The following is a 221,652-nucleotide window of genomic DNA, read 5'->3' on the forward strand; positions in this document are numbered from 1 at the left end:
GACGCGGAGGTGAAGTAGTTGACCGGGTTGTCGAGCGCCGAGTTGACCTTCTTGCCGGTGGCGAGACGGTTCTCGGTCTGGGTCTGTTGCTTGTTGATGGACTGCAGCGAGCCGAGATTCTGACGGACGCCGGTCGACAAGATGGTAGCCATGGCTTTCAACCCCATTCTAGGATTTGGTTTCGCACATGGGGCGATCCTATCGACGGCTTGCTCTTCAATTCGTGAAGCGGATTGGTAAAGAATCTCACTGGCTCGGACTCCGCCGAATTAAGCTTACCCATTGGTAAGTCCGGTCGACGAGGCCGCTGCGCGGGCGTTCCCGCGACCGTGGCGCGATCGGGGAAGATTCTTCCCGTGACCGCACCTGCGATGCTGCGTTGCGGGAAGAATGATCCCGAAATCGGCGGAATTCGGAAGATTTTTAGGTCAGCACTGTTGACCTTTTTCGGGACCGGGCGTAGCGTGCCGGCCGTTCGAAAAGGAAGGGTCGATCCATGACCGCGCTCGATTGGTCCCATGTCTTCGCCACGCGATCGGAGCGCATGCGCGCATCCGAGATCCGCGAGCTCCTGAAACTCCTCGACCAGCCCGACATCATCTCCTTCGCGGGCGGCATCCCGGACCCGGCACTGTTCCCGGTAGAGGCCATTCGCGACGCCCAGCACGCCATCCTGTCCGATCCGAAGCAGGCGGCGCAGGCGCTGCAGTATTCGATCTCGGAAGGCTACCTGCCGCTGCGCGGTTGGATCGCCGATCTGATGGGCAAGAACGGCGTTCCCTGCACGCCCGACAACATTCTGATCACCTGCGGTTCGCAGCAGGGGCTCGACTTCCTCGCCAAGATGCTGCTGTCGCCCGGCGACACCGCGCTGGTCGAGGCGCCGACCTATCTCGGTGCGCTGCAGGCCTTCAACTGCTACGAGCCGCGCTACGACCGGCTGATCCCGGACGGCGGCAACGTCACGCCGGCGGCCTATGCCGCCGCGGCGGCGAAGAACGGCGGGCGGGTCAAGTTCGCCTATGTCGTGCCCGACTTCGCCAATCCGACCGGCATCACCCTGTCGGTCGAGAACCGCGAGAAGCTGCTCGATCTCGCGACCGAGCTGGCCATCCCGGTGATCGAGGATTCGGCCTATCAGGCGCTGCGTTTCGAAGGGGAGGCGGTGCCGTCGATCCTGTCGCTCGACGTGGCGCGCAACGGCGGCGACATCGAGAAGACCCGCACGGTCTACTGCGGCACCTTCTCCAAGACGCTGGTGCCGGCGCTGCGCATCGGCTGGATCGTCGCGGCCTCGCCGCTGATCCAGAAGCTGGTGCTGACCAAACAGGCGGGCGATCTGCATTCTTCGACGCTGAACCAGATGGTCATGGCGCGCTTGGCCCAGACCACCTACGACGCCAACGTCGCCCGGGCGATCGCGCTCTATCGCACCCGGCGCGACGCGCTGATGGCGGCGCTCGCCGCCTCGATGCCGAAGGGCGTGGAGTGGACGAAGCCGGAAGGCGGTCTCTTCACCTGGGTGACGCTGCCGGAAGGCATCGACGGAGCGGAGCTTCTGGCGCGTTCCGTCGCCGAGGAGCGCGTCGCCTTCGTGCCGGGCAAGGCGTTCTTCGCCACCGACGCGATGGCCAACACCATCCGCCTCAACTTCTCCTCGCCGACGGTCGAGGACATCGGCGAAGGCGTCGCGCGGCTCGGCCGCCTGATCGCCCGCATGACACCGTGAGAGAAAGGGGGGCGTCGTGAGCTTCCGTGACGTCCTCCTCGCCCTCGTCGTCGTGGCGATCTGGGGCTTCAACTTCGTCGTCATCAAGGTCGGCGTGGCGGACGTGCCGCCGCTGCTGCTGACCGGCCTGCGCTTCCTCTTCGCAGCGCTGCCGGCGGTGTTCTTCGTGCGGCGGCCGGCGTGTGCCTGGCATTGGGTGGTCGCCTTCGGCCTCATTCTCGGCGTCGTCAAGTTCGGCCTGCTGTTCGTCGGCATGAAGGCCGGCATGCCGGCCGGCCTCTCCTCGATCGTGCTGCAGATGCAGGCCTTCTTCACCATGGGCCTCGCCTTCGTCTTCCTCGGCGAGAAGCCGGCGGCAATCCAGATCCTCGGCGCGGTGATCGCCGCCCTCGGCATCGCCGTCATCGCCTCGGCGCGGGCCGGCGGTGGGGCGGCGCTCGGGCCGTTCCTGATGGTGCTGGCGGCGGCGGCCTGTTGGGGGCTCGCCAACATCGTCACCAAGAAGGCCGGTCGGATCGACATGCTCGGCTTCGTCGTCTGGGCGAGCCTGGTGGCGCCGCTGCCGCTCTTCGCGCTGTCTCTCGCCTTCGAGGGCTGGCCGGCGATCGTGGCGGCGCTCGCCCATCCGACCCCGATCGCCGTCGGGGCGGTCGCCTATCTCGCCTGGCCGACGACGGTCCTCGGCTTCGGCATCTGGTCGAACCTGATGTCGCGCCATGCCGCCGCCACCGTGGCGCCGTTCTCGCTGCTGGTGCCGGTCTTCGGGATGTCGAGCGCGTGGTTGGTGCTCGGCGAGCCGATCGGCGGGCGCGAGGCGATCGGCGCGGCGCTGGTGGTGGCCGGGCTGGTGGTCAACGTCTTCGGACCGCGCCTCACGCGACCGGCCGCCTGATCAGAACTTGGTGCGCGCCCGCATCGCCTGGGCGATGGTGCCGTCGTCGAGATAGTCGAGTTCGCCGCCGACCGGAACGCCGTGGGCGAGCCGCGTCACCGTGATGTCGCGGCCTTCTTCCGCCAGACGGGCGATCTGGTCGGTGACGTAATGGGCGGTGGTCTGGCCCTCGACGGTGGCGTTGACCGCCAGGATCACCTCGCGGATCGGCTCGGTGCGGCAGCGCTCTACCAGCGCGTCGATGGTGAGGTCGGACGGGCCGATCCCGTCGAGCGGCGACAGCACGCCGCCGAGCACGTGATACTTCGCCGAGATCGCCCCGGCGCGCTCCAGCGCCCAGAGGTCCGACACGCCCTCGACCACCACCAGGACCGAACCGTCGCGGCGTTCGTCGCGGCAGACGGTGCAGGGGTCGGAGGTGTCGATGTTGCCGCAGACCGAGCAGACGCCGACCTTCTCCAGCGCCACGTCCATGGCACGGACGAGGGGGGAGAGGAGGCTCTCCTTCTTCTCGATCAGATGCAGCGCCGCGCGCCGCGCCGAGCGCGGGCCGAGACCCGGCAGCTTGGCGAGCAACTGGATGAGCCGTTCGATCTCGGGTCCGGCGACGGAACGTGCCACGAAGCCACTCTTCGTCTGATGATTCGATTGACCCAATCTAGCGTGTTCGCCGTGCACGGGTCGTCGCGATCCGCGGTCGGGCGGCGGGACACTTCCGGCGGCGGGCGGGCCCGGCGCGACCGGAGCCCTCAGAACGGCAGCTTGAAGCCGCCGGGGGCGCCGGGCAGGCCGAGGCCGCCGGTGACGTCGGCCATCTTCTCGGCGATCGCCGCTTCCGCCTTGACGTGGGCATCGCGATGGGCGGCGACGATCAGGTCCTCGAGGATCTCGGTCTCGGCCGGGTTCATCAGCGACGGGTCGATCTTCACGCCCTTCAGTTCGCCCTTGCCCGAGATGGTCACCGCGACGAGGCCGGCGCCGGAAGTTCCGGTCACGGCGATCTCGGCGAGCTCGTCCTGGAGCGTCGCCATGCGGGCCTGCATCTCCTTGGCCTTGCTCATCATCTTCATGAAGTCCATGGGGCGTTCTCCGCGCTCGTGTTTCTTCAGTCGTCCGGCGACCAGCCCGGATCGTTCTCCTCGCCGGCCGGCGGGGCGTCCCAGGCGAGACCGTCGCCGCCGTCGTCCTCGCCCGTCTCGGCGGCGCGCACCCGCACGTCGACGATCGACGCGCCGGGGAAGCGCTTCAGCACGGCCGCGACCAGCGGTTCGGCGCGGGCGTCGGTGACGAGCTTGTCGCGCGCCTCCTCGCGTTCCTCGGCGACCGTCGCACCGCCCTGCTCGCGCGAGACGGCGACGATCCAGCGTTCGCCGGTCCACTCGGAGAGCTTGGCGGCGAGGAGCTGCGGCAGGTCGAAGGAGGCGCCGGGCTCGAGCGACACGTCGATGCGGCCGGGGGCGAAGGCGACGAGGCGCATCTGGCGCTCGACGGCGATCTTGAGGCGAATGTCGCGATGTTCGGCGGCGAGCGCCGCGACGTCGGCGAGATCGGTCAGGCGCGGCCCGCGACGCGGCGGCGCGGCGGGCTTCGCGGGAGCTTGCTGCGGTGCCTCGTTGGAGGCGACGAGGCGCGGACCGGGCGCGGGGGCGGCGGGTGCCGTATCCGCGAGGCGGGCCTGCGGCATGCCCGGCGCCTGACCGGGGGCGGCGAGCGCGGCACCGGCGACGGCCTGGGTGCGGGCCATCGCCGAGGCACCGCCGTTGCCGCCGCCCGAGGGGCCGCGCGGGGCGGAGGGCGCGCCGTCCGACGGGGAGAGCGTGCCCTCGCGCAGCATCTTCAGCGCTTCGTCGGGGGTCGGCAGGTCGCTGGCGTAGGCCAGGCGGACGAGCAGCATCTCGGCGGCGGCGAGCGCCTTGGGGGCGTTCTTGACCTCGTCGTGGCCCTTGAGGAGCATCTGCCAGGCGCGCGACAGCACGCGCACCGAGAGATCGCGGGCGAAGGCTCCACCGCGCACCCGCTCGTCCTCGGAGACCGAGGCCTCGTTCGCGGCTTCCGGCACCAGCTTCATGCGGGTGACGAAATGGGTGAACTCGGCGAGATCGGCGATCACCACGGTCGGGTCGGCGCCGACGTTCCACTGGGCGCGCAGCTCGGCGAGCGCGGACGCCGCATCGCCCTTCATCAGGTGTTCGAACAGGTCGATGACGCGGGCGCGGTCGGCGAGGCCGAGCATCTGGCGGACTTCCGCCACCTCGATACGGCCCTCGCCGTGGGCGATCGCCTGATCGAGCAGCGAGAGACTGTCGCGCACCGAGCCTTCGGCGGCGCGGGCGACGAGACGCAGCGCCTCGTCGTCGATCTCGACCTTCTCCGCGTCGGCGATCTTCTTCAGATGGGCGACCAGCACGTCGGTCTCGATGCGACGCAGGTCGAAGCGCTGGCAGCGCGACAGGATGGTGATCGGAACCTTGCGGATCTCGGTGGTGGCGAAGATGAACTTCACGTGCTCGGGCGGCTCTTCCAGCGTCTTCAGCAGGCCGTTGAAGGCCTGGTTGGAGAGCATGTGCACCTCGTCGATGATGTAGACCTTCATCCGCGCCGAGACGGGCTTGTAGCGCACCGCCTCGATGATCTCGCGGATGTCGTTGATCGAGGTGTGGGAGGCCGCGTCCATCTCGATGACGTCGACGTGGCGGCCTTCCATGATCGCCTTGCAGTGGGTGCCGAGCCGATCCATCTCGATGGTCGGCCGGTCGATCTCGCCGGGGATCTCGTAGTTGAGCGCGCGGGCGAGGATGCGGGCGGTGGTGGTCTTGCCGACACCGCGCACGCCGGTCAGCATCCACCCTTGCGCGATGCGGCCGATCGAGAAGGCGTTCGACAGGGTGCGCACCATCGGCTCCTGGCCGATGAGGTCGTCGAAGCTCTGCGGGCGATACTTGCGGGCGAGGACCCGATAGGCGCCGGAGGCGGCCGGGGGCGTCGCATCGGGCGGAAGAAGACCGTCCATGCGCTTCTGCCTTTCCTCGAACCGGTCGGAGAAGGGATCGGCTGGGCCGATCGGCGTCGCCCGAAGGCGAGAAGGAGGCCGACGCGCGACCCGCGTCCGACTCGTCTGGGCTGCTTCCTTCCGGACCTGACCCGGTCGGCGAGTGACAACGTCCACCGCCGACCTCCCGAGCGTTCATATCGAGGATCGGACGAGGAAATGCAAGAGGGGGTGGCGTCGCGGCGGCGGATGTCCACGGGGCCGCGCCGATCGACGCTACGTCAGGCGCGGGCGAGGCCGCGCAGGCGGCCGAGGACGGCGGGGCCGGCGAAGATCACGACGTTGCCGGCGATCGTCAGACCGAGACCGAGGACGGTGCGGCCGTCCCAGACGTAGCCTTCCCACAGCCCCGAGAGGACGAGGGCGACGACCGGGAACATCACCGTCGCATAGGCCGCACGGCCCGAGCCGATGCGGGCGACCAGCATCAGGTAGGTGGTGAAGCCGATCACCGAGCCGAAGATCGCCAGCCAGCCGAGCGCCAGGAGATAGGTCGCGTCCGGCGGGGCGACGATCGGCGTGCCGGTGACGAGGATCAGCACCATGAGGAAGGCGGCGCCCCAGCTCATGCCCCAGGCGTTGGCGGTCGCCGGCGGGATGCCGGCGGCGGAGTTGCGCCGCGACACCATGTTGCCGAGCGAGAAGCAAAGCGTGCCCAGCGCTGCGAGCGCGAGGCCGATGGGGGCGTTCGCGCCGAAGGCGCCGTCGCGGATCGCCGGGGCGAAGAGGACGGCGAGGCCGCCGAGGCCGAGGGCGGCGGCGAAGAGGGTGCGCCGGGCGATCGGCTCGCCGAAGAGGAGGCGGGCGAGCACGGCGTTGTAGAGCGTCGCCAGCGAGAAGACGACCGAGACCAGCCCGCTCGGGATGAAGCGCGTGGCGTTGTAGAAGCAGACGAAGTTCATCGAGAACAGGCAGACGCCCAGCAGTGCCGCGAAGCCGTGGTCGCGCGGCCGCATCGGCGCGAGCCTTCCCGTGAGCGCCAGTCCCGGTCCGAGGATCACCGCGGCGAGGGCGAAGCGGTAGAAGATCGAGGTCAAGACCGGCACCGGGCCGAGCTGCAGCGCGATGGCGAACCAGGTGGTGCCCCAGACGAAGACGGTGACGGCGAAGAGGGCGAGATTCATCGATGGGGCTCCGGCGGTGGTCGGCCGGCAGGATGGACCCGTCGGCGGTTGCTCGGATTGCACGATCTTGCGGTGAAGGCGGCGCAGGCGGGAAGCCGGGATTGCCGTCGCCACGGGCGAGGGGCAGAGTGACGGGGAACGCTCCCCTTCTTTCTCACGCCGCCGATGATCGCCGCCCAGTCCGTCTTCGACCAGCTCTCGCGCTCGCGTGCCCGTCTGTGGCACCGGCTCGACGTCGGCCGCGGTCGCGGCGCGGCGGTGTGGTCGAACGATGCCGACCGGGTGCGCTACGACGACACGGCGCTGCACACGCTGAGCCTCTATCTCGTCGGCGGCGAGGAGAGCCGACGGCTCGATCGCGGCGCGGTGCGCGGCTGGGCGGGGGCGCTGACGCTGATGCCGGCGGGATCGTCGTCGGACTGGGACATCGGCGGTCGCTTCCGCTTCGTCCATCTCTATCTCGACGACGCCCGCCTCCGGCACTTCGCCGAGGCGACGCTCGAGCGCGATCCGGCGCGGGTGTCGCTCGCCGACCGGACCTATTGGGAGGATCCGGAACTCGCCGCCGGCATGGTGGCGCTGGCGCGGGTCTGCGAGGCGGGCGACGCCTTCGCCGCCGAAGGGGTGATCGCCGAGGTCTGCCACCGGCTGCTGACAGCGCCGGGGGCGGGCACCATGGCGCGGCCGGTGCGCGGCGGGCTCTCGGCCGCGGTGTCGCGGCGGGTGACGGCACGGCTGCGCGACAACCTCGACAGCCCGGCGAGCCTCGAGGATCTGGCGGCGGAGGCGGGTCTCAGCCCGTTCCATTTTCAGCGGATGTTCCGGGCGAGCCACGGTCTCAGCCCGCGCGCCTTCCTCGAGCATCTGCGGGTGGAGGAGGCCAAGCGGTTGATGCGGGCGGGCGTCGGCCTCGCCGAGGTGGCGAGCGCCTGCGGCTTCGCCCACCAGAGCCACCTCACCCGCGCCTTCCGCGCCGTGACCGGCACGACGCCGGGGGCGTGGCGGGCGGCGATGGTGGACGTCAGCCGAACAGTTCCGGCCGCCTGACGCGCAGCGTCTGGACGGCGAAGGCGGTCTTGAGGTCGAGGTTGTCGCCGCGATCGACGTAGGCCGCCAGTTCGGCGAGATCCATCGTCACCACCTCGATGTCCTCGCCCTCGTGGGCGAGGCCGCCGCCTTCGGCGACGCGGGCGGCGGCGAGATCGACCTCGGCCAGATAGACCCAGACCTTCTCGCCGACGAGACCGGGCGAGGGGCGGACGGCGCCGGCGAGATCGAGGCGGCCGAGTGCGAGGCCGGCCTCTTCCATCGCCTCGCGGCGGGCGGTCTCCTGCGGGTCTTCGTTCGCCTTGTCGAGGAGGCCGGCGACCACTTCGAGCATCAACGGATCGTCGCCCTGGAGGGCCTGCGGCAGGCGCAGCTGGCGGACGAGGACGGCGCGGCGGGCGACCGGATCGAAGGGCAGGACGGCGGCGGCGCGGCCGTGGTCCTCGATCTCGAAGCTCTGGACGTGGGGCGTGCCGTCGGAGCGGGTGCGCTCGAAGGTGACGCGTTCCAGCGTGCAGAAGCCCTTCCACAGGGTCTCGCGGGAGAGGATGCGGAAGGGCAGGGCGCCCGTCTTCGTCTCGGGCGCGTTCATCTCAATCGACCTCGGAGCCGGGGGCCAGGGTGATGCGGAGACCGTCGAGGTGCTCGGCGGTGAGGATCTGGCAGGCGAGACGGGAGTTGTCCTGTACCTCGAAGATCTGGTCGAGCTGGTCCATCTCCTCGTCGGTGGCGGGCGGGATCTCGCCCATCCACTCCGGATCGACATAGACGTGACAGGTGCCGCAGGCGCAGGCACCGCCGCATTCCGCCTTGATCGGCAGGCCCCAGTCGCGGATCACCTCCATGACGCGGAACCCGTCGAGGGCGGCGAGCGTGTGCTCGACCCCGTCACGGTCGACGACGTGGATCTTGATCGCGCCTTCGTCGAAGGGATCGAAGGGATCTTCGTCGAAGATCGGGGCGGCAACATGCGGGCTGGTCACGGCGTCTTCCTCGTGCGTTCCGGGGGGATACTCCAGCCGGGCCGCCCGATCAATCGCCGCGCCCTCCGCCGTTCGGGGGAGAAGCGCGGTCTCTTTCGGGATGGATGGTCTCAGCGGACGACGTGGGCCCAGGGACGGCCGGGCAGCGAGGCGGCGGGACGGTCGCCGGCACGCTGGTAGTGGATCGGCACGACGGGGCGTTCGCCCGCCTCGAGGCGACGACGCGTCGGGCCGTCGACGATCACCAGCGTGTCGAAGCCGCAGCGGCCGTAGGCCTCGAGCTGGTCCCACAGCACGTCGCCGATCGCCCGGAGTTCACCGGCAAAGCCCCAGCGCTCGCGGGCGAGGCGGGCGGTCGAATAGCCGCGACCGTCGCCGAACTTGGGGAAGCGCACGGCGAGCGCGCCGACACGGGGCAGGTCGGCACCGATCTCCTCGATCCGGTCGGCGGGCTCGAGCAGGATGCCGAGGTCGGCGCCGCGCGCCAGCAGCGTCTCGCGCTCGGCGAGGAAGCGGGCGAGCGAGACGAAGAAGGCTCCGGCGGGGAGCTCCGCATCGTCGGCGACCAGGACCCGGGCGTCGGGTTCGAAACGGGAATTGCGGAAGACGTCGCTCATCGGTCAGATCCCACTGCCGTCGTTTTCGGATCCGGCCGAAAGGCCGAGATGGATGCCGCATTCGGTCTTGGCGCGGCCGCGCCAGCGTCCGGCGCGCGGGTCCTCGCCCGGCGCGACGCGGCTGGTGCAGGGCAGGCAGCCGATCGAGGGGTAGCCTTTCTCGACCAGCGGATGGGCCGGCAGACCACGGAGACGCGCGCGCTCGACGAGCGCGTTCGGCTCCCAGGCGGCGAGCGGGTTCACCTTGATGCGCGCGCCGTCGGCCTCGAAGGTCGGGATCGTCGTGCGGGTCGCGGCCTGGAAGCGCTTGCGTCCGGAGATCCAGGCGGAGAACCCCTCCATGCCGCGGGCGAGCGGCTCGACCTTGCGCAGGGCGCAGCAGGCGTCGGGGTCGTCGTTCCACAGCCAGTCGTCGGGGTCGCGGTTCACGAGTTCCTCGCGGCTCGGGCCGAGGGCGCGGACGTCGGTGAAGCCGAGGCGCTCGACGAGGCGGTCGCGGTGGCGCAGCGTCTCGTCGAAATGCCTGCCGGTGTCGACGAAGAGGATCGGGATCGCCTTCGAGACGGAGGCGACCAGATCGAGCAGCACCGCCGATTCCGCCCCGAAGGAGGAGACGACGGCGATCCGGCCGGGAAACAGCCGATGGACCGCGCGGTCGATCAGCTCCTCGGTCGGCAGGCCGGCGTGTGCGGCGTCGAGTTCGCGCGCGCGGGTCTCCGCGGCGGTCGCCGCCGTCGTCTTGGGCCGGAGGTCGGGCGCGACGATCGAGACGGAGGTCATGCCGCCTCGCTCTCGCTGGTCAGTGCCGCCTTGAAGGGGGCGAGGCCGACGCGGGCATAGGTCTCGAGGAAGGTCTCGGCGCGCGAGCTGCGCAGCGCCAGATAGGTCTCGACGATGGTCTCGACCGCGCCGGGCACCTCGTCGGGCCAGAAGCCGGGGCCGGCGCTGTCGCCGATGCGGGCACCGACGCCGGGATCGCCGCCGAGCGTGATCTGGTAGAACTCGCGACCCTTGCGGTCGACGCCGAGGATGCCGATGGCACCGACGTGGTGATGGCCGCAGGCGTTGATGCAGCCCGAGATCTTGATGTCGAGCGGGCCGATCTCGGCGATCCGCGCCGGGTCGGCGAAGCGCTCGGTGATGGCCTGCGCGATCGGGATCGAACGGGCGTTGGCGAGCGCGCAGAAGTCGAGGCCGGGGCAGGCGATGGTGTCGGTGACGAGGCCGGCGTTGGCGGTGGCGAGGCCGTTCGCGACGAGACCGGCGTGGAGAGCTGCGAGGTCGTCGCGGCGGACGTGCGGGAAGACCACGTTCTGGCGATGGGAGATGCGGATCTCGGACCCGGCGAAGGCGTCGGCGAGACCGGCGATCGCCTCCATCTGCTCGGCGGTGGCGTCGCCCGGCACGCCGCCGACCGGCTTCAGCGAGACGGTGACGGACGCGTATCCGGCCGCCTTGTGGGGCGTGACGTTGGCGGCGACCCAGCGGTCGAAGTCGGGATCGATCCGGCGGGCCTCGGCCTCGATCGTGCTCGTCTCGGGCAGCGCGGCGAAGGTCGGCGGGGCGAAATGGGCGGCGATGCGGGCGACGTCGGCCGGGTCGAGCTTCAGCCCGGTCTTCTCGATCGCGGCGAACTCGGCCTCGACCTCGTCGCGGATGGTCTCGCGACCGGCCTCGTGCAGCAGGATCTTGATGCGCGCCTTGTACTTGTTGTCGCGCCGTCCGTAGAGATTGTAGACGCGCAGGATCGCTTCCGCGTAGGCGAGCAGGTCTGCTTCGGGCAGGAACTCCCGCAGTTCGAAGGCGACGAAGGGCGAGCGGCCGAGGCCGCCGCCGACGTGGACGCCGAAGCCGATCTCGCCGGCGGCGTTCTTCTTCAGCGTCAGGCCGATGTCGTGGAAACGCACGGCGGCGCGGTCTTCCGACGCGCCGGTGACGGCGATCTTGAACTTGCGCGGCAGGTAGGTGAACTCCGGGTGGAGCGACGACCACTGGCGCAGGATCTCGGCATAGGGACGCGGATCGGCGACCTCGTCGGGCGCGGCGCCGGCGAACTGGTCGGCGGTGACGTTGCGGATGCAGTTGCCGGAGGTCTGGATGGCGTGCATCTCGACCTCGGCGAGGGCGTCGAGAATGTCGGGAATGTCCTTCAGCGCCGGCCAGTTGAACTGGATGTTCTGGCGGGTGGTGAAGTGGCCGTAGCCCTTGTCCCACTTGCGCGCGATCGTCGCCAGCGTCCGCATCTGCTTCGACGACAGCGTGCCGTAGGGGATGGCGATACGCAGCATGTAGGCGTGGAGCTGGAGATAGACGCCGTTCATCAGCCGGAGCGGGCGGAACTGCTCCTCGGTCAGGTCGCCCGACAGGCGACGCTCGACCTGGTCGCGGAACTGGGCGACGCGGGCGCGGACGAAGGCGTGGTCGAAATCGTCGTAGACGTACATGGCGCTCTTCCTCGGGCGATGGCTTCAGGCGACGCGGGCGGCGCGGGCTTCGGAACCCGAGGTCGGGCCGGTGACGCGGATCTTCTCGCGCTGGGCCTTCGGCTCGAGCCGGCCGTCGACGGTCACGACGTCGACCGCATAGACGCCGACGACGAGGCCGTTCGCCTCGTCCTTCGCCGCATCGGCGAGCGCGGCGGCGGCGTCCGCGAGCACGGCGGCGGCGGCGAAGGCCTCGACCCAGCCGCCGTCGGCGTCGCGGAAGACGACGCGGCCGTCGATCAGGCGGTTGGCGGTGACGATCTGCATGGCGGTCGACCCTTCGGAAACGCTGCGTCGAGCACCGGCCCTCCTCGGACGGGCCGGAACTCCTCGGATCGTTTCTAGGGTAAGGGGGCGGACGACGCGCCGATGCCGATTGCGAAATCGGGGGCGGGCGCGAAACAGATTTTCGCGCATCCGCCCTTCGACAGAACGCGAGGCCCGCCGTGCCCGGCCGATGCCGCGCCGGGGCTCAGCGCGGGCGGGCGTCGCGGGCGAGGAGATAGACGACGAGCGACACGGCGAGCGCGGCGGCGAAGGTGCCGTAGAGCGTGCCGTGGGCGACCGCCTGCGAGAGGCCGGCGGTCGTCATCGACTTCATGAAGAAGCCGGAGAGCGGCTGGAGGACCGCGGCGCCGCCGATCAGGCACATGTTCATCAGGGTCAGGCCGCGACCGAGTACCGGCGTCGGCAGGAAGGCGCGGGCATGGGCCATCAGCACGCCGTAGGTCATGCCGAGGCCGCCGACGATCGCGAACATGACGGACGCCCGGCCGACCGACATGTCGGGGGCGAGCGCGAGGGCGGCGAGGGCGCCGACGGTCGCCAGCGTGCCGGCGACGACGACCCATTTGCGGGTGCCGAGCCAACGGTCGAGGGGACCGTAGAAGAAGGCGCCGGCGATCATGGCGAAGACCATGACGGAGACGGCATTGCCGCGATCGACCGGGCCGAGGCCGTGGACGTCGGAGAAATAGGGTCCGACCCAGAGGCCGCGCACCGCCACCACGATCGGATAGGAGGTGAGCGCGATCGGGTAGAGCGGCCACAGTTCGCGGATGGCGAGGACGGCGCGGATGCCGGGGCGCGGGCCGTCGACGTGTCTGTCGAGCGGCGGCGGATCCTTCACCACCAGGAAGACGAGGACGGCGGAGACGAAGGTCGCGGCGGCGATGGCGATCATCGTGGCGCGCCAGCCCCAGGTCGCGGCGGCGGCGGCGAGCGGCGTGGCGGCGGCGAGATTGCCGAGCGAGCCGATGCCGACGATCGCCGAGGAGAAGAGCGCGAAGCGATGCGGCGTCGTCGTGCGGCCGATGACGAAGAGGGCGCCCATGTAGATCGGCGCGCAGCCGAGCCCGATCAGCGCCATGCCGGCGACCGACACCCAGGGCGCGGTCGCGCCCGCGAAGACGACCGCACCGCTCACCGCGGCGAGCATCGGCCCGGCGACGGTGCGCCGCGCGCCGAAGCGGTCGAGCGAGGCGCCGATCGGGATCTGGGCGAAGGCGAAGGCGGCGAAGAAGGCGGCCGAGACGATGCCGAGCCAGGCCGCGTCGAGGCCGACGTCGCGGGCGAGTTCCGGCGCGATGACGGCGAGGAAGGAGCGGTAGAACTGGCTGAGCAGGTAGCCGAAGACGAGGACGACGAGGGTGGGCAAGGCGTTTCCTCGGTGTTTTCTTGTTGCCGCACCATAACGTTCCCGGCGGCGGGCGCCAGTCGGGCGACGCGAACTTCCGACCAAAAGCGTCATGAATGTCGGGCCTTCGGTGTCGGGTCGCGGCGCGCCGGTGGACAACCCGGCCGGCTCGGTGTCGAATGCGGCGGCGACGGTACGTCATCACGCCGTGATCCGAAGGATTCATTTCGGAAGGGTCTGGTGGAACGGATGTTTCGTCACCATGTTCGCGCGGCGGAGAACCCGCCATCGTCTTCCCAGGGAGAAGCCCCGTGTCCGACGTCATCGTGAAAACGCCGCTGCAGTATCTCGACAAGGCCATGGGCGCGCTGCGCGACCTCGGCCTCGCCCCGCCGGCCACCCAGGACGCGCCGATCGTCGGCCTGCTGGAGAAGATCTCGGATCTCTCGCCCGACAAGGTCGCGGTGATCACCCGCACCCTCGGCCAGACCGAGGTCTTCAACGAGGTGGTGCGCAACCAGGTCTCGCAGATGGAGATCGGCGAGCGCTACAAGGCGGTCACCGCCGGCTTCGATTCGATCCGCGACGACGCCAAGAAGATGGTCGACCAGATCGCCGACGGGAAGATCGACATCTTCGAGCGCGCCACCAACGCCTGGATGAAGCTCAGCCGCGGCGACATCGCCGACCGCTTCGACAAGGTGCGCGAGATCTACCTCGACGTCTCCAAGGAGACCCGCAACCAGATCGAGCGCGAGGGCATCATCCTCGAGAGCTATCGCGACTTCCGCGGCGCGCTGAAGCAGGCCGAGGTGCTCGCCCTCGAAGTGCTGAAGACCGCCGAGGACAAGTGGAACGCCTCCAAGGCCGACCTCGACGCCGCCGCCCAGAAGGTCGCCGCCTTCACCGGCGAGCCGGCCGCCAGGGCGCAGCTCGAGCTGGAGCGCGACGAATACGTCCGCCGCACCCAGGACGAGGAGAAGCGCTATCAGATCGCCAAGGACCTCTCCGACAACCTGACCATCGGCTACAACACGTCCGAGGTCATCATGGCGCGTCTGATGCAGACGACCAATGCCAAGGAGCGGGTCTATCAGCAGGCGGTCAGCTTCTTCTCGACCAACGATTCGGTGCTGACGGCGCTGAAGGCCTCGTTCACCGGCATGTTCGGCCTCAACGAGGCGACCCAGACGCTGAACGCGATGAAGGAAGGCGTGTCGAAGAGCCTCGAGACGCTGGCCGAGATCGGCGACAAGGTGCAGGAGGCGGCGGTGCGCGCCGGCTACGGCCCGACGATCCGCGCCGACGCGGTCAAGAAGCTGGTCGACAGCGTCGTCAACTTCCAGATCAAGTCGACCGAGATCATCGCCGAGATGCGCGACGCCTCGACCAAGAACTCGGCGGAGATCCGCGACGCGGTCGAGGACGGCAAGCGCCGCATCGCCCGTCTCGTCGCCGCCGGCGCCGACCTCGACAAGGCCTCCTGAACAGGGTCCGATCCATGACCGACGTCGCCACGACGTCGCCGACCGCGGCCGGGCTCGCCCCGGCCGCGCCCGCGGCGCCCCAGAAGCTCGACGATCTGATGCTCGCCATGGACGTCGTCGACACGCTGCGTCACCAGGAGAGCCTGGCGACCCGCGAACTCGACGACGACGCGCGCAAGGCCGAACTCGTCGCCCGCCTGAAGAAGCTCTATGCCGATCAGGGCATCGAGGTGCCGCCCTCGATCATCGAGGAGGGCGTGCGGGGTCTCGAGCAGAGCCGCTTCTCCTACACGCCGACGCCGCCGAGCTTCGCCCGGACCATGGCGCTCGCCTGGATCAACCGCGGCCGGGTCGCGGCGGTGGTCGGCGGCGTGGTCGTCGCGCTGTCGCTGGCGATCGGGTCCTATTCGTATTTCGTGGTCGGCGGCGAGCGGCGGGCGGCGGAAGCCGCGCGCGTCGAGATCGTCCAGACCCTGCCGGCGGCGCTCGCCAAGGCGGTACGCACCGCCCACGACGAGGCGCGCGTACCGGCGGCCACCGCCCGCATCGACGACATCGCCAAACGCGGCGAGGCGGCGATCGCGCGCAAGGATGCGCCGGCCGCCCGCGCCGCGATCGCGGAAGCCGACGCGCTGGTGGGCGTGCTGCGTCAGACCTGGGACGTGCGGATCGTGTCGCGGCCCGGCGTGCGCTCGGGCATCTTCCGGCTGCCGCCGGGCAAGCAGGCGCGCAACTACTATCTCATCGTCGAGGCGATCGGACCGGACGGCAAGGCCATCCCGCGCGAAATCGTCAACGAGGAGAACCAGGTCAAGAAGACGGTGTCGATCTGGGGCCAGCGCGTGCCGCAGGCGACCTACGACCGGGTGGCCGCCGACAAGCAGAACGACGGCATCATCCAGAACGACCGCCTCGGCCAGAAGGCCCGCGGCGACGTCGACGTGCGTTGGTCCATGCCGGTCGAGACCGGCACCATCACCGAGTGGTGAACCCCATGATTTCCGGACGTGACGCCCTTCGACAGTTGGAACAGGCGATTGCCGCGGCGCGCGACGACGAGAACCGTCTCGACGACGCGCTCGCGACCGCCACGGGCAAGGCCGAAGACGCCCGCGCCAGCCAGACGGCGGCCTTCCGCCGCCTCGCCAAGGTGCGGCTCGACAGCCTCGCCGGGAGCGAGGTCGACGCCCGGCTCGACCAGGCCGAGCGCGAGGCGCTGGCGATCCTCGCCGAGAAGCGCAAGGCGGTCGCCGAGCTCGCCGAGAAGCGCAAGGCGGCGAACAAGGAACTCGCCGCGGCGCAGGGCCGTCGCCACGAGGTGGCGGGCCGGCTCGAGGCGATCTCCGACAAGATCCATGCGCTCGACGCGGCGACGCGGGCGAAGCTGCCGGGCGTCGCCGAATGGGTCGCCGCCGACGGCGTCGTCAAGGACGCCGAGAAGATCGCCGCGCGCGCCGAGGCCAAGGCGACGCAGGCGGAGGCCGACCGGGTCGAGAAGGGCAAGCCCTTCGAGAGCGACCGGCTCTTCATGTACCTGTGGGAGAACGGCTTCGGCACCTCGGCCTATTCGGCCTCGTTCTTCGCCCGCTATTTCGACCGCAAGGTCGCCCGCCTCTGCAACTTCATCGAGGCGCGGCCGAACTACGCCATGCTCACCGAGATCCCGGTCAGACTGAAGGCCCATGCCGAGCGTCTGCGCGCCGAGGTCGCCGACAAGACGGCGGCGCGTACGGCGATCGAGCGCAAGGCGCTGGAGGCCGACGGCATCGAGGCGCTGGAGGCGGAATTCGGTCGGGTCAAGGCCGAGATCGACGCCGGCAACAAGGGGATCTCGGCGACGCAGTCGGATCTCGCCACGCTCGACGCCAGCCACGACCGGCTGGTGACCGGCGAGGATCCCGATCTCGCCCGCGCCCTCGACGGGGTGGCCACGTCGCTGGCGGCGACCGATCTCAAGACGCTCTACGCCCAGGCCTTCGCCACGCCGACGCCGGAGGACGAGAGGATCGTCCGCGACATCGAGGGGCTGACCAAGACTGTCGCGGCGGCCGAACACGACATCGCCACGACGCGCGCCGCGATGGCGGAAGTGGCGCGGCGGCGCTCCGATCTCGAGGAGACGCGCGATCGCTTCCTGCGGTCGGGCTACGACCGGCCGGGCGTCACCTTCAACAACGAGAACATGCTCGGCAGCGTGATCGGCGGCATCATCGGCGGCATCGTGTCGAGCCCCGAGCTGTGGCGCGTCATCCTCGGCGGCTATCAGGCACCGCACCGGCGCGACGACGGCTGGATCGGCGGCGGCCCGCGCGTGCCCGGCGGCGGCGACTGGTTCGGTGGCGGCGGCGGTGGCGGAGGCGGCGGCTTCGGCGGCGACGGCGGTGGCTTCACCACCGGCGGCGGCTTCGGCGGCGGCGACAATTCGTCGGGCGGCGGGTTCTGAGGGCTCAGGCCCTCAGCACCAAGACGACGCCGAGGACGAGGAGGGCGATGCCGACGAGCTCGCGCAGGCTCGCCTTCTCCTTCATCAGCCCGCGCGACAGGCCTTGCGCGAACAGCAGCTCGATCAGACCGAGGGTGCGCACCGCGGCGACCGGCGCGATGGCGAAGCCGACGAACCACAGCTGCGAGGCGAGGGCGCCGAGGAAGCCGGCGCCGATCGACGGGCGCCATTCGCGAAGGGTCGCGACCAGCACGTCGCGGCGGGCGATCGCCAGCCAGCCGGTCAGCACGATGGTCTGCGCCGCCACCGAGGTGACGAGCGCGGTCGCCGCGTCGACGAGGAAGCCGCCGGAATCGGCAGCCCTGATCGCCGCCTTGAACAGCACCGCGGCGAGGGCGAAGAAGCCGCCCGAGGCGATGCCGAGCAGCGCCGGGCGCAGGCCGGCGAAGCGCGAGCCGGTCGCCGCGGCGAGACCGCCCTTCGGCCAGGACATGATCATCACCCCGAGCGTCGCCAGAGCGATCGCCACGATCAGCGTCGGCGTCGGCACCTCGCCGAGGAAGACCAGCGAGAACAGCGCGGCCTGAACCGCCTCGGTCTTGGTCAGCGCGATCGTCACGACGAAGGAGCGATCCTGCATGGCGGTGAGCATCAGGGCGGTCGCGGCGATCTGGGCGAGGCCGCCGAGCGTCGCCCACAGCCAGAACAGCGCCTGCGGATGCGGGCGGTCACCGGTCGCCGCCATCAGGGTGCCGAGGAAGACGAAGGTGAAGGGCAGGCCGAAGAGGAAGCGCACGTTGGTCGCGCCGAGCGTGCCGAGCGACGCCGTCAGGCCGCGCTGCAGCGCGTTGCGCAGCGTCTGGGCGCCGGCGGCGGTGACGGTGGTGACGATCCACAGCGATGCGAACATGGCGGCCTTCCGAAGGGGCGGCGAAACGAGAGCGGCCGCGCGGGGTGTCCCGCGCGGCCGCCGTGCATTCGTGACGTCGCGAGGATCACTCGGCGGCGGAGACCTTGCCGGCGGCTTCCTCGCGGCTCTCCTGAGCCTTGAGCTCCTCGAGGCGGGGCATCGAGACGATCGAATAGCCCGAATCGACGAAGTGGATCTCGCCGGTGACGCCCGAGGACAGGTCGGAGAGGAGGTAGAGCGCGGTGCCGCCGACCTCGTCGATGGTCACGGTGCGACCGAGCGGCGAGTTGCGCTTCTGATAGTTGTACATCACGCGGGCATCGGAGACGCCGGAGCCGGCGAGGGTGCGGACCGGGCCGGCGGAGATGGCGTTGACGCGGATGTCGTCGAGGCCGAAGTCCATGGCGAGATAGCGCACCGAGCTCTCGAGCGCCGCCTTGGCCACGCCCATGACGTTGTAGTTCGGCATGACGCGGGTCGAGCCGCCGTAGGTCAGCGTGATCATCGAACCGCCGCGGTTCATCATCGCGGCCGCACGCTTGGCGATCTCGGTGAAGGAGAAGCACGAGATCACCATGGTGCGCGAGAAGTTCTCGCGGGTGGTGTCGGCGTAGCGGCCCTTGAGCTCGTTCTTGTCGGAGAAGCCGATCGAGTGGACGAGGAAGTCGATCTTGCCCCATTCGGCGGCGAGCTTTTCGAAGACGGCATCGACCGACGCGATGTCCTCCACGTCGCAGGGCAGCAGCATCGTCGAGCCGATCGATTCGGCGAGCGGCTTCAGGCGGCGACCGAAGGCCTCGCCCTGATAGGTGAAGGCGAGCTCGGCGCCCTGGCCGGCGAGCTTCTTGGCGATGCCCCAGGCGATGGAATGATCGTTGGCGACGCCCATCACGAGGCCGCGCTTACCCGCCATGATCCCGCTCATCGGGTCCCTTTCTCTTCTTGCCCCGCCGCATCGGATCCCGCGGGACGACGCGTCGGTCTTCTTTCGAATTCGTGACGGAAAGACGACGGCCTTCCCGCGGCGTGGTCACGCCATCGGGAAAGCCGTGATCTTGCCTCGGACCGGGCGTGCCCGATCAGATGTCGTGGCGCGAGAACGCCAGCGTCGCGTTGGTGCCGCCGAAACCGAAGGAGTTCGACAGGACCGTGCCGAGCTTCACGCCGTCGATGCGCTCGCGCACGATCTGCATGTCGGCGAAGGCCGGGTCGATCTCTTCGATGTTGGCGCTCTTGCAGATGAAGTCGTTCTCCATCATCAGCAGCGAATAGATCGCCTCCTGCACGCCGGTGGCGCCGAGCGAGTGGCCGGTCAGCGACTTGGTCGCCGAGATCGGCGGGCAGTTCGCACCGAACACCGCGCGGATCGCCTCGATCTCCTTCTGATCGCCGACCGGCGTCGACGTGGCGTGCGGGTTGATGTAGTCGATCGGCGTCTTCACGGTCGAAAGCGCCTGCTGCATGCAGCGGATCGCGCCCTCGCCCGACGGGGCGACCATGTCGTAGCCGTCGGAGGTCGCGCCGTAGCCGACGATCTCGGCGTAGATCTTGGCGCCGCGGGCCTTGGCGCGCTCGTACTCCTCGAGCACCAGCACACCGGCGCCGCCGGCGATGACGAAGCCGTCACGGTTCTTGTCGTAGGCGCGCGAGGCGGTGGCGGGCGTGTCGTTGTACTTCGACGACATGGCGCCCATGGCGTCGAACAGGTTCGACAGCGACCAGTCGAGATCCTCGCAGCCGCCGGCGAACATCACGTCCTGCTTGCCCCACTGGATCATCTCGTAGGCGTTGCCGATGCAGTGGTTCGACGTCGCGCAGGCCGAGGAGATCGAATAGTTCACGCCCTTGATGCCGAAGAAGGTGGCGAGCGTGGCGGAGGCGGTCGAGGACATGGCCTTCGGCACGGCGAAGGGGCCGATGCGCTTGGGGCCCTTGTCCTGGGTGATGGCGGCGGCCTCGACGATGGTGCGGGTGGAGGGACCACCCGAGCCCATGACGATGCCGGTGCGCGGGTTCTTGATGTCGCCCTCTTCGAGGCCGGAGTCGGCGATCGCCTGATCCATCGCGATGTGGTTCCAGGCGGTACCGCCGCCGTGGAAGCGCATGTTGCGGCGGTCGATCAGCGGCTCGACGTCGATGTGCGGCATTCCGTGAACCTGGCAGCGGAAGCCGAGCTGGGCGTACTGCTCGGCGCGCTCGATGCCGGAGCGTGCGTTCAGCAGGCTGTCCAGAACTGCCGCCTTGTCGTTTCCGATGGAGGAAACGATGCCCATACCCGTCACGACGACCCGCCTCATGGGATCACCTCTTTCGCTGGCGTCCGCCCACCGGCGGCGCTCGTGTCGAACTTCGAACCGCCCATCGGCGTTCGACCCCGCGCCGCTCGGGCGGCGCGGAGAACTCTATCACGGAACACGGCGACGTGCGCCGGACCCTTCGCGGAATCAGGCCTGGAACAGGCCGACGCGCATGTCCTTGACCTCGTAGATCGGCTTGCCGTCGGCGAGAAGCGTGCCGTCGGCGATGCCCATCTTGAGCTTGGTCTTGAAGACGCGCTTCAGGTCGACGCGATACTCGACCAGCTTGGTCGTCGGCAGGACCTGATCGGAGAACTTCACCTCGCCGACGCCGAGCGCGCGGCCCTTGCCGGGCAGGCCGAGCCAGCCGAGGAAGAAGCCGGTCAGCTGCCAAAGCGCGTCGAGGCCGAGGCAGCCCGGCATGACGGGGTCGCCCTGGAAGTGGCAGGGGAAGAACCAGAGGTCGGGACGGATGTCGAACTCGGCGCGCACCAGACCGACGCCGTTGGCGCCGCCCGTCTCGGAGATCTCCACGATGCGATCGAACATCAGCATCGGCGGCAGCGGCAGCTGGGCATTGCCCGGGCCGAACATCTCGCCGCGGCCGCAGGCGAGCAGGTCTTCGTAGGAGAGGCTGGAGGGGCGCTCGGACATCGTCTCTTCTTCTTCCCCCTGATCGGGATGGTGGCTCGTCCCGCGGGCGTCGTCCTCGGGGCGAGCGGAGGTTCGGCGCCTTCCTAACACAGGGGAGAAGCCGCCGAAAGATCCGTGGACCTGCGGGGGAACGCGTCCATGGTCGCAGTCGCGATCGGGCGGCTCTTGCAGAATTTGCGAATGCGTCGCATTATATGATCAATCGTCGACCCACCGGAGAGCCCGCATGTTCGAAGCCGCCAGAGCCTACGCCGCCGATCCGTCCGAGGACGCCTTCGAGGGCGCGGACGAGGGTGTCGTCGTGTCGATCGGTCGTGACGGCCCCGCCGTCGAACGGCTGCGCGCCCACGGGCTCAGGCCGACGCGTCAACGGATCGATCTCGTCGGCGTGCTGTTCAGCCAGGGCGACCGCCACCTGTCGGCCGAGCAGGTCTATTCGGAGGCGCTGGCGGCGGGGGCGAGAGTGTCGCTCGCCACCGTCTACAACACGCTGAAGCAGTTCACCGAGGCCGGCCTCCTGGTCGAGCTCGCGGCGGCGGGGGCGAAGTCCTTCTTCGACACGCGGGTCGATCGCCATCACCACTTCTACGTCGAGGACGAGGGCGTGATGATGGACGTCTCGGCCGACGACGTCGGCATCGACCGCCTGCCGACCCCGCCCGAGGGCATGGAGATCGTCGGCTGCGAGGTGACGATCCGCCTGCGTCGCAAGCGGTGAACGGGAACGATCCGGGCGCGAACGTCCGGATCGTCGGAAGCTGCCGCCGTGCGGGACGCTCACTTGCGCGTCCACACCTCCGAATCGCACATCGACTGGCCGACGGCGCAGCCCTGGATCTTCAGGCCGCCCGGCGTCGTGGTGACGGTGCCGTTGAAGGTCATGAAGCCCGGCATGTCGGGATGCTTCATGTCGCCCTTCCACTTGCCGTCGCCGGCGGGCGCGATGCCGGTCATGAACATGTCGAAGCCGGATTCCTGCACCTTGGCGCAGAGGTTGCCGCCGCAGGTGGTGACCTTGGCGGTGGTGCCGTTGGGGCGGGAATAGACCCCGTCGGGGCCGGCGGCGACGGCCGGCGCGGCGACGAGGGTGACGGCGGCGGCGAGGGCGATGGATCTGAGATTCATGGGAACGGTCTCCGGGGTGCCCGAGCGCAACGTCCCCGTCCGAGGTCGCTCGCGGTCGGCCGCTCGCCCGTCGTGACGGCCCTCCTCCGACGGCGCGAGTTCAGAACATTCTTATGTAATGAAGTTCTGATGGAACAGGCGCGACGCGGTCGCGTGCGGCAACGCATGCGCGTGGTGCGACATCGTGGGGGCTCGACGGCCGCGAAGGGCCGAAAAGTCGCGCCGCGGGCCTTTCTTTCGGCTGTCGGCGCTGGTATCCACGGCGCCATGACGACCGATCTGAAGCACATCCGCAACTTCTCCATCATCGCCCACATCGACCATGGCAAGTCGACGCTGGCCGATCGTCTCATCCAGACGACCGGCGGCCTCGAGACGCGCGAAATGGTCGAGCAGGTGCTCGACAACATGGAGATCGAGCGCGAACGCGGCATCACCATCAAGGCGCAGACCGTGCGCCTCGACTACAAGGCCAAGGACGGCGAGACCTATGTCCTGAACCTGATGGACACGCCCGGTCACGTCGACTTCGCCTACGAGGTCTCCCGTTCGCTCGCCGCCTGCGAGGGCTCGCTGCTCGTCGTCGACGCCTCCCAGGGCGTCGAGGCGCAGACGCTCGCCAACGTCTATCAGGCGATCGACAACAATCACGAGATCGTGCCGATCCTCAACAAGGTCGATCTGCCGGCGGCCGACTGCGACCGCGTCAAGGAACAGATCGAAGAGGTGATCGGCATCGACGCCTCCGACGCCGTGCCGATCTCGGCCAAGACCGGCATCGGCATCGGCGACGTGCTCGAGGCCATCGTCACCCGCCTGCCGCCGCCCAAGGGCGACCGCGACGCGCCGCTCAAGGCGATGCTGGTCGACAGCTGGTACGACACCTATCTCGGTGTCGTCGTGCTGGTGCGCATCGTCGACGGCGTCATGCGCAAGGGTCAGAAGATCCGCATGATGGAGGCCGGCGCCACCTACGACGTCGAGCGCATGGGCGTCTTCACGCCGAAGATGGTGGAGCTGAAAGAGCTCGGCCCCGGCGAGATCGGCTTCATCAACGCCTCGATCAAGGAAGTCGCCGACACCCGCGTCGGCGACACCATCACCGACGAGCGCAAGCCCTGCGCCGAGCGGCTGCCGGGCTTCCGCCCGACCCAGCCGGTGGTGTTCTGCGGCCTGTTCCCGGTCGACGCCGCCGACTTCGAGGACCTGCGCACCGCGGTCGGCAAGCTGCGCCTCAACGACGCCTCCTTCACCTTCGAGATGGAGACCTCCGCGGCGCTCGGCTTCGGCTTCCGCTGCGGCTTCCTCGGCCTGCTGCATCTCGAGATCATTCAGGAGCGGCTCGAGCGCGAGTTCAATCTCGACCTGATCGCGACCTCGCCCTCGGTCGTCTACAAGATGAAGCTGGTCGACGGCTCGGAGATCGAGCTGCACAACCCGGTCGACATGCCCGACGTCACCCGCATCCGCGAGATCGAGGAGCCCTGGATCAAGGCGACGATCATGACGCCGGACGAGTATCTCGGCTCGGTGCTGAAGCTCTGCCAGGACAAGCGCGGCGTCCAGCTCGACCTGTCCTATGCCGGCTCCCGCGCCATGGTGGTCTACGAACTGCCGCTGAACGAAGTGGTGTTCGACTTCTACGACCGGCTGAAGTCGGTCTCGAAGGGCTACGCCTCGTTCGACTATCACCTCGCCGACTATCGCGAATCCGACCTCGTCCGGCTGCAGATCCTGGTCAACGGCGAAGCGGTCGACGCGCTTTCCATGCTGGTCCACAAGACCCGTGCCGAGAGCCGCGGCCGCGCCATCTGCGAGAAGCTCAAGGACGTCATCCCGCCGCACATGTTCCAGATCCCCGTCCAGGCGGCGATCGGCGGCAAGATCGTGGCGCGCGAGACGATCCGGGCGCTGCGCAAGGACGTGACGGCGAAGTGCTACGGCGGCGACGCCACCCGCAAGCGCAAGCTCCTCGACAAGCAGAAAGAGGGCAAGAAGCGCATGCGGCAGTTCGGCAAGGTCGACATCCCGCAGGAAGCCTTCATCCAGGTGCTGAAGGTCGAGGCCTGACGGCACGCCGTCCGCGCGGTCGGACGGCATTCGGTCCTCGTCTCGCGGTGACATCCGTCGCGGCACTCCTCGCCGCGACGGCAGGACACGAGGGGGCGCGATGGGGACCTCGCAGGACGCCATCACCGACGACGGGCTCGGTCGCGGTTCGGCCGTTCGCCGTCTGCTCGCCCGCCGCCGGGCGGTGCCGGACGGCGGGTTGCGTCCGGCCTCCGGCGTCGTCGCGGCGATCGGGCTCGTCCTCTTCGCACTGGCGATCTGGCCGGTCGGCGCCTTCGTCCATCTCGGCCTGCAGGACTATCCCAACCATCTGGCGCGCGGCTGGATCCTGACCCGGCTCGACGATCCTTCGGTCGCGGCGCATTTCCGCTCGGCCTGGGGGCTCGTTCCCAATCTCGCCTTCGATCTGTGGATGGTCGCCGTCGGGCGCGTGCTCGACGTGTGGGACGCCGGACGGCTCTACGTCGTCGTCACGGCTCTTCTGACCGTCGGCGGCGTCGCGGCGCTGTCCTGGGCGCTGCGGCGGCGGATCGGCCTGCCGCAGCTCCTCGCGGTGCCGCTCGTCTTCAACTCCGGCTTCGACCGCGGCTTCCTCTCGTTCAACCTCGCGATGGCGCTGATGCTCTTCGCCGCGGCGTGGTGGGAGGCGATCGACGACCGTCGGCCGTGGCTCCGGGGCATCGGCGGGGCGATCTTCTGCCTGCTGCTCTACACCGCCCATCTCGCCGGCTTCGGCGCCTACGGCCTGTGGGTGATCGGGACGCGGCTGCGCGATCTCGGCCGGGGAGGGGGGATGGGCGAGCGCCTGCGCGGCTGGGCGCGCGACGCGGTGCAGATCGTGCCGGTGGTGGGGCTCCTCGTCTTCGAACGGGCGACGCGGACCGAATGGGCGGTGATCGACACGTCGGTGCGCGGCTTCGAGGACCCGCTCGTCCGCCTCGGACAGATCGAGCGGCTGCTCGACATCGGCCCGTGGTGGCACAACGCAGCGCTGCTGACGCTGGTGATCGGCCTGCTGCTGCCGGCCTGGGCCCTCGGCGCGCTCCGGATCGATCGGCGGGCGCTGCCGGCGATCTGGATGGCGCTGGTGCTCTTCGCGATCACGCCCAACAGTTTCGGTGGCGTCCACATGGCGGGCTGGCGGCCGCTGCTGGTCGCGGCGCTGTTCCTGGCGGCGAGCCTCGAGACCTCGGTTCTCTTCGGCAGGCGTCCGGCGGTCGCCTGGGTGGCGATGCTCGTCGTCGTGGTCGGCCTCGCCTCGGCGGCGACGGCGGTGCGCTGGGCGGCGACGGACCGCGAGCGGCTGGATCTCGACATGGTGCTCGCCGCGGTGAAGCCGGGCGAACGGGTCTTCGTCGTTCAGACCGACGCCAACCGCGATCTGACGCATGCCGAACGGCGGCGGCGCACCGGGATCTATCACCTCGCCGCCTATGCGGTGATCGAACGCGGCATCGTCGTCCAGTCGCTCTTCGTCTATCCCGGCCAGCAACCGCTGCGTTTCCGCGACGACCGGCTGCAGCAGGCACCGGAGAACTCGAAGACGACGATCGTCGATCTGCGGCAGATCTATGCACAGTTCGGCCGCGACCTCGCCGACCACGTCGCGCACTTCGACCACGTGCTGGCGATCGGTGAGCGGGATGCCGCGTCGCTGCCCGAACTCGGGCGGCTCGCGCCGCGCGGCCATGTCGGGCTCTATCGGCTCTTCGATCCGGCGCGATAGGCCGGCGCGCTCACCAGTGCGGCGGCGGCGGATCGGCGGGACGCGACAGGCCGGAGCGGCTCTCCATTTCCAGCAGCTGGTCGGACAGCATGGCGGTGCGGCGATCGAGGATCTCGATGCGCTTCCATTGCTGGACCACCATGGCGTTGAGCTCCTCGATGGTGCGGTCCTGATCGGCGATGGTCGCCTCCAGGCGGTCGATACGGGCGAGGGCTTCTTCGAGTTCGGTCACGGTTGGCTCCGTCGGGCTGGGCGCAGACCATCGTCCGGGCGGGCGCACTTGTCCAGCGCCGGGGGCGGAAACGATTCCGAGACACGATGACGTGCCGCGCCGCGATCCGGCCGAAGAGCTGCCCTCGTGTCGCCGAGATCGCGGCCGATCCTGTGCTGGAACGGTCCCGGGATGCCGGGACGCGTCGTTTCGGAGCGCTTCTCCCATGTCGTCCAATCTGCCGGTTCTCTGGGTCCCGCCCGTCACCCCGCCCGATCCCGACGAGCGGCCGCCCAAGCGCCGCGGCAATCTCGGCGTGATCCTCGCCGCCGTCGTCATCGTCGGCCTGCCGCTCGGCGCCTGGGCGATGTGGACACGCTCGGCCAGTGTGCCGTCCGACGCCGCACCGGCGGCCAAGGTCGCCGAGACCGAGACGGTCGCCCCGGCGAAGCCGGAGACGCCGGCCGCCAGGGCCGAGCCGGCCCCGTCGACCTCCGGCGGCAACCTGCCCTACATCGCCCGCCCGACCCAGACGACCGCGCCCGCGCCGACACCGACGCCGAGCGCCGCCGCGACGCCGGCTCCGAGCTCGGCACCGGCCTCGACCGCCGAAGCGCCGACGCCGCTCGGCCCCGACGGCCGTCCGGTGCGGGTGATCGGCATCGACAAGCGCACCGGCGACATGACCGATCCGGCGGCCGCCGCGCCGCCGACCCGCGTCGCCGAGCCGGAAAAGCCGGCACCCGCCGCGGCACCGTCGCCTGCCGCCGCCGCACAGCCGGCGACGGTCGAGCCGGCCACGCCGCGCGGATCGATCGTCGAGACCGCGCCGTCGCAACAGCCGGTGCCGCAGCCGCCGGTCGCCGTCGCCCCGCAGCCGTCCCAACCGGAGAAGCCGGCCGTCGCCACCACCGAACCCGCGGCGCCCGTCGATGCCCCGCAGGCCGCGGCGCCCACGGTCATCACGCCGCCGGTCGAGGCGAGCCGTCCGGCCGCGCCGGCGCCGAAGGCCGCCGAGACCAAGCCGGTCGAGCCCAAGGCTAAGCCCGTGCCGCCGAAGCGCGAGGCGATGCGCGCGCCGCCGCGCGACGAGGACATCCCGCGTGCCGACGGTGGTGGCGATTTCGCCGATCGCCTGGCCGCCATCCGTCGCGACGAAGCGCGTCGCGCCATCGAACGGCCGCGCTACGTGCCGCCGCCGGAGGACGACGAGGAAATCGTGGTTGTGCCTCGGCCGCGCTGGGGCTGGCAGCCGCCGGTCTTCTTCGACGACCGGCCGCACGGGCCCGTGCTCAGGTCCTTCGAGCGTCCGTCGCGCGAGGCGTCGAGCCGCAGTCCCATGGGCGAGAACTGCCACTATCACGCCTGGCCGACCGAGGACATGGCGTTCCATCGCCAGGTCCAGTGCCACTGGCACCGCGATCCGCGCGATTCGTCGCTGCGCTACGTGCGTTGACGAAGGCGAGCGGCGACCGCCTCAGCCGAGGCGGTCGCGCAGCGCGTACCAGCTCATGGCGAGCACCAGCGTCGGGTGGCGCAGGCGCCGCCCGCCGGGGAAGGCCCGGGCCGGGATCGAGGCCATGACGTCGAAGCGCGAGGTGTCGCCCTCGATCGCTTCGGCGAGCAGCTTGCCGGCGAGCGTGGCGATGGCGACACCGTGGCCGGAATAGCCGGCGGCGGTATAGACGCCGGGGCGCAGCCGCCGGAAATAGGGCATGCGGTTCATGGTGACCGCCAGTGTGCCGCCCCAGGCATAGTCGATCTTCACGTCGGCGAGGTCGGGATAGATCTTCAGCATGTGAGCGCGGACGAAGGCCTTCATGTCCTTCGGATCGCTGTAGCCGTAGGTCTCGCCGCCGCCGAAGACGAGGCGGCCGTCGGCCGAGATGCGCCAGTAGTGGACGACGAAGCGGCTGTCGGCGACCGCCTCGCGCAGCGGGATCAGCCGCGAGGCGCGCGGCCCGAGCGGCTCGGTCGCCAGCACGTAGTTGCGGATCGGCATGACATGGGCGTCGATCTCGGCGCAGAGCCCGTCGAGATAGCCGTTGGCGGCGACCACCACGTCGGAGGCCGAGATGGTGCCGGTGGCGGTCTTGACCCGCCGGGCGCCGCCCGCCTCGCCGTCGAGGCCGAGGGCGCGGGTGCCCTCGTGGATGCGCACGCCCGCCTCCTCGGCGGCGCGGGCGAGGCCGAGGGCGTAGTTCAGCGGATGGAGATGGCCGGCGGTGCCGTCGCGCCAGCCGCCGAAATAGACGTCGGTACCGATGGCGCGGGCGAGCGCCTCGCGGTCGAGGAAGGTGGCGCCGTCCCAGCCGTAGCGGGCGATCAGATGCTCGACCTCGCGGTCGGCCTCGCGCAGCCACGACTTCTTGTGGACGGCGTGGATCAGGCCCTCGCGCCAGTCGCAGTCGATGCCGTGGGCCGAGATCAGGCCCTTGACCGTGCGCTTGGCCTCTTCGGCGAGGTCGAAGAGCGCGCGGGCGCGCTCGATGCCGAACCAGTCCTCGAGCGTCTCCTGGTCGCGGCGCTGGCCGGAATGGAGCTGGCCGCCGTTGCGGCCCGAGGCGCCCCAGCCGACCCGGTTGGCCTCGATCACGATCACCCGGCGCCCCTTCTTCGCCAGATGCAGCGCGGTCGACAGACCGGTGTAGCCGGCGCCGATCACGCAGACGTCGCAGGCGGCGTCGCCGTCGAGCGGCGGGCGTTCCGGCGCCTCGTGGGCGGTCGCGGCATAGAGGGAGGGGGCGTGCGGGGCGGGTTCGGTCATCCGAGCGGGTCCGGTGTCGGCCGGCGGGGGCTCCCGCCGAGTTGCCCTTTCTCGCCCGTCTCGCGTCGTTCGTCGAGGTGGTGGCGTTGCGGAGGGCGAAATATCGCAGCGCAGCGAAGGGCTTCGCCGGATCGATCGGCGAGAGGCGCCGCCGGACCGGGGCGAGATGCCCGGTCCGGCGGCATCGACCTTTCCACTGGTCAGGCCTTGACCAGGCCTTCCTTCTTCAGCGCCGCGTGGGCGTCGTCGAGCGTCTTGGCGGCGAGGCGGACGAGTTCGTCGGCCTCGGCGTGCGACAGCGTCAGCGGCGGCGACAGGATCAGGCTGTCGCGCACGGCGCGCATGATCAGGCCGTTCTTGAACGACAGATCGCGGGCGATGGTGCCGGCCCGGCCCTCGTCGGTGACATGGGCGAACTTCTTCGACCGCGACGGCTTCTCCGGTACCAGTTCGAGCGCGCCGACGAGGCCCTTCATGCGCGCCTCGCCGACCAGCGGATGGTCACCGAGCGTCAGCCAGCGCTCACGCAGGTAGGGGCCGATGTCGTCGCGGACGCGGGCGACGAGGCCCTCGCGCTCGATGATGTCGAGATTGGCCAAGGCGGCCGCGGCACAGGTCGGGTGGCCGGTGTAGGTGTAGCCGTGGTTGAACTCGGCGCCCTCGGCGGTGATCACCGCGGCGACCTTGTCGGAGACCATGACGCCGCCCATCGGCAGATAGCCGGAGGTGAGACCCTTGGCGATCGGCTGGAGGTCGGCCGTGACGCCATAAGTGTCGGCGCCGAACCACGCGCCGGTACGGCCGAAGCCGCAGATGACCTCGTCGACCACCAGCAGGATCTCGCGTTCGGCGCAGATCCGCTTGATCTCGGGCCAATAGGTCTCGGGCGGGATGATGACGCCGCCGGCACCTTGAATCGGCTCGGCGATGAAGGCGGCGACGTTCTCCTCGCCGAGGCGGTCGATCTCGCGCTCGAGCTCGCGGGCGGCCCAGACGCCGAACTCGTGCGGGTTCATGTCGCCGCCCTCGCCGAACCAGTAGGGCTGGGCGATGTGGCTGATGCCGGCGATCGGCAGGTCGCCCTGGCCGTGCATCGGCTTCATGCCGCCGAGCGAGGCGGCCGCGACCGTCGAGCCGTGGTAGGCGTTGCGGCGCGAGATGAAGGCCTTCTTCTTCGGCTTGCCGAGCAGGTCCCAGTACCAGCGCACCATACGGAAGACGGTGTCGTTGGCCTCGGAGCCCGAGCCGCAGAAGAAGACGCGGTTCATGTGGGCGGGGGCGACGCTCGCGAGCTTCTCGGCGAGGCGGATCGCCGGCGCGTTCGTCGTCTTGAAGAACGAGTTGTAGTAGGCGAGCTCCAGCATCTGCTCGTGGACGGCGTCGGCGATCTCGCGACGGCCGTGGCCGATGTTGGTGCACCACAGGCCAGCCATGCCGTCGAGATAGCGCCGGCCGTCCGAATCCGTCAGCCACACGCCGTCGCCGCGCACCATGACGCGGGCGCCTTCGCGCGCGAGGCTCGCGTATTCGGTGAAGGGGTGGAGATAGTGGGCGCTGTCGAGGGCCTGGAGTTCGGCGGTCGGGTAGAGGTTGGAGGCGGTCATGTCGAGGCGATCTCCGACGCGATGGGCATGGCTTCGCCGTTCGCCGGATCGGCGATCCGGCGTCGGCTGGGTTTCGTTGCGGCCGTCATCCCCGGCCGGAGCACCCGGAGGGGTGCGGAGGGGAAGGGGATCCATGCGGCACATGGGCTCGCGCCGCATGGATCCCCTTCCCTCGGTCTCGTCGCGCCTCGCCGGGGAAGACGGCGAGCGGGCCGCGGTTCGCGCGGCGTCGAAGGCTCAGACGTTGAGCAGCAGGAACTCGCGTTCCCAGGGGCTGATCACCCGCATGAAGGTCTCGAATTCGGCCTGTTTGATCGCCCGATAGGTCGAGGAGAAGGACTTGCCGAAGATGTCGGTCATCTCGTCGCTCTCCTCGAAGAGGGCGACCGCCTCGAGCAGGCCGCGCGGCAGGCCGAAGTCGAGGTCGTAGGCCGAGCCTTCCACCGGATCGCCGGGGTTCAGCCCCTGAACCATGCCGATCCAGCCGCAGGCGAGCGAGGCGGCGATGGCGAGATAGGGGTTGGCGTCCGACGAGGGCACGCGGTTCTCGACACGGCGGGCGGCGGGCGAGGAGTTGGGGACGCGCAGGCCGACCGTGCGGTTGTCGTAGCCCCAGTGGACGTTCACCGGCGCCGCCGACTTGCGCATCAGGCGGCGGTAGGAGTTCACGTAGGGCGCGAGCATGCACATCACCACCGGCAGGAACTTCTGCTGGCCGCCGATGAAGTGGAAGAACTCCCGCGTCGGGCCGCCGTCGGGGCCTGAGAAGATGTTCTGCCCGGTCTCGACGTCGATGATCGACTGGTGGATGTGCATGGCCGAGCCGGGTTCGCCGGCGATCGGCTTGGCCATGAAGGTGGCGTACATGTTGTGGCGCACCGCCGCCTCGCGGATGGTGCGCTTGAACAGGAAGACCTGATCGGCCAGCGCCAGCGGATCGCCGTGGCGCAGGTTGATCTCCATCTGGGCGACGCCCTCCTCGTGGATCAGGGTGTCGATCTCGAGCCCCTGCGTCTCCGAGAAGTCGTAGATGTCGTCGAAGAGGTCGTCGAACTCGTTGACCGCGGCGATCGAATAGGACTGGCGACCGCTCTCCGGCCGGCCGGAGCGGCCGATCGGCGGCTTCAACGGATAGTCCGGGTCCTGGTTGCGCTCGACCAGATAGAACTCGAGCTCGGGCGCCACGATCGGTTTCCAGCCCTTCTTTTCGTAGAGGTCGATGATCCGGCGCAGGAGCTGGCGCGGCGCGATCTCCACCGGACGGCCGTCCTGGTGATAGGCGTCGTGGATGATCTGCGCCGTCGGGTCGGAGGCCCAGGGCACGACCGCGAGCGTCGAATAGTCGGGGATCAGGCGAATGTCGCCGTCGGCGTCGTCGACCTGGAAGTCGTCGTCTTCGTCCGGGTATTCGCCGGTGATCGTCTGGGTGAAGATCGATCCGGGGATCGACATGACGGGCGCGTCGACGAACTTCGCCACCGGCATCATCTTGCCGCGCGCCACGCCGGCGATGTCGGGCACGATGCACTCGATGTCCTCGAGGCCGCGGTCCTCGAGCCATGCGGCGGCGGCACTCTTGTCGGCGACGCCGCGCAGGTCGGCGGTCGAACCCTGGGATTTCTTCTTCTTGGCCATGGGCCACCCGTTCAAAAAATGTGATCACATTTTGAGCGAGGCCGGTTCGTCCGTCAACCGGCCGCGCGTTCTGTCACGTCACGGTACCGGCTGCGGCGTCACGCGGCCGAGGACGGTGCCGTCGATCAGGTCCATGCCGTCCATGATGTCGGCGCGGATCGCCTCGGCGAGGCGGGCGGCATCGCCGTCGGCGATGGCCGCGAGGGCATGGACGTGGTGGTCGACCAGCGCGGCGGTGCCGAGCCGGCCGTAGACCGAGCGCATGAAGGGGCCGAACTGCAGCCACAGGCTCTCGATCAGCGGCACCAGCACCCGCGACGGGCCGGCGCCGTAGATCTCGAAATGGAAGCGGTGATTGCCGGTCATGTAGCCTTCGACGTCGCCGCTCTCGAGGGCGGCGTCGATCGCCGCGTCGATGGCGCGCAGCCGTTCCAGCCGGGCGGCATCGATGTGGGGCAGGGCGCGCACGGCGGCCTCGGGCTCGAGCAGCGAGCGGGCGCGCACCAGTTCGTCGAAGCGCTCGACGTCCATGTCGGGCACCCAGACGCGGCGGTTGGCGCCGACCACCAGGCCGCCCTCGGCGGCGATCCGGCGGATCGCCTCGCGCACCGGCATCGGCGAGACGCCGAGCGACTGGGCGAGGCCGCGCAGCGTCACGGCGCGTCCGGGAACGATGCGGCCGGTGACCAGCGCGTCGCGCAACGCACGATAGACCCTGTCGTGCAGCGGGCCGTCGCCGATGTCGTCGTCGTCGCCGACCTCGGGGGCGAGCGTCGCGGCCGTGGTGCGTCGCGTCATGCGGTCTTCCCCGATCCCGCCGGCAGTCGGCGTACGTGATTGACAGTACCAGATCAATGTGATCACATTTTCGTCGACTTGCAACAAGGCTCGTCGCGTGCCCTTCGGCACGAGCGACCGGCTCCGAGGCGACGAATGACGATTTCGAGCGAGCCGACGACGGCGCGAGGCGCGGAAGGCGGGGTGGAGGAGCTGGAACGCTTCCTCGCCGCCCATCCGAACGTCGAGGCGGTCGAGTATCTGATCACCGATTCCAACGGCGTGCTGCGCGGCAAGTGGGGTCCGGTCGAGAGCCTGAAGAAGGCCTTCACCACCGGCGTCAACTTCCCCGTCTCGATGTTCGGCCTCGACGTCTGGGGACGCGAGGTGATGGAGACCGGCCTCCACGTCGAGACCGGCGACAGCGACGGCATCTGCACCGTGGTGCCCGGTTCGCTGCGCATCGTGCCCTGGGCGGAACGCCCGACGGCGCAGGTGCTGCTGACGATGAACTCCGAGGACGGGCGGCCGTTCGAGGGCGATCCGCGCGTCTGCCTCTCCAACATCGTCGACCGCATGACGGCGATGGGGCTGACGCCCTGCTGCGCCATCGAGCTCGAGTTCTACCTGCTCGACCCCAAGGCGCCGCCGATGCCCAACGGCATGCCGTCGCCGGTCTATCGCGCGACCTCGGGCCCCAGCCCGCAGAACATGTACGCGCTGGAAGACCTCGCCGAACATCGCGCCGTCTTCTCCGACATCTGGGACATGGGCCGGCTCCAGGGCCTGCCGATCGACACGATCGTGTCGGAGGCCGCGCCCGGCCAGTTCGAGGTCAATCTCAAGCACCGCGCCGACCCGATGGCGGCGGCCGACGACGGGGTGATGCTGCGTCGCCTGATCGTCGAGGTGGCGCGCCGCCACGGGCTCAAGGCCAGCTTCATGGCCAAGCCCTTCATGGACGTCGCCGGCAACGGTTTCCACGTCCACGTCAGCCTGCTCGACAAGGCCGGCGTCAACATCTTCTCCGATCCGGCGACCGGCGAGGGCAAGCTCAAGCACTGCATCGGCGGCCTGATCGAGACGATGAACGCGGCGACGCTGCTCTTCGTGCCGACCTGGAACGGCTATCGCCGGCTGCAGCCGGGGTCCTATGCGCCGACGACGGCGTCGTGGGGACTGAACAACCGCTCGGTCGGCGTGCGCATCCCGGCGAGCCCGCCCGACGCGCGGCGGCTCGAGCACCGCATCGCCGGCGCCGACGCCAATCCCTATCTGGTGCTCGCCGCCGTCTTCGCCGGCATGATCGAGGGGCTGGAGCGCGAGATCGCGCCGCCGCCGGTGATCGTGCGCAACGCCTACGAGGAGCCGGCGCAGCGCCTGCCCGACGCCATGGACGACGCGATCCGCCTGTTCGAGCGCTCGGACTTCATCCGACGCGCCCTCGGGGTCGAGTATCGCTCGCTCTACGCACATCTGAAGAAGGCGGAAGTCGCCGCCTTCGAGGCCGAGATCACGCCGCTGGAGCGGGCCACCTACCTCTGACCAAAACGCAGGCATGCGCGACGAACGAGCACGGGGCATCCGACGGGGGCTGACAGGACGGGACGGACGAGGCTAGGCTCGGGTTGCTCGCGGAGCGAGTGGCCCGCGACGACGAAAAGGATCGACACCCATGAAGACGCATCACTTCGCATCGATGTTCGCCTCCGTGGTCGCGGCGGCCCTGTGGACGACCGGGGCGCAGGCACAGGAGAAGGTGGTCAACGTCTACAACTGGTCGGACTACATCGACCCGTCGATCCTCGAGGACTTCACCAAGGAAACCGGCATCAAGGTGAAGTACGACGTCTTCGACAGCAACGAGCTGCTCGAGACGAAGCTGCTCGCCGGCAAGACCGGCTACGACGTCGTGGTGCCGTCGGGCAACTTCCTCGGCCGTCAGATCCAGACCGGCGTGTTCACGCCGCTCGACAAGGCGAAGCTGCCGAACCTCAAGTACATGTGGCCGACCGTCACCGACATCCTGGCCAAGTACGACCCCGGCAACAAGTATGCCGTCAACTACATGTGGGGCACCACCGGCATCGGCTACAACGTCGCCAAGATCAAGGAACTGGTCCCCGACGCGCCGCTCGATTCGTGGAAGCTGGCGCTCGATCCGGCCTTCGTGCTCAAGCTCAAGGGCTGCGGCGTGATGATGCTCGACGCGCCGGACGAGATCGTGCCGGCGGTGATGAACTATCTCGGCATCGATCCCGACAGCAAGAAGCCGGAAGACCTGCAGAAGGCAGCCGACTACTTCAAGCAGATCCGCCCGGCGATCCGCAAGTTCCACTCCTCGGAGTACATCAACGCGCTCGCCAACGGCGACGCCTGTCTGGTGGTCGGCTGGTCCGGCGACATCAAGCAGGCCGCCAGCCGCGCCGAGGAGAAGAACAAGACCATCAAGGACCCGAAGAAGCAGGTCGAGATCGGCTACATCATCCCCAAGGAAGGCGCCTACATGTTCTTCGACAACTTCGTCATCCCGAAGGATGCGAAGAACGTCGAGGAGGCCTACACCTTCATCAACTACATGATGAAGCCCGAGGTGATCGCCAAGGCGTCGAACTTCGTGAAGTACCCGAACGGCAACCTCGAGTCGCAGAAGTTCGTCGACAAGGCCGTTCTGGAGGACAAGAGCATCTATCCGTCGGTCGAGACGATGAAGAAGCTCTACGTCATCACCCCCTTCGACCAGAAGTCCCAGCGCGTGCTGACCTCGGTCTGGCGCGAGATGAAGCGCAAGTGATCGCGAACGGATGAACGGGGGGGCGGGCGACCGCCCCTCTGCTCTTCGGTGGCTCCTTCGGGGACCGCCGGCTCCCCAGTCGTCTCCCGAGATCGCCGGAGGTACTCGATGGCCAAGACACTCGGCCCGGTTCGCCGCAAATTCGCCCCCTGGGACGATCCGCAGGCCCGCCCGCTGATCGAGTTCAAGAACGTGATCAAGCGGTTCGGCGACTTCACGGCGGTCGCCGACGTCTCGCTCGGCATCTACGAGCGCGAGTTCTTCGCCCTGCTCGGGCCGTCGGGATGCGGCAAGACCACCCTGATGCGGATGCTCGCCGGCTTCGAGCACCCCAGCGAGGGCGACATCACGCTGGCCGGCCAGTCGCTGAAGGGCATGCAGCCCTACGAGCGGCCGGTCAACATGATGTTCCAGTCCTACGCGCTCTTCCCGCACATGACCGTCGAGAAGAACATCGCCTTCGGCCTCGTCATGGACAAGATGCCCAAGGGCGAGATCGAGACGCGCGTCCAGGAGATGCTGAAGCTGGTCAAGCTGGAGAAGTTCGCCAAACGCAAGCCGCACCAGCTCTCCGGCGGTCAGCGCCAGCGCGTGGCGCTCGCCCGCTCGCTCGCCAAGCGGCCGAAGGTGCTGCTCCTCGACGAGCCGCTCGGCGCGCTCGACAAGAAGCTGCGCGAGGAGACCCAGTTCGAGCTGATGGACCTGCAGCAGAACCTCGGCATGACCTTCCTGATCGTCACCCACGACCAGGAGGAGGCGATGACGGTCGCCGACCGCATCGCCGTGATGGATCACGGCAAGCTGGTGCAGGTGGCCCCGCCTTCCGACATCTACGAGCAGCCGAATTCCCGCTACGTCGCCGACTTCATCGGCGACATCAACATCGTCGAGGGCCGCGTCGCCTCGGTCGAGGGCAACGCGGTCAGGATGGAGGCGTCCTCGCCGCGCGTCGCCATCGTGCTCGAGGACGAGGCGAAGCCGGAGGTCGGCGCGACCGTCTGGGCGGCGGTCCGGCCGGAGAAGGTGCGGGTCTCGCTCGACGAGCCGGTCGATCCGTCGGTCAACGCGCTCGCGGGCGAGGTCTGGGACATCGGCTACATCGGCGACACCTCGGTCTATCACGTCCGCCTCGACGGCGGCGGGACCTTCCGGGCGACGGTCGCCAACGTCAGCCGCACGGTGGAGCGGCCGATCTCCTGGGACGACCGGGTGTGGCTCACCTGGTCGAAGACGGCGGGTGTGGTCCTGAAGGCCTGAGGAGGGTGCGATGAGCTCGTCGAAACCGCGCGTCGGTCGCTTCCTTCTGGTCGGCTTTCCCTACGTCTGGATGCTGGTCTTCTTCCTGGTGCCGTTCCTGATCGTCGCCAAGATCTCCTTCTCGTCGAGCGTCATCGCGCAGCCGCCCTACGAGCCGGTGATCGCGACGATCGGCGACTTCTTCGCCAAGATCGGCGAGTTCTCGCCGGCCAATTACCTGCGGCTCTTCAGCGAGAGCATCTACGTCGAGAGCTATCTCTCCAGCGTGTGGATCGCCGCGACCTCGACGCTGATCATGCTGGCGATCGGCTATCCGCTCGCCTACGCCATGGCGCGGGCGCCCAAGGCGTGGCGGCCGACGCTGCTGATGCTGGTGATCCTGCCGTTCTGGACGAGCTTCCTGATCCGCGTCTACGCCTGGATCGGCATCCTCTCCGACGAGGGCCTGCTCAACTCGCTGCTGGTGGGCCTGGGCGTGATCTCCGAGCCGATCACCTTCCTCGCCACCCAGCGGGCGGTCTACATCGGCATCGTCTATTCCTACCTGCCCTTCATGGTGCTGCCGCTCTACTCGAGCCTCGAGAAGATGGACGACACCCTGATCGAGGCGGCGCAGGATCTCGGCTGCACACCGTTCCAGGCGTTCTGGCGGGTGACCTTCCCGCTGTCGCTGCCGGGCGTCATCGCCGGCTCGTTCCTGGTCTTCATCCCGGCGGTCGGCGAGTTCGTCATCCCGGATCTGCTCGGCGGATCCGACACGGTGATGATCGGCAAGACGCTGTGGGAGGAGTTCTTCAACAATCGCGACTGGCCGGCGGCCTCGGCCGTGGCGATCGTGCTGCTGATGTTGCTGGTGGTGCCGATCGTCATCTTCCAGAACGCGCAGGCCAAGGCGGAAGGGGCGGATCGATGAGGCGTTTCTCGCTCTTCAACATCGTGTCGCTGACCTTCGGCTTCGCCTTCCTCTACGTGCCGATCGTCATCCTGATCATCTATTCCTTCAACGCCGGCCGCAACGTCGCGGTGTGGCAGGGCTGGTCGACCCACTGGTACGCCGAGGTCTTCCAGGACCAGCAGCTGCTCGACGCCGCCTGGGTGACGCTGAAGGTCGGTCTCGCCTCGGCGTCGGTGGCGACCGTGCTCGGCACCATGGCGGCGATCGCGCTGGCGCGGATGGGGCGGTTTCCGGGGCGGATGCTGTTCTCGGGCATGGTCTATGCGCCCTTGGTGATGCCGGAGGTGATCACCGGCCTGTCGCTGCTGCTGCTCTTCGTGGCGATCGACTTCGACCGCGGTTTCTGGACGATCACGCTCGCCCACATCACCTTCACCATGTGTTTCGTGGCGGTGGTGGTGCAGTCGCGTCTCGTCGGCTTCGACCGCAGTCTGGAAGAGGCGGCGATGGATCTCGGCTGCCGGCCCTTCGGCACCTTCTTCCGCATCACCCTGCCGATCATCTGGCCGGCGGTGGTGTCGGGTTGGATGCTGGCCTTCACCCTGTCGCTCGACGATCTGGTCATCGCCTCCTTCGCCACCGGCCCGGGGGCGACGACGCTGCCGATGAAGATCTATTCGGACGTGCGCCTCGGCGTGAAGCCGGAGATCAACGCGGTCTGCACGCTGGTGATCGCGGTCATTTCGATCGCCGTCGTCACCGCCTCGATCCTGACCAAGCGGCAGGAGCTCGAGCGCGAACGGGCGGAACGGGCGGCGGCGGCCGGCTGAGGGCCGCCCCCTTCATCGGAGGAAGACATGGTCGCCACATTGCCCGTCGACACCTCGCTGCGGCCGCAGACCGACGAGGCGATCGCGCCCGAGAAGGTCGTCGCCGGCGCGCCCGCGACCGGTTTCGTCGCCGTCCACGACGACGAGACGACGGGGTTCTATTCGGGCGTCTGGGCGTCGAGCGTCGGGGCGTGGCGCATCGCCTACGAGGAGAGCGAGCTCTGCGTCATCCTCGAGGGGCGGGTGCGGCTCGCGAGCGACGACGGGTCTTCGGCCGAATACGGGCCGGGTCAGGCCTTCGTCATCCCGCGCGGCTTCACCGGCGTCTGGGAGACGATCGAGCCCTGCCGCAAGATCTACGCGATCGCGACGTGAAGCGGGTTTGTCCCGTACGCGCGATGTTTCCATCCACCGGATCTGTTGCAGAGGCCCTTCATGCTGAGGTGCCCGGCCACTGGCCGGGCCTCGAAGCGCGAAGGGCCTCGTGGCACCTTCCGTCGTGGCTTCGCCCTTCGAGGCCCGGCTCTGCCGGGCACCTCAGGGTGAAGCCGAACAATGGGGGCGAGCGATTGCTTCGGGCGTCCGAACTCACTGACCCGAGCCGCCGACCGGCGGGACGATCGGGATCGGCGCCAGGGTCGGGCCGGGGGCTTCGACCGGCACCGGCTCCGGCATCGCCGGGGTGATCTCCAGCCGCCGCACCGTGCCGTGGACCCTGAGCGGAATGCGGATCTCGTCGCTGGTCGGGCGCGACGGGGTCGGGCGCTGGTTGCGGAAATAGGCGTGGCCGGTCAGCTCGACGCCGCCGCGGGCGAGGTCGCCCTTGCCCTTGAGGGAGAAGCGGGCATCCGGGCCGATCAGTTCCACCGTCTCGATGCGGGCATCGTTGCCGGCGAGATCGATCAGGGCGCGGGCGCTCGACCAGGTCGTCTTCTTCGGCGCGCTCTTCGGCCCGAGGACGATCGGGTGGAAGCGGGTGACGTCGCCGAAGGGCGAGAGGCCGGTCACCGTCAGGCCGGTCGCGGTGACGGTGGCGCGGCCCGCAATCGCCTCGACGCAGGCCCCCAGCGTGGCACAGGTCGTCGTCCCCTCGAAGGATGTCTCGACCGAACCGGCCTCGATGCCGTCGACGGCGAAGAGCGTGCCGAGCTCTGCCGCCGGCAGGTCCTTGGCGACGGCGCGGATCCGGGCGGAGAGGCCGCCGGCGCCGAGATTGCCGACGACGCCGAGCGAGGCCGGTTTCCCCCACAGGCCGACGTCGCCGATCTGGGCATCGAGCCGGCCGCCGGCGAGATCGAGGGCGACCGCCGGGCGCGTCAGGGTGAAGCGCGGGGTGGCGAGTTCGGCCGCCGACAGGCGCAGCGCCAGGGCGATGCCGAAACGGTCGCGGGCGAGCGCCAGATCGCGCCAGCCGTCGCCGAACAGTGGTTCGTCGGCACGGAAGGCGATGGTGCCGAAGGCGAGGGTGCCACCGATGGTCGGTTCGTCGCCGCCGATCGCCAGCGCCAGGCTGCCCTTGGCGGCGGTGCGGCCGATGCGCAGTGCGGCATCGGTCAGCGTCGCGGTGCCGTCGGCGACGGTCAGCGCGCCCTCGAGGCGCAGCGGCGCGCGCAGCACGTCGGCGCCGACGCCGAGGAGGCGGGCGAGACGGGCGGGATCGGTCACGTCGAGAGCGGTCGAGGCGGTCCAGCGCGCGGCGGGATCGGCGGTCTTCGCGCCGTCGGCCGAGAGCGTCGCCCCGGCGCCGCTCAGCGACAGGCGCCAACGCGGCGCGGTGGCGTCGCCGGGCATGCGGGCGACGAGGCTCACGGCTTCGCCGCGCCAGCGGCCCTTGCCGTCGAACTCGAGGCCGGCGCCGACCGCCTTGTGGGCGATCGTCAGATCGAGCCCCTCGATCGTCTCGCTGCCCGCCGGGCGGTCGACGTCGATGCGGGCGTTCTCCAGCCGCAGGTCGATCGGCGGCAGGGCGAAGAGGCGGGCGCTCAGGGCGAGCGAACGGACGGTGTCGGCGCCGAGCCTCAGGCGTGCGCCGCGCAGGACCAGGCCGTCGGTCTCGATCCGACCGGCGAGGAGGGCGGTGAGCGAAATCGGCGTCTCGATCTCGGCGGCGGTGGCGATGGTCGCGCCGGAAGCGTCGGTGATCGCGGCGTCGGTCCAGCGCAGGCGCGGGGTCGGCAGCAGCGTCGCATGCGCCTCGCCGGCGACGCGGACCGGCGCGCCGAGCCAGCCGGCCAGCGTCGTCTCGACCTCGCGTCGGATCTCGTCGGGGGCGATGGCGCCGCGCAGCGTCGTCGCGCCGACGATCAGCCCCACGAGGGCGATCAGGGCGGCGATGAGGCGCTTCATGGCGCGCGTCCGGGAACGTGGCGGTGGGCCGTCATTCACTTCGGTTAACGTCCCGCGCGTCGGCTTGCAACGCGTCGATGCCGCGACGGTCGCGAAATCCGCGATCGTCCACGGAATTGAGGGAGAATCGCATACCGGAGGTGTCGCGATTCCACTCTTGCGTTCACGCGCCGACCACCGGCGTGTTTCCCGCGAGCACCGCGGCATACCAGTCGCGGTCGATGTTGCCGCCCGACAGCACGACGCCGGCCCTGCGTCCGCGCCAGTGCTCGCGCTCGGCGGCGAGCGCGGCGAGCGCCGCGGCGCCGGCACCCTCGGCGGCGTTGTGGGTGGCGGTGAAGAGCAGGCGGGTGGCGTCGGCGATCGCCGCGTCGTCGACCGCGACGACGCGCGACAGGCCGCGCCGCATGATCGCCAGCGCCTCGGGCGAGGGGCAACGCACCGCCATGCCGTCGGCGAAGGTCGTGGCCGGGTGGCTGGTCTCGACCAGATCCGGGCCTTCGAAGGAGCGCTTGTAGGCGTCTGCCTTGTCCGAGACGACACCGACGATCTCGGCCCCGTGGCCTAGCGCCGCCTTGGCCTCGATCAGGCCGCAGACGCCGGAACCGAGGCCGATCGGCGCGAAGACCACGGCGAGATCGGGCACGGCGCGGAAGAGTTCGATCGCATAGGTGCCGACGCCGAGAACCAGATCGGCGTGGAACGACGGCACGATCGCGAAACCGCGGTCGGCGGCGATGCCGGGGACGGCGAGGCGGGCGGCGTCGAAGTCGTCGCCGATCTCGATCAGCTCGGCGCCGAAGGCCCGCATCGCGGCGTTCTTCTCGCGCGAATTGCCCTTCGGCACGACGATGGCGCAACCGATGCCGCGGGCGCGCGCGGCGAAGGCGAGGGACTGGCCGTGGTTGCCGCGGGTCGCCGAGACGATGCCGCGGGTCTCGGGGGCCTCGCGCAGCAGCCGATCGACGAAGACCAGGCCGCCGCGCACCTTGAAGGCGCCGGTCGGCGTGTGGTTCTCGTGCTTCACCCAGGTCTCGACGCCGAGGGTCTCGGCGATCACCGGCCAGGCATATTGCGGCGTCGGCGGCACGTGGGGAGCGATCAGGCGGGCGGCCGCTTCGAAGTCTGCGAGGCTGGGCATGGGCGGGTCCGGTTCTCGGGGGCGGGCGGCGAAGGCGCCGCCGACGGCCACTCTAGACCGAGGCCGTGGAAAATTTCGCTCTTCCGGACGAGCGATCATGGGGAAATGCGGAAAATCGTTCCGCTCGTCCCCGCGAAAGACGTCGTCGGGCTCAGCTCGCCAGAACCCGGGTGACGGGGAAGGTGATCGACACCAGCGTGCCCTGACCGACCGTCGAGTCGATGCGGAACACGGCGCGGTTCGCCTCCGCCAGCGCCTTGGTCAGCGGCAGGCCGAGCCCGGTGCCGCCGGAGCGCGAGCGGGTGGTGTGGAGCTGACGGAACGGCTCGAGCGCCGTCTCCAGTTCCTTCTCGCTCATGCCGTAGCCGGTGTCGCGGACGCGCAGGATGACCTCGCCGTTGTCCTCGAGCGCGGTCGAGACGATCACCTGGCCGCCGGCGGGGGTGAACTTCACGGCGTTGGAGAGCAGGTTCAGCACCACCTGACGGATCGAGCGCGGATCGGCGACGACGGCGGGGACGCCGGCCGGCAGCGACGAGCGGATGATGATGCGCTCGCGGTTGGCCTGCGGCTGCATCATGGCGACGCTCTCGCCCACCACGTCGGCGAGCGACACCGCCTCGAAGCGCAGGTCCATCTTGCCGGCCTCGACCTTGGAGAGGTCGAGCAGGTCGTTGACCAGGCTCATGACGTGGCTGCCGGAGACGTGGATGTCGCGCAGATAGTCCTTGTAGCGCTCGTTGCCGATCGGGCCGAAGCGCTCGTCCATCATCAGCTCGGAGAAGCCGATGATCGCGTTGAGCGGCGTGCGGATCTCGTGGCTGATCTTGGCGAGGAAGTCGGACTTGTGGATCGACGCCTCCTCCGCACGGCGGCGGGCGGCGGTCAGTTCCTCTTCCGACTTCTTCCACTGGGTGATGTCGCGCAGCACGGCGCAGTATTTGGCGATCGGACCGGTGGAGACGCGGCCGATCGTCATGAAGAGCGGGATCAGCCCTTCGGGGGCGACCCGGCCGATCACCTCGCGACCGTCGTTCAGGACCGAGGCGACGCCGTTGGAGGCCAGCCCGTCGAGATAGTCCATCGCCGAGCGATGGCTCTCCTGGGCGAGGCGTTCGGTCAGCGGACGGCCGATCATGGCGCGGCGTTCGGCGCCGAACAGCGCCTCGGCGGCGGTGTTGGCGGAGAGCACGAGGCCGGAGGCGTCGAGCATCAGCACGCCGTCGGTGGCGGTGTCGACGATCGCCTGCAGCTCGGCGATGCGTTCGCGGTCGGCGGCGGAGATCGCCTCCGGCACCGAGCCGGCGGGGGCCGCGGCGACGGCGGCGACCGGGGCGGGTGCGGACAGGTCGCGTTCGAGGAGCGTCAGCATCAGCGCACTGCCGCCTTCGACCGGCACGGTGCCGATCTCGACGTCGCAGGGCACGATGGTGCCGTCGTGGGCGATCAGCGGCACGACGCGGCCGGCCTCGCTCTCGAAGCGGCGGGCGACGTGGGGACCGGCGAAGAGCGCGTCGACGCCGCCGGCCGCCTCGAAGGTCGAAAGGTCGGGGAAGCGCAGCAGCGACAGGAAGCGCTCGTTGGCGTGCAGGACCCGGTCGTCGCGCAACAGGGCGACGGCGATGGGAAGCCGGTCGAGCAGACGGGCGTCGATCGCGGTGCCGGTCGCCTCGTTGAGCCGGCGGCGCGGCGGCACGACGGTGGCGGGCGTCAGCGGCGGCGGCGGGATCGGCGGGGCACCGTCGGCGACGGCGGGGCCGGCGGCCTCGCCCTCGATGCGGGCGCCGAGCGCCTCGGCGATCTGGCGGAAGGCATTGCGCTCGGGCACCGACAGGCGCGGATGATCGCCGGTCGCGTGCGGCGTGCCGTCGAGCGAGACGACGCGGGCGGCGACGGCCGCGGCCTCGGCGGCGAGCGGCGCCACGGTCTCGGCCGGGGTCGCCTCGGGTGCGGGGTGGGCGGCCTCGACGGTCTCGGGGTCGGTGTCGGTCGACGTCGCGACGGGCACCTCGGGCGCAGGCGTCTCGACGAACGCCGCGGGAGCGACGTCGTGCGCCTCCGGGGCGTCGGTGACGACGGGGGCTTCGGGCGCCTCGATCGGAGCGTCGTGCAGATGGAAGACCGAATCGTCGCCGATGTCGCCGGCGAAGGCGGCGTCGATCGGGTGATCGGGCGAAAGATCGGCACTCTCGCAGTCGTCCGGGAAGGTCGGCGGCTCGAGCGCCGCGGTTTCGTCCGGCGCATGCGCGGTGCCGGTCTCGACCACCGGTTCGGCCTCGATCGCCGCGACCTCGGCGGCGAGCGGGGCGGGCAGGGCGGCCGAAGGGGCCTCCTCCGCGAGGCGCAGGCCGACGGCGTGCGGATCGGGGACGGGGGCCTCGGCGCGGACGGTGCCGAAACCGCGGAAGCCGGCGAAGGTGCGGCCGCGGCCGAAGGCGGGCAGGGCGGCGAGATCGACCGGCAGGCGCAGCGCCTCGCCCTCGATCGGCCACAGCAGCGTCCGGCCGCTCCAGGTGTCGCGACGGGCGAGCGCGCCGGCGATGGTGCCGTCGCGGTCGAGGTCGAGACGGGCGGCGACCTCGTCCCAGCGCCGGCCGACCAGATCGGCGGCGGCGGGGCCGACGGCGCCGCCGAGCTCGTCGGAGACCATGGTGAAGCGGTGGTCGGCGTCCATCTGCCAGACGAACTTCACCGAGCGCTCGAGCGGCGCGAAGGCGAAGCCGGTCGCGGGCTCGTCGTCGGCGTCGATAGCCTCGACCGCCTCCTCGGCGGCTGGCGCGAGGGCGATGTCGATCGCGGCTTCCGGCGCGGTCGGCACGGCGGTCTCGGGTGCGGCCGATTCCTCGATCACCCCGTCGGCCGGCGTCGGCGCGACGAGGGCGCTCTTCGGCTCGGGCAGCGTCTCTTCGAGCGCGGCGTCGGAGACCGGGCGACCGCCGACCAGCGGCGCGGCGGGTTCCTCGGCGGCGAGCGCCGGGGTTTCGGGCAGAGATTCGGTTTCCTCGGCGCCGATCGTCGGCGCGGTGGGAAGGGTCGGACGTTCGATGGCCTCGGGGGCTCCGGCGGCGGGCGCTTCCGGCGCCGTCACGGCGATCGGCCGGACGGCCCAGGCGGCGTCGAGATCGGCGTCGGGGGCGTCGAAATCCGAGAAGAGATCGACGGCGAGCGGCGGCGCGGCGACGAAACGGTCCTCGTCGGCGACGGTCTCCGTGGCCGGAGTCGTCGCGGCGGACGCGACCTCGGCGGTGGTGACCGGCGGCGGTGGCAGGAGACGAGCGACCTCCTCGAACGACGTCTCGAAGAGGTCTTCCGGCTCGAGCGAAACCGGGGCGTCGGCGCCGGCGACCGCTTCGGGCTCGGCGGGCGCGGTCGGGAGAACCGAGGCGACCTCGCCGGCATCGGACGCGGCGACGGCCTCGGTCGGTGCATGGTCCGTCGGCGCCTGCTCGGCAGTGTCGGCGCCCGGAGCGATCGGCGTCTCGACCGGCGTGGGCGCATCGGCCGGGGTGGCGTCCATCGCCGGGCCGAGATGCAGCAGGCGGCGGGCGTCGGCGTGGTCGCCGAGGCGGACGAGGGCGAGCGGGTGGCGGCCGGCGCCCCGCGTGACGACGCGCTCGACGACCGCGATCTCGTCGGCTTCGTCGAGGATGGCGGCGATCTCGTCCTCGAGGCCCTCGGCGAGGTCGACGTCACCGGCGACGGCGACGATCTCGCCCTCGCCGTCGAAGATGGCGACGAGGCCGCCGCGGGCGACGAAGGGCGCGAGGCTCGCTTGGGGCCTCGCCGTCTCGGGGGCGGCACGGAAGCCTTCGACGCGGACGATCACGGCGTCGTCGGAATCGATCGGGCGGCGGAGGACGACGTTGCGCAGGGTCGGGCGGCCGTCTTCGGCGAAGCGCAGCAGCTCGCGCGTCTCCTCGCCCGGCGCGGCGCGGCCGGCGAAACGGGCGATGCGGCCGGCGAGCCGCGGCTCGAGCGCGAGCGGTGCGCCCCAGGGGGTCTCGGCGACGAGCGGGCCGGCGGCGGCATTGGCGAAGGCGAGGCGATGCCCGCCTTCGACGGCGACGAAGCCGGGGCGCGCGTCGCCGATCAGGTCGCCCACCCCGTCGAGGGCGACGATCGGCCAGATCGCAGCGTAGTCATCGACCATCGTCTTCATCGTCCGTATTCTCTCGCCCGAGGTCTCGACGTCTTCGCATCGTCCTTTCCGGACCGCCTGCGCGTTTTCGGCGCGGGCGTCGACCGGGAGCGGCACGCGAAGACTGTCGAAGACGATCGCGGGATCGTCATCACGCTGTTAACCTCTCGTTAATATAGACGAAACCAGCGGTGGGTCCACTCGTCCGGCCGCTTCGGCCCCGCTCTTCGCGAGGCAGGGTTAATCGAAGAGTGACGCCAGGGAATAATGCACTGCGAGATTTATGTTGCAGTGCAGCAGAAATGGGCGTAGACCAGAACCGTCGCCGAACGAAGTATCGGTGACCCGCGCGGGAGGCCCGCGTGGACCCCGTTCGGCTCGCGATGCGAGCACAGTCGATGCCGGTGACGCTTGCCGGCTCCAAGGAGAGACCCATGGCCGCCGAAAAGACCTTCGAGATCCCCGAGCAGATCCGTACCTTCGCCGAGAAGTCGGTCGAGCAGGCCAAGAAGGCCGTCGACGACTTCATCGCCGCCACCCACAAGGCCGTCGACAAGGTCGAGACCTCGTCGGCGGAAGTGCAGTCGGGCGCCCTGGACCTCAACAAGAAGGTCCTCGCGCTGGCGGAGGAGAACCTCGCCAACGCCTTCGCTCACGCCCAGAAGCTGGTCAAGGCCAAGGACGCCCAGGAAGTCCTCGCTCTGCAGGGCGACTACCTGAAGGCCCAGGCCGCCTCGTTCGGCGAGCAGGTCCGCCAGATCGGCGACGCCGCCGCCAAGACCGTCTCGGCGATCACCGAGAAGGTCACCAAGGCCTGATCCGACGACCGCCTCGCGGTCGGATCGTTCAACGGGCGAGGCACGGACGTGTCTCGCCCGTTTTCGTTTCGACGCTGCGCGCCGTCCGGATTATTGCGATGCAATATAATGTTGCATCGCAGCACAATCAGAGCTACATGTGACACGTGTTCGTCGCCGCCGTCGAAACCGGCGCGGCAGGTCCGCCGCCCGCCCGCGAAGGGCGCCCGACAACGGCGGGGCGAACCGATTTCGAGGAGATCATCGACATGACCACCGAGCCGAAGACCCCGGCGAAGCGCGTGACCAAGACCCCGGCCCCGAAGGCTGCCGCCGCTGCTGCCGCACCGGCCGTCGTCGCCGCGCCCGCCCCCGCCGCGCCGAAGGCGGCGCCGGCCGTCGAAGCCGCTCCGGCGGTCGCGGCCGCGCCTGCTCCGGAAGTGAAGGCCGCTCCGGCGCCGAAGGCTGCCGCTGCGCCGACGGCCGCTCCGGCGGCGCCGGTCTTCCCGACCTTCGAGATGCCGAAGTTCGACTTCCCGACCTTCGAGCTGCCCAAGTTCGACCTGCCGAAGTTCGACACCGCCGCCTTCGGCCAGATCGAGGTCCCGGCGGCGCTGCGCGAGGCCGCCGACAAGGCGATCGCCCAGGCGCGCACCAACTACGAGACGCTGAAGACCCTGACCGAGGAGGCGACCGACGCCTTCGAGGACGCCTGGGAGGCGACCCGCGCCGGCATCGTCGAGCTCAACGGCAAGGGCATCGACCACGCCAAGACCAACACCGACGCGACGCTGGGCCATGCCAAGGACCTGATCGGCGTGAAGACGGTGGCCGAGGTGGTCGAGCTGCAGACGGCCTTCCTGCGTCGCCAGTACGAGACGCTGAGCGCCCAGGCCAAGGAGATCCAGGCGCTGGCGCTGGAAGTCGCCGGCGAGGCCTCCAAGGCCGCCCGCGACGTGGTCGGCAAGGCGCTGGACGCCGTCGAGAAGAAGTGAATTCGGCGCCTTTCCGCCGATCGATGCGATGCGCCGCCGTCTCGGCGGCGCTTTCGTATCCGGCCTCCCGCACGTCGGGGTGTGGACGATCGCGAACGGGACTTGCCAAGCGCGGCGTCAGCCCCTATTAGGAGCCCGTCGCGAGACATGCAGCTGTAGCTCAGTTGGTTAGAGCGTCGGATTGTGGCTCCGAAGGTCGGTGGTTCGAGTCCACCCAGCTGTACCATCTCGCAAGACACCGCACGAAAGGCCGCCCCTCGGGGCGGCCTTCGTCGTTTCGGCGCGGCCTCTTCGTGGACGCCGCCGCCGAGACGATCCGTCGCCGGCGTGCATTCGTGCGGCGACTCGCGTTTTTGGACGCATCATGCCACTCTGGCGTGTCTCTTCGGGCTCGCGGGGTGTGCCATGCGTCTTCTGGTCGTTCCTCTTGTGATCCTCGCTCTCGGCGGCTGCGCGTCGCGTTATCAGGAGCTGGGCGCCGGCGGCGGCGTCACCGCGGCCAAGATGACCGAGGACGTCTATCGCGTCTCGGCACGCGGCAACGCGCTGACCGAGCCGACCCGCATCCAGGACTTCGTGCTGCTCAAGGCGGCCGAGACGACGCTGGCGGCGGGGCGGACGCATTTCGTCATCATCGGCCTGTCGGAGGTCGGCACGGCGCGCAACGGCCGCCAGACCGGGCTCTATGCCTTCGGCGGCGCGGCGGGCCCCGACGGCGGGCGGCTGATGTCCGACATGACCGGCGCCAATCGCCATTCGATCGACGGGTTGTCGGGCGAGGACGTGATGATCCGCCTCCTGAAGCCCGATGCCAGCGCCGAGGACAAGGCCAAGGCGCTCGACGCGCGGCAACTGGCGGAGAACATCGGACCGCGGCTGAAGCGGCCGCAAGGCGCGCCGCCGCCGGAGGGTGGTGCGCCGGCGGGGACGTAGAGGCTTCGAACGCACGAGTTCTCGACCGTCCAGGCGCGGGGTGGAGGCCCCTCATGCTGAGGTGCGAGCGCCAGCGAGCCTCGAAGCGCGAAGGGGCGAGTGGCACTCGCCCGTCGACGGCTTCGCCCTTCGAGGCCCGGCTTTGCCGGGCACCTCAGGGTGAAGCCGAACAGAGAAAGGCGAGGCGAAGCCCCTCTTTCCGGTCGGCCACCCCGCGCCTTCAGCCGCGCCGGCCGGCCTTCACCAGCCGGACATGGTAGGCGAGCCCGGGCGAATGCATGTCGGGGAAGGCGTGGCGGAAGTCGACGGTGATGCGCATCGCCTCGAAACCGGCCTCGGTCGAGGTCCAGTAGAGGCTGCCTTCGCCCGACGGGTCGATCGGCACGTCGGGGAAGATGCGGGCGTTGATCGCCGGGCTGCCGCAGCCGGGATCGAGCAGGCTCATCATCTCGTCGGCGGTCGGAAGTCGCCAGCCGTCGCCGGCCCGCGTCGCGGCCTCCGTCGCTTCCGGAAGAGTGAGGCGGTCGATCTCGCCGGTGCAGGCGGCGCCCTGCGGCGCAAGGCCGAGGCTGCAGCGCTGCCAGACGAGGCCGGTCTCGCGATCGACGACGCTCGCCCCGTCGGCCGTGAATCGGTCGGGCGGGGTCGAGCAGGCGGCGAAGGCGCCGCCCGGCCCGCCGACGAGGGCCGCGGCGACCGAGATCGAAGCGAGACGGGCGGCGAGCCTCATGGGCTCATTCTTCCAGCAGGCAGGCGACGGCGTGGTCGCCGCCCTTCAGCATCGGCTTGTCGACGCGGCAGCGGTCGGTGACGACCGGGCAGCGCGGGTTGAAGACGCAGCCGGGCGGCGGGGCGAAGGGCGAGGGCAGCTCGCCCTGCAGCACGATGCGGTCGCGCCGGCGCCCGGGGTCGGCGACCGGCGTCGCCGACAGCAGCGCCTTGGTGTAGGGGTGGCGCGGATCGGCGAAGATCTCGTCCTTCGAGGCCTGTTCCACCACGCCGCCGAGATACATCACCATGACGTCGTCGGCGATGTGGCGCACCACCGACAGATCGTGGCTGACGAAGACATAGGCGAGGTCGAACTCCTGCTGGAGATCGGCCAAGAGGTTCAGCACCTGCGCCCGGACCGAGACGTCGAGGGCGGAGACCGGCTCGTCGAGCACGATGACGCTCGGCTTCAGCATCAGCGCGCGGGCGATGGCGATGCGCTGGCGCTGGCCGCCGGAGAACATGTGCGGATAGCGCTCGGCGTGTTCGGGGCGGAGACCGACCCGCGACAGCATGTCGAGGGCCTGGGCGTGACGCTCGTCGGCCGGCATGTCGGTGTTGACGAGCAGCGGCTCCTCGAGTGTGGCGCGGATGGTGCGGCGCGGGTTGAGCGAGCCGTAGGGGTTCTGGAACACCATCTGCACCGCGCGGCGCAGACCCTTGAGGCGCGAGCCGGAGACGCCGGTGACGTCGTGGCCGTCGATCGCCAGATGGCCGTCGGTCGGCGGCTCGATCAGGGCCAGCATGCGGCCGAGCGTCGACTTGCCGGAGCCGGATTCGCCGACGACCGCGAGGGTGCGGCGACGGTCGAGCGACAGCGAGATGCCGTTGACGGCGTGGACGACGCCGGGGGCGGCGAAGAAGCCGCGGCCGACCTCGTAGGTCTTGACCAGGTCCTGGGCTTCGAGGATCGGCGCGTGCTGCGCCTCGGTGCGGGCGGCGGACGCGGTCATGCCGGCACTCCTTCGACGGTCGCGGGGGTGGGCCGGCCGTCGACCAGCGGCGTGTGGCAGAGCGCGCGGCCGAGCGCGTCGGCGGCGGGCACCGGACGGCGCGTCGAGCAGAGCGGCGTCGCCACGCCGCAGCGCGGGGCGAAGCGGCAGCCGGCGAGACGGTCCCACTGGCCGGTCACCATGCCGGGGATCGCCGGCAGGCGCTTCTCCGTCGCGCGCTCGGGCAGAGCGGCGAGGAGGGCGGCGGTATAGGGATGGTGGGGATCGCGGAAGAGCTCTTCCGTGAGGGCCGCCTCGACCTGGTTGCCGGCATATTGCACGACGACGCGTTCGGCGGTCTCGGCGACGACGCCCATGTCGTGGGTGATCAGGACCAGCGCCATGTCCTTCTCGTCGCGCAGGCGGACGAGGAGGTCGAGGATCTGCGCCTGGATCGTCACGTCGAGGGCGGTCGAGGGCTCGTCGGCGATGAGGAGCTTGGGCGAGCAGGAGATCGCCATGGCGATCATCACGCGCTGGCTCATGCCGCCGGAGAGCTGGTGCGGGAAGGCCGTGAGACGGCTCTCCGGCGAGGGGATGCCGACCTGTTCCAGGAGCTCGATCGTGCGGGCGCGGCGCGCCGCCCGGCCGAGACCGAGGTGGGCGGCGAGCGCCTCGCCGATCTGGAAGCCGACGGTGAAACAGGGGTTCAGCGACGACATCGGCTCCTGGAAGATCATCGCGATGTCCTTGCCGACGATCCGGCGCCGGACGGCGCGGGAGGCGGCGAGGAGGTCGATGCCCTCGAAGGCGAGGCGGTCGGCGGTGACGCGGGCGGTCTTGGGCAGGAGGCCCATGACGGCGAGCATGGCGACGGACTTGCCGGAGCCACTCTCGCCGACGATCGACACGATCTCGCGCGGGTCGACCTTCAGGGACACGCCGTCGACGGCGCGGAAGAGGCCGCCGGCGCGGGTTTCGAAGTCGACCGACAGGTTTTCGATCTCGAGCAGGGCCATGCGCTCAGCTCCGCTTCAGCTTGGGATCGAGCGCGTCGCGCAGACCGTCGCCCATCAGGTTGATGGAGACGACGGTGATCAGGATGGCGAGGCCCGGCAGGGTGACGACATGGGGCGCGCGCTGGATGAACTCGCGCGCCGAGGAGAGCATGGCACCCCATTCCGGCGTCGGCGGCTGGGCGCCGAGGCCGAGGAAGCCTAGGGCGGCCGCCTCGAGGATGGCGTCGGAGATGCCGAGGGCGGCCTGGACGATCAGCGGCGCGAGACAGTTCGGCAGCACCGTCACGAAGGCGAGACGGAACGGGCCGGAGCCGGCGGCGCGGCTCGCCGTGACGTAGTCGCGGGCGAGTTCGGCCATGGCGGTCGAGCGCACGATGCGGACGTAGCGCGGCATGTAGACGACGGTCACAGCGACGATCGTGTTGGCGAGCGACGGGCCGATCACCGCGATGACGACGATGGCGAGCACCAGGCTCGGCACCGACATGATCAGGTCCATGACGCGGGAGATGGCGGTGTCGACGATGCCGCCCATGAAGGCGGCGGCGAGGCCGAGGCAGACGCCGACCGCGAGCGAGACCGCCACCACCGAGAAGCCGATGAACAGCGAGTAGCGCGAGCCGTGGACGATGCGGGCCATCAGGTCGCGGCCGACGTCGTCGGTGCCGAGGGGGAATTCCCACGAGCCGCCGTCGGCCCAGACCGGAGGCTGGAGCACGTGCTGGCGGAACTGTTCCATCGGATCGTGAAGGGCGATCAGGTTGGCGAACAGGGCGATCAGCAGGATCACCACCAGTACCGCGAGGCCGATGACGGCGCCGCGGTTGACGGCGAAGTCGTTCCACAGCGCGCGGGCGGGCGACGGCGGGGCGATCCCGGCGCGCGGGTCGAGGGCGAGAGCGTCATCGGCCATGGCGGATCCGCGGGTTGATCACGGCGTTGAGGATGTCGACGGACATGTTCACGAGCACGAGAAGGGTGGAAATCAGGAGGACGCCGCCCTGCAGCGCCGGATAGTCGCGGCGGAAGATCGACTCGATCAGCCATTTGCCGACGCCCGGCCAGGCGAAGATCGTCTCGGTCAGCACGGCGCCGGCGAGCATGGTGCCGCCCTGCAGGCCGATCGTCGTGACGACCGGGATCAGCGCGTTCCTGAGCGCGTGCAGGCCGACGACGCGGAAGGGCGACAGACCCTTGGCGCGGGCGGTACGGACATAGTCCTCCTCCAGCACCTCGAGCATCGAGGAGCGCGTCATGCGGGCGATCGCCGCGAGCGGGATGGTGCCGAGCACGATCGCCGGCAGGATCAGATGCGACAGCGACGAGGAGAAGGCGCCCTCCTGGCCGGAGAGCAGACTGTCGATCGTCATGAAGCCGGTGACCGGCTCGAAATAGTAGATCAGGTCGATGCGGCCGGAGACCGGCGTCAGGTCGAGCGTCACCGAGAAGAACAGGACGAGCAGCAGACCCCACCAGAAGACCGGCATCGAATAGCCGAAGAGGGCGACGCCCATCAGTCCGTGGTCGACGGCCGAACCGCGCTTCAGCGCCGCCAGCACGCCGAAGGGCACGCCGAGCAGGACGGCGAAGGCCATGGCGAAGATCGACAGTTCGATGGTCGCCGGGAACAGCGTCAGGAACTCCTTGAGCACCGACTCCTGGCTGATGATCGAGGTGCCGAAGTCACCGTGCAGCAGGTTCCAGACGTAGTCGAGGAACTGCTTCCACACCGGCTGGTCGAGGCCCAGCTCGTGGCGGAAGAACTCGAGACGTTCGGGCGAGATGCCGCGCTCGCCGCGCCGGACCTCGATCGGATCACCCGGCACCAGCCGGATGGCGATGAAGGTCAGGAAACTCAGGGCGAACAGGGTCGGAACCGTCAGCGCCATGCGACGCAGGACGAACGAAAACATGTCGGAGATGCTCCTCCCGGGAACGACGGGCGGCCCCCGGCGAAGCTCGGTTCGCCGGGGGCCGCGCGCAGTGTCGATCGATCACTCGAGGCCGACGCCGTAGAACTCGTGACGGCCGAACGGCGAGATCTTGTAGTCGACCACGTTCTTGGTCGTCGCCTCGAACACCACCGAATGGGCGATGTTGTAAGACGGCATGTCGTCGCGGGCGATCTGCTGCATCTCTTCGTAGAGCTTGGTGCGAGCGGCCTTGTCGGTCAGCTTCTTGGCCGCGTTCAGGCGGTCGTCGAAGTCCTTGTTGCACCACTTGGACAGGTTCTGACCACCGGGACGCGCCGCGGCGCAGCCGAGCAGGAAGAAGAAGTTGTCCGGGTCGCCGTTGTCACCGGTCCAGCCGAGCTGGCCGGTCATGTGCTCGCCCTGCTGCAGACGCTTGCGATACTCGCCCCACTCGTAGGTGACGAGCTTGGCGTTGACGCCGACCTTGGCCAGATCGGCCTGCATCATCTCGCCGATGCGCTTGCCGTTCGGGTTGTAGGGACGCTGCTTGGGCATGTACCAGAGGTCGATCTCGAGCGGCAGCTTCACGCCGGCGTCCTCGAGCATCTTCTTGGCCTTGGCCGGGTCGTAGGGATAGTCGACGACCTTGTCGTTGTAGGACCAGATGGTCGGCGGGATCAGGTTCTTCGCGGCCTGGCCGGCGCCCTGGTAGACGTCCTTGATGATCGCGTTCTTGTCGATCGCCATGGCGAAGGCCTGACGGACCTCCTTCTTGTCGAACGGCGGCTTCTCGAGGTTGAAGGCCCAGTAGGCGATGTTGAGGCCGGGCTGGCTCATCAGCTTCAGGGTCGGATCCTTGCCGATCGCCTCGAGGTCGGCCGGGTTCGGGCCGAACATCACCTGGCATTCGCCCTTCTTCAGCTTGGCGTAGCGCGAGGTGGCGTCGCCGGTGATGGCGTAGACCAGATCGTCGAACTTCGACTTGCCGCCCCAGTAGGTCTGGAAGGCCTTGTAGCGGATCACCGCGTCCTTCTGGTAGGCGACGAAGGAGAAGGGACCAGTGCCGACCGGAATCTGGTCGAACTGCTCGGGCGTGCCCTTCTTGAGCAGGTAGTCGGCGTATTCGGCCGACTGGATGGTCATGAAGTCCATCGCCAGATTGGCGATGATCGTCACGTTCGGCTCGGTCATCACCATCTTGACGGTGTAGTCGTCGACCTTCTCGACGGACTTCAGCAGCTTCGGCATGTCCATGTCGGAGAAGTAGTCGTAGGCGCCGCCGGAGATCTTGTGGTAGGGATGGTCATCCTTCCACTGGCGGTTGAACGAGAACAGCACGTCGTCGGCGTTGAAGTCGCGGGTCGGCTTGAAGCCGTTGATGCCGGAATGGAACTTCACGCCCTTGCGCAGATGGAAGGTGACGGTCAGGCCGTCTTCGGAGATGTCCCACTTCTCGGCGAGGCCGGGAACCACGTTGGTCGACCCGCGCTCGAACTCGACGAGCTGGTTGAAGACCGGACGGGCGGCGTCGAACGAGGTGCCGGTGGTGTTCAGCGCCGGGGTGAAGTTCTCGGGGCTGCCTTCCGAGCAGTAGACCAGCGTCTTGGCGGACGCGGCGGTCGCGCCGAGAGCGATCATGACGGCGAGCGTGGCGACGCCGGTGAAGAGAGTCCGTTTCATCGAGGAGGCTCCTTCGCGTGGCCCCGGTCTCTTGCCGGGGTCGAACGGTTGCGAGGAGACCGGCCGGTGGACATCCCGACCGGGAAAAACCTTCCTCGCCCGAAGCGGATGCCGATTCCGGCATTCCGGTCGAGGCCTGGAAGGGGAGCATTTGCTCGAAAATCCACCCGATCGCGAACGACCCGGTCTCCCGTGACGGCGATCAAATCCCAATGCGCGGCGTTGCGCAATGGGGAAAGGCGGAGATCGGTGCCGGGCCGGCCGGCACGCACCGGGTACGTGCCTCAGGGCAGGTCGGTGAGAATGGCCGGCCAGCGTCGTTCGGCCTCGGCGAGGAGCCGGTCGGGATCGAGCAGGAAGGCGGCGCGCGAGGCCGGATCGGCGAAGAGCAGCAGCCGGCCGCCGTGGACGACGAAGTGACGCGGCGATCCTTCCGCCGGCCGCCCTTGCGAGACGGCGAAGGCGCAGCGGCCGCCGAACATCGGTGCATAGGTCTTGGGCGCGTCGCGGAAGGCGGCGCGGGTGCCCTCGTCGGCGAAGAGCCAGGTGACGCCGGCCCAGTCGACCTGCAGCGCCTCGTCGCCCATGCGCGGCTCGTTCCACATGAAGTAGCCGACCGGATCGATACCGCCGAGAGCGCGGCCGGTCGTGCGGTCGGCGAGGAAGCGGACGACCGGGGTCGGCGCCGCCTTGGCGATCGGGCCGTCGAGTTTCGGCGGCGGAGGCGGCGGCGGGCGCGGCGGGGAAGGGCGCGCGGGCTGTTCGGCGGCGGCCGGTGCGGGCTTCGGCGCTTCCTCGTGGCTGCTGCTGTTGGCGCTCGCGGGCGCGGCCGCGAGGAGGAGCGCGAGGGCGAGAAGGGCGGTCGATACGGGCGCCCGCGCGCCCGCGTCGTCGCGTCGCCGCGCGAAATACCGGCATCGCCCCGTCCTTGCCCGAATTCCGCTAAACTCGTGCATGTACGATTCGACCTCGCGAGTTCGTGACGCGTCTCGTCCGAGACGTGTCGCTCTTCGAGCGACGGGGCGAATCGTCGGTTCGCCTCGGCAAGTCCAGAAAGCTGGGATGGGGACGCATGCGCAAGCGCGACGTGACGAAATTCCTCGGGGCCTCGATATCGGGTCTCCTTCTCGCCGCGGTCTTCGCGGTGCTCGTCGGCGGGACGTCGCCGGTCCTCGCCCAGGATCGCGGCGGAACCTATTCCACCGACGAACTGGTCAAGACCGGCCACAAGTTCTTCGGCACCGTCTCCGGCGGCCTCGCCACGGTGATCGAAGAGGCGGTGTCGCGCTACGGTCAGCCCAACGGCTACATCCTCGGCGAGGAGGGCGGCGGTGCCATCGTCGGCGGCCTGCGCTACGGCGAGGGCATGCTCAACACCCGCGACCGCGGCAAGACCAAGGTCTACTGGCAGGGTCCGTCGATCGGCTGGGACTTCGGGGGCGACGGCGCCCGCACGATGATGCTGGTCTACAATCTGCCGGCGACCCAGGCGCTGTGGCAGCGTTTCGCCGGCGTCGACGGCTCGGCCTATTTCATCGGCGGCTTCGGCATGACGGCGCTGGTCGCCGACCGGATCTACGTCGTGCCGGTTCGTTCCGGCGTGGGGCTTCGCCTCGGCGTCAACATCGGGTATCTGAAGTTCACGCCCAAGCCGACCTGGAACCCCTTCTGACCGGCCTCGGGCACGCGGACGCCCCGCGAGGGGCGTCTCGCCGGCCTCATTGACGCGCCCGCGGGCGAGCGACCGATCCGAAAGGAAGCGCATGACGATCGAATGGGCGATGTGGTTCGCTCTCGGCTTCCTGTCGGCCGGCATCGTCGCGCTCCTGTTGATGGGGGCGGTGTGGCGCCGCGCCGTGCGTCTGACGACACGGCGTGTCTCCGCTTCGGTGCCCTCCGGCGTCGCCGACGTCCTCGCCGAGACCGACATGATGCGCGCCCGCCATGCCCGCGATCGGCGGACGATGGAACTCGCCGTCGCCGACATGCGCCGCCAGAACGCCGATGCCCGGCTCTCGGTCGGACGCGCGCGGCAGGAACTCGACGAGGTCCGCGTGCAGTATCTCGCCGAGCGTGACGCCCGGATCGCCGGCGAGGCGCGCGAGGCCGAGCAGGTGGCGACGATCGCGGCGCGCGACGCCAGGGTCGCCGAACTGTCGAGCGCCCTCGAGGGCGCGCTGGAACGCGGACGGGTGCTCGATCAGGCCGCCGCGGCGCGCGAGGCCGACATCGCCAAGACGGCGGTGGCCCAGGCCGAGGCGGCCGCCAAGGCGGCCGAGGAGCTCGCCTTCCGCCGCGCCGACATCGTCGGTCTCGAGGAGACGCTGCGCAAGACGCGACTCGAACTGGCCGAGGCCAGGGCCAGGCTCGAGGCCGAGGAGACGGCGCACCGTCTGTCGCTGGCGGCGGTCGGCCAGGAGCGCGACCGCGCCGACCGGCTCGACAAGCGGATCAACCGGCTGGTCGAAGACGTCGCCGATCGCGAGGAGCGGATCGACCGCGTCGGCCGCGAGCTCGAACGCGCCCGTCAGGCCCTCGTCCTCGCCAATGCCCGCGCCGCGGCGATGGGCGGGGCCGGCGACGGCACGGCGGCGGCGGGCGACAATCTGCTGCGGTCGCTGACCCAGCTCGAGAACCGCAACCACGAACTGGAAGAGAAGCTCGCCGGCCTCGGCGCCGATGCCTCCAAGGAGGCGCGGGCCGATCTGCGCGCCAGCCTCTCCGACCTCGCCGCCCGTATCGTCCATCTGACGCGGCTCGCCGAGGGCGCCTCCTCGTCGATCGACCGGATCTCGGCCGGCGGCGGCGAGCCGGCCGGCGAGAGCGGTCAGCCGAGCCTCGCCCAGCGCATCCGCGAGCTGCAGCGCATCGCCGACGAGCGCGAGGCGGCGAAGTCGCGCGGCTGAGGCACACCCGCCACGTATTCGTGATCACGCGGCAGCGGTGTCGCGATCTTCGCCGCGCGCGAGACGTCTTTTCGGCTGTGAAAAAATGTGATCACATTCACCGACCGATCGAGGGGATCGGTCGAGGCGAGGGTTGATCATGGCGCGTGAGATCGTCTGCATTTCTCCGGTGGACGGGCGGGAATACATCCGCCGACCGACGGCGACGGGGGCCGAGATCGCCACGGCGATCGCCGAGGCCCGCGCGGCGCAGCGGGAATGGCGGCGGGTGCCGGTCGCCGAGCGGGCGGCGATCGTGGTGCGTTTCCTCGACGCGCTCGACGCCATGGGCCCGGCGCTCGGCGAGGATCTGACGCGGCAGATGGGCCGGCCGGTGCGCTACGGCGGCGGCGAGCCGAAGACGGCGCGCGAGCGGGTCGAGCACATGGCGGCGATCGCAGAAGCGGCGCTGGCGCCGGTGGTGCCGTCGGCTCGGCCGGGCTTCGAGCGTTGGGTCAGTCGCGAGCCGCTCGGCATCGTCTTCACGGTGGCGCCGTGGAACTATCCCTATCTGACCACCGTCAACTCGATCGCCCCGGCGCTGATCGCCGGCAACGCGGTGATCCTCAAGCACGCGGCGCAGACGCTCGGCGTCGGCGAGCGCTTCCAGGCGGCCTTCGACGCCACCGATCTGCCGAAGGGCCTCTTCCGCAATCTGGTGCTCGACCACGACCAGACCACGGCGCTGATCGCCGGCGGCCACGTCAACCACGTCGCCTTCACCGGCTCGGTCGAGGCGGGGCGCGCCATCGAACGGGCCTGTGCCGGCACCTTCACCACCTGCGGGCTGGAACTCGGTGGCAAGGATCCGGCCTATGTGCGGCCCGACGCCGATCTCGAGGCGACGGTCGAGAGCCTGGTCGACGGCGCCTTCTTCAACTCCGGCCAGTGCTGCTGCGGCATCGAGCGCATCTATGTCCACGAGGCGGTCCACGACCGCTTCCTCGACGCCTTCACGGCGCTGACCTCGTCCTATGTACTGGCCGATCCGCTCGATCCGACGACGACGATCGGGCCGATGGCGCGCACCGCCTTCGCCGAGACGGTCCGGGCGCAGACGGAGGAAGCGCTCGCCAAGGGCGCCCGGGCGTTGATCGACCCGGCGCGGTTCCCGGCCTCCAAGGCCGGCACGCCGTACCTCATGCCGCAGGTGCTCACCGGCGTCGACCACACCATGACGGTGATGCGGGAGGAGAGCTTCGGCCCCGTCGTCGGCCTGATGAAGGTGAAGGACGACGCCGAGGCGGTGCGGTTGATGAACGACAGCCGCTATGGTCTCACCGCCTCGATCTGGACGCGCGACGTCGAGGCCGTGCGGGCGATCGACGCCGAGCTCGACACCGGCACCGTCTTCATGAACCGCTGCGACTACGTCGATCCGGGTCTGGTGTGGACCGGCGTCAAGGACACCGGGCGCGGTGCGGCGCTGTCGGCAGTCGGCTACGAGACGCTGACGCGGCCGAAGTCGCATCACTATCGCCTGCCGTGACGCGCGCGGGTCGCGCGCGCGAGATCAATCAGATCAGACGCAGCAACAGCGCGACCCCGCCCACCGCCAGCGACGACCATGTCGCCACCATGCCGACGGCCTTGAGCGGCCTGGAGGGTCCGCGCATGCCGACGGCGTGGAAGGCGCGGCCGACGATCAGCAGGCCGGCGATCGTCAGCGCCCAGGCGCGGTGCGCGCCGCCGCCCTCGACCAGCGCCAGCACGATCAGGGCGATCGGCACGTATTCGATGAAGTTCGCCTGGGTGCGGATGCGGCGGGCGAGGATGACGTCGCCGCCGTCGCCGGAGGGCCGGCGCACCGCGAAGCGGCGCATCGACACCGGCACCGAGAGCGCCACCAGCGCGAGAGCCGCGAGCGCGGCGGTGAACGTCGTGATCGGGAGACTGCCCATGAACCCTCCTCGCGCGCCGAGGGGCGCGGCCGGGCGCGATCTTGGCAGATGGGGCGGGCGGCGTCACGACGGAGGCCGCGGCGCTGCTGCCGTTTGAAATGACGGCGCCGCCCCTGTATCGCTCGTGGTGACGTGGTGGCGCCGATTCGTTCGGGGCGTTTCGCGCGTCGTGCCGTATCTCTGCCACGGAGCCGATCACCCATGGACGCCACGTCGGACATCTCCGCTCTCGATCTCGCCGCGCTGATCGCCAGCCGTGTCTGTCACGACATCATCTCGCCGGTGGGGGCCATCAACAACGGCCTCGAGGTTCTCGCCGAAGAGAACCAGACCGACGACATGCGCGAATTCGCCATGGAGCTGATCCGCAAGAGCGCGCGGCAGGCCTCGGCCAAGCTGCAGTTCGCTCGGCTCGCCTTCGGTGCCGCCGGTTCGGCCGGCGCCTCGATCGACCTCGGCGACGCCGAGACGGTCGCCAAGGGCTTCATGGCAGGCGAGAAGGCGGAGCTGACCTGGTCGGCGACCCGCGTGCTGATGCCGAAGAACCTGGTCAAGCTGCTGCTCAACCTGATCCTGATCTCCGGCCACGCCATTCCGCGCGGCGGGGTGATCGAGGTGGTGGTGACCGGCGAGGCCGAACGGCCGACCTTCGCGCTGACCTGCAAGGGCACGAACGCCCGCATCCCCGCCAACGTCGAGGATGCGCTCGCCGGCCGGCTCACCGCCGATCACGGCCCGGATGCCCATTCGATTCAGCCGATCTACGCCGGGCTCCTGGCCCAGGCCGCGGGCATGACTGTTTCCGTGGAGAAAACCGAAGAGGCGGTGATCTTCACCGCTCGTCCCAAGGTTTCCGTCGAGGCCGTCTGATCTCTCGACGACTATTCGGCGATCGACATCGCACAACTCTTCGAAATCGCGCGCCATGTCTTCGACGCGGGGCTTCGACGCGGACTTATGCCTGTTTTGTCGTGTCGGCGCTCGCGCCTCGGGACGAGTTGTTTACCATCGGCAATCGGTGCGAGTGATATTTTTCCGCGGAGGTCTTTCTGCGGGTTAATGCGAAGTACTCCGGAAATCCTCTCTTAACGCTTTGTCTCGATACTGCCCTGAGTGCCGGGGGGAGCCCCCTCACGACGTCCCCGTCGACGATTGCACAAGGTAGGGGCCATGGACGATCTGCTTCGCGAATTTCTCACCGAGACGAACGAGAGCCTGGACGTCGTGGACGTCGAGCTCGTCAAGTTCGAGCAAGATCCCAACAACGAGAAGATCCTCGGCAACATCTTCCGGCTCGTGCACACCATCAAGGGCACCTGCGGGTTCCTGGGGCTGCCGCGGCTCGAAGCGATCGCTCACGCGGCCGAGACGCTCATGGGCAAGTTCCGTGACGGCGTGCCGGTGACCGGTGATGCCGTGACGCTGGTGCTGCGCTCGATCGACCGGATCAAGCAGCTCGTCGCCGATCTCGAGACCACCGAGCAGGAGCCGGTCGGCGACGATCGCGATCTGATCTCGCAGCTCGAGCAGATGTCGGAAGCCGGCAAGCCGGCGGCCGCCGCCGAGCCGCCCAAGCACACCGAGGGCGCGCTGGTCTATCAGGTCCTGGAGCGCCAGCTGCGTCCGGGCGAAGTGTCGCTCGACGATCTCGAGAAGGCCTTCCGCGAAGCGACCTACGACGAGCCGGTCGCCGCCGTCGAAGAACCCGCGCCGGCGCCGGCGCCCGAGCCGGTCAGGGCGGAGGCCGCTCCGGCCCGCAACCGCGGCCCGGCACGCGAGGCGAAGGAGCCGAAGGAGCACAAGGAAGACGGCGAGGCCAAGGCCGGCGGCGTCTCCTCGCAGTCGATCCGCGTCGCGGTCGACACGCTCGAACACCTCATGACCATGGTCTCCGAGCTGGTGCTGACCCGCAACCAGCTGCTCGAGATCGTCCGTCGTCACGAGGACAGCGAATTCAAGGTGCCGCTGCAGCGCCTCTCCAACGTCACCGCCGAGCTGCAGGAAGGCGTCATGAAGACGCGCATGCAGCCGATCGGCAACGCCTGGCAGAAGCTGCCGCGCATCGTGCGCGACCTGTCGAACGAACTCTCCAAGCAGATCGAGCTGGAGATGATCGGTCAGGAGACCGAACTCGACCGTCAGGTGCTGGAGCTGATCAAGGATCCGCTCACCCACATGGTGCGCAACTCGGCCGACCACGGCCTCGAGACGCCCGACATCCGTCGCGCGAACGGCAAGCCGGAGAAGGGCACGATCCGCCTCTCGGCCTACCACGAGGGCGGCCACATCATCATCGAGATCTCCGACGACGGTCGCGGTCTCGACATGGACAAGATCAAGCAGAAGATCATCGACAACGGCCTCGCCTCCGAGTTCGAACTCGAGAAGATGTCGGAAGCGCAGATCTACAAGTACGTCTTCGCCCCCGGCTTCTCGACGGCGGCCAAGGTCACCAACGTCTCGGGCCGCGGCGTCGGCATGGACGTGGTCAAGACCAACATCGACGCGATCGGCGGCACCGTCGATCTGAAGTCGGCGGCCGGCAAGGGCACGACCTTCACCATCAAGATCCCGCTGACGCTCGCCATCGTCTCGACGCTGATCGTCGAGAGCGCCGGCGACCGTTTCGCCATCCCGCAGCTGTCGGTGGTCGAGCTGGTGCGTGCGCAGCAGAACTCCGAGCACCGCATCGAGCGCATCCGCGACACGCCGGTGCTGCGCCTGCGCAACAAGCTGCTGCCGCTGGTGCACCTCTCGCGCCTGCTCGACATCACCTCGCTCTCGGGCGAGTCGACCGAGCCGGTCAGCGAGGAGGACGGCTTCATCGTGGTGATGCAGGTCGGTCCGCAGACCTTCGGCGTGGTGGTCGACGCGGTGTTCCACACCGAGGAAATCGTCGTCAAGCCGATGTCGACCATGCTGCGTCACATCACGATGTTCTCCGGCAACACCATCCTCGGCGACGGCTCGGTCATCATGATCGTCGACCCGAACGGCATCGCCCAGGCGATCGGCCCGTCTCAGGCGACCGATCTCGACGGCATGGCCGAACACGAGGAAGAACGCGCCCGCGACGAGGCCGCCATGGTTTCGCTCCTGCTCTTCCGCGCCGGCTCGGCCGAGCCCAAGGCGGTTCCGCTGTCGCTCGTCACCCGCCTCGAGGAATTCTCGGTCGACAAGGTCGAGCGCTCCAACGGTCGCGATCTGGTGCAGTACCGCGGTTCGCTGATGCCGCTCGTCTATTTCGACGAATATGCCCAGCGCAAGAGCGAAGGCTCGCTGCCGATGCTGGTCTTCTCCGACGCCGGCCGCTCCATGGGCCTGGTGGTCGACGAGATCATCGACATCGTCGAGGACCGTCTCGACATCGAGGTCGGTTCGGAGCGTCCGGGCGTTCTCGGCTCGGCGGTCATCAAGGGCAAGGCGACCGAGGTGGTCGACATCGGCCACTTCCTGCCGCAGGCCTTCGAAGACTGGTTCCGCCGCAAGGAGATCTCCGTCGAGGCGCTCACCCGCTCGCTGCTCTTCGTCGACGACGCGCCGTTCTTCCGCAACCTGCTCGGTCCGGTGCTCAAGGCCGCCGGCTACCGCGTCACGGTCTGCGCCTCGGCGGTCGAGGCTCTCGCGATGCTCGAGGACGGCCGTCGCTTCGACGTCGTCGTCTCCGACATCGAGATGCCGGAGATGAACGGCTTCGAGTTTGCCGAAGCGGTCAAGCGTCATCCGCGCCTGCGCGAGATGCCGATCCTGGCGCTGTCGAGCGTCTGCACGCCCGCCTCGATCGAGCGGGGTCGTCAGGCCGGCTTCGACGACTATATCGCCAAGTTCGACCGTCCGGGTCTGATCGCGGCGCTGAAGGAAGTCACGAACCACCACGACATGGGAATGGCGGCATGACCGACGACGTCAACACGCACGGCGAAAGCATCCAGTACGTCACGGTGGTGATCGGCGGGCAGCTCTTCGGGTTGCCGATCGAGCGCGTCCACGACGTCTTCATGCCGGAATCGATCACCCGCGTGCCGCTGTCGCGGCCGGAGATCGCCGGCGTCCTCAACCTGCGCGGTCGCATCGTGACCGCGATCGACATGCGCCGGCGACTGCATCTGCCGCCGCGCACCGACGGCGGCCAGGCCATGGCCGTCGGCATCGAGCACAAGGGCGAGAGCTACGGCCTGCTGATCGACAACGTCGGCGAGGTCCTCGATCTGCCGACCGACGGTCGCGAGCCCAATCCGGTCAACCTCGACAGCCGCTGGGCGGCGATCTCGGGCGGCGTCCATCGCCTGTCCGGTCAGTTGATGGTGATCCTGGACGTCGACCGCGTGCTCGGCGGCATGAGCGAGGCGCTGGCGGCCTGAGGTGCCGCCGCGCGACCGCGGCGGGACCCGGTCTGAAGGGAAACGGGCGCGGCCCCCGGGCCGAACGCCGCAAGCGGGCGACGGACACGGGGTCGCCGGGGAGAATACGGCAATGAAGAACTGTCTGGTCGTCGACGATTCCAGTGTCATCCGCAAGGTGGCGCGCCGCATCCTCGAGGATCTCTCGTTCGAGATCACCGAGGCGGAGGACGGTGCGCAGGCGCTGGACGTCTGTCGCAAGGAAATGCCCAGCGCCATTCTGCTCGACTGGAACATGCCGGTGATGGACGGGCTCGAGTTCCTCGCCCAACTCCGTCGCGAACCCGGCGGCGAGAAGCCGAAGGTGGTATTCTGCACCACCGAGAACGACGTCGCCCACATCGCCAAGGCCATGCGCGCCGGGGCCGACGAATACATCATGAAGCCCTTCGATCGCGAGATCGTCGAAGCGAAATTCGCCGAGGTCGGCCTGATCTGAGCGGGAGGCCGAAATGTTGGCGACGGGAGGGGCGGCTGCCACGCAGCCGCGGATGATGGTGACTGATCCGGTACGCGTCATGATTGTCGACGACTCTGTCGTCGTACGTGGACTCATCGGTCGATGGATCGACGAGGACCCGGCGCTGGCCGTGGTGGCGAGCCATCGCAACGGAAAACTGGCGGTCGACGACGTCGCCCGCTCCAACCCCGACGTCGTCGTGCTCGACGTAGAGATGCCGGAAATGGACGGCATCACGGCCCTGCCCCTGCTCCTGAAGGCCAAGCCCGGCCTCGTGGTGGTGATGGCCTCGACGCTGACGCGTCGCAATGCCGAGATCTCGCTCAAGTGTCTGTCGCTGGGTGCGGCCGACTACGTGCCCAAGCCGGAGTCGAACTCCGGCGTCACCACCTCGTCCGACTTCCGCGTCGAGGTGATCCAGAAGGTCAAGGCGCTCGGCCAGCGTGCTCTGGCGCGTGCCGGTCGGCTGCAGCATGCGCCGGCCTCCGCGCCGTCGCCCGCCACCGGCTACGCCCGTCCGGCGACCGCGTCGCCGACGCCGGCCGCCCGGCCGCTCGCGTCGGCTCTCGGCCGCCCGGCTGCGGCGCCGACCACGCGTCCCTATTCGTCGGTGACGCCCAAGGTGCTGCTGGTCGGCTCGTCGACCGGTGGTCCGCAGGCGTTGACCAAGCTCTTCGCCGAGATCGGTCCGGCGATCGCCAACGTGCCGGTGCTGATCACCCAGCACATGCCGGCGACCTTCACGGCGATCCTCGCCGAGCACCTGACCAAGGCCTCGGGCCGTCGTGCCGCCGAGGGCGTGCACGGCGAGCCGCTGATGCCCGGACGCATCTACGTGGCGCCCGGCGGGCGTCACATGGTGGTGGGCAAGCAGGGCGCCGACACCTGCGTGCTGCTCAACGACCTGCCGCCGGTCAACTTCTGCAAGCCCGCCGTCGATCCGCTGTTCGACAGTGCGGTGGGGATCTACGGACCGTCGATCCTCGCCTGCGTGCTGACCGGCATGGGCCACGACGGCGCGGCGGGCTCGACCCGCATCGCCAACGCCGGTGGCTCGGTGATCGCCCAGGACGAGGAATCCAGCGTCGTCTGGGGCATGCCCGGCGCGGTCGCGCAAGCCGGCGCAGCGGCGGAGATCCTGCCGCTCGACCAGATCGGCCAGAAAATCGTTCGACTGCTGGGAGGACGCAGATGAGCCCGCAGGAGTTCGATTGGCTGAGGGCCTTCCTCAAGCAGCAGTCCGGCCTCGTCCTGACCACCGAGAAGCAGTATCTGATCGAGAGCCGGCTCCTGCCGGTCGCCCGCAAGGCGGGGCTCGGGACGCTCTCGGCGTTGATCGGCAAGATGCGCGAGCCCGGTCAGACGGCGCTCGCGGCCACGGTGGTGGAGGCGATGACGACCAACGAGTCGTTCTTCTTCCGCGACAAGACGCCGTTCGATCATTTCAACGACACGATGCTGCCGCGCATGCTCGAGGCTCGGGCGCGCGACCGCAAGCTCCGGATCTGGTGTGCCGCGGCCTCGACCGGCCAGGAGCCCTATTCGCTCGCCATGTGCCTCAAGGAGGCGGAGGCGAAGCTCGCGGGCTGGCGGATCGAGATCATCGGCACCGACCTCTCCAACGACGTGCTGGAGAAGGCCAAGGCCGGCATCTACACCCAGTTCGAGGTCCAGCGCGGCCTGCCGATCAATCAGCTGCTGAAGTATTTCACGCAGACCGGCGACACCTGGCAGATCTCGTCGAACCTGCGGTCGATGGTGCAGTACCGCAAGCTGAACCTGCTCGAGAATTTCTCGTCGCTCGGCCAGTTCGACATCATCTTCTGTCGCAACGTGCTGATCTACTTCGACAACCCGACGAAGATCGACATTCTCGAACGGATGGCGAAGATGCTCGCGCCCGACGGCTTCCTGGTGCTCGGCGCGGCCGAGACGGTGGTCGGTCTGACGGACGCCTACCGGCCGATGCAGGATCGTCGCGGCCTCTATCAACCGATGCCGGCCAAAGGCGCGGCGACCGCTCCGGCTCCGGCGGCGGCTCAGCCGCGGCTCGCGGTCGGTGGCACGGGCGGTGGCTTCGGAGCGACGAGCACGCCGGCTCCCGGTTCCTCGACGCTCAAGCCGGCGGCACGACCGCTCTTCGGCACGCCGCGCTGAGGCGAGACCCCCAATCGTGTTCGTGAGAGGCGCGCCGGTGACGGCGCGCCTCTTTCGTTCGGCGCCGCCGCCGGCGGTGGTCCGGTGGCCGATACCCGGGAGGGGCCTCGACCCTCGCCACAAACGAAAACCCCGCCTTGCGGCGGGGCTTCGGATCGATCGTCGGTGGGGCCGGCCAAAGGGGGGTGGGGAAAGCCGGCGGGGCGCGATCTCAGGCGATGTCGGCGTAGACGTCGTTCTCGTCGGGCTCACGCAGCACGTAGCCGCGGCCCCAGACGGTCTCGATGTAGTTCTTGCCGCCGGTGGCGGAAGCGAGCTTCTTGCGCAGCTTGCAGATGAAGACGTCGATGATCTTCAGTTCCGGCTCGTCCATGCCGCCGTAGAGATGGTTGAGGAACATCTCCTTGGTCAGCGTGGTGCCCTTGCGCAGCGAGAGCAGCTCGAGCATCTGGTATTCCTTGCCGGTCAGGTGGACGCGCTGGGCGTTCACTTCGACCGTCTTGGTGTCGAGGTTCACCACGAGGTCACCGGTGGTGATGACCGACTGGGCGTGACCCTTCGAGCGACGGACGATGGCATGGATGCGGGCGACGAGCTCGTCCTTGTGGAACGGCTTGGTCATGTAGTCGTCGGCGCCGAAGCCGAGGCCGCGCACCTTGTCCTCGATGCCGGCGAGACCGGAGAGGATGAGGATCGGCGTCTTGACCTTCGACACGCGCAGCGTCCGGAGAACCTCGTAACCCGACATGTCGGGCAGATTCAGATCCAGAAGAATGATGTCGTAATCGTAGAGCTTGCCGAGGTCGATGCCCTCTTCGCCAAGATCCGTCGTGTAGACGTTGAAATTTTCCGACTTGAGCATCAGCTCGATGCTCTGCGCGGTCGCGCTGTCGTCTTCGATGAGCAGTACGCGCATGCCAATCCCCTTTGTCGCCCAAGGCGGGTCCGGCGCGTGGGCCCCCCGACCAGCCGCTCGCGAAACACCCCGTCATTTCCGACTCGGTAACCTACCGAGCAATGGTTAACAGAATGTGATTCGCCACGGCAAGGGTCGAGTTAACCCTTAGCCAAAAAACTCGCCAGGCTCCTGAATCGAAAGGGAAAATCCGAAGATTCAGAGGTTAATGCGATACTTTAAGAAAGTCGCACAACCGATTCTGTCGAATCACCCTTCCGAGGCCGCCCGGAAAGCGTCGCTCGCGACCCCACATCGCTCGCTCGTTCATAATGTTTGACGAAGGACGTTAACAACGCGTTACTGACGTGGGGAAAGGCCCCTCTTTCCGAAGAGATTCGTAACCATGGACGGCCTCATTCGCGAGATCGGCGACCTCGCCGCCACGACCACCTTCGGGCGGGTCGTCGCGGTGCGCGGTCTGATGATCGAAGTGGCCGGTCCGGTTCACGAAATGAGCGTCGGATCGCGGCTGGCGATCGAGGCGACCTCGGGGCGCGTGGTGCCGGCCGAGGTGGTCGGTTTCCAGGGCGAGCGGGCGCTGTGCATGCCCTTCGGCGCGCTCGAGGGCGTGCGGATGGGCTGCCGCGCGGTGATCGCCTCGGCCGACGGGTCGGTCAGGCCCTCCGACGGCTGGCTCGGCCGCGTCGTCAATGCGCTCGGCGAGCCGCTCGACGGCAAGGGGCCGCTGCCGCAGGGCGGTCTCACCCGCATGCTGCGCGAGCCGCCGCCGCCGGCCGGCGAGCGGACGCGAGTGGGCGAGCCGATCGACCTCGGCGTCCGGGCGCTCAACACCTTCGTCACCTGCTGCCGTGGCCAGCGCATGGGCATCTTCGCCGGCTCGGGCGTCGGCAAGTCGGTGCTGCTGTCGATGCTGGCGCGCTACACCTCGACCGACGTGGCGGTGATCGGCCTCGTCGGCGAACGCGGTCGCGAGGTGCAGGAGTTCATCGAGGACGATCTCGGCGAGGACGGCCTCGCCCGCTCGGTCGTCGTGGTCGCGACCTCGGACGAGCCGGCGCTGATGCGGCGGCAGGCGGCCTATCTCACCTTCACCATCGCCGAGCACTTCCGCGACGAGGGTCGCGACGTGCTGTGCATGATGGACTCGGTCACCCGCTTCGCCATGGCCCAGCGCGAGATCGGTCTCGCCGCCGGCGAGCCGCCCGCCTCCAAGGGCTACACGCCGACGGTCTTCACCGAACTGCCGCGTCTGCTCGAGCGGGCGGGACCCGGTCGGGTGGGGTCGGGCTCGATCACCGGGCTCTTCACCGTGCTGGTCGAGGGCGACAACCACAACGAGCCGATCGCCGACGCGGTCCGTGGCATTCTCGACGGCCACATCGTGATGGAACGGCAGATCGCCGAGCGCGGGCGCTATCCGGCGATCAACGTGCTGAAGAGCGTGTCGCGCACCATGCCGCGGTCGATCCCGGAGGCGCGGCGGCCGCTGATCACCGAGGCCAAACGGCTGATGGCGACCTTCGCCGACATGGAGGAACTGATCCGGCTGGGCGCCTATCGCAAGGGTTCGAGCCCGGAAGTCGACCGAGCGATCGAGCTCGAACCGGCGTTCGAGGCATTTTTGCAACAGGGTAAGGGCGAATCGACGCGACTGAACGAGGGTTACGACCGTCTCGCCGCGATTCTCGCTTCCTGACGGAAAAGACTCACGATTTGGCAACCGTCTGTGGCTAGGCTCGTCTTCACTACGGGGGAGTACCGAGTATGAAGTCCCGAGACAGTCTCATTCGTCTGAAGCGGTTCCAGGTCGACGAGAAGCGTCGCCAGCTGACCCAGATCGAAATGATGATCGCCGATTTCCAGCGCATGATCTCCGATCTGGACGATCAGATCGTGAGCGAGCAGAACCGTGTCGGCATCCACGACATCGCCCATTTCGCCTACCCGACCTTCGCCAAGGCCGCGATCTCGCGCCGGGAGAACCTGAAGGTATCGGTCGGCGATCTCGAGGTGAAGCTCGAGGCGGCGCGCGAGGAACTGTCGATCGCCGTCGAGGACCTGAAGAAGATCGAGCTGATCGAGGAGCGCGACCACGCCCGCGAACGTGCCGAGCGCGATGCGCGCGAACAGGATGCCCTCGACGAGATGGCCTCGCGCCGTCACGCCTTCGGGCGCTGAGTTTCCCGGGCGGCGCGCCCCGCCGCCCCTCTTTCCGCGTGGGAAAACGTCGTGAGAGACGAAGACTGGCCGCCCTCGGGCGGCCTTTTTCGTTTCAGCGTCGGATCGTCACGGTTCGATCAGCGGGATCTGCGGCGCGGCGGTGCGGGGCAGGACGCCGGTCAGGCGCGGGTCGGGGCCGAGTTCGAGGCCGCGCTTCACCGCGACGAAGCCTGAGCGGACGTAGAAGCCGAGGGCGCCGGGGTGGTCGAGGTGGCAGGTGTGGACGGTGACGCGCTCGGGCGCGCGCGACCACGCTTCCGCCAGCGCGACGCCCATCAGGGCGCGGCCGAGGCCGCTGCCGACCGCCGCCGGCACCAGACCGAAATAGGCGAGTTCGACCTCGCCCTCCCGGCTCGCGTCGAGTTCGACGAGGCCGACGTCGACGCCGTCGCGCACCACGGCGCGGCACCAGGTGGCGGGGTCGTCGAGCAGGGCGGCGAGATCGGCATCTGCCATCGCGGCGCGGCCGAACCACAGCCAGTCCTCGCCGACGGCGCGGAAGAGGGCGCGATAGCGGCCTACGCCGGTGGTATCGCCGACGATCGGCTCGAGCACGACGTCCGCCGGCAGGGGCGCGGCGGGCGCGGTCGGCGGCGCGGTCATCTCCAGCCAGGTGACGACGGTGACCATCCAGCCGGCGGGCACGGTGCCGTAGCCTTCGGCGGGAAAGGTCATGGTCGGTCCGGGCGAAGCCGGGCTCACCATGCGTCGACGCCGAACTTCCAGCCGATGCCGACGCCGACGGAGAACTGGTCGCGCGAGCCTTCGGCGCGGGCGATCGGCGAGCGGGCATAGGCGTCGGAGAGATGCGTCCACGACGCCTCGCCCTTGACGAACCAGCGCTCGTCGATCTTCCAGGTGGCGATCGCGCCGAGGCCGGCGCCGCGATAGCCCGAGCCGGGATCGTAGGCGGCGACGCCCGACGAGGCGGCCGCGGCGGCGGTGACGCCCCAGTAGGCGCGCATGTAGTCGGCCGAGGCGAAGGAGACGCGCGGACCGGCGCTGAGGCTCAGGCGGTCGATCGGATGGAGGATGCCGTCGAGGCCGAGTTCGGCGAACTGGCCGCGATGGCCGCCGAAGCCCTGGCGGACGGTGGCGAAGGCGCGGAAGGCGGTGTCGGTGTAGTCGACCGTCACGCCGGCCTCGAAGGTGTCGGCGACGTCGGGAAGGCCGGCGAGGGGCGATCCGCCGCCGAAGGAGCGCTTCGACAGCCAGCGCGCCGAGGGCGCGATGCCGAAGCCGGTGTCGGACGACGGCTTGCCGGTGAAGGGCGAGCGCAGGAACTTCAGGCCGAAGATCGGCATCGGCGCCAGCACCATCTTCTTCGAACCGTCCCAGTCGGGCCGGGCGGCGAGGCCGCCGCCGACGGTGAAGACGAGATCGTCCTGCGGGCCGGGGAAGGACTGGGCGAGGGCCGGGCTCGCGACGAGCGTGGCGAGGGCGGCGAAGCCGACGAGAAGACGCATGATCACCTCTGGTGCGCGCGGGCGGTCGGCCGCGCTGCAAATCGATCCGTGGTCCATGTTTGGCCGAAGCGCCCGGCGCGGTCGAGTGCGCATTCGCCACATTCGACCAAATTGCCGTCGTCGATGCGCCGGCCGACGGCGGCGGCGTCGCGTCGCAGTCGATGGGGGCGTCGCACCTGCGACCGTCCTGCTCGTACAAAGGTGCAAAATCACTACCGAACTCATACCAAAGTGTAGAATTTCACGAGGTGATTTTTGACTTTCCGCAATTGAGCCGCGGCATCCGCACCGCACTGTCCGGCGTCTTCGTTTCCATGTGAACGAGAAACGACCAGTGACCAACGCGCAAGACGGCGTCTTGCGCGAACGAAACCTCTTGCATTTGAAGCCGACGGGAGAAGACGCGAATGGCCAGCCGGATTTCGACTTTCTACATTCCGAGCGTCAACATGATGGGGGCGGGGAGCCTCGGCGAGGCGGTCGCCTCGATCGGCGCGCGCGGGTTCCGCCGTGCGCTCCTGGTGACCGACGCGGTGCTGGCCGATCTCGGCGTGGCGGCGAAGGTCGCCGGCCGCCTCGAGGCGGTGGGCATCGCGGTCTCGATCTTCCCGGGCGCCCAGCCCAACCCGACCGTCGGCAACGTCGAGGCCGGCCTCGCGGTGCTCCGGGCCAACGACTGCGACCTCGTCGTGTCGCTCGGCGGCGGCAGCCCGCACGACTGCGCCAAGGGCATCGCGCTGGTCGCGGCCAACGGCGGGTCGATCGTCGACTACGAGGGCGTCGACCGTTCCGAGAAGCCGCAGGTGCCGCTGATGGCGATCAACACCACGGCCGGCACCGCCTCGGAGATGACGCGCTTCTGCATCATCACCGACGAGACCCGGCAGGTGAAGATGGCGATCGTCGACCGCCACGTGACGCCGATCCTCTCGGTCAACGATCCCGAGCTGATGCTGGCCAAGCCCAAGGGCCTGACCGCGGCGACCGGCATGGACGCGCTGACCCATGCGATCGAGGCCTATGTCTCGACCGCGGCCACTCCGATCACCGACGCCTGCGCGCTGAAGGCGATCGAGCTGATCGCGCTCCATCTGCGCAAGGCGGTCGCCGACGGCGGCGATCTGGTGGCCCGCGCCAACATGGCGCACGCCCAGTTCCTCGCCGGCATGGCCTTCAACAACGCCTCGCTCGGCTACGTCCACGCCATGGCGCATCAGCTCGGCGGCTTCTACGACCTGCCGCACGGCGTCTGCAACGCGGTGCTGTTGCCGCATGTCCAGACCTTCAACGCGGAAGTCGCGGCCGGGCGCCTGCGCGACGTCGCCGCGGCGATGGGCGAGACCGTCGCCGGTCTCGACGATGCGGCCGGTGCCGCTCTGGCGATCGCGGCGATCCGGCGTCTGGCGGCCGACATCGGCATCCCGGCGGGTCTCGCCGGTCTCGGCATGAGGGACGAGGACGTGGCGACGCTGGCGACCAATGCGCTGCGCGACGCCTGCGGCCTCACCAATCCGCGCCCGGCCGATCAGGCCGCGATCGAGGCGATCTTCCGCGCCGCCGCCTGAGGGCGCGCCCGATCGTGATGCGGGGGAAGGCGGGCGAGCGATCGCCCGCCTTTCGCGTTTCCGCGTCCCCGATCACACCGCGCCGACGGTCTTCAGCCGGACGCGCGGGTGGACCTCGGCCTGGCTCATGACGACGGTGTGGGGGCGGAAGCGGTCGACGATGGCGCGGACGTGGGTGCGGATGCCGGGCGAGGTCAGGAGTACCGGCAGCTCGCCCTGGCGCGCCGCCAGTTCGAAGCCGTCGCGTACGGCGGTGACGAACTCGCCGAGTTTCGAGGGCGCCATGGCGAGCGACTTCTGGTCGCCGTCGCCGATGAGGCTCTCGGCGAAGGCCACTTCCCAGGCCGGCGACAGCGACAGGATCGGCAGGTAGCCCATCGGCGACAGGTTGGCGGCCGAGATCTGGCGGGCGAGGCGGGCACGGACGTGCTCGGTGATCGAGGGGATGGTGCGGGTGAAGGACACCGCCTCGGCGATGCCTTCGAGGATGGTGCCGAGATCGCGGATCGAGATGCGTTCCGACAGCAGGCCCTGGAGCACGCGCTGGATGCCGGAGACGGTGATCGAGCCGGGGACGATGTCGTCGACCAGCTTGTGCTGGTCCTTCGGCAGTTCGGCGAGGAGCTTCGCGACGTCGGCGTAGGACAGGAGATCCGAGATGTTGGCCTTGAGGATCTCGGTCAGGTGGGTCGACAGCACCGTCGCCGGGTCGACCACGGTCAGGCCGCGGATCGCCGCCTCCTCCTTGAGCGACGGGTCGACCCAGGTGGCAGGCAGGCCGAAGGTCGGCTCGGTCGTGTGGGTGCCGGGCAGGTCGATCTGATGGCCGTCGGGGTCCATGACCATGTAGAGGTTGGGGAAGACGTTGCCGCGGCCGGCTTCCACCTCCTTGATGCGGACGACGTATTCGTTGGGCTGGAGCTGGACGTTGTCGAGCAGTCGGCAGGGCGGCATGACGAAGCCCATGTCGCCGGCGATCTGGCGACGCAGCGCCTTGATCTGGTCGGTGAGGCGGTCCGAGCCCTCCGGGCCGTTGATCAGCGACAGCAACGCATAGCCGAGCTCGATCTTGAGATCGTCCATCTTGAGGCTGTCGGTGATCGGCTCCTCGCGCGGGGGGGCGGTCCTGGCCGTCTCGGCGGCCTTCTCGGCGACGGCCTCGGCGGCGACCCGCACGCGCTTCTTCTCGGCGGCCATGGCGAGCGCCCCGGCGCCGCCGGCGAGCGCCAGGAAGGGCAGGGTGGGCATGCCCGGCAGCATCGCCATGACGATCATCACGAAGGACGACATGCCGAGCGCGCGGGGATAGCCGGAGAGCTGGCCGATCAACGCCTTGTCGGCGGCGCCCGAGACGCCCGCCTTGGAGACGAGGAGGCCGGCGGCGGTCGAGACGATCAGCGCCGGGATCTGGGTGACGAGACCGTCGCCGACCGTCAGGACGGTGTAGGCGTGACTCGCCTCGGCGAAGGTGATGCCCTGCTGCGCGACGCCGATGATGATGCCGCCGATGACGTTGATGAAGGTGATCAGCAGGCCGGCGATGGCGTCGCCGCGGACGAACTTCGAGGCACCGTCCATGGCGCCGAAGAAGGCGCTCTCGCCCTCCAACTCCTTGCGACGGGCCTTGGCCTCCTTCTCGTCGATCAGGCCGGCCGAGAGATCGGCGTCGATCGCCATCTGCTTGCCGGGCATGGCGTCGAGGGTGAAGCGCGCGGCGACTTCGGCGATACGGCCCGAACCCTTGGTGATGACGATGAAGTTCACGATCAGCAGGATCGCGAAGACGATGATGCCGATGACGAAGTTGCCGCCCATCACGAAGTTGCCGAAGGCTTCGATGACGTGACCGGCGGCCGAGGTTCCCTCGTGGCCGTGGCCGAGGATCAGGCGGGTCGAGGCGAGGTTCAGCGACAGCCGCAGCATCGTGGCGATGAGCAGCAGCGTCGGGAAGGACGAGAATTCGAGCGGTGCCTGGATGAACAGCGAGGTCATCAGGATCAGCACCGACAGCGTGATCGAGACCGCGAGGAAGATGTCGAGCACGACCGCCGGCAGCGGCACGATCAGCACGACGAGGATCGTCATCACGCCGAGGGCGAGGCCGATGTCGCCGCGCTTGGCGTGGGCGAGCAGCTCCCTCGGGCCGGGGAGGCCGAAGGGCATGCCGTTCGAGACGGCGGCCGGGGTTCCGACGGTCTGGTCGCTCATCGCGCCTTCCGGATCTGCGTCACGCGGGTGTCGCGCCTCGGGAATCCGATGCGCACTACCCGGCAATTCTTGCCGGGGGTATGGTTAACGGGTGGTTAAGATCGCGGTCGCGCCGGGTGCGGCGACGAAGCCGCGGCGCGCCGGGGGGACACCATGACGGGACGGGGAACGGCGATTCTGCGACGCGCGGCGCTGGCGGCGGCGGTCGTGCTGGCGACGACGGCGGGCACGGAGGCGGCGCAGGTGGTGGCGCTCGGCGCCTCCAACACCTATGGCAAGGGCGTGGCGCGGGGGCAGGACTTCCCGGCGCGGCTGCAGGCGCGGCTGGCGGCGGCGGGCGTCGCGGTGCGGGTCAAGAACGCCGGCATCAACGGCGACACGACGACCGGCATGCTGGCGCGTCTCGGCAGCGCCCTCGATCGCGACACCCGCGTGCTGGTCCTCCAGCCCGGCGGCAACGACGCCCGCAAGGGCGCGTCTTCGTCGCAGAGCGAGGCGAACGTCGAGGCGATCCGGTCGGAGGCGTCGCGGCGCGGCATCCGGGTGATCATGGTGCCGAATTCGGCGCTGCGCGGTTGGCCGCACCAGCCCGACGGCCAGCATCTGACACCGGAAGGCTACGACGGTCTCGCCGGCACGCTCACCGGCGACGTCGCCGCGGCGCTGCGCTGAGGCGCTGCTTTCTGCCGTTTCAGTGGCGACCGCCGGCGAAGTGGTGGTCGAGACGCGGGCGTGGCGCGGGCAGGGCGGCGGCGATCACCACCAGGCTCCAGACCAGCCCGCCGACGGCGACAGCGGCGATCGGCGCCAGCGTGCCGATGGCGCCTGCGCCGGTCACCACGAAGAGGGCGAGCGTGCGCAGGAAGGCGCTGGGATCGGCGATCCGGCGCAGCGATGCGCGGGCGAAGACGGAACCGAACGGCGCGACGGGGGCGGCTGCGGCGTGCGCGGCCGGCTGACGCCAGGCGCGGCGCAGGGCGCGGATGCAGGCGACCGCGAGCCAGAGGCCGGCGGCGATGCGCGCGGCCGCGGAGAATTCTTCGGGCAGCGACGTCGCCAGATCGGCGAGCACGAGGGCAGGGATCGCCGTCAGGATCTCGCCGCAGAGCACGCCGACGGCGGCGGCGAAGTGCCCACGCGCGTCTTCTGCTCCGTCTCCACGCACGTGCGCGTCCGGGGTCATCGCCAGGGCGATGCGGAGCGCGAACAGCGTTGCGAGGATCTGGAAGCTCTCGGTCACCGATGATGGTTCCTTCACATGCGGCAGTCGACGTCGGTTAACGCCACCCGGCAAATATTGCCGGCACTATGGTTAACGGAGGGTAAACGATCGTCCCTGCCTATTTCGACACCTCGAACCTTGCGGGATCACGTAGCGAACCGGTCGTCGACCGACCGTCGGTGCGCGGCATACGCCCCTCTTCAACTCGGTTCGCCGCGATCGGTTCCCTCGTTCGGCAAGACGGCCCCAAGAAAAACGCCCCCGTCCCGAAGGGCGGAGGCGTCGCAAGAGGTCGATCGACGGTCAGGCGGCTTCGACGCCGCCGCCGGGGGGCGGAATGTCGAAACCGTCGTCGCCGTATTCCTTGAGCTTGTTGCGGAGCGTGCGGATCGAGATGCCGAGGATGTTGGCGGCATGGGTCCGGTTGCCGAGCGTCGAGCCCAGCGTCTCCAGGATCAGCTCGCGCTCGACGTCGGCGACGGTGCGGCCGACCAGCGCGCGGGTGACGGCCTCGGCGGTCTCGGCGGCGCGGGTGGCGGGATCGCGCGCCGGGGCGGGGGCGGCGCCTTCGCCGTGGGCCTCGTCGAGGCGGATGCCGTCGGGGGTGCGCACGGCGTCGAGCCCGATGGTGTCGCCGGAGGCGAGCAGCACGGCGCGATGCATGCAGTTCTCGAGCTCGCGCACGTTGCCCGGCCAGCGGAAGCGGGTGAGCTCGCGCCGCGCCTCGGGGTCGAGCGGCCGCGGCTTCATGCCGTTGGCCTTGGCGTAGCGGTCGAGGAAGTGGTCGGCGAGCGCCTGGACGTCGGCGGGACGATCCCGGAGCGGCGGGATCTTCAGGTTCACGACGTTGAGGCGATAGAGCAGATCCTCGCGGAACCGGCCGGCGCGGGCCTCCTCCGCCATGTTGCGGTTGGAGGTCGCGAGGATGCGGATGTCGACGGGCACGGGGCGATTGCCGCCGACGCGGTCGATGATGCGTTCCTGGATGGCGCGCAGGAGCTTCGCCTGCAGGCGCAGGTCCATCTCGGAGATCTCGTCGAGCAGCAGCGTGCCGCCGTCGGCCTCCTCGAACTTGCCGATGCGGCGGGCGACGGCACCGGTGAAGGCGCCCTTCTCGTGGCCGAAGAGTTCGCTCTCGAGCAGTGCCTCGGGGATCGCGGCGCAGTTCACCGCGATGAAGGGCTTCGAGGCGCGGTTGGACTTCCTGTGGACGTGGCGGGCGAGGACTTCCTTGCCGGTGCCGCTCTCGCCGGTGATCAGGATCGAGGCGTCGGAGGCGGCCACCTGATCGGCGAGCTTGACGACGCGGGCCATCAGCTCGTCGCGCACCACGAGGTCGCCGCCTTCTTCCGCCACCGCGGCCAGGACGGCGGCGATCAGGTCGGGGTCGGGCGGCAGGGGGATGTATTCCTTGGCGCCGGCGCGGATGGCGCCGACCGCGGCGCGCGCGTCGTTGGCGACGCCGCAGGCGACCACGGGCACGTGGATCAGCTCGATCTCGAGCTTCTTGACCAGATCGCCGACGTCGAGACCGACGTCGATCATCAGCAGATCGGCGCCCTTGCCGGCGCGCAGCGTCTTCAGGGCGACGTCGATCGTGTCGGCGTGGCCGACGGTGGCGCCGCGGTCCATGGCGATGCGCGAGGCGACCGCGAGCTGGCCGCCGAGCGTTCCGACGATGAGGAGCCTCATGCCGTTCTCCTCATTTGTCCGACTTGATGATTTCGGTCATGGTCACGCCCAGCCGATCGTCGACCAGGACGACCTCGCCGCGCGCCACCAGCCGATCGTTGACGTAGATGTCGATCGCCTCGCCGACCTTGCGGTCGAGCTCGAGGACGGTGCCCTGGTTGAGCTTCAGCAGGTCGGCGACCTGCATGCGCGCCTGACCGAGCACCGCGGCGACCTTCACGGGGACGTCGAACACCGCCTCCAGATCGCCGGCAGTGCGCGGCTGGGCGACGCCGTCGTCGAGCGTGCTCTTGCGGCCTTCGGCATCCATCATGTCGAGGTTCAGACCGGGACGCGTCTTGTCGTCGGTGTCGGGGTCGTCGATGTCGCTCATCGGGCGTTCCTCCACGGGTCGTCCGCCGCGTCCTCGGCGTCGGTCGGCTTGCGGGTCGCGATCCAGCGATCGATCGTCGCGCCGATCTCGGCGGCGAGCGAGTCGCGATCTCTCAAGATACCACCGTCGGCCCATTCGATGCGGCAGTCGCCGCGGGCCATGCCGTCTTCGCCGAGGATGACGACGCGGCCCTCGAAGCCGGTCTCCCGCGCGATCTTGCCGACCTCGGCCTCCAGCGCCTTGGCGTCGCGGGCGTCGAGGCGGACGACGAGATGCGGCGCCTTGCGCAGGGGCCCGAGGCATTCGGCGAGCAGGGTACGGATCTCGGCGATCGGCTCGCGTTCGATCAGGCGGCCGGCGAGCTTCTCGGCGGCGGCGACGGCGAGGCGGACGGCGCCCTCCTCGATCGCGGCACGGTCGGCGTCGAGCGCGGCGAGCAGGGTGCGGGCGGTGCCGACCAGTTGCGACGCGGCATCGGCGAGGCGTTCGGCGGCACGCGCCTCGGCGTCGAGACGGCCGGCGGCGAAGCCCTCCTCGCGGCCCTCCGCGAAGCCTTCGGCACGGGCACGTTCCTCCACCTGCACCAGTTCGGCGAGGTGCTGTTCGAGATCGATGGTCGGACGCGGCGGCTCGACCGGCGCGACCGCCTCGGCGGGGTCGGGCCTCGAGAAATCGGTATCGAAGAGGAAACGCGCGGGTGCTGCCATGGTGCGTGCGAGCCGATCAGTAGATCAGCTCGTCTTCTCCCTTCGACTTGGAGACGACGATCTCGCCCTTGGCGGCGAGGTCCTTGGTGACGTTGACCATGACGGCCTGCGCGTCGTCGACGTCGCGCAGACGCACCGGGCCGAGGGCTTCCATGTCTTCCTTGAGCATGTTGGCGGCGCGGCTCGACATGTTCTGGAAGAAGAAGTCGCGCAACGGCTCGGAGGCGCCCTTGAGGGCGATGGCGAGCTTGTCCTTGTCGACGTTCCTGAGCAGCGTCTGGATGCCGCCGGCGTCGAGCTTGCCGAGGTCCTCGAAGGTGAACATCAGCGACTTGATCTTCTCGGCGCTCTCGCGGTTCTCCTCCTCGAGGGCGGTGAGGAAGCGGGCCTCGGTCTGGCGATCGAAGGAGTTGAAGATGTCGGCCATCAGCTCGTGGGCGTCGCGGCGCGAGGTGGTCGAGAGGTTCGACATGAACTCGATCCGGAGCGTCTGCTCGACCTTCTCCAGGATCTCCTTCTGGACGCTCTCCATCCGCAGCATGCGGTTGACGACCTCGAGGGCGAATTCCTCCGGCAGGATCGCCAGGACGCGGCCGGCGTGGTCGGCGCGGATCTTGGAGAGAACCAGGGCGACCGTCTGCGGGTATTCGTTCTTGAGATAGTTGGCGAGGACGTTCTCCTGAACGTTCGACAGCTTCTCCCACATGTTGCGACCGGCCGGACCGCGGATCTCCTCCATGATCGCGTTGACGCGCTCGGCGGGCAGGACGGAGGCGAGGATGCGCTCGGTGGTGTCGTGGTTGCCGTTGAGCGAGCCGCGGGCCGAGAGCCGGGTGACGAAGTCGATGAACAGGTTCTCGAGCATCTCCGGATTGACCGGGCCGAGCTTCGACATGGCGAGCGAGACCTGACGCACCTCGAGTTCGTCGAGCTGTTCCCAGATCTTGCGACCGTGCTCCTCGCCGAGCGCGAGCAGCAGCACGGCGGCGCGTTCGGCACCGGCGAGCTCGCGATAGGCCTCCGTCTTGGAGACCTTCAGCGAGGCGCCGCCGCCATGGGACTTCGCGGGAACCGACATGGAGCGACCTCAGGCTGCGGCTTCGTTGAGCCAGCCGCGGATGATCGCGGCGGCCTCGTTGGGGGTCTCGGTGATCATCTCGCCGATCTTGCGGATCGAACCCGCCTGCATGGCACCGAGGGCCTTGGCCTCGTCGAGGCGCGAGTCGTTGGGGACGACGGCGACGCCGGAGGCACCCGCCTCGCCGGCGGGAAGGGCGATCGGCAGGCCGTCGGCGCCGATCTGGACGATACCCCCACCCAATTCCGCGGCGGCCCCTTCCGCTCCTTCGGCACCGGCCGGGCCGCCGAGGGCGGCGATCGCGCCGCCTTCGGGCGCCAGCACGCGGGTGATGAGCGGACGGACGGCGAAGAGCAGGACGAGGAGGGTCATCAGCACCAGCGCGCCGAGTTCGGCGAAGCGGACGATGTCGTCGCGGCCGAAGTCGAACAGGGCGGCGATGCCGGTCTTCTGGCTCTCGAGCGGCTGGGCGGCGGGGGCCTCGGCGAAGCGCAGGTTGACCACTTCCACCACGTCGCCGCGCTTCTGGTCGAAGCCGACGGCGGAGCGCACCAGAGCGGCGATGCGGTCGAGGTCTTCCTTGGAGCGCGGCTGGTAGGTGACCTCGCCGGCGGCGGTGGTGGCGTAGACGCCGTCGACCAGCAGGGCGACCGAGACGCGCTTCATGCGGCCGGCCTCGAGGATCTCGGTGCGGGTGGTCTTGGAGATCTCGTAGTTGACGGTCTCCTCGGAGGTGTTGGAGGCCTCCTTGGAACCGGTGCCCGCCTGATCCTGGGTGCCGGCGGGCACCTGGTTCGACACGGTCACGCCCTTCTCGGTCGAGGCGTTCTGCGAGCTCTCTTCCTTGGTCTGGGTCGAGCGCACCACCTGGCCGTTGGGATCGAAGGTGTCGGAGGTCTGGGTGACGCGGTTGAAGTCGAGTTCGGCGGCGACGTGGACGCGGACCCGGCCCTGGCCGACGATCGAGGCGACGATCGACTCGATCTGGTTCTCGATCCGCGCCTCGTAGGCGGAGGTGCGCTCCTGCAGCGAGGCGGCGACGAGGCCGTCGGGGCTGTCGCCTTCGCCGGAGGCGAGCAGGCGGCCGGTCTCGTCGACGATCGACACGCGCGACGGCTTCATGCCCTCGACCGCGGCGGCGACGAGATGCTGGATGGCGCGGACCTGGGCCGGGTCGATCTGGCCCTTGAGCTTCAGCGCGATCGAGGCGGTCGGCTCCTTCTTCTCGCGCTGGAAGATCTGGCGCTCGGGGATGACGAGGTGGACGCGGGCGGCCTGGACGCGGTCGATCGAGCGGATGGTGCGCGACAGTTCGCCCTCGAGGGCGCGCAGGTGGTTGATGTTCTGGACGTAGGAGGTGGTGCCGAGGCTGTCGGTCTTGTCGAAGATCTCCCAACCGACGTTGCCGCCGGCCGGCACGCCCTTCTCGGCGAGCTTCATCCGGAGGCGCAGCACCTTGTCCTTGGGGACGAGGATCTGGGAGCCGTCGTGGCGCAGCTCGTAGGTGATGCCCTGGGCCTCGAGATCCTTGACGATGGCCGAGCTGTCGCGGTCGGAGAGGTCGGAATAGAGGGGCGTCATCACCGGCGCGGTGGCTCGGGTGATGACGAAGGCGAAGAAGCCGATCAGCAGCGCCGTGACGACGCCCATCGCGGCGAGGCGAGCGGGACCGAGGTTCTTGAGGAACTCGAGGGCGCCGTTCACGTCTCGACCTTTCAGTCTTCGTTTCGTTGAAGGGGGCGACCGGTCCCCGGGGGGCGGGGGCCGGCCGCGCGATTTCCGGTACCTGCGCCGCAGGGGGTGGGCGGCGCGTGGCTGTCGACGGTCCGGTGGGGTCGGAGAATCCGTTCGGCCACTGGGCAAGAATTTCCCAGTGGATGGTAAACGGGTGGTTAACGCCGTCCCGCTCCGGGACGTCGAGGTGAACGAAAGACCAAGAAAACCGGTCGCATCCGATCCGTTGCCAGGTCAAATTTGCCCAGTCTCGTCAATGATTTGTCGAGACCTTACGCAAGGGCGCGACAGTGGTGTCGTCGCAGGGGCAAAAAAAAGGGCCGCCCCTGGGGGCGGCCCTCGATCTCGTGCGGATCCGGGAGGATCATTGCCTGTATTGCTGAATGCGCGTGGTCCGCAGACCGGCCAGACCATGACGGTCGATCGACTGCTGCCAGGACAGGAACTCTTCGACGGTCAGGGTATAGCGGCTGCACGCCTCTTCCAGGGAAAGTAGTCCCCCTCGAACGGCGGCCACCACTTCGGCTTTGCGACGAATGACCCATCGTCTCGTTCCCTGCGGCGGCAGGTCGGCGATGGTCAACGGGCTTCCGTCCGGGCCGATGACGTATTTCACACGCGGTCTCATTTGATCGGTCATCGTACTCTCACACATTCGATGCGATCACATCGAGAGCGAGACTACGGGGCCGGGACTTAAAATATGGCTAAACACCGGCAGCCCCTTCGAGATTTTTCGCGAGGGTGGCCCGCAGGCGTCGAAATTCGGCGGAAACGCGCCGAAATCCGGCGCTCTTTCGAGCGTCGGATCGGGTGATTCGGCAATTCTTGGGTGGTCGGCGCGACGAAACGTCGCCGATCACGAGCCGCCGGAGACGTTCGTCACCTTGTAGGCGGAGATGGTCTGGCCGTCGACGGTCAGCATCGGCGTGGTACCGGAGAAGTCGACCGCCGTGACGACGCCGTCGACGGCGGTCTTGATGGTGAGCGCGTTGCCCGAGGAGTCCGTGCCCGAGACCGCAATGGTGTAGTCGCCCGCCGTCGCCTTGCCGCCGGAACTGGTGGTGCCGTCCCAGGTGAAGGTGTTCGAGCCCGAGGTCAGCGACTTCGTCGTCGAATAGACCAGTTCGCCACTGGCGTTGGTGACCTTGATCGTCGCCGCCGTGGACTTGGCGGACGAGTCGAAGTTCCACGTCGCGGCGTTGGTGCCGTCGTAGGTCGAATTCTTGCCCTCGGCCTGCACCGTCTTGCCGATGTAGGCGACGAGGTTGGAAGCGTTCTGGGTGGTCGAAAGCGCCTCGAGGTTGGCGAGGTGGGCATTCATCTTGATCTGCTGTTCGACCGAGGAATACTGAACCAGCTGGTCGGTGAACTTCGACGCGTCGGTCGGGCTCAGCGGATCCTGGTTCTGCATCTGCGTGACCAGCAGCGTCATGAACATCTCGTAGTTCGTCGAGAGGCTCTTGCTGTCGCTCGCCGTGGTCGACGTCGTGCTGGTCAGGGTCGGGGTGGTCAGGCCGAGGATGGACATCGCGAGATCTCCGAGGCGTTACGCAGGGTACTGGCCGCTCAGACGCGCAGGTCGAGGCCGCCGGCCCGGGTGGGGCGGTAGGCGGCGATGACCGCGTCCTGAGTGGCGTGGGGAACTTCCTCTTCCGAAGGAGCGGCGACGGCGGCGACCGGCGTCTCCGCGCCCGTCTGCGACCCGTTGCCGCGCTGATCGCGCATCGAGAACTGCAGGCCCGAATTGCCGACGTCGAGGCCGGCCTGGGCGAGCGAGCGCTCGAGTTGCTTCTGATCGCGCAGCATCATGTCGAGCGTTTCCGAGCGCTCGACCACGAGATGGGCCTTCACCTCGCCGTTGGCGCGGACCTCGACCTTGACGTCGACGGTGCCGAGCTCGGCGGGATCGAGGCGAACCGTGAACTTGCTCGAACCCTGATGGGTGCGACGGGCGACGACGTCGGCGAGGCCGGCCATGGCCGAGGCGGCGACCGCCGGCGACACGTCGGTGGCGGCGGTCCGCTGCGGCGTGGCGCCATTGGTGGTGGTGGCGACGTCGGCGGTGCGGGTCGTGGGCGTGGCGGTCGTCTGATCGGTCGTCTTGGCGGCCTCGAGCGGATCGGTCGTGCCCTTGCCGTCGGTGTCGGACTTGGCCTTCGCGTCGGCGACGTCGGGCGTGCGGACCTCGGCGCGCGGCTCGGGTGCCGTCGGTTCGGCGGCTCGCGCGGTGACCGTGGTCTGGGTGCCGGTCGGCTCGGTGCCATGCCCGGTCTCGGCGACGCGCGGCGTGGCCGGGCGATCGTTCTGCGTCGGTGCGGCGGTGGTGGACGGGCCGGCATCGGGGGCGGCGAAGACCGGTTTGCCCTTCTGGTCGACGGGGGTCGCGGTGGTGCGCTCGGCGGGGAGGGTGGGGACGATGGTCTGGTCGGTGCTCTTGGCCGCGGTCTCGGTCACCGTGCCGGCGGCGGCGGTGCTCGACGTGCCGCCGGTGTCCTTGGTCGCACCGGTCCCGTCGGTCTTCGTGGCGGTGGCCTCGGTTCCGGTGTTCGGCACGGCGGCGGCGCGCGCCGCGGCGAGGGCGACGTCGGAGCGTGCGGCACCGGCGGCGGCCGCGACCGTCGTCGTGGCGTCGGCGGCGGTGACGGCCTCGCCGCGGACGGCGGCGCGGGTGTCGGCGAAGAGGGCGCGAGCGCGATCGGCCGCGGTCGACGGGACCGAGGTCTCGACCGGTGCGGTCTTGGCGGTGGTCGGGGTCGCGACGGTCGTGTCGGCGGACTTCGGCGCGGCGGCCTTCGTCGACTCGGCGGCCTTCGGCGCCGCGGCGGAGTTCGCTGCGGTCGCGGTCTGCGATCCGATCGGGGTCGCGGTCGCGTCGGTGGTGGTCGCGTCGGCGTCGGTCGTCGAAGCGGCCGCCAGCGCCGCGAGGGCGTCGGCGTCGGTCGTGACGGCGGTGGCGGCGTTCGCGACCGGGGCGGCCGAGGTCCGGTCGGTCGGGGCATGCGTGGCGTCGATCCCGGCCTTGGGCGCGGTGGTGGCCGAGGCGGTGTCGCGCCGGGCGCCGAGCGCCGCGGGCGAGGGCAGGCCGTCGGCGTCGGAGAGCGCGATCGGCGTCGTCGTGGCGGTGAGGACCTGGGCGCCGGCGAGCTCGGCCGCCTTGGCGGCGGCGGCATCGGCCGCGGCGGTGTCGGCCGCGGCGGTGTCGACCGTCTTGTCGGTGGTCTGGTCGGTCTTGCCGTCGGTGCTCACGATCTTCGTCGGGTCGACCATGCCGTTGGTGTTCGCGGCGACGGTCGTCGCCGCGGTCCCCGCCGCCGCGTTCGCGGTGGTGACGGTGGTCTCGGCGTTCGCGGCGACGTTGCCGCCGATCGCGGCGGTGACCACGGCCATCAGTTCGGCGAAGGCTCCGCCGGCACCGGGGGCGGCGATGTTTGCGCCGGTGGCGATGGTGCGCATGGCGGAAGCGACGGAACTGTTGGCTTCGACGGTGGGCAAAGTCTTCCTCCCGGGACGGGGAACGCAAGGATCTCCCGGACGTCATTGCAAGGCCGGGGCCAGACGCCGCATCCGGCCGGCCGGTCCTTCTGTCGTCACGGAAGGAGATTGGAATCGCAGACGTTTTCCGCCCGGCGGGCGGTGTGGGCGCGGCGACGCGATGTCGCGGCGCGTGCCGTCGGCCGGGCAAAGTCTGCCGGTCGGGCAAGGGCTGCCCGGCGCGGGTCTTGCGGGTTTCCCCGGAGGGCCGGCTCCGTTATAGTTCCGCCCTCGCGGATGGCGTCCGGACGCGTCGTCGCGCCGGCATGACCCACAGGTGACCCCGATGATCAATTCCCTCGACCTTCCCGGTCGCCCCGAAGACACGCGCGTCGTCGTCGCGATGTCCGGCGGGGTCGATTCCTCGGTGGTCGCGGCGCTGTTGAAACGCGAGGGCTACGACGTCGTCGGCGTGACGCTGCAGCTCTACGACCACGGCGAGGCGACGCATCGCCCCGGCTCGTGCTGCGCCGGACAGGACATTCTCGACGCGCGGCGGGTGGCCGAGACGATCGGCATTCCCCACTACGTGCTCGACTACGAGGACCGCTTCCGCGAGGCGGTGATCGATCGCTTCGCCGAGAGCTATCTGGCGGGCGAGACGCCGGTGCCCTGCGTCTCGTGCAACCAGACGGTCAAGTTCCACGACCTGCTCGACACCGCCCGCGAGCTCGGCGCCAAGGCGCTGGCGACCGGCCACTACGTCTCGACGCGGCCGCTCGCCTCGGGCCATCGCGGCATGTTCCGCCCGACCGATCTCGACCGCGACCAGAGCTACTTCCTCTTCGCCACGACGCAGGACCAGCTCGACTTCCTGCGCTTCCCGCTCGGCAACCTGCCGAAGAGCGAGACGCGCGACATCGCCCGCGACCTCGGCCTGCCGGTCGCCGAGAAGCAGGACAGCCAGGACATCTGCTTCGTGCCGTCGGGCCGCTATGCCGACGTCATCGAGCGGCTGAAGCCGAACGCGGTCGAACCGGGTGCGATCGTCCATGTCGACGGCCGCGTGCTCGGCCATCACGACGGCATCATCCGCTTCACCGTCGGCCAGCGTCGCGGCATCGGCGTCTCGGTCGGCGAACCGCTCTACGTGGTGCGGCTCGACGCCGACACCCGCCGGGTGATCGTCGGCCCGCGCGAGGCCCTGATGACACGCAGACTTCATCTTCGTGACGTCAATTGGCTCGGCGATCGACCGATCTCGGAATCGGCGGCGGAGACGGCGGAGATCTGGGTGCGGGTGCGCTCGACCCGCGCGCCTCAGTCGGCGCTGCTCGAGGCGGTCGACGACCGGGTGGTGGTGGAACTCCTCGAAGGAGAACACGGGGTCGCCCCCGGCCAGGCGGCGGTCTTCTACGACGCGCCGGACGGTGGGGCACGGGTGCTCGGCGGCGGCACGATCGCCGGCGTGGCGGCATCCGCGGAAGCCCCTGGGGACGACGCGGTCCGTCCGAGGCTGGCCGCACGCTGAGGGAGCGAGAGATGTTCGACAAGCAGGCGTTCGAAGGTGGCAACGCGGGCGAGCTGCGCTCGTCGGACGTTCTGGCCGGGGTGGCGGCGACCGAAGGGGCGCGGCTCGACGAGCGGGCGGTGCTCGCGGCCTATTCGCGCTGGGCGCCGATCTACGACTGGGTGTTCGGCCGCGTCTTCGACGCCGGCCGGCGGCTGGCGGTCAAGATCATCAACGAACGTCAGGGCAGGCTGCTCGAGGTCGGCGTCGGTACCGGTCTCGCCCTGCCGCACTACAAGCCGCATCTCGAGGTGACCGGCATCGACCTGTCGCCCGACATGCTGGCGGTGGCGCGCCGTCGCGTCGAGGAGAAGAAGATCGCCACCGTCGCGGCGCTGCACGAGATGGACGCGACGCGGCTCGCCTTCGACGACGCCTCCTTCGACACCGTGGCGGTGATGTACACGATCACCGTCGTGCCGCACCCGGATGCGGTGATGGCGGAGATCGAGCGCGTGCTGAAGCCGGGCGGCGAGGCGATCTTCGTGTCGCACTTCGCCTCCGAGAGCGGCTGGCGGCAGGCGATCGAGCATCGTCTGACCCCCTTCACCAAGAAGCTCGGCTGGCGCCCCGACTTCCCGATCGAGCGCATTCTCGGCCGTCGCGGCTTCGAACTGGTGGAAAAGAAGCGCCTCGGCCTCTTCGGCATCTTCACCGTGGCGGTGCTGCGCCGCCGGGCGTGATCCGGCTCATCCGGCCGAAATCGGCCACGGCGGCGCCCTCCCGCGCCGCCGTGCCGGAGGTTTTCCCCATGGGTGGGCGATCGTGCGCGACCGGTCGAGATCGCTTGACAGGGGGCTCCGCCGAAACTAGATAGACCCCCGGCTGGCTGGGTAGCTCAGATGGTTAGAGCGGAGGATTCATAACCCTCAGGTCGGCGGTTCGATCCCGCCCCCCGCCACCAATTTCCCTCTTCGATGCGACGGATTCCGTCGCATTTTTCGTTTCCGGCGATGGCCTCGGACGGATCGGGGCGCGGCGTCACGCCTGCGCGGCGATCACCTGCACCGCGGCGGGGCTCATCTCGGCGTCGGCGGCGCGGCCGCCCTTCGAGCCGACGGTGACCGCGACCGCCAGCACCAGGCCGGCGGCGACGAGGCGGAGAGCGCGGCGCAGGCCGCGCGGCGTGGTTCGATCGGCCTTCATTCTCGTTCTCCCTGCCGTCGCCGGATGCTCGGGCTCGCCCCAGCCCGCGATGTCGATCGCGGCCTCTTTAATGCGACTGATTTGCATATTCAAAACCCGACGCGCGGCGGTGTCAAGAATTCGATGCGAATCGTTCGCGTCGGACGCCGGGGGCGGCGAAGACGGGGTGCCTGAGGCGGGGTGCCGAGTCCCGGGAGGACGGGGCTCGAGAGGGGCAGGGCGTCGACGGGGGGGCCGCGCGTCGTGGACCTCGGGTGTTCCGATCGGGCGCCACCCCGCGGCGTTCTTCCGCGGGGTGGCGAAGCGGCTCAGTGCGCGGCGGTCGGGTGCTCGGTCGGGCGCAGGCGGTCGAGGAGGCGGGGCGGGCCGGCGAGGGCGAAGCGGCGTCCGAGGGCGTTGGCGGGGACCTCGATCAGCCGCCACGTCACTGCCGCGACCGCGAGCGAGGCCGCCACGGCACCGATCCCGATCGCCGCGAGCGCCAGCGGCGAGGCGAGGTGCAGCTTGCCGGCGACGGACCACGCGGCGCCGACGACGAACATGTGGGTCAGGTAGAGCGAGTAGGACCAGTCGCCGATCCGTTCGAGCATGCGGTTGCGGCCGCGGCTCCAGGCCTCGACGTAGAGGCCGGTGGCGACGATCGCGGCGGCGGCGATGGTCATCGGCACCTGATCCCAGATCATCATGATCTCCGGCATGGTGTCGCCGTAGAGGACGGTCATCGCCGCCACGGCGAGGGTCGCCACCGCCAAGGCGGGCGAGAGATCGCCGTCGCGGATGCGGTCGAAGAGGCCGGAGCGATGGGCGACGGCGAGCCAGACGCCGACGAGAAACCCAACGAGGTTGACGTTCGCGTAGTGGGCGAAGAGGTCGGCGCGCGGCTCGACCACGAGCGAGAGGGCGACGAGCGGCGCGAGCAGGGCCGTCACGATCACCGCCCGCTGCAGCCGGCTGCGGCACCAGAAGAGCAGGCCGATCAACAGATAGAAGAACATCTCGTACTGCAGCGACCAGCCGAGCTTGAGCAGCGGCCGCCAGTCGTTCACGCCGCCCGGCCGCGGCATCGGCACGAAGGCGAGCGAGTGGAGGAAGTAGTTCCAGTCGGCGGGGGTCTGCTTGAAGGCCGAGGGCGCGACGATCGCCAGGGCGAAGACCGCGACGGTGCACACCCAGTAGAGCGGCACGATGCGCAGGATGCGGCGCGCGGCGAAACCGACGGGTGCGAAGGGGCCGTCCGGCGTGATGTACATGATGACGAAGCCGCTGATGACGAAGAAGATGTCGACGCCGAACCGCCCGGTGACGAAGGCGGCGTTGGGGATCTGCGTCAGCGGATGTTCGATCACGTGGGCGATCACCACGAGAAGCGCCGCGACGCCTCTCAGGATCTGGATCGAGCCGAGGCGCGACGTGTCGCTCGAGGTCTGCATGGCGAACCTGCCGATCGGGTCGGGCGAGAGGCGGGAACCCTCTCCGCACGGTTGTGGATCGTCGCAAGCTATGCTCGTGGTTCATGGTCTTCAACGCAGGCCGGCGGAAACCCTTTCTTAACCTTACCGACCCTCGGTCGTGCCGATGTGGGCTCTGCGCGCGAGGCGGTCGGTGTCGTGCCGTCGGTGACGATTTTGGACGCGGGCCCGGCCGGCTCGGCGTGGATGGCCGGGCGGCAACGCGTCGACGCTCGCGCGAAATCCTGTAATCTGCCGTCACGGCACCGGGGGGAGCCGGGCGCGTCTGGTCGCGCCGCGCCCCCGCATGCGAGCGAGAGGTGGGGCGTGACGGATTCCAACAAGTCTTTCAACGGCAAGCGGGCCGGTGGCTATCGCTTCGTCAAGGCGGCGCCGGATGCGGCGGTCTATCGGTCGAGCCGGCGCTTCGACCTGCCGCCCAAGGTCGATCTCCGGCCGCTGATGACGCCGGTCGAGAACCAGGGCAACCTCAACTCCTGCACCGCCAACGCCATCGCCGGCGCCTACGAGTACCTGCTGAAGAAGCACCTTTCCCGGCCGCTCGACGTGTCGCGGCTGTTCATCTACTACAACGCCCGCTGGCGCGACGGCTCGCAGGACGAGGACGAGGGCTCGGTCATCCAGTACGGGATGGAGAGCCTGAAGAAGTACGGCGCCTGTCCCGAGACCGTCTGGCCCTATCGCGAGACGGCGGTGCTGCAGAAGCCGCCGAAGACGACCTACGGCGAGGCGGCGCGGTTCAAGGTGCTCGACATGCAGCGCGTCGAGCTCGATCTCGACCAGTGGAAGAAGGCGCTGGCGGAAGGCTTTCCGATCGTCTTCGGCTGCGCGCTCTTCGACAGTTTCGACGACTGCACCGACAACGGCGGCGTCGTGCCGATGCCCAAGCCGAAGGAAGTCAAGCGCGGTGACCACAGCCTCCATGCGATGCTCTGCGTCGGCTATTCCGACGTCGACCAGGTCTTCGTGGTGCGCAACTCGTGGGGCTCGGACTGGGGCGTGAAGGGCTATTGCTACATGCCCTACGACTACCTGATGAGCGACAAGTTCAACGGCGGCGACTGCTGGATCCTGCGGTCGGCCGCCGCGGTGCCCAATCCGCAGGAGACCTGGGTGCTCGACGAGGGCTCGCTGATCGAGGCCTTCGGCCGCGTCGCCGGCGACCTCGTCTCGGCCTTCGCCAAGGACGCCTACGCCGACATCGAGAAGGCCTTCTTCGGCCACGACGAGGCAGCCGACTGGGACGAGACCTCGGGCGAGGACTACCACGGCGAGGACGAGGACGACGCCGACTGGGTCGAGGACGACGAGGACTGGTCGGAAGACGACGCCGAGGACGAGGAAGAGGCGGAGGACGACGAGTCCGAGGAGGAGGACGACTCCGAGGAGACGGACGAGGAGAGCGACGAGGACTCCGAGGACGAGGACGAGGAAGAAGACGAGGAAGAGGAAGAAGAGGAAGAAGAGGGGGAAGAAGAGGAAGAGGACTCCGAGGAAGACGAGGGTGAAGAGGACGAGGAGTCCGACGAAGAGGAGGAGTCCGAAGAGGAAGAGTCGGAGGACGAAGAGTCCGAAGACGATGACGACGAATCCGACGACGAGGAGGAGTCGGAAGACGACGAGGACTCGGAGGACGAAGAAGAGGACGGCGAGGACGCGGGGGACGAGGAGGACGAGGAGGACGACGAAGACGAAGACGAAGACGAAGACGAAGAGGAAGAGGACGACGAAGAGGAAGAGGAAGAGGAGGAATGAGCCCCTCCGGGGCGTCCCCGTACGGCGGACCTGTGTCGCTTCGGCAACGCCGTGGTTCGGACGCGAGATGCGTGGCGATCTCATACGGGGGGACGCCGCCGCCTCTCTGGACTCCTACGTGAAAGTGCCGATGTTGGAGGCGCCATTGTTCGATGTGACGGAGGGCTCCATCGTGAGCAGACCCATTCTTCTCGCCTTCGGGGCGATGCTCGCGACGGTGACGACGACGCAGGCGGCGGATCTCGGTACGGCCGGTACGGCCGCCTCGCTCGCGCAGACCTTCCGCGCGGTCGACGGCTTCAACTGGAAGCTCGACGTGGCCGGCGGCGGTGCCAAGGGGCAGACCGGTGGACTGTGGGGCGCGCGCGGTGCGGTCTCGCTGCCGATCGGCGAGCACTACGGCGTCCAGGTCGACGGACAGCTCGCCGCTTTCGGCGGGCGGGCGCTCGCCAGTTCGACCGTCCATCTCTTCCGCCGCGATCCCGGCCTCGGCCTGCTCGGGGTGATCGGCCAGTACGGCCGCTGGGACAAGTACAACGGTATCGACATCGGTCGGGCCGGCGTCGAATTCGCCTGGTATGTCGGCCGCTTCACGGTCGAGGGCATGGCCGGCTGGGAAGGCGGTACGCGTCGCGACGTGGTCGATCCGGCCGGAACCACCACGCGCATCGACCTGCATTCGCGCGCCTTCGACAAGATCCAGGTCGGCTGGTACGCGACCGACGACCTGAAGTTCGCGCTCGGTCATCGCTGGTCCGGCGGCCGCCATGCCGGCATCGGCAGCGCCGAGTGGGCCTTCCCGATCGGCAAGGGCTATTCCGGCGCGGTCTTCGCCGAAGGTTCGCTCGGCGAGCGCGGCGACGGCGCCGTGATGGCCGGCGTGCGCGTCTACTGGGGGGCGAAGGACAAGCCGTTGATCCGACGCCATCGCGAGGACGACCCGATCTATGCGCCCGGCATCGACGAGGCGATCAACGGCGGCTCGGTTTCGACCTCTGCGACGCCCGCGGAGGCACCGCCGATCATCTGCACCCCGCCGCGGGTGCTCATAGGCGGGATCTGCATCGACCCGCGCGACTGATCGGTCACGTCGCGTCGATGAATTTCATCGACGCGACGGATCGACAATGTGCCTTCCATCGCTATCTTCGATCGTACGCACGCCGTGACGGTGTGCGCCGACGGGGCGAGACGATGAACCTGCGTGATCTGCAATACCTTCTGGCGGTGGCCGATCTCGGCCATTTCGGGCGTGCGGCCGAAGCCTGCCACGTGTCGCAGCCGACGCTGTCGGGGCAGATCCTCAAGCTCGAGGACGAGCTCGGGGTCCGCATCTTCGAACGCATCGGGCGATCGATCCGGCCGACCCCGGTCGGCGAGCAGATCCTCGCCCATGCACGCCGGGCGATCTCGGCGGCCGACGACATCGTCGCGCTGGCGCGCGCCAGCCGCGACCCGCTCGCCGGTCCGCTTCGCCTCGGCGTCATCCCGACGCTCGCGCCCTATCTGATGCCCTTCGTCCTGCCGATCGCGGCGGAGGCGCTGCCGGCGGCGCCGCTGATGCTCTACGAGGATCTGACGGCCAATCTCCTCGCGGCGCTGGCGGAAGGGAGGCTCGAAGCGGCGATCGTCGCCTCCGATCCGGAAGATCCGCGGCTCGCCTCGCATCTCCTCTTCGACGAGCCCTTCTGGGTGGTGCTGCCGCCCGGCCATCCGCTGGCGGCGAAGACGGTCGTGGCGGCGGAGGATCTCGATCCGAAGTCGCTGCTGCTGCTCGCCGACGGCCATTGCCTGCGCGATCAGGCGCTGGAGTTCTGCGGCCATCCCGAGCGCGGTGAGATGGCGGGGGCCGACATCCGCGCCACCTCGCTCGAGACGCTCCTGCATCTGACGGCGGCGAACTACGGCATCACGCTGGTGCCGCGGCTGGCGGTCGGCAACGACATCGGCCTCGTCGGACGGCTGGAGACGCGGCCGCTCGAGGGCGACCACCATTTCCGCCGGGTGCGGCTGATCCACCGGGTCAACACGCCGCGGCAACAGGCGCTGGCGCTGCTCGCGGCGATGATCCGCAAGGGCGTGCCGGAAGGCGTCGACCGGCTGGCGGCGTGACGACCATGCCCGTTCCGATGATCTACCAACACCCCGGCGACGATTTCGAGCGCTTCCTCGCCGACGCGAAGGAGCGGGCGGATCTGGTCACCCGCAATCAGACCTTCACCATGGTCGAGGCGGTGTTTCACGTCTTTCGGCGGCGGTTGACACTCGAACAGGGGTTGGGTTTCGCCCTGCTGCTCCCGCCGGTGCTGCGGGCGCTCTTCATCGACGGGTGGACGTTCGACCGGGTGCCGGAGCCCTTCGCCGACAGGGAGACGATGACGCGCGAGGTCCAGGCGTTTCGCGGCAATCACAACTTCGCGCCGGACACGGCGATCGCCGTCGTCGCGGCGGCGGTGCGCGCGGTGGTCGACGGCGACCGCTTCGACGCCGTCATCGCCGATCTTCCCTCGGCCGCACGGGACTTCTGGGCTACGGCGCCGCTCGGCTGATCGACGGGTCGGCTGCCTTCAGCCCCCTCAGCGAGTTGCCGACGAACCAGCGGGCGCCGTCGAGGTCTTCGATCCGGAGACCGGCCTCGATCGCGTGGCCCCTCTCGAGCAGGTCGGCCCGCAGGATGCCCGGCAGCAGGCCGTGGCGGGCGGCGGGCGTGAGAAGTCGTCCGTCCCTTTCCACGAAGATGTTCGCCCGCGTCGTCTCGGTGAGGAAGCCGTCGCGGTTGACGAAGACCATGTCGTCGAGCCCGAACCGGGCGGCCTCGCGTCCGGCGGCGTCCCAGCGGGCGCGGCGCGTCGTCTTGTGGGCGAGGAACGGATCGCCGGCGTCGACGGGCTCGGCCGCGAGGCCGAGGCGGAGCGGGCGGTCGGGATCGGCGGTGAGGACCGGCGCGGCGAGCGTGGTCGTGCCGTCGCGCGAGAGTTCGATGCGGACGCGGCGCGGCTCGTCGTCGGCGATGCCGGCGGCGAGGGCGGCGAGATCGGTCTCGAGCACCCCGCGGTCGAAGGCGAAGCCGAGCGACGCGGCGGATGCGGCGAGCCGGTCGAGGTGGAGGCGCAGGCGGGTGAAGCCTTCGCTGCGGGCGAAGCGCAGCGTCTCGATCAGGCCCCAGTCCGTCGCGAGATCGGTCAGGACGCGGGCCTTCAGGAGCGCCTCGTCCCATTCGCTCGCGCCGATGCTGTCGGCGACGATGCCGCCGCCGGTGCCCCAGCGGCCACGGCCGTCGGCCATGATCGCGGCGGTGCGGATGGCGACGTTGAGATCGACCGAACCGTCGGGACGGAAGGTGCCGATGGCGCCGGTATAGACGTCGCGGGCGGTGCCCTCGAGGGTGCGGATCACCTCCATCGCCTTGATCTTCGGCGCACCGGTGATCGAGCCGCAGGGGAAGATGGCGCGGATCACGTCGGCGGTGGTGGTGCCCGGGGCGAGGCGGGCGGTCACCGTCGAGGTCATGGTGTGGAGCGTCGGATAGGTCTCGACGCGGAAGAGGTCGGGCACCGCGACCGAGCCGATCTCGGCGATGCGGCCGATGTCGTTGCGCATCAGGTCGACGATCATCAGGTTCTCGGCGCGCTGCTTGGGGTCGGCGGCGAGGGCCGCGCGGGCGGCTGCGTCCTCCGCCGGCGTCGACCCGCGGGCGACCGTGCCCTTCATCGGCCGGGTGGTGGCGATGCCGTCTGCGACGCGGACGAAGAGTTCGGGCGAGACCGAGAGCAGCGTCGCCTCGTCGAAGGCGACGACGGCGCCGTGGGCGACGGGCTGGGCGGCGCGCAGCGCGGCGTGGAGGGCGAGGGGATCGCCCGGAAAGCGAAAATCGATCGGCAGCGTCAGGTTGATCTGCCAGCAGTCGCCGGCGGCGACGTGCTCCAGCACCTCCGCCACGCGGGCGACATGGGTGTCGCGGTCGACGCCCAGCGCGAGGTCTGCGAGCGGGGCGGGCGGGCCGCGGCGGGCGAAGGCCGCGTCGAGCGCCGTCGGGTCGAGCCGCTCGGGCGCATCGAAGAGGCCGAACCACAGGAGCGGCAGGCGGCGATCGGGCGCGAGCGAGGCGAGCAACGTCGGCTCCAGCACGTGGCCGAGCTCGTAGGAGAGGAAGCCGCAGGCATGCAGCCCCTCGGCGCGGGCGGCGTCGAGCGCGGCGAGGGCCGGCTCGACCTCCTCCGGGCGATCGGCACGGATCACGCGATGCGGCTTCGCATAGAGGAAGGCCGGGCGGCCGGGCGCCAGCCGGTCCTCGACGAGGACGAAGGGGCGTTCGAGATCGGCCAGCGGATCGCGGCGATCGGCGGAGGACACCGGCTCAGCCTCCGGTCGCGGCGAGCGGGGTGGCGGCCGGCTCGACGGCGTCCAGTCCCGCCCGGTCCATCGCCTCGGCATCGGCGAGCAGAGTCGCGGCGGGGCCGGTCGCGACGATGCGGCCGTCCTGGAAGAGCACCGCGTCATGGGCGAAGCGATGGGCCATGGCGACGTCGTGGGTGGTGAAGACCAGTGTCGTGCCGGCCGCCTCGAGCGCTTCGAGCGTGGCGAGCAGGCGGCGGGCGGAACGGGCGTCGAGGCCGGCGGTCGGCTCGTCGAGCAGCAGGATCTCCGGCCGCATGGCGACGGCCCCGGCGATCGCCGCGCGCTTCTTCTGGCCGAAGGACAGCATGTGGGTGGCGCGGTCGGCGAGGTCGGCGATGCCGAGCGCCGTCAGCGCCTCCTCGACGCGGGCGCGCGCCTCCGCCGGCGCGAGGCCGAGGTTGAGGGGCCCGAAGGAGACGTCCTCGAAGACCGTCGGGGCGAAGAGTTGATCGTCGGCCTCCTGCAGCACCAGACCGACGCGGCGGCGCCAGGCGACGAGGCCGGCGCGGTCCCAGGCGACGGGGGCACCGGCGAGCGCGATGCGGCCGGCGCTCGGGCGCAGGGTGCCGTTCAGATGGAGGAGCAGCGTCGTCTTGCCGGCGCCGTTGGGGCCGAGGATGGCGAGGCGGCGGCCGCGTTCGACCGTGAGGTCGATGCGGTCGAGCGCCGCCACACCGCCGGGGTAGACGTAGGAGAGGCCTTCGACGGCGAGGAGGCTCATGCGAAGACCCATCCGAGAAGCGCGAGGGACGTGAGCACCGCGCAGGTCGCGGCGAGACCGGTCGGCGAGACCGGGCGAGCGGGCGAAAGTACGGCCAGCGCGCCGCCGTTCCAACCGCGGGCGGCGAGCCCGATCTCGAGCCGGCGGGCGCGATCGAGCGTGCGCGGCAGGAGGTTGGCGGCGACCATGCCGGCGGAGCGGATGCGGCTCTTCCAGTCGATGTCGCCGAGCCGGGCGGCCCGCGCCGCGTTCATGGCGGCGGCGGTCTCGCCCGTCACCTGCAGGAAGCGATGGACGAGCAGGGCGAGTTCGACGAACTCGTCGGGCACGCGCAGGCGGCGCAGACCGGCGACGAGATCGGTCGCCGGCGTCGTCGCCGAGAGCGTCAGCAGGCCCGCGACGGCGGCGCTCGCGCGCAGCGTCAGGGTCGCGGCGGCGGCAAAGCCGCCGGGCGCCCAGCCGATGCCGTCCGGTCCGATGGTGACGAGCAGCGTCGCCGCGCCGGTCAGCACGAAGCCGAGCGGGGCGGCGAGGAGCCGTGCCCACGTCGCCAGCGGCACGCCGGCCCGCCACGTCACGGCGAGCGTCGCGACCACGAGGATCGCGACGGCCGTCGGCCAGGGCGGCGTGAGGAGGGCGAGGGCGAGAAGGCCGAGCCCGAGCAGAGCCTTCTCGGCGAGCGAGCGGTCGCGCCAGCGGTTGCCGGCGGCGATCCTATCGATCGGCGTCATCGCGACGGCGGCTCCCGCTGCGGCGGCCCAGTGCATAACCGAGGATGCCGGCGCCTACCGCGGCCTGGAGGGCGAAGAGCGCGCTCTCGATCTCCTTCGACGGCGGTTCCCAGAAGGGCTTGGTCCAGCGTTCGTAGCCGGGGTGGCTCGCCTCGATCGCCTTGGAGCCGATGTCGTCGGTGCCGGTGAACTCGCCGCCGAAGGGCAGCACCAGGGGTGCCGCGACGATGGCGGTGGCGACGAGGAGGAGGACGATCGAGGTGCGGTTGGACAGCGTCGAGGTCATCGGCCGGCCTCCGCGATCTTGCCGTCGAAGGCGCCGGGAATGCGGCCGACGAGGGCGTTCATGACGACGACGACGAGCAGGCCTTCGGCCAGGGCGAGGGGAACCTGCGTCACGGCGAAGATGCCGGCGAACTTCACGAAGGCCCCGGCGATGCCCGAGGTCGGGTCGGGGAAGGCGAGCGCCAGTTCGAAGGAGGTGACGACATAGGTCGCGAGGTCGGCCAGCGCCGCGCCGAGGAAGACGGCGACGGTGGCGGGCAGGCCGACGCGGGAGGCGAGCTTCCACGTCGCCCAGCCGACCCAGGGGCCGGCGATCGCCATCGAGAAGACGTTGGCGCCGAGCGTGGTGAGGCCGCCGTGGGCGAGCAGCAGGCCCTGGAACAGCAGCACGATCACGCCGATCGGCGCCATCACCGCGGGGCCGAAGAGGACGGCGCCGAGGCCGGTGCCGGTCGGGTGCGAGCAGGAGCCGGTCACGCTCGGCAGCTTCAGCGCCGAGAGGATGAAGGTGAAGGCGCCGGCGGCGGCCAGCGTCAGGCGCGCCTCGGGGCGTTCGCGCAGGGTGCGGCGCAACGAGACGAAGCCGCCGACCACGAAGGGAGCGGAGACCAGCGTCCAGCCGAGCGCGTGCGGCGCGGGCAGGAAGCCTTCCATGATGTGCATGTCTTCCACCTCGATCTACGAGCGCGTCGCCCGTGAAGCGAAGGCCCGCGACGCGGGACACTCCGACAACGCCTACCGGGACACCCCGCCCGAGGGACGCGAACGACGCTCATGCGGATGGCAGGTCTCCTGGCTCGCGGGTCGTCGAGATCCGGACGGCCTTCCCGATCGTGCTCCCCCGGGTGGTCTCGGGGGCGATCAGTGACCGATCGCCCGCAGGCGATCTTCGTCCGGACCCCTCGCCGCTCACAGTCGCGGGGGCGGCCACGGCTCGGGCGCGATTCGGCCCTTCCGTGTTCCCTTTTCACCGCCTCGGAGGACTCCGACGCGGCACCATCACACCCGGAATCGTAGACGTCGGTCGCGATCGGCGCAAGGGCCGGCCGGGGCGAGGGGGCGGGACCGCGACGGATTGACGAGACGCGGTCTTCGCCGTCATGGTCGGGTGATGACGATGTGGACGCCCGGACGATGGAAGCGCCTTGTCGCCGCCGCGACGCTCGCGGTGGCGCTGGTGCTCGTCGCCTTCGCGCCGCGGGTACTGCCGGGCTTCGTCACCGCGGCCGATCTGGTCGAAGGATCGGGCATCGCGGTCGCCGGCATCTGCACCGCGCCGGTCGACGCCGCACGCGCGGCGGAAGACATCGCCGGCCACCGCGTCGACCACGCCGATCACTTCTGCGGCACCTGCGTGCTGTTCTCCGCGCCCGGTCTCGGTGCCGTGGCGGCGGCGGAGGTGCCGGCGCCGCGGCTCGTCGCGGTCGAGCGGCTGGCGTGGCGGGACGAGGCGGGGACGACGGTCCTCGCGCCGCGGGCGACGGCACGCGGTCCGCCGGCGGCGTGATCCGCCCATCCACCGACGTTTTCCTTCCCGGCGACGGCCCGGACGCCCGACGCGGCGCGGCCCGATCGCACCCCACGCGAAAGACTGATCCCATGAAGACCATCCGGACCCTCGCGTTCGCTTCCAGCCTCGCTCTCCTCCTCTCGGCCGGTGCGGCGCTCGCCCACGGCTACAAGGTCGGCAACCTCGAGATCGACCATCCCTGGAGCCGCGCCACGCCGAAGGCGGCGCCGGTCGGCGGCGGCTATCTCACGGTCAAGAACACCGGCACCACCGACGATCGTCTGGTGGCGGTGAAGTCGGACGTCGCCAAGACGGTCGAGATCCACGAAATGTCGATGGACGGCGGCGTGATGAAGATGCGTGCCCTCGACAAGGGCATCGAGATCCCCGCCGGCAAGACCGTCGAGCTGAAGCCGGGCGGCTTCCACGTGATGTTCATCGGCCTCGGCGGGCCGATCGAAGTGGGCAAGGCCTTCAAGGGCACGCTGGTGTTCGAGAAGGCCGGCTCGGTCGACGTCGACTTCGACGTCGAGGCGCAGAAGCCGATGGACCATTCCGGCGGCGGCATGAACCACACCGGCCACTGATCGGCGGCGCGACGCGACGCAAGAGGGCGGCCCTCGGGGCCGCCCTCGTTCTTTGCCGGAAGCGTCCGTGCCGCCTCAGTCGCGGGGGCGGGTGAGGATCGGCAGATAGATGGCGAAGAAGCCGCCGAAGGCGACGATCCAGCCGAGCGCCGCCACGTGCAGCAGCGCGAATTCGGCCCAGCCGAAGCCGGCGGCGACGCGGGCGAGCGCCGCGACGGTGCAGGCGACGTAGAGGGCCGCGATCGGCCGCGTCGCGTGGAGCGGCAGGCCGGCGTGGCCGAGGCTGGCGCGGCTCATCACCGCCAGCGTGGTGAGTCCGATGGCGCCGACCGTCCAGGCGTGGAGCGCTGCGGTCGGGGCGAGGTTCGCCCCGGCGATGCTCGCCGCGAGAGCGAGGCAGCCGAGGCCGACGAAGACGCGGGCGACGTGGAGCACCACCAGCAGCGCCTCGCCGGTCGTCCGCCAGCCGGCCCAGCGGGCGAGACGGGCGAGATCGACGACGCCGGCGATCGCAAGCGCGACAGCCGTCACCCGGTGTTCGGGCAGCACCACCCAGATCGCCAGCGCGATGCCGACGACGATGCTCGCCACCTGATCGAAGCGGGCGAAGGGCGTCGGCATGCGGCCGGGGCCGCGCGGCCTGAGCCAGTTGGCGGTGAAGCTCGGGACGATGCGGCCGCCGATCACCACCACCAGCATCAGGATCGCGGCGATGGCGATGCGGATCGCGAGCGGCGCGGTGCCGCGCATCGCCAGTTCGACGTGGAAGACGGCATTCGACACGGCGAGCAGGCCGACGAGGCCAACGACCTTGAGATTGCGCCAGTTGCGCCCGACGACCACCTCGCGAGCGGCGACGAAGGTCAGGCCGAGGGGGAAGAGCAGGTCGAGGATCGCCGTCGCCACCGCGCCGAGTGGCGCCGAGGCGAAGATCGCGACACGGCCGATCGCCCACAGCACGACGAGGACGAGCAGCGGCCGGCCGACCACCGGCAGACGCCCCGTCCAGTTGGGGATGGCGGTCAGCAGGAAGCCGGCGATCGCCGCGCCGGCATAGCCCCACAGCATCTCGTGGGCGTGCCAGTCGATCGGCGCGAGCCGGCTCGGCAGGGTGATCATGCCTTCCCACAGCGGCAGCCACAGCGCCACCGCCAGCGCCGCCCACAGGCCGGCCGCCAGGAAGAACGGGCGAAACCCGCCGGTGAGCCAGGTGGGGCCGCGATGGGCGCGGTATCCTTCCGCGGTGCGGGCCATGAGATTTCTCCGTCCAAAGTTCAACTTCGCCACCTCGTGCCACGCCGGCGGCTTCGGCCTCTTGATCCATGGCAAGGCATGGGTCTTTGATGGCACCGAAGGTCGGGCCGGTCGCCCGGCCGCCCGCCTGCCCAGAGGGTCATGATGTCCGAAGTTGTTACCGCCGTCGTTCCGATCGGCGTCGTCACCGTATCCGATCGCGCGACGCGCGGCATCTACGAAGATCTGTCGGGTCCGGCGATCGAGGCCTATCTCGAGGAAGTGCTGGCGACACCCTTCCGCATCGAGAAGCGGCTGGTGGAAGACGAGCGCCCGGCGATCGAGGCGGCGCTGATCGATCTGTGCGACGTCGCCGGCTGCTCGCTGGTGGTGACGACCGGCGGTACCGGGCCGTCGCCGCGCGACGTGACGCCCGAGGCGCTCTTCGCCGTCAGCGACCGGATGATGCCGGGCTTCGGCGAGGCGATGCGGGCGAAGAGCCTGACCATCGTGCCGACGGCGATCCTGTCGCGCCAGGAGGCGGGCCTGCGCGGTTCGTCGCTGATCATCAACCTGCCGGGCAAACCCTCGTCGATCCGCGACTGCCTCGACGCGGTGATGCCGGCGGTGCCCTACTGCATCGACCTCGCCGGCGGCTATCGGCTCGAAACCAAGCCGGAGCGCATGGTCGCCTTCCGGCCCAAGGGCAAGTGACATGAACGACGATCCGATTCTGGCGGCGCTGGTCTACCCGGCCGGCGAGGGGACCATGCTCGCCGACATGGCGGAGATCGCCGCCGCCGCGGGCCTCGCCGTCGCCGGCATGATCCAGCACGACGAGCGCCGCCCCAATCGGCGGCGCTGCGACATGTCGCTGGTCGACCTCGCCACCGGGCGGCGGTTCCACCTGTCGCAGGATCGCGGCGCCGACGCGCGCGGCTGCCGGCTCGACCACGGCGCGCTGGAGGAGGCCGCCGGTCTGGCGCTCGCCGCGCTCGACACCGAGCGACTGCCCGATCTCCTGGTCCTCTCCAAGTTCGGCAAGCGCGAGATCGAGGGCCACGGCTTCCGTCAGGTGGTCGAGAAGGCGGTCGAACTGGGCGTGCCGCTGCTGGTCGGCGTCACCGCCGAGAACGTCGGCGGCTTCCGCGACTTCGGCGGCGGCTACGAGGCGGTGTTCGAGGACCGCGCCGAGGCGGAGGCGCTGATCGCCTCGCTCGCCGCGCGGCGTCGCACGGCGGCCTGAAGATCGAGATTGTAGTCCGAAAGTACCGCAATTCGACGTTGCTTCGCGCGTCGAACGGGCTCACCATGCCTGCCGTCCGCGACGGGAGGGCAGCGTCATGGCGAAAAACATCCTGATCTTCTCCGACGGTACCGGTCAGGCGGGCGGGCTGCTGCCCGACGAGGAACGCTCCAACGTCTACAAGCTCTTCGCCGCGACGCGCAGCGATCAGCAGAACGGCATCTCGCCGAAGGATCAGGTCGCCTTCTACGACCCCGGTCTCGGCTCACCGGCCGACGGAGCGGAGCTCAAGGTCGGCATCTTCCGCAAGATCTACAACGTGCTCGCCGGAGCGACCGGCCTCGGCATCACCCGCAACATCGAGGACTGCTACTGCGCGATCCTGCGCCTGTGGCGGCCGGGTGACCGGATCTGGCTGATCGGCTTCAGCCGCGGCGCCTATACGGTCCGGGCGGTCGCCGGCGTGCTCGGCCTCGTCGGTATCCCGACCGAGATGCCGGACGGCACGCCGCTGCGCCGCGACGACACCAGTCTGCGGGCGATCGCCGCGGACGCGGTGGCGGTCTACAAATACGGCAACATCAGGCGGCGTAAGCCGGGCGTCGACGTCGCGGCGATCGACGCGGAGCGCAAGCGGCGGGCGGAGGCCTTCCGGGACGACTACGAGGCGGCGCCGGGAAGCCCCCATTTCATCGGCGTCTTCGATACGGTCGCCTCGATCGGGCTCTCGACCCGGGCGGTCCGGGCGGCGATCCCGATCGGCGGCGCCCTCGCCGTGCTGTTCGCTCTCGCGGGTTGGCTGGTCCGCTGGATCTGCGGCGGGCCGGCGACGGCGCCGATCGTCGGCAGGGTACTCCAGGGGGCACTGTTCGGCGCAGCGGGCCTCGCGACGGCGGTGGTGCTCTTCGCCCTCGTCCTCTGGTTCAACCAGAAGGCCGGGCGGGCGGGTTTCCTGTCGGGGATGCAGCTCGCCTTCAAGGACCGGGTGCTGGGCTCGGGCGTCGGCCATGCCCGCCATGCGATCTCGATCGACGAGAACCGCTTCGACTTCCAGCTGGTGCCCTGGGAGGAGTTCACCGACGACGATCTCGCCGAAGCCGAGGGCAAGCCGGCGCGGTTGAAGCAGGTGTGGTTCGCCGGGGTCCATTCCGACGTCGGCGGCTCCTATCCCGACAACGAGGCGGGACTCTCCGACACGGCGCTGCGCTGGATGCTCGACGAGATGGCGCGGCTGCCCGGCGCGCCGATCGTCAACGCCGCGCGGCTGACGATCTTCCCCGATCACGCCGGGCCGCAGCACGACGAGCGCAAGTCGGCGCGCGACGATCTCGTCGGCGCGATCCCGCTCGGTCTCGGCCGGCTGATCCCGGCCAAGCTGCAGATGGGCATGACCTGGGCGAAGATGGAGCGCAACTGCGTGCTGCTGTCGGCGGCGGGGCCGGTCGCGGCGGTGCTGCACCCGTCCGTCCTCGCCCGATTCGACGAGGCGGTGGTGCCGGTCTACTGGCGCGACTATCCCTATCTGCCGCCGCCGCTCGCCCATCATCCCGACGTCGCGAGCCACTATCCGGCCGAATGGCAGGCGCCCGAGGCGACGCGCACGGCGACGCGGCCTTCGCCGATCGCGCGGCTGGTCGACACGGCGAAGCGGATCTTCAGCTGACGACGAGCGGTCCCATCCGTTCGAGGCCGGAGGCGTCGACCGCCGCCGCCATGTCGGCGACGCGGCGGCCGGCGATCGTCTGCTCCGGCACGATCTCGGCCAGCGGCAGGAGCACGAAGGCGCGTTCGGCGAGGAACGGGTGCGGCAGGACCAGCCCCGGCTCGTCGACGGCGCGTCCGTCGACGTCGAGCACGTCGAGGTCGAGCGTGCGCGGGCCCCATTTCTCGGTACGGACACGGCCGAGCGCGGTCTCGGTCGAAAGGCAGAGCTCGAGCAGGGCGCGCGGCTCGAGGGCCGTCTCGACCCGGATGCAGGCGTTGAGGAAGGCCGGCTGATCGGTCCGCCCCCAGGGTGGCGTCTTCCAGATCGACGAGGCGGCGAGAAGGCGGCAACCGCCGGCCTCGAGCGCCGCGAGGGCGGCGCGGAAGGTCGCGGTGACGTCGCCGAGATTGCCGCCGAGGCCGATCAGCGCGTCAGGCATCGCGCTTGCGCTCGATCTCGATGGCGACGCCCTCGAGGATGGTCGGGATCGGTGCCGCCGGCTTCTCCACCCGCACGGTGACGGTGTGGATCTGATGCCAGGTCTCGAGGATCTTGCCGGCGATCACTTCCGCCAGCGCCTCGATCAGCGAGAAGCGCCGTTCGGTCGCGGTGTCGACGACGATCTTGGCGAGGCGGTCGTAGGAGACCGTCTTCTTCCAGTCGTCGGTGGTCGAGGCCGGGCGCAGGTCGAGCCCGCAGTCGAGCGAGACGTAGAAGCGCTGGCCGAGCCGTTCCTCCTCGGCGTGGAGGCCGTGATAGGCGTAGACGGCGATGCGGGTCAGGACGATGCGATCGCTCATGGGCGGCTCCGGATGACGGCGTCGGCGACGCGGGCGGCGTCGACATGGGGTTTCACGTCGTGGACGCGCAGGATCGCCGCGCCGAGCCACGCGCCCACGACATTGGTGGCGATCGTGCCGTGGAGCCGTTCGGGCGGGGGCACGTCGAGGATGCGGCCGACGATACGCTTGCGCGAGGTGCCGAGCAGGATCGGCCGACCGAGCACCTTCAGCTCGTCGAGCCGGGCGAGGGCCGCGAGGTCCTGTTCGGCCGACTTGCCGAAGCCGATGCCGGGATCGATCACCACGTCGTCCTCGGCGATGCCGGCGGAAAGCGCGATGTCGATCGAGCGGCGGAAGAAGTCGAGCTGATCGGCGACGACGTCGACACGACTCTCGGAGATGTCGCGATCGTGCATGACGATCACCGGGGCGCGGTGGTCGGCCGCGACGCGGGCGATGTCGGGGTCGTACTGCAGGCCGCGCACGTCGTTGAGGATCGTCGCGCCGGCGCGGAAGGCGGCCTCGGCCGTCTTCGCCTTGAACGTGTCGATCGAGATCGGCACCGGGCAGTCGGGGGCGAGGCACTCCAGGATCGGCACCACGCGGGCGATCTCGTCCTCGGCCGAGACGGGCGTGTGGCCGGGACGGGTCGATTCGCCGCCGAGATCGAGGATGTCGGCACCTTCCGCGATCATCGCGTGGGCATGGGCGAGGGCGGCGTCGCGCTCGTGCCAGAGCCCGCCGTCGGAGAAACTGTCGGGCGTGGCGTTGAGGATGCCCATCACCAGCGTGCGCCGGCCGAGGGCGGGCAGGAGTTCGGCGAGGCGACCCATGGCGGTTCCCGGACTGTCGAAGGCTCCACCTCTAGCGCCACCGGCGGCGCGAGGCGAGGCGAAATCGGCCGACGCGGTCGGTCCATCCGTTCAGTCGACGCGGGTGATCGTCGCGCCGACGGCTTCCGCCAGCGCCCGCGGCGCGACGGAGAAGACCGCGAAGGGCGTGCCGGCGGCGGCCCAGACGGTGTCGAAGGCGAGGAGGTCCTCGTCCATCACCGTCGCGAGCGGCGTCGCGTGGCCGAAGGGCGGGATGCCGCCGATGGCATAGCCGGTGACGTCGCGCACCTCGCGGGCGTCCATGCGGACGACGCGTTCGCCGATCCGTGCCTCGGCCGCCTTCTCGTTCACCCGGTTGGCGCCGGAGACGAGGAAGAGCCACGGCTTGCCCGAGGTCTTGCCGCGGAAGACCAACGACTTGACGATCTGGGCGACGGCGCAGCCGCAGGCGGCGGCGGCCTCCTCGGCGGTGCGGGTCGAATCCGGCATCTCGCGCACGGCGATCGCCAGCCCGAGGGTGCGGGCGGCGGCGGCGACGCGGGCGGCACTGTCGGGAAGCGCGGTCTCGGTCATCACGGCGTCTCTCAGGGCAGGAGTTTCGCGCGCGAGATCTCGACGACACCGGAACCGGCGTCGGCGAAGCCGCGCTCGATCCGGGTGGTGCGCCAGGCACCGGGGCCGCCGTCGATCTCGAACAGGTTCCAGCCGGCGCCGCGGCGGCCGGGACCGGGCGTGCGCGAGGCCGAGGGCACGCCGACCAGCGGGACCTGTCGTTCGGGACCCGCGAGCCATTCCAGCGTGCCGCGATGGGTGTGGCCGTGCAGGATCAGCTCGGCGCCGTGGCGCTGGATCACCTCGCGCATGCGCTCGGTGCCGATCAGGCGGCCGGCCCAGTGGATCGGCTTCTTCGCCGGCGGGTGATGGATCAGCACCACCCGATAGAGGCCCTCGTGGGCGGTGTGGTCGAGCAGTTCGGCCAGCCGCAGCGCCTGACCGGCGTCGAAACGGCCGGTGGCCATGAAGGGCGGCGTCGCCTCGGCCGACGACACGCCGATCACCGCGACGGGGCCGCGGCGGCGCAGGAAGGGCCAGCGGTGATGATCGCCGGCGTCGTGGTCGCCCTTCATGAAGGCGCCCCAGGCCTCCGAGGTGCGCTTCAGCGCGCCCGGGACATAGGCGTCGTGGTTGCCCGGCACGGCGGAGACGTCGCGGCCGGCGCCCAGCGAGGCGAGCCAGCGGCGGGCCGGTTCGAGCTCGGCGTCCAGCGCGATGTTGACGATGTCGCCGGTGACGGCGACGTGGTCGGGGGCCTGGGCGCGCAGGTCGGCGACGAGGGCGTCGAGAACCGCCGGGCGCATGCCGCCGCGGCCGCGGTTCAGCCGCCAGTTGATCCAGCCGAGCACGCGCTTGCCGATCAGCTCGCGCGGGCGAACGTCGGGCATCGGGCCGAGGTGAGGGTCGGAGACATGGGCGAGCCGAAACATCAGACCGAACTACCGCTCCCGCCGCGCAGCGTCCAGCCGGCCATGCGTCGGAACTGCTCCGAGGCAGGCACAAAAAAAGGGCAATGCGCGGCGCGCATCGCCCTTTCGAGATCGAGATCGGCGGCCCGGATCAGGCGCGGCCGAAGGTCAGCAGGATGGCCGACACGCGCGGGTCGGTCAGGTCCAGGGCCGGCTTCCACTGATAGGCGGCCTCGGGAGCCTTGCGGGCCTTGCGGCGGAACAGCGAGAACATCTTGGTACGTCCATTCTTTCGGGCGAGCGGGCCGACCAGGTTTGAGGCATGGTCGACGTTGACTTCGGTCCGTTGCGGATCGAAGCGGCAGCGCCTCGGGCAAATCGAATGCACGAGATATATGCAATTGCCGAAAAATGAGACAGAGGCCTGCCCGTCGATCACCCATGCATGCGGTGCATGACGGCGGAAAATGGCCGTGTTTTCACGATAAGCAGTCCCCACGAAGGGAAAACAGGGTGAAGAATGCGTGACTGGCCCATGATCGGCGCCGCGGCGAAGCGGTTGGCCATTCTCAAGGCGCGGTTTTCGGCGCGCACGACGCTGGGCGTTCGCGCGCTCGTCACCGATCCGTCCGGTCGCGTCCTGCTCGTCCGGCACGGCTACGTGCCGGGTTGGTATTTCCCCGGGGGTGGCGTCGAGGCGCACGAATCGGCGGCGGAGGCCGCGGTGCGCGAGGTCTTCGAGGAGACCGCGATCCGCATCGCCGGCCGGCCGCGTCTGATCTCGTTGCATGTCAACCCCCGCGTGTCGGGACGGGATCACGTCGCCTTCTTCCATTGCGACACCGACGAGGTGCAGGCCTTCGCCCGCCCCGGCGAGATCGCCGAGGTCGGTTTCTTCGCACCCGGCCTGCTGCCCGAGGGCATCACCGGCGCGACGGCACGGCGGATCGCCGAATTCGTCGAGGGTCGCCCGCCGGCGCGCGAGTGGTGATGCCCGGTTTTGCCGCTTGCCTCTTGCATGGGCGGGCGCGGTCGTGTAACCGCCTTCGAACCCCGCGACCGGGGTGACGAGAGAGTATCGATGCAGCCGACGGCCGTTTCCCTGCGACGACGAACCGAACGACGTGGCTCCGCCCACGCCGTTGTCGCGCCGTGCCGCGCCTCGTCGCCCGCGTTCCCCTGAGGACGCGCGGCCGGAAGGGCGCCGGCGGTGGCGCGACGGATCGACACGACGACCCGGAAAACGCCCCCGATGCCCCATTCCAATCCTGAAATTCGGCCCCAGACGGCCGCCGACCTTCCCGCGATCGAAGCCCTGCACGACCATGCCTTCGGGCCGGGTCGTTTCGTGCGCACCGCTTCGCGTCTGCGCGAGGGCGTGGCGGCCGATCCCGACCTGTCGCTGGTGGCGCTGGTCGGCGGCCGGCTCGCCGGCTCGGTCACCATGACGCCGATCACCATCGGCACCGACGCCGCCTTCCTGCTCGGGCCGCTGGCGGTCGATCCCGACTTCGAGAACCGTGGCATCGGCGGCCGGCTCGTCCGGGCGACGCTGGAACGGGCGCGCGCCGCCGGTCATCGGCTGGTGCTGTTGGTCGGCGATCCGCCCTATTACGGCCGTTTCGGCTTCCACCACGTGGCGCCCGACAAGGTGCGCCTGCCCGGTCCGGTCGATCCGCGCCGGGTGCTGGTCGCCGGTCTCGTCGAGGGCGCCTTCGAGGCGGTCTGCGGCGACGTCAGTCGCGCGGGTTCCTGACGCCGCGGCCACCCTCGCGCCACCAGGCGGCGGCGAAGAGGGCGAAGAGAAGGGCGGCAGCGGCGAGACCCGAGGCGAGCCGCGTCGTCTCCGCCCCCGTCGTGACGACCGCCCGCGAGGCGAGGAGATCGAGCGTGTCGCGGCCCGCCGCGCCACCGATGCTCTCGCGCAGCGCGACGCCGGGGACGACCGGTTCGCTCGCCCCGGAAGGCAACAGACGACGCACGCTGCCGCCGGTCGCCGCGGCGATCGGCGCGAGCTTCGCCTCGGTCGAGCGCATGGCGGTGAACTCGAGCGGATCGGCGGGGCCGACGTGGACGAGGGCGGCGAGCGTGCCGTCCGACGCGCGCCAAAGGCCCGGAACGTCGGCCGGCAGGCTCGCCCGCCACAGGCCGGGCGCCTCGGACGCGAGTGTGGCGACGTGTTCCTTGCCGGTCGGGTCGACGAGGCGGACCGGGGCGACGGCATCGCCCAGCGTCCGGCGTTCGACGGCGATGGTGCGGCCGTCGGAGCCGGCGCGCAGCGTCTCCTCCTCGAGGTCGGGTTCCTGCATCAGCCAATGGGCCAGCCGGCGCAGCAGTGCGCCGTGCGGGCCGCCGCCGTCGAAGCCGCGCGCCCAGAGCCAGACCTGATCGGACGCGATGAGGCCGACGCGGCCCTTGCCGCGCCGGGCGATCGACAGAAGCGGCAGGTTCTCGGGTCCGGTCAGCAGGGTCTGGGCATCGTCGGTGGGGCGCACCGCCGATGCGCGCAGCCAGCGGCCCCAGGAGGGATCGGCGCCGCCCTGCGGCAGGTCGCGCGTCACCGGATGGCGGGCGCCGACGGTGGAGAGGCGCGGGCGGAAGGCCTCTTCGACGGTGCGATCGAGCGGCGTCGCCGGCAGGATCTCGGCGAGCGGCGTGTCCATCAGCCCGTCGGGGTCGGCGAGATCGTTGCCGGCGGCGACCAGCACGGCGCCGCCGTTCTTCACCCGCTCGACGATGTTGCGAAAATAGGCCCAGGTCAGAAGTCCTCGGCGGCGATAGCGGTCGAAGACGACGAGATCGAATTCGCCGAGCTTCTCCTGGAACAGCTCGCGGGTCGGGAAGGCGATCAGCGCCAGTTCGTTGACCGGCACGAAGTCCTGCTTCTCGGGCTGGCGCAGGATGGTGAAGTGGACGAGGTCGACCGAGGCGTCGGACTTCATCAGGTTGCGCCAGGCGCGTTCGCCGGGATGCGGCTCGCCGGAGATCAACAGCACCCGCAGGTTCTCGCGCACGCCGCGCAGCGACACGACGGCGCGGTCGTCGAGCGGCGTGACGTCGCCGGCGAGCGGCTCGACCGCCGCCTCGAACAGGATCTCGCCGGCATGCGGCACGTCGACGTCGAAATGGAACGGCTGGCCGGGTACGACGCGGGCGCGGGCGATCTCGGTCCCGTCGCGGCCGAGCGTCACCGTGACCGGCGGGCGCGGGCCGGTCGTGCCCTCGTCGTCGACGCGGAACGACAGGCGCTGCGTCTTGCCGACGAGGCCGAAACGCGGGGCGGAGAGGACGACGAGGCGGCGGTCGATCTCGTCGGCGCGGCCGGTGATCAGCGCATGGACGGGGGCGCGGAAGCCCAGCGCCGCGGCCGTCGGCGGCACGTCGTGAACCTCGCCGTCGGTGATCGCGACGACGCCGGCGACGCGTTCGGGCGGCACGTCGGCGAGCGTCCGCGACAGCGCCTCGAACAGGCGGGTGCCCTCGCCGGGGGTCTCGCGATCGTCGAAGATCGCCTCGCGGACCTCCAGATTGCGGACGGCCTTCAGCTTCTCGATGAGCGCGACGCGGGCGGCCTCGGTCGTCGCCTCGCGGCCGGGCAGGCGCTGGCTGGCGGAGCGATCGGTCAGCACGACGGCGACGCCGGGCAGCGTCTCGCGCGCCTCGCGGCGGATCTCGGGGCCGGAGAGCGCCGCGACCAGCAGGGCGAGGGCGACGGCGCGCAGCACCGCGCCGCGGCGGCGAAGCGCGAGGCCGAGACCGGCGATCGCGACCGCGGCGAGGCCTATCGCCAAGACGATCCAGGGATCGACGAAGGGGGCGAAGCCGAGGCTCCAGCTCATCGGGTCCTGTCCTCGCTCATCGGCCGAGCCTCTCGAGCAGGGCGGGGACATGGACCTGATCGGCCTTGTAGTTGCCGGTCAGCACATACATCACGAGGTTGACGCCGGTGCGGAGCGCCATTTCACGGCCGCGGCGATCGGACGTCGCCATCGGCAGCAGCGGCGATCCGTCGTCGCCCTGCGCCCAGGCGCCGGCGAGGTCGTTGCCGGTGACGAGGATCGGCGAGACGCCGTCGCTGGTGCGGACCGCGCGGCCTTCCGGGGTGCTCGCCTCGTCGCGGCTCGTCGCTTCGACCCAGACGCGGCCGTCGAAGCGGCCGGGGAAGCCTTGCATCAGGTAGAAGGTGCGGCCGAGGACGTGGTCAGGGGGGACCGGCTCGAGCTCGGGCAGGTCGAGGCCGGCGAGCATGCGCCTGAGCGCCGCACCGGCGGGGGTGGTGCGGCCGGCACCGAGCGCATCGGCCTCGTCGGCGTCGCGGGTGTCGAAGACGACGGTGCCGCCGCCGCGCATGAAGGCATCGACGCGGGCGAGGGTCGAGGGCGCGATCGCCGCGGCACTCGGCGTCACCGGCCAGTAGATCAGCGCCAGCACCGAGAGATCGTCATGGGCGGGATCGACGGCGACGGGTTCCGCCGGCTCGAAGGAGGTGCGGTCGGCGAGCGTGCGCGACAGCGCCTCGAGGCCGCGCCGGGTGATGTCGTCGATCGAAGCATCGCCGGTCGCGACCCAGGCGAGGCGGGGGGCGAGTGCGGCGTCGCGGGTGGTCTCGGGCACCGGCGGGCCTTCGGCACGCGCTGGGCCGGGCGCGAGCGCGACGAGGCCGGCGACGGCGAGGGCGACGAGGGCGGTCGTCGGCGCCCGGCGGGGGAGGCGCAGGCCGAGCGCGGGGACGAGAACGACGAGGCCGTCGATCAGGGCGAGGGCGATCGCGGCGAGGAGCAGCCCCGGGGCGAGCGGCGTCGCCACCGCACCGCCGCGGGCGACGATCGTCGGGGACAGAGCATCGAGCCTTGGGGCGAGGGGGGCGAGTGTCGCGCCGTTCGGCAGGGTCTGGAGTGCGGCGAGCCGATCGTCGCGGCCCCACAGGCCCGGCGGATGGCGGCGGTCGGGGGCGAGCGTGGCGATCGCCGCGACGTCGACCGGGCGGGCTTCGGCTCCGGGGGCGCCGAGGCGGCCGAAGCCGTCGAGCAGGCGCCAGGGCGGCAGCGTCGTCGGCCGGGCGGCGTCGGTGCGCGCCTCGGCGCCGGGTTCGCGGGGGAGCCCTGCGAGGGCGACGATGCGGGCGAGCATCTCGGGGAAGACGCCGGAAAGCGGCAGGTCCGACCAGGCGGTGTCGGCGCCGACGTGGAACAGCACGACGCGGCCGCGACCGCGGGTGGCTGCGGTGACCAGCGGCGTGCCGTCGTCGAGGCTCGCCCAGGTGCGGGCGGCGAGATCGGGGCCGGGTTCGGCGAGGATCTGGCGGGTGACGCGGACGTCCTTCGGCGCCGTGAGATCGACGAAGGGGCCGGTCTCGGCGAAGGGGCCGAGGCCGCGCGGGCTCGACCACGACAGCGCCCCGCCGAGCGCGCGCTCCGAGCGGCGCAGCGCCACCGGCACCAGCGGATCGTCGGGCGCGAGGCCTGAGAGCTTCGGCCCGGCGAAGCGCAGCAGCACGCCGCCGCCCTCGACCCAGCCGAGGAGGGCATTCGCGGTCTCGGGCGGCAGGGTGCCGACGTCGGCGAGGGTGATGACCGAGACGCCGGCGGCGATCAGCTCGCGGATCGCCGCGTCGGTCTCCGCCGCGCGGGGCTTGCGGACGTCGGCGAAGGAGGCGAGGGCCGCCTGGAGATAGTGGGTGGGCGCGAGCAGCGGCTGGTCGCGCTCGAAACCGGCCCCCGAGACGAGGCCGACGGCGCGGCGGCGCCAGCGGTCGTCGACGAGGCGGACGCCGCCGGCGGAGCGGCGGTCGAGGATCTCGACGCGGGCGACGTCGTTGGCGAGGTCGAGCGGCAGGTCGAGCTTCAGTTCGGTTCGGGGCTCGCCCGCCGCGAAGGCATAGTCGGCTTCGGCGAGGCTGCGGCCGCGACGGTCGAAGGCGGCGAAGCGGCCTTGATCGGCGGGGCCGGCATCGATGCGCAGGAGGCCGACGCGGAGGCCGTCGGCGCCGTTCTCGAGTTTCTCGACGGCGACGGTGTCGACCCGGTCGGGCAGCGACAGGGTGACCGGTGCGCCCTTGGCGATGCGGGCGAGATCGGCGGCGAAGCGCCTGGTCGCGTCGTCGGCGGAAAGGTCGCTGCCATGGGCGATCCAGACCACGGAGCCGGGCGGCGTGGTCTCGGCCGATTTCGCCAGCGCTTCGATCAGGCCGGCGCGGTCCTCGGCCCAGGGGCGGGGGGCGAGCACGGCGAGGTCGCGACGGACGTCGGAGACGGAGCGCGGGGCGAAGACGTGGTCGGCACCCGAGGCGGTGGCGGCGAGGACGACCGACCGGCCGCGGGCCTCGGCCGCGTCGAGGCGGTTCGTCACCTCGGCGAGGGTCTCCTCCCAACGCGGTGCCGACGGCCAGCCGTCGTCGAGGACGAGCCACAGCGGGCCGTCGCGGCCGTCGTCCTTCGGGCCGGGGCCGAGGAAGGGGTGGGCGAGCGCGAGCGCCAGCAGGCCGACGACGCCGATGCGCAGCGCGACCAGCCACCACGGGGTATGGGCCGGCGTCTCCTCGCGGTCGACGAGGTCGCGCATCAGCGCGGTCGGCGGGAAGTCGACGGTCTTCGGCCGCGGCGGCGTCAGGCGCAGCAGCCACAGCAGCGCCGGTAGGGCGAGGAGCGCCAGCAGTGCCGCCGGGGCGGCGAAGCCGAGCGAGAGGAGCGCGCTCATCGCCCGTCCTCCGCGGCGTGTCGGGCGCGGGCGGCGAAGCCGTGGCGGGCGCCGCCGAGGCTCGCGTGGAGGGCGAGCAGCGCCTCGGTCGCCGGCCGGTCGGTCGTATGCGTCACCAGGCTCCAGCGGTGGCGGCGGGCCATGGCGGCGAGCGCCTCGCCGTGGGCGGTCCAGCGATCGGCCCAGCCGCGGGCGAGCGCCTCGGCGCGGCGGCCCTCGAAACGCTCGCCGGTCTCGGGATCGCGGAAGTCGACGCGGCCGGACCACGGCAGCGACGCCTCGGCCGGGTCGACGATGCGCAGGGCGTGGAGGCGGGCGCCCTCGGCGGTCCAGCGGCCGAGGCGGGCCTCGATCGCGTCCGGCGCGTCGAGGAAATCGCCGATCGCCACCACCTCGGCGCGCGGGCCGACGGGGGCGGCGGCATCGAAGAGGCCGTCGGGGGCGCGGGCGAGCGCCTCGGCGAGGCGTTCGGCGGATTGCCGGTCGGCGCGCGGCGGCAGCAGGCCGGGGATGCCGACCCGTTCGCCGGAGCGGCCGAGGAGATCGGCGAGCGCCAGGGCGAGCACCAGCGCGCGGTCGAGCTTGCCGACGGGGGAGAGATGCGAGCGCCAGTCCATCGAGCCGGAGAGATCGACGGCGACGAAGACGGTCTGCGCCGCCTCCCATTCGCGTTCGCGCACGTGGAGATCGTCGCCGCGGGCCGAGCGGCGCCAGTCGATCGCCTGGGTGCTCTCGCCGGACTGCCAGGGGCGGAACTGCCAGAAGGTCTCGCCCGATCCGGCGCGGCGGCGGCCGTGCCAGCCGGCCGAGACGGTGGCGGCGACGCGGCTCGCCTCGACCAGCAGGTCGGGCAGGGCGTCGGCCAACCGGCGACCGGCGATCAGTGGAGCATGGGTGTAGCGGTCCCCTTCGGCGCGCGTCGCCGGCCGCGCGGGCGGTCGGACGAAGGCGCGGGCGAAGGGGGGGAGGGACAAGGGATCTCTCCCGGTCAGCCGAGGCGGGCGGCGAGGCGGGCGACGACGTCGCGCACCGTCGCGCCCTCGGCACGCGCCGCGAAGGTCAGCGCCATGCGGTGCTGCAGGACCGGCTCGGCGAGCGCGACGACGTCGCCGACGTCGGGAGCGAGGCGACCGGCGAGCAGCGCGCGGGCGCGCACCGTCAGCATCAGGGCCTGACCGGCGCGCGGGCCGGGGCCCCAGGCGACGGCGCCGGCGGGATCGCCGCGCTCGGCACCGCCCTCCGGCGGGCGGGCGGAGCGGACGAGGGCGAGGATCGCCTCGACCACCGTCTCGCCGACCGGCATCAGGCGGACGAGGGCCTGGAGATCGACCAACTCCTCGACCGTCAGCACCGGCTCGGCGGTGGCCTGACGGGTGCCGGTGGTCTCGACCAGGATCTTGCGCTCGGTGGCGAGATCGGGCCAGTCGACGTCGATCTGCATCAGGAAACGGTCGAGCTGGGCCTCGGGCAGCGGATAGGTGCCCTCCTGCTCCAGCGGGTTCTGGGTGGCGAGCACATGGAACGGCTGCGGCAGGTCGCGGCGCTGGCCGGCGATGGTGACGTGGGCCTCCTGCATCGCCTGGAGCAGCGCCGACTGGGTGCGGGGGCTGGCGCGGTTGATCTCGTCGGCCATCAGCAGGCGGGTGAAGACCGGGCCTTCGACGAAGCGGAAGGCGCGGGTGCCGTCGGCGGCCTGATCGAGCACTTCCGAGCCGAGGATGTCGGAGGGCATCAGATCGGGCGTGAACTGGATGCGCCGGGTGTCGAGACCGAGTACGGTGCCCAGTGTCTCGACCAGCCGCGTCTTGGCGAGGCCGGGGACGCCGACGAGGAGGCCGTGGCCGCCCGACAGGATGGTCGCCAGCGTGCGGTCGACGACCGCCTCCTGACCGAAGACGACGCGACCGATCCCTTCGCGGACCCGTCCGAGACGTTCGATGGCGGCTTCGGCGCGGGCGACGATGGCTTGGGGGGACGCGAGCTCGGTGGTGGACGTCATGAAGGGTCTCGGAGTTGGCGTGCGGGCCGGACGGCTTTTCCGACGCTGCGGAGTTTGACAGGATCGGCGGCGGAAGGCACCCACGAAAACCGGACCCGACGGGTCCGACCCTGCGACGGGGAGATGGCGAGACCATGGTCGAGAACAAGGGTGGCACGACGACGGGCGGCACGGCGGGCGGCGGCATCGCCGGCCTCGCGGCGCGTTTCGGAACGGACGGGGCGACGCGCGGACCGGCACCGGTCGAGCGCTGGAATCCGCCGTTCTGCGGCGACATCGACATGCGCATCGCCGCCGACGGGACGTGGTTCTACTGCGGCACGCCGATCGGCCGCGAGGCGATGGTGCGGCTCTTCGCCTCCGTGCTGCGGCGCGACGAGGACGGGCGGACCTATCTCGTCACGCCGGTGGAAAAATGCGGCATCACCGTCGAGGACGTGCCCTTCCTCGCCGTCGATCTCGCCACCGAGACGCGCGACGGCAAGACCGTGCTGGCCCTGCGCACCAACGTCGGCGACGTCGTCGTGGTCGATCGCGAGCACCCGCTGCGCTTCGTCGTCGATCCGGCGAATCAGGGGCTGAAGCCCTATGTGCTGGTGCGCGGCCGGCTCGAGGCGCGGCTGACCCGAGCGGTGCTCCACGAACTCGTCGAGCTCGGCGAGGAGGCCGCGGTCGAGGGCGTGGCCTGGTTCGGCGTGCGCTCGGCCGGGGTCTTCTTCCCCATGGCGCCGGCCGCCGATCTCGAGAGGCTCGCATGAGCGGTGAGGACTTCACGGCGGACGGGTTCGCGGCGCGGATCGCGGCGCATCTCGTCGACGACGCGGGCCTCCTGCCGGCGGTCGCGCCCTTCGGCGACACCACGCTCAATCCCGGGCTCGCGCCGCCGGCCCGCCTGCGCGACGCCGCCGTGCTGGTGCCGATCGTCACCCATCCGGGCGAGGCCGGCGTCATCCTGACGCAGCGCACCGAGCATCTGGCGAGTCATGCCGGGCAGATCGCCTTTCCCGGCGGCAAGATCGATCGCGACGACGCCGGTCCGATCGAGACGGCGCTGCGCGAGGCGGAGGAGGAGGTCGGCCTCGACCGCGCCGACGTCGTGCCGCTCGGCTGTTTTCCGCCCTATGCCTCGAATTCCGGCTACCGCATCGTGCCGGTGATCGGGTTGGTCCGGCCGGGTCTGCGCCTCTTCCCCAACCCCGGCGAGGTGGCGGACGTCTTCGAGGTGCCGCTCGGCTTCCTGATGAGCGGGGCCAACCACCGGGTCGGCAACCGGGTATGGCAGGGGCGGCGGCGTTATTTCTATGAAATGCCCTTCGGGGATCGCTATATCTGGGGTGTGACCGCCGGGATCATCCGCCAGATCTACGAGCGGACCTGGGGTCGCGGTGCGCCGCCGGCGCCGGGTATGCCGGCCTCGGGCGAGGCGACGCCGGACTGACGAGGGCATCCCATGATCCGCCTGCTGGCGATCCAGATCGGTCTCTTCCTCCTGCCCTTCCTGGCCTGGGGGCTCGTGCATGCGCTGCGGTCGCGGGAGGGACGCGTCTTCGACGGCGCGCCGCTGTTCAAGCTGACGCTGGCGGGGCTGGCGCTCACGATTGCCGCCTTCTTCGTGCTGGTCGCCTTCGAGGGGGGCGAGGCGGACGGCACCTATGTGCCCGATCGCTTCGAGAACGGCCATCTGGTGCCCGGAGGCATCCGTCGGGGGGCGCCATGAGACGGGCCGCGACGGCGACGAAGATCGAGGCCGACTGGCTGCGCGATCCGCGTCTCCATCGTCTCTTCGCCGCGATCGCGCGCGACGGCGACACCGCCTGGGTGGTCGGCGGCGCGGTGCGCAATGCGCTGATGGGCGTTCCGGTCGTCGACGTCGACGTCGCGACCGACGCGATGCCCGAGGTGGTGGTGGCACGGGCGAAGGCGGCCGGGCTGAAGCCGGTGCCGACCGGCATCGAGCACGGCACGGTGACCGTGGTCGTCGAGGGCCATCCCTTCGAGGTGACGACGCTCAGGCAGGACGTCGAGACCCACGGGCGGCATGCCACCGTCGCCTTCGGGCGCGACTGGTCGGTCGATGCCCATCGCCGCGACTTCACGATGAACGCGCTCTACGTCTCGCTCGACGGGGTGGTCCACGACTTCGTCGGCGGCATCGCCGACTGTCACGCCCGGCGGGTGCGCTTCATCGGCGCGGCCGGGCAGCGGATCGCCGAGGACACTCTGCGCATCCTGCGCTTCTTCCGCTTCCATGCCGCCTACGGGGTCGGGCCGCTCGACGCCGAAGGGCTCGCGGCCTCGATCGCGGCGCGCGACGGGCTCGCCGGTCTCTCGGCGGAGCGGATCGGGCAGGAGACGACGAAGCTCGTGCCCGCCGTCGGGGCACCGGCGACGCTGGCGACGATGAGCGACGCGGGGATCGCCCAACGGGTCTTCGGCCGCGCCGTCGATCTCGGCGGCTTCGCCCGTGTCCATGCGCTCGCGGGCCTTTCCGGCGGGCCACAGCGGACGGCGGCGGATGCGGCGCTGTTCCTCGCGGCGCTCGCAGCCTGGACCGAGGGCGACGCCGTGGCGCTCGCCGAACGGCTGCGGCTCTCCAACGCGGCGCGCGACCGGATGGTCGCCGCGGTCGTCGGCGGACGGGCGGTCGTGCCGGGTGCGGGGGCGGCGGGCATCGACCGTCTGCTCCATCGCCGCGGCCGGCAGGGCACGTGCGACGCGATCGTCCTCGCCCATGCGCGGGCCCGGATCGACGCGGGTGAGGCTCGCGCGCGGCTCGCGGAAGCCGTGGAAAGGCCGGTGCCGGTGCTGCCGATTTCGGGGCGCGACCTTTTGGCATCGGGGGCGAAGGGCGGGCCGGCGATCGGCCGCGTGCTGGCGGAAATCGCCGACTTCTGGGAGGCCGAGGACTTCCGGTCCGACCGCGCCGCACTTCTCGAACGGGCAAATCGGCATTTGCTACGCATTTTACCGAAGCCATAAAACCCGCCTGAAGACCCCGTCCGCATGATGGCACCATCGCAACATCTCGATGGTGCAACCGGGCCATGGTCGATCTCGCCGAGGCATCCCATTTCGATACTCCAGGCACTTCCGCAACGGAAGGTTGGGATCGTATCGAATCGCTCGTGCAACTGCGCTGGGCGAACGATCGGCGCACGCTGGATGCGGGTCGCATCGGCCGGGCCATGATCTGGTTCGCCACCTGGTGGGGCCTCGTTCCCGTGGTCGAAGCGACGGCGATGCGTGCGGCGTCGGTCTGGGCGGTGATCGCCCATGTCGGGCTGGTGCTCCCCTGGGCACTGTTCGTCGCCATGCGGGTCGGCGAACTGTCGCGGCGCGAGCGCTCGGACGTGGTCGCCGCCGGGGTGATGCTGATGGCGGTCCTGGTGACGCTGCTCGTCGATCACAACGAGACGAACGGCGACCATCGGCTGTTCGAGGCCGTCGCGGTCCTGCCGCTCGTCCATCTCGGCCTCTTCGTGCGACCGCGTCCGATGGTGGCGGCGGTGACGGCGACGCTCGGGCTCGCCGCCTATTGGCTGGCGGCACTCGGCTGCGCGCAGCGCGACGTCGGCGACATCGGTGTGGCGACCATCCTGACCTGCGTCGTGCTCGTCGCCTTCGTGGCCGGCATCGCTCATCAGACCGAACTCGACCGCAGCCACCGTGCGCGTATCCGAGCCGAACTCGCGGCCCATCGCCTGACCCATCGCGCCGACGAACTCCGGGTGCTGAGCGAGGTCGACCCGCTGACCGGACTGGCCAATCGGCGTTCGATCGGCATGCGTCTGCCGGCGCTCGCCGAGCGATCGCAGTCGGAGGCCGAGACGGTCGCGGTGATGATGATCGACGTCGACTGCTTCAAGCAGTTCAACGACCTCTACGGCCATCAGGCCGGCGATCACTGTCTCGCCGCGGTGGCGCGGGTGGTGGGCGTCCAGGTCCGTCGCCGCGACGATCTGGTCGGCCGGTTCGGCGGCGAGGAGTTCCTCGCGGTTCTGCCGGGGGCCGATCTCGTCGCCGCCCAGCGGGTCGGCGAACGCATCCGCCAGGCGATCGAACGGCTCGCCATCCCCCATGGCGAGGGCACGCCCGGCGGGGTCGTCACCGTGTCGATCGGCTGCGCCGCCGGCGTGGTCGACGCGTCGCTGCCCTTCGCCGACATTCTCGGCGAGGCCGATGCCGAGCTCTATGCCGCCAAGCGCGCCGGGCGCAACCGCGTCTCGCCACCGGTGGCGACGTCGCCCGACGACATCCTCGATCGATCGCTCGTCCTCGACGCGCGTCGGGTGGCGTGAGGCCTCACGGCCACTTGGCGAGCGGCGGCAGCGACGACAGGATCGAGGCGACGTTGCCGCCGGTCTTCAGGCCGAAGACCGTGCCGCGGTCCCACAACAGGTTGAACTCGACGTAGCGCCCGCGCCTGACCAGCTGTTCCTCGCGATCGGCGTCGGTCCAGGCGGCCGTGCCGTTTCTCCGCACGATCTCGGGATAGACCTCGAGGAAGCGGGTGCCGACGTCGCGGGTGAAGGCGAAGTCGGCCTCGAAGTCGCCGGTGTCCAGCCGGTCGTAGAAGATCCCGCCGATGCCGCGCGGCTCGTTGCGATGGGGCAGGAAGAAATACTCGTCGCACCATTTCGAGAAGCGGGCGTGGTCGGCGACCGTGTGGGGGTCGCAGGCGGCCTTCATCGCGGCGTGGAAACGGACGGAATCGGGATCGTCGAGGGTCCGCCGGCGATCGAGCACCGGCGTCAGGTCGGCACCGCCGCCGAACCAGCGCCGCGTCGTCACCACGTGGCGGGTGTTCATGTGGACGGTCGGCACCTGCGGGTTCCAGGGATGGGCGATCAGCGAGATGCCCGAGGCCCAGAAGTGCGGATCCTCCTCGGCGCCGGGGATTTCCTTACGGAACTCCGGCGCGAAGGTGCCGTGGACGGCCGAGACGTGGACACCGACCTTCTCGAAGACGCGGCCGTGCATCAGTGCCATCACGCCGCCGCCGCCGGGTGTGCCGGTGTGGTCGGTGCGCTCCCACGGCGTGCGGACGAAACGGCCGGGGGCGGCGTCGACGTTCGGCGTGGCGATCTCGTCCTCCAGTGCCTCGAAGGCGGCGGTGATGCGATCGCGCAGGGCTTCGAACCAGCGGGTGGTCGCGGCCTTCTTCGTCTCGAGATCGACGGGGAGCGGCGAAGCGGGCGGGGGCGTCGGGGCCAAACGGGTCATCCTCGTGCGGGGTCGGAGCGTCGACGTATCTGGCGCAGGGCCTCGCCGAGGACCAGTGCCGCGGCAATGGCGACGTTGAGCGAGCGCATGCCCGGTCGCATCGGCACGATCAGGCGGGCGTCGGCGGTCTCGTGCACGGCATCGGGAACGCCGGCCGATTCGCGCCCCACCATGATCACGTCGTCGGGCCGGAAGGCGAAGTCGCGATAGTCGGTGTCGCCCTTCGTCGTCAGCAGCACGAGGCGGCGACCGGCGGCACGGCGGGCGGCGTCGAAGGCGGACCAGTCGTCGTGGCGCGTCAGCATCGCCTCGTCGAGATAGTCGAGGCCGGCGCGGCGCAGGTTGCGGTCGGTCACGGCGAAGCCGGCCGGCTCGATCAGATCGACCGCCACGCCGAGGCAGGCGCCGGCACGCAGCAGCGTTCCGGTGTTCTGCGGGATGTCGGGCTGGTAGAGGGCCAGCCGGAGGTCGGACAATGCCTCGTCGGACGGGGCGGAAATCATGGCTCGTTTCATCGTCGATAAGTGTTGTTGCTTAGGTGGGCGTTTCGGTCGCGGAGGGCGGGAGCAAGCCGTTCACCCAATGAGACATTTCAAATGAAACAATTCCAAGGTCTGAGGCCGGAAACGCCCGGCGACGCTGGACATTGCGTTTGACCGGTGTCAAAACGGCGGCCGATCGGAGACTGGGGGCGCAGGCTCTCGGTGTCCTTCTTTCGCGTGAATTCTCCTCACGTGTCAGGTCGTCGGCAAGTCGAAGGACGCAGGTCCTCCGAGCGACGGCGGCGGGCATGGCGGGGACGTTCGATCCGACGACACGAATCGCGAGGATCCGACCTTGGCTACCTTGGACACCGCAGAACCGTCGCGCCGCGACTTCCTCTACATCGCCACGGGCGCCGTCGGCGCCGTGGGCGTCGCCTCCGTCGCCTGGCCGTTCATCGACCAGATGAACCCCGACGCCTCGGCGCTGGCGCTGGCTTCGACCGAAGTCGACATCTCCGCCGTCGCGCCGGGCCAGATCATCACCGTCAAGTGGCGCGGCAAGCCGGTCTTCGTGCGCAACCGCACGCCGGAAGAGCTGAAGAAGCTCGCCGCGATGGACACGAAGGCGCTCAAGGACCCGCAGTCCGACGCCGACCGCGTCAAGAAGGGTCACGAGAACATCCTCGTGGTCGTCGGCGTCTGCACCCATCTCGGCTGCGTTCCGACCGGTCACGCCGGCGAGTACGACGGCTGGTTCTGCCCGTGCCACGGCTCGGTCTACGACGCTTCCGGCCGCATCCATGCCGGCCCGGCGCCGCTGAACCTGCCGGTTCCGCCCTACGAGTTCCTGTCCGACAAGGTCGTGAAGATCGGCTGACGCCGTCGAGGGAGAGCAAGACATGAGCGGTCATTCGACCTATTCGCCTTCGAACGGCTTCACGCGTTGGCTCGACGCCCGCCTGCCGATCGTTCGTCTCGGCTACGACAGCTTCGTCGCCTATCCGACGCCGCGCAACCTGAACTACTGGTGGGCGTTCGGCGCGATCCTCTCGATGATGCTCGCCGTGCAGCTGATCACCGGCATCGTCCTGGTGATGCACTACACCCCCCACATCAGCCTCGCCTTCAACTCCGTCGAGCACATCATGCGCGACGTGAACTGGGGCTGGCTGATGCGCTACATGCACGCCAACGGCGCGTCGATGTTCTTCATCGCCGTCTACGTCCACATCCTGCGCGGTCTCTACTACGGCTCCTACAAGGCGCCGCGTGAGATCCTGTGGATCCTCGGCGTGGTGATCTATCTCCTGATGATGGCGACCGCCTTCATGGGCTACGTGCTGCCGTGGGGCCAGATGTCCTTCTGGGGCGCCACCGTCATCACCAACCTGTTCTCGGCCGTTCCTCTGGTCGGCGAGCCGATCGTGACCTGGCTGTGGGGCGGCTTCTCGGTCGACAACCCGACGCTCAACCGCTTCTTCTCGCTGCACTATCTCCTGCCGTTCGTGATCGTCGGCGTGGTGATCCTGCACGTGTGGGCGCTGCATGTCGTCGGCCAGAACAACCCGACCGGCGTGGAACTCAAGACCGAGCAGGACAGCGTGCCCTTCACGCCCTACGCGACCGTCAAGGACGCGTTCGCGATGTCGGTGTTCCTGATCCTGTTCTCGTGGTTCCTGTTCTACAGCCCGAACTACATGGGTCACCCGGACAACTACATCCCGGCCAATCCGATGGTCACCCCGGCGCACATCGTTCCGGAATGGTACTTCCTGCCGTTCTACGCGATCCTGCGTTCGATCCCGGACAAGCTCGGCGGCGTCATCGCCATGTTCGGTGCCATCGCGGTGATGTTCGTGATGCCGTGGCTCGACCGTTCGCCGGTCAAGTCGGCGACCTATCGCCCGCTGTTCAAGCAGTTCTTCTGGATCTTCGTCGCCTGCGGCATCGGTCTCGGCTATCTCGGCTCGCAGCCGGCCGAGGGCGGTTACGTCATCGCGTCGCGCATCCTGACCGCTTGGTACTTCCTCCACTGCCTGGTGATCGTGCCGGTGCTCAGCTTCATCGAGAAGCCGCGTCCGCTGCCGGAATCGGTCACCGCCGCCGTTCTCGCCAAGAACGCGCACTGAAACGGTAGAGATCGGGAGACATAGACATGAACACGATCCTCTCCGCTTCCAAGGTCGTCCGGGCGCTCGGCGCTGCCGCGCTCCTGGCCGGCATCGCCTTCGCCGCCCCGGCGTCGGCGGCCGAGACCGCTGCGCACGGCCCGGTGGTGAACACCTATTCCTGGTCGTTCGCCGGCCCCTTCGGCCGCTTCGACCGGGGCCAGCTGCAGCGCGGCTACAAGGTCTACAAGGAAGTCTGCGCCAACTGCCATTCGATGAACCTGGTCGCCTTCCGCAACCTCGCGGACGAAGGCGGTCCCGGCTTCACCTTCGACCAGGCCAAGGCGCTCGCCGCCGAGATCAAGGTCAAGGACGGCCCGAACGACAAGGGTGCCATGTTCGATCGCGCCGGCCGCGCCTCGGACAAGTTCCCGGCGCCGTTCCCGAACGACGAGGCGGCGCGCGACAGCTTCGGTGGCGCCCTGCCGCCGGATCTCTCGCTGATCGCCAAGGCGCGTGCCGCCCATCGCGGCACCGGCTTCCTGACCGATCCCTTCACGCTCTATGCGGAAGCCGGTCCGGACTACGTCGTCAGCCTGCTCACCGGCTACGTCGACGCGCCCCACGGCATCACCTGCGACGGTGCGCTGCAGTACAACCAGTCGTTCATCGGCGGCAACTGCATCGCCATGCCGGCCCCGCTGACGGACGACATCGTCGCCTACACCGACGGCACCAAGGGCACCGTCGAGCAGTATGCCAAGGACGTCGCGGCCTTCCTGATGTGGACCGCCGAGCCCAAGCTCGAGGCCCGCAAGTCGACCGGCCTCAAGGCGATCATGTTCCTCGTGGTCTTCGCGGGTCTTCTCTACCTGTCGAAGCGCAAGGTGTGGTCGAACGTCGCCCACTGAGGCGCCGTCCGAGGCACGACATCGCAAGAAGGGCTCCCGGGCGACCGGGGGCCCTTTTTCGTCGTCGGCGGATATCCGGGCATCGGGCCGTCCGGGCAGCGGCCATGCGGCGGGCGTTCTTGGCGTCGTCGCGGTCGGCTCCTAACCTGCCGCCCCATTCGCGAGAGGGAACCTGCGATGATTCTCGGCATCTTCTGCGGCTCCGCCGACGGCACGAAGCCCATCCACCGCCAGACGGCGCTCGACGTCGGTCGACGGCTCGCCGCGGAGGGGATCGGGATCGTCTACGGCGGCGGGCGGGTCGGCCTGATGGGGGCGGTCGCCGACGGTGCGCTGGCGGCGGGCGGCCGGGTGATCGGCGTCATCCCGCGCGCCCTGGTCGATCGCGAGCTCGCCCATCCGGGTCTCACCGAGATGCGGGTCGTCGAGACGATGCACGAGCGCAAGGCGGCGATGGCCGAGATCGCCGACGGGTTCGTCGCCCTGCCGGGCGGTGCCGGCACGCTCGACGAAATCTTCGAACAATGGACCTGGGCGCAGCTCGGCATCCACGCCAAACCCTGCGGCTTCCTCGACGTCGGCGGCTACTACCGTTCGCTCCGGACGATGATCGACACGATGGTCGCCGAGGGCTTCACCGGCGCGCGCCATGCCGAGATGCTGGTCTTCGCCGACGACATCGACACGCTCGTCGCGCGCTTCCGCGCCTACGCGCCGCCGTCGGCCAAGTGGGCGACCGCCGGCGAGACGGTGAAGCCGTGAGCGCGACGTCGCGGCCGGATTTCGGGGGTGATCCCGGATTGCATTGCGACGCGGAATGATGACACTCGGGCGCGACGACCAACGACGGGGACGACCATGACGGCATCGGTGATCGGGGTGATCGGCGGCTCGGGGCTCTATGACCTTCCGGGTCTGACCAACGCCGAATGGGTGAAGGTCGAAAGCCCCTGGGGTGAGCCGTCGGACGAGTTGCTGATCGGCGAGATCGCGGGCAAGAAACTGGTCTTCCTGCCGCGCCACGGCCGCGGCCACCGCGTGCCGCCCTCCGACATCGACTACCGCGCCAACATCGACGCGCTGAAGCGCGCCGGCGTCACCGACGTGATCTCGGTCTCGGCGGTGGGCAGCTATCGCGAGGACCTCGCGCCCGGCACCTTCGTGCTGGTCGACCAGTTCGTCGACCGCACCGTGCGCCGCGCCTCGTCCTTCTTCGGCAAGGGCTGCGTCGCCCATGTCGCCTTCGGTCATCCGACGAGCCCCGGTCTGATGGACCGGCTCGAGGCGGCGGCGAAGGCCGAAGGCATCGCCGCGGTGCGCGGCGGTACCTACGTCTGCATGGAGGGGCCGCAGTTCTCGACCCTCGCCGAGAGCCTCTGGTACAAGTCGGCCGGCTTCGACGTGATCGGCATGACCAACATGCCGGAGGCCAAGCTCGCCCGCGAGGCGGAGCTGCCCTATGCGACGGTCGCCATGGTCACCGACTTCGACTGCTGGCATCCCGATCACGACCACGTCGACGTCAAGTCGGTGATCGCGGTCGCCCATGCCAATGCCGACAAGGCCAAGCGCCTCGTCGCGCGCTTCGCGACCGATTTCCCGGCCGAGCATCCCGCCTGTCCGATCGGCTCGGACACGGCGCTCGACTTCGCCATCATGACGGCGCACGACGCCCGCGACCCGGCGGTTCTCGCCAAGCTCGACGCCGTCGCCGGGCGGGTGCTCTCCCGTCGTTCCTGAACTTCATTCCCGAGACCCATCCCCATGAACCTTCGTGACGCCATTCGCTCGATCCCGGACTATCCCAAGCCCGGCATCGTCTTCCGCGACATCACCACGCTGCTCGGCGATCCGCGGGCCTTCCGTCGTTCGGTCGACGAGCTGGTGCAGCCCTATGCCGGCACCGGCATCGAGAAGGTGGCGGGCATGGAGGCGCGTGGCTTCATCCTCGGCGGCGCGGTGGCGCATCAGCTCTCGGCCGGCTTCGTGCCGATCCGCAAGAAGGGCAAGCTGCCGCACGAGACGGTGTCGATCGCCTACAGCCTCGAATACGGCGTCGACGAGATGGAGATCCATCGCGACGCCATCGTGGCGGGTGAGAAGGTGGTGCTGGTCGACGACCTGATCGCCACCGGCGGCACGGCGACCGCCGCCGTGCAGCTCCTGCGCAACCTTGGCGCCGACGTGGTGGCGACCTGTTTCGTCATCGATCTGCCCGACCTCGGCGGCGCCGACAAGCTGCGCGCCATGGGCGTGCTGGTGCGCTCGCTGGTCAGCTTCGAGGGGCACTGACCGTGGTCTCGATCTGCGGGAACTGCGCCTCGATCCAGGCGACGAAGGCGCTCGCCGGTTCGCTGGGCGGCCGCCGGTCCGACATGACCAGCCAATAGGCGCCGGCGGCGATCGTCAGGTCGAAGGGCCGGACGAGGCGCCCGCCGGCGATGTCCTCGGCGGCGAGCGCCGGGTCGCAGAGCGCGATGCCGTGGCCGATGGCGGCGGCACTGGCGGCGAGAGCGCCGTCGGCGTAGAGCGGGCCACGGATGCCGACGGCATCGCTCACGCCGGCCGCCTGGAGCCAGCGGGTCCACAGATTTCGGTTCTCTTCGTGCAACAGTCGGTGGCGCAGGAGGTCGGCCGGCTCGGCGAGCGGCGGGCCCGCGGCGAGCAGGGCGGGGGCGACGAGCGGCGTGACCCTGGCGTCGGTCAGGTGGCGGGCCCTCGTGCGCGGCCAGGAGGTGGCGTCGGTCGAATGGCGGATGCCGATCTCGGCGCCGTGGGATCGGAACTCGACGAGCCGCTGATCGGGCTCGACGAGAACGTCGACGTCGGGATGGCGGCGGTGGAAGTCGTCGAGGTGCGGCACCAGCCAGCCGGCGGCGAAGGACGGATCGGCGCTGACGATCAGGACCTGCTGGGACGGCGCGCGCCGCAGGTCGCGCAGCGCGCGATCGATGTCGTCGAAGGAGGTCGTCAGCTGCGACAGGAGCCGCCGACCGTCGTCGGTCAGAACGACGTGGCGATGGCGGCGCTCGAACAGGGCGCAGCCGAGCGCGGCCTCGAGGTCGCGCACCTGACGGCTGACCGCCGCCTGCGAGACGAAGAGCTCCTCGGCCGCCCGGGTGAAGCTCTGGAGGCGGCCGGCCGCTTCGAAGGTTCTGAGCGCCGTCAACGGCAATCGGCCACGGGCCATACATCACCTGAAGTTATGTGACGCGTGCGGGATGATCGTTTGAACCGGCGGCACGATCGGGTTGGTCTCTTCCGGCAAGGAGGCGACCATGACCAGCCTGATTTCAATCTACCTGGAGTTCTACCGCCTCGTCACCTTCGGCGCGCACCGTCCCGCTCCCGAAACCGGGGAGGGACGGTGCGATGGGATCACAGCACCGCGTCGGGGACCAGCCGACACCAGGTGCCGTCGGTCGTCTCGATCTGAAGGGTGACGTGGCCGATGTCGAAGCGCTCCTCCAGCATCTCGGCCGTCTCGCGCAGGAAGGCGTCGCCGGGGTGGCCGTCGGGCATGACGAGATGGGCGGTCAGCGCCACCTCGGTGGTCGACATCGCCCAGACGTGGAGATCGTGCAGCGCCGTGACGCCGGGAAGGCTCGTCAGCGCCGCGCGCACCGCGGCCGGGTCGATGCCCGGCGGCACGGCGGCGACGGAGAGCACGGCGCTCTCCTTGAGGAGCCCCCAGGTGCCCCAGAGCACGATCGCCACCACCACCAGCGTGACGATCGGGTCGATCGCCACGAGGCCGGTCAGCCACACCGCGAGGCCGGCGACGACGACGCCGGCGGAGATCAGCGCGTCGGTCAGCATGTGGAGATAGGCGCCGCGGATGTTGAGGTCGCCCTTGGAGCCGCGGGCGAAGAGCCAGGCGGTGAAGCCGTTGACGGCGATGCCGATGCCGGCGACCACCATCATCGTCGGGCCGGAGACCGGCTCGGGCGTGACGAGCCGTTGCACCGCCTCCAGCGCCAGCGCGCCCAGCGCCGCGACCAGGAAGACGGCGTTGAACAGCGCCGCGAGGATCGAGGTGCCGGCGAAGCCGTAGGTGAAGCGGGCGCTCGGCGGGCGCTTCACCGCGCGGTCGGCGAGCCAGGCGACGACGAGGGCGAGCACGTCGGAGAGATTGTGGCCGGCGTCGGCGACCAGCGCCATCGAGTTGGCGGCGAGGCCGAAGCCGATCTCGACCGCGACGAAGGCGGTGTTCAGCGCGATGCCGACGGCGAAGGCGCGGCCGAAGTCGGCGGGCGCATGGACGTGGCCGCCGGGGCCGTGACGGTGGCCGTGATCGTGGCCGTGATCATCATCATGATCATGATCATGATCGTGACGACGCCCGTGATCGTGATCATGGCCGCACGCGTGCGTATGGTCGTGGTGGTCGTGATCATGGTCACGGTGTGCGTCGGCGCTCATGCTTCGTCCTCTCGCAGATGCGAGACCATGCCTCGGCGCCCGCGCGGATACAATTACAGTCCGAGCGGCCGGGCGGGTGCCCATTTGACGTCGTCGATGCGCGGCGCACCGGTCGCCAGCATCACCAGCCGATCGAAGCCGAGGGCGATGCCGCTGGTCGGCGGCATCGCCCCGAGGGCGGCGAGGAAATCCTCGTCGATCGGGTAGCGCTCGCCGTAGATCGCCTCCTTCGCCGCCATCTCGAGCCCGAAACGGCGGCGCTGTTCGACCGGGTCGGTCAGTTCGCCGAAGGCATTGGCGAGCTCGACGCCGCAGACCCAGAGCTCGAACCGCTCGGCGACGCGGGCATCGTGCGGTGAGGGGCGGGCGAGCGCGGCCTCCCGCGACGGGTATTCCATCAGGATCGCCGGACGGCCGTCGCCGAGCGCCGGTTCGATCTTCTCCGCCAGCACGCGGGAGAAGACGTCGGACCAGCCGTCGTCGTCCGAGACCCGGATGCCGGCGGCGCGGGCGCCCGCGGCGAGGCGGTCGCGGTCGGGTTCCAGGGTCGGGTCCTCGGGCAGGGTGGCCAGCAGGTCGATGCCGGCGTGCCGCGCGAAGGCCTCGGCGCAGGTGATGCGTTCGGGTGTGGCGAAGGGATCGGCGCTGCGGTCGCGGCGGCGGACTTCGCGCGTGCCGACGGTCTCGGCGGCGAGCCGCAGGAGGTCGGCGCAGTCGTCCATCAGCGTCTCGTAGGGCGCGTGCGCGCGGTACCATTCGAGCATGGTGAACTCGATGGCGTGGAGCGGCCCGCCCTCGCGGTTTCGCCAGACGCGGGCGAAGTCGAAGATTTTCTCCTCGCCCGCCGCCACCAGCTTCTTCATGGCGAACTCGGGCGAGGTGTGGAGGAAGCGCGTCTCGGCGACGCCGTCGGCGCCGATCGGGGTCGCGGCGAGGGCGTGCAGATGGGTCTCGTTGCCGGGCGAGACCTGGAGCGCGTCGCATTCGACCTCGACGAAGCCGTCGGCCTCGAAATGGGCTCGGATCGCGCGCTTGACGGCGTTGCGGGCGAGAAGGAGGGGGCGACGGTCGGCGTGAGCGGCGCGATCCCACCAGGAAGAGGCGGCTTTCATGACTTTTTGCTTCCCTCCATGCGCGATCCGTGAGAGAGGAGACGCCGAGATCGTGCGACCCGTCGGGTCTGCGCGCGCCGTTTCGTATTCCTTCTCAGAGGTCCGCATCCCATGCGAGTCAATGCGCAGAATCTCCGCAAGGGCAACGTCGTCGAGATGGACGGCAAGCTCTATGTCGTTCTTTCCGCCGAGTCGTTCCATCCCGGCAAGGGCACGCCCACCACGCAGATCGACATGCGCCGCATTTCGGACGGCGTGAAGGTGTCCGAGCGTTGGAAGACCACCGAGCAGGTCGAACGCGCCATGCTCGACGAGCGCGCCTACGCCTATCTCTACAACGACGACGAGGGCTTCCACTTCATGAACAAGGAAAACTACGACCAGATCGTGGTTTCCAAGGACGTGGTGGGCGACATGGCCGCCTATCTCCAGGAAGACATGGAGTGCCAGGTCGCGGTCTATCAGGACGTTCCGGTTTCGATCGAACTGCCGGCCCGCGTCACGCTCGAGATCGTCGAGACCGAGCCGGTGACCAAGGGCCAGACGGCGTCGTCGTCCTACAAGCCGGCGCTGCTGTCGAACGGCGTCAAGACCGCCGTCCCGCCGCATGTCGGCGTCGGCACCCGCGTGGTCGTGATGACCGTCGACGGCTCCTACGTCGAGCGCGCGAAGGACTGATCGATCGGTTCGCGATCGACACGAGACATGAAGAACCCGGCCGCGAGGCCGGGTTTTTTCGTGTGGCGAGGGCCGTGCAACGGCTTCGCCCTTCGAGGCCCGGCTCTGCCGGGCACCTCGGGCCGAAGCCGAACGGGCGACGTCTCGTGAGGCTTCATGGTGAGGTGGCCGACCGCAGGTCGGCCCTCGAACCATGAGCGAGGGAACGAACCGACGCTCCCGCTTCACCCCTTCCACACCACGCCCGGCGGGTCGGGCGGCAGGGGGATGAACTCGGTCTCGCCGGGGACGCCGTCGAAGCGGCTGGCGCGCCAGTCTTCCTTGGCGGCTTCGATCCGCTCCTTCGAGGACGAGACGAAGTTCCAGTAGAGAAAGCGCCGCTCGGGGAAGGGCTCGCCGCCGAGGAGGGCGAAGCGGGCGGGCGTCACGGCGCGCACCACGATCTCGGCGCCGGGGCGCAGCAGGATCAGACGGTCGGGGGCATGGACGGTGTCGTCGCCCTCGACGACGATCTCGCCGGTCGACGGCCAGATCGCCCGTTCCGAGAAATCGGCCGGCAGGCGGAAACGGGCGCCTGCCTCGAGCACCACGTCGAGCTGCACCAGATCGGAGAAGACCGGCACCGGCGACGCCTTGCCGAAGGCCGAACCCGCGACCAGCGTGGCGCGGGCGCCGTCGCCCTCGAGGACGGGGAGGGCGGAAGCCTCGACATGGGTGAAGGTCGGGTCGGTCTCCTCGTGGCTCCGCGGCAGGGCGAGCCAGAGCTGGAGACCGGCGACGCGGTCGCCCCGGGTGCGCGTGCCCTCGGGGGTGCGTTCGGAATGGACGATGCCGCGGCCGGCGGTCATCCAGTTGACCGCGCCCGGGCGGATCACCTCGACGGCGCCGGTCGAGTCGCGATGGCGGATCTCGCCCTGGTGCAGGAAGGTCAGGGTCGACAGGCCGATGTGGGGATGCGGCCGCACGTCGATGCCGCGGCCGGGGGCGAAGTCGACCGGCCCCATGGCGTCGAGGAAGACGAAGGGGCCGACCATACGGCGCTCGGTGGTCGGCAGGGCGCGGCGGACGGTGAAGCCGTCGCCGAGGTCGTGCAGGCGCGGCAGGACGATCTTGTCGATCGGGGGCAGGGGCTCGGCGGCGGTCATGGCTCTCTCCTCGTTCGAGGAGAAGATGGCACGTTCACGCGCCGCCGCCAGTCGCCGAACGGGAAACGATCCGTTCGGCCCGGTGGCGGAGGGCATCCCTCGCCGCTCACCCCTCGGCGCGTGGCCGACGCGGCCACATGACGTTGCCGGTGAAGCGGAAGACCACCTCGCCGTCGACGAGACCCTCGTTCAGCGTGGTGAAGACGCCCCATTCCGGTCGCGTCGCCGAGGGGCGGGCCTTCACCAGACGCGAGCGGTAATGGACGGTCTGGCCGGCGAGCACCGGCTTCAGCCAGCGCATGTCCTCGAAGCCCGGCGAGGGGCCGGGCACGGGGACGATCTCGCCGCGGGCGGCGCGGGCTTCCATCTCGCGGTTCTGGTGGGCGATCCACAGCGCCATCCAGGCGCAGGCGACGTGCCAGCCCGAGGCCGCCAGCCCGCCGAAGAGCGAGGCGCGTCCGGCCGCCTCGTCGAGGTGGAAGGGCTGCGGGTCGAAGTCGCGGGCGAAGGCGACGATCGCCTCCGCGGTGAAGGTGTGTGTCCCGAGGTCGACGGACCAGTCGGCCGGGATCTCCTCGAGCCACATCATGGCGTCGTCCTCCGGCGCATCATCAGCGTCGATTCCATGATCGCCACCGGTTCGCGGGCCTCACCCACGATGCGATCGATGTCCATGCGTCCGCGCAGGATGCCGACGGTCGGCCGGCTCTGCGAGGTGCGGGCGTCGAGGACGGTCAGGCGGGCGGCGAGACGGTCGCCGGCACGCACCGGCTTCAGCCAGCGCATGCGGTCGATGCCGGGCGAGCCGAGCGAGGCGGCGGTCGAGAGCAGACCGTCGACCAGCAGGCGCATGGTGACGCAGCCGGTGTGCCAGCCCGAGGCGGCGAGCGAGCCGAGCAGCGAGGCCGCACCCGCGGTCTCGTCGAGATGCATCGGCTGGGGGTCCCACAGGCGGGCGAAGGCGACGATCTCGTCGCGCGTCATCGTCTTCTCGCCGAGGGGGAGGACGTCGCCGACGGCGAAGTCTTCGTAGTGGCGCAGCGTCGAGGTCATGGCGTCTTCGGGCATTAAGGTCCAAAATCGCGGCGGTTTCGTTCGAATCGCAAGAGGCAAGTTCCGATGTGGGCCTCACTTCTGTCGCTCGACACGCGGGTCGGCCCGCATCTCGTGCGGCCCTTCTGGGTCGTCGGCTCGACGCTCGCCCTGGTGCTCGCCGGCATCGGGCTGGTCATCGGGCTCGCACTGCTGGCGATCTCGCCGGTGCTCGGGCTGATGGTCGTCGGCCTCGGCCTGCTGCTCGGCGCCGCGGTCTTCCTCGGCGTGCGGCTGACGGCGGAGGCCGCCTCGATCGTCTTCGCCCAAGGGGCGACGCCGCCGGGCGCGCGGCTCGACCGCACGGCGTGAAAACGGCGGGGGAGGGCCCCCGCCGTCTGGTTTCTCAGGCGTTGAAGCGGAAGAGCAGGATGTCGCCGTCCTGGACGACGTATTCCTTGCCTTCGTCGCGGGCCTTGCCGGCTTCCTTGGCCGCCGCCTCGCCGCCCAGCGCGACATAGTCGTCGTAGGCGATGGTCTGGGCGCGGATGAAGCCGCGTTCGAAGTCGGAGTGGATCACGCCGGCGGCGCCCGGGGCCTTGGTGCCCTTGACGATGGTCCAGGCGCGCGTCTCCTTCGGGCCCACCGTGAAGTAGGTGATGAGACCGAGCAGCTCGTAGCCGGCGCGGATCAGGCGATCGAGGCCCGGCTCGTGCAGGCCCATGCCTTCGAGGAACTCGAGCTCCTCCTCGTCCGACAGCTGCGCGATCTCGGCCTCGATGGCGGCGGAGATGACGACGGCGCGGGCGCCCTGCTTGGCGGCCATCTCCTCGACGGCGCGCGAATGCGCGTTGCCGCTGGCGGCCGAGGCCTCCTCGACGTTGCAGACGTAGAGCACCGGCTTGGAGGTGAGCAGCATCAGCCCGTCGAGCAGCGGCCTGTCCTCGTGGGAGACCTCGAGCAGGCGGACCGGCTTGCCGTGCTGCAGCAGCTCGAGCGCGCCTTCCATCACCGGCAGGATCTGCTTCGATTCGCGATCGCCGCCGGCCGCCTTCTTGCGGGTGGCGACGACGCGGCGCTCGAGGCTGTCGAGGTCGGCGAGCATCAGCTCGGTCTCGACGGTCTCGGCGTCGGCGACCGGGTCGACGCGACCCTCGACGTGGGTGACGTCACCGTCCTCGAAGCAGCGCAGGACGTGGACGATCGCGTCCACCTCGCGGATGTTGGCGAGGAACTGGTTGCCGAGGCCTTCGCCCTTGGAGGCGCCGCGGACCAGGCCCGCGATGTCGACGAAGGTGATGCGGGTCGGAACGATCTGCGCCGACTTGCCGATCTTGGCGATGGCGTCCATCCGCGGGTCGGGGACGCCCACCTCGCCGGTGTTCGGCTCGATGGTGCAGAAGGGATAATTGGCTGCCTGCGCCGCCGCGGTGCGCGTCAACGCGTTGAAGAGGGTCGACTTGCCGACGTTCGGCAGGCCGACGATGCCGCACTTGAAACCCATGGGTCGATCGTTCCGTCAGATGAGAGATCAGCGACGGCGGAACTGCTGGCCGCCGGGACGCGGCGGCGGCGGGGCGCCGTCGGCACGGACTTCACGATGACGGAAGACGAGGCGACCCTTCTCGAGGTCGTAGGGGCTCATCTCCACGGTCACACGGTCGCCTGCCAGCGTCTTGATGCGGTTCTTCTTCATCTTGCCGGCGGTGTAGGCGATGATTTCGTGGCCGTTCTCGAGACGCACCTTGAACCGGGCGTCGGGCAGGATTTCGAGGACGAGGCCCTCGAACTGGATCAGTTCTTCCTTGGCCATGTGGCGTGGTTCCGTTTCCGGTTGTTCGTTCGGGGTTGGCATATAGCCGAAAAGCATCGAGCCGGAAACGGGGAAAGCCCGAGTCCCGGCTCGATTCGAACGTGTCGCGAGGTCGCGTCAGGCGGCGGTGATGCGCGCCGCGGCCGACTTGCCCGAACGACGGTCGACTTCGACCTCGAAGGAAACCTTCTGGCCTTCGGTCAGGGTGGTCATGCCCGAACGCTCGACGGCCGAGATGTGGACGAAGACGTCCTTGGAGCCGTCATCCGGCTGGATGAAGCCGTAGCCCTTGGTTTCGTTGAAGAACTTGACGACGCCGATAGTCATGTGGGTGGTCCTTGCCGCTCGTCGCAGATATGGAAGATCACGCCGCACGAGCCGCGCCGCGATCTGGTCGGTCGAATTTTGGGAGAGCTGACGAGGACACTCGAAGTTGCCTCCGAGCGAAGGTGCCGATGGTCTGGCCAAAGTCCGATGCGCGCATCATACCGCGTCGGCGGCCCGCAAACAAGGAAGGCGGGAAAACGCGTTCAGCGCTTCTTGGCGGCGAGGAGACGGCGCAGCGTCTCGGCCATGGCGTTCTTCGCCGCGGGCTCGGGACCGGCCGCCTTCGGCGCGGCGGGCGCGGCCTTGGGCGGTGGCGCCTTGTCGGTCGCGGGCTTCGCCGCGACGCGGTTCATGAAGCCGGTGTCGTCGCCGGCGACGAGGAAGGTCGAGGCATCGGCGATGTCGTCGAGCAGCGGCTCCAGCCATTCGCGGTCGACCTTGGCGAAATCGCCCAGCACCCAGCCGGTGACGCGTTCCTTCGCGCCCGGATGGCCGATGCCGAGGCGGACGCGGCGATAGTCGGCGCCGATGTGGGCGCCGATCGAGCGCAGGCCGTTGTGGCCGGCATGGCCGCCGCCGAACTTGACGCGGATGCGGCCGGGGTCGAGGTCGAGCTCGTCGTGGAAGACGACGACGTCCTTCGGCTCGACTTTATAGAAGCGGGCGGCTTCGGCGACCGAACGGCCGCTCTCGTTCATGTAGGTCTGCGGCTTCAGCGCGACGATCTTCTCGTCGCCGATGGTGCCTTCGCAGACTTGGCCCTGGAACTTGGCGCGCCAGGGGGAAAAGGAATGGCGGCGGACGATCGCGTCCACCGCCATGAATCCGATGTTGTGTCGATTTCTCGCGTATTCCGCGCCGGGATTGCCGAGGCCCACGAAGAGGAGCATGGGTCGCCTCCGGCGCGGAAATGCGAGATCACGCGGCCGGGGTCTCGGCGGCTTCCGAGAAGCCGACCGGCGCGGTGATCGAGAGAACGGTGTAGTTCTTCTCGTGGATGACCGGCTTGATGCCAGCGGCGAACTTGACGTCCTCGATGTGGACGCTGTCGCCGATGTTCAGCTCGGTGACGTCGACTTCGACCGCTTCCGGGATGGAGTCGGCACGGACCTGGAGCTCGATCTCGTGATGGACGATCGAGAGGGCACCGCCGCGCTTCATGCCGACCGACTTCTCCTGGTTCACGGCGTGGACCGGAACGAAGACGGTGACGATGGTCTCGTCGGAGATGCGCAGGAAGTCGACGTGGGTCAGGGTGTCCTTGACCACGTGCATGTGGAAGTCCTTCGGGATCACGCGGATCTTCTCGCCGCCGACCGCGATGGTGGCGACGGTGGTGAGGAAGCCGCCGGCGCGCAGGCGCTTGTCCGCTTCCTTGTAGGGGAGCGAGATGGCCAGCGGGGGCTTCTTGTCACCGTAGATGACGGCGGGAACACGGCCTTCCAGACGCAGCGCACGAGCGGCCCCCTTGCCGACCCGTTCGCGCACCACGGCCTCGAGCTCGTAAGACTGACGGCTCATGGGGTGCTTTCCTTCATTCAGAGAATTCAAAAGAAAAAGGCCGGTCGACCGGCCCTTTCGGCTCTCGTCCGTGGACCCTCTCGGGCGCGCGGACGACGTCCCCAACGTTGCCTCCAGGGGTGTCGGCGTCGCGGGACCGGGCGCGTCTCTAGCACCGAAGGGGGCAAAGCGCAAGGATTTCGGCCGGAAATTCACCGCCGAACGCTGCTTTGCCGGTGTCGTTCAGCCCGCCAGTTCGCGCGAGCGCTTCGCGGCGGCGGCGACCGCTTCCGTCATCAGCTTCGTCAGCGCCTCTCCGCCCATCATGACGGCCAGCGCCGCGGCGGTGGTTCCGCCCGGCGAGGTGACGTTGATGCGCAGTTGCTCGGGGCTCTCGGGGCTCTGGAACAGCAGTTCGCCGGCGCCTTCGACCGTCGCGCGGGCGAGCCGTGCGGCAAGATCGGCGGGCAGCCCCGCGCTCGCACCGGCGGCGGCGAGCGCCTCCACCATGTGGAAGACATACGCCGGACCGGAGCCCGAGACCGCGGTGACGAGGTCGATGTGTTCTTCTTTCTCGACCCACTCGAGCCGGCCGATGGTGGCGAGCAGTGTGCCGACGAGGTCGCGATCCTCGGCGGTCACGGCGGGGCCGCAGGCGGCTCCCGTGATGCCGCGACCGACCTGGGCAGGCGTGTTCGGGATGGTGCGGACGATTCGCTCGGTGCCGAGGCCGTTCGCGAAGGTCGCGATGGTCTTGCCGGCGACGACCGAGATCACCGCCGTGCCGGGGTCGACCAGAGCCTTGATCGCCGGCAGCACGCCGTCGAGCACCTGCGGCTTCACCGCGACCAGCAGTACCCGCGCCGTCACGCCGGCGGGCGCCGCGGTCTCGAGGCGGAAGCCGTGCTTTTCGGCCAGCGCCGCCAGTTCCGGCGAGACGTGCTTCTCGACGACGACGACGGCCGCGGGCGAGAGCCCGCGGTCGAGCCAGCCGGCGAGCATGGCGCCGCCCATCTTGCCGCAACCGACGAGGACCAGCGGACGGGCGGCGGAAAGCGTGTCGATCATGCGTTGCCCACGGTTTCGAAGAGGGCCCCCTCGAGCGCCTCCTGAGCCGAACGACCGGCCCAGACGACGAACTGGAAGGCCTGATAGTAGCGGTCGCAGCTCTCGATCGCGCCGACCAGCATGGCGCCGATCTGGCGGGCCGAGGGCTCGATGCCGCCGGTCAGCAGGAGGGCATGGCGATACATCACCACGCCTTCGCCCGACCACAGGTCGAAGTGACCGAGCAGCATCTGCTCGTTGACGATGGCCAGGAGACGCATCACCTCGGCGCGGCGCTGGTCGGAGACCTTGAGGTCGAAGGCGCAGGCCAGATGCAGCGCCTCGACATCCTCCATCCAGGAGACGGAGACGTGATAGTCGCACCACGAACCGGCGATCGAGACGGTGATCTCGTCGTCGCCGGACCGCTCGAAGGACCAGTCCTCGAGGGCGGCGACGTGTTCGATCACGTCCACCGGGTGGGCTTGCCGTTCGAGTTCCAATTCGATCAGGCTCATCGGCGAGGTCTCGCGAGAGTGGAATGGCCGGACGCGGGGAGACGCAACGGGACGCATCACCACTGGAACCTTCGTCGAAGACTAGTCTTCGTCGAACGCAGGAGCGACGAGGCGCGGAACACCGATCGAAAGATCGACCGGCGGCGCGAATCTCTCGTACGAGTTTCAGTATAGGCCGAGACGAGCGGGCGGCGACCTTCCCCGGCGTCGATTGCCGGGGAAAAAATGTGGACGGTTCGGCGGCCTGTGGATGGTCAGTCGGCCGGAGTGTCGAGCCGGGCGGCGAGCGCCTCGATCTCGTCGAGCGCGAAGACCTCTATTCCCGCGTCGCGCAGGGCGCGGGCGGCGACGCCCTCGCCGAGCCGCTTTCTGCCGGAGAAGGTGCCGTCGGCGATCAGCTGCGAGCCGCAGGTGGGGCTGCCGTCGGTCAACAGCGCGAACCGGGCGGCGCGGACGCGCGCCATCGACACGGCGATGCGGGCGCCCTCGCGGAAGGCCTCCGTATGGTCGCCACCGGTCACATCGCGGATCGCGGCGCGGCCTTCGAGCACGTCGGTCGCGGTCGCCTCGGGCACGATCTCGGCGGCGGGGCGCGGCGTCGCCATGCCGGCCATGGTCTCCGGGCAGAGCGGCACGAGGCGACCTTCGTCGGCCCATTGTGCCAGGAGCGGGTGATGGGCGGTCTTGGTGCCGCCGTCCCAGCGCACCGGCCAGCCGATCAGACAGGCGGAGACGAGGATGCGGTCCATGGCCGTCAGGCGACGGCGGGGCCGGAGGGATCGCCGGCGACCAGCGTCTGCGTGAGGTCCGACTTGCCGCCCTCGAGCTTCGCCAGTCGCGCCTCGAGATCGGCGAGGCGATGGGCGAGCGCCTCGTTCTCCTCGCGCGCCTTGATCGCCATGTCGCGGACGGCCTCGAAGTCCTCGCGCTTGACGAGGTCCATGTCGGCGACGAAGCCCTCGGCGCGCGCCTTGACGGCGGCCTCCACTTCCTTGCCGAGCCCCTGCGCCATGCCGGCGGCATCGGTCACGAGCTTGGCGATGTCGTCGAAGATGCGGTTGCCGGTCTGGGTCAAGGGCGTCGCTCCTGATACGGGGCCGCGAGCCCGCAGGCCCCGGCAGCTGCGATGGTTATGGGGTGGCGACCGAGTGATCGCAAGGGGCGGTCAGGCCGACGTCCGCCGTTGCCTGCCGTTCGATCCGAGTGCCCGCCCGACCGTCACGAGGACGCGACCGTACGGATGTCACCCTCGCCTTGACGCCGCGACGTGCGCACCGCACTGTCCCCGCGTCCGGCGAACGCGAGATCGAGATGTCCCTTTTCGTCATGCCCTTTCCGGTGATCGATCCGATCGCGGTTCAGATCGGCCCGTTGGCCATACGCTGGTATGCGCTCGCCTATGTGGTGGGCATCCTGCTCGCCTGGTGGTTCGTCCGCCGTCTGGTCGAGAAGGCGCCGCTGTGGAACGGCGCGCCGCGGCCGACGCCCGAGAACATCGACGACTTCATCCTCTGGGCGACGCTGGGCATCGTGCTCGGCGGGCGGCTCGGCTATGTCGTCTTCTACAATCCGGCCCATTATCTCGCCCATCCGAGTGAGATCTGGCAGGTGTGGGGCGGCGGCATGTCGTTCCACGGCGGCTTCCTCGGCGTCGTCTTCGCCATGGCGCTGTTCACCCGCGGCAAGGGCTTCCCGCTGCTGACCCTGTTCGATCTCGCCGCCGCCGCGGCGCCGTTCGGGCTGTTCTTCGGCCGCATCGCCAATTTCGTGAACGGCGAGTTGTGGGGCCGCGCCGCCGACGTGCCGTGGGCGATGGTCTTCCCGCACGGCGGGCCGATCGCGCGCCATCCGAGCCAGCTCTACGAGGCGGCGCTGGAGGGCATCGTGCTCTTCGCGGTGATCGCCCATCTGGTGTTCCGCACCCGCCTGCTCGAGAAGCCGGGCGTGATCGCCGGCATCTTCGCCATGGGCTACGGGCTGGCGCGTTTCACCGTCGAGTATTTCCGCGAGCCGGATGCCCAGCTCGGCTATCTCTTCGGCTTCATCACCATGGGCCAGATCCTGTCGCTGCCGATGGTGGCGGCGGGCGCGGCGCTGGCGATCTGGGCGTGGAAACGTGCGACGCGGGCGCGGCCCGCGACGGCCGGGGAGACTTCATGAACGCCACGCCCCTCGAACGCCGCATCAAGGCGCGGATCCGGCTCGAGGGTCCGATGTCGGTGTTCGACTTCATGGGGACGTGTCTTTCCGATCCCGAACACGGCTACTACATGGCGCGCGAGCCCTTCGGGGCGGAGGGCGACTTCGTCACCGCGCCCGAGGTGTCGCAGATGTTCGGCGAGGTCATCGGCGCCTTCGTCGTCGAGGCGTGGGAGCGGCTCGGGCGGCCGGCGCCGTTCCATCTCGTCGAGTTCGGCCCCGGCCGCGGCACGCTGATGGCCGATCTCCTCCGGGTCGCGAAGCGCGTGCCGGCCTTCGTCGCCGCCGCCCGCCTCGGCCTCGTGGAGACGAGCCCGCGGCTCCGGGCGAAACAGGCGGCGACGCTCGCCGGCGGGCCGCTGGCACCGGTCTGGTACGGGTCCGACGAGGAGATCCCGGCCGGGCCGCTGATCGCGGTCGCCAACGAGTTCTTCGACGCCCTGCCGATCCGCCAGTTCGAACGCGACGGCGCGCTCTGGCGCGAGCGCATGGTCGGGCTGTCGGAGGACGGGAACCTCGTCTTCGGCCTCGGCCCGACGGCGATCGGCGAGGCCGATCTGCCCGAGCGCCTCGGCGTCGCGCCGCAGGGGGCGATCGTCGAGGTCTCGCCGGTCGGGGTCTCGATCATGCGGCGGCTGGCGGCGCGGATCGCGACGTCGGGCGGGATGCTTCTGGCAATCGACTACGGCTTCGCCGGTCCGGCCTTCGGCGACACGTTCCAGGCGGTGCGCTCGCATTCCCCCGTCGACGTGCTCGATCGGCCGGGCGAGGCGGATCTCACCGCCCATGTCGACTTCACGGCGCTGGCGGTCGCGGCGCGGGCGGCGGGGGCGAGCATCCACGGCATCGCCGAACAGGGCGACTTCCTCCTCGCCCTCGGTCTCGCCGAACGAGCCGGTCGGCTCGGTGCCGACAAGGACGAGGCGACGCGGGCCGACATCGTCGGTCAGGTCGAACGCCTCGTCGGGGCCCAGGAGATGGGCTCGCTGTTCAAGGTCCTGGCCGTCAGCCGCCCCGGCGTGACGCTGCCGGGCCTCTCTCCCTGGTCCCCCGTCGAGGAGCCCGCGCGCTCGTGATCCGCTCGTCCCTGCTTTCCGAACTTCCCGGCATCGCCCACGGCTTCTTCACTCGCGAAGGTGGCGTCTCCGACGGGCTCTACGCCAGCCTCAACGTCGGCCTCGGCTCGAGCGACGAGCGGGTGCGGGTGCTGGAGAACCGGCGCCGGGTGGCGCTCGCGCTCGGCGTGCCGGGCGAGGCGCTCGCCATGCCCTATCAGGTCCATTCGCCCGACGTGGCGGTGGTCGAGGAGGTCTGGGCTCCGGGCGAGGGGCCGAAGGTCGACGCGGTGGTGACGGCGCGCGAGGGGCTCGCGATCGGGGTGGCGACCGCCGACTGCGGGCCGATCCTCTTCGCCGATCCGCAAGCGCGGGTGGTCGGTGCCGCCCATGCCGGCTGGCAGGGGGCGTTCAAGGGCGTGATCGAAGCGACGGTCGCGGCGATGGAAGGGCTTGGTGCCGCGCGTGGGCACATCGTCGCGGTGCTCGGGCCGACGATCTCGGCTTCGGCCTACGAGGTCGGGCCGGAATTCGTCGAGCGATTCGTCGATGCCGATTCGGGTTTCGCACGGTTCTTCGTGCCGTCGGAGCGGGCGGGGCACGCGATGTTCGACCTTCCGGCCTTCGTCGCCTTCCGTCTGGAGGAGGCCGGCGTCGGCCGGCGTGGCGATCTCGGCGCCTGCACCTATGCCGACGAGGCGCGGTTCTTCTCCTATCGCCGCACCACGCATCGGCGCGAGCCGGATTACGGCCGGCTCGTCTCGGCGATCGCGCTCGCCGCGGCGCCATGATTTCTGGACCGCCGGGCGGTTTCCGGCTAGACAGACCCGCAAGTCCACTCTCGGCGACGAGGCAGCGCGCGATGCATTCCAACGGTCCCATCGATCCTTCGAAGCGCCGCACGCTCGCGCGCGTCGCGACCGTCGTGCTCGGGGTCTCGGCGCTCGCCGGTTGCATGGGCGAGCAGGCGCTCGAGGATGCCGGCGCGACGCTGTCGGGCCGCATCCGGCTGACGCCGCTGCGCGAGCCGCCGCCGCCCGGGCGGCCGACGGTGCAGTTCCTGCCGATCTCGGGCACGCCGGTGACGATCGCCGACGCCATCTATCGCGGCATCCGCAACGAGGCGGCGCAGGCCGGCATTCCGCTGGTCCACCGTCTCGAGGAGCCGGCGACCTGGCGCGTGCAGGGCCATCTGGTGGCGCTCGGCCACGCCACCGCCTCGACCATCATCTTCACTTGGGACGTCTACGACGCCAAGGGCAACCCGGTGCACCGCATCACCGGCCAGGAAGTCTCGCGCGGCGCCGACGGCGACCCGTGGGGCGCGGTCGACGGCGCGGTGCAGGAGCGGCTCGCGGTGCGGGCCGTGCGTGGACTGCAGAGCTGGCTCAACCGGTCCTGATGCCGAGATCCGACGATCGGGCGGTTTACGACGGCGGACAAAGCCGTTAAAAGGCCGGCCATTCCCGTCCATGGCGCGCGCCCGCGCCGACTTCACGAGACGCGCGACGCGATCGCGACCGTCTCCTCCGTCGAGAGGCATCGGATGAAGATCGTCTGCGGCAATTCCAACCGCGTTCTCGCCGCCGAGATCGCCAAGTATCTCGAGATCCCGCTGTCGGCCTGCTCGGTCAAGCGCTTCGCCGACCAGGAGATCTTCGTCGAGATCCAGGAAAACGTGCGTGGCGAGGACACGTTCGTCGTGCAGTCGACGAGCTACCCGGCCAACGATCATCTGATGGAACTGCTCATCATGATCGACGCGCTGCGCCGTTCCTCGGCGCGGCGGATCACGGCGGTGCTGCCCTACTTCGGCTACGCCCGTCAGGACCGAAAGCCCGGCCCGCGCACCCCGATCTCGGCCAAGTTGGTCGCCAACCTGATCACCCATGCCGGTGCCGACCGCGTTCTCACGCTCGACCTGCATGCCGGTCAGATCCAGGGCTTCTTTGACATTCCGACCGACAATCTCTATGCCGCGCCGGTGATGATGCGCGACATCAAGGAGCGTTACGCGCCGGGCACCGTGATGGTCGTCTCGCCGGACGTCGGCGGCGTGGTGCGCGCCCGTGCGCTGGCCAAGCGCATCGACGCCTCGCTCGCCATCGTCGACAAGCGTCGCGAGCGGCCGGGCGAATCGGAAGTGATGAACGTCATCGGTGACGTCTCGGGCCGCTCCTGCATCCTGGTCGACGACATCATCGATTCGGGCGGCACGCTGTGCAACGCGGCGGAAGCGCTCTTGAAGCGCGGCGCCAAGGACGTGTCGGCCTACTGCACCCACGGCGTGCTCTCGGGCGGCGCGGTGGCCCGCATCACCTCGTCGAGCCTCAAGGAACTGGTGATCACCGATTCCATCCAGGCGACCGACGCGGTGAAGGCGGCCTCCAACATCCGCCTGCTGTCGATCGCGCCGCTGCTCGGCGAGGCGATCGCCCGCACCGCGCAGGAACAGTCGGTGTCGAGCCTGTTCGACTGATCCGATCGTCCCTCGTCCACCGTATCGAACCCGCGGCCGGCATCGGTCGCGGGTTTTTCGTTGCGGCCGGCGTCTTTCCGCCGCCGCAAATCCGCGCGACGATCGGGCGTCATCGGAAGGAGACCGACATGGCGAGCGAAACGGGTATGGCGAGCGGAACGGGCATCGACGTCACCCTACGCGCCGAGACGGCGCTTCTGGAACTCGTCGCGGAGCGATCGTTCCGGACGATCGGGCTCTCGGCCGTCGCCGAACGGGCGGGCGTGGCGCTCGCCGACCTCCGGCGGGCCTACGACGGGCCACTCGACCTTCTCTCCGGCTTCGCCCGGCGGATCGACACGAGCGTGCTCGCCGGCGACGATCCGGGCATGAAGGGCGAGCCCACCAAGGACAGGCTCTTCGACGTGCTGATGCGCCGCTTCGACCTGCTCGCGCCGCATCGCGCCGGCCTGAAGGGGCTCGAACGCTCGGCACGGCGCGATCCGGTGCTGGCGCTGCATCTCACCCGTCTGGTGGTCGGCTCGCAGGCCTGGATGCTCGAGGCGGCGGGCGTGTCGGCGGCCGGACCGCGCGGCGCGCTCAGGGCTCTCGGGCTCGCCGCCGGGCTCGCCCGGGTGGTGCCGGTCTTCTTGGCCGAGGACGAATCGGGTCTGCCCAAGACCATGGCGGCGCTCGATGCGACGCTCGAGCGGCTCGGGGGTCTCGCCCGTCGGGCGCGCGGCTTCGAGGCGCGGCTCGGGCGCATCCTGTGCTGCCGCTCGTGCGACGTGCCGGAAGCTGCGAAGGCCGCAGAAGCGAGTGCTGCGACCGCCGATCCGTCGATCTGATCAACCGGGAATGCGGACGACGGCGCGCAGGCCGCCGAGCGGGCTCGTGTCGAGGGTGATGTCGCCGCCGTGGCTGCGGGCGATGTCGCGCGAGATGGCGAGGCCGAGGCCGGTGCCGCCCTCGTCCTGGTTGCGCGCCTCGTCGAGCCGGTAGAACGGGCGGAAGACGTTCTCGCGCTCGGCCTCGGGCACGCCGGGGCCGTCGTCGTCGACGGTGACGGTCAGCCAGCCGTCGGCGTGGACCCCCGTCATCTCGACGCGGTCGGCATGGCGCAGGGCGTTGCCGACGAGATTGCCGAGCAGGCGCTTGAAGGCATTGGGACGCAGCACGATCTCGGGATCGCCGCGGAACAGGATCGCGATCTCGAAGCCGGCGCGTTCGGCGTCCATGGCGATCGCCGCCATCATCTCCGCCATGTCGGTCGGCGCCGCCTCTTCCTCGCCCTCGCCGCGGGCGAAGGCGAGATAGGCCTCGAGCATCGCCTGCATCTCGTCGATGTCGATCTCGAGCGCTTCGCGGTCGGGGCCGTCGGGCAGCAGGGCGAGCTGGAGGCGGAAGCGGGTCAGCACCGTGCGCAGGTCGTGGCTGACGCCGGCGAGCATGGCGGTGCGCTGTTCGATCTGACGTTCGATGCGCGAGCGCATCAGCGCGAAGGCCTCGCCGGCGCGGCGGACCTCGCGGGCGCCGCTCGGCTTGAACTCGCCGACCGCGCGGCCCTTGCCGAAACTCTCGGCGGCGTCGGCGAGGCGTTGGATCGGCCGGATCTGGTTGCGCAGGAAGAGAATGGCGATGGCCAGCAGCACCAGCGACGCCGACACCATCCAGACGAGGAAGATGTGCGAGTTCGAGGCATAGGCCTGCGAACGGCGGGCGATGACGCGCAGCACCCCCGACTTCAGCACGATGCGGATCTCGACGAGATCGGAATTGCCGACCGTGTCGATCCAGAAGGGGCGGCCGACGCGGGTGGCGATCTCGTCGGAGAGCGCGTTGTCGAGCAGCGAGAAGAAGGGTCGCGGCATCGGCGGCGGCAGGGTCGAGCCGGGCAGGACCGAGACCTGGAAGCCGAGGTCGCGTTCGGCGATGCGGCCGATCTGGCGCCAGTCGGGGTCCTGCGGCCAGGTGTCGATCACCTCGATGACGGCGGCGACGTCGCGGGCGAGCGCTTCCGACAGGCGGCCGGTGACGAGGCGCCAGTGACGCTCCATGAAGACATAGGCGACGACCGACTGCAGGATCAGCACCGGCAGGATGACGATCAGCAGCGAGCGGGCATAGAGGCCCTTGGGCAGGTGATCGGCGATGCGACGGGCGAAGCGGCGCCAGGCGAGGCGGATGCGCACCAGCGGCGCGTCGCGCAGGAGACCGATGCGCGGACCGTCGTCGTCGAGGCTCATGGGGCGGCCTGATCGGTCTTGAGGCGATAGCCCTGGCCGCGGACGGTGACGAGATGGATCGGATTGGCCGGATCGGTCTCGATCTTGCGGCGCAGGCGATTGATCTGGACGTCGGCGGTGCGGTCGCCGAGCGCGCTCTCGCCCTGGACGATCTCGTGACGCGGGATGATCTCGCCGGAGCGGTCGGCGAACATGCGCATCAGCCGGAGTTCGCCGTCGGTCAGGCGGACGATCTCGTCGCCGCGGCGCAATTCGTCGCGGTCGCCGTCCCAGACGAAGGGGCCGAAGCGCAACTCGTGCGCCCGCGCCTTCGGCGCCGGGCCGCCGCGCTTGAGGATGTTGTTCAGCCGCAGCAGCAGTTCGCGCGGGTCGAAGGGCTTGGCGAGATAGTCGTCGGCGCCGAGCTCGAGACCGCGGATGCGGCTCTCGGTCTCCGAACGCGCGGTCAGCATCAGGATCGGCACGCTCGATCCGGAGCGCACCCGGCGGGTGAAGTCCATGCCGTTCTCGCCCGGCATCATGACGTCGACCACCAGCAGGTCGAAGTCCATGATCGCCATCTTCTTGCCGGCCTCCTCGGCCGACTGGGCGGCGGTGACGCGGAAGCCGTTCTCGGCGAGGAAGCGCGAGATCAGGGTGCGGATGCGGCTGTCGTCGTCGACGACCAGCAGATGGGGCGCCTCGTCGGCGGGGACCGGGGCTTCGATCGCGTCGATCGTGTTCATGGCGTCTCGTCCAGCGGCGGAGGGGCGGGCCGATTGGTGTAGCGGCTGACGCGCGGACGCTCGTCGGCGTCGATCATCAGGCGCAGGAACTCGCGGGCACGCGCCGCGCCGTCGGGGCCGAGCGCCTGGAAGGCGGCGGCGATCCGGCCGATCTGCGGCAGCGACAGCGACCGGGCGAGGGCGCGTCCCTTGTCGGTGGCGTAGAGCAGGCGCTGGCGGCGGTCGGTCGAGCCGGTGCGGCTCTCGATGTGGCCGGTCTCGACCAGCTCCTTCAGCACGCGGGCGAGCGACTGCTTGGTGATCTTCAGGATGTCGAGCAGTTCGGCGACCGAGAGGCCGGGATTGCGATCGACGAAGTGGAGCACTCGGTGGTGCGCCCGGCCGAAGCCGTAGCGGGAGAGAATCGCGTCCGGGTCGGCGACGAAGTCGCGATAGGCGAAGAAGAACAGCTCGAGCATCTCGAGGAAGGCCGACGACGGCGTGTCGCCGCGTGCGGGTGCGGCGCGCGGGGCGGCGCGGGGGGCGGCCGGACGGCGCGGGGCGGCATCGGGCCCGGCGGGTGTCGCGGCTTCGAGGGTATCGTCGACCATCTCGCGTCTTCGGGTTCGGCGCGGCGGGAGGGCCGCGCCAGCGACCCGAAGATAGCCCGAAGAGGGCACGCAAGGCAAAAGCCGCGCGCGCATTCGTGATGCCTCACCCTTGCATCGGCGCGCGTTTCGGGGGAAACCCCTTCGACGTCATTCGGCCGGATGCACGGCCCCAAGGGAGGAAAGTCATGGCGCTCACCTTCGACGACCGCGACGGCGTGATCTGGTTCGACGGCGAATTCGTCGACTGGCGCGATGCCAAGGTCCACGTGCTGACCCACGGTCTGCACTACGGTTCCTGCGTCTTCGAGGGCCAGCGCGCCTATGGCGGCGTGGTCTACAAGCAGCGCGAACACCACGAGCGCCTGCATGCGTCCGCCAACATCCTCGGCTTCGACATTCCCTATTCCGTCGAGACGCTCGACGCCGCCTGCGAGGAAGTGCTGCGCCGGATGAACTTCGTCGACGCCTACGTGCGGCCCGTCGCCTGGCGCGGTTCGGAGATGATGGGCGTCTCGGCCCAGCAGAACACGATCCACGTCGCCATCGCCGCCTGGGAGTGGCCGAGCTACTTCAAGCCGGAAGAGCGGATGAAGGGCATCCGCATCGATCTCGCCGAGTACCGTCGTCCCGACCCGCGCACCGCGCCGTCGAAGTCGAAGGCGGCCGGCCTCTACATGATCTGCACCATCTCCAAGCACGCGGCCGAGAAGAAGGGCTATGCCGACGCCCTGATGCTCGACTGGGAGGGCTTCGTCGCCGAGGCGACCGGCGCCAACGTGTTCTTCGTGAAGGACGGCAAGATCCACACGCCGCTCGCCGACCGCTTCCTCGACGGCATCACCCGCCGCACGGTGATCGGTCTCGCCAAGGCGCGCGGCATCGAGGTGATCGAGCGGCGCATCCTGCCGGAAGAGATGGAAGGCTTCACCGAGTGCTTCCTCACCGGCACGGCGGCGGAAGTGACCCCGGTCTCCGAGATCGCCCACCATCGCTTCACGCCGGGCGCGATCTCGCTCGGCCTGCTCGAGGCCTACATGGCGGAAGTGCAGCCGAAGTGATCAGGCCCGCCTCGGTGGGACGAGATGCGGGACGGCTCCGTTCGAAAGGACGGGGCCGTCTTTTTCTCCTCCCGGCGACCGCCAAGTTCGCGTCAGGAATGACAACCCGAATGGGAAAGGTCCCAGCCCGCACAGGGGCCCGGGCCGGCGATCTCGTTCCATGTCGTTACCCCGACATGGATCAGGAATGCTCCGTCGCCGTCGAGGGTCGAGGCCGTCGACATCCTGTTTGGTCCGTGACGTGTAAAAATCTGGTGGCCTCAACCAATACACTCGCAATTCTGCCCGTGGACCAACTCGCTCCCGCGAGCGGCAAAAACTGCTCTGCAATTGCTTCTGATCGGCAAGAATTACCGCCTTCGCGTGTGCGCCTTTCCTCTACTCCGTCTATGCGGCGATATTCGTGGCGGCGCGCTTGGCGAGCCATGACATATAGGTCTCGACCGAATAGGTGCCGGCATCGCCGTTGCGCGCTTGGATGACGGAGTCCGAGATGTCTCTCGACTGCACCATGCTGCTGGCCTGCTTGTAGACGGCAGCGGCCATTTCGCGGGTGAGGGATGCGACGTTTGGGAAAAAGATGTGGTTTTGTCCGGGTTTACCGACCGGATCGATACAGTTTGGATCGGCGCCGGCGACTGGTTCGGAGGGTGTCGGAGCGCTGGTCGCGGGTGCGCCAGTATCGGATGTCGCCGGCGACATCCCCGTTGCCGGAGGCGTCGTTTCCGCTGGGGTTGACGGCTGTGTCGGGGCGGGAGGGGTGCTGGAGCCAGACTTTTCGGCGATGTAACCGTTCAGAAACGTCAGGTATTCCTTGAGCGAGCTGACCGGCTTGTCTCCATAGTTGCCGTATATATTTCCGATTCCATCGAGACCATCCTTGATATCGACCTCGACGAAGCCCTTCATCTTGATGGCGGATTCGAGGCTGAGGTTTGTTATGTTTGGGAGGTACGTATTGTTATTCTCAAGTTTATTGCTCGCTTCAATCTCTTTCGCGGCCTTTTCGGACTCTGCCTGTTGAACTCTCATTCTCTCCTTATGAGTCTTTATCTCCGCCCAGATATCTGGACTCGGTTCTGCGATTGTAATACTGCTGTCGGGTAGTCTTTCCATAGAAGAGACACGCCTCAATTCGGGGTTTTCCCAAATCGTGCGAAGTTTATAAGTCGAGACAGATGTTGCTGCGATCGCGGACATGGTGCACCTCTACGAGTGGTTGCTCGCTAGTTCGCATCCCCTTGCAGCAACTCGGTTGACCCATTGGGTACGAGTGTGCATCTCTTTGCATGCATGTGGTCATTCACACTGAACGACCAAAGGCAATATTCGTGCCGGAGCCTTGACGCACCTCTTTCGGGGCGAAACCGACGACAGTCGGGTAAGACTGCGCGGCCGTCGCCGGGAGGGGCTCGGGAGGCGCGCCGCGCCTTTTGGGAGATCGCCCTCATGAGACTGACGACCTTCGCCGCCGCCCTGCTGTTCCTTCCCGCCGCGGCGCTCGCCGATCCGACCGGCAGCTACACGGTCGAGGGCAAGAGCCCGGGCGGTGCGGCCTATCGCGGCAGCGCCGTCATCACCAAGACCGGCGAGACCTACAAGGTCACCTGGACGATCGGCAACGAGAAGACCGTCGGCACCGCCGTCGGCGACGATCGCTTCTTCGCGGTCGGCTATCGCCAGGGCGCGGAGGGCGGCATCGCCGTCTATGCCCGCGACGGCAAGGAATGGAAGGGCATCTGGAGCCAGATCGGCGGAACGGAAGTCGGCATCGAGCGGCTGACGCCGAAGTGAGCGAGCGTCGGGCGCGCGGTCACTTCGCCCAGCGCGCGGCGGCGACGTCGTCGTGCTCGCGGGCGTCGACCCAGTCGCCCTTCGAGCCGTCGACGCCGACCTCCTTCTTCCAGAAGGGCGCGCGCGTCTTGAGGAAGTCCATCAGGAACTCGGCCGCCTCGAAGGCGGCGACGCGATGCGACGACGTCGTGATCACCACGACGATCGGCTCGCCGGGGTGGATGACGCCGTGGCGATGGATGGCGGTCACGCCCATCAGCGGCCAGCGCGCCATCGCCTCGTGGGCGGTGCGCTCGATCTCGGCCTCGGCCATGCCGGGATAGTGCTCGAGTTCGAGCGCCGAGAGCCGGCCCTCCTCGGCGCGGCACAGGCCGGTGAAGGCGACGACGGCGCCGATGTCGGTGCGGCCGGCGGTCAGCTTCTCGGTCTCGGCGGCGACGTCGAAGGGCTCGGGCTGGACGCGGACGGTGAGGATCGGTTCCATGAGCGGCCTCGGCTGCGAAGGGTGACGGCGCGAGCTCAGCCGCCGGTCATCGGCGGGAAGAGCGCGACCTCGACGGCGCCGGTGATCGGGGCTTCCGGCGTCACGTGGACCTTGTCGACGGCGACGCGGATGAACTCGGACTTCTCCAGAGCCCATTCGTATTCGGGGCCGAGCGTCTTCAGCCAGCCGAGCAGGTCGGCGGCGGTCTTGACCGTGGCGGGCGGCGAAAGCTCTTCTTCGGGCTTGCCGACGCGTTCGCGGACCCAGGCGAAATAGCGGATCTTCATCGGTGTCTCAGGGCTCGTTCATGAGATGGACGATGCCGGAACGGAAATAGTCCCAGCCGGTATAGAGCGTCAGCAGCGCCGAGATCCACAGCAGCAGGTGGCCGGTGACGAGCGTCCAGGGATAGACCGGCTCGCCGGCGGGGCCGACGATGAGGAAGCCGAGCGCCACCAGCTGCGCCGTGGTCTTCCACTTGGCGAGCCAGGTGACGGGCACGGAGACGCGCAGCTCGGCGAGGAATTCGCGCAGGCCGGAGACCAGGATCTCGCGGCACAGGATGATCGCGGCGGCGATCAGCGACCAGCCCGAGATGGTCCGGGCATCGACCAGAATCAGCAGGCAGGACGCGACGAGCAACTTGTCGGCGATCGGGTCGAGCATGCGCCCCAGCGCCGACTGTTGGTTCCACACGCGGGCGAGCCAACCGTCGAAGAAGTCGGTGATGGCGGCGGCGGCGAAGATGGCGAGCGCCACCCAGCGCGACGTCGGCGTCGGCGTTCCCGGCAGCGCGAAACAGGCGATGACCGCGGGCACCGCCAGAATCCGGCCGTAGGTGAGGATGTTGGGAAGACTCAGCGCGGACATGGGTTCCTCGTCTCGCCCGAAGACAGAGCATGCGGGGGGAGGGCGCGTCAACGGCGGAGGTATGCCGTTCAATATTGTCCATCGGACGGCAACCAGGTTTCGACCCATGCCGGCGCGTCGGCTTCGCGCCGGAGGTCGAGGTGCCCTTCGCGGTCACGATCGCCGAAGGCGACGAGGCGAATGACGGGCGCCTCGGGAGGGGAGCCGTTGTCGAAGATCATCACCCGGTGCGCGCGGCGGACGATCTCCGGGAGCATCGCCATGACCCGCCCCCACCGCGCGACGATACGGTCCTCCGGCACGTCGTGGCCGCCGCTCGCGACACGCAGGCGGACGCGTTCGACGTTCATCTCGGGCGTCGGCAGGGAGACGAAGAAGACGTGGATCTCGTATCCCGCGTCGGCGGCTCGCTCCATGAAGCCGAGTTTCGAGGGATGGGAGAAGACGGTCTCGAAGGCGAAGTCACGGCGTTCGGCGAGGCATTGCTCGCGGAGCTCGTCGGCGCGCCGCTGCGCATCCCGCGTTCGCTCTTCGGGCGAGCCCACCAGTTCGGCCGCGATGTCGTCGGGGTTGATGTAGGTCCCCAGATCGATGCCGCGACGCAGGATCTCCTTCGTCAGCGTGCTCTTTCCGGAGCCGTTCGGCCCACAAAAAATAGCCAGAACGGGCGCCATTCGTATCGGTCTCGGTCGACGCAACGGATTTCGTCAGCTCTTCTCGTAACGAAGAGCCTTGCGCGAATGAACGTCCGAGGAATGAGAAGTGGTCTCGTCGCTGCGAGACCGACGAAGAAATCTGGTGACGGCCCGCTTGGTCGGCACTTTCGAGATCGCGTGTGCCTCGGATGCGAGATGCCCGGCCGCCCGCAGATCGGCGACGGCCTTTTCGGCGGCGTCCTTTCCGATCTTTCGGAAATCATCGAAGGTCAGGTCGGCAACGGTCTTCATGACTACGAATCGTAGCACCCTTCGGCGGATTGGCAAGGAGCGCCTCACCCCTCGCCCTGATGGAACCAGCCGTGGATGGTCTCGGCCATGCCTTCGGAGATGCCGTCGACCTCCATCAGGTCGCCAAGACCGGCGCGACCGATCGCCTTCACCGTGCCGAAGTGGTCGAGCAGCGCGCGTTTCCGCGTCGGGCCGATGCCGGGGATCTCGTCGAGGGTCGACTGGCGGATCGCCTTGGATCGCTTCGCCCGATGCGTGCCGATGGCGAAGCGGTGGGCCTCGTCGCGCAGGCGCTGGACGAAATAGAGGACCGGGTCGCGCTCCGGCAGCATGATGTCGGGCCGGTCGAAGAAGAAGAACTTCTCGCGCCCGGCGTCGCGGTCGGGGCCCTTGGCGATGCCGACGAAGGCGATCTGGTCGAGGACACCGACTTCCTCCGCCACCTGACGCGCCATCTCGAGCTGGCCCTTGCCGCCGTCGACGAGGATCAGGTCGGGCCAGGGGCCGAAGCCCTGATCGTCGCGGGGGGCGGCGTCGCGGCTGCCGTTCTCCTTGACGAGACGGGTGAGGCGGCGGGTCAGCACCTCGCGCATCATGGCGTAGTCGTCGCCGGGCGTCGTCTCCTCCGACTTGATGTCGAACTTGCGATACTGCCCCTTCACGAAGCCCTCCGGCCCCGCGACGATCATGCCGCCGACCGCGTGGGTGCCCTGGACGTGGGAGTTGTCGTAGACCTCGATGCGCTTCGGTGTCTCGGGTAGAGCGAAGGCGCGGGCGACGCCGGCCAGCAGGCTCGCCTGGGACGAGGTCTCGGCGAGCTTGCGACCCAGCGCTTCGCGGGCGTTGAGGGCCGCGTGATCGATCAGGTCCTTCTTCTCGCCGCGCTTGGGCACCGCCACCTCGACGCGATACTGCGAGCGCTCCGAGAAGGCCTCTTCCAGCAGTTCGCGCTCCGGCGTGTCGTGCGACAGCAGGATCAGGCGCGGGATCGGCTTGTCGTCGTAGAACTGGGCGACGAAGCTCTCCAGCACCTCCTCGGGCTCGAGGCTGCGGTCGGCCTTCGGGTAGAAGGCGTGGTTGCCCCAGTTCTGGCCGGTGCGGAAGAAGAAGACCTGGATGCAGGTCTGCCCGCCTTCCTGATGGAGGGCGAAGACGTCGGCCTCCTCGACGCCCTGCGGGTTGATGCCCTGATGCGCCTGGACGTGCGACAGCGCCGCGAGGCGGTCGCGGTAGACGGCGGCGCGCTCGAAGTCGAGGTCCTCGGCGGCGGCGTGCATGGCGGTCGCCATCTCGGCCTGCACCGCCTTGGACTTGCCCGACAGGAAGCGGCCGGCCTCGTCGACGAGGTCGGCGTAGTCGGCAAGCGACACCTCGCCGGTGCAGGGGGCGGCGCAGCGCTTGATCTGGAAGAGCAGGCAGGGGCGCGTGCGGCCGTCGTAGGCGGCGTCGGTGCAGGTGCGGATGAGGAACGCCTTCTGCAGCGCGTTGATGGTGCGCGCCACCGCTCCGGCCGAGGCGAAGGGGCCGAAATAGGCGCCCTTGCGCTTGCGCGGACCGCGATGCTTGACGATCGCCGGGGCGTCATGGTCGGCGGTGACGAGGATGTAGGGGAACGACTTGTCGTCGCGCAGCAGCACGTTGTAGCGCGGACGCAGACGCTTGATCAGGTTGGCCTCGAGCAGCAGCGCCTCGGTCTCCGTCCGGGTCTGGACGAATTCCATCGACGCCGTCTCGCGCACCATCCGCAGGATGCGGGCGGTCAGGCCCTGACCGCGGGTGTAGTTCACCACCCGCTTCTTCAGGTTCCGCGCCTTGCCGACGTAGAGGACGGTGCCCTCGTCGTCGATCATGCGATAGACGCCGGGCGCGTTGGGCAGACGTTTCACCTGGTCGGCGATGACCTCGACGCCCGCGAGCGTGCGCGTCGCCTCGACGAGAAGGCTCTCGTCGGTCGCGGTCTCGGCGGTCGGCGGCACATCCTCCGGAGGCGGGGCGGCCGGTTGCGGATCTTGGTCGGACATCGTCGTCGTTTCGAGGGGCTCGAGCGGGGCGGCCGGCGAATCGCCGCCGTCCTTCGTCACCGTCTATATGGAGCGGATCGCGGCGGGATCGAAACGGGGGCCGCTCGATCTCCACCGCGAGGACGGCTCACTCGCCGACGCCGACCACGTCGGGGGTCTCCCAGGCGAGGTGCTGGCCGCCGTCGAGGCAGATCATCTGGCCGGTGATCGACGGCGTCTCGACGAGGAAACGCACGGTGCGGCCGAACTCCTCCGGCGCCGGGCCACGCTTCAGCGGCACGGCGGCGACCTGACGGGCGAAGTCCTCGGCCGTCTGGCGCGAGTTGGCGAAGGACGGGCCGGGGCCGATGGCGTTGACGCGGATGCGCGGAGCGAGCGCCTGGGCCATGGTCCGGGTCGCCGTCCACAGCGCCGACTTCGCCAGCGTGTAGGAGAAGAACTTCGGCGTCGGCCGCAGCACGCGCTGATCGACGACGTTGATGACGTGGCCCTCGCGGCCCTCCGGCAGGCGCTCGGCCCAGAGGTCGGCGAGCAGGCAGGGCGAGACCAGATCGACCCGGAGATGGCGCTCGAATCGCTCGGCGCCGAGGCTGCCCATCTCGTCGGGCTCGAATTCCGAGGCGTTGTTGATGAGGAGATCGACCGGCCCGAAGGCCGCCTCGGCCGCGTCGAGCAGGCCCGCGAGGGCGGAGAGATCGGAGAGATCCGCCTTCACCGCGATCGCCCGGGCGCCGCTCGCGACGAGTTCTGCGGCGAGCGCCTCGCCCTGCGGGAAGGAGAGATTGGCGTGCAGCACGACCTGCCAGCCGGCGGCCGCCAGATCGCGCGCGATGGCCGCGCCGATGCGGCGCGCGGCGCCGGTGACCAGCGCGGTGCGGGGAGCGGGGGGCGGTGTCACGGTCATTTGATCTCGGATCGGGAGGGATCGGACGGTCCCGCGATTTTAGCGCCGCTCGGAACGAGAAGCGACGGCCGAGGCGGAGGAGCGACGGAAAATGCCGTGGAGCCCGGTGTTGCACGCATACATCACTTGTTTACCAAGAACAAAAATGCATGGCGAAAACCGGGAATGGGGCGATCGCGGTCTCATTTCGGTTCCGAGTTCGCCACATTCGGGGGCCATCCCGGAGGACATTGGAATTCGTGATCGAGTTTCGACATCGACATGCCGGCGGGAACCCTCGGGCCCCGTCGGAGTTGGTTCCTCCGGGAACCCCCCAGTCGACGTACCGTGTGCAGACGAGGACTAGAAATGACCACTTCGTTCCTTCGTGCCGTCGCCCTCGCGGGTGTTGCGGTTATCGCGGCCTCCGGCGCGGCTTCGGCCGCCGACATGTACCGGAAGGCTCCCCCGGCGGCTCCGATCGCCGCTCCGGTGTCGGCCTACAACTGGACCGGCTTCTATGCGGGTGCGAACCTCGGTGGCGAGTGGCTGAACGACAAGATGTCGTCCGCCGCCGGCTCGGCCACCCGTACGCCGGGCTCGGTGTTCGGCGGCCTGCAGGCCGGCTACAACTACCAGATCAACCAGTTCGTCTTCGGCGCCGAAGCCGACGTCGGCTACGGCCGTCCGGCCGGCAACACGGCCTACGGCCGTGGTGAAGGCAACTGGTCGGGCACCGTGCGCGCCCGTGCCGGCTACGCGATCGACAACGTGCTGCTCTACGGCACCGGCGGTCTGGCCTGGAAGAACTTCAAGCTCAACGACACCGTCGTCGAGCGCAACACCACCCGCGCCGGCTGGACGCTGGGTGCCGGCGCCGAGTACGCCTTCACCCGCAACGTGTCGGTCAAGGGCGAGTATCTCTATGCCGACTACGGCAAGGCCAACGTCGGTGCCACCGAGCACAGCCTCTCGGACCACATCGTCCGCGTCGGCGTGAACTACAAGTTCTGATCTCGAATCTTCGAGTGACGTTCTTTGGAGCCCGGCTCTCCTTCGTGGAGAGCCGGGCTTCTTCTTTTTGTCATATGTATTGATCTGCGGCGACTGTGATTTACAAAAAATAAACTATGAATACTTACCTGTCATTAACCGCAGGGCGGCAACATGGTCAACATCTCCTTTGGAAATCCCAGAGGAATCGACGAGATCTACAACGCGAAGGTTCGATCATGTCCCGCGTCTCCATCGCACTCTCGTTCGCCGCCATCGTCGCGGCGATCACTCCCGCGGCCGCCGCCGACATGTACGGAAGCAACTCGCGCGCTCCGTCGTCGAACTACGGCTACTCGGACGGCGGCTCCTCGCCGGCGCAGCAGTGGGCCGGCGGCTATGCCGGTGCCCAGGTCGGCTACGGCTGGGGCGAACACGGCATCAACGGCGCCCAGGGCGGCGTCTTCGGCGGCGGCAACTTCGCCGTCGGCACCAACATCGTCCTCGGCGCCGAGGCGGAAGTGAACGTCTCCGGTCAGGAGCGGGCCTCGGTGATCGCCGGCGGTCTGGTGAAGCAGTCGTCGAGCTGGAACGGCGCGCTGCGTGCCCGTGCCGGCGTCGCCTACGACAAGGTCATGCCCTACGCCAGCGTCGGCGTCGCCATCGCCGACGACACGGTGAAGGCCTTCGGCGCCAACGACACCACCACCAAGGTCGGCTATCAGCTCGGCGCCGGTGTCGAGGGCAAGATCTCCGATCGCGTCTCGCTGCGCGGCGAACTGGTCCACACCGGCTTCGGCAAGACCGATCACGTCGCCAACTGGGCGACCGTCGGCTCCAACGTGTCGACCACGACGCTTCGCGCCGGCGCGGCCTACAAGTTCTGATCGACCCTTTCGCGCTTCCCATGGGAAGCGCGTCGTGGGGGGAAGCCCCGCCCGGCACGCTGCCCGGGCGGGGTTTTCGCATTTTCGCGCCGCGCCGCGTCCGTTCAGGGGACGAAGCGGGTCTTCTCGAAGGAGGGATGGCGGGCGGCGAAGACGTCGAGCCAGGCGACGAGCTTCGGATGAGCCTCGCGCCAGCGGCCCGAGAAGCGCAGGTCGAGATAGCCCAGCGCGCAGGCGAGCGCGATGGTGCCGACCGTCAGGGCGGCATCGGTCGAGGGCCCGTCGGCCTCGAGATGCTCGAGGGTGCGGTCGACCTTGCCCTGCTGGTACTCGATCCAGGCCGGTGAGCGCTCGTTCTCCTTGCGGAAGCGATTCTCGTAGACGATCAGCAGCGCCGCGTCGGCGAGACCGTCGGCTAGCGCCTGCAGGCGCAGCGCGGCGAAGCGGGTCGGGGCGTCGGCCGGCAGGATGCGACCGCCACCGGCCTCGACGTCGAGCCATTCCAGGATGACGCGGCTGTCGAACAGCGCCGAGCCGTCGTCGAACACCAGCGCCGGGATCTTGCCGAGCGGGTTCTGGGCCCTGAGGCTGTCGGACGGATCGGTGGTGTCGGCCATCTCGATGGTCAGGCGATCCATCAGGCCGAGTTCGTGGGCGGCGATCTTGACCTTGCGGCCGAAGGGCGACGGCGGGGAAGAGCGCAGAATCGGCATCGTGTCTCCGGTCTGTCGAATCAGGGTTGTGCGGTGGTCTGCCAGACGACGGGCCATTCGCCCGGGTCCTTGCCTTCGACGCAGGTCGAGGCGACGCGGGTCTCGAGCATCTCGAAGGTCCACTTCTTCCAGCGCCACTGCCCGCGCGTGCCGCAACCGCCGCCGGCGCGATAGGTCGAGGTCAGCCGCTGGGTCTTGTCGTCGTAGGCGACATTGTAGAGCAGGTCGCTGCCGCGCCAACCGAGCGCCGGGTCGAAGGTGGCGAAATACTGCGCCGTCAGGCCGCCGATCTCGCCGTTCTCCAGCACCCAGACGCGGAACGAGACGTTGCCGGTCGAGGCCGTGCAGGGGATGGCATAGACCGTCGCGGTCGACGACAGCACGCCGATCACCGGCTTGAAGGCGCGCAGGAGCGGCGAGTTCGGCGCCTCGCAGTCCGACGCCGCCATGTGCTTCTGGGCGAGGCGCGGGGGGATGCCGAGCTTCGACACGAGTTCGGCGCGGCTCTGTTCGGGGGCGATCATCAGCCCCTTGGGCGCGGCGCCGACCGCCTTGTCGGGGGCGCGGCCGAGGCGCTCGCCGGTCCAGGCGACGACCTGGGCGAGGCCGGTCAGGTCGAAGTCGGCGTCGTGCGGGGCGCCGATCACGTCGATGTATTCGAAGCGGACGGTCTTGGCGGTGGCCCGCGCCGCGAGGATCGCCTCGACGAGCTTGGTGTCGGTGATCCAGAAGGTCTCGGCCTTCTCGTAGGCGCGGTAGCCGGTCTTCGGCTCGATGTCGGCGATCGCCTTGCCGTCGATGCGCAGCGTCATCGGCCGTTCGCGGTCGGCCTGACCGGCGCCGGGGGTGGCGAGACCGAGGGCGACGCCGTCGCCGATCTCGAAGCGGCCGAAGAGCAGCGCCTGTTCGCCCGAGGCGGAGGCGAGGCTCGCCCGGCAGACCGGCGCCTCGCAGGCGACCTGCCAGCCCTTGATCTCGGTCTTGGCCGGTTCGGCGGCGGCGGGAAGGGACGCGAAGGCTGCCGCCGCGATCGCGAGGGCGATCGGGCGGGCGCGGCGAAGAGTGGTCATCGAACGCATCCTCAGCGCACGGCGGGCATGTAGACCCGGTCGAGCCGGCAGGCGCGGCGATCGACTTCGGGACAGGCGGTGAAGGCGGAGAGGTCCTTCTTCAGGCAGATGCGGACCTCCTGCAGCCGGCGCTGGTCGCAGAGCACCGAGATCTCCGGCGCATCGAGCCCCTTGTTGGCGTCGATGAAGGCCTTCTCGACCGAGCGGACGTCGATCATGCGGGCCTCGCGCGGCGCCTGGAACTCCTCCGGCACCCGGATCTTCTCGAAGAGCTTGCGGATGATCCTGAGATAGCTCTCGGCGGAGAGACCGGAGCAGGTGCCGTGCTTCTGCCATTCGTGGCGGACGAGGCCGGGGCTCGGCATCACGTCGAGGACGCCGTCGATCTGGGCGCGGGTCGGCACGGGCTCGCGGGTCGGGCAGTCGGCGGGGAAGCCGCGGTCGTACTGCGGCCACAGGCCGTGGACGACGAAGGCGAAGGGCCGCGAGCACTGGATGCCGCCGCGGCCGGCGCCCTGGGCCTCGCAATAACTCGGCGACCACGACAGCGACAGGACCCAGAAGTCGAAGTCGCCGGCGCGGCCGCGTCCCTCGGCGGAGGCCGGCAGGGCGGCGAAGATCGCGGCGAGGCCGACGAGGGCGAAGGCGACGACGCGCGCGAGGAAGGCATGCGGCATGCGGTCGATCTCCCGTCGGGTCGAGGCGTGGCTCACCACCAGCGGCGCACGGTGCGGCAGGTGCCGTCGTGGACGCGCCAGCGGTCGCGGCCGAGGACGCAGACTTCGATCCGGTCGTGAATGTCGAAGAGGCCCGGCGAGGCGAAGCCGGCCGAGTCGTCGATGCGCCAATAGGCGGTCGAGCGCGTGCCGTCGGAGAGCTTCACCGGGGCGTAGCACCAGCGCCGCGGGATCGGCGAGGGATCGTTCACCCCGGCGCCCTGGCTGCGGATCGTGCCGAACTCGGCGATCTCGAGGTTGTCCTTCTCGACCCGCGCCGCGCCATGGGCGAAGGAGGAGCGGACCGTGTAGAGCACGGTGGCGGCATCGCATTCGGCGACCGGCACGGACGACGGCGCCTCGGCGGCGGCACGACCGGGGGCGAGGGCGGCGGCGGCCAGGAGGCCGGCGGCGACGAGCGGGCGGAGAGAAGCGGACAGGAACATCGTCGGTCCTTCGAAGGGAACGGCGCGCGGCACGGGACTCGGACCATGCGCGCGTCCGGATCGATCGCGACGATGGGGGAGGGCACGGCGAGGGTCAAGCGCGAAAGGCGGCATCGCCCCCGTCGGCCGGTCTCACTCCGGCACCAGCCAGTCGACGCGGGCCGAGGCGCCGGGGCCGATCGCCAGGCGTTCGGCGAGCGGCGGCAGCATCGCGGCGAGTTCGTCGGCGAGCTTCCACGGCGGATTGAGGATGGTCAGGCCGCAGGCGGTCAGCGGCCCGTCGGCGGCGGGCGCGGCGACGGCGAAGTCTGCGGTGAGCAGGCGGCGCAGGCCGGTCGCCTTCAGGTTCTCTCGCCAGCGGGCGAGGTCGCGCAGGTCCTTGATCGGATGCCAGATCAGATAGGTGCCGCCGGCGAAGCGGCGCGTCGCCTCGACCAGACCGCGGGTGATGCGGTCGAACTCGCCGGGTTTCTCGAAGGGCGGGTCGATCACGACGAGACCGCGGCGCTCCTTGAAGGGCAGGAAGGACTTCAGCGCCAGCCAGCCGTCGAGCTCGACCACCTTCAGCCGCGCATCGCCGGCGAAGAGATCGGCCAGCGTGCGGGCGTCGGCCGGGTGGAGCTCGGTGACGACGGCGCGGTCGTCGCGGCGCAGGCCGGCGCGGATCACCAGCGGCGAACCGGGATAGACGGCGAGGCGCTCGGCCGTGAGATGGGCCGGCGAGGTCAGGCCGTTGACGCGGGCGACCGCCTCGAGCCACGGCGCGATCAGCTCGGCGACCGGCGCGGCGAAGGGGGCGGCGAGCACGCGGCCGATGCCGTCGCGCCATTCGCCGGTGCGGCTCGCCTCGTCGCCGGAAAGGTCGTAGAGGCCGATGCCGGCATGGGTGTCGAGGACGCGGTAAGGCGTCTCCTTCGCCGCCAGATGGACGAGGATGCGGGCGATCGCGGCGTGTTTGACGACGTCGGCGAAGTTGCCGGCGTGGAAGGCGTGACGGTAGTTCATCGGCGGGCGTCGGTCGGTCGGTGTCGGATCGGGCGGGTGCGGTCGGGCGAGCAGGGAGCGGGGAAACGGGTCGGGCGAACAAGCGGGTCGGGACGAAAAACCCTCCCGGCGCGGGAGCGCGGGAGGGTCGATCTCAGGCTCCGCGGCGCCGACCGGGTCGGCGTCGCGTCGCAGGCCGTCACGTGGCTCTCTCGAGAGAGCCCGGACGGATCATTCCTCGTCGTCGAAGGCTTCCGGAGCGTCGAGGCCTTCCTCGGCCGGAGCCTCGCCGCCCTCGATGGGCTGCAGGTTCACGGCCTTGGGGCCCTTGCCGCGCTTGTCCGGCTCGGTCTCGAACGAGATCTTCTGACCCTTGTCGAGGGTACCGAGACCCGAACGCTCGACCGCCGAGACGTGAACGAACACGTCGGCGCCGCCCTCGTCCGGGGTGATGAAGCCGTAGCCCTTCTCGGCGTTGAAGAACTTCACGGTGCCGTTCTGACGCGGGCCGCGCTCGACCTGCGGACGCGGGGTGCGCGGACGGAAACCGCCCTCGTCGCCACCACCGAAGCCACGGTCGCCGCCGCCTTCACCGCCACCGAACGGACGACGCGGACGGAAACCACCGCCTTCGCCGCCGCCGAAGCCACCACGGTCGCCGCCGCCGAAGCCGCCGCGATCACGTCCACCGCCACCGAAACCACGATCGCCGCCGCCGAAGCCGCCGCGGTCGCCACCGCCGAAACCACCGCGGTCGCCGCCGCCGAAGCTGCCGCGATCGCCGCCGCCGAAGCCACGGTCACGATCGCCGCCGCCGAAGCCACGGTCACGTCCGCCGCCGAAACCCTCGTCGCCGAAACCACCACGATCACGTCCGAAACCGCCGCGGTCGCCGCCACGCCCGCCGCCGAAACCACGATCCCTCATTCCAAGTCCTTTCCCGCGGGGCTCGAGCCCCCTATGTACGACACGTTCCCCCGGAACCGGTCGGTCGCGAGGGAAGACGAGGCAGGTACGTTACACGTCGGGACATGATTTGCGCTGTTTTTCTCGCTTTCAGGGGATCGGGAGGTAAAGCCTCCGTCTGCCCTCGAACGCCGAGAACCGGTCGCGCCGACCGTCTCGCCCAAGTTCCGAACCGCCGCCTCGCCGATTTATGGACGAAATGGCGAGAAAGGGCAAGGCCGCCGCGGGCCGGAAGGCCGTCTTGCGGGCCGTTGCGATGACGCAGGGTTCACGTGCGGTTTACCGAAAAGCGCCGATCCGCGCCGTTCGGATCAGCGCGGGCGTTCGGGCTGCAGCCGGGCCAGCCCACGCGGTGCGCGATCGCGGCGCGACCACACGACGAGCGTGCGGTAGACCGCCGGATCGACGGCCTCGGGCACCTTGAGTGCCAGCGGCGAACGAATCCGCTTCAGCCGGCCCAGCGACACGCGCTTGGCGGCCATCAGGGCGGCGTTGTCGTCGATCTTGTCGGCGGCGACGAGGGCGACCTCGAGGTCGGGCGCGTCGGTGACGGCGAAGTCGGTGACGTCGATCCGACGGGTGGCGACGTCGAGCCGGATCTTGCCGCGCGCGAGCTCGCCGCGGACGACGGGCGCCAGCACGCCGACCCAGGCCTTGACCGGCTGGGTGGTCTGCTGGGCGGGCGGCAGGGGGCGGCCCTTGGCGTCGCGCAGGATCGGCGGGGCGACGGGTTTCGTCGGCTTCGCCGGCTGGGCGGGCGAGGCGACGACCGTATCGCCGGGGGGGCCGAGCGGGCGGAGGGGGCCGGGCACCGCGTCGTCGGTCGCGCTCAGGGCCAGCGGCGCCACGAGGACGGTCGCCAGGGCGAGCGTCGCGAGGCGCACGATCGGCGTCAGGGCGGGTCTCATCTCGCGGGCTCCGGTTGCGTCGCGGCTCGACGGGGGATCATCGCAGCACATAGTATGCCTCGTGCCGGGACGCGAGTCCGTTCGCCTCGCGCGATGCGAGGTCGCATCCCGGCCGAGAGGATCTTCATGACCGATACGCCTTCCAGCCTGCGGCTCGCCATCGTCCCGGTGACGCCGCTCCAGCAGAATTCCGCCATTCTCTTCGACGAGGCGACCAAGCGCGGTGCCGTCACCGATCCCGGCGGCGAGATCGGCAAGATCCTCGCGGCGATCGAACAACTCGGCGTGACGATCGAGAAGATCCTGATCACCCACGGCCATTTCGATCATGCCGGCGGGGCGACGCCGCTCAAGGCGGCGCTCGAGGCGAAGCAGGGCGGGCCGGTGCCGATCGAGGGGCCGCACGAGGGAGACGAGTTCCTGCTCACCCGCATTCCCGAATCGGCGAAGAAATGGGGCATGGCCGGGTTCGAGGCGGTGACGCCCGACCGCTGGCTCCACGACGGCGACCGCGTGACGGTCGGTCCCTTCACGCTCGAGGTGATCCACTGCCCCGGCCATTCGCCGGGCAGCGTCGTCTATTTCTCGCGCGACGCCGGCTTCGCGGTGGTCGGCGACGTGATCTTCGCCGGCTCGATCGGCCGCACCGACTTCCCCGGCGGCGACCACGCGACGCTGATCGCCTCGATCACCGAGAAGCTCCTGCCGCTCGGCGACGAGATCGGCTTCCTGCCCGGCCACGGACCGACCTCCACCTTCGGCCGCGAGCGGGCGTCGAACCCGTTCCTGACGGAGGACTGAGGGATCACGCGTTCGCGGCGACGGCGGCGAGGCCTTCCTCGAGCAGGTCGCCGGCGTTGGGAAGGCCCATGACGTAGGCGGCGGTCGAGCGCAGCCGGCGTTCGTGGGCGCGGCGGATCGCGGCGGGCCATTCCTCGGCCTCGAAGTCACCGCGGCCGACCCACAGCAGGGCGACGAGGTCGGCCTGTTCGTCGACGTTGAGCGAATCGATGACGCCGCGGACCTGGGCCTCGACGCCGTCACGGTCGTAGTCCTCGTAGAGGTGGCCGGCACCGGCCTCGACGTCGTCGTCGGCGCCCTCCATGCGGCCGTCGCCGTTCTCCGCATCGAGCATGCGCAGATGCTCGACCAGTTCGAGGACCTTGGCGATCGACAGATCCATCTTCGCCTCCCTGCCGTCGGTTTCTTCGTGTTCGGCAAGGGAAGTGTGGCGCGTTCGGCCGCCGCCGGCCATGAGCCGGATCAAAAAGTTTCCGCAGCGAAAACCGGGCTCAGGCGTCGCCTCGACGCCCCAGAGCAGCGAGGAAGAAGCAGAACTCACCCTCGCGCCAGGCACGGTGGCGGTCGGAACCGGCGAGCGACAGCGTCTCGGCGAAGCGGGCTCGCAAGGGGCTCGGCGCGAAGGCGAGCAGCGCGGCGCGGGCCGGCTCGCCCGAGAGGAGGGCGCGACGGGCATCGTCGCTGCGGTCGGCGAAGGCGGCGAGTTCGAGGCCGGCGGCCTCGGCCCGGGCTTCGACGAAGCGGCGGGTGTCGTCGATCGATCCGCGGCGGAATTCGGCGATGCCGATCCGTCCGCCCGGCGCGAGCACGCGGGCGGCTTCGCGCAGGACCTCGTCCGATCGCGGAAAAATGAACAGGGCCTCGACGGCGACGACGCGGTCGACGGCGTTGTCCGGGAAGGGCAGGGCGGTGTTGGTCCCGAGGCGGGCGTCGAGGCCACGCAGACGGCAGATCAGCGCGGCGACGGCGGACAGGTCGATGCCGCTCCAACGTCCGCCGGCGACCTCGCCGAGCCGGCGCAGGCCGTCGCCCTGGCCGCAGCCGATCTCGAGGCCGCGGGCCGGCGTCGTCGGCGTCGAGGCCTCGACGAAAGTAGCAAGTTCGGCGTAGACCGAGAGCCCGCGGGCCCGCAGGTCGCGGGTCGTGACGGTGGCGTCGGACGGACGATCGGGCGGCGCGAAGCCGATGTTGACGAGCCGCGCGCCGGTGACGAGGCCCCACAGGTGGATCAACTCGTACCGCAGGCGATGGGCCAGGGGCGTGGACAGCGGACTGCTCCGGTCTTGGACGGGGTGATCGGCGACGGGGCCGAGAATGCCGAGAGGAAACGCATGAACCTGACGATGCTCTACCCCATCCTGATGTTGGTCGTCTCCAACGTCTTCATGACCTTCGCCTGGTACGGCCATCTCGCCTATCCCAACCGGCCGCTGTGGATGGTCGTGCTGGTGTCGTGGATGATCGCCTTCTTCGAATACTGCATCGCCGTGCCGGCCAACCGCTGGGGCCACGCGTTCTATTCGGCGATCGAGTTGAAGACGATCCAGGAGGTGGTGACGCTGGTGGTGTTCGGCCTGTTCTCCTTCTTCTGGCTGAAGGAGGCGATCGGCTGGAACCACGTGCTCGGCTTCGCCTTCATCGCCCTCGGCGCCTTCCTCGTCTTCCAGAAGTGGTGAGGGTTGCGCGCGACCGTCTGCCGCGCGCGTCCGGGTCGGGCTAGAAGAGGTGTCCCGCGAATCCCGCGGGCCTCGCGAGAAAGATCCCGTCGATGCTCTCCTCCCTCGAGACCGAACTGATCGGCGCCGGCGCGGCCTTGCTGACGACGCTGTGCTGGCTGCCGCAGACGCTGCGCGCCATCCGCCACCGCGACGTCGCCTCGCTGTCGCTCGTCACCTTTTCCGCCTTCGGGCTCGGAATCCTGCTGTGGCTGGTCTACGGCCTGCTGATCGGTTCGTGGCCGGTGATCATCGCCAATGCCGTCTCGCTGGCGCTGAACCTCGCCATCGTGGTGCAGAAGATCCGCCACGGGTGATGGGTCTTGCGAGACGTTCGCAAATATGAGACAAGGGGCCGTCGCCGCAATCGCGGGTCCGTAAGCGTCTGACGTCAAGCAACGCGCCAACCTCGGTTCGATCGAGACCGGGGACTTCGACGGCTCGAGGCCGTTCGAAGGGTGCTCCGGCTCGACGACGCTTCATGGATGATGTCGATGACGACTCTCTCTTCCTCCTCCCGCTCCCGTGTCCGCAAGCTGCCGTCCTCCGCGATGGGCATCGTGCTGCCGTTCCTGCTGTCGATCGTCATGACCTTCGTGGTCTCCGGCGTCTCGACGGCGCTCGGCATCGGCCTCGTCGAGGGCCTGATCGGCCGCTGGATGCGCGCCTGGGCCTTCTCCTGGGTGATCGCCTTTCCCGTCCTGCTGATCGCGCTGCCGGTCGTCCGCAAGGTGGCGACGATGATCGTCGCCGCCCCGGGCGAGCGGGCGCGCTGAGGCGCCCGCTCGCAGACCCGTTCCGTCAGCGCTGGTCGAACTCGGCGCGGACGGAGCGGCGTCCCAGTTCGGTCAGCTCGTAGGGTGCGCCACCGCGCGAGTGGACGAAGCCCCGGCGCTTCAGCCGGGCGAAGGTGGCGAGGTCGCAGTCGACGAGGCGGTTGCCCTCGCGGTCGATGCAGTCGACGGCGACGATGCGGGTGCCGTGGCGGCGATGATGGATGCGACCGCCGAGGGCCAGCACGTGGAGCACGCGCTGTTCGGTCCTGGAAATGTTCATGGGAAGTCTCGAGATCGAAAGCCGATGTCGAACACACCGAAACGCTCGCGCCGCAGGGCGGCCGAGGGGGTGTTCACGGGACGCGCCGATCCGATCCGCGTGAAGCGTGATCAGGCGCGCGGGTGGCTTCCGACAGTCTCCGACATCCAGCCTCCATCGAGAGGTCTTCAGGATCGCACCGTGGACGCCCCCCGGCAATCGGGGGCAACGCGGAGCGGCTCGTCGATCGGCGCCCGATGATCGGCTGGTGGCCGATCGCGCCTCAGGGCTCGAAGCCGGCCGGGACGGGTTTCCTGCAGCGGTAGGTCGTCGGCGTGACGAGGGTGCATTCGGCCCGGGCGGCGAAGCCGTAGAGTTCGGACGTGTCGTCGATCTCGTCGCGCGTCTCGCCGAAGGCGCCGAGGTCCGGGCGTTTGGCCTTCCGGACCAGCCAGATTCGCGTGTCGGTGAGTTCGAAGCGGTCGGCCGCGAGCCATTTCAGCTGCATGTCTCCGGCGGTTCGCCGGGCCGACAGCGAGCGCTCGCGACGGCCGGTCGCCTTCTCGAAGAGGTCGGTGCCGGTGACGCGGGCGACCCGGCCGTCGGCGACCGACCACAGTGCCGTCGCCCGCTCGTGGCGATCGGCGCGGAAGTCGACCGCGACGTGGCGGGAATCGGGGGCCCAGATCGCCCGGAACGCCTCCGGCGCGGTGTCGAGGAAGGTCTCGTCGGAGCCGGGCAGCACGGTGATCGGCCTGTCGCCGGGCCGGCGGGCGAGATGGAGCGCGAAGTTGTCTATGCCGAGGTCGCCCTCGCCGTGGGCGACGACCGCGAAGCGTCCGTCGGGCGAGACGGCATCGGCGATCGGGGCGAATTCGCCCGCCGCGTATTCATGGTTGGAGGTGGCCGCCGCGGGAAGGGCGGCGGCGAGCAACAGGGCGAAACCGAAGGCGAGCGAACGGGTGACCATGGCGGATCTCCGCGATGTCCGGCGTGGACGCAGTGTCGCGCGCAATCGCTCCGGGCGACAGCCTTTCCTTCGACGCAGCGCGGCGCGTTTCGCCGGTGGTCGGGGCATGCGGGGCAGCCCTCCGATCGCCGATTTCGATCGCATCCATCAAGGAAAACGGCTTGCCCGTCCGGGCGACCGGGACTAGGGTCCCGCCGTTCCCGCAAGGACCGTCCTTCCGGGGCAGGATTCCCACGTGCCTTCTTCTTCGTGCCGATCTCGTGGCACCCGACAACGGAGAACCGTCATGGCCTTTCTCGCCGACAGCCTTTCGCGCATCAAGCCTTCCGCCACGATCGCCGTGACGAACAAGGCGCGCGAGCTGAAAGCGGCCGGGCGCGACGTCATCGGCCTCGGCGCCGGTGAACCCGACTTCGACACGCCCGAGAACATCAAGGACGCCGCCATCAAGGCGATCCGCGACGGCCAGACCAAGTACACCGCGGTCGACGGCATCCCGGAGCTGAAGAAGGCGATCTGCGACAAGTTCGCCCGCGAGAACGGCCTGACCTACAAGCCGTCCCAGGTGTCGGTCGGCACCGGCGGCAAGCAGGTGCTCTACAACGCGCTGATGGCGACGCTGAACCCCGGTGACGAGGTGATCATTCCGGCGCCCTACTGGGTGTCCTACCCGGACATGGTCCTGCTCGCCGGCGGCACGCCCGTCTTCGTCGAGGCCGGCATCGAGACCGGCTTCAAGGTGACGGGTGCGGCGCTCGAGGCCGCCATCACGCCGAAGACCAAGTGGATCATCTTCAACTCGCCGTCGAACCCGTCGGGCGCGGCCTATACCGCCGCCGAGCTGAAGGCGCTGACCGACGTGCTGATGCGTCATCCCCATGTCTGGGTGATGAGCGACGACATGTACGAGCACCTCGTCTACGACGACTTCACCTTCGCCACCCCGGCGCAGGTGGAGCCGGGCCTCTACGACCGTACCCTCACGGTGAACGGCGTCTCCAAGGCCTATTGCATGACCGGCTGGCGCATCGGCTACGCCGCCGGCCCCGAGGCGCTGATCAAGGCGATGGCGACGCTGCAGTCGCAGTCGACCTCGAACCCGTCGTCGATCGCCCAGTGGGCGGCCGTCGAGGCGCTGAACGGGCCGCAGGGCTTCATCGCCGAGCACAACAAGGTGTTCAAGGAGCGCCGCGACCTCGTCGTGTCGATGCTGAACCAGGCGAGCGGCATCACTTGCCCGACCCCGGAAGGTGCCTTCTACGTCTACCCGTCCTGCGCCGGCACGATCGGCAAGACCTCGCCCTCGGGCAAGGTCATCACGTCGGACGACGACTTCGTCACCGAGCTGCTCGAGGTCGAGGGCATCGCGGTGGTGCAGGGCTCGGCCTTCGGTCTGGCGCCCCACTTCCGCATCTCCTACGCCACCGCCACCTCGGCGCTGGAGGAAGCCTGCAAGCGCATCCAGCGCTTCTGCGGCAACCTGCGCTGATCGAGCACTCGCGTCGAAACGAGAAAGGCCCGCCGGAGCGATCCGGCGGGCCTTTCCGCATTTCGAGGCGCGGCGCCGGCGGGGAGGTCGCAACGTCTCGTTCATGTCGGGGCGGCATGATGCCGGCGTCGGTTGCGATGCCGAATCGGGCGCGAGGACGGGTGCGATGCGGGATGCGAGGGACGTGCGGCGGGTGGATGCGGCGGTCGTCGTCGTGGCGGCGACGTGGTCGCTGTTCCTCGCTCTCGCCCCCTTCGTCTCGCCGGTGATCGACTGGGCGAGCTTCTGGCCGCCGGTAGCGATCGTCGTCGGGCTCGTGGCGCTGACCGGGTTCTATTCGATCCGTCGGCCGGAGCCGAGGATCGCCGCGACGGCACGTGCCGCGGCGCTGATGATCGCCTTCTCGCTGGCGATCGCGCTCCTCAACTATTTCGGTTTCGACCTGCATCGCCCGCGAATCGATGCCGAACTGGCGGCCTTCGATCGCGCGCTCGGGTTCGACTGGTGGGGCTACGTCACCACCGTGAAGAGTTCGCGGATCGTCGGGACGATCCTCTCGCTCGCCTATCTGTCGACACAGGGGCAGGTGGTGGTGGCGATCCTGATCCTCGGCTTCACCGGGCGCCTGCCGGAGCTCGAGCGCCTCATCCTCGCCTTCATGCTCGGGGCGATCGCGGTGGTGGCGACTTGGTGCCTCTTCCCGAGCTTCGGCGCGTTGCCGCTCGCCTACGAGCGCGGCATGGCCGCTGCGCCGTTCTTTCTGGCGATGGATCCGGACTATGCGAGAGCCCTCGTCGCCTATCACGGCGGCGCGGTGCCGATCCTGCGTTTCGAGACGCTGGTGGGACTGGTCGGCTGTCCGTCGTTCCACACGACGATGGCGGTTCTGACCGCCTGGTCGCTGCGCCACGTGCGATTCGTCGCGCCGGTCGCGGTCGTCCTCAACCTGCTCGTCGTCGCGGCGGTGCCGGCCGACGGCGGCCATCACTTCGTCGATGCCTTCGCCGGTCTGGCGGTGGCTGTTCTCGCCGTGGTCGCGAGCCGGCGGCTGGTGCGAGGGCGCGAGGACGCGGGCGCAGCGGAGCCGCGGACGACGGTCGCCGTTGAGGCGACGCGATGACCGGTGCCGTCAGGCTTCGTCTTCGATCGGAATCGTCCGCGACTTCGGCATGATCAGGATCTTGTCGATGCGGCGGCCGTCCATGTCGACCACTTCGAAGATCCAGTCGCCGAGCGTCGCCTTGTCGCCCTCGGTCGGAATGCGGGCCAGCACCGACAGCATCAGGCCACCGACGGTGTGATAGCCCTCGTGCTCGAGCTCGGGCAGGTCGACCAGACGTTCGAGCTCGTCGATCGCCTCGTCGCCGTCGATCAGCCACGAGCCGTCGTCGCGGCGGACCGGGCCCGAGACCTGCGGCGCGTCGACGTCGGCGAAGTCGCCGGTGATGCCCTCGACGATGTCGGTCAGGGTGACGAGGCCCTGCAGGCCGCCGTATTCGTCGACGACGAAGGCGGCATGGACGGGGGTGTCGCGGAAGCGCTCGAGCAGCTTCAGCACCTGCGCGCTCTCCGGCACGATCAGCGGCTGCTTCAGATGCGCCTTGGGGTCGAGCACGCGGCCCTCGACGGCGTCGCGCAGCAGGTCCTTCTTGTAGAGAAGGCCGATCGGCTCGTCGATCGAGCCCTCCGCCACGATCATCGCCGAATAGGGGCACTCGAGGATCTCGTCGCGCAGGCGGTCGGGCGGATCCTGCGGGTCGATCCAGTAGAGATCGGGGCGCGGCGTCATCACCGCCCGCACCGGGCGGTCGGCGACGCGCATGACGCCTTCCAGCATCTCGCGCTCTTCCGGGTCGAGGACGCCGGCCTCGACGCCCTCGGCGAGGACATGCATGACCTCGTCCTCGGTGACGTCGGCACCGGTCGTCTCCTGGACGCCGAGGCGCTCGAGCAGGAAGTTCGACGTGTTGTTGAGGAGCGACACGAAGGGCGCGGTGGCGCGCGAGAAGACGTCGACGAAGCCGGCCATGGCGAGGGCGATCGGCTCGGGCCGGGCGATGGCGAGACGCTTGGGCACCAGTTCGGCGAAGACGATGGTGACGAAGGTCATGATCACCATGACGGTGACGAAGGCGGTCTCCTTCGCCGCCCAGGCGAAGGTCGGCCAGGTCGTCGTGAGCCAGTCGGCGAGACGCTCGGAGAGTTGGGCACCCGACGAGGCGCCGGCGATCAGCGCCGTCAGCGTGATGCCGATCTGCACGGCGGAGAGAAAACGGCCGGGGTGTTCGCCGAGTTCGAGCGCGCGACGGGCGCGACGGTCGCCGTCGTCGGCGAGCGCGACGATGCGACCGCGTCGGGCCGAGACCAGCGCCATTTCCGAGGCGACGAAGAGGGCATTGACGAGGGTGAGTGCCGCGAAGATCAGCAAGTCGACGGTCAACATCCGATACGCGGGCCAAGCCCCTCCGAACCATGAAAGTGCGCGGACCTTAGCAGATAAACGCGCGCTCGTGTGCGGTTTCGCGGTCTGCGGGCAAGGAAGTTGCGATCTACGGAGCAACACGGATCGGAAAGACGCCGAGCGGTCGCCGCTTCGCCGGCGAAACGATCGTCGTTTCAGAGGCTTGGCCCGGAGGCGCGCGAACGGCCCGGATGCGCGCGGTCGGTGAAATCGCCCGCACGGCGATCCTCGCGGCTTGCAAGGGGAAAAAAACGGGACGACGATCCCCTCGGCGACGGATCGCGCCCCTCTCGAGGTGCCCGCCGCACCCCATCCCCCCGCCGGCCGAGGTTGCGCGGGGCGTGGAATGGGGGAACATAAAGAGAACAATCAACGAGACAGGATTGGAGACTGCCATGACCTCCTCCGACAAGGGACAGACCGCCGGCAGACGAAGCGGGCCCCGGTGCGTGGCGCTCGTGGGGCCCTTCGGCAGCGGCAAGACCACGCTGCTCGAGGCCATCCTCGAACGCACGGGGGCCGTGACCCGAGCCGGGACCGTGGCGGCCGGAACGACCGTCGGCGATGCGTCCCAGGAAGCGCGCGATCACCGGATGGGTGTCGAACTCAACGTCGCCGAATGCGAATTCCTCGGCGACCGCTACACGTTCCTCGATTGCCCCGGCTCGGTCGAATATGCCTTCGAGTCCGAGGCGGCGGTGACCGGCGTCGACGTCGCGATCGTCGTGGCCGAGGCCGACGAGAAGAAGATCCCGGCACTGCAGCTCACCCTGCGCATGCTGGAAGACCGCGAGATTCCCCACATTCTCTTCCTCAACAAGCTGGACAAGACCGAAGGCGGCGTCCGCGACGTGCTGGAGCTGATGCAGCCCGCCTCGCGCGTTCCCCTCGTGCTGCGCCAGATCCCGCTGGTGAAGGACGGCGCGACCGTCGGATCGATCGATCTGGCGCTCGAGCGCGCCTATGTCTGGCACGAGCACGCCGCTTCGGAAGTCACCGAGATCCCCGATGCCGACAAGGCGGCCGAGGTGGAAGCGCGCTACCAGATGCTGGAGCGCATCGCCGACTACGACGACCATCTGATGGAAGAGCTGCTGTCGGACGTCGCCCCGCCGCGCGACGAGGTCTTCGACGATCTCGTCAAGGAACTGCGCGCCGGCCAGATCTGCCCGGTGTTCATCGGCTCGGCCGAGCACGGCAACGGCGTCAGCCGGCTGTTGAAGGCGCTGCGCCACGAGGCCCCCGGCCTCGCCGAGACCTGCGAACGGCTCGGCCTCGACGGCGCCGGCGACGCGGTCGTCCAGGTGATGAAGACCATCCACACGCCGCACGGCGGCAAACTGTCGGTCAGCCGCGTGCTCGCCGGCAAGGTCGTCGACGGTGCCACGCTCTTCGCCTCCGACGGCAACGCGGACCGCGTCTCGGGCATCTATCGGCTGGTCGGCAAGGACCAGCAGAAGAAGGCCGAGGCGGTGGCCGGCGAGACCGTGGCGCTGGGCAAGATCGATCCGGCGCAGACCGGCACGACGCTCGCCGCGCGCAAGGGCGGCATCCCGGCGCTGGTGTCGCTCGAGGCGCCGGCCCCGGTGATGGGCTTCGCCATCGCCTCGCTCGACCACAAGGACGACGTCAAGCTCTCGGCGGCGCTCTCCAAGATCGCCGAGGAGGATCCCTCGCTGGTCGTCCGCCAGGATCAGGACACCGCCGAGACCATTCTCGAGGGCCAGGGCGAGATGCACCTGCGCGTCGCACTGGAGCGGCTCGAGCACAAGTTCGCGATCAAGGTGAAGACGGGCCCGGTGTCGGTTCCCTACAAGGAATCCTACCACGGCAACGTCTCGGTTCGCGGCCGGCACAAGAAGCAGTCGGGCGGCCACGGCCAGTTCGGCGACGTCGCGCTCGAGGTCTCGGCCGGCGCGCGCGGCTCGGGCTTCGTCTTCGCCGACCGGATCACCGGCGGCGTGGTGCCGCGGCAGTACATCCCGGCGGTCGAGGAGGGCGTCGCGGAGTTCCTGGAGAAGGGCCTGCACGGCTTCCCCGTGGTCGATCTCCACGTCGCGCTGGTCGACGGCAGCTATCACACCGTCGACAGTTCCGACATGGCGTTCAAGACGGCCGCCCACATCGGCATGAAGGAGGCGCTCGCCCAGCTCCATTCGGTGCTGCTCGAACCGATCCTGAAGGTGTCGATCACCACGCCGTCGGATGCCACGGCGCGCATCAACCAGATCGTCTCCGGTCGTCGCGGACAGTTGCTCGGCTACGACGCGCGTCCGGGATGGGAAGGCTGGGACGTGGTCGAGGCGCTGATCCCGCAGGCGGAGATGGACCATCTGATCGTCGACATCCGCTCGGCGACGCAAGGCGTGGGCACCTATCGCCAGAGCTTCGACAATCTCGCCGAGGTGACCGGCCACGTCGCCCAGAAGGTTCTGGAGCGGGCCAAGGCGTCACATCAGGCGGCGTGAGCGATCCCGTCGCGGTGAAAATCGGAGGCCGGCGGAGCAATCCGCCGGCCTCGCCGTTCTTCCGCCACGGAAGGGGTATCGGAGTCCCGTCCCGGAGCCGGCGCCGGGATTAACCTTCCAGACAGTTCGTTCTGGTGTCGGCCGCATGTTCCGATGCAGAAAGATGAAGAAATCCTTTCTGCATCTGCTCATCGCTGGTCCCGGATCGATACATGGCGTCGTTCGATCACAGTCGGTCTCATGCTCCTCTCTGGAGGTCCGTGCCGGTAGGCGCCGGAAGGCGTCGCTGGTCGACGGAAGTCTTGCAGATCGTCACGGTTGCCTGCGACGTCGCGGTGATCTTCGGATCGGCGGTGGTGACGGCCTGGGCCTACCAGGGTTTTCTGCCCCGAGGCCCCGGCGACATCCTGCTCGCCATGGCGGCGCTCGCCTGTTGCATCTTCCTCGCCTTCATGGGTGCGCGCGGCGCCTATCGCACCGCCGCTCTGTCGGTGGCGCGGCAGCAGGTGGTGCATGTGCTCGTCGCCTGGACCTTCGTCTTCCTCAACCTCGCCTGGATCGGCTTCCTGCTCAGGGCGAGCGACGCCTTCGCCCGCGGCACGGTGGTGCTGTGGTTCGTCGTCGGCGGCTTCGTACTGACGGCGGTGCACGGCTTCGGCGCGCGGGCGCTGGCGCGGGCCTTCGCTTCCGGCGCGGTCTCTCACAGCCGCGTCGCGGTGGTGGCGGTGGCCGAGGACGGCGGCGCGGCGCGGCTCGCCGGGCGGCTGGCGGAAGACGGTGTCGAGGTCGCCTCGCTCACCGTGGTGGCGCCGGGCGACGACGCCGGTCCCGGCTTCGTCGGCGGTCGCGTCGGCGAGGACGTGCGCCGGACGCTGGCCGAACGGCCGCTCGACGGCGTCTGGGTCTTCGCCTCGTGGAACGACCGCCGCCAGATCGAGGAACTGCGCGCCGAGCTCGGGCCGGTGCCGGTGCCGATCCATCTCTTCGCCGACCACGAGACCGAGCGGATGCTCGCCCGACCGCTGCTGCGCGTCGGCGATCTCGTCGGGCTCGAGCTGCAGCGCGCGCCGTTGTCGAAACTCGACCGCGCGGCGAAGCGGGTGCTCGACGTCACCGTCGCCTCGCTCTGCCTTCTCCTGCTGGCGCCGTTGATGCTGCTGACGGCGCTCGCCATCGTCGTCGAGAGCGGCCGGCCGATCCTGTTCCGCCAGCATCGCAAGGGCTTCGGCGCGCGGCCCTTCTCGATCCTCAAGTTCCGTTCGATGACGGTGCGCGAGAACGGCTCGGACGTCGTCCAGGCGACCCGCGGCGACCAGCGCATCACCCGCATCGGCCGGATGATCCGCCGCACCTCGATCGACGAGCTGCCGCAGCTCTTCAACGTGCTCAGGGGCGACATGTCGCTGGTCGGCCCACGGCCGCACGCGCTCGCCCACGACGACTACTACGACGGGCTGATCGCCTCCTATGCGCTGCGCCAGCACGTCAAGCCGGGCATCACCGGCTGGGCGCAGATCAAGGGCCTGCGCGGCGAGACCCGCGAGGTCGAGCAGATGCGGGCGCGCGTCGAGCACGACCTCTGGTACATCGAGAACTGGTCGATCTGGCTCGACCTGCGCATCCTGATGGTGACGGCGCTGATCGTCCTCTTCGACGACAACGCCTTCTGAGGACACCTCCGACGGGGAGGGGAGAGGCCGCGGCGGTCCGGGGGGACGTCGCGGCTTCTCTGTTTTTCGGGGGTGGTTCGACGCTCGGCGCGGGACGCTCCGCCCTTCTCCCGTGAGGGGGCCGTCGCGCCGTTCGGGAAGGGTCGGGATCGACGTCCCTGCGCGATCCTTCGAGACGCGCCTGCGGCGCTCCTCAGGATGAGGCGCTGGAGATTGCCTCGAAAAAACAGACACCTCATGCTGAGGAGGCGTTCGAAGAACGCCGTCTCGAAGCATTGCGCACGGACGTCGAACTCGGTTCCACCGCGTTGCGCAGAGGCCCCGCGAGGGGAGAAGGGTAGGGCGCCCGCGGCGGCGGCTTCCACCCCTCGCCGAACCATCGTCACGCCGACCGCGTTCTACCGTTGAAATGATATAAAGATATCTTTATATCGTTCTTCATGACGACGAAGCCGATCCCCTCCGTGCCCGTTCCCGCCGCGCCCGATGTCGCCCCCGCCGGGCGGTTCGGCGCCGGCACGCTCTCGGCCGAGGCGCTGGTCTCGGTGCTGCGGGCGAGCGGCGAGCCGTCGCGCCTGCGCATCCTGACGCTGCTCGCCGCCGGCGACCTGACGGTCAAGGACCTGACCGCGGTGCTCGGCCAGTCGCAGCCGCGCATCTCGCGCCATCTCAAGCTCCTGACCGAGGCCGGCCTCGTCGAGCGCTTTCCCGAGGGCGCCTGGGTCTACTACCGCCTTGCCGATGACGGCGCGGCCGGCGCGCTGGTGCGCGGCCTGCTCGCCACGTTGGACGCCGGCGACGGGCCGATCGGCCGCGATCGCGAGCGGCTGGCGACGGTGAAGCAGGCCCATGCCGAGCGCACCGCCGCCTATTTCGCCGATCATGCCGGCGACTGGGAACGGCTGCGTTCGCTCCACGTCGAGGAGACCCGTGTCGAGGAGGCGGTCCGCGACATTCTCGGCGATCGCCCCTTCGGCGCGCTGCTCGACATCGGCACCGGCACGGGGCGGATGCTGACGCTGCTTTCCGATCGTTTCGAGCGCGCCGTCGGCGTCGATGCCTCGCACGACATGCTGGCGGCGGCGCGCACCGAGCTCGATCGCGCCGGGCTGACGCGGGCCCGCGTCCAGCACGGCGACGTCCATGCGCTCGGCCTCGCCCGCGACGCCTTCGACGTCGTGACGGTGCATCAGGTGCTGCACTATCTCGACGATCCTGGCTCGGCGATCCGCGAGGCGGCGCGTGCGCTGCGCCCGGGCGGGCGTTTCCTCGTCGTCGACTTCGCGCCGCACGATCTCGAATTCCTGCGCGAGAGCCATGCCCATCGCCGGCTCGGCTTCTCGCATCAGGAGATCGCCCGCCTTCTCGAGCAGGCCGGCCTCGACGTGGTCGAGGTCCGCGATCTGCCGCCGAGCGCCGACCGCGCGTCGTCGACCGAAGGCGCTCTCACGGTGACGCTGTGGCTCGCCCGCGATCCCCGCATCCTTCTCGCATCCGATTCCAGGAAAGCCATCGCATGACCGTCTCGGCCCGCCCCGTCATTTCCTTCGAGTTCTTCCCGCCCAAGACGGAGAAGATGGAGACCGCGCTGTGGGCGGCGGTCGAGAAGCTGGCGCCGCTCGATCCCGCCTTCGTCTCCGTCACCTACGGGGCGGGCGGCTCGACGCGCGAACGCACCCACGACACCGTCGCCCGGCTGGTGCGCGACACGAAGCTGGTGCCGGCGGCGCATCTGACCTGCGTCTCGGCGACCCGCGACGAGGTCGACGCGGTGGTGCGCGCCTATGCGGAAGCCGGCGTCCGCCACATCGTGGCGCTGCGCGGCGATCCGTCGGAGGGCGTCGGCACCGCCTATCGCCCCCATCCGGGCGGCTACGCCTACGCCGCCGATCTGGTGGCGGGGATCATGGCGATCGGCGGCTTCGAAGTGTCGGTCGGGGCCTATCCCGAGCGCCATCCCGAGAGCGCCAGCTGGGCCGCCGAGATCGACAATCTGAAGCGCAAGGTCGATGCCGGCGCCTGCCGGGCGATCACCCAGTTCTTCTTCGACAACGACCTGTTCGAGGGCTTCCTCGAGCGGGTGCGTGCCGCCGGCATCGGCATTCCGATCGTGCCGGGCATCATTCCGGTGCACAATTTCTCCGCCGTCGCCGGCTTCGCCGAGAAGACCGGCGCCAGCGTGCCGGATGCCGTCCGGGCGCGTTTCGCAGGCGTCGGCGAGGATGCGGCCGAACGGGCCAAGGCGGCGATCGACTTCGGCATCGCCCAGGTCGCGGATCTGCGCGCCCGCGGGGTCGAGGACTTCCACTTCTACACGATGAACCGGGCGGATCTCGTCACGGGCATCGTGGCGAGCCTCGGGTGAGGGGCGGGGACGGTTCGCACGCGATCCGCCCCATCGAGAGTTCAGTTCAAGACGAGGAAGCCATGACCAAGCCCTTCAGCCACACCGCCGCCACCGCCGCGAAGCTCGCCGAGACGCTGGCGGCGATCGCCGCGGAGCGCATCCTCGTCCTCGACGGCGCCATGGGCACGATGATCCAGCGCCACGGGCTGGCGGAGGCCGACTATCGCGGCGCCCGCTTCGCCGACGCGGCCAAGGACCTCAAGGGCAACAACGACCTCCTGTCGATCACCCGGCCCGACGTGATCCGCGGCATCCATGCCCAGTATCTCGCCGCCGGCGCCGACATCGTCGAGACCAACACCTTCTCGGCGACCACCATCGCGCAAGCCGACTACGGGCTGGAGAGTGCGGCCTACGAGATCAACGTCGAGGGCGCCCGCCGGGCGCGCGAGGCCTGCGACGCGGCCTTCGCCGCCGATCCCTCCCGTCCGCGCTTCGTCGCCGGCGCGATCGGTCCGACCAACCGCACCGCCTCGATCTCGCCCGACGTGGAAGATCCGGGCTATCGCGCCGTGACCTTCGACGATCTGGCGGTGGCCTATGGCGAGGCTGCGCGCGGTCTCGTCGACGGCGGCGCCGACATCCTGCTGGTCGAGACGATCTTCGACACGCTCAACGCCAAGGCGGCGATCTTCGCCATCGAAGCGCTGTTCGAAGAGCGCGGCTTCCGCCTGCCGGTGATGATCTCCGGCACGATCACCGATCTCTCCGGCCGCACGCTGTCCGGCCAGACGCCGACGGCCTTCTGGTACTCGCTGCGTCATGCGAAGCCGTTCTCGATCGGCCTCAACTGCGCGCTCGGCGCCAAGGAAATGCGCGCCCACATCGACGAGATCGGCCGCGTCGCCGACACGCTCGTCTGCGCCTATCCCAACGCGGGTCTTCCCAACGAATTCGGCCTCTACGACGAGAGCCCGGCGGCGATGGCCGAGCTCGTCGGCGAGTTCGCCGCCTCCGGCCTCGTCAACGTCGTCGGCGGCTGCTGCGGCACCACGCCCGACCACATCGCGGCGATCGCGAAGGCCGTCGCCGGCCACGCGCCGCGCAAGGTGGCGGCGGTCGAGCCGCGCATGCGGCTGTCGGGCCTCGAGCCCTTCACCCATCTGCCCGAAATGCGCTTCGTCAACATCGGCGAGCGCACCAACGTCACCGGCTCGGCCAAGTTCCGCAAGCTGATCACCGCCGGCGACTATCCGGCGGCGCTCGCGGTCGCCAAGGAGCAGATCGAGGCGGGTGCGGCGATCATCGACGTCAACATGGACGAGGGCCTGCTCGACGGCGAGAAGGCGATGGTGACCTTCCTCAACCTCGTCGCCTCGGAGCCCGACATCGCCCGCGTGCCGGTGATGGTCGACAGTTCCAAGTGGTCGGTGATCGAGGCGGGCCTCAAGTGCCTGCAGGGCAAGGGCATCGTCAATTCGATCTCGCTCAAGGAGGGCGAAGAGGCCTTCGTCGCGCAGGCGAAGAAGGTGCGTGCCTATGGCGCCGCCGTCGTCGTCATGGCCTTCGACGAGACCGGACAGGCCGACACGCTTCTCCGCAAGAAGGAGATCTGCGCGCGCTCCTACGAGATCCTGACGAAGCAAGTCGGCTTCCCGCCGGAAGACATCATCTTCGATCCGAACGTCTTTGCGGTGGCGACCGGCATCGAGGAGCACGCCGAATACGGCCTCGACTTCATCGAGGCGACGCGTTTCATCAAGACCGAGCTGCCGCATGCCCATGTCTCGGGCGGCGTGTCGAACCTGTCGTTCTCGTTCCGCGGCAACGAGCCGGTGCGCGAGGCGATGCACTCGGTGTTCCTCTTCCACGCCATCACCGCCGGCATGGACTTCGGCATCGTCAACGCCGGTCAGCTGGCGGTCTACGACGACCTGCCCCGCGACCTGCGCGATCTCGCCGAGGACGTGGTGCTGAACCGCCGGGCGGACGCGACCGAGCGTCTGCTCGAGGCCGCGCCGCGCTTCAAGGGCGAGGTGGGCAAGCCCCGCGAGGTCGATCTCACCTGGCGCGAGGCGCCGGTCGCCAAGCGGCTGGAACATGCGCTGGTCCACGGCATCACCACCTTCATCGAGGCCGACGTGGAGGAGGCGCGCGTCGCCTCCAAGCGGCCGCTCGACGTCATCGAAGGGCCGTTGATGGCCGGCATGAACGTGGTCGGCGACCTCTTCGGTTCGGGCAAGATGTTCCTGCCGCAGGTCGTGAAGTCGGCCCGCGTGATGAAGCAGGCGGTCGCCGTACTGATGCCCTACATGGACGCCGAGAAGGCGGCGGGCGGCGGCGAAGGTCGCTCGTCGGCCGGCAAGATCGTGCTCGCCACCGTCAAGGGCGACGTCCACGACATCGGCAAGAACATCGTCGGCGTCGTGCTCGCCTGCAACAACTTCGACGTGGTCGATCTCGGCGTGATGGTGCCGGCGGAGAAGATCCTCGCCCGCGCCGTCGAGGAGAAGGCCGACATCATCGGGCTCTCCGGCCTCATCACCCCGTCGCTCGACGAGATGGTGCACGTCGCCTCGGAGATGGAGCGTCAGGGCTTCGACGTGCCGCTGCTGATCGGCGGCGCGACGACCTCCCGCGTCCATACCGCGGTCAAGATCGACCCGGCCTACGACCGCAATCAGGCGGTCTACGTGATCGACGCCAGCCGTGCGGTCGGCGTCGCCTCGTCGCTGATCGGCGCCGACAGGGCGCGGGTGAAGGCGGAGATCTCGGCCGACTATGCCGCGATCCGCGAGGCGCATGCGCGCGGTGGGGCGGCGAAGGAGCGCGTCTCGCTCGCCGCGGCGCGCGAGGCGGCGTTCCGGCCGGACTTCGCGGCCCACGTGCCGGTGAAGCCGAGCTTCCTCGGCATCCGCGAGGTCGCCCCGTCGATCGCCGAACTGGTGCCCTACATCGACTGGACGCCGTTCTTCGCCACTTGGGAACTGATCGGCCGCTATCCGGCGATCCTCTCCGACGCCAAGGTCGGACCGGCGGCGAAGGCGCTGTTCGAGGACGCGCAGGCGATGCTGACGAAGCTCGTCGCCGAGGGCTCGCTCTCGGCCAAGGGCGTCGTCGGCTTCTGGCCGGCGCAGTCGGTCGGCGACGACATCCAGCTCTTCGCCGAGGAGAGCCGGCACTCGCCGCTCACGCGCCTCCACACGCTGCGCCAGCAGATGGACCGCAAGGGCGGCGGCCGCGCCAATCTGGCGCTCGCCGACTTCGTCGCGCCCGTGGACGGACCGAAGGACTGGATCGGCGCCTTCGCCGTCACCGCCGGCATCGGCGAGGCCGAGATCGCCGAGCGCTATGCGCGGGCCAACGACGACTATTCCAAGATCCTCTCGCAGGCCTTGGCGGATCGTCTGGCGGAGGCCTTCGCCGAATGGCTGCACGAGAAGGTGCGCAAGGAGTTCTGGGGCTATGCCGCCGACGAGGCGCTGTCGACGGCCGATCTGATCGGCGAGAAATACGTCGGCATCCGCCCGGCCCCGGGCTATCCGGCGCAGCCCGACCACACCGAGAAGGCGACGCTCTGGCGTCTGCTCGACCCGTCGCACCGCGCCGGCATCGAGCTGACCGAGAGCTTCGCCATGTTCCCGGCCGCCTCGGTCTCCGGCCTCTACTTCTCGCATCCCGAGAGCCACTATTTCGGCGTCGGCAAGATCGAGAAGGATCAGGTCGAGGACTACGCGGTGCGCAAGGGCTGGGATCTCGCCACCGCCGAACGCTGGCTGGCGCCGATCCTCGCCTACGTGCCGGGCCGGAGGTGAGGGCAGGGGGGGCGTCCCCTTCGGCCTCGCCGGATCTCCACCCTCCCCTCAGGGGACCTCCGCACAGTTCGGGCGAAGTGGCTTCGGTGCCGTGCGTGATGCTTCGAGACGGCGTTCTTCGAACGTCTCCTCAGCATGAGGCGTTTGTGTTCTGCGAGGAAATCTCCAACGCCTCATCCTGAGGAGCGCCGCAGGCGCGTCTCGAAGGATCGCGCACGAACGACGATCAGAACTCCCTCGGAGTTGCGTGCGGGTCCTCTGAGGGGAGGGGTAACCCGCGCGCCGAGGCATCGGAAATGACGGAGCGCGGTTGCCGCCCACCCGACAACCGCTCGCCGCGCCGCCACAACCGTCATGCGCTCGCAAGGCGTGCGGCGGCGTGGTCTGATGGGCCATGCCCCGCCGCGTTGCCGTCCTCCTCGCCCTCGTCGTGCTCGCCGCCGTCGCCCTGCCGCCGCCGGCCGCGGCGCGCTGCGTCCTGTCGACCGACCATTTCCGGTTGCGGCTGCAAGGGCGGGCCGGGATGGCGGGAGAACGCGACCGGCCAGTGCGTCGGCTTCCGCGACATCGGCCGAAGGTGCGGCAACCCGCCGTCGTCGGCGCGCTGCACCTTCGAGAACGCGCCGGGGACCGGGGCCAATCGGGACTGCGCATTGGCACCGTCGAAGCGACGATCCCCGCCTCAGCCGCGATAGAGCAGCGCCTCGAGCGCCGCGATGTCGGCGATGACGGCGTCGGCCGAGCGGCCGAGGCTCTCGACCGTGCCGGTGCCGGTGAGCACGCCGATCGCCATGCCGGCGCCGGCGGTCCGCGCCATCGCCATGTCGTGGTCGGTGTCGCCCACCACCACCATCTCGCCCGGATCGATGCCGGCGGCGGCGGCGAAGGCGAGCGCCTGACCGGGGCCGGGCTTGGCGCCGTGGCCGCTGTCCCAGCCGGAGGTGAAGGCGACGAGATCGGCGATGCCGAAGCGCAGGGCAAAGGTCTCGACGCTCGCGGCATTGTCGGACGAGGCGATGCCGAGTTGCAGCCCGCGCGCGGCGAAACGGCCGAGGATCGACGGCAGGTCGCCGACCGCCACCATGTCTTCGGCGCCGTCGAGGAACAGCCGGTCGAGCGCCGCGGCGAGCGACCGCGCCTCCCAGAGGGCGCCGGCGGCGACCAGCGCCGCGGCGATCTCGCCGGCGGACCCCGAGGCGATGATCGAGGACGGCCCGACCGCCCGTCCGCTCTCGTCGACCCCGGCGGCATGGCGCAGCCGCGCCTCGAGGGTGACGTCGCCGCGGGCGGCGAGCGCGATCGAGCGGCGGTTGACCGGCGTCCACGACGCCGCGTAGTCGACGAGCGTGCCGTCCTTGTCGAAGAGGATCGCGCGGATCGCTCGCGCCATGGTCAGTCGTCCGCCACCACGAGCAGATCTTCGGCGGCGAAGACCAGCCGCACGTCGGTCCCCGCCTTCGGCGGCTTGCGGCCGGGCGAGTTGAAGGCGTCGAGCGTGATCGCCTGGGTCTCGAGCCGCACGCGGATGCGCACCACGGCGCCGAGGAAGTCGACCTGTTCGACGGTGCCGGCGATGCCGGCCTCGCCGGAACCGAGCGTCACCGCCTCGGGGCGCAGCGCCACGGTGACGGTGTCGCCGACGGCGCGGCCGTCGAGCCCGCCGGCGACCGCCACCTCGCGGCCGTCGAGCGACAGCAGACCGCCCTCGACGACCTTGCCCTCGAGCAGGTTGAGCGTGCCGACGAAGGAGGCGACGAAGCGGTTCTTCGGCCAGGTGTAGACCTCGAAGGGCGTGCCGATCTGGGCGGCGCGGCCCTCGTTCATCACCACGATGCGGTCGGACATCGACAGCGCTTCTTCCTGATCGTGGGTGACGAAGATGGTGGTGATGCCGAGTTCGCGCTGCAGCGAGCGGATCTCCTCGCGCAGGCTGACGCGGATCTTGGCGTCGAGCGCCGACAGCGGCTCGTCGAGGAGCAGCACCTGCGGCCGGACCGCGAGGGCGCGGGCGAGCGCGACGCGCTGCTGCTGGCCGCCGGAGAGCTGCCAGGGATAGCGATGTTCGAGCTGCGGCAGCTTGATGATCGCCAGCATCTCGGCGACCCGCTCGCGGATCTCGGCGGGGCTCTTCTTGGCGATCCTCAGGCCGAAGGCGATGTTCTGCCCGACCGTCATGTTGGGGAAGAGCGCGTAGGACTGGAACACCATGCCGACGTCGCGCTTGGCGGGCGGCAGATGCGTCACCTCCTCGCCGGCCAGCGCGATCGAACCGCCGCTCGCGGTCTCGAAGCCGGCGATCATCCGGAGGATCGTCGTCTTGCCGCAACCCGAGGGGCCGAGGAAGGAGACGAACTCGCCCTTTTCGATCGCGAGATCGAAGTCGTGGACGACGGTCGTCGCGCCGAAGGCCTTCTTCAGGCCGGAAATCTCGATGAAGCTCATCGCTCCTCCGATCGGGCGGTGCGGGGGGAGGGCGCACGCGTCATCGTTTCGTCTCCCGGACGGTGCCGAAGACCTGGATCAGACCGAGTGCGGCCCAGGTGACGGCGAAGGCGATGATCGCCAGCGCCGCCGGCTCGTAGGCGCGGTTGGCGCCCACCAGCTGGAGGTAGGGGCCGAAGGCCGGACGGTTGAGAAGGCTGGCGAAGGTGAACTCGCCGATCACGATCGCGAAGGTCAGGAAGGCGCCGGAGAGCAATCCCGCCCGGATGTTGGGGAAGATCACCAGCCGCAGCGTCTCGAAACGCCCGGCGCCGAGGCTCTCGGCGGCTTCCGTCAGCGTGCGCACGTCGATGGCGCCCAGCGCGGTGTCGACCGAGCGGTACATGTAGGGCAGCGCCAGCGTGACGTAGCCGAAGGTGAGGAGGAGATCGGTGCCGAAGGAGGAATCGGTCAGCGGCAGGAACGACTGCGAGCCGTACATCCTGAGATGGCCGAAGACGATGACGATCGCCGGCACCACCAGCGGCAGCAGGGTGACGAACTCGACGACCGGGCGCAGCATCGGCAGCTTGAGGCGCACCCAATAGGCGGTCGGCACGACGATGGTCAGGCCGACGACGATCGTCGCCAGCGCCAGCATCACCGAATAGGAGAACGAGGTCTGGAAGTTCGCATCGGTGAGCACGATGCGATAGGCCTCGAAGGAATAGACGCCGCGCTTCAGCCGCAGCGAGAATTCGAAGGTGGCGATCAGCGGCAGCAGGAAATAGAGCGCGCCGATCGCGACCGAGATCCAGGGACCGAGGGTCGAGCGTTTCATTTCACCCACCTCTCGGCCCGGCCGCGCAGCCAGACGTAACCGACGTTGGCGAGACCGGTGATGACGATCATGCCGAGCGCCAGCGCGTAGCCGAGGTTCTGGTCGTGCAGAACGTCGCCGCGAATCTGGGCGTAGAGCAGGATGGTCACGATGTTGAGCGACGAGCCGGTCAGCGCATAGGCCGTCGCGACCGCGCCGAAGGAGTTGGCGAAGAGCAGCAGCGTCGAGCCGAGCAGGCTCGGCCACAGCACCGGCAGGGCCACCATCCGCCAATATTGCAGGTTGGACGCGCCGAGATTGGCGGCGGCCTCCGCCCATTCCTTCTTCAGACCCTCGAGCGCCGGCGTCAGGATCAGCACCATCAGCGGGATCTGGAAGTAGAGGTAGGTCAGCGTCAGGCCGGTGAAGCTCAGGAGCTTGAAGCCGGTGGCGTAGAGGTTGAAGCCGAACCACTCCATCAGCGCCCAGGTGACGAGACCGGTCCTGCCCAGCGTCGCGAGGAAGGCGAAGGCGAGCGGCACGCCGGCGAACTGCGAAGCGACGCCGGAGAAGGTCGAGACCGCCGGGCGCACCCAGGAGGGCAGGCCACCCTGGACGATCGCCTTGGCGAGGAAGAAGCCGATCACCGCGCCGCCCAGCGCCGACGCGGCCGAGATCTCGAGGCTGATGACATAGGCCGCGACGATCGAGGGGTGCAGGAGGCCGGCGAGATTGGCCAGCGTGAGGGCGCCGTCCTTGTCCTGGAAGGCGCCGATGATCAGCACGCCGGTCGGCGCGATCAGGAACAGACCGGCGAAGACGAAGAAGGGCACGACGCCGAGCCAGGCGAGCGGCAGACGCCACCCGGGCCGTGCGGTCGCATTGCCGCGCGAAGGCGGGCGGGCCGCGACGTCGGCCACCGCTGCGGGATCACTCAACGGAAACGTCCCCCTTCTCGCGGCGGCGGTGTCGGGCGTCGCCCGGCACCGCGACCCGCGCGGATCGCGAGCGGGCGGACGACGCTCTCGCCGCCCGCCCGTTCGTCGTCACTTGCCGACGTTGGCGCCGACCACCGAGTCCCACTTGGTGGAGATCACTTCCTTGGACACCTTCTGCTCGTCGAGCGTCGGGAAGACGGCCTTGGAATAGGCCTCGGCCGGCGGCAGCTTGGCCAGCAGATCGGCCGGGATCTTGCCCTTGGCGGCGAGATCGGCGAAGCGGATCGGGTGGCAGTAGCCCTTCAGCCAGCCGATCTGGCCTTCGTCCGAATAGAGGTACTCCATCCACAGCTTGGCGGCGTTGGGATGGGGCGCGTAGGCCGAGATCGCCTGGACGTAGACGCCGGCGACGACGCCCGACTTCGGGATCACGACGTCGACCGGCGGGTTGCCCTTGAGCGTGTCGCGGTCGGCGAGCGCGTTGTAGTCCCAGCGGATGACGATCGGGGTGGCACCCTGCGCCAGCGAGGCGGCCTTGCCGATCACCGGAACGAAGTTGCCCGCCTTGTTGAGCTCGGCGAAGTACTCGAGGCCCTTGGCACCGATCTCGGCCGCCGCCGTGGCGCCCTTGGAGAGGCCGGCGGCGTAGACGCCCTGGATCGCCTGGTTGGCGACGCGCGGGTCACCGGCGAGGGCGACGGCGTTCTTGTACTCCGGCTTGAGCAGATCGGCCCAGTCGGTCGGCGAGGTCTTGACGATGTCCTTGTTCACCTCGAAGGCGAGGACGCCGTAGTAGTCGCCGGTCCAGTAGCCGTCGGCGTCCTTCTGGTTCGCCGGGATCGAATCCCAGGTCGAGACCTTGTAGGGCTGGGTCAGGCCTTCGGCCTTGGCCGAGGGGCCGAAGGACAGGCCGACGTCGATCACGTCGGGCGCCTGCGGGCCCTTGTTGCCCTTGTTGGCCTTGATCGCCTCGATCTCGTCGCCCGAGCCCGCATCCGGGTTCAGCTCGTTGATCTTGAGCCCGTACTTCTTCTTGAAGCCGTCGATGATGTCGCCGTAGCCGCACCAGTCGTGCGGCAGCGCGATGACGGTCAGTTCGCCCTCGGCCTTGGCGGCGGTCACGAGTTCGGCGCTCGGATCGGCCAGCGCCGGCCCGAAGGACGCGAGGAGGACGACTGCGGTGGAAGCGAGAAGACCGGTCTTCATGGGTTCGCCTTCTTTCGACTGCCCCGAGGGGGACGAGGACGAGCGCCGCCGGATCCGTTCCGACAGACGCCCCTCGCCGGTCGCGGGAGGAAAATTCGGACGTCGGGAAAATCCCCGACGGATCGACCGAGTATCGCGCGGACATGACGGTTCGGTGTCGGTCGTGGACCGGCGGACCCCGCCGTCCCCACCCGCTCGCCGAAGTCCGCCGGACGAAGCCCGCTTCCGCCGACGTCACGAAACTGTCGCGCCGACGTCACGGAGGGACATCGAGCCACCGTGAGGGGCCTCCGGTCAAGGGGGCGATCGCGGAGTTTGCACGCCGAACGGCTCTGCCGCCGAAACGGGCATCCGCCCCTATCGACACGGGCGCCCGATGACATAGATTTCACCTCGCGAGGAACCCGATGCCGCCGCCCTCGCCACGCCGCCGACCCCGGTCCGCGGGCGCGCCGGAGGCTGTCCACCCGACCAAGGTCGAGCGGACGAATCCATGTGCGCGGCACTGAAAAGCGGCTATATACGCGCGACACTTCGTCACGCACTCCTACCCGAGGGAAGAAGTCGGTCATGTCGATGCTCGAAACCTACCGCGCCCACGTTGCCGAACGCGGCGCGCTCGGAATTCCGCCGCTGCCGCTGTCGGCCAAGCAGACCGAGGCGTTGATCGCCCTGCTGCGCGAGCCGCCGAAGGGCGAAGAGGCCTTCCTGGTCGAGCTCCTGACCCATCGTGTTCCCGCCGGCGTCGACGATGCCGCCCGCATCAAGGCCGGCTTCCTCGACGCCGTCGCCAAGGGCGACGAGAAGAACGCGCTCGTCTCCCGCAAGCTCGCGACCGAACTGCTGGCCACCATGCTCGGCGGCTTCAACATCAAGCCGCTGATCGAGCTGCTGGGCGACGCGGAGGTCGGCGCCGTGGCGGCCGAGGGTCTGAAGAAGACCCTGCTGATGTTCGACTATTTCCACGACGTGAAGGTGCTCGCCGACAAGGGCAACGCCAACGCCAAGGGCGTGCTCGCCTCCTGGGCCGACGCCGAGTGGTTCACCTCGCGTCCCGAGGTCCCGGCGTCGATGACGCTGACCGTGTTCAAGGTGACCGGCGAGACCAACACCGACGATCTGTCGCCGGCCCCCGACGCCTCGACCCGTCCCGACATCCCGCTGCATGCGCTGGCCATGCTGAAGAACCCGCGTCCGGGCATCGAGCCGGACGAGCCGGGTGCGCGTGGCCCGACCAAGCAGCTCGCCGCCCTCATCGCCAAGGGCAACCCGGTCGCCTACGTCGGCGACGTGGTGGGCACCGGTTCGTCGCGCAAGTCGGCGACCAACTCGGTCCTGTGGTTCACCGGCGAGGACATCCCGTATGTCCCGAACAAGCGCTTCGGCGGCGTCTGCCTCGGCACCAAGATCGCCCCGATCTTCTACAACACGATGGAAGACGCCGGCGCGCTGCCGATCGAACTCGACGTCGGCCAGATGGAGATGGGCGACGTCATCGAGCTGCGCCCCTACGAGGGCAAGGCGCTGAAGAACGGCGCGGTCATCGCCGAGTTCAAGGTGAAGTCCGACGTGATCTTCGACGAGGTGCGCGCCGGTGGCCGCATCCCGCTGATCATCGGCCGCGGCCTCACCGCCAAGGCTCGCGAGGCCCTCGGCCTGCCGGTCTCGACGCTGTTCCGCCTGCCGGCGGTGCCGGCCGATTCGGGCAAGGGCTTCACCCTCGCCCAGAAGATGGTCGGCCGCGCCTGCGGTCTGCCCGAGGGCAAGGGCATCCGTCCCGGCACCTATTGCGAGCCGAAGATGACGACGGTGGGTTCGCAGGACACCACCGGCCCGATGACCCGCGACGAGCTCAAGGACCTCGCCTGCCTCGGCTTCTCGGCCGATCTGGTGATGCAGTCCTTCTGCCACACCGCGGCCTATCCGAAGCTGGTCGACGTGCAGACCCATCGCGAGCTGCCGACCTTCATCTCCAACCGCGGCGGCATCGCGCTGCGTCCGGGTGACGGCGTCATCCACTCGTGGCTGAACCGTCTGCTGCTGCCCGACACCGTCGGCACCGGCGGCGACAGCCACACCCGCTTCCCGATCGGCATCTCGTTCCCGGCCGGCTCCGGCCTCGTCGCCTTCGCGGCGGCGACCGGCGTCATGCCGCTCGACATGCCGGAATCGGTTCTCGTCCGCTTCAAGGGCGAGATGCAGCCGGGCATCACCCTGCGCGACCTCGTCAACGCCATCCCGCTCGCCGCGATCAAGGCCGGCGACCTGACGGTGGAGAAGAAGGGCAAGAAGAACGTCTTCAACGGCCGCATCCTCGAGATCGAGGGTCTGCCGACCCTCAAGGTCGAACAGGCCTTCGAGCTCACCGACGCCTCGGCCGAGCGCTCGGCCGCCGCCTGCACGGTGCGCCTCGCGAAGGAGCCGATCATCGAGTACATGACCTCGAACATCACGCTGATGAAGTGGATGATCGCGGAAGGGTACCAGGATCGCCGCAGCCTCGAGCGCCGCATCGCGGCGATGGAGGCCTGGATCGCCAACCCGGTCCTGCTCGAGCCCGACGCCAACGCCGACTACGCCGCGGTCTACGAGATCGATCTCGCCACCATCAAGGAGCCGATCCTCGCCTGCCCGAACGATCCCGACGACGTCAAGACGCTGTCGGACGTCGCCGGCGACAAGATCGACGAGGTCTTCATCGGCTCGTGCATGACCAACATCGGCCACTTCCGTGCCGCCGGTAAGATCCTCGCCGGCAAGTCGGACATCCCGACCCGCCTGTGGATCGCCCCGCCGACCAAGATGGACGCGATGATCCTGACCGAGGAGGGCTACTATGCCACCCTCGGCAAGTCGGGCGCGCGCATGGAGATGCCGGGCTGCTCGCTGTGCATGGGCAACCAGGCGCAGATCCGCAAGGGCTCGACGGCGCTCTCCACCTCGACCCGCAACTTCCCCAACCGTCTGGGCATCGACACCCGCGTCTACCTCTCCTCGGCGGAACTCGCCGCGGTGGGCGCGCTGCTCGGCAAGATCCCGACGATGGAAGAGTACATGGCGGCCGTCGGCACGCTCGCCGGCAAGTCTGCCGAGGTCTACCGCTACATGAACTTCGACCAGATCCCGGCCTTCGTGGACGTGGCCGAGACGGTCAAGTCCTGAACGGACGAGACCGCAGGGTGAGAAACGAGACGAGCCGGGGGCGACCCCGGCTCTTTTGCGTTCGGCGCGCGGCCGCACCGTCTCCGGCCCCTACGGCTGCGACCGGGCGCCGAACGGCATGGCGTGGAGCGCGACGGTCGTCCAGTGACGCGGGCGCCGTCAGTTGTTCGGGTAGGACGCCTCGATCGAGAGCGTGATCGGCACGGCGAGAATGGTCGTGTCCAGCGTGATGGCGACCTTGGTGAAGAGGCCGCCGGCGACGCTGACCGAACGCTGGACCGTGATGTTCGAGGCGGCGAGTTCCGACACGCCGGACGCGCTCGCCTGGGCGAGGGCGAAGCACACGCCGGCATCCGACGATCCGCAGCCCGAGGTGATCGTGCCGCAGGAGTTCGAGCCGATCGCCACGCACCGCGCCGTCGTCTTGGCGATCCCCTGGATCGCGTTCCACTTCCAGAAGACGATTCCGGCGTCGAGCGAACCGATGGCCAGAACGAGGAGAATCGGCGCGATCAGAGAAAACTCGACCGCCGCGGCACCGTCGTCGCGTCGAAACAGTTTCTTCATTGCACCCGCACGATGACCGTCTCCTGAAGCGGAAACACGGAGCTGATGATGGGGTCCGTCGGGAATATGTTCGTCAGAGTCGTCGAGACCGTCAATGTCACGAACTGACCACCGTAGAGATTTGTCGAACAGGATGACGTCGCCGACGACACCTGAGACCAACTCGGTGGCGATCCAGATACGCAATAATACTTGCCGGCTCCGGAACCATCGGTGGTGTTGTTGATCTTGACGACCACGGTCGGTGCGGGATCGAGCCCCGATACCGTCGTCACGACCGAGGTGACCGACGTCGCGAAGGCGGTGAAGTTCGACGACGTCAGGGCCGCGCCGTTCTTCTGCACGTATTGCGCGCCGGCGGCGACCGACGAGATCAGGCGGAGCTGGGTGTTGAAGGCGAAGCCGAAATCGACGACCAACATCAGGATCAGGGACACGACGGGCACGAGCAGCGCGAATTCGACCGCGGCGATGCCCTGTTCGGATCGCCACAGACCGACTCGCGATGTCCGGCGCGTCTTCGGCCTCATTGGATGAGCACTCCCGACGAGGTCGATGTCGCCGTCGAACCCGCGAAGCCGCGGCACGGCGAGACGGCGAGCGTGGCGCTCTGATAGATGTCGACGACGCCGCCGACGATCTGGAAACAGCCGTTCGACGGCACCGTGACCGTCTCGCTGTTGTAGATCGACACGTTGGAGGTCGGCACGTAGATCATCCCCGACAGCGTGTCGGACACCGATCCCGACTGGTAGAGATTGAACGTCCCGCCCCAGATGGCGAAGAGCACGTCGCGATAGCCGCGCGACGGCGAAGACGCGGTCGGTGCGATCGCGCTGAACGTGCCGCTCCCCAGGAGACTGACGGTTCCGCCGTAGAGCGCGAAGGTCGTCCCGGTCGCGGTGAAGGCCTTCGACGTGAGCCAGAACGACCCGCCGAACATGTGGACCGTGCCGCTGCCGCTGGAGGTCGACCCGCCGTTGCCGAAGGTCAGCGCATTGCCGTTGGCGGTGATCGACCCGCCGTAGAAGTAGACGTCGCCGACGCCGAAGGTCGTGCTCGAACCGGAGTTCAGGATGAGGGAGCCGCCCTGGAAATAGTAGGGGCCGTCACCGAATGTCATCGCGCCGTTGTTGTAGATGGTTCCGCCGTAGAAATAGAACGGCCCGGTTCCGAAGGTCAAATTCGCCGTCGACGAGTTGTTGTAGAGGCTACCACCCCAGAGATAGAACGAGCCGTTGCCGAATGTCATCGTCGATCCGGCGTTGTTGTAGATCGACCCGTAGTTGAAATAGTAGGTGGCGTTGCCGAAGGAGACCGACGCGTTTCCGTTGTTGAACAGGCTGCCCTTGAAGACGAAGGTGACCTTGGCGCCCGAGGCGACGTTGAACGCGGCGCTGCCACCGGAGTTGACGGTGATCGAACCGCCGACGACGTAGCACCCCGAGCCGAAGGTCAGGGTATTGGCGCCGTTGAAGATGAAGCTGCCCGAGATCGTCGTGGGCGAGGTGCAGTTCGGATCGGCGCTGCCGGTGCCGGGGAAGGTCAGGGTCGACCCGGTCGAGTGGATCGTTCCGTAGAGGGTCGACTGCGGCAGGGTCGCCGAGGTGTTGGTGTAGGTCTTGTCGCTGCCCCACCAGACGGTGGGGTTCACCGGCGGCAGGAGGCCGTAGTCCCAGCCGAGCATCATGCCGAGCAGCTTGCTCTTGAGGGTGGAGAGGCGGGTGTCGCTGGCATAGATGTCGGAGATCGACGCGCCGAAGGTGAACGAGCCGAGCGAGGGCGTCACCGCCGCGGTCGAACAGATGTAGAGCGCCTCGAAGAGTTGGATGTAGCCGACCTTCACCGCGGAGACGTCGATCTTCGCGGTGCCGCAGGCATAGAGATAGGTCTTCGCCTTGACCGTACAGGTCGAGCCCTTCGCGACCGCGTAGTTGTAGATGTTGATCGGACCGATCAGCGACGTGATGCAGTCGCCGCCCCCGGCGACGGATGTCCAGGACGTCGTCTCGGTCCCGATCGACGTGTTGGTCGAGAGCAGCCCCAATCCGAACTGGACGTCCTTGTCGATGACGGTCTGCAGAGCCGTGCTGCCGTCGCCGCGCGGGGAACTGCCGGCCGCGACGGTGATCGTCGCCGAGCCGAAGCCGTTGATCTCGGCGACGTTCTTCGCCGTGGCCACGGCGGTGGCGGTGGCGACGCCGTTGGAGATCGCCGAGGTCGTGTTCGACGCCGCCAGATTGGCGACGTCGGCGATCACCTGCGCCCGCTGTTTGGTCACGTAGACGAGGGAAAGGTCGACGGTGAAGGAGGCGACCAGCAGCATCGCGGAAATGAAGGCCGCGGCCATGATCGCGACGCTTCCTTCGGTCGAGCGGACGAGGCGCCGGACGATGCGCGCCGCGCGAATTCCGAACATGCAGGCGAAGGAGTGGCGGCGGCAGTTTCCGCGCATTGGGCTTCGGCCTCTGTTCCGCGCACGGTTCCGGTGGGCGTGACGGCGATGGATCTTCATCATTCGGCGCCATGCCCGATCCGACCGATCGTTTCCTCCGAGAGGCGCCGCGCAGGCGGCGCCGTCGACGAAACGTGGTCACCCGTAGATTCGCGATCCGCTGCAGGCTCTGTGGCGCGGACCGCTCTTCGCCAGATGTCCTCTCCGGACACCGACCGACGGCAACTTCCCGGCTTCGCCCGCGGAACAGTTCAGAAGACCCTGAATGGTCGCGACTTCCACCTCTCCCGTTCGAGACACGATTCCGAGCGTACGGCGCAACGCGGCTTCGTCGATCTGCACCGATTTCGCTTTGACGATCATCACCGAGACGGTCACGACAGCCGCGAACAGGAGAGCGACAACAACCAGAGCGAGCGTAATCGGAATCGTCCCATGTTTTCCGAACGGTCTTCGGTCATTGTTCCACTTCGTTCTTTATCATTGTTTAATCGGCGCGATCTCGACCTGGTCGGCATGGCGCCGACACTCGACGTCATCGGGTAAGCGCCTCGCGGACGCCCCGTCGTCGGCGCGACGGCACGCGACCGTCGTCCTGCGCGAAGAAGACCGGTCCTCGCGGCCTCAGCCCACCAGCCCCTTCATCGGCGCGATGTTCGCCGTGCCGGGGAAGACCGTCTCGGCCAAGACCCTGTCCGACAACCCGAAGCGGTCGGCGAGGAGTCCCTTGAGGGCGGCGCGGAGGTCGGTGGTCGGCTTCAGGTCGCGGCCTTCGTGGAGGTTCGTGTCGGCGAGGCCGGGCCAGTCGGCGATCACCCGGCCGCCCTTCAGCGCGCCGCCGGCCATGAGCGCCACCGTCGCCGTGCCGTGGTCGGTGCCGGCCGTGCCGTTGATGCGGACGGTGCGGCCGAACTCGGTGACGGCGACGACCACCGTGTCGCGCCACGCCGGTCCGAGGCCCGACCGGAACTCGGCAAACGCGCCGTCGAGACCGCCGAGGCGGTTGAAGAGGTTACCGCCGTTGACGCCCTCGCCGGCATGGGTGTCCCAGCCGTCGAAGGCGAGGGCCGCGACGCGGGGGCCGTCGGGCGTGGCGAGGAGACGGGCGGCGCCCGCCGCCGCCTGCCGCATGCCGGCCGGACTGTCCATGCCGCCGCGCGCCTTGGCCATCTCGCCGGTGAGCCCGCCCTGCATCGCCATGCGATCGGTGGCGAGCCCGTCGGCGAGCGCCTGCCCGAGCGCCGGGTCGGTGTGGCGGTAGAGCGCCAGCAGCCGTTCGGCGAGCGCGTCGCCGGCCGGCGCCAGCATCTGCGGCGCCCAGCCGAGGGTGGGTGCAGACCCGCGCAGCACGAGCGGCGCCGTCGAGCCGACGGCGAGGCCGCGGACGGGCGCAGCGGTCGCCATCGCGCCGACGGCGCGGTTGAGCCAGCCGCTCTCGACCCGGCCGGGGCCGGGCTCGCCGCTCTCCAGCACGTCCTGGCCGTCGAAATGCGAGCGCTCGCGATAGCCGGTCGCCACCGCATGCACCACCGTCGCCTCGCGCGCCCGGTAGAGCTCGTGGAAGACCGGCATCGCCGGATTGAGGGCGAAGAAGCCGTCGAGATCGAGCGCCGGCTTCGTCCCGTCGAGCCGGAGCGCGGCCTCGCCGTGATGGCGGACGTAGTCGGGATCGCCGATCGGCCCGACCGCGGCGAGCCCGTCGAGCCCGCCGCGCAGCACGATGACGACGAGGCGGGGATCGGGGCGGTCGGCGGCGCGTGCGGCGATCGATCCGGCGCCGAAGGCGGCGAAGGCACAGGCACCGCCGAGGAGGGCACGGCGCGTCGGCGCCCAGGAGTGAGCGGTCCGGTCCATGGTCATCTCCGCTGGAATTCGGGGGACATGAAGACGAGGGTCAGCGCCTGTTGCCGGGTCTCGGCCCGCGCCACCGCCTCGCGCGTCTCGCTCGAGGCGGCCAGCCCGATCGTGCTGTCGAGCACGCTGATCGGATGGCCGATGTCGCGCACCCGCCCCGCCGCCGCGAAGGCGACGTCGAGGCGCAGCTTCATCGCCTCCGGCGCCGCCCAGGCGGCGACGGTGTCGGGGAAGCCGTTGGGGCCGGAGGGCTGCCACAGCGGCTGGCCGAGCGCATTCATCGAATGCAGCACCGGGCCGGGATCGGGCGGCAGGGTCCCGGTCGCCCGCATCATCGCCACGAGGAACTCGCTCGGCGTGCGCAGCTTGGTCGCCGGTGCCGACCACGCCTCGTCGTCGCCGAGGAGGGCGAGCGCCACGGCCTTGAGGTCGCCCTCGGAGTCTCGGAACACGGCGGCGATGCGGTCGACGAGGTGTTGCGGCGGCCGATCCGAGACGAAGTGAGCGACGAGCTTGGTCGCGACGTGGCGCGCCGTGGCGGGCGCGCGGGCGAGATCGGCGATGACCGCCTCGCCCTGCGCCTCGCCTTCCTGCGCGTAGGTGCGGCCGAAGACGGTCGCGGGACCCGGCTGATGGGCGGCGGCGTTGAAGACGAAGGTGCCGGGCGCACCCTGCCTGCCGTCGCGACCGGCGACCGTCCAGCCGGTGATGACGTGGGCGAAGGACGTCACGTCGGCCTGGGAATAGCCGCCGCCGACGCCGAGCGTGTGCAGTTCGAGGATCTCGCGGGCGAGGTTCTCGTTGAGGCCGCGACGACGGTTCTGCCCGGCCTTGGAATCCGGGCCGACCGACTGCTGGTTGTCGAGATAGTGGAGCATCGCCGGGTGGCGTTCGACGGCGCGCACCATGTCGGCGAAGCGGCCGAGGACGTGGGGCCGGATCGCCTCGCGCTCGAACGGCCCGGCGGCGACACGGACGAACTGGTCCTTGGCGACCGAGATCGCGAAATGGTTGGACCAGAAGGCGACCAGTCGCTCGACGAAGCCGACGCCGGCATCCACCTGCGCCCTCAGCCGCGCGGAGGCCTCGGCACGGAAGAGCTTCTGCTCGAGCGACGGTTCGGCCGGCTTGGGTTTTGCCTCCATCGCGGGGGCAGGGGAGGGCGCCGGCGGCGTCATGGCCGCCATGGGCTGGGGTGCCATCGCCGGTGGCGGCGTCATGGTCTGGGCCGCCATCGCCGGCTGCGCCGTGGGGGTCATCGCGGCGATGCGTTCCCGCTCGGCCTTCACCCGTTCCTGATCCTCGAACAGGGCGACGAGTGCCGCCTCGGTCGTCGGCAGGTCGGCGCCGACCGGTGCCGTACCGGTGCGGTCGAGTTCGGCGCGGACGAAGCCGCGTGGATCGCGCGCCGCCTCGGCGAGATCACCGGGGCGGGCGCCGAGCCCGAAGCGTTGAAAGGCGACCAGCGCGCCGGCTGGATCGAGACCCGCGACCATGCGTCTTTCCTCCCGACCGGGAACAGGAATGTCAGGCTCTCTCCGAAACGCAGCAATTGAAGGGCGATTTCGTGAAATCATCGCAATCGATCTGCCGAAGATTTCATCGATCGTCGCGGCGGGATCCGGTCGCGCCGGCCGCCCTCGCCCTCTCCCTGCCGCATTCCGGCGGCAGTGAGGGCGCTCGTTCCCCTCCGATCGAAGCGTCGACCGTCGTCCCATGCGCAAGTCGTTCCTCACGCGAGCCCTCGCGGCGCCCGCCTTCCTCGCCGCGTTCCTCGTCGGCTGCGCTTCGATCGACAACGCGCCCGTCAACCGTCCCTCGGCGCTGCCGCGTCTGACGCCGGTCGCCACCATGGCCGGCGACGACACGCTGCGTCCGACCATCGTGGCGCTCGCCTTCTCCGGCGGCGGCACGCGTGCGGCCGCCTTCTCCTTCGGCGTGCTGAAGGGCCTGTCCGAGGTCGAGGCACCCGGTGGCGGCGCGATGATCGATCAGGTCCGCTTCGTCTCGGGCGTCTCGGGCGGCTCGGTGACGGCGGCCTATTTCGGCCTCAAGGGGCGCAGCGCGCTCTCCGACTTCGAGGCCCGCTTCCTCTATCGCGACGCCGAGGAATCCCTGCGCACGCAGGTCTATTCGGTCGGCAACATGATGCGCGCCATGGACGGCGGCGTGAACGACCGCTCCGGCCTGCCGACCTGGCTGCGCAACAACCTCTTCGGCAACGCCACGCTGAAGGACCTGTCGCGCCCCGGCCGCCCGGTCGTGTGGATCAACGCCTCCGACATCTACGCCAAGACGCCCTTCGTCTTCGAGCCGGTCACCTTCGCGGCGATCTGCTCGGACTGGGAGAGCTATCCGATCTCCGACGCCGTCGCGGCGTCGGCCGCCGTGCCGATCGTCTTCGCCCCCGTGGTGGTGCAGAACTGGTCGCAGAAGTGCGGCTTCAAGCTGCCCGATGAGCTCGAGGCCCAGGCCCATTCGCGCGACACCTCGCCGATCGTCAAGGCCTACCTCAAGGCGCTCGCCGACTATCGCGACGCCGACAAGGTCAAGTACGTCAAGCTGCTCGACGGCGGTCTCACCGACAACTGGGGCCTCTCCGCCTTCAACGTCCAGATGGCTGCCGCCCGCGAGCCGTGGCGGCCGATGACCAAGGCCGACGCGATCTCGGTGTCGAACTTCCAGTTCATCGTCGTCGACGCCGGCCGCAACGTCGCCGGCGACTGGACCAAGACGCTCGAGGGCCCCAACGCCCAGGAACTGCTCGACGCCGTCGCCGACACCGCCGTCGACAGCGCGGTGCGCTCGTCCTACGAGGTCATGCGCCTGCAGATGAAGCTGTGGGAACAGCGGCTGCGCCAGTGGCGCTGCTCGCTCTCGACCGAGGAAGTGTCGCAGGTGCGCGGCTCGACCGAGGGCTGGGACTGCAACGCCGTCTCCATCCGGCTCGACCGCGTCTCCTTCGAGGATCTGGGGACGGCGCGCGCCGCGCAGCTCGGCCGCGTGCCGACCCGCTTCAAACTGGCGCCGGATCAGGTCAAGATGACGGTCGAGGCGGGCGAGAGCGTCGTGCGCAAGGTGTTCGGCCCCAAGGTCGACGAACGCGAACGCTGACGCCCCCCGCCCAGGGAGACACGCGATGCACGACGAGACCTCCGCCCACGGGCACACCCATCCCGAGCCGCATGCCCACCCGCACGAGCATCGCCACGCTCATCCCCACACCCATACCCACGTGCACGAGCATCGCCACGGCGACCTCGTCCATGCCCATCCGCACGCCCACACCCACACGCACGAGCACGGCCACGAGCACGAGCATCTGCACCAGGGCGCGCACGACCATGCCGACCCGCACGAGGGCGCCGGCGACACCCACGAACACGACCACGGCGACCACCTCCACGGCAGCCACGGCCACGGCCACCGCTGAGCCCGCGCCACCCGATCGGCGCCCGCGTCGCGGCTCTTTCACCCATCGGAATTCGCTCGGCGAACACGCGCCGCACGGCGGTGCGCGCCCCCTTGACGATCGCCCGACAGTGGCTACCTCTTGTCGATCCTTCGGACATCCCCTTCCGACATCGAACGAGGAGAGCCGCCCATGGCCGCCCGCAATCCCTTCCTTCGCGAAGCCAATCTGATCGCCGGCCAGTGGGTCGGTGCCGACGGCGGCGCCACCCTGACGGTGACCAATCCGGCGACCGGCGAAGTGTTGGGCACGGTGCCGTCGGTCGGCCGCGCCGAGGTCGCTCGTGCGATCGCAGCCGCCGAGGCCGCCTTCCCGGCCTGGTCGGGCAAGACCGCGGCCGAGCGCGCCGCGATCCTGCATCGCCTCGCCGATCTGATCCTCGAGAACGTCGATGCGCTCGGCGAGCTCCTCACCCTCGAGCAGGGCAAGCCGCTGGCCGAGGCCAAGGGCGAGGTCGGCGGTTCCGCCGCCTATGTCCGCTGGTTCGCCGAAGAGGCCCGCCGCGTCTACGGCGACACCATCCCGTCGCCCTGGGCCGATCGCCGCATCCTGGTCAACAAGGAGCCGGTCGGCGTCATCGCGGCGATCACGCCGTGGAACTTCCCCTCCTCGATGATCTCCCGCAAGCTCGGCGCCGCACTCGCCGCCGGCTGCACCGCCGTGGTCAAGCCGGCCGAGCTCACCCCCTTCTCCGGCCTCGCCTGGGGCATCCTGGCCGAGAAGGCCGGCGTGCCGGCCGGCGTCGTCAACATCGTCACCGGCGTGCCCGGCCCGATCGGCGACGAGTTCATCGAGAACCCGGCCGTGCGCAAGCTGACCTTCACCGGCTCGACCGCGGTCGGCCGCATGCTCGCCGGCCGCGCCACGACGGCGCTGAAGCGCGTGTCGATGGAGCTCGGCGGCAACGCGCCCTTCGTGATCTTCGACGACGCCGACGTCGATCTCGCCGTCTCCCAGGCCGTCGCCTCGAAGTTCCGCAACTCGGGCCAGACCTGCGTCTGCACCAACCGCTTCTTCGTCCAGGCCGGCATCTACGACACGTTCGCGGCGAAGTTCACCGCCGCCGTCGCCGCGCTGAAGGTCGGTCCCGGCACCGAGCCGGGCGTCGTCCAGGGCCCGCTGATCGAGGAGAAGGCGGTCGCCAAGGTCGAGAGCTTCGTCGCCGACGCCCTCGCCAAGGGCGCCAAGGTGGCGGTGGGCGGCAAGCGCCATGCCCTCGGCCAGACCTTCTTCGAGCCGACCGTGCTGACCGGTGCGACGACCGACATGGCCTTTGCCCGCGACGAGATCTTCGGCCCCGTCGCGCCGCTCTTCCGCTTCGAGACGGAAGAGCAGGCGATCGCGCTCGCCAACGGTTCGGAATACGGGCTGGCCGGCTATGTCTTCACCCGCGACCTCGGCCGCGCCGTCCGCATGTCGGAGAAGATGAAGTTCGGCCAGATCGGCATCAACGCCGGCGTCATCACGACGGAGGTGGCGCCCTTCGGCGGCGTGAAGTCGTCGGGCTTCGGCCGCGAGGGCTCCAAGTACGGCCTCGACGACTATCTCGACGTCAAATACGTCTGCCTCGGCGGCCTGTGAAGCTGACGAGACGACGGCGCGACGCGCATGAGACGGGGACGGCGGCCTTCGGGCCGCCGTTCGCGTTTTCGCGCGCGGGGCCTCGCCGGCGGTGCGTGCCGCCATCGCATCCGATCGAAGTCGACGACGGCGCCTTCGGTGAGAATGGCGGAAAACCTCGCATTCTCATCGACCTGTGGATGCCGGCGAGATTTCGCCGACGAAAATGCGCGTTGGCCCTTGCGTGGGGCGAGAGGGGCGGCTATATCGACCCCCGTCCGGCCAACGCCGCACCGCTGCTCCCTTCGTCTAGCGGTCTAGGACGTCGCCCTCTCACGGCGAAAACAGGGGTTCGAGTCCCCTAGGGAGCGCCATCTTTCCCGATCGACGACTGCGTGACACCGGCCCCGCCGGCCGGCCTCGCACGTCCGCGTGTCGCCGCCTTTCCGCGCATGCGCCACGATTATGCACGACGCCGCGCCTTGTGCTGCGGTGCGGTATACGGTTTTCTACGCACTCGCGCCGATCGTCGGCGTCACGCGAGGGCACATGAAAAAGCTTCTTCTGACCCATGAGGGTCGCATCAACCGGGCGAAGTTCTGGTTGGCGGCACTCTATTACATCGTGATCGCCGTCGTGGTCGGCGCCCTCTTCGCGCTGCTCTGGACGATCTTCCCCGGCGAAATCGGCGAGGACGGCACCTACCATGTCGAGGGTGTCGCGGCGCTGCCCCATGTCGCGCTCGGCCTCGGCTATGTCGCCTTCTCCGTCTGGTCGGGCGTCTGCGTCGGCATCAAGCGCTACCACGATCGCGACAAGTCCGGCTGGTGGGTGCTGATCCAACTGGTGCCGGTGATCGGTGCGCTCTGGTACTTCATCGAAGCCGGTTGCCTGCGCGGAACCGTCGGCGACAACCGCTTCGGCCCCGATCCGCTGGCCGGCCAGACCGGCGCGACGGCGTGAGACGAACCGTCGGGGCGCGACCGACGGTCGCGCTCCGACGACGTCGCACTGACGCTGGGTTAGTCGTGAAATATTTGAAAAACGGGCATTTTCTCGTTCACGCTTCGCAAACCCTGAGCAACGACCGCACTTGATTTCGACACCGCTCGAGGGGTTCAATCGACACTCGCCGACGAATGGAAGCCGTTCGAGCAATGTCGATCGAATCCAGCCTGAACATTTCCCGCGATCTCGCCCGTGTGGCCGAACACATCGGTGATCAGTCCGATCCGACGCCCGCCTTCTGCGACCGCCTCACCCGCGCGATGACGCGGCTGTGGAAGGTCGGCTCCAAGGTGCTCGACGGCGACGACGTCGAGAGCTTCGACACGATCCTCGTCCGCATCGCGCCGACGTCGAGCCGCGCGGCGCGGCTGGAACTGTCCGAGAGCATCGCCACCGCCGAGGCCCCGCCGCGCGCCGTGCTGCTGATCCTCGCCCACGACTCCATCGACGTCGCCGGACCGATCCTGCGGCTGTCGCCGGCGCTCGGCGACGACGACCTCTGCGACATCGCCAAGCGTTGCGGCGTCGCCCACATGGGCGCCATCGCCGAACGTCCGACCATCTCGATGCGGGTCTGCGACATCCTCGTGCTGCGCGGCAACGACGAGGTCCGCCGCGTCGTCACGTCGAACGTCGGGGCGCATCTCTCCGACAAGGCCTTCGCTCGCCTGTCGCTGCAGGCGCGTGACGACAGCACCGTCGGTCTGGTGCTGGTCGGCCGTTCCGATCTGCCCGATCTGGTCGTCCACTTCCTCAGGACCAACGGTTCGGCCGAGGTGCGTCGCGCCCTGATCGAAATCGAGGATCGCCCGCGCACCGACGAGATCACCCATCACGTCGCCCGCTCGATCCGGGTGACCGAGGCGAGCTGGCTCGAGCCCTACGACTTCGACGCCGCCTCCGCCGTGCTGTCTCGCCTCGCCGAGGTCCGCCACAACGTCGACCCCTTCGTCCGCAAGCTCGCCCAGACCGATCGTTTCGCCGAGATCGTCCACGTCCTCGCCGCGCTGTCGCGTCTGCCGCTCGAACTGGTGCAGCACATGATGGTCGGGCTCGACACCGGCCCCTTCGTGGCGCTCGCCCGCGCCGTCGGCCTGAAGAGCGAGACCGTGCAGGAGATCCTGATGGTCGGACCGTGGCTGCACCGGCTCGATTCGCGCGCCCGCGCCGCCACCATGCTGGCCTGGACCACCACCGACATCGACGAGGCCCGCGCTCGCGTCCGTCGCTGGACCGGCGAGCAGGGCTGACGACACGTCGGTTGCGAGCCCCAGGCTCGCCCGCATACTCTCGACCCGCTCCATCGATCCGGCCGAGGACCCATGCGCGTCGACATTTCCGAACTGACCGAGACCTTCCCCGAATTCCGCGTCGGCGTGATCGTCGCGACCGGGCTCACCATTCCCGCTGAGCGTCCCGAGGCGCTCGATGCGCTGATCGGCGAGCGGGCGGCGGCGGTGCGGGCCGCCTGGGGTGGGCGCGAGCTCGGCGACATCCCCGGCATCAGGGCATGGCGGCTCGCCTACAAACGCTTCGGCATCGCCTCGACGCGCTATCGCTGCTCGGTCGAACGGCTGGTGAAGAACGTGCTCGCCGAGCGTGAGGCGCCGCGCATCAACGGCTTCGTCGACGCCTACAACGCCGTGTCGTCGAGCCACGTCTTTCCGATCGGCGCCGACGATCTCGACCGGGTGACGGGCGACGTCTTCTTCCGCTTCTCGCGGCCCGACGACACGTTCCTCGACATGTCGGGCGCGGCGGATGCCGATCCGGCCGACGCCGCGCCGAAGCCCGGCGAGGTGGTCTACACCGACGCCGAGAAGGTGCTCTGCCGTCGCTGGAACTGGCGGCAGGACGCCCGTTCGCTGGTGACGTCCGAGACGTCGCGGGTGGTGCTGACCATTCAGTCGATGGGCGTCGGCGATCTCGACGCCGCACTCGGCGATGCCTGCGGACTGATCGAGCGCTTCTGCGGGGGCAGGACCGCGGTGACGGTGGCCGAGGCGGGCGCGCCGGTCGCGGTGCTCGCCGGGGTGTGACGCCTCGGCGCGCGGGCGAGGCCCGTGCTCACGCCTCTGCCGCCATCACCGCCAGTTCGAAACCGTCGGCGACCACGTCGCCGACGGCGACGCGGAGCGCTTCCACCACGCCGTCGTGGGGGGCACGGACGACGTGTTCCATCTTCATCGCCTCGACCACCACCAGCGGCGTGCCGGCGGTGACGGTCGTGCCCGCCTCGACCAGCACCTGCACCACCGAGCCCGGCATCGGCGCGACCAGTCGGTCGGCGTGGTGATGATGGGCGGCGGCGGCCTCGTACGGGTCGCGCTCGACGAAGCGGGCGCGGCCGAGCGGCGAAGCGAGGGTCAGGGCGGCGCCGTCGGTCGTGAAACTCGCCGCGAAACGCGTGTCGCCGATGGTGACGGTGGCGCGTTCGCCGTCGAGCCGGGCGGCGACGGGGATCGCTCCGGCCTCGCCGAGGAGACGGGTGCCGGCGCGGTCGGTCAGGAAGACCAGTTCGGTCTCGCTGCCGTCTCGGGTCAGCGTCACGACGCGGCGGGTGGCGGCGTTCATCGTCCAGGCGCCGGCGGTGGCGAAGGGCGAGAACGGATCGGACGCGGCGCGCACCGCGTCGCGATCGTCGAGCGCCAGGCGGATCAGGCCGGCGGCGATGGTCAGGCGCGGGTCGACCGGCGGGTTCGGCAGCAGTTCCGCCGCATGACGGGCGATGAAGCCGGTGTCGTGGGCGTCGCTCGCGAAGCCCGGATGGGCGACGAGGCGGCCGAGGAAGTCGAGATTGGTCACCGGCCCGTCGATCGCCGTCGCGGCGATGGCGGCGGAGAGTTTGGCGATCGCCTCGTCGCGGGTCGGCGCATGGGCGATCAGCTTGGCGATCATCGGGTCGTAGTGGCGCGAGATCTCGTCGCCCGTCTCGACGCCGGCATCGACGCGCACGCCGTCGGGGAATGCGAGGCGCGTGAGACGCCCGATCTGGGGCAGGAAGTCGCGGGCCGGGTCCTCGGCGTAGAGGCGGGCCTCGATGGCGTGACCGGAGAGGCGGATCTCGCCTTGCGCCAGCGGCAGCGGCTCGCCACGGGCGACGCGGAGCTGCCATTCGACGAGGTCGAGGCCGGTGATGCACTCGGTCACCGGGTGTTCGACCTGGAGGCGGGTGTTCATCTCCATGAACCAGAAGCCGTCGCCCTCGGCGATGAATTCCACCGTGCCGGCGCCGACATAGCCGACGGCCTCGGCCGCGCGGACGGCGGCTTCGCCGATCCGGGCGCGGCGTTCGGGCGTCATGCCGGGGGCGGGGGCTTCCTCGACGACCTTCTGGTGGCGGCGCTGGAGCGAGCAGTCGCGTTCGAAGAGATGGACGGTGTGGCCGGCGCGGTCTGCGAAGACCTGGACCTCGATGTGGCGCGGCCGGGTGAGATAGCGCTCGATCAGCACGCGGTCGTCGCCGAAGGCGGCCTTGGCCTCGCGGCGGGCGGACGCCAGCGCCTCGGCGAAGTCGGCCTCGCGCTCGACCACCTTCATGCCCTTGCCGCCGCCGCCGGCCGACGCCTTGATCAGCACGGGGAAACCGACACGGGTCGCCTCGCGGGCGAGCGTGGCGTCGGACTGGTCCTCGCCGTGATAGCCGGGGACGAGGGGGACGCCCGCCTTCTCCATCAGCGCCTTGGCGGCGGCCTTGGAGCCCATGGCGCGGATCGCGGAAGCCGGCGGGCCGACGAAGATCAGGCCAGCGGTCTCGACGCTTTCGGCGAAGTCGGCGTTCTCGGAGAGGAAGCCGTAGCCGGGGTGGATGGCGTCGGCGCCGGTGGCGCGCGCCGCGGCGAGGATCTTCTCAGGCACGAGATAGCTCTCGCGCGCCGGGGCCGGGCCGAGGCGATGGGCGAGGTCGGCGGTGCGCACGTGGAGGGCGTTCGCGTCGGCGTCGGAGAAGACGGCGACGGTCTCGATGCCCATCGCCTTGGCGGTCTTCATGATGCGGACGGCGATCTCGCCGCGGTTGGCGACGAGGAGGCGGCGGAGCGGGCGGGGCGAGGTCGGGATGGTCATCGGCGCGGCCCTCTACATACGGAAGACGCCGAAGCGGGTCGGCTTCGGGGGAGCGTTGAAGGCGGCGGAGAGCGAGAGGGCGACGACGAGGCGGGTGTCGCGCGGGTCGATGACGCCGTCGTCCCACAGTCGCGCCGTCGAGTACCAGGCCGAGCCCTGTTCCTCGTATTGGGCGCGGATCGGCGCCTTGAAGATCTCTTCCTCCTCGCGGCCCCAGGCGATGCCCTTGGCCTCCAGCGCGTCGCGCTTGACCTGGGCCAGCACGCCCGCCGCCTGCTCGCCGCCCATGACGGAGATGCGGGCGTTCGGCCACATGAAGAGGAAGTTCGGGTCGTAGGCGCGGCCGCACATGCCGTAGTTGCCGGCGCCGAAGGAATTGCCGATCACCACCGTGATCTTCGGCACGTCGGCGCAGGCGACCGCCGTCACCATCTTGGCGCCGTCCTTGGCGATGCCGCCGGCCTCGTATTTGCGGCCCACCATGAAGCCGGTGATGTTCTGCAGGAACAGGAGCGGAATGCCGCGCTGGGCGCAGAGTTCGACGAAATGGGCGCCCTTCAGCGCGCTCTCCGAGAAGAGGATGCCGTTGTTGGCGACGATGCCGACCGGATAGCCCCAGATGTGGGCGAAGCCGGTGACCAGCGTCGTGCCGTAGAGCGGCTTGAACTCGTCGAACTCCGAGCCGTCGACGATGCGGCCGATGATCTGGCGGACGTCGAACGGGTGCTTGGGATCGGCCGAGACCACCGACAGGAGATCGTCCGGATCGAGCAGGGGATCACGCGGCGCGCGCACCTCGGGTCCCGCCGGCTTCGGCCGGGCGAGGCCGGCCACCGCACGGCGGGCGAGGCCGAGGGCATGGGCGTCGTCCTCCGCCATCATGTCGGAGACGCCGGAGGTGCGGGTGTGGACGTCGGCGCCGCCGAGGTCTTCGGCGGTGACGATCTCGCCGGTCGCGGCCTTCACCAAGGGGGGGCCGCCGAGGAAGATCGTCGCCTGTTCGCGCACCATGATCGACTGGTCGGACATCGCCGGCACATAGGCGCCGCCGGCGGTGCAGGAGCCCATGACCACGGCGATCTGCGGGATGCCGTCGGCCGACATCCGGGCCTGATTGTAGAAGATGCGGCCGAAATGGTCGCGGTCGGGGAAGACCTCGTCCTGGTTCGGCAGGTTGGCGCCGCCGCTGTCGACCAGATAGACGCAGGGCAGCCGGTTCTTGGCGGCGATCTCCTGGGCGCGCAGGTGCTTCTTCACGCTGACGGGGAAATAGGTGCCGCCCTTCACCGTGGCGTCGTTGGCGACCACCATGCATTCGCGACCCGAGACGCGGCCGATGCCGGCGACGAGACCGGCCGACGGCACCTCGTCGGCATACATGCCGTTCGCCGCGAGCTGGCCGATCTCGAGGAAGGGCGAGCCGCGATCGAGCAGCAGGCGGATGCGCTCGCGCACGAAGAGCTTGCCGCGGCTCTCGTGGCGGGCGCGGGCCGAGGGGCCGCCGCCTTCGACGACGCGGGCGACGCGGGCCTCGAGTTCGGCGAGCCGCGCCTCGAGTGCCGCGCGATTGGCGGCATGGGCGGGCGCGCGACGGTCGAGCCCGTCCGAAATCACCGACATGAACGTTCCCTCCGACAGACCGGGCCGCCGACGGCATCCGTTGTTGCTCCGAAGGTCCCCGAGAGGCCGACGGTTCGGATGCGCGATATGAACGAACGTTCGTTTTTTATTTTCGCGCTGTCAAGGGGGCGGAAGGGCGGATCCACCGGCCGTCCCGCCGCCACGCGCTTCGACGCATCACGAGGCGTCGCCGCGCGCCACCCTCCCATCAGGGGAGGGTGCCGAGCGAAGCGAGGCGGGTGGGGTTCGGCGCTCCGGCATCGCGAAGACCGGGATCGGACGCAGGCTCGTCGCGCATCGTCGGCGCCTGCGGTCCGCGAGGCTCTCTCACCCCACCCCTGCCCCCCCCCTGAGGGGAGGGGGAAGTCCGTCGTTCCGAGGATTCGGTGCAGCAGAGGCTCGCGAGGTTCGGTCTTCGACCCTGCGCCGCGGGGACGTCGAGCGGACGAACGTCCTCCGCCTCACGCCCCGACGGCGCGCAGCACCAGGTCGACGTGCAGCGTCACCAGCTCGCCCTCGCCGAGGCGGCCCTCGGGGCGGTACCACTCGCAGATGCCGGTCATCATCGAGATCAGGGCGTAGGTCGTGATCTGCAGATCGTCGACGCGGAAGAGGCCGGCGTCGCGGCCGCTCGCCAGGATGGTCTCGAGCCGGCGCTCGTAGTCGCGGCGCATGGCGACGATCACGGCGCGGTTCTCGGGGTCGAGGCTGCGCAGCTCGGAGTTCGCCACGTAGACCTGCATGCGGCGCATCATGTGATAGCGGGCATGGAAGGCGGTGAAGGCGACGAGCCGATCGCGCGGCGTGTCGTGGCCGACCAGCGCCTCGTCGAGGCGGGCGATCAGCGTCTCCATGTGCGTGCGCACGATGTCGAACAGCAGCGCCTGCTTGGTCTCGAAGTGGTTGTAGAGCGACCCCGGCTGGATGCCGACCTCGGCGGCGAGACGGCGCAGGCTCATCGCCTCGAAGCCGTGCTGCCAGATCAGGCGGGTACCGGCGGCCCGGATCGCCTCGAAGGTCTTCTCTCCCACCGAACCCAACGTGCGCGCCATGCCGACGATCTCCTCGCCATGAGCATTACGGCTTCGAGGGGCGATCCGGCAAGCGCCGATCGCGTCGCGGCGATGGACCGTCACGGTTGGTGCCGGTCAAAAATATACAATTGGAAATAATCCCACCTGCACTTGTATTCATACGTAGTTATCAAAAAATCAACCATATCTCTGACGTTACGTCATTGTACTTTCGCGTCGAATTGCCCTGTTTCTCTGATCGGCTTGAATGTCTGTTTACCGCTCAAAGTCTATCGTTTGGCGTCGAAGTTGAATTGCATTGAGTTTGCAGAAAATTCATGCGTTACCTGACGGCAGAACAAAATCGGGGAGGAACACCGATGCACACCGTCTTCATGGTCGACGACAGCGTCGCCAATCTCGTGTTGCTCCGCCAGTTGGTCGGGCGCCTCGACGAGAGCGATACCATGGCCTTCACCGATCCGCTGGCGGCGCTCGAAGCCCTGTGCGAGGTGGATGTCGACCTGATCCTCGTCGACTACGTCATGCCGGGCATCGACGGCATCGAGTTCATTCGCCGCGCCCGCCAGATCCCGCGTCATGCGATGGTGCCGGTCGTCATGGTGACGACCATCGTCGAGCGGTCCGTCCGGCTCGAGGCGTTGCAGGCGGGGGCGACCGACTTTCTCTCCAAGCCGATCGAGCCGCTCGAGTTCAAGGTGCGGGTGCGCAACCTGCTGGCGCTGAGCCGGGCGCAGAAGGCGATGGCGGCGCGCGCCGAGCAGCTCGACCTCGAAGTCGCGGCCAAGACCCGCGAACTCGCCGATCGCGAACGCGAGGTCATCTGGCGCCTGTCGCGGGCGACGGAACGGCGCGACACCGACACCGGCGACCACATCGCCCGCATGTCGCGGATCTGCGGCATCCTCGCCCGCGGCATCGGCCTGCCGGAGTGCGACGCGCAGTTGGTGGAGATCGCCGCGCAGATGCACGACGTCGGCAAGGTCGGCATCCCCGACGAGATCCTGTTCAAGCCGGGGCCGCTGTCGGCGGAGGAGCGGACGGTCATGGAGACCCATGCCGAACTCGGCTGGAACATTCTCGAGGGCTCGAACTCGCGCCTGCTCCAGCTCGCCGCCAACATCGCCATCAGCCATCACGAGAAGTGGGACGGCACCGGATACCCGCAGGGACTCGCCGGCGAGGCGATCCCGCTCGAGGGCCGGATCACCGCGCTCGCCGACGTGTTCGACGCCCTGCGCTCGGTCCGCCCCTACAAGAACGCCTGGCCGCTCGACAAGGCATGCGACTTCGTCGTCGAGGGCGCGGGCAGGCATTTCGACCCGATGCTGGTCCAGGTCTTCCTCTCGTTCTTCGACGAGATTGCCGCGATCGCCGGCGGCAGCGACGAAGCGGAGGCCTCGGCAGCCTGAGGACCATCCACCCGACCATCGCGATCTGACGACGGCCGATCGGCCGATCGGAGACACCACATGACGCCCAATCGTCGCTCGGCGGTTCTGACCTTCGCCACCTTTTCCGTCGCCGCCGTGGTTCTGGCGGTGCTGCCGTCGATGGCGGCGCCGCTCGCCCGCCCCGCCGGAGAGCCCGTTCTGACCGTCACCGGCAAGATCTCGCAGACCAATGTCGGCGAGGCCGCGGTCTTCGACATGGGCATGCTCGCGGCCCTGCCGTCGCGCGTCACCGAGACGGAGACGCCCTGGACCAAGGGCAAGACGCGCTTCGAAGGTCCGCTCGCCGCCGCGCTCCTCGACAAGGTCGGGGCGAGCGGGACGATGCTCCGGATCGTGGCGCTCAACGAATATGCCGTCGACGTTCCGATCGAGGATTTCCGCAAGTGGCCGGTGATCCTGGCCACCCGTCGCGACGGCCGGCCGATGCCGGTGCGCGACAAGGGACCGATCTTCGTCATCTACCCGTTCGACGCCGATCGGGGGCTGTGGAACGAGACCTATTTCGCGCGGTCCGCGTGGCAGGTGAAGTCGATCGAGGTTCGCTGAACCTCCGGTCGGCCGTCGGATCGAACGGGAGCCGGGAATGAACGGGCATCGGTTGTTTCGCGTCTACAACGTTGCGATCCGCCGCAACAAGGCGATCGTGGCGATGCTCTTCGCCGGCCTGATGCTGTTCGGCGCGGTGCTCGGGACGTTCCATGCCCTGTGGGTGCGCAACCAGTCGGTCGCCGCCTCCGTCCGCGAGGATGCGATGTGGGCGGCCTATCAGACCGATCGCGAGGTCGTGCGTCTCGGCGAGGCGCTGCACGTCGCGTCGCATCGGCCGATCGGTGCGCCGATCGACGACATTCTGCTGCGCTTCGACATCCTGTTCTCCCGTCACGCGGTGATGGAAGAGGCCGATCTCTCCGCCAAGTTCCGCGACGACCCGCGGCTGATCGGGCCGGTCCGCGCCGTGGGCGAGACGGTGCGGCACATGGTGCCGGTGTTCGATCGCATGGCGGCGGCCGGCCGCGCCTCGCAGGACGAGATCGCCGCCATGACCGAGGCGACGGCGGGGCTGCGCAAGACGACCGAGACGCTGCTGACCCAGACCCATCACGTGCTCGCCGATCTCAAGGCCCTCGGCCGTGCCGAGACCTCGCGCATCTATCAGATGCTCGCGGGCGCGATCGCGGCCATGACGTTGGCGCTCGGCACCGTGATCGTGCAGATCTGGCGCCAGTTGCGGCAGCTCGAGGGCGCGCGCTTCCGGCTGCAGCGCCTCTCCGAGGAACTGGCGCAGTCGGCCGCCGAGGCCGAGGCCGGCAACCGTGCCAAGACCGCCTTCCTCGCCACCATGAGCCACGAGATCCGCACCCCGCTCAACGGCATCGTCGGCCTGTCCGAGCTCTTGGCGGGCGGTCGTCTGGAGGCCGAACAGGCCGAACAGATCCGCATGATCCGCCAGTGCTCCGACGGTCTCGTCGGGTTGATCGACGACATCCTCGACTATTCCAAGTTCGAGAGCGGCAAGGTCGATCTCGAGAGCCGTCCGACCGATCTCGGCGAGATCGTCGAGAGCGTCGTCGACATGTTGTCGCCCAGGGCCGAGGCCAAGGGGTTGGCGATCGTCGCGGCCCATCCGATGGCGCGCCATCTCACCGATCCGACGCGTCTCCGGCAGGTGCTGGTCAATCTGGTCGGCAATGCCGTCAAGTTCACCGACCACGGTGCCGTGGCGATCCGGGTCTTCGAGATCGGCCGGCGCGACGGTTCGTGCACGCTGCGGTTCCTGATCGAGGATACCGGCATCGGCATTTCGGCCGAGAACCAGAAGCGGCTGTTCCAGGAATTCACCCAGGCCGACGCCTCGATCGGCCGGCGCTTCGGCGGCTCGGGACTGGGGCTCGCCATCTCCCGTCGGATCGTCCAGGCCATGGGTGGCGACATCCGGGTGGAGAGCCGCGAAGGGCGGGGCACGACGTTCCGCTTCGAGATCCCGGTCGAGCGGGTCGGCGACAGCGACGTCGATGCGCCGAGCGTTCCCTTCGCGCTCGGGGTCGCGGCCGACACGCCGATCGTCGAGCGGGCGATCGGGCGTCTCTTCGCGGTCGTCGCCGGTGGCGGTGCGGCCGTTCCCGAGGCCGGACGGCGGCGGATCACGATCGTCGACGTGGCGACCTGGGAGCGGATGCGCGGCGAGAGCGGTCGCGACCGGCGCGAGGAGGTCGTGGTCTTCGGCTTCGGCGCGCGCCGTTTCGCCGGCGAGGTCGCAGACGTCGTCGAGGGAGCCTTGACCACGCGTCGTTTCGCGACGGTGCTCGCCCATCGCGTCAACGGAACGACGGCGGCGACCGCCGCCGTGTCTCGGGCGACCGGGTTCGGCCCGGAGACCCGTCTCGCCGAAGGCGCCCTGCCGCGCGGGCGGGTGCTGGTGGTCGAGGACAACCGGGTGAACCAGACCGTCGCCGTCGGCATCCTGTCGCGGCTCGGCTTCGCGACGGAGGTGGTCGACAACGGCCGGCGGGCCGTGGAGCGGCTGGCGCAGGGCGGCATCGACATCGTCCTGATGGACATGCAGATGCCCGAGATGGACGGGCTCGAGGCGACGCGGGTGATCCGCGCCGGCGACGGGCCGGGCCGGGCGCTGCCGATCGTCGGCCTCACCGCCAATGCCTTCGCCGCCGACCGCGAGGCCTGCCTCGCCGCCGGCATGGACGACTTCGTCGCCAAACCGGTGACGCGGACGAAGCTCGCCGCCGTGCTCGCTCGCTTCCCGCTGCCGGTCTCCGACGCGCCCGCCCTGCCGGTGCCGTCCGAACCGATCGGTCGCCCGGTGCCGACGGTGCCGTCGACCGCAGCCGAACCGGCCGCCGTCGACGTGCTCGACGGGCTCCACCGCGACGGGCTCGCCGAGGCGATCGGCGTCGAGGGGCTCGCCGAGCTCGGGGCGATCTTCCGCGCCGATGCGACCAATCTGATCGACGAACTGGGCACCGCCCACGGCGACGACGACACCGAGACGGTGCGCCGGGTGCTCCACACGCTGGAGGGCGCGTCCGCCAATCTCGGCGCGGTCGGTATCGTCGCCGCGATCGCGTCGCTCAGGGCGGCCGGCATCGGGCGACCGGACGAACTCGGCCGACTGGCGGCCAGCGTGCTCACCGGTCAGCAGGCGATGGTCGCCGACGAGGAACGCCGCGCCACGCGCACTCTGCCGGCGCGGTGCGCCTGAGGCGTCAGGCGGCGCCGTGCAGCCGCAGGAGGGCGGGGCCTTCCCACGCCTTGGGCAGAGGTGCCGCCCACCCGCCGATCTTCGAGGTCGTGAGCCCCAACCTGACCAACCCTTCGGCCAGCGTGATCGCCGCGGCGACGCCGTCGATCACCGGCACGCCGTGGGTCTGCGACAGTTCGCGGGCGAGGTCGGTCATGCCGGCGCAGCCGAGCACGATCGCCTCGCAGCGGTCCTCGACGAGGGCGCGGGCGATCTCGTCGGAGATGCGGCGGCAGGCGTCCGACCCCGGCTCCTCCAGTTCCAGCACGGCGACGTCGGCGGCGCGCACCCGGGCGCAGCGCGTGGCGAGGCCGTAGCGAGCCAGATTGGCCTCGATCGTCGGCACCGAACGGGCGAGCGTCGTCACCACCGAGAACTTGTCGGCGACGAGGCTCGCGACGTGGAAGGCGGCCTCCGAGATGCCGATCACCGGCTTCGGCGACAGCGCGCGGGCGGCGTCGAGGCCGGTGTCGTCGAAACAGGCGACGACGTGGGCGTCCGCCCCGGCGGCGATCGCTTCTTCGACGCGGGCGAGCATGCCGGGCACCGCCATGGCGCCGTCGAAGGGGCCTTCGATCGAGGCGGGGCCGGTGCGGCTCTCGTCGGCGCGGATCTCGGTGCCGGGGCTCGCGACGGCGCGGGCGACGATCGCCGCCTTCTCGGTCATCGAGGCGGTCGTGTTGGGATTGACCAGATGGATCAGCATGGATGTCTCACACGAGGCCGGAGCCGGAATCGTCGCCGTGGCGGGTGCGGCGGGAGGCGATGGCACGGATGGTCGAGAGCGTCAGCGCGATCACCAGGAAGGAGACCGCGGACGTGACCGTGCCGAGCGCGTAGATGTCGGGCGTCGTCACCGTGGTGGTCAAGCCCTGCAGATCGAGCGGCAGCGTGTTGACCGAACCGATCGCCTGGCTCGAGCGCGCGATCTCGTCCCACGACAGGGTGAAGCCGAAGAGGCCGATGCCGACGACCGAGGGCAGGATGATCGGCAGCACCACGTGACGGAAGGTCTGCCACGGCGTCGCGCCGAGGTCGCGGGCGGCCTCCTCGTAGCGCGGGTCGAAGCGGTTGAAGACGGCGAACATGATCAGCAGGCCGAAGGGCAGCGTCCAGGTCAGATGGGCGCCCAGCCCCGAGGTGAAGAGGCCCATGGCGGTGGTGTAGTGGCGCTGGATGTCGGCCCAACCGTACTTGTCGGCGAGGTGCTTCACCAGATCGTCGAGGAGGCGGAACTCGAGACCGATGCCGAGCGAGGTGACGATCGACGGCACGATCAGGCTCGCCACCGCGACGTAGAAGAGGAAGGCGGAGCCCGGGAAGCGTCTGCGGAAGGCGAGGCCGGCGGAGACCGAGATCACCACGGTCAAGAGCATCACCACGAGGCCGAGCTTCATCGAGCGCCAGAAGGCGGCGGCGATGTCGACGATGCCGCCGCCCTCGAAGAGCTTGCGGAACCAGGTCAGCGACACGCCGTTCATCGGGAAGGTGAGGCCGCCGTCGGCGCCTTGGAACGACAGGACGAAGATCGCGATCATCGGCCCGTAGAGGAAGAGCACATAGGCCGTGAAGAAGGCCGCCAGGAGATAGAAGGCGCGCGGGCGGGCGTCGGTCATCTCACAGTTCCTTGCGCACGTCGACGATGCGGGACATGGCGGCGATGATCATCAGGGTGACGCCGAGCAGGATCACCGCGTTGGCGGCGGCGACCGGGAACTGCAGGGCGTTGAGATGGGTCTCGACCACCTTGCCGGCGGAGGCGATCTGCTGGCCGCCCATCACGCCGATGGTCACGAAGTCGCCCATGACGATGGTGACGACGAAGATCGAGCCGATGACGATGCCGGGCTTGCAGAGGGGAACGATGACGTTCCACAGCGTCTGCCAGCCGGTGGCGCCAGCGTCGCGGGCGGCCTCGAGCAGCGCCTTGTCGATGCGGACCATCGAATTGAAGATCGGCACCACCATGAAGAAGGTGAAGAGGTGGACCAGCGCCAGCACCACCGAGAACTCGGAATAGAGCAGCCATTCCACCGGCTTGTCGACGAAGCCCGCCCCCACCAGCGCCTTGTTGACGAGGCCGTTGCGTCCCAGGAGAGGGATCCAGGCGATCATGCGGATGACGTTCGAGGTCCAGAACGGGATCGTGCAGAGCAGCGACAGCGCGATCTGCCAAGTGGTCGAGCGGACGTGGAAGGCGAGGAAATAGGCGACGGTGAAGCCGATCAGCAGCGTCAGCGCCCAGACCAGGAAGCAGAACTTCAGCGTCTGGCCGTAGGTCTTCAGCATGGTGCAGGCTTCGGGGAGCTTCGTCAGGCAGCCCTCGAAACTCTCGGTATAGCCGCGGCCGGAGAAGGTCGGGATCATCTCCCAGTCGTTGTAGTCCCAGAAGGAGACCATGACGACGAGGGCGAGCGGGATCAGGAAGAAGGCGAGGAAGACCAGCGCCAAGGGCGCGGCCTGGGCCCAGGCCACCATGTGGCGGGTGATCGTCGCGGGGATGGTGACCAGCTTCATCGCGTCGCTCCTCGGCGGCGGCGGGAGGACCCGCCCGGATCGCTCCGGGCGGGCAGGCGTCAGGGACGGCGCAGCGTCACGAGGCGATGAACTCGTTCCACTTGCGGACCATGTAGTCGTTCTCGTCCATCACGGCGTTCCAGCAGGCGACGTTGCCCATGCGGTCGTCGTAGGAGCCGCCGTCGCGCAGGCTGCCCGCCTTCTCGAGCAGCTGGCCCGACGGCGAGAGGATGTCCTTCTCGGCCGCCTTGCCTTCCATCCAGTAGGCCCACTCGTAGGGCTCCATGTTGGCCTTTGCGGTCGAGAGAACGGCCGAGTAGTAGCCCTGGCGGTTGAGATAGGCGCCGGCCCAGCCCGACAGGAACCAGTTGACGAACTCGTAGGCCCAGTCGAGCTTCGGACCGGAGACGGCCTTCGACACGCAGAAGCCCGAGGCCCACGAACGATAGCCTTCCTTCAGCGGCTGGAAGACGCAGGGGATGCCCATCGAGCGGACCTTGGTGACGGCCGGCGACCACATCGACTGGATGACGGTCTCGCCCGAGGCCATCAGGTTGACGGACTCGTTGAAGTCCTTCCAGAAGGCGCGGAACTGACCGGCCTTCTTGGCCTCGGTCAGGATCTTCATGGTGAGATCGATCTCGGCCTTGGTCATGTTGCCCTTGTCGGCATACTTGTACTGGCCGGTCGCTTCCACCACCATCGCGGCGTCCATGATGCCGATGGAGGGAATGTTCAGGATCGAGGCCTTGCCCTTGAACTCGGGGTTCAGCAGTTCGGCCCAGGACGAGATCGGGCGCTTGATCAGGTCGGGGCGGATGCCGAGCGTGTCGGCGTTGTAGACCGTCGGGATCAGCGTCACGAACTCGGTCTGCTCCTTGGCGAAGGTCTTGGAGGTCTCACCCTCGAGGTAGAGCACCTTCCAGGGCGCGGTGCCCTGGCCGCCGATCTTCTTGCCGTTGGGCAGCTGACCCTTGGTGAAGACCGGGGTGATGTTGTCGAACTCCTTGATCTTCTTCGCATTCAGCGGAAGGATGTTGCCCGACGGGATGAGCTTCTTGAGGCTGAAGTACTCGGTGTCGAGGACGTCGAAGGAGTTCGGCTGGGTGATGACGCGCTTGGTGACGTCGTCGGTCGTGGCGGTGACGTATTCGAGCTTGATGCCGGTGTCGGCGAAGCACTTCTTGGCGATGTCGTCGCCTTCGTTGACGGCGGTGCCGAGGTAGCGCAGCACCTTCGGCTCCGCGGACTTCACATAGGGAAAGCCGGTGATCGCACCGGAACCGGCGGCGAAGCCGGCGACGCCGGCGGCGCCCTTCAGGAACGAGCGGCGATCGAGGCCGGTGGTCTTGGAAGTCACGTCGGACATCTGGCAGTCTCCCGAGGTGAGGCGTCGCCGACGGCGAGGCCGAAGAAGTGGGTCGGATTTCACGCGAGCGGGTGGGCGTTCGCCTCGTCCCATTCGATCGAGACGACGGCGCCCGGTTCGAGCGGGGCGCGGTCGAATTCGGCTTCCTGGATCAGGGCGAGGTGTTCGGCGCCGTCGGCGGTGGTGACGGCGACGTGGACGTGGGTACCCTGATATTCGGTGGTGCGAACGAAGGCGGGGCGCGGTCCGTCACCGGGGATCAGACGGGTCTGGTCCGAGCGCACGGCGAACTTCGCCTCGCCGATGGTCACGACGTTGTGGCCGCCCATGAAGCGGGCGACGAACTCGGTGCGCGGGGCGTTGAAGATCTCGCGCGGCGTGCCCTGCTGCTCGATGCGGCCGCCGTTCATCAGCACCACGAGGTCGGCGAGCGCCATCGCCTCTTCCTGGCCGTGGGTGACGTGGATGAAGGTGATGCCGAGTTCGCGCTGGAGGCGCTTCAGCTCGGTGCGCATCTTGACGCGGAGGAACGGGTCGAGGGCGGAGAGCGGCTCGTCGAGCAGCAGGATCTGCGGCTCGGTGACGAGGGCGCGGGCGAGCGCGACGCGCTGCTGCTGGCCGCCGGAGAGCTGCGAGGGCAGGCGGTCGGCGTAAGGGCTCATCGCCACGAGGTCGAGCAGCTCGCGGGCGCGGCCGTGGCGGGTCGGCTTGTCGACGCCGCGCATCTTGAGGGCGAAGGCGACGTTGTCGAGGACGCTCAGGTGGGGAAAGAGCGCGTAGGACTGGAACATCATCGCCGTGCCGCGTTTGGCCGGCTCGAGGTCGGTGACGTTCGAATGGCCGAGCACGACGTCGCCGTCGGAGACGGTCTCGTGGCCGGCGATCATGCGCAGCGTCGTCGTCTTGCCGCAGCCCGAGGGGCCCAGCAGGCAGCAGTAGGTGCCGGCGGGGATCTTCAGGTCGATGCCGTCGACCGCGGTCACGGGGCCCCAGCGGCGGGTGACGGCGGCGAGTTCGAGGGCGGCGGGCTGGGCCATGCTTGCTCCGTCTGCGTGAGGCGCGGGACCGGTCGGGTCGCCGGAGATTTCGCAAGCGGCGTGCCAAGGCGGGGGCAGGGACGGTCGGCCTTGAACGGTCAGGGTTTTCCCCGATTTCGCCGGTGCTCGCCGGCGCGGCGGTCAGAGCCTCGCATGCCTGAAAAAGAGGCATATGCACACGAAGTGCGACAACATTGTATACAATAATTGCCGGTTGTCGCAGCGTCGCGCGGATTATATTGGATGCGCAGGGCGCGATCGCGCCGGATTCCCGGACGGGCCGCGACGCCCGCCGGATCGGGGAGTGACACGATGACGATCACCGCGACGGACGGCGACAGCCGGGGGGCACGGGCCTCGCGCGCGGAGGTCATTCATCGCGACATCGTCCGCGCCATCCTCGAGCAGCGCCTCGGCCCCGGCACCAAGCTCGGCGAGGACGAGGTCGGCGCCATCTACGGCGTCAGCCGCACCATCGTGCGCGCGGCGCTGCAGTCGCTCGCCCACGAGGGCATCGTCGTCATCGAGAAGAACCGCGGCGCCTTCGTCGCCCATCCGACGGTGAAGGACGCGGCCGAGGTCTTCTCCGCCCGCCGGCTGATCGAGCCGGTGATCACCGAGCTCGCGGCGGCGAACTGCGACGCCGCCGGCGCGAAGCTGCTGGCCGAGCATTTCGCCCGCGAGAAGCAAGCCGAGCGCGAGGGCGACGACCGTGCCGCCATTCGGCTGTCGGGCGAGTTCCATCTGGTGATCGCCCGTATCGCGGGCCAGGGTGTCTACGAGAACTTCCTGCGCGAGCTGGTCGCGCGCTCCTCGCTGATCATCCTGCTCTACCGCCGATCGCGGTCGCAGTGCTGCAAGGTCGACCACCACGCCGCGCTGGTCGAGGCGATCACGTCGGGCCGCGCCGAAGAGGCGGTACGGCAGATGACGGTGCATCTCGACGAGATCGAGCAGGATCTCGAACTGGTCGAGACGGCGATGCCGGCGAAGCCGCTGTCGGAACTGCTGGCGGGGTGAGGTTTCGTTTCCGCCGGAACGAAGACGACTCTTTTCCCTCTGTTCGGCTTCATGTTGAGGTGCCCGGCCGACGGCCGGGCCTCGAAACACGAAGCCACGACGGGTCGTGCCACTCGGCCCTTCGCCCTTCGAGGCCCGGCGCTGCCGGGCACCTCAGGATGAAGGGCCTCCGCGACGGGTGCGAACAGATGCGGCGCGCGCCGTCCCGTCTCAGAACTCGACGTCGAGTTCGTCGAGGTCTTCCGGCTCCTCGAGCGCGGCGGCGATCCATTCCTTCATCGGCGCCCAGTCCATGATGGTGGCGCGGTAGGCTTCCGAGATCGGGTCGAGCTTGACGTCGTAGGTGGTGAAACGCGTCGCCACCGGGGCGAACATCGCGTCGGCGAGCGTCGGGGCGGCGCCGAAGAGGAAGGGGCCGCCGGAACGGGCGACCGCCTCGCTCCAGATCTTCTCGATCCTGGCGATGTCGCCGAGCGCGCCGGCCCAGACCTTGAAGCCGGGATAGTGCGCCTTGAGGTTCATCGGCAGGGCCGAGCGCAGATTGGCGAAGCCGGAATGCATCTCGCCGGAGATCGAGCGACAGCGGGCGCGCGCCGTCTTCTCCTTGGGGATCAGGCCGCAGTCGGGGCGCAGTTCGTCGAGGTATTCGGCGATCGCCAGCGTGTCCCAGATCTCCAGCCCGTCGTGGGCGAGACAGGGGACCAGGAAGGACGGCGACAGCAGCAACAGTTCGGCGCGGGTCGAGGGATCGTCGAGCGAGGCGAGCCTCTCCTCGAAGGCGATGCCGCTCAGCTTGGCGATCAGCCAGCCGCGCAGCGACCATGAGGAATAGTTCCGGCTCGAGATGGTCAGCGTGGCGGCCATTTCGTCTCTCCTCCCGGCGCGCGATCGGTGCCTCGTTGCCTCGATCGGCACTCCGCTTCGCGTCCGCGGAGAGAATTATCTCGCACCTGCCGAAAATTTGCACTAGCCTTTTCGAAAGGCAGACCTCGCGACCGGACCCCGACCAGCGCATGCTCTATCTCGCCTATCAGAGCCGCGACGACCTCCTCGACCCGCTCCGCACGGTGGCGACGACGCTGCGTTCGGGGCTGGTGCCGTGGCTTTCCGGCATGCCGCAGAACGGGTTGTCCTCGCTCGCCGCCGCCTACGAGATGATCGCGCGGGCGAAGCTCTCCCATTCCCGTCCCGCCTGGGGCATCGACACGGTGACGGTCGGCAACGAGCGGGTTGCGGTCGAGGAGAAGGCGCGTTTCGTCTCGCCCTTCGGCACGCTGCTGCATTTCCGCAAGGACGTGGCGACGCCGCAGCCGCGGGTGCTCGTCGTGGCGCCGCTCTCCGGCCATTTCGCCACGCTGCTGCGCAACACCGTCAAGACGCTGCTCGCCGATCACGACGTCTACGTCACCGACTGGCACAATGCCCGCGACGTGCCGCTGGAGCAGGGCGGCTTCGGCTTCGAGGACTACGTCGAGGACATCATGACGTTCCTGCGCGTGCTCGGCCCCGGCACCCACGTGGTGGCGGTGTGCCAGCCCTGCGTCCAGGTGCTGTGCGCCACGGCCCTCATGGCCGAGGAGGACGACCCGTCGACGCCGCGGTCGATCACGCTGATGGCGGGGCCCGTCGACACCCGGATCAACCCGACCGAGGTCAACGAACTCGCCACGTCGAAGCCCTTCGACTGGTTCGAGAAGAACCTGATCGCCACCGTGCCGAGCCGCTTTCCCGGCGGCGGACGGCGGGTCTATCCGGGCTTCCTCCAGCTCTCGGCCTTCATGGCGATGAACATGGAGCGCCACGTCAAGGCGCATCTCGAGCTCTACTGGAACCTCGTCAAGGGCGAGTCCGAGAAGGCGGAGACGACCAAGACCTTCTACGACGAATATTTCGCCGTGCTCGATCTCGACGCGCAGTTCTATCTCGAGACGATCTCCTGGGTGTTCCAGGAGGCGCGGCTGCCACAGGGGCTGATGACGCATCGCGGCCGCAGGGTCGATCCCGCCGCCATCCGCCGTACGGCGTTGCTGACGGTCGAGGGCGAGCGCGACGACATCTGCTCGCTCGGCCAGACCGCAGCGGCGCACGATCTCGCCTCGTCGCTGAAGCCCTACCGCAAGCGCCACCACATGCAGACCGGCGTCGGCCACTACGGCGTCTTCTCCGGTCGCCGCTGGGAGAACCAGATCTACCCGATCGTGCGCAACGTCATCCTGTCGTCGGACTGAGCGGCGGACGGCGTCACGACGAGAAAAAGGCCGCCCTCGGGGCGGCCTTCGTCTTTTCGGCGCGAACCGTCGTGTCAGTCCCTGGCGAAGGGGCGCATCTTCATCAGCGTGCGGTCCTTGAGGACGA

General features: G+C 69.5%; 216 protein-coding genes, 3 tRNA genes, 1 other RNA gene, 1 pseudogene and 1 riboswitch (1 of these 222 only partly in view). Of the genes and pseudogenes, 96 read left to right on the forward strand and 125 right to left on the reverse strand.

Features of this window, described 5'->3' with window-relative positions:
* A pseudogene (locus ACT541_RS13095) lies at positions 1-152 on the reverse strand (flagellin); the annotation flags it as partial.
* Between the two features lie 344 nt (positions 153-496).
* On the opposite strand from ACT541_RS13095, the gene ACT541_RS13100 reads away from it, so the two are divergent.
* Positions 497-1,729 carry an aminotransferase-like domain-containing protein gene (locus ACT541_RS13100; RefSeq protein WP_476137530.1) on the forward strand — a complete coding sequence of 411 codons (1,233 nt, stop codon included), beginning with the start codon at positions 497-499 and terminating at the stop codon, positions 1,727-1,729.
* A 16-nt stretch (positions 1,730-1,745) separates the two neighbouring features.
* A complete protein-coding gene (locus tag ACT541_RS13105) occupies positions 1,746-2,621 on the forward strand; it encodes an EamA family transporter (protein WP_476137531.1) in 876 nt (291 codons plus the stop codon).
* Here the strand turns inward: ACT541_RS13105 and recR are convergent, their stop codons facing one another.
* The 5 genes from recR to ACT541_RS13130 all read right to left on the reverse strand — a co-directional run bounded on the left by recR (position 2,622) and on the right by ACT541_RS13130 (position 6,794).
* Complete coding sequence (gene recR, locus ACT541_RS13110; protein WP_476137532.1) at positions 2,622-3,242, reverse strand: recombination mediator RecR; 621 nt, start codon at positions 3,240-3,242, stop codon at positions 2,622-2,624.
* A gap of 128 nt (positions 3,243-3,370) precedes the next feature.
* Complete coding sequence (locus tag ACT541_RS13115; RefSeq protein WP_476137533.1) at positions 3,371-3,700, reverse strand: YbaB/EbfC family nucleoid-associated protein; 330 nt, start codon at positions 3,698-3,700, stop codon at positions 3,371-3,373.
* A 26-nt stretch (positions 3,701-3,726) separates the two neighbouring features.
* Complete coding sequence (locus tag ACT541_RS13120; protein ID WP_476137534.1) at positions 3,727-5,631, reverse strand: DNA polymerase III subunit gamma/tau; 1,905 nt, start codon at positions 5,629-5,631, stop codon at positions 3,727-3,729.
* Positions 5,632-5,701: 70 nt separating this feature from the next.
* Positions 5,702-5,798, reverse strand: an RNA gene (ffs, locus tag ACT541_RS13125) — signal recognition particle sRNA small type.
* Between the two features lie 93 nt (positions 5,799-5,891).
* Positions 5,892-6,794, reverse strand: coding sequence for a DMT family transporter (locus ACT541_RS13130; RefSeq protein ID WP_476137535.1), 903 nt, complete (start codon positions 6,792-6,794; stop codon positions 5,892-5,894).
* Between the two features lie 165 nt (positions 6,795-6,959).
* Here ACT541_RS13130 and ACT541_RS13135 point away from each other — a divergent pair, with 165 nt between their 5' ends.
* Entirely contained in the window at positions 6,960-7,841 is an 882-nt protein-coding gene (locus ACT541_RS13135) for a helix-turn-helix domain-containing protein (protein WP_476137536.1), read from the forward strand.
* On the opposite strand, the gene ACT541_RS13140 is transcribed toward ACT541_RS13135, so the two are convergent.
* The 7 genes from ACT541_RS13140 to ACT541_RS13170 all read right to left on the reverse strand — a co-directional run bounded on the left by ACT541_RS13140 (position 7,816) and on the right by ACT541_RS13170 (position 13,581).
* Positions 7,816-8,433, reverse strand: coding sequence for an NUDIX domain-containing protein (locus ACT541_RS13140; RefSeq protein ID WP_476137537.1), 618 nt, complete (start codon positions 8,431-8,433; stop codon positions 7,816-7,818). The two genes, ACT541_RS13135 and ACT541_RS13140, sit on opposite strands and share 26 nt — an antisense overlap.
* A gap of 1 nt (position 8,434) precedes the next feature.
* A complete protein-coding gene (locus ACT541_RS13145) occupies positions 8,435-8,755 on the reverse strand; it encodes a 2Fe-2S iron-sulfur cluster-binding protein (RefSeq protein ID WP_476137986.1) in 321 nt (106 codons plus the stop codon).
* Between the two features lie 179 nt (positions 8,756-8,934).
* Entirely contained in the window at positions 8,935-9,441 is a 507-nt protein-coding gene (locus ACT541_RS13150) for a DUF934 domain-containing protein (RefSeq protein WP_476137538.1), read from the reverse strand.
* A 3-nt stretch (positions 9,442-9,444) separates the two neighbouring features.
* Positions 9,445-10,221 carry a phosphoadenylyl-sulfate reductase gene (locus tag ACT541_RS13155; protein ID WP_476137539.1) on the reverse strand — a complete coding sequence of 259 codons (777 nt, stop codon included), beginning with the start codon at positions 10,219-10,221 and terminating at the stop codon, positions 9,445-9,447.
* Entirely contained in the window at positions 10,218-11,885 is a 1,668-nt protein-coding gene (locus ACT541_RS13160; RefSeq protein ID WP_476137540.1) for a nitrite/sulfite reductase, read from the reverse strand. Before ACT541_RS13160 ends, ACT541_RS13155 begins: the two co-directional genes overlap by 4 nt.
* A 24-nt stretch (positions 11,886-11,909) precedes the next feature.
* Positions 11,910-12,191, reverse strand: coding sequence for a DUF2849 domain-containing protein (locus ACT541_RS13165; protein ID WP_476137541.1), 282 nt, complete (start codon positions 12,189-12,191; stop codon positions 11,910-11,912).
* Positions 12,192-12,396: 205 nt separating this feature from the next.
* Positions 12,397-13,581: an MFS transporter gene (locus tag ACT541_RS13170; protein ID WP_476137542.1), complete on the reverse strand. Its 1,185-nt coding sequence runs from the start codon at positions 13,579-13,581 to the stop codon at positions 12,397-12,399.
* Between the two features lie 290 nt (positions 13,582-13,871).
* On the opposite strand from ACT541_RS13170, the gene ACT541_RS13175 reads away from it, so the two are divergent.
* From ACT541_RS13175 to ACT541_RS13185, 3 genes are read left to right on the forward strand one after another with little or no spacing between them, the layout of a single operon-like run.
* Positions 13,872-15,047, forward strand: a complete 1,176-nt coding sequence (locus tag ACT541_RS13175) for a cell surface protein (RefSeq protein ID WP_476137543.1) — start codon at positions 13,872-13,874, stop codon at positions 15,045-15,047.
* 14 nt (positions 15,048-15,061) lie between these two features.
* Positions 15,062-16,036, forward strand: coding sequence for a DUF6384 family protein (locus ACT541_RS13180; RefSeq protein ID WP_476137544.1), 975 nt, complete (start codon positions 15,062-15,064; stop codon positions 16,034-16,036).
* 5 nt (positions 16,037-16,041) lie between these two features.
* Complete coding sequence (locus tag ACT541_RS13185) at positions 16,042-17,490, forward strand: hypothetical protein (protein ID WP_476137545.1); 1,449 nt, start codon at positions 16,042-16,044, stop codon at positions 17,488-17,490.
* A 4-nt stretch (positions 17,491-17,494) separates the two neighbouring features.
* Here the strand turns inward: ACT541_RS13185 and ACT541_RS13190 are convergent, their stop codons facing one another.
* The 4 genes from ACT541_RS13190 to fabA form a co-directional block, all read right to left on the reverse strand.
* Positions 17,495-18,400 carry an EamA family transporter gene (locus ACT541_RS13190; protein ID WP_476137546.1) on the reverse strand — a complete coding sequence of 302 codons (906 nt, stop codon included), beginning with the start codon at positions 18,398-18,400 and terminating at the stop codon, positions 17,495-17,497.
* Between the two features lie 85 nt (positions 18,401-18,485).
* Positions 18,486-19,325, reverse strand: coding sequence for an enoyl-ACP reductase FabI (fabI, locus tag ACT541_RS13195; protein WP_476137547.1), 840 nt, complete (start codon positions 19,323-19,325; stop codon positions 18,486-18,488).
* A gap of 154 nt (positions 19,326-19,479) precedes the next feature.
* Entirely contained in the window at positions 19,480-20,697 is a 1,218-nt protein-coding gene (gene fabB / locus ACT541_RS13200; RefSeq protein ID WP_476137548.1) for a beta-ketoacyl-ACP synthase I, read from the reverse strand.
* 147 nt (positions 20,698-20,844) lie between these two features.
* Positions 20,845-21,351 (reverse strand): 3-hydroxyacyl-[acyl-carrier-protein] dehydratase FabA, encoded by a 507-nt coding sequence (gene fabA / locus ACT541_RS13205; protein WP_476137549.1) that lies wholly within the window; start codon positions 21,349-21,351, stop codon positions 20,845-20,847.
* A gap of 226 nt (positions 21,352-21,577) precedes the next feature.
* Here fabA and irrA point away from each other — a divergent pair, with 226 nt between their 5' ends.
* Positions 21,578-22,069, forward strand: coding sequence for an iron response transcriptional regulator IrrA (gene irrA, locus ACT541_RS13210; RefSeq protein WP_476137550.1), 492 nt, complete (start codon positions 21,578-21,580; stop codon positions 22,067-22,069).
* Positions 22,070-22,128: 59 nt separating this feature from the next.
* Here the strand turns inward: irrA and ACT541_RS13215 are convergent, their stop codons facing one another.
* Positions 22,129-22,476 (reverse strand): DUF2147 domain-containing protein, encoded by a 348-nt coding sequence (locus ACT541_RS13215; RefSeq protein WP_476137551.1) that lies wholly within the window; start codon positions 22,474-22,476, stop codon positions 22,129-22,131.
* A gap of 267 nt (positions 22,477-22,743) precedes the next feature.
* Here ACT541_RS13215 and lepA point away from each other — a divergent pair, with 267 nt between their 5' ends.
* Both lepA and ACT541_RS13225 read left to right on the forward strand, forming a co-directional pair.
* Complete coding sequence (gene lepA, locus ACT541_RS13220) at positions 22,744-24,546, forward strand: translation elongation factor 4 (RefSeq protein WP_476137552.1); 1,803 nt, start codon at positions 22,744-22,746, stop codon at positions 24,544-24,546.
* 100 nt (positions 24,547-24,646) lie between these two features.
* On the forward strand, positions 24,647-26,272 hold the full coding sequence (locus tag ACT541_RS13225; RefSeq protein ID WP_476137553.1) for a hypothetical protein: 1,626 nt from the start codon (positions 24,647-24,649) through the stop codon (positions 26,270-26,272).
* 10 nt (positions 26,273-26,282) lie between these two features.
* Here ACT541_RS13225 and ACT541_RS13230 read toward each other — a convergent pair whose 3' ends face one another.
* Complete coding sequence (locus ACT541_RS13230) at positions 26,283-26,504, reverse strand: SlyX family protein (RefSeq protein ID WP_476137554.1); 222 nt, start codon at positions 26,502-26,504, stop codon at positions 26,283-26,285.
* 205 nt (positions 26,505-26,709) lie between these two features.
* On the opposite strand from ACT541_RS13230, the gene ACT541_RS13235 reads away from it, so the two are divergent.
* A complete protein-coding gene (locus tag ACT541_RS13235; protein ID WP_476137555.1) occupies positions 26,710-27,939 on the forward strand; it encodes a hypothetical protein in 1,230 nt (409 codons plus the stop codon).
* Between the two features lie 21 nt (positions 27,940-27,960).
* Here ACT541_RS13235 and ACT541_RS13240 read toward each other — a convergent pair whose 3' ends face one another.
* The 4 genes from ACT541_RS13240 to ACT541_RS13255 all read right to left on the reverse strand — a co-directional run bounded on the left by ACT541_RS13240 (position 27,961) and on the right by ACT541_RS13255 (position 33,287).
* Complete coding sequence (locus tag ACT541_RS13240) at positions 27,961-29,250, reverse strand: NAD(P)/FAD-dependent oxidoreductase (RefSeq protein WP_476137556.1); 1,290 nt, start codon at positions 29,248-29,250, stop codon at positions 27,961-27,963.
* 200 nt (positions 29,251-29,450) lie between these two features.
* Positions 29,451-30,854 carry an aspartate aminotransferase family protein gene (locus ACT541_RS13245; RefSeq protein WP_476137557.1) on the reverse strand — a complete coding sequence of 468 codons (1,404 nt, stop codon included), beginning with the start codon at positions 30,852-30,854 and terminating at the stop codon, positions 29,451-29,453.
* 237 nt (positions 30,855-31,091) lie between these two features.
* A complete protein-coding gene (locus ACT541_RS13250) occupies positions 31,092-32,489 on the reverse strand; it encodes a glutamine synthetase family protein (RefSeq protein ID WP_476137558.1) in 1,398 nt (465 codons plus the stop codon).
* Between the two features lie 78 nt (positions 32,490-32,567).
* Entirely contained in the window at positions 32,568-33,287 is a 720-nt protein-coding gene (locus ACT541_RS13255) for a GntR family transcriptional regulator (RefSeq protein WP_476137559.1), read from the reverse strand.
* A 135-nt stretch (positions 33,288-33,422) separates the two neighbouring features.
* Here ACT541_RS13255 and ACT541_RS13260 point away from each other — a divergent pair, with 135 nt between their 5' ends.
* From ACT541_RS13260 to ACT541_RS13285, 6 genes are all read left to right on the forward strand, one after another.
* On the forward strand, positions 33,423-34,811 hold the full coding sequence (locus ACT541_RS13260; protein ID WP_476137560.1) for a glutamine synthetase family protein: 1,389 nt from the start codon (positions 33,423-33,425) through the stop codon (positions 34,809-34,811).
* 130 nt (positions 34,812-34,941) lie between these two features.
* Positions 34,942-36,060 (forward strand): polyamine ABC transporter substrate-binding protein, encoded by a 1,119-nt coding sequence (locus ACT541_RS13265; RefSeq protein WP_476137561.1) that lies wholly within the window; start codon positions 34,942-34,944, stop codon positions 36,058-36,060.
* A 108-nt stretch (positions 36,061-36,168) separates the two neighbouring features.
* Complete coding sequence (locus tag ACT541_RS13270) at positions 36,169-37,317, forward strand: ABC transporter ATP-binding protein (protein WP_476137562.1); 1,149 nt, start codon at positions 36,169-36,171, stop codon at positions 37,315-37,317.
* Positions 37,318-37,327: 10 nt separating this feature from the next.
* On the forward strand, positions 37,328-38,230 hold the full coding sequence (locus ACT541_RS13275) for an ABC transporter permease (protein ID WP_476137563.1): 903 nt from the start codon (positions 37,328-37,330) through the stop codon (positions 38,228-38,230).
* Positions 38,227-39,042: an ABC transporter permease gene (locus ACT541_RS13280; RefSeq protein ID WP_476137564.1), complete on the forward strand. Its 816-nt coding sequence runs from the start codon at positions 38,227-38,229 to the stop codon at positions 39,040-39,042. Before ACT541_RS13275 ends, ACT541_RS13280 begins: the two co-directional genes overlap by 4 nt.
* A gap of 27 nt (positions 39,043-39,069) precedes the next feature.
* Complete coding sequence (locus tag ACT541_RS13285; protein WP_476137565.1) at positions 39,070-39,417, forward strand: cupin domain-containing protein; 348 nt, start codon at positions 39,070-39,072, stop codon at positions 39,415-39,417.
* Positions 39,418-39,630: 213 nt separating this feature from the next.
* Here ACT541_RS13285 and ACT541_RS13290 read toward each other — a convergent pair whose 3' ends face one another.
* The 3 genes from ACT541_RS13290 to ACT541_RS13300 all read right to left on the reverse strand — a co-directional run bounded on the left by ACT541_RS13290 (position 39,631) and on the right by ACT541_RS13300 (position 46,688).
* Positions 39,631-41,388 carry an AsmA family protein gene (locus ACT541_RS13290; RefSeq protein WP_476137566.1) on the reverse strand — a complete coding sequence of 586 codons (1,758 nt, stop codon included), beginning with the start codon at positions 41,386-41,388 and terminating at the stop codon, positions 39,631-39,633.
* A gap of 163 nt (positions 41,389-41,551) precedes the next feature.
* Entirely contained in the window at positions 41,552-42,529 is a 978-nt protein-coding gene (locus ACT541_RS13295) for a threonine dehydratase (RefSeq protein WP_476137567.1), read from the reverse strand.
* 151 nt (positions 42,530-42,680) lie between these two features.
* Positions 42,681-46,688 carry an ATP-binding protein gene (locus ACT541_RS13300; protein WP_476137568.1) on the reverse strand — a complete coding sequence of 1,336 codons (4,008 nt, stop codon included), beginning with the start codon at positions 46,686-46,688 and terminating at the stop codon, positions 42,681-42,683.
* Positions 46,689-47,101: 413 nt separating this feature from the next.
* Here ACT541_RS13300 and ACT541_RS13305 point away from each other — a divergent pair, with 413 nt between their 5' ends.
* The 4 genes from ACT541_RS13305 (at position 47,102) to ACT541_RS13320 (ending at position 49,392) form a co-directional block, all read left to right on the forward strand.
* Positions 47,102-47,485, forward strand: coding sequence for a phasin family protein (locus tag ACT541_RS13305; RefSeq protein ID WP_476137569.1), 384 nt, complete (start codon positions 47,102-47,104; stop codon positions 47,483-47,485).
* 248 nt (positions 47,486-47,733) lie between these two features.
* The gene (locus tag ACT541_RS13310; protein WP_476137570.1) at positions 47,734-48,459 is read left to right on the forward strand and encodes a phasin family protein; all 726 of its coding nucleotides are present in this window, start codon (positions 47,734-47,736) and stop codon (positions 48,457-48,459) included.
* 149 nt (positions 48,460-48,608) lie between these two features.
* Positions 48,609-48,685, forward strand: a tRNA-His gene (locus ACT541_RS13315).
* Positions 48,686-48,864: 179 nt separating this feature from the next.
* Positions 48,865-49,392, forward strand: a complete 528-nt coding sequence (locus ACT541_RS13320; protein WP_476137571.1) for a CC0125/CC1285 family lipoprotein — start codon at positions 48,865-48,867, stop codon at positions 49,390-49,392.
* Between the two features lie 220 nt (positions 49,393-49,612).
* Here the strand turns inward: ACT541_RS13320 and ACT541_RS13325 are convergent, their stop codons facing one another.
* From ACT541_RS13325 to ACT541_RS13355, 7 genes are all read right to left on the reverse strand, one after another.
* Positions 49,613-50,122: an Lcl C-terminal domain-containing protein gene (locus tag ACT541_RS13325; RefSeq protein ID WP_476137572.1), complete on the reverse strand. Its 510-nt coding sequence runs from the start codon at positions 50,120-50,122 to the stop codon at positions 49,613-49,615.
* A gap of 4 nt (positions 50,123-50,126) precedes the next feature.
* Complete coding sequence (locus tag ACT541_RS13330) at positions 50,127-51,116, reverse strand: ABC transporter ATP-binding protein (protein ID WP_476137573.1); 990 nt, start codon at positions 51,114-51,116, stop codon at positions 50,127-50,129.
* A complete protein-coding gene (locus tag ACT541_RS13335) occupies positions 51,113-52,114 on the reverse strand; it encodes an ABC transporter ATP-binding protein (RefSeq protein ID WP_476137574.1) in 1,002 nt (333 codons plus the stop codon). Before ACT541_RS13335 ends, ACT541_RS13330 begins: the two co-directional genes overlap by 4 nt.
* Before the next feature lie 4 nt (positions 52,115-52,118).
* Positions 52,119-53,027 carry an ABC transporter permease subunit gene (locus ACT541_RS13340; RefSeq protein WP_476137575.1) on the reverse strand — a complete coding sequence of 303 codons (909 nt, stop codon included), beginning with the start codon at positions 53,025-53,027 and terminating at the stop codon, positions 52,119-52,121.
* On the reverse strand, positions 53,017-54,027 hold the full coding sequence (locus tag ACT541_RS13345; RefSeq protein WP_476137576.1) for an ABC transporter permease subunit: 1,011 nt from the start codon (positions 54,025-54,027) through the stop codon (positions 53,017-53,019). Before ACT541_RS13345 ends, ACT541_RS13340 begins: the two co-directional genes overlap by 11 nt.
* An 81-nt stretch (positions 54,028-54,108) precedes the next feature.
* On the reverse strand, positions 54,109-55,707 hold the full coding sequence (locus ACT541_RS13350) for an ABC transporter substrate-binding protein (RefSeq protein WP_476137577.1): 1,599 nt from the start codon (positions 55,705-55,707) through the stop codon (positions 54,109-54,111).
* A gap of 284 nt (positions 55,708-55,991) precedes the next feature.
* Positions 55,992-56,663, reverse strand: coding sequence for a YHS domain-containing (seleno)protein (locus tag ACT541_RS13355; RefSeq protein WP_476137578.1), 672 nt, complete (start codon positions 56,661-56,663; stop codon positions 55,992-55,994).
* Positions 56,664-56,779: 116 nt separating this feature from the next.
* On the opposite strand from ACT541_RS13355, the gene ACT541_RS13360 reads away from it, so the two are divergent.
* The 3 genes from ACT541_RS13360 to ACT541_RS13370 all read left to right on the forward strand — a co-directional run bounded on the left by ACT541_RS13360 (position 56,780) and on the right by ACT541_RS13370 (position 60,141).
* Entirely contained in the window at positions 56,780-57,379 is a 600-nt protein-coding gene (locus tag ACT541_RS13360; protein ID WP_476137579.1) for a DUF1134 domain-containing protein, read from the forward strand.
* A gap of 91 nt (positions 57,380-57,470) precedes the next feature.
* Positions 57,471-58,613: a hypothetical protein gene (locus ACT541_RS13365; protein ID WP_476137580.1), complete on the forward strand. Its 1,143-nt coding sequence runs from the start codon at positions 57,471-57,473 to the stop codon at positions 58,611-58,613.
* A 139-nt stretch (positions 58,614-58,752) separates the two neighbouring features.
* Positions 58,753-60,141: an aldehyde dehydrogenase family protein gene (locus ACT541_RS13370; RefSeq protein WP_476137581.1), complete on the forward strand. Its 1,389-nt coding sequence runs from the start codon at positions 58,753-58,755 to the stop codon at positions 60,139-60,141.
* A gap of 28 nt (positions 60,142-60,169) precedes the next feature.
* On the opposite strand, the gene ACT541_RS13375 is transcribed toward ACT541_RS13370, so the two are convergent.
* A complete protein-coding gene (locus ACT541_RS13375) occupies positions 60,170-60,553 on the reverse strand; it encodes an MAPEG family protein (protein ID WP_476137582.1) in 384 nt (127 codons plus the stop codon).
* Positions 60,554-60,754: 201 nt separating this feature from the next.
* Between ACT541_RS13375 and chpT the strand changes: the two genes are divergently transcribed.
* The 6 genes from chpT to ACT541_RS13405 all read left to right on the forward strand — a co-directional run bounded on the left by chpT (position 60,755) and on the right by ACT541_RS13405 (position 67,570).
* Positions 60,755-61,423 (forward strand): histidine phosphotransferase ChpT, encoded by a 669-nt coding sequence (chpT, locus tag ACT541_RS13380; protein WP_476137583.1) that lies wholly within the window; start codon positions 60,755-60,757, stop codon positions 61,421-61,423.
* 300 nt (positions 61,424-61,723) lie between these two features.
* Entirely contained in the window at positions 61,724-64,450 is a 2,727-nt protein-coding gene (locus ACT541_RS13385) for a hybrid sensor histidine kinase/response regulator (RefSeq protein WP_476137584.1), read from the forward strand.
* Positions 64,447-64,914 carry a chemotaxis protein CheW gene (locus tag ACT541_RS13390; RefSeq protein ID WP_476137585.1) on the forward strand — a complete coding sequence of 156 codons (468 nt, stop codon included), beginning with the start codon at positions 64,447-64,449 and terminating at the stop codon, positions 64,912-64,914. Before ACT541_RS13385 ends, ACT541_RS13390 begins: the two co-directional genes overlap by 4 nt.
* Positions 64,915-65,026: 112 nt before the next feature.
* Positions 65,027-65,392, forward strand: a complete 366-nt coding sequence (locus ACT541_RS13395; protein ID WP_476137586.1) for a response regulator — start codon at positions 65,027-65,029, stop codon at positions 65,390-65,392.
* 13 nt (positions 65,393-65,405) lie between these two features.
* On the forward strand, positions 65,406-66,608 hold the full coding sequence (locus ACT541_RS13400) for a protein-glutamate methylesterase/protein-glutamine glutaminase (RefSeq protein ID WP_476137587.1): 1,203 nt from the start codon (positions 65,406-65,408) through the stop codon (positions 66,606-66,608).
* Entirely contained in the window at positions 66,605-67,570 is a 966-nt protein-coding gene (locus ACT541_RS13405) for a CheR family methyltransferase (protein WP_476137588.1), read from the forward strand. The genes ACT541_RS13400 and ACT541_RS13405 overlap by 4 nt, the downstream gene beginning before the upstream one ends.
* 211 nt (positions 67,571-67,781) lie before the next feature.
* Here the strand turns inward: ACT541_RS13405 and ctrA are convergent, their stop codons facing one another.
* Positions 67,782-68,486, reverse strand: a complete 705-nt coding sequence (gene ctrA / locus ACT541_RS13410; protein WP_476137589.1) for a response regulator transcription factor CtrA — start codon at positions 68,484-68,486, stop codon at positions 67,782-67,784.
* A 385-nt stretch (positions 68,487-68,871) separates the two neighbouring features.
* Between ctrA and fliI the strand changes: the two genes are divergently transcribed.
* Together fliI and fliJ are read left to right on the forward strand one after the other, a co-directional pair.
* The gene (gene fliI / locus ACT541_RS13415; protein ID WP_476137590.1) at positions 68,872-70,185 is read left to right on the forward strand and encodes a flagellar protein export ATPase FliI; all 1,314 of its coding nucleotides are present in this window, start codon (positions 68,872-68,874) and stop codon (positions 70,183-70,185) included.
* A gap of 68 nt (positions 70,186-70,253) precedes the next feature.
* On the forward strand, positions 70,254-70,667 hold the full coding sequence (gene fliJ, locus ACT541_RS13420; protein WP_476137591.1) for a flagellar export protein FliJ: 414 nt from the start codon (positions 70,254-70,256) through the stop codon (positions 70,665-70,667).
* Positions 70,668-70,775: 108 nt separating this feature from the next.
* On the opposite strand, the gene ACT541_RS13425 is transcribed toward fliJ, so the two are convergent.
* Together ACT541_RS13425 and ACT541_RS13430 are read right to left on the reverse strand one after the other, a co-directional pair.
* Positions 70,776-71,384, reverse strand: coding sequence for a GNAT family N-acetyltransferase (locus ACT541_RS13425; RefSeq protein ID WP_476137592.1), 609 nt, complete (start codon positions 71,382-71,384; stop codon positions 70,776-70,778).
* A 23-nt stretch (positions 71,385-71,407) separates the two neighbouring features.
* Positions 71,408-72,175, reverse strand: coding sequence for a MipA/OmpV family protein (locus ACT541_RS13430; RefSeq protein ID WP_476137593.1), 768 nt, complete (start codon positions 72,173-72,175; stop codon positions 71,408-71,410).
* Positions 72,176-72,234: 59 nt separating this feature from the next.
* Between ACT541_RS13430 and ACT541_RS13435 the strand changes: the two genes are divergently transcribed.
* Both ACT541_RS13435 and yiaY read left to right on the forward strand, forming a co-directional pair.
* Positions 72,235-72,495: a hypothetical protein gene (locus tag ACT541_RS13435; protein ID WP_476137594.1), complete on the forward strand. Its 261-nt coding sequence runs from the start codon at positions 72,235-72,237 to the stop codon at positions 72,493-72,495.
* Positions 72,496-72,582: 87 nt separating this feature from the next.
* Positions 72,583-73,740 carry an L-threonine dehydrogenase gene (gene yiaY, locus ACT541_RS13440; protein ID WP_476137595.1) on the forward strand — a complete coding sequence of 386 codons (1,158 nt, stop codon included), beginning with the start codon at positions 72,583-72,585 and terminating at the stop codon, positions 73,738-73,740.
* Positions 73,741-73,812: 72 nt separating this feature from the next.
* Here yiaY and flhA read toward each other — a convergent pair whose 3' ends face one another.
* Positions 73,813-75,903, reverse strand: coding sequence for a flagellar biosynthesis protein FlhA (flhA, locus tag ACT541_RS13445; RefSeq protein WP_476137987.1), 2,091 nt, complete (start codon positions 75,901-75,903; stop codon positions 73,813-73,815).
* A 198-nt stretch (positions 75,904-76,101) separates the two neighbouring features.
* On the opposite strand from flhA, the gene ACT541_RS13450 reads away from it, so the two are divergent.
* On the forward strand, positions 76,102-76,620 hold the full coding sequence (locus ACT541_RS13450; RefSeq protein ID WP_476137596.1) for a GDSL-type esterase/lipase family protein: 519 nt from the start codon (positions 76,102-76,104) through the stop codon (positions 76,618-76,620).
* A 19-nt stretch (positions 76,621-76,639) separates the two neighbouring features.
* Here the strand turns inward: ACT541_RS13450 and ACT541_RS13455 are convergent, their stop codons facing one another.
* The 9 genes from ACT541_RS13455 to ACT541_RS13495 form a co-directional block, all read right to left on the reverse strand.
* Positions 76,640-77,188: a LysE family transporter gene (locus ACT541_RS13455; protein WP_476137597.1), complete on the reverse strand. Its 549-nt coding sequence runs from the start codon at positions 77,186-77,188 to the stop codon at positions 76,640-76,642.
* Between the two features lie 285 nt (positions 77,189-77,473).
* Entirely contained in the window at positions 77,474-78,862 is a 1,389-nt protein-coding gene (gene flbD, locus ACT541_RS13460) for a sigma-54-dependent transcriptional regulator FlbD (protein ID WP_476137598.1), read from the reverse strand.
* Between the two features lie 10 nt (positions 78,863-78,872).
* The gene (gene fliN, locus ACT541_RS13465) at positions 78,873-79,175 is read right to left on the reverse strand and encodes a flagellar motor switch protein FliN (protein ID WP_476137988.1); all 303 of its coding nucleotides are present in this window, start codon (positions 79,173-79,175) and stop codon (positions 78,873-78,875) included.
* A gap of 56 nt (positions 79,176-79,231) precedes the next feature.
* Complete coding sequence (locus ACT541_RS13470; protein WP_476137599.1) at positions 79,232-79,942, reverse strand: FliH/SctL family protein; 711 nt, start codon at positions 79,940-79,942, stop codon at positions 79,232-79,234.
* 16 nt (positions 79,943-79,958) lie between these two features.
* A complete protein-coding gene (gene fliG, locus ACT541_RS13475; RefSeq protein WP_476137600.1) occupies positions 79,959-81,020 on the reverse strand; it encodes a flagellar motor switch protein FliG in 1,062 nt (353 codons plus the stop codon).
* Between the two features lie 9 nt (positions 81,021-81,029).
* Entirely contained in the window at positions 81,030-82,724 is a 1,695-nt protein-coding gene (gene fliF, locus ACT541_RS13480; RefSeq protein ID WP_476137601.1) for a flagellar basal-body MS-ring/collar protein FliF, read from the reverse strand.
* A 394-nt stretch (positions 82,725-83,118) separates the two neighbouring features.
* Positions 83,119-83,394, reverse strand: coding sequence for a CtrA inhibitor SciP (gene sciP, locus ACT541_RS13485; protein ID WP_476137602.1), 276 nt, complete (start codon positions 83,392-83,394; stop codon positions 83,119-83,121).
* Between the two features lie 219 nt (positions 83,395-83,613).
* A complete protein-coding gene (locus ACT541_RS13490) occupies positions 83,614-84,285 on the reverse strand; it encodes a flagellar hook assembly protein FlgD (protein WP_476137603.1) in 672 nt (223 codons plus the stop codon).
* A 38-nt stretch (positions 84,286-84,323) separates the two neighbouring features.
* Entirely contained in the window at positions 84,324-86,249 is a 1,926-nt protein-coding gene (locus tag ACT541_RS13495) for a flagellar hook-length control protein FliK (RefSeq protein ID WP_476137604.1), read from the reverse strand.
* 325 nt (positions 86,250-86,574) lie between these two features.
* On the opposite strand from ACT541_RS13495, the gene mnmA reads away from it, so the two are divergent.
* The 3 genes from mnmA (at position 86,575) to ACT541_RS13510 (ending at position 88,702) form a co-directional block, all read left to right on the forward strand.
* Complete coding sequence (gene mnmA / locus ACT541_RS13500; RefSeq protein ID WP_476137605.1) at positions 86,575-87,759, forward strand: tRNA 2-thiouridine(34) synthase MnmA; 1,185 nt, start codon at positions 86,575-86,577, stop codon at positions 87,757-87,759.
* Between the two features lie 11 nt (positions 87,760-87,770).
* Complete coding sequence (locus ACT541_RS13505) at positions 87,771-88,481, forward strand: class I SAM-dependent methyltransferase (RefSeq protein ID WP_476137606.1); 711 nt, start codon at positions 87,771-87,773, stop codon at positions 88,479-88,481.
* A gap of 144 nt (positions 88,482-88,625) precedes the next feature.
* A tRNA-Met gene (locus ACT541_RS13510) sits at positions 88,626-88,702 on the forward strand.
* Positions 88,703-88,779: 77 nt separating this feature from the next.
* Here ACT541_RS13510 and ACT541_RS13515 read toward each other — a convergent pair.
* Both ACT541_RS13515 and ACT541_RS13520 read right to left on the reverse strand, forming a co-directional pair.
* Positions 88,780-88,944 (reverse strand): hypothetical protein, encoded by a 165-nt coding sequence (locus tag ACT541_RS13515; protein ID WP_476137607.1) that lies wholly within the window; start codon positions 88,942-88,944, stop codon positions 88,780-88,782.
* A 308-nt stretch (positions 88,945-89,252) separates the two neighbouring features.
* Positions 89,253-90,374 carry an acyltransferase family protein gene (locus tag ACT541_RS13520; protein ID WP_476137608.1) on the reverse strand — a complete coding sequence of 374 codons (1,122 nt, stop codon included), beginning with the start codon at positions 90,372-90,374 and terminating at the stop codon, positions 89,253-89,255.
* A gap of 345 nt (positions 90,375-90,719) precedes the next feature.
* Here ACT541_RS13520 and ACT541_RS13525 point away from each other — a divergent pair, with 345 nt between their 5' ends.
* The 4 genes from ACT541_RS13525 to ACT541_RS13540 all read left to right on the forward strand — a co-directional run bounded on the left by ACT541_RS13525 (position 90,720) and on the right by ACT541_RS13540 (position 94,717).
* Positions 90,720-92,168, forward strand: a complete 1,449-nt coding sequence (locus ACT541_RS13525; protein WP_476137609.1) for a C1 family peptidase — start codon at positions 90,720-90,722, stop codon at positions 92,166-92,168.
* A gap of 172 nt (positions 92,169-92,340) precedes the next feature.
* Positions 92,341-93,249: a hypothetical protein gene (locus ACT541_RS13530; protein ID WP_476137610.1), complete on the forward strand. Its 909-nt coding sequence runs from the start codon at positions 92,341-92,343 to the stop codon at positions 93,247-93,249.
* A 113-nt stretch (positions 93,250-93,362) separates the two neighbouring features.
* Positions 93,363-94,280: a LysR substrate-binding domain-containing protein gene (locus ACT541_RS13535; protein WP_476137611.1), complete on the forward strand. Its 918-nt coding sequence runs from the start codon at positions 93,363-93,365 to the stop codon at positions 94,278-94,280.
* Positions 94,281-94,285: 5 nt separating this feature from the next.
* Positions 94,286-94,717 carry a DUF2267 domain-containing protein gene (locus ACT541_RS13540; RefSeq protein WP_476137612.1) on the forward strand — a complete coding sequence of 144 codons (432 nt, stop codon included), beginning with the start codon at positions 94,286-94,288 and terminating at the stop codon, positions 94,715-94,717.
* Here ACT541_RS13540 and ACT541_RS13545 read toward each other — a convergent pair.
* The 5 genes from ACT541_RS13545 to ACT541_RS13565 are packed head-to-tail and all read right to left on the reverse strand — an operon-like array spanning position 94,698 to position 98,966.
* Positions 94,698-96,521, reverse strand: coding sequence for an aminodeoxychorismate synthase component I (locus tag ACT541_RS13545; protein WP_476137613.1), 1,824 nt, complete (start codon positions 96,519-96,521; stop codon positions 94,698-94,700). The two genes, ACT541_RS13540 and ACT541_RS13545, sit on opposite strands and share 20 nt — an antisense overlap.
* A gap of 4 nt (positions 96,522-96,525) precedes the next feature.
* A complete protein-coding gene (locus ACT541_RS13550) occupies positions 96,526-97,287 on the reverse strand; it encodes an energy-coupling factor ABC transporter ATP-binding protein (RefSeq protein ID WP_476137614.1) in 762 nt (253 codons plus the stop codon).
* Positions 97,284-98,018, reverse strand: a complete 735-nt coding sequence (gene cbiQ, locus ACT541_RS13555) for a cobalt ECF transporter T component CbiQ (protein ID WP_476137615.1) — start codon at positions 98,016-98,018, stop codon at positions 97,284-97,286. The genes ACT541_RS13550 and cbiQ overlap by 4 nt, the downstream gene beginning before the upstream one ends.
* Positions 98,002-98,304, reverse strand: coding sequence for an energy-coupling factor ABC transporter substrate-binding protein (locus ACT541_RS13560; protein WP_476137616.1), 303 nt, complete (start codon positions 98,302-98,304; stop codon positions 98,002-98,004). Before ACT541_RS13560 ends, cbiQ begins: the two co-directional genes overlap by 17 nt.
* Positions 98,301-98,966 carry an energy-coupling factor ABC transporter permease gene (locus tag ACT541_RS13565; protein ID WP_476137617.1) on the reverse strand — a complete coding sequence of 222 codons (666 nt, stop codon included), beginning with the start codon at positions 98,964-98,966 and terminating at the stop codon, positions 98,301-98,303. The genes ACT541_RS13560 and ACT541_RS13565 overlap by 4 nt, the downstream gene beginning before the upstream one ends.
* Positions 98,967-99,068: 102 nt before the next feature.
* Positions 99,069-99,319, reverse strand: a riboswitch (cobalamin riboswitch).
* 101 nt (positions 99,320-99,420) lie between these two features.
* Here ACT541_RS13565 and ACT541_RS13570 point away from each other — a divergent pair.
* Both ACT541_RS13570 and ACT541_RS13575 read left to right on the forward strand, forming a co-directional pair.
* Entirely contained in the window at positions 99,421-99,810 is a 390-nt protein-coding gene (locus ACT541_RS13570) for a hypothetical protein (protein WP_476137618.1), read from the forward strand.
* Between the two features lie 92 nt (positions 99,811-99,902).
* The gene (locus ACT541_RS13575) at positions 99,903-100,400 is read left to right on the forward strand and encodes a copper chaperone PCu(A)C (RefSeq protein ID WP_476137619.1); all 498 of its coding nucleotides are present in this window, start codon (positions 99,903-99,905) and stop codon (positions 100,398-100,400) included.
* 75 nt (positions 100,401-100,475) lie between these two features.
* On the opposite strand, the gene ACT541_RS13580 is transcribed toward ACT541_RS13575, so the two are convergent.
* Complete coding sequence (locus ACT541_RS13580; RefSeq protein ID WP_476137620.1) at positions 100,476-101,654, reverse strand: NnrS family protein; 1,179 nt, start codon at positions 101,652-101,654, stop codon at positions 100,476-100,478.
* Positions 101,655-101,798: 144 nt separating this feature from the next.
* Between ACT541_RS13580 and mog the strand changes: the two genes are divergently transcribed.
* The 3 genes from mog to ACT541_RS13595 all read left to right on the forward strand — a co-directional run bounded on the left by mog (position 101,799) and on the right by ACT541_RS13595 (position 104,542).
* A complete protein-coding gene (gene mog / locus ACT541_RS13585; protein WP_476137621.1) occupies positions 101,799-102,347 on the forward strand; it encodes a molybdopterin adenylyltransferase in 549 nt (182 codons plus the stop codon).
* Between the two features lies 1 nt (position 102,348).
* Positions 102,349-102,879, forward strand: coding sequence for a DUF2478 domain-containing protein (locus ACT541_RS13590; protein WP_476137622.1), 531 nt, complete (start codon positions 102,349-102,351; stop codon positions 102,877-102,879).
* A 97-nt stretch (positions 102,880-102,976) separates the two neighbouring features.
* Positions 102,977-104,542 (forward strand): phospholipase effector Tle1 domain-containing protein, encoded by a 1,566-nt coding sequence (locus ACT541_RS13595; protein WP_476137623.1) that lies wholly within the window; start codon positions 102,977-102,979, stop codon positions 104,540-104,542.
* Here the strand turns inward: ACT541_RS13595 and folK are convergent.
* From folK to ACT541_RS13625, 6 genes are all read right to left on the reverse strand, one after another.
* Positions 104,535-105,023, reverse strand: a complete 489-nt coding sequence (folK, locus tag ACT541_RS13600; RefSeq protein WP_476137624.1) for a 2-amino-4-hydroxy-6-hydroxymethyldihydropteridine diphosphokinase — start codon at positions 105,021-105,023, stop codon at positions 104,535-104,537. The two genes, ACT541_RS13595 and folK, sit on opposite strands and share 8 nt — an antisense overlap.
* Complete coding sequence (gene folB, locus ACT541_RS13605) at positions 105,016-105,384, reverse strand: dihydroneopterin aldolase (RefSeq protein ID WP_476137625.1); 369 nt, start codon at positions 105,382-105,384, stop codon at positions 105,016-105,018. The genes folK and folB overlap by 8 nt, the downstream gene beginning before the upstream one ends.
* On the reverse strand, positions 105,381-106,199 hold the full coding sequence (folP, locus tag ACT541_RS13610) for a dihydropteroate synthase (protein ID WP_476137626.1): 819 nt from the start codon (positions 106,197-106,199) through the stop codon (positions 105,381-105,383). The genes folB and folP overlap by 4 nt, the downstream gene beginning before the upstream one ends.
* Before the next feature lie 90 nt (positions 106,200-106,289).
* A complete protein-coding gene (locus ACT541_RS13615; RefSeq protein WP_476137627.1) occupies positions 106,290-106,772 on the reverse strand; it encodes a YbaK/EbsC family protein in 483 nt (160 codons plus the stop codon).
* An 11-nt stretch (positions 106,773-106,783) separates the two neighbouring features.
* Positions 106,784-107,683: a metallophosphoesterase family protein gene (locus ACT541_RS13620; protein ID WP_476137628.1), complete on the reverse strand. Its 900-nt coding sequence runs from the start codon at positions 107,681-107,683 to the stop codon at positions 106,784-106,786.
* A 130-nt stretch (positions 107,684-107,813) separates the two neighbouring features.
* Positions 107,814-107,936 carry a hypothetical protein gene (locus ACT541_RS13625; protein WP_476137629.1) on the reverse strand — a complete coding sequence of 41 codons (123 nt, stop codon included), beginning with the start codon at positions 107,934-107,936 and terminating at the stop codon, positions 107,814-107,816.
* 246 nt (positions 107,937-108,182) lie between these two features.
* Between ACT541_RS13625 and ACT541_RS13630 the strand changes: the two genes are divergently transcribed.
* On the forward strand, positions 108,183-108,653 hold the full coding sequence (locus ACT541_RS13630; protein WP_476137630.1) for an NUDIX domain-containing protein: 471 nt from the start codon (positions 108,183-108,185) through the stop codon (positions 108,651-108,653).
* A gap of 261 nt (positions 108,654-108,914) precedes the next feature.
* The gene (locus ACT541_RS13635) at positions 108,915-109,418 is read left to right on the forward strand and encodes a GNAT family N-acetyltransferase (RefSeq protein ID WP_476137631.1); all 504 of its coding nucleotides are present in this window, start codon (positions 108,915-108,917) and stop codon (positions 109,416-109,418) included.
* Here ACT541_RS13635 and ACT541_RS13640 read toward each other — a convergent pair.
* Genes ACT541_RS13640 through ACT541_RS13655 form a run of 4 tightly spaced genes read right to left on the reverse strand, consistent with a single transcriptional unit; the run spans position 109,399 to position 116,357 of the window.
* Complete coding sequence (locus ACT541_RS13640) at positions 109,399-111,501, reverse strand: hypothetical protein (protein ID WP_476137632.1); 2,103 nt, start codon at positions 111,499-111,501, stop codon at positions 109,399-109,401. The genes ACT541_RS13635 and ACT541_RS13640 overlap by 20 nt on opposite strands.
* A 16-nt stretch (positions 111,502-111,517) precedes the next feature.
* Entirely contained in the window at positions 111,518-114,358 is a 2,841-nt protein-coding gene (locus ACT541_RS13645; RefSeq protein ID WP_476137633.1) for a DUF4159 domain-containing protein, read from the reverse strand.
* Positions 114,355-115,332 carry a DUF58 domain-containing protein gene (locus ACT541_RS13650; RefSeq protein ID WP_476137634.1) on the reverse strand — a complete coding sequence of 326 codons (978 nt, stop codon included), beginning with the start codon at positions 115,330-115,332 and terminating at the stop codon, positions 114,355-114,357. The genes ACT541_RS13645 and ACT541_RS13650 overlap by 4 nt, the downstream gene beginning before the upstream one ends.
* Before the next feature lie 14 nt (positions 115,333-115,346).
* Positions 115,347-116,357 carry an AAA family ATPase gene (locus tag ACT541_RS13655; RefSeq protein ID WP_476137635.1) on the reverse strand — a complete coding sequence of 337 codons (1,011 nt, stop codon included), beginning with the start codon at positions 116,355-116,357 and terminating at the stop codon, positions 115,347-115,349.
* A gap of 134 nt (positions 116,358-116,491) precedes the next feature.
* On the opposite strand from ACT541_RS13655, the gene ACT541_RS13660 reads away from it, so the two are divergent.
* From ACT541_RS13660 to ACT541_RS13680, 5 genes are all read left to right on the forward strand, one after another.
* Positions 116,492-117,115, forward strand: a complete 624-nt coding sequence (locus tag ACT541_RS13660) for a DUF1285 domain-containing protein (RefSeq protein ID WP_476137636.1) — start codon at positions 116,492-116,494, stop codon at positions 117,113-117,115.
* Positions 117,112-117,795 (forward strand): CoA pyrophosphatase, encoded by a 684-nt coding sequence (locus tag ACT541_RS13665; protein ID WP_476137637.1) that lies wholly within the window; start codon positions 117,112-117,114, stop codon positions 117,793-117,795. Before ACT541_RS13660 ends, ACT541_RS13665 begins: the two co-directional genes overlap by 4 nt.
* A 12-nt stretch (positions 117,796-117,807) precedes the next feature.
* On the forward strand, positions 117,808-118,074 hold the full coding sequence (locus ACT541_RS13670) for a DUF6111 family protein (RefSeq protein ID WP_476137638.1): 267 nt from the start codon (positions 117,808-117,810) through the stop codon (positions 118,072-118,074).
* The gene (locus ACT541_RS13675) at positions 118,071-119,336 is read left to right on the forward strand and encodes a CCA tRNA nucleotidyltransferase (protein ID WP_476137639.1); all 1,266 of its coding nucleotides are present in this window, start codon (positions 118,071-118,073) and stop codon (positions 119,334-119,336) included. The genes ACT541_RS13670 and ACT541_RS13675 overlap by 4 nt, the downstream gene beginning before the upstream one ends.
* A 146-nt stretch (positions 119,337-119,482) precedes the next feature.
* Positions 119,483-120,655, forward strand: a complete 1,173-nt coding sequence (locus tag ACT541_RS13680; RefSeq protein WP_476137640.1) for a GGDEF domain-containing protein — start codon at positions 119,483-119,485, stop codon at positions 120,653-120,655.
* A gap of 4 nt (positions 120,656-120,659) precedes the next feature.
* Here the strand turns inward: ACT541_RS13680 and hemF are convergent, their stop codons facing one another.
* On the reverse strand, positions 120,660-121,571 hold the full coding sequence (gene hemF, locus ACT541_RS13685; protein ID WP_476137641.1) for an oxygen-dependent coproporphyrinogen oxidase: 912 nt from the start codon (positions 121,569-121,571) through the stop codon (positions 120,660-120,662).
* Positions 121,572-121,576: 5 nt separating this feature from the next.
* Positions 121,577-122,083 carry a tRNA (cytidine(34)-2'-O)-methyltransferase gene (locus tag ACT541_RS13690; RefSeq protein WP_476137642.1) on the reverse strand — a complete coding sequence of 169 codons (507 nt, stop codon included), beginning with the start codon at positions 122,081-122,083 and terminating at the stop codon, positions 121,577-121,579.
* Positions 122,084-122,417: 334 nt separating this feature from the next.
* Between ACT541_RS13690 and petA the strand changes: the two genes are divergently transcribed.
* The 6 genes from petA (at position 122,418) to ACT541_RS13720 (ending at position 127,376) form a co-directional block, all read left to right on the forward strand.
* Positions 122,418-122,942 carry a ubiquinol-cytochrome c reductase iron-sulfur subunit gene (gene petA / locus ACT541_RS13695; RefSeq protein ID WP_476137643.1) on the forward strand — a complete coding sequence of 175 codons (525 nt, stop codon included), beginning with the start codon at positions 122,418-122,420 and terminating at the stop codon, positions 122,940-122,942.
* 22 nt (positions 122,943-122,964) lie between these two features.
* Positions 122,965-124,194 (forward strand): cytochrome b, encoded by a 1,230-nt coding sequence (locus ACT541_RS13700; protein WP_476137644.1) that lies wholly within the window; start codon positions 122,965-122,967, stop codon positions 124,192-124,194.
* Between the two features lie 26 nt (positions 124,195-124,220).
* The gene (locus ACT541_RS13705; RefSeq protein ID WP_476137645.1) at positions 124,221-125,084 is read left to right on the forward strand and encodes a cytochrome c1; all 864 of its coding nucleotides are present in this window, start codon (positions 124,221-124,223) and stop codon (positions 125,082-125,084) included.
* Positions 125,085-125,261: 177 nt separating this feature from the next.
* Positions 125,262-125,846, forward strand: coding sequence for an LOG family protein (locus ACT541_RS13710; protein ID WP_476137646.1), 585 nt, complete (start codon positions 125,262-125,264; stop codon positions 125,844-125,846).
* Between the two features lie 96 nt (positions 125,847-125,942).
* A complete protein-coding gene (locus tag ACT541_RS13715) occupies positions 125,943-126,824 on the forward strand; it encodes an S-methyl-5'-thioadenosine phosphorylase (RefSeq protein ID WP_476137647.1) in 882 nt (293 codons plus the stop codon).
* 24 nt (positions 126,825-126,848) lie between these two features.
* On the forward strand, positions 126,849-127,376 hold the full coding sequence (locus ACT541_RS13720; protein WP_476137648.1) for an adenine phosphoribosyltransferase: 528 nt from the start codon (positions 126,849-126,851) through the stop codon (positions 127,374-127,376).
* Here the strand turns inward: ACT541_RS13720 and ACT541_RS13725 are convergent.
* From ACT541_RS13725 to epmA, 3 genes are all read right to left on the reverse strand, one after another.
* Positions 127,357-128,274: a LysR substrate-binding domain-containing protein gene (locus ACT541_RS13725; RefSeq protein ID WP_476137649.1), complete on the reverse strand. Its 918-nt coding sequence runs from the start codon at positions 128,272-128,274 to the stop codon at positions 127,357-127,359. The genes ACT541_RS13720 and ACT541_RS13725 overlap by 20 nt on opposite strands.
* A gap of 188 nt (positions 128,275-128,462) precedes the next feature.
* Complete coding sequence (locus ACT541_RS13730) at positions 128,463-129,506, reverse strand: cation diffusion facilitator family transporter (protein ID WP_476137650.1); 1,044 nt, start codon at positions 129,504-129,506, stop codon at positions 128,463-128,465.
* Positions 129,507-129,559: 53 nt separating this feature from the next.
* Positions 129,560-130,618 carry an EF-P lysine aminoacylase EpmA gene (epmA, locus tag ACT541_RS13735; RefSeq protein ID WP_476137651.1) on the reverse strand — a complete coding sequence of 353 codons (1,059 nt, stop codon included), beginning with the start codon at positions 130,616-130,618 and terminating at the stop codon, positions 129,560-129,562.
* 111 nt (positions 130,619-130,729) lie between these two features.
* Here epmA and efp point away from each other — a divergent pair, with 111 nt between their 5' ends.
* Positions 130,730-131,296, forward strand: coding sequence for an elongation factor P (efp, locus tag ACT541_RS13740; protein ID WP_476137652.1), 567 nt, complete (start codon positions 130,730-130,732; stop codon positions 131,294-131,296).
* A 224-nt stretch (positions 131,297-131,520) separates the two neighbouring features.
* Here the strand turns inward: efp and ACT541_RS13745 are convergent, their stop codons facing one another.
* From ACT541_RS13745 to ACT541_RS13755, 3 genes are all read right to left on the reverse strand, one after another.
* Positions 131,521-132,441 (reverse strand): pirin family protein, encoded by a 921-nt coding sequence (locus tag ACT541_RS13745; RefSeq protein WP_476137653.1) that lies wholly within the window; start codon positions 132,439-132,441, stop codon positions 131,521-131,523.
* 106 nt (positions 132,442-132,547) lie between these two features.
* Positions 132,548-133,030, reverse strand: a complete 483-nt coding sequence (locus ACT541_RS13750; RefSeq protein WP_476137654.1) for a MaoC/PaaZ C-terminal domain-containing protein — start codon at positions 133,028-133,030, stop codon at positions 132,548-132,550.
* The gene (locus ACT541_RS13755; protein WP_476137655.1) at positions 133,027-133,494 is read right to left on the reverse strand and encodes a MaoC family dehydratase; all 468 of its coding nucleotides are present in this window, start codon (positions 133,492-133,494) and stop codon (positions 133,027-133,029) included. The genes ACT541_RS13750 and ACT541_RS13755 overlap by 4 nt, the downstream gene beginning before the upstream one ends.
* 66 nt (positions 133,495-133,560) lie before the next feature.
* Here ACT541_RS13755 and ACT541_RS13760 point away from each other — a divergent pair, with 66 nt between their 5' ends.
* Entirely contained in the window at positions 133,561-133,845 is a 285-nt protein-coding gene (locus tag ACT541_RS13760; RefSeq protein ID WP_476137656.1) for a hypothetical protein, read from the forward strand.
* 34 nt (positions 133,846-133,879) lie between these two features.
* Here the strand turns inward: ACT541_RS13760 and ychF are convergent, their stop codons facing one another.
* From ychF to ACT541_RS13805, 9 genes are all read right to left on the reverse strand, one after another.
* The gene (ychF, locus tag ACT541_RS13765) at positions 133,880-134,977 is read right to left on the reverse strand and encodes a redox-regulated ATPase YchF (RefSeq protein WP_476137657.1); all 1,098 of its coding nucleotides are present in this window, start codon (positions 134,975-134,977) and stop codon (positions 133,880-133,882) included.
* A gap of 27 nt (positions 134,978-135,004) precedes the next feature.
* Positions 135,005-135,286 carry a translation initiation factor IF-1 gene (gene infA, locus ACT541_RS13770; protein ID WP_476137658.1) on the reverse strand — a complete coding sequence of 94 codons (282 nt, stop codon included), beginning with the start codon at positions 135,284-135,286 and terminating at the stop codon, positions 135,005-135,007.
* A 117-nt stretch (positions 135,287-135,403) separates the two neighbouring features.
* Positions 135,404-135,613, reverse strand: a complete 210-nt coding sequence (locus ACT541_RS13775; protein WP_476137659.1) for a cold-shock protein — start codon at positions 135,611-135,613, stop codon at positions 135,404-135,406.
* Positions 135,614-135,816: 203 nt separating this feature from the next.
* The gene (gene pth / locus ACT541_RS13780; RefSeq protein ID WP_476137660.1) at positions 135,817-136,503 is read right to left on the reverse strand and encodes an aminoacyl-tRNA hydrolase; all 687 of its coding nucleotides are present in this window, start codon (positions 136,501-136,503) and stop codon (positions 135,817-135,819) included.
* A 28-nt stretch (positions 136,504-136,531) separates the two neighbouring features.
* The gene (locus ACT541_RS13785; RefSeq protein ID WP_476137661.1) at positions 136,532-137,134 is read right to left on the reverse strand and encodes a 50S ribosomal protein L25/general stress protein Ctc; all 603 of its coding nucleotides are present in this window, start codon (positions 137,132-137,134) and stop codon (positions 136,532-136,534) included.
* A gap of 222 nt (positions 137,135-137,356) precedes the next feature.
* Complete coding sequence (proC, locus tag ACT541_RS13790) at positions 137,357-138,181, reverse strand: pyrroline-5-carboxylate reductase (RefSeq protein WP_476137662.1); 825 nt, start codon at positions 138,179-138,181, stop codon at positions 137,357-137,359.
* Complete coding sequence (locus ACT541_RS13795; protein WP_476137663.1) at positions 138,178-138,678, reverse strand: type III secretion system chaperone family protein; 501 nt, start codon at positions 138,676-138,678, stop codon at positions 138,178-138,180. The genes proC and ACT541_RS13795 overlap by 4 nt, the downstream gene beginning before the upstream one ends.
* Positions 138,679-138,932: 254 nt before the next feature.
* A complete protein-coding gene (locus ACT541_RS13800) occupies positions 138,933-139,427 on the reverse strand; it encodes a 2-thiouracil desulfurase family protein (RefSeq protein WP_476137664.1) in 495 nt (164 codons plus the stop codon).
* Positions 139,428-139,432: 5 nt separating this feature from the next.
* Positions 139,433-139,753 carry an accessory factor UbiK family protein gene (locus ACT541_RS13805; protein WP_476137665.1) on the reverse strand — a complete coding sequence of 107 codons (321 nt, stop codon included), beginning with the start codon at positions 139,751-139,753 and terminating at the stop codon, positions 139,433-139,435.
* A gap of 236 nt (positions 139,754-139,989) precedes the next feature.
* Here ACT541_RS13805 and lgt point away from each other — a divergent pair, with 236 nt between their 5' ends.
* The 6 genes from lgt (at position 139,990) to ACT541_RS13835 (ending at position 145,238) form a co-directional block, all read left to right on the forward strand.
* The gene (gene lgt / locus ACT541_RS13810) at positions 139,990-140,838 is read left to right on the forward strand and encodes a prolipoprotein diacylglyceryl transferase (RefSeq protein WP_476137666.1); all 849 of its coding nucleotides are present in this window, start codon (positions 139,990-139,992) and stop codon (positions 140,836-140,838) included.
* Positions 140,835-141,953 (forward strand): class I SAM-dependent methyltransferase, encoded by a 1,119-nt coding sequence (locus tag ACT541_RS13815; RefSeq protein WP_476137667.1) that lies wholly within the window; start codon positions 140,835-140,837, stop codon positions 141,951-141,953. The genes lgt and ACT541_RS13815 overlap by 4 nt, the downstream gene beginning before the upstream one ends.
* Entirely contained in the window at positions 141,950-142,723 is a 774-nt protein-coding gene (gene pgeF / locus ACT541_RS13820) for a peptidoglycan editing factor PgeF (RefSeq protein ID WP_476137668.1), read from the forward strand. The genes ACT541_RS13815 and pgeF overlap by 4 nt, the downstream gene beginning before the upstream one ends.
* Before the next feature lie 71 nt (positions 142,724-142,794).
* Positions 142,795-143,334, forward strand: coding sequence for a hypothetical protein (locus tag ACT541_RS13825; protein ID WP_476137669.1), 540 nt, complete (start codon positions 142,795-142,797; stop codon positions 143,332-143,334).
* A 144-nt stretch (positions 143,335-143,478) separates the two neighbouring features.
* Positions 143,479-144,411 carry a ribose-phosphate pyrophosphokinase gene (locus tag ACT541_RS13830; protein WP_476137670.1) on the forward strand — a complete coding sequence of 311 codons (933 nt, stop codon included), beginning with the start codon at positions 143,479-143,481 and terminating at the stop codon, positions 144,409-144,411.
* Between the two features lie 128 nt (positions 144,412-144,539).
* Positions 144,540-145,238 carry a TetR/AcrR family transcriptional regulator gene (locus tag ACT541_RS13835; RefSeq protein WP_476137671.1) on the forward strand — a complete coding sequence of 233 codons (699 nt, stop codon included), beginning with the start codon at positions 144,540-144,542 and terminating at the stop codon, positions 145,236-145,238.
* Here the strand turns inward: ACT541_RS13835 and ACT541_RS13840 are convergent, their stop codons facing one another.
* Genes ACT541_RS13840 through ACT541_RS13850 form a run of 3 tightly spaced genes read right to left on the reverse strand, consistent with a single transcriptional unit; the run spans position 145,239 to position 147,951 of the window.
* The gene (locus tag ACT541_RS13840) at positions 145,239-146,576 is read right to left on the reverse strand and encodes an ATP-binding protein (RefSeq protein ID WP_476137989.1); all 1,338 of its coding nucleotides are present in this window, start codon (positions 146,574-146,576) and stop codon (positions 145,239-145,241) included. It lies immediately after the preceding gene.
* Positions 146,577-146,632: 56 nt separating this feature from the next.
* Positions 146,633-147,361: a response regulator gene (locus tag ACT541_RS13845; protein WP_476137672.1), complete on the reverse strand. Its 729-nt coding sequence runs from the start codon at positions 147,359-147,361 to the stop codon at positions 146,633-146,635.
* The gene (locus ACT541_RS13850) at positions 147,358-147,951 is read right to left on the reverse strand and encodes a MarR family winged helix-turn-helix transcriptional regulator (RefSeq protein WP_476137673.1); all 594 of its coding nucleotides are present in this window, start codon (positions 147,949-147,951) and stop codon (positions 147,358-147,360) included. The genes ACT541_RS13845 and ACT541_RS13850 overlap by 4 nt, the downstream gene beginning before the upstream one ends.
* Positions 147,952-148,136: 185 nt before the next feature.
* Here ACT541_RS13850 and ACT541_RS13855 point away from each other — a divergent pair, with 185 nt between their 5' ends.
* Positions 148,137-149,009, forward strand: coding sequence for a branched-chain amino acid aminotransferase (locus ACT541_RS13855; RefSeq protein ID WP_476137674.1), 873 nt, complete (start codon positions 148,137-148,139; stop codon positions 149,007-149,009).
* 387 nt (positions 149,010-149,396) lie between these two features.
* Here ACT541_RS13855 and ACT541_RS13860 read toward each other — a convergent pair whose 3' ends face one another.
* Positions 149,397-150,209, reverse strand: coding sequence for a hypothetical protein (locus tag ACT541_RS13860; RefSeq protein ID WP_476137675.1), 813 nt, complete (start codon positions 150,207-150,209; stop codon positions 149,397-149,399).
* A gap of 249 nt (positions 150,210-150,458) precedes the next feature.
* Between ACT541_RS13860 and ACT541_RS13865 the strand changes: the two genes are divergently transcribed.
* Positions 150,459-150,803: a hypothetical protein gene (locus ACT541_RS13865; protein ID WP_476137676.1), complete on the forward strand. Its 345-nt coding sequence runs from the start codon at positions 150,459-150,461 to the stop codon at positions 150,801-150,803.
* Positions 150,804-150,822: 19 nt separating this feature from the next.
* Here the strand turns inward: ACT541_RS13865 and ACT541_RS13870 are convergent, their stop codons facing one another.
* From ACT541_RS13870 to ACT541_RS13900, 7 genes are all read right to left on the reverse strand, one after another.
* On the reverse strand, positions 150,823-151,287 hold the full coding sequence (locus ACT541_RS13870; RefSeq protein WP_476137677.1) for a molybdenum cofactor biosynthesis protein MoaE: 465 nt from the start codon (positions 151,285-151,287) through the stop codon (positions 150,823-150,825).
* 35 nt (positions 151,288-151,322) lie between these two features.
* Complete coding sequence (gene moaD / locus ACT541_RS13875) at positions 151,323-151,574, reverse strand: molybdopterin converting factor subunit 1 (protein ID WP_476137678.1); 252 nt, start codon at positions 151,572-151,574, stop codon at positions 151,323-151,325.
* A 7-nt stretch (positions 151,575-151,581) separates the two neighbouring features.
* On the reverse strand, positions 151,582-152,157 hold the full coding sequence (pgsA, locus tag ACT541_RS13880; RefSeq protein WP_476137679.1) for a CDP-diacylglycerol--glycerol-3-phosphate 3-phosphatidyltransferase: 576 nt from the start codon (positions 152,155-152,157) through the stop codon (positions 151,582-151,584).
* Positions 152,158-152,225: 68 nt separating this feature from the next.
* On the reverse strand, positions 152,226-152,831 hold the full coding sequence (locus tag ACT541_RS13885; protein ID WP_476137680.1) for an ATPase: 606 nt from the start codon (positions 152,829-152,831) through the stop codon (positions 152,226-152,228).
* Positions 152,832-152,864: 33 nt separating this feature from the next.
* Complete coding sequence (locus tag ACT541_RS13890; protein WP_476137681.1) at positions 152,865-153,104, reverse strand: hypothetical protein; 240 nt, start codon at positions 153,102-153,104, stop codon at positions 152,865-152,867.
* A 44-nt stretch (positions 153,105-153,148) separates the two neighbouring features.
* Positions 153,149-155,125, reverse strand: a complete 1,977-nt coding sequence (gene uvrC / locus ACT541_RS13895) for an excinuclease ABC subunit UvrC (RefSeq protein WP_476137682.1) — start codon at positions 155,123-155,125, stop codon at positions 153,149-153,151.
* Positions 155,126-155,252: 127 nt separating this feature from the next.
* Positions 155,253-156,029 (reverse strand): SDR family oxidoreductase, encoded by a 777-nt coding sequence (locus ACT541_RS13900; protein ID WP_476137683.1) that lies wholly within the window; start codon positions 156,027-156,029, stop codon positions 155,253-155,255.
* Between the two features lie 348 nt (positions 156,030-156,377).
* On the opposite strand from ACT541_RS13900, the gene ACT541_RS13905 reads away from it, so the two are divergent.
* Together ACT541_RS13905 and ACT541_RS13910 are read left to right on the forward strand one after the other, a co-directional pair.
* Positions 156,378-157,022 (forward strand): outer membrane protein, encoded by a 645-nt coding sequence (locus ACT541_RS13905; protein WP_476137684.1) that lies wholly within the window; start codon positions 156,378-156,380, stop codon positions 157,020-157,022.
* Positions 157,023-157,240: 218 nt separating this feature from the next.
* The gene (locus ACT541_RS13910; protein ID WP_476137685.1) at positions 157,241-157,888 is read left to right on the forward strand and encodes an outer membrane protein; all 648 of its coding nucleotides are present in this window, start codon (positions 157,241-157,243) and stop codon (positions 157,886-157,888) included.
* A gap of 104 nt (positions 157,889-157,992) precedes the next feature.
* On the opposite strand, the gene ACT541_RS13915 is transcribed toward ACT541_RS13910, so the two are convergent.
* From ACT541_RS13915 to ACT541_RS13945, 7 genes are all read right to left on the reverse strand, one after another.
* Positions 157,993-158,601 carry a glutathione S-transferase family protein gene (locus ACT541_RS13915; RefSeq protein WP_476137686.1) on the reverse strand — a complete coding sequence of 203 codons (609 nt, stop codon included), beginning with the start codon at positions 158,599-158,601 and terminating at the stop codon, positions 157,993-157,995.
* 20 nt (positions 158,602-158,621) lie between these two features.
* The gene (locus ACT541_RS13920) at positions 158,622-159,671 is read right to left on the reverse strand and encodes a DUF1176 domain-containing protein (protein WP_476137687.1); all 1,050 of its coding nucleotides are present in this window, start codon (positions 159,669-159,671) and stop codon (positions 158,622-158,624) included.
* A gap of 11 nt (positions 159,672-159,682) precedes the next feature.
* Positions 159,683-160,348, reverse strand: a complete 666-nt coding sequence (locus ACT541_RS13925; protein WP_476137688.1) for a ribonuclease T2 family protein — start codon at positions 160,346-160,348, stop codon at positions 159,683-159,685.
* A 32-nt stretch (positions 160,349-160,380) separates the two neighbouring features.
* On the reverse strand, positions 160,381-160,833 hold the full coding sequence (locus tag ACT541_RS13930) for a hypothetical protein (RefSeq protein ID WP_476137689.1): 453 nt from the start codon (positions 160,831-160,833) through the stop codon (positions 160,381-160,383).
* A gap of 132 nt (positions 160,834-160,965) precedes the next feature.
* Positions 160,966-161,838 carry a 23S rRNA (adenine(2030)-N(6))-methyltransferase RlmJ gene (locus ACT541_RS13935; RefSeq protein WP_476137690.1) on the reverse strand — a complete coding sequence of 291 codons (873 nt, stop codon included), beginning with the start codon at positions 161,836-161,838 and terminating at the stop codon, positions 160,966-160,968.
* A gap of 210 nt (positions 161,839-162,048) precedes the next feature.
* Positions 162,049-162,744, reverse strand: a complete 696-nt coding sequence (locus ACT541_RS13940) for a cold-shock protein (protein ID WP_476137691.1) — start codon at positions 162,742-162,744, stop codon at positions 162,049-162,051.
* Positions 162,745-163,094: 350 nt separating this feature from the next.
* On the reverse strand, positions 163,095-163,691 hold the full coding sequence (locus ACT541_RS13945) for a DM13 domain-containing protein (RefSeq protein ID WP_476137692.1): 597 nt from the start codon (positions 163,689-163,691) through the stop codon (positions 163,095-163,097).
* 126 nt (positions 163,692-163,817) lie between these two features.
* Here ACT541_RS13945 and ACT541_RS13950 point away from each other — a divergent pair, with 126 nt between their 5' ends.
* Complete coding sequence (locus tag ACT541_RS13950; protein WP_476137693.1) at positions 163,818-164,492, forward strand: MBL fold metallo-hydrolase; 675 nt, start codon at positions 163,818-163,820, stop codon at positions 164,490-164,492.
* Between the two features lie 4 nt (positions 164,493-164,496).
* Here the strand turns inward: ACT541_RS13950 and ACT541_RS13955 are convergent, their stop codons facing one another.
* Both ACT541_RS13955 and ACT541_RS13960 read right to left on the reverse strand, forming a co-directional pair.
* Positions 164,497-164,874: a DUF3775 domain-containing protein gene (locus ACT541_RS13955; RefSeq protein ID WP_476137694.1), complete on the reverse strand. Its 378-nt coding sequence runs from the start codon at positions 164,872-164,874 to the stop codon at positions 164,497-164,499.
* Positions 164,875-164,983: 109 nt separating this feature from the next.
* A complete protein-coding gene (locus ACT541_RS13960) occupies positions 164,984-165,724 on the reverse strand; it encodes a class I SAM-dependent methyltransferase (protein WP_476137695.1) in 741 nt (246 codons plus the stop codon).
* A gap of 99 nt (positions 165,725-165,823) precedes the next feature.
* Here ACT541_RS13960 and ACT541_RS13965 point away from each other — a divergent pair, with 99 nt between their 5' ends.
* From ACT541_RS13965 to ACT541_RS13975, 3 genes are all read left to right on the forward strand, one after another.
* A complete protein-coding gene (locus tag ACT541_RS13965; protein WP_476137696.1) occupies positions 165,824-166,168 on the forward strand; it encodes a DMT family protein in 345 nt (114 codons plus the stop codon).
* A gap of 92 nt (positions 166,169-166,260) precedes the next feature.
* A complete protein-coding gene (locus ACT541_RS13970; protein ID WP_476137697.1) occupies positions 166,261-166,524 on the forward strand; it encodes a SemiSWEET family sugar transporter in 264 nt (87 codons plus the stop codon).
* A 177-nt stretch (positions 166,525-166,701) separates the two neighbouring features.
* Positions 166,702-166,983: a DUF2798 domain-containing protein gene (locus ACT541_RS13975; RefSeq protein WP_476137698.1), complete on the forward strand. Its 282-nt coding sequence runs from the start codon at positions 166,702-166,704 to the stop codon at positions 166,981-166,983.
* Positions 166,984-167,008: 25 nt separating this feature from the next.
* Here the strand turns inward: ACT541_RS13975 and ACT541_RS13980 are convergent, their stop codons facing one another.
* Positions 167,009-167,263 (reverse strand): YjhX family toxin, encoded by a 255-nt coding sequence (locus tag ACT541_RS13980; RefSeq protein ID WP_476137699.1) that lies wholly within the window; start codon positions 167,261-167,263, stop codon positions 167,009-167,011.
* 262 nt (positions 167,264-167,525) lie between these two features.
* On the reverse strand, positions 167,526-168,212 hold the full coding sequence (locus ACT541_RS13985; RefSeq protein ID WP_476137700.1) for a hypothetical protein: 687 nt from the start codon (positions 168,210-168,212) through the stop codon (positions 167,526-167,528).
* Between the two features lie 286 nt (positions 168,213-168,498).
* Between ACT541_RS13985 and ACT541_RS13990 the strand changes: the two genes are divergently transcribed.
* Together ACT541_RS13990 and ACT541_RS13995 are read left to right on the forward strand one after the other, a co-directional pair.
* A complete protein-coding gene (locus ACT541_RS13990) occupies positions 168,499-169,701 on the forward strand; it encodes a pyridoxal phosphate-dependent aminotransferase (RefSeq protein ID WP_476137701.1) in 1,203 nt (400 codons plus the stop codon).
* Between the two features lie 166 nt (positions 169,702-169,867).
* Positions 169,868-170,821, forward strand: a complete 954-nt coding sequence (locus ACT541_RS13995) for a phosphatase PAP2 family protein (RefSeq protein ID WP_476137702.1) — start codon at positions 169,868-169,870, stop codon at positions 170,819-170,821.
* Between the two features lie 9 nt (positions 170,822-170,830).
* Here the strand turns inward: ACT541_RS13995 and ACT541_RS14000 are convergent, their stop codons facing one another.
* Positions 170,831-172,144, reverse strand: a complete 1,314-nt coding sequence (locus ACT541_RS14000; protein ID WP_476137703.1) for a hemolysin family protein — start codon at positions 172,142-172,144, stop codon at positions 170,831-170,833.
* A 413-nt stretch (positions 172,145-172,557) separates the two neighbouring features.
* Between ACT541_RS14000 and ACT541_RS14005 the strand changes: the two genes are divergently transcribed.
* The 5 genes from ACT541_RS14005 to metH all read left to right on the forward strand — a co-directional run bounded on the left by ACT541_RS14005 (position 172,558) and on the right by metH (position 182,462).
* A complete protein-coding gene (locus ACT541_RS14005) occupies positions 172,558-174,630 on the forward strand; it encodes an elongation factor G (RefSeq protein ID WP_476137704.1) in 2,073 nt (690 codons plus the stop codon).
* Positions 174,631-174,932: 302 nt separating this feature from the next.
* The gene (locus tag ACT541_RS14010; RefSeq protein WP_476137705.1) at positions 174,933-176,300 is read left to right on the forward strand and encodes an undecaprenyl-phosphate glucose phosphotransferase; all 1,368 of its coding nucleotides are present in this window, start codon (positions 174,933-174,935) and stop codon (positions 176,298-176,300) included.
* A gap of 464 nt (positions 176,301-176,764) precedes the next feature.
* A complete protein-coding gene (locus ACT541_RS14015; protein WP_476137706.1) occupies positions 176,765-177,820 on the forward strand; it encodes an ArsR/SmtB family transcription factor in 1,056 nt (351 codons plus the stop codon).
* Entirely contained in the window at positions 177,817-178,665 is an 849-nt protein-coding gene (metF, locus tag ACT541_RS14020) for a methylenetetrahydrofolate reductase [NAD(P)H] (RefSeq protein WP_476137707.1), read from the forward strand. Before ACT541_RS14015 ends, metF begins: the two co-directional genes overlap by 4 nt.
* A 62-nt stretch (positions 178,666-178,727) precedes the next feature.
* Positions 178,728-182,462 carry a methionine synthase gene (gene metH / locus ACT541_RS14025; RefSeq protein ID WP_476137708.1) on the forward strand — a complete coding sequence of 1,245 codons (3,735 nt, stop codon included), beginning with the start codon at positions 178,728-178,730 and terminating at the stop codon, positions 182,460-182,462.
* Between the two features lie 682 nt (positions 182,463-183,144).
* On the opposite strand, the gene ACT541_RS14030 is transcribed toward metH, so the two are convergent.
* The 5 genes from ACT541_RS14030 to ACT541_RS14050 all read right to left on the reverse strand — a co-directional run bounded on the left by ACT541_RS14030 (position 183,145) and on the right by ACT541_RS14050 (position 187,847).
* Positions 183,145-183,852, reverse strand: a complete 708-nt coding sequence (locus ACT541_RS14030) for an HAD family hydrolase (RefSeq protein WP_476137709.1) — start codon at positions 183,850-183,852, stop codon at positions 183,145-183,147.
* 2 nt (positions 183,853-183,854) lie between these two features.
* Entirely contained in the window at positions 183,855-184,904 is a 1,050-nt protein-coding gene (locus ACT541_RS14035) for an ABC transporter ATP-binding protein (protein WP_476137710.1), read from the reverse strand.
* A gap of 40 nt (positions 184,905-184,944) precedes the next feature.
* A complete protein-coding gene (locus tag ACT541_RS14040) occupies positions 184,945-185,724 on the reverse strand; it encodes an ABC transporter permease (RefSeq protein ID WP_476137711.1) in 780 nt (259 codons plus the stop codon).
* Positions 185,721-186,623 (reverse strand): ABC transporter permease, encoded by a 903-nt coding sequence (locus tag ACT541_RS14045; protein ID WP_476137990.1) that lies wholly within the window; start codon positions 186,621-186,623, stop codon positions 185,721-185,723. Before ACT541_RS14045 ends, ACT541_RS14040 begins: the two co-directional genes overlap by 4 nt.
* Before the next feature lie 126 nt (positions 186,624-186,749).
* Positions 186,750-187,847 carry an ABC transporter substrate-binding protein gene (locus ACT541_RS14050; RefSeq protein WP_476137712.1) on the reverse strand — a complete coding sequence of 366 codons (1,098 nt, stop codon included), beginning with the start codon at positions 187,845-187,847 and terminating at the stop codon, positions 186,750-186,752.
* Positions 187,848-188,417: 570 nt separating this feature from the next.
* Between ACT541_RS14050 and acnB the strand changes: the two genes are divergently transcribed.
* Positions 188,418-191,009: a bifunctional aconitate hydratase 2/2-methylisocitrate dehydratase gene (acnB, locus tag ACT541_RS14055; RefSeq protein ID WP_476137713.1), complete on the forward strand. Its 2,592-nt coding sequence runs from the start codon at positions 188,418-188,420 to the stop codon at positions 191,007-191,009.
* Between the two features lie 159 nt (positions 191,010-191,168).
* Here the strand turns inward: acnB and ACT541_RS14060 are convergent, their stop codons facing one another.
* The 3 genes from ACT541_RS14060 to ACT541_RS14070 are packed head-to-tail and all read right to left on the reverse strand — an operon-like array spanning position 191,169 to position 194,094.
* The gene (locus ACT541_RS14060) at positions 191,169-191,576 is read right to left on the reverse strand and encodes a TadE/TadG family type IV pilus assembly protein (RefSeq protein WP_476137714.1); all 408 of its coding nucleotides are present in this window, start codon (positions 191,574-191,576) and stop codon (positions 191,169-191,171) included.
* A complete protein-coding gene (locus tag ACT541_RS14065; RefSeq protein WP_476137715.1) occupies positions 191,573-192,106 on the reverse strand; it encodes a TadE/TadG family type IV pilus assembly protein in 534 nt (177 codons plus the stop codon). The genes ACT541_RS14060 and ACT541_RS14065 overlap by 4 nt, the downstream gene beginning before the upstream one ends.
* Complete coding sequence (locus ACT541_RS14070) at positions 192,103-194,094, reverse strand: pilus assembly protein TadG-related protein (RefSeq protein ID WP_476137716.1); 1,992 nt, start codon at positions 194,092-194,094, stop codon at positions 192,103-192,105. Before ACT541_RS14070 ends, ACT541_RS14065 begins: the two co-directional genes overlap by 4 nt.
* A gap of 132 nt (positions 194,095-194,226) precedes the next feature.
* On the opposite strand from ACT541_RS14070, the gene ACT541_RS14075 reads away from it, so the two are divergent.
* The gene (locus tag ACT541_RS14075; protein WP_476137717.1) at positions 194,227-194,577 is read left to right on the forward strand and encodes a hypothetical protein; all 351 of its coding nucleotides are present in this window, start codon (positions 194,227-194,229) and stop codon (positions 194,575-194,577) included.
* Between the two features lie 78 nt (positions 194,578-194,655).
* On the opposite strand, the gene ACT541_RS14080 is transcribed toward ACT541_RS14075, so the two are convergent.
* Complete coding sequence (locus tag ACT541_RS14080; RefSeq protein ID WP_476137718.1) at positions 194,656-195,885, reverse strand: DUF1501 domain-containing protein; 1,230 nt, start codon at positions 195,883-195,885, stop codon at positions 194,656-194,658.
* Positions 195,886-195,887: 2 nt separating this feature from the next.
* Complete coding sequence (locus ACT541_RS14085) at positions 195,888-197,381, reverse strand: DUF1800 domain-containing protein (RefSeq protein WP_476137719.1); 1,494 nt, start codon at positions 197,379-197,381, stop codon at positions 195,888-195,890.
* A gap of 220 nt (positions 197,382-197,601) precedes the next feature.
* On the opposite strand from ACT541_RS14085, the gene ACT541_RS14090 reads away from it, so the two are divergent.
* From ACT541_RS14090 to ACT541_RS14120, 7 genes are all read left to right on the forward strand, one after another.
* A complete protein-coding gene (locus tag ACT541_RS14090; protein ID WP_476137720.1) occupies positions 197,602-198,999 on the forward strand; it encodes a patatin-like phospholipase family protein in 1,398 nt (465 codons plus the stop codon).
* A 25-nt stretch (positions 199,000-199,024) separates the two neighbouring features.
* Complete coding sequence (locus ACT541_RS14095) at positions 199,025-199,318, forward strand: hypothetical protein (protein WP_476137721.1); 294 nt, start codon at positions 199,025-199,027, stop codon at positions 199,316-199,318.
* Between the two features lie 171 nt (positions 199,319-199,489).
* Positions 199,490-200,938, forward strand: coding sequence for an NAD-dependent succinate-semialdehyde dehydrogenase (locus ACT541_RS14100; protein ID WP_476137722.1), 1,449 nt, complete (start codon positions 199,490-199,492; stop codon positions 200,936-200,938).
* Positions 200,939-201,215: 277 nt separating this feature from the next.
* Positions 201,216-201,291 (forward strand) — tRNA-Glu (locus tag ACT541_RS14105).
* A 175-nt stretch (positions 201,292-201,466) separates the two neighbouring features.
* Complete coding sequence (locus tag ACT541_RS14110; protein WP_476137723.1) at positions 201,467-201,880, forward strand: DUF805 domain-containing protein; 414 nt, start codon at positions 201,467-201,469, stop codon at positions 201,878-201,880.
* Between the two features lie 194 nt (positions 201,881-202,074).
* Positions 202,075-203,175: a DUF2336 domain-containing protein gene (locus ACT541_RS14115; protein ID WP_476137724.1), complete on the forward strand. Its 1,101-nt coding sequence runs from the start codon at positions 202,075-202,077 to the stop codon at positions 203,173-203,175.
* 72 nt (positions 203,176-203,247) lie between these two features.
* Entirely contained in the window at positions 203,248-203,964 is a 717-nt protein-coding gene (locus ACT541_RS14120; RefSeq protein ID WP_476137725.1) for a B3/B4 domain-containing protein, read from the forward strand.
* A gap of 28 nt (positions 203,965-203,992) precedes the next feature.
* Here ACT541_RS14120 and ACT541_RS14125 read toward each other — a convergent pair whose 3' ends face one another.
* The 3 genes from ACT541_RS14125 to ACT541_RS14135 all read right to left on the reverse strand — a co-directional run bounded on the left by ACT541_RS14125 (position 203,993) and on the right by ACT541_RS14135 (position 208,662).
* Positions 203,993-205,990, reverse strand: coding sequence for an acetyl/propionyl/methylcrotonyl-CoA carboxylase subunit alpha (locus ACT541_RS14125; RefSeq protein ID WP_476137726.1), 1,998 nt, complete (start codon positions 205,988-205,990; stop codon positions 203,993-203,995).
* Between the two features lie 12 nt (positions 205,991-206,002).
* Complete coding sequence (locus ACT541_RS14130) at positions 206,003-207,610, reverse strand: carboxyl transferase domain-containing protein (protein ID WP_476137727.1); 1,608 nt, start codon at positions 207,608-207,610, stop codon at positions 206,003-206,005.
* A gap of 461 nt (positions 207,611-208,071) precedes the next feature.
* On the reverse strand, positions 208,072-208,662 hold the full coding sequence (locus ACT541_RS14135) for a TetR/AcrR family transcriptional regulator (protein ID WP_476137728.1): 591 nt from the start codon (positions 208,660-208,662) through the stop codon (positions 208,072-208,074).
* Between the two features lie 341 nt (positions 208,663-209,003).
* Here ACT541_RS14135 and ACT541_RS14140 point away from each other — a divergent pair, with 341 nt between their 5' ends.
* The 3 genes from ACT541_RS14140 to ACT541_RS14150 are packed head-to-tail and all read left to right on the forward strand — an operon-like array spanning position 209,004 to position 213,315.
* Complete coding sequence (locus tag ACT541_RS14140; RefSeq protein ID WP_476137729.1) at positions 209,004-210,056, forward strand: HD domain-containing phosphohydrolase; 1,053 nt, start codon at positions 209,004-209,006, stop codon at positions 210,054-210,056.
* A 60-nt stretch (positions 210,057-210,116) separates the two neighbouring features.
* Positions 210,117-210,644 carry a putative pterin-binding protein gene (locus tag ACT541_RS14145; protein WP_476137730.1) on the forward strand — a complete coding sequence of 176 codons (528 nt, stop codon included), beginning with the start codon at positions 210,117-210,119 and terminating at the stop codon, positions 210,642-210,644.
* Between the two features lie 37 nt (positions 210,645-210,681).
* Positions 210,682-213,315, forward strand: a complete 2,634-nt coding sequence (locus ACT541_RS14150; RefSeq protein ID WP_476137731.1) for an ATP-binding protein — start codon at positions 210,682-210,684, stop codon at positions 213,313-213,315.
* Between the two features lie 4 nt (positions 213,316-213,319).
* Here ACT541_RS14150 and ACT541_RS14155 read toward each other — a convergent pair whose 3' ends face one another.
* The 5 genes from ACT541_RS14155 to ACT541_RS14175 form a co-directional block, all read right to left on the reverse strand.
* On the reverse strand, positions 213,320-214,060 hold the full coding sequence (locus ACT541_RS14155) for an aspartate/glutamate racemase family protein (RefSeq protein WP_476137732.1): 741 nt from the start codon (positions 214,058-214,060) through the stop codon (positions 213,320-213,322).
* A 7-nt stretch (positions 214,061-214,067) separates the two neighbouring features.
* Positions 214,068-214,970: an ABC transporter permease gene (locus ACT541_RS14160; protein ID WP_476137733.1), complete on the reverse strand. Its 903-nt coding sequence runs from the start codon at positions 214,968-214,970 to the stop codon at positions 214,068-214,070.
* Position 214,971: 1 nt separating this feature from the next.
* Entirely contained in the window at positions 214,972-215,871 is a 900-nt protein-coding gene (locus tag ACT541_RS14165) for an ABC transporter permease (RefSeq protein ID WP_476137734.1), read from the reverse strand.
* Between the two features lie 76 nt (positions 215,872-215,947).
* Complete coding sequence (locus ACT541_RS14170) at positions 215,948-217,240, reverse strand: ABC transporter substrate-binding protein (RefSeq protein ID WP_476137735.1); 1,293 nt, start codon at positions 217,238-217,240, stop codon at positions 215,948-215,950.
* A gap of 59 nt (positions 217,241-217,299) precedes the next feature.
* Positions 217,300-218,277 carry an ABC transporter ATP-binding protein gene (locus ACT541_RS14175; RefSeq protein WP_476137736.1) on the reverse strand — a complete coding sequence of 326 codons (978 nt, stop codon included), beginning with the start codon at positions 218,275-218,277 and terminating at the stop codon, positions 217,300-217,302.
* Positions 218,278-218,589: 312 nt separating this feature from the next.
* On the opposite strand from ACT541_RS14175, the gene ACT541_RS14180 reads away from it, so the two are divergent.
* Positions 218,590-219,297, forward strand: coding sequence for a GntR family transcriptional regulator (locus tag ACT541_RS14180; protein WP_476137737.1), 708 nt, complete (start codon positions 218,590-218,592; stop codon positions 219,295-219,297).
* Positions 219,298-219,507: 210 nt separating this feature from the next.
* On the opposite strand, the gene ACT541_RS14185 is transcribed toward ACT541_RS14180, so the two are convergent.
* Complete coding sequence (locus ACT541_RS14185) at positions 219,508-220,161, reverse strand: glutathione S-transferase family protein (RefSeq protein ID WP_476137738.1); 654 nt, start codon at positions 220,159-220,161, stop codon at positions 219,508-219,510.
* A 149-nt stretch (positions 220,162-220,310) separates the two neighbouring features.
* Here ACT541_RS14185 and ACT541_RS14190 point away from each other — a divergent pair, with 149 nt between their 5' ends.
* On the forward strand, positions 220,311-221,525 hold the full coding sequence (locus ACT541_RS14190) for a polyhydroxyalkanoate depolymerase (RefSeq protein WP_476137739.1): 1,215 nt from the start codon (positions 220,311-220,313) through the stop codon (positions 221,523-221,525).
* A 74-nt stretch (positions 221,526-221,599) separates the two neighbouring features.
* Here the strand turns inward: ACT541_RS14190 and ACT541_RS14195 are convergent, their stop codons facing one another.
* Positions 221,600-221,652, reverse strand: partial view of a cytochrome b gene (locus ACT541_RS14195; RefSeq protein WP_476137740.1) — the 3' portion only. It continues 508 nt past the right edge of the window; only the last 53 of its 561 coding nucleotides appear in the window; the start codon falls outside the window, past its right edge; it ends in the stop codon at positions 221,600-221,602.

It is taken from the genome of Pinisolibacter sp. DMC100 (assembly GCF_056313705.1).

Bases quoted from the DNA above. Each gene is read 5' to 3' on its own strand.
- ACT541_RS14175 (WP_476137736.1), bottom strand. From the start codon at position 218,277: ATGGCCCAGCCCGCCGCCCTCGAACTCGCCGCCGTCACCCGCCGCTGG.
- ACT541_RS13750 (WP_476137654.1), bottom strand. From the start codon at position 133,030: ATGATGTGGCTCGAGGAGATCCCGGCCGACTGGTCCGTCGACCTCGGG.
- ACT541_RS13345 (WP_476137576.1), bottom strand. From the start codon at position 54,027: ATGTTTTCGTTCGTCCTGCGTCGCATGGCGCTGACGGTTCCGACCCTG.
- ACT541_RS13565 (WP_476137617.1), bottom strand. From the start codon at position 98,966: ATGCACATCATGGAAGGCTTCCTGCCCGCGCCGCACGCGCTCGGCTGG.
- ACT541_RS13325 (WP_476137572.1), bottom strand. From the start codon at position 50,122: ATGAGGCTCGCCGCCCGTCTCGCTTCGATCTCGGTCGCCGCGGCCCTC.
- ACT541_RS14110 (WP_476137723.1), top strand. From the start codon at position 201,467: ATGAAAAAGCTTCTTCTGACCCATGAGGGTCGCATCAACCGGGCGAAG.
- ACT541_RS13165 (WP_476137541.1), bottom strand. From the start codon at position 12,191: ATGCAGATCGTCACCGCCAACCGCCTGATCGACGGCCGCGTCGTCTTC.
- ACT541_RS14035 (WP_476137710.1), bottom strand. From the start codon at position 184,904: ATGAGCTTCATCGAGATTTCCGGCCTGAAGAAGGCCTTCGGCGCGACG.
- ACT541_RS13590 (WP_476137622.1), top strand. From the start codon at position 102,349: ATGAACGACGATCCGATTCTGGCGGCGCTGGTCTACCCGGCCGGCGAG.
- ACT541_RS13515 (WP_476137607.1), bottom strand. From the start codon at position 88,944: ATGAAGGCCGATCGAACCACGCCGCGCGGCCTGCGCCGCGCTCTCCGC.
- ACT541_RS13935 (WP_476137690.1), bottom strand. From the start codon at position 161,838: ATGAACTACCGTCACGCCTTCCACGCCGGCAACTTCGCCGACGTCGTC.
- ACT541_RS13665 (WP_476137637.1), top strand. From the start codon at position 117,112: ATGAGCGGTGAGGACTTCACGGCGGACGGGTTCGCGGCGCGGATCGCG.
- ACT541_RS13660 (WP_476137636.1), top strand. From the start codon at position 116,492: ATGGTCGAGAACAAGGGTGGCACGACGACGGGCGGCACGGCGGGCGGC.
- ACT541_RS13225 (WP_476137553.1), top strand. From the start codon at position 24,647: ATGGGGACCTCGCAGGACGCCATCACCGACGACGGGCTCGGTCGCGGT.
- ACT541_RS13140 (WP_476137537.1), bottom strand. From the start codon at position 8,433: ATGAACGCGCCCGAGACGAAGACGGGCGCCCTGCCCTTCCGCATCCTC.
- ACT541_RS13570 (WP_476137618.1), top strand. From the start codon at position 99,421: ATGTGGACGCCCGGACGATGGAAGCGCCTTGTCGCCGCCGCGACGCTC.
- ACT541_RS14075 (WP_476137717.1), top strand. From the start codon at position 194,227: ATGTCCTCTCCGGACACCGACCGACGGCAACTTCCCGGCTTCGCCCGC.
- lgt (WP_476137666.1), top strand. From the start codon at position 139,990: ATGTCCCTTTTCGTCATGCCCTTTCCGGTGATCGATCCGATCGCGGTT.
- folB (WP_476137625.1), bottom strand. From the start codon at position 105,384: ATGAGCGATCGCATCGTCCTGACCCGCATCGCCGTCTACGCCTATCAC.
- yiaY (WP_476137595.1), top strand. From the start codon at position 72,583: ATGGCCAGCCGGATTTCGACTTTCTACATTCCGAGCGTCAACATGATG.
- ACT541_RS13630 (WP_476137630.1), top strand. From the start codon at position 108,183: ATGCGTGACTGGCCCATGATCGGCGCCGCGGCGAAGCGGTTGGCCATT.
- ACT541_RS13350 (WP_476137577.1), bottom strand. From the start codon at position 55,707: ATGAAACGGACTCTCTTCACCGGCGTCGCCACGCTCGCCGTCATGATC.
- ACT541_RS14040 (WP_476137711.1), bottom strand. From the start codon at position 185,724: ATGAAACGCTCGACCCTCGGTCCCTGGATCTCGGTCGCGATCGGCGCG.
- acnB (WP_476137713.1), top strand. From the start codon at position 188,418: ATGTCGATGCTCGAAACCTACCGCGCCCACGTTGCCGAACGCGGCGCG.
- metH (WP_476137708.1), top strand. From the start codon at position 178,728: ATGACCAAGCCCTTCAGCCACACCGCCGCCACCGCCGCGAAGCTCGCC.
- ACT541_RS13945 (WP_476137692.1), bottom strand. From the start codon at position 163,691: ATGAGACCCGCCCTGACGCCGATCGTGCGCCTCGCGACGCTCGCCCTG.
- ACT541_RS13340 (WP_476137575.1), bottom strand. From the start codon at position 53,027: ATGGCCGATGACGCTCTCGCCCTCGACCCGCGCGCCGGGATCGCCCCG.
- ACT541_RS13795 (WP_476137663.1), bottom strand. From the start codon at position 138,678: ATGAGCCTGATCGAATTGGAACTCGAACGGCAAGCCCACCCGGTGGAC.
- metF (WP_476137707.1), top strand. From the start codon at position 177,817: ATGACCGTCTCGGCCCGCCCCGTCATTTCCTTCGAGTTCTTCCCGCCC.
- ACT541_RS13375 (WP_476137582.1), bottom strand. From the start codon at position 60,553: ATGGGCAGTCTCCCGATCACGACGTTCACCGCCGCGCTCGCGGCTCTC.
- ACT541_RS13760 (WP_476137656.1), top strand. From the start codon at position 133,561: ATGTGGGCCTCACTTCTGTCGCTCGACACGCGGGTCGGCCCGCATCTC.
- ACT541_RS13275 (WP_476137563.1), top strand. From the start codon at position 37,328: ATGAGCTCGTCGAAACCGCGCGTCGGTCGCTTCCTTCTGGTCGGCTTT.
- efp (WP_476137652.1), top strand. From the start codon at position 130,730: ATGCGAGTCAATGCGCAGAATCTCCGCAAGGGCAACGTCGTCGAGATG.
- ACT541_RS13250 (WP_476137558.1), bottom strand. From the start codon at position 32,489: ATGGCCAAGAAGAAGAAATCCCAGGGTTCGACCGCCGACCTGCGCGGC.
- ACT541_RS13800 (WP_476137664.1), bottom strand. From the start codon at position 139,427: ATGGACCGCATCCTCGTCTCCGCCTGTCTGATCGGCTGGCCGGTGCGC.
- ACT541_RS13305 (WP_476137569.1), top strand. From the start codon at position 47,102: ATGGCCGCCGAAAAGACCTTCGAGATCCCCGAGCAGATCCGTACCTTC.
- ACT541_RS13725 (WP_476137649.1), bottom strand. From the start codon at position 128,274: ATGGCCCGTGGCCGATTGCCGTTGACGGCGCTCAGAACCTTCGAAGCG.
- ACT541_RS13715 (WP_476137647.1), top strand. From the start codon at position 125,943: ATGACGGCATCGGTGATCGGGGTGATCGGCGGCTCGGGGCTCTATGAC.
- ACT541_RS13285 (WP_476137565.1), top strand. From the start codon at position 39,070: ATGGTCGCCACATTGCCCGTCGACACCTCGCTGCGGCCGCAGACCGAC.
- ACT541_RS13300 (WP_476137568.1), bottom strand. From the start codon at position 46,688: ATGAAGACGATGGTCGATGACTACGCTGCGATCTGGCCGATCGTCGCC.
- ACT541_RS13180 (WP_476137544.1), top strand. From the start codon at position 15,062: ATGACCGACGTCGCCACGACGTCGCCGACCGCGGCCGGGCTCGCCCCG.
- ACT541_RS13470 (WP_476137599.1), bottom strand. From the start codon at position 79,942: ATGGCAGCACCCGCGCGTTTCCTCTTCGATACCGATTTCTCGAGGCCC.
- ACT541_RS13720 (WP_476137648.1), top strand. From the start codon at position 126,849: ATGAACCTTCGTGACGCCATTCGCTCGATCCCGGACTATCCCAAGCCC.
- ACT541_RS14125 (WP_476137726.1), bottom strand. From the start codon at position 205,990: ATGACCATCCCGACCTCGCCCCGCCCGCTCCGCCGCCTCCTCGTCGCC.
- fliN (WP_476137988.1), bottom strand. From the start codon at position 79,175: ATGATGGATGCCGAAGGCCGCAAGAGCACGCTCGACGACGGCGTCGCC.
- ACT541_RS14120 (WP_476137725.1), top strand. From the start codon at position 203,248: ATGCGCGTCGACATTTCCGAACTGACCGAGACCTTCCCCGAATTCCGC.
- ACT541_RS13290 (WP_476137566.1), bottom strand. From the start codon at position 41,388: ATGAAGCGCCTCATCGCCGCCCTGATCGCCCTCGTGGGGCTGATCGTC.
- ACT541_RS13430 (WP_476137593.1), bottom strand. From the start codon at position 72,175: ATGCGTCTTCTCGTCGGCTTCGCCGCCCTCGCCACGCTCGTCGCGAGC.
- ACT541_RS13950 (WP_476137693.1), top strand. From the start codon at position 163,818: ATGACCGATACGCCTTCCAGCCTGCGGCTCGCCATCGTCCCGGTGACG.
- ACT541_RS13390 (WP_476137585.1), top strand. From the start codon at position 64,447: ATGACCGACGACGTCAACACGCACGGCGAAAGCATCCAGTACGTCACG.
- ACT541_RS13620 (WP_476137628.1), bottom strand. From the start codon at position 107,683: ATGTTTCGGCTCGCCCATGTCTCCGACCCTCACCTCGGCCCGATGCCC.
- ACT541_RS13385 (WP_476137584.1), top strand. From the start codon at position 61,724: ATGGACGATCTGCTTCGCGAATTTCTCACCGAGACGAACGAGAGCCTG.
- ACT541_RS13115 (WP_476137533.1), bottom strand. From the start codon at position 3,700: ATGGACTTCATGAAGATGATGAGCAAGGCCAAGGAGATGCAGGCCCGC.
- ACT541_RS13955 (WP_476137694.1), bottom strand. From the start codon at position 164,874: ATGGATCTGTCGATCGCCAAGGTCCTCGAACTGGTCGAGCATCTGCGC.
- ACT541_RS13910 (WP_476137685.1), top strand. From the start codon at position 157,241: ATGTCCCGCGTCTCCATCGCACTCTCGTTCGCCGCCATCGTCGCGGCG.
- ACT541_RS13675 (WP_476137639.1), top strand. From the start codon at position 118,071: ATGAGACGGGCCGCGACGGCGACGAAGATCGAGGCCGACTGGCTGCGC.
- fabA (WP_476137549.1), bottom strand. From the start codon at position 21,351: ATGTCCGAGCGCCCCTCCAGCCTCTCCTACGAAGACCTGCTCGCCTGC.
- ACT541_RS13185 (WP_476137545.1), top strand. From the start codon at position 16,042: ATGATTTCCGGACGTGACGCCCTTCGACAGTTGGAACAGGCGATTGCC.
- fabI (WP_476137547.1), bottom strand. From the start codon at position 19,325: ATGAGCGGGATCATGGCGGGTAAGCGCGGCCTCGTGATGGGCGTCGCC.
- ACT541_RS14065 (WP_476137715.1), bottom strand. From the start codon at position 192,106: ATGAGGCCGAAGACGCGCCGGACATCGCGAGTCGGTCTGTGGCGATCC.
- fliI (WP_476137590.1), top strand. From the start codon at position 68,872: ATGGACGGCCTCATTCGCGAGATCGGCGACCTCGCCGCCACGACCACC.
- ACT541_RS13535 (WP_476137611.1), top strand. From the start codon at position 93,363: ATGAACCTGCGTGATCTGCAATACCTTCTGGCGGTGGCCGATCTCGGC.
- ACT541_RS13505 (WP_476137606.1), top strand. From the start codon at position 87,771: ATGTTCGACAAGCAGGCGTTCGAAGGTGGCAACGCGGGCGAGCTGCGC.
- ACT541_RS13615 (WP_476137627.1), bottom strand. From the start codon at position 106,772: ATGACCGAGACCGCGCTTCCCGACAGTGCCGCCCGCGTCGCCGCCGCC.
- sciP (WP_476137602.1), bottom strand. From the start codon at position 83,394: ATGACCGATCAAATGAGACCGCGTGTGAAATACGTCATCGGCCCGGAC.
- lepA (WP_476137552.1), top strand. From the start codon at position 22,744: ATGACGACCGATCTGAAGCACATCCGCAACTTCTCCATCATCGCCCAC.
- fliG (WP_476137600.1), bottom strand. From the start codon at position 81,020: ATGTCGGTTCCCGCGAAGTCCCATGGCGGCGGCGCCTCGCTGAAGGTC.
- ACT541_RS14160 (WP_476137733.1), bottom strand. From the start codon at position 214,970: ATGACCGACGCCCGCCCGCGCGCCTTCTATCTCCTGGCGGCCTTCTTC.
- ACT541_RS13985 (WP_476137700.1), bottom strand. From the start codon at position 168,212: ATGGTCACCCGTTCGCTCGCCTTCGGTTTCGCCCTGTTGCTCGCCGCC.
- ACT541_RS13815 (WP_476137667.1), top strand. From the start codon at position 140,835: ATGAACGCCACGCCCCTCGAACGCCGCATCAAGGCGCGGATCCGGCTC.
- ACT541_RS13775 (WP_476137659.1), bottom strand. From the start codon at position 135,613: ATGACTATCGGCGTCGTCAAGTTCTTCAACGAAACCAAGGGCTACGGC.
- ACT541_RS13655 (WP_476137635.1), bottom strand. From the start codon at position 116,357: ATGACGTCCACCACCGAGCTCGCGTCCCCCCAAGCCATCGTCGCCCGC.
- ACT541_RS13965 (WP_476137696.1), top strand. From the start codon at position 165,824: ATGAACCTGACGATGCTCTACCCCATCCTGATGTTGGTCGTCTCCAAC.
- ACT541_RS13540 (WP_476137612.1), top strand. From the start codon at position 94,286: ATGCCCGTTCCGATGATCTACCAACACCCCGGCGACGATTTCGAGCGC.
- ACT541_RS13830 (WP_476137670.1), top strand. From the start codon at position 143,479: ATGAAGATCGTCTGCGGCAATTCCAACCGCGTTCTCGCCGCCGAGATC.
- moaD (WP_476137678.1), bottom strand. From the start codon at position 151,574: ATGAAGATCCGCTATTTCGCCTGGGTCCGCGAACGCGTCGGCAAGCCC.
- ACT541_RS13850 (WP_476137673.1), bottom strand. From the start codon at position 147,951: ATGGTCGACGATACCCTCGAAGCCGCGACACCCGCCGGGCCCGATGCC.
- ACT541_RS13860 (WP_476137675.1), bottom strand. From the start codon at position 150,209: ATGTCCGCGATCGCAGCAACATCTGTCTCGACTTATAAACTTCGCACG.
- cbiQ (WP_476137615.1), bottom strand. From the start codon at position 98,018: ATGACGCCGATCGATAGGATCGCCGCCGGCAACCGCTGGCGCGACCGC.
- ACT541_RS13970 (WP_476137697.1), top strand. From the start codon at position 166,261: ATGCTCTCCTCCCTCGAGACCGAACTGATCGGCGCCGGCGCGGCCTTG.
- chpT (WP_476137583.1), top strand. From the start codon at position 60,755: ATGGACGCCACGTCGGACATCTCCGCTCTCGATCTCGCCGCGCTGATC.
- ACT541_RS13710 (WP_476137646.1), top strand. From the start codon at position 125,262: ATGATTCTCGGCATCTTCTGCGGCTCCGCCGACGGCACGAAGCCCATC.
- ACT541_RS14060 (WP_476137714.1), bottom strand. From the start codon at position 191,576: ATGAAGAAACTGTTTCGACGCGACGACGGTGCCGCGGCGGTCGAGTTT.
- ACT541_RS14050 (WP_476137712.1), bottom strand. From the start codon at position 187,847: ATGAAGACCGGTCTTCTCGCTTCCACCGCAGTCGTCCTCCTCGCGTCC.
- ACT541_RS13670 (WP_476137638.1), top strand. From the start codon at position 117,808: ATGATCCGCCTGCTGGCGATCCAGATCGGTCTCTTCCTCCTGCCCTTC.
- ACT541_RS13240 (WP_476137556.1), bottom strand. From the start codon at position 29,250: ATGACCGAACCCGCCCCGCACGCCCCCTCCCTCTATGCCGCGACCGCC.
- ACT541_RS13255 (WP_476137559.1), bottom strand. From the start codon at position 33,287: ATGACGCGACGCACCACGGCCGCGACGCTCGCCCCCGAGGTCGGCGAC.
- ACT541_RS13730 (WP_476137650.1), bottom strand. From the start codon at position 129,506: ATGAGCGCCGACGCACACCGTGACCATGATCACGACCACCACGACCAT.
- ACT541_RS14130 (WP_476137727.1), bottom strand. From the start codon at position 207,610: ATGTCGGTGATTTCGGACGGGCTCGACCGTCGCGCGCCCGCCCATGCC.
- ACT541_RS13705 (WP_476137645.1), top strand. From the start codon at position 124,221: ATGAACACGATCCTCTCCGCTTCCAAGGTCGTCCGGGCGCTCGGCGCT.
- ctrA (WP_476137589.1), bottom strand. From the start codon at position 68,486: ATGCGCGTACTGCTCATCGAAGACGACAGCGCGACCGCGCAGAGCATC.
- ACT541_RS13595 (WP_476137623.1), top strand. From the start codon at position 102,977: ATGGCGAAAAACATCCTGATCTTCTCCGACGGTACCGGTCAGGCGGGC.
- ACT541_RS13920 (WP_476137687.1), bottom strand. From the start codon at position 159,671: ATGACCACTCTTCGCCGCGCCCGCCCGATCGCCCTCGCGATCGCGGCG.
- ychF (WP_476137657.1), bottom strand. From the start codon at position 134,977: ATGGGTTTCAAGTGCGGCATCGTCGGCCTGCCGAACGTCGGCAAGTCG.
- ACT541_RS13365 (WP_476137580.1), top strand. From the start codon at position 57,471: ATGACGATCGAATGGGCGATGTGGTTCGCTCTCGGCTTCCTGTCGGCC.
- ACT541_RS13450 (WP_476137596.1), top strand. From the start codon at position 76,102: ATGACGGGACGGGGAACGGCGATTCTGCGACGCGCGGCGCTGGCGGCG.
- flhA (WP_476137987.1), bottom strand. From the start codon at position 75,903: ATGCCCTTCGGCCTCCCCGGCCCGAGGGAGCTGCTCGCCCACGCCAAG.
- ACT541_RS14030 (WP_476137709.1), bottom strand. From the start codon at position 183,852: ATGGCGCGAGCGATCCGCGCGATCCTCTTCGACAAGGACGGCACGCTC.
- ACT541_RS13635 (WP_476137631.1), top strand. From the start codon at position 108,915: ATGCCCCATTCCAATCCTGAAATTCGGCCCCAGACGGCCGCCGACCTT.
- ACT541_RS13645 (WP_476137633.1), bottom strand. From the start codon at position 114,358: ATGAGCGCGCTCCTCTCGCTCGGCTTCGCCGCCCCGGCGGCACTGCTG.
- infA (WP_476137658.1), bottom strand. From the start codon at position 135,286: ATGGCCAAGGAAGAACTGATCCAGTTCGAGGGCCTCGTCCTCGAAATC.
- ACT541_RS14005 (WP_476137704.1), top strand. From the start codon at position 172,558: ATGACCTCCTCCGACAAGGGACAGACCGCCGGCAGACGAAGCGGGCCC.
- folP (WP_476137626.1), bottom strand. From the start codon at position 106,199: ATGGGTCGCCTCGCCGAACTCCTGCCCGCCCTCGGCCGGCGCACGCTG.
- ACT541_RS13330 (WP_476137573.1), bottom strand. From the start codon at position 51,116: ATGACCGCGTCCGCCGCCCGCACCGAGGCGCAGCACGCGCCGATCCTC.
- ACT541_RS13640 (WP_476137632.1), bottom strand. From the start codon at position 111,501: ATGAGCTGGAGCCTCGGCTTCGCCCCCTTCGTCGATCCCTGGATCGTC.
- mnmA (WP_476137605.1), top strand. From the start codon at position 86,575: ATGATCAATTCCCTCGACCTTCCCGGTCGCCCCGAAGACACGCGCGTC.
- ACT541_RS13400 (WP_476137587.1), top strand. From the start codon at position 65,406: ATGTTGGCGACGGGAGGGGCGGCTGCCACGCAGCCGCGGATGATGGTG.
- ACT541_RS13395 (WP_476137586.1), top strand. From the start codon at position 65,027: ATGAAGAACTGTCTGGTCGTCGACGATTCCAGTGTCATCCGCAAGGTG.
- ACT541_RS14170 (WP_476137735.1), bottom strand. From the start codon at position 217,240: ATGTCCGACGTGACTTCCAAGACCACCGGCCTCGATCGCCGCTCGTTC.
- epmA (WP_476137651.1), bottom strand. From the start codon at position 130,618: ATGAAAGCCGCCTCTTCCTGGTGGGATCGCGCCGCTCACGCCGACCGT.
- ACT541_RS13215 (WP_476137551.1), bottom strand. From the start codon at position 22,476: ATGAATCTCAGATCCATCGCCCTCGCCGCCGCCGTCACCCTCGTCGCC.
- pth (WP_476137660.1), bottom strand. From the start codon at position 136,503: ATGCTCCTCTTCGTGGGCCTCGGCAATCCCGGCGCGGAATACGCGAGA.
- ACT541_RS13405 (WP_476137588.1), top strand. From the start codon at position 66,605: ATGAGCCCGCAGGAGTTCGATTGGCTGAGGGCCTTCCTCAAGCAGCAG.
- ACT541_RS14070 (WP_476137716.1), bottom strand. From the start codon at position 194,094: ATGATGAAGATCCATCGCCGTCACGCCCACCGGAACCGTGCGCGGAAC.
- ACT541_RS13745 (WP_476137653.1), bottom strand. From the start codon at position 132,441: ATGACCGCCGCCGAGCCCCTGCCCCCGATCGACAAGATCGTCCTGCCG.
- ACT541_RS13865 (WP_476137676.1), top strand. From the start codon at position 150,459: ATGAGACTGACGACCTTCGCCGCCGCCCTGCTGTTCCTTCCCGCCGCG.
- ACT541_RS13575 (WP_476137619.1), top strand. From the start codon at position 99,903: ATGAAGACCATCCGGACCCTCGCGTTCGCTTCCAGCCTCGCTCTCCTC.
- ACT541_RS13490 (WP_476137603.1), bottom strand. From the start codon at position 84,285: ATGTCCATCCTCGGCCTGACCACCCCGACCCTGACCAGCACGACGTCG.
- ACT541_RS13155 (WP_476137539.1), bottom strand. From the start codon at position 10,221: ATGACCTCCGTCTCGATCGTCGCGCCCGACCTCCGGCCCAAGACGACG.
- ACT541_RS14145 (WP_476137730.1), top strand. From the start codon at position 210,117: ATGACGCCCAATCGTCGCTCGGCGGTTCTGACCTTCGCCACCTTTTCC.
- ACT541_RS13785 (WP_476137661.1), bottom strand. From the start codon at position 137,134: ATGAGCCGTCAGTCTTACGAGCTCGAGGCCGTGGTGCGCGAACGGGTC.
- ACT541_RS14115 (WP_476137724.1), top strand. From the start codon at position 202,075: ATGTCGATCGAATCCAGCCTGAACATTTCCCGCGATCTCGCCCGTGTG.
- ACT541_RS13265 (WP_476137561.1), top strand. From the start codon at position 34,942: ATGAAGACGCATCACTTCGCATCGATGTTCGCCTCCGTGGTCGCGGCG.
- ACT541_RS14090 (WP_476137720.1), top strand. From the start codon at position 197,602: ATGCGCAAGTCGTTCCTCACGCGAGCCCTCGCGGCGCCCGCCTTCCTC.
- ACT541_RS13120 (WP_476137534.1), bottom strand. From the start codon at position 5,631: ATGGACGGTCTTCTTCCGCCCGATGCGACGCCCCCGGCCGCCTCCGGC.
- ACT541_RS13870 (WP_476137677.1), bottom strand. From the start codon at position 151,287: ATGGAACCGATCCTCACCGTCCGCGTCCAGCCCGAGCCCTTCGACGTC.
- ACT541_RS14140 (WP_476137729.1), top strand. From the start codon at position 209,004: ATGCACACCGTCTTCATGGTCGACGACAGCGTCGCCAATCTCGTGTTG.
- ACT541_RS14165 (WP_476137734.1), bottom strand. From the start codon at position 215,871: ATGAAGCTGGTCACCATCCCCGCGACGATCACCCGCCACATGGTGGCC.
- ACT541_RS13940 (WP_476137691.1), bottom strand. From the start codon at position 162,744: ATGAGGGATCGTGGTTTCGGCGGCGGGCGTGGCGGCGACCGCGGCGGT.
- pgsA (WP_476137679.1), bottom strand. From the start codon at position 152,157: ATGTCCGCGCTGAGTCTTCCCAACATCCTCACCTACGGCCGGATTCTG.
- ACT541_RS13520 (WP_476137608.1), bottom strand. From the start codon at position 90,374: ATGCAGACCTCGAGCGACACGTCGCGCCTCGGCTCGATCCAGATCCTG.
- ACT541_RS13625 (WP_476137629.1), bottom strand. From the start codon at position 107,936: ATGTTCTCGCTGTTCCGCCGCAAGGCCCGCAAGGCTCCCGAGGCCGCC.
- ACT541_RS14150 (WP_476137731.1), top strand. From the start codon at position 210,682: ATGAACGGGCATCGGTTGTTTCGCGTCTACAACGTTGCGATCCGCCGC.
- ACT541_RS13150 (WP_476137538.1), bottom strand. From the start codon at position 9,441: ATGAGCGACGTCTTCCGCAATTCCCGTTTCGAACCCGACGCCCGGGTC.
- flbD (WP_476137598.1), bottom strand. From the start codon at position 78,862: ATGAGGCTCCTCATCGTCGGAACGCTCGGCGGCCAGCTCGCGGTCGCC.
- mog (WP_476137621.1), top strand. From the start codon at position 101,799: ATGTCCGAAGTTGTTACCGCCGTCGTTCCGATCGGCGTCGTCACCGTA.
- ACT541_RS13975 (WP_476137698.1), top strand. From the start codon at position 166,702: ATGACGACTCTCTCTTCCTCCTCCCGCTCCCGTGTCCGCAAGCTGCCG.
- ACT541_RS13160 (WP_476137540.1), bottom strand. From the start codon at position 11,885: ATGTACGTCTACGACGATTTCGACCACGCCTTCGTCCGCGCCCGCGTC.
- ACT541_RS14155 (WP_476137732.1), bottom strand. From the start codon at position 214,060: ATGCTGATCCATCTGGTCAATCCCAACACGACCGCCTCGATGACCGAG.
- ACT541_RS13235 (WP_476137555.1), top strand. From the start codon at position 26,710: ATGTCGTCCAATCTGCCGGTTCTCTGGGTCCCGCCCGTCACCCCGCCC.
- ACT541_RS13425 (WP_476137592.1), bottom strand. From the start codon at position 71,384: ATGACCTTTCCCGCCGAAGGCTACGGCACCGTGCCCGCCGGCTGGATG.
- ACT541_RS13370 (WP_476137581.1), top strand. From the start codon at position 58,753: ATGGCGCGTGAGATCGTCTGCATTTCTCCGGTGGACGGGCGGGAATAC.
- ACT541_RS14080 (WP_476137718.1), bottom strand. From the start codon at position 195,885: ATGGACCGGACCGCTCACTCCTGGGCGCCGACGCGCCGTGCCCTCCTC.
- ACT541_RS13925 (WP_476137688.1), bottom strand. From the start codon at position 160,348: ATGCCGCATGCCTTCCTCGCGCGCGTCGTCGCCTTCGCCCTCGTCGGC.
- ACT541_RS13310 (WP_476137570.1), top strand. From the start codon at position 47,734: ATGACCACCGAGCCGAAGACCCCGGCGAAGCGCGTGACCAAGACCCCG.
- ACT541_RS14135 (WP_476137728.1), bottom strand. From the start codon at position 208,662: ATGGCGCGCACGTTGGGTTCGGTGGGAGAGAAGACCTTCGAGGCGATC.
- fabB (WP_476137548.1), bottom strand. From the start codon at position 20,697: ATGAGGCGGGTCGTCGTGACGGGTATGGGCATCGTTTCCTCCATCGGA.
- ACT541_RS13930 (WP_476137689.1), bottom strand. From the start codon at position 160,833: ATGTTCCTGTCCGCTTCTCTCCGCCCGCTCGTCGCCGCCGGCCTCCTG.
- ACT541_RS13560 (WP_476137616.1), bottom strand. From the start codon at position 98,304: ATGACCTCGACGCTGTCCAACCGCACCTCGATCGTCCTCCTCCTCGTC.
- ACT541_RS13335 (WP_476137574.1), bottom strand. From the start codon at position 52,114: ATGGCCCTGCTCGAGATCGAAAACCTGTCGGTCGACTTCGAAACCCGC.
- ACT541_RS13845 (WP_476137672.1), bottom strand. From the start codon at position 147,361: ATGAACACGATCGACGCGATCGAAGCCCCGGTCCCCGCCGACGAGGCG.
- ACT541_RS13980 (WP_476137699.1), bottom strand. From the start codon at position 167,263: ATGAACATTTCCAGGACCGAACAGCGCGTGCTCCACGTGCTGGCCCTC.
- ACT541_RS13915 (WP_476137686.1), bottom strand. From the start codon at position 158,601: ATGCCGATTCTGCGCTCTTCCCCGCCGTCGCCCTTCGGCCGCAAGGTC.
- ACT541_RS13320 (WP_476137571.1), top strand. From the start codon at position 48,865: ATGCGTCTTCTGGTCGTTCCTCTTGTGATCCTCGCTCTCGGCGGCTGC.
- ACT541_RS13885 (WP_476137680.1), bottom strand. From the start codon at position 152,831: ATGGCGCCCGTTCTGGCTATTTTTTGTGGGCCGAACGGCTCCGGAAAG.
- ACT541_RS13360 (WP_476137579.1), top strand. From the start codon at position 56,780: ATGCGCAAGCGCGACGTGACGAAATTCCTCGGGGCCTCGATATCGGGT.
- ACT541_RS13580 (WP_476137620.1), bottom strand. From the start codon at position 101,654: ATGGCCCGCACCGCGGAAGGATACCGCGCCCATCGCGGCCCCACCTGG.
- ACT541_RS13755 (WP_476137655.1), bottom strand. From the start codon at position 133,494: ATGACCTCGACGCTGCGCCACTACGAAGACTTCGCCGTCGGCGACGTC.
- ACT541_RS13355 (WP_476137578.1), bottom strand. From the start codon at position 56,663: ATGCACGAGTTTAGCGGAATTCGGGCAAGGACGGGGCGATGCCGGTAT.
- ACT541_RS14190 (WP_476137739.1), top strand. From the start codon at position 220,311: ATGCTCTATCTCGCCTATCAGAGCCGCGACGACCTCCTCGACCCGCTC.
- ACT541_RS14095 (WP_476137721.1), top strand. From the start codon at position 199,025: ATGCACGACGAGACCTCCGCCCACGGGCACACCCATCCCGAGCCGCAT.
- ACT541_RS13550 (WP_476137614.1), bottom strand. From the start codon at position 97,287: ATGAGCCTCCTCGCCGTCGAAGGCCTCTCCTACGTCTACCCCGGCGGT.
- ACT541_RS13690 (WP_476137642.1), bottom strand. From the start codon at position 122,083: ATGATTTCCGCCCCGTCCGACGAGGCATTGTCCGACCTCCGGCTGGCC.
- ACT541_RS13890 (WP_476137681.1), bottom strand. From the start codon at position 153,104: ATGAAGACCGTTGCCGACCTGACCTTCGATGATTTCCGAAAGATCGGA.
- ACT541_RS13130 (WP_476137535.1), bottom strand. From the start codon at position 6,794: ATGAATCTCGCCCTCTTCGCCGTCACCGTCTTCGTCTGGGGCACCACC.
- ACT541_RS14185 (WP_476137738.1), bottom strand. From the start codon at position 220,161: ATGGCCGCCACGCTGACCATCTCGAGCCGGAACTATTCCTCATGGTCG.
- ACT541_RS13990 (WP_476137701.1), top strand. From the start codon at position 168,499: ATGGCCTTTCTCGCCGACAGCCTTTCGCGCATCAAGCCTTCCGCCACG.
- ACT541_RS13280 (WP_476137564.1), top strand. From the start codon at position 38,227: ATGAGGCGTTTCTCGCTCTTCAACATCGTGTCGCTGACCTTCGGCTTC.
- ACT541_RS14000 (WP_476137703.1), bottom strand. From the start codon at position 172,144: ATGTTGACCGTCGACTTGCTGATCTTCGCGGCACTCACCCTCGTCAAT.
- folK (WP_476137624.1), bottom strand. From the start codon at position 105,023: ATGCCTGACGCGCTGATCGGCCTCGGCGGCAATCTCGGCGACGTCACC.
- ACT541_RS13825 (WP_476137669.1), top strand. From the start codon at position 142,795: ATGCATTCCAACGGTCCCATCGATCCTTCGAAGCGCCGCACGCTCGCG.
- irrA (WP_476137550.1), top strand. From the start codon at position 21,578: ATGTTCGAAGCCGCCAGAGCCTACGCCGCCGATCCGTCCGAGGACGCC.
- ACT541_RS13245 (WP_476137557.1), bottom strand. From the start codon at position 30,854: ATGACCGCCTCCAACCTCTACCCGACCGCCGAACTCCAGGCCCTCGAC.
- ACT541_RS13260 (WP_476137560.1), top strand. From the start codon at position 33,423: ATGACGATTTCGAGCGAGCCGACGACGGCGCGAGGCGCGGAAGGCGGG.
- ACT541_RS13995 (WP_476137702.1), top strand. From the start codon at position 169,868: ATGCGGGATGCGAGGGACGTGCGGCGGGTGGATGCGGCGGTCGTCGTC.
- ACT541_RS13855 (WP_476137674.1), top strand. From the start codon at position 148,137: ATGGCGCTCACCTTCGACGACCGCGACGGCGTGATCTGGTTCGACGGC.
- ACT541_RS13900 (WP_476137683.1), bottom strand. From the start codon at position 156,029: ATGACCGTGACACCGCCCCCCGCTCCCCGCACCGCGCTGGTCACCGGC.
- ACT541_RS13190 (WP_476137546.1), bottom strand. From the start codon at position 18,400: ATGTTCGCATCGCTGTGGATCGTCACCACCGTCACCGCCGCCGGCGCC.
- ACT541_RS14100 (WP_476137722.1), top strand. From the start codon at position 199,490: ATGGCCGCCCGCAATCCCTTCCTTCGCGAAGCCAATCTGATCGCCGGC.
- ACT541_RS13100 (WP_476137530.1), top strand. From the start codon at position 497: ATGACCGCGCTCGATTGGTCCCATGTCTTCGCCACGCGATCGGAGCGC.
- ACT541_RS14085 (WP_476137719.1), bottom strand. From the start codon at position 197,381: ATGGTCGCGGGTCTCGATCCAGCCGGCGCGCTGGTCGCCTTTCAACGC.
- uvrC (WP_476137682.1), bottom strand. From the start codon at position 155,125: ATGTCCGACCAAGATCCGCAACCGGCCGCCCCGCCTCCGGAGGATGTG.
- proC (WP_476137662.1), bottom strand. From the start codon at position 138,181: ATGATCGACACGCTTTCCGCCGCCCGTCCGCTGGTCCTCGTCGGTTGC.
- ACT541_RS13905 (WP_476137684.1), top strand. From the start codon at position 156,378: ATGACCACTTCGTTCCTTCGTGCCGTCGCCCTCGCGGGTGTTGCGGTT.
- fliJ (WP_476137591.1), top strand. From the start codon at position 70,254: ATGAAGTCCCGAGACAGTCTCATTCGTCTGAAGCGGTTCCAGGTCGAC.
- ACT541_RS13295 (WP_476137567.1), bottom strand. From the start codon at position 42,529: ATGCCCAGCCTCGCAGACTTCGAAGCGGCCGCCCGCCTGATCGCTCCC.
- ACT541_RS13835 (WP_476137671.1), top strand. From the start codon at position 144,540: ATGGCGAGCGAAACGGGTATGGCGAGCGGAACGGGCATCGACGTCACC.
- ACT541_RS13700 (WP_476137644.1), top strand. From the start codon at position 122,965: ATGAGCGGTCATTCGACCTATTCGCCTTCGAACGGCTTCACGCGTTGG.
- ACT541_RS14180 (WP_476137737.1), top strand. From the start codon at position 218,590: ATGACGATCACCGCGACGGACGGCGACAGCCGGGGGGCACGGGCCTCG.
- ACT541_RS13135 (WP_476137536.1), top strand. From the start codon at position 6,960: ATGATCGCCGCCCAGTCCGTCTTCGACCAGCTCTCGCGCTCGCGTGCC.
- ACT541_RS13270 (WP_476137562.1), top strand. From the start codon at position 36,169: ATGGCCAAGACACTCGGCCCGGTTCGCCGCAAATTCGCCCCCTGGGAC.